This is a genomic window from Paraglaciecola marina (assembly GCF_004360155.1).
GTDB lineage: Bacteria > Pseudomonadota > Gammaproteobacteria > Enterobacterales > Alteromonadaceae > Paraglaciecola > Paraglaciecola marina.
On sequence record NZ_ML178720.1, the window covers coordinates 57,672 to 288,357 of the forward strand.

General features: G+C 39.6%; 206 protein-coding genes and 1 tRNA gene (2 of these 207 only partly in view). 69 read left to right on the forward strand and 138 right to left on the reverse strand.

Going from position 1 to position 230,686, the window contains the following annotated elements:
* The 3 genes from EOK74_RS00255 to pdsR form a co-directional block, all read right to left on the reverse strand.
* A protein-coding gene (locus tag EOK74_RS00255; protein WP_133467824.1) for a CBS domain-containing protein crosses the window boundary here: on the reverse strand, window positions 1-48 show its 5' portion. 360 nt of this gene lie to the left of the window's left edge; the window shows 48 of its 408 coding nt (coding positions 1-48); it begins with the start codon at window positions 46-48; its stop codon lies beyond the left edge, outside the window.
* 100 nt (window positions 49-148) lie between these two features.
* Window positions 149-2,302, reverse strand: a complete 2,154-nt coding sequence (gene pdsS, locus EOK74_RS00260) for a proteobacterial dedicated sortase system histidine kinase (protein WP_133467825.1) — start codon at window positions 2,300-2,302, stop codon at window positions 149-151.
* 50 nt (window positions 2,303-2,352) lie between these two features.
* Window positions 2,353-3,045: a proteobacterial dedicated sortase system response regulator gene (gene pdsR / locus EOK74_RS00265; RefSeq protein WP_133467826.1), complete on the reverse strand. Its 693-nt coding sequence runs from the start codon at window positions 3,043-3,045 to the stop codon at window positions 2,353-2,355.
* Between the two features lie 191 nt (window positions 3,046-3,236).
* Here pdsR and pdsO point away from each other — a divergent pair, with 191 nt between their 5' ends.
* From pdsO to EOK74_RS00290, 5 genes are all read left to right on the forward strand, one after another.
* The gene (gene pdsO / locus EOK74_RS00270; RefSeq protein WP_133467827.1) at window positions 3,237-3,965 is read left to right on the forward strand and encodes a sortase-associated OmpA-like protein PdsO; all 729 of its coding nucleotides are present in this window, start codon (window positions 3,237-3,239) and stop codon (window positions 3,963-3,965) included.
* A gap of 14 nt (window positions 3,966-3,979) precedes the next feature.
* Entirely contained in the window at window positions 3,980-6,151 is a 2,172-nt protein-coding gene (locus tag EOK74_RS00275; RefSeq protein ID WP_133467828.1) for a marine proteobacterial sortase target protein, read from the forward strand.
* Window positions 6,118-6,747, forward strand: a complete 630-nt coding sequence (locus tag EOK74_RS00280; protein ID WP_239023952.1) for a class GN sortase — start codon at window positions 6,118-6,120, stop codon at window positions 6,745-6,747. The genes EOK74_RS00275 and EOK74_RS00280 overlap by 34 nt, the downstream gene beginning before the upstream one ends.
* A 161-nt stretch (window positions 6,748-6,908) precedes the next feature.
* Window positions 6,909-7,328, forward strand: coding sequence for a hypothetical protein (locus tag EOK74_RS00285; RefSeq protein ID WP_133467829.1), 420 nt, complete (start codon window positions 6,909-6,911; stop codon window positions 7,326-7,328).
* 160 nt (window positions 7,329-7,488) lie between these two features.
* Window positions 7,489-7,842 (forward strand): DUF1428 domain-containing protein, encoded by a 354-nt coding sequence (locus EOK74_RS00290; RefSeq protein ID WP_133467830.1) that lies wholly within the window; start codon window positions 7,489-7,491, stop codon window positions 7,840-7,842.
* Between the two features lie 65 nt (window positions 7,843-7,907).
* Here the strand turns inward: EOK74_RS00290 and EOK74_RS00295 are convergent, their stop codons facing one another.
* Window positions 7,908-9,416: a DUF3360 family protein gene (locus EOK74_RS00295; protein WP_133467831.1), complete on the reverse strand. Its 1,509-nt coding sequence runs from the start codon at window positions 9,414-9,416 to the stop codon at window positions 7,908-7,910.
* A 338-nt stretch (window positions 9,417-9,754) separates the two neighbouring features.
* On the opposite strand from EOK74_RS00295, the gene EOK74_RS00300 reads away from it, so the two are divergent.
* The 3 genes from EOK74_RS00300 to trmB are packed head-to-tail and all read left to right on the forward strand — an operon-like array spanning window position 9,755 to window position 12,175.
* Window positions 9,755-10,720: an ABC transporter ATP-binding protein gene (locus EOK74_RS00300; protein ID WP_133467832.1), complete on the forward strand. Its 966-nt coding sequence runs from the start codon at window positions 9,755-9,757 to the stop codon at window positions 10,718-10,720.
* Window positions 10,717-11,487, forward strand: a complete 771-nt coding sequence (locus EOK74_RS00305) for an ABC transporter permease (RefSeq protein WP_133467833.1) — start codon at window positions 10,717-10,719, stop codon at window positions 11,485-11,487. The genes EOK74_RS00300 and EOK74_RS00305 overlap by 4 nt, the downstream gene beginning before the upstream one ends.
* Window positions 11,488-11,509: 22 nt before the next feature.
* Window positions 11,510-12,175 carry a tRNA (guanine(46)-N(7))-methyltransferase TrmB gene (trmB, locus tag EOK74_RS00310; RefSeq protein ID WP_133467834.1) on the forward strand — a complete coding sequence of 222 codons (666 nt, stop codon included), beginning with the start codon at window positions 11,510-11,512 and terminating at the stop codon, window positions 12,173-12,175.
* 19 nt (window positions 12,176-12,194) lie between these two features.
* Here trmB and EOK74_RS00315 read toward each other — a convergent pair whose 3' ends face one another.
* The gene (locus EOK74_RS00315) at window positions 12,195-12,908 is read right to left on the reverse strand and encodes an EAL domain-containing protein (protein WP_133467835.1); all 714 of its coding nucleotides are present in this window, start codon (window positions 12,906-12,908) and stop codon (window positions 12,195-12,197) included.
* Window positions 12,909-13,182: 274 nt separating this feature from the next.
* Between EOK74_RS00315 and panP the strand changes: the two genes are divergently transcribed.
* A complete protein-coding gene (gene panP / locus EOK74_RS00320) occupies window positions 13,183-14,802 on the forward strand; it encodes a pyridoxal-dependent aspartate 1-decarboxylase PanP (RefSeq protein WP_133467836.1) in 1,620 nt (539 codons plus the stop codon).
* 29 nt (window positions 14,803-14,831) lie between these two features.
* Here panP and panC read toward each other — a convergent pair whose 3' ends face one another.
* The 7 genes from panC to sfsA form a co-directional block, all read right to left on the reverse strand.
* Complete coding sequence (gene panC, locus EOK74_RS00325) at window positions 14,832-15,680, reverse strand: pantoate--beta-alanine ligase (RefSeq protein ID WP_133467837.1); 849 nt, start codon at window positions 15,678-15,680, stop codon at window positions 14,832-14,834.
* A 23-nt stretch (window positions 15,681-15,703) separates the two neighbouring features.
* Window positions 15,704-16,498: a 3-methyl-2-oxobutanoate hydroxymethyltransferase gene (panB, locus tag EOK74_RS00330; protein WP_133467838.1), complete on the reverse strand. Its 795-nt coding sequence runs from the start codon at window positions 16,496-16,498 to the stop codon at window positions 15,704-15,706.
* A gap of 98 nt (window positions 16,499-16,596) precedes the next feature.
* Window positions 16,597-17,094 (reverse strand): 2-amino-4-hydroxy-6-hydroxymethyldihydropteridine diphosphokinase, encoded by a 498-nt coding sequence (gene folK / locus EOK74_RS00335; protein WP_133467839.1) that lies wholly within the window; start codon window positions 17,092-17,094, stop codon window positions 16,597-16,599.
* Window positions 17,091-18,443, reverse strand: a complete 1,353-nt coding sequence (gene pcnB, locus EOK74_RS00340; protein WP_133467840.1) for a polynucleotide adenylyltransferase PcnB — start codon at window positions 18,441-18,443, stop codon at window positions 17,091-17,093. Before pcnB ends, folK begins: the two co-directional genes overlap by 4 nt.
* 81 nt (window positions 18,444-18,524) lie before the next feature.
* Window positions 18,525-19,466 (reverse strand): tRNA glutamyl-Q(34) synthetase GluQRS, encoded by a 942-nt coding sequence (gene gluQRS / locus EOK74_RS00345; protein WP_205964438.1) that lies wholly within the window; start codon window positions 19,464-19,466, stop codon window positions 18,525-18,527.
* A 79-nt stretch (window positions 19,467-19,545) separates the two neighbouring features.
* On the reverse strand, window positions 19,546-19,995 hold the full coding sequence (gene dksA / locus EOK74_RS00350; protein WP_133467842.1) for an RNA polymerase-binding protein DksA: 450 nt from the start codon (window positions 19,993-19,995) through the stop codon (window positions 19,546-19,548).
* Between the two features lie 161 nt (window positions 19,996-20,156).
* Window positions 20,157-20,861, reverse strand: coding sequence for a DNA/RNA nuclease SfsA (gene sfsA, locus EOK74_RS00355; RefSeq protein WP_133467844.1), 705 nt, complete (start codon window positions 20,859-20,861; stop codon window positions 20,157-20,159).
* A gap of 110 nt (window positions 20,862-20,971) precedes the next feature.
* On the opposite strand from sfsA, the gene pepB reads away from it, so the two are divergent.
* The gene (pepB, locus tag EOK74_RS00360; protein WP_133467846.1) at window positions 20,972-22,255 is read left to right on the forward strand and encodes an aminopeptidase PepB; all 1,284 of its coding nucleotides are present in this window, start codon (window positions 20,972-20,974) and stop codon (window positions 22,253-22,255) included.
* 51 nt (window positions 22,256-22,306) lie between these two features.
* On the opposite strand, the gene EOK74_RS00365 is transcribed toward pepB, so the two are convergent.
* A complete protein-coding gene (locus EOK74_RS00365; protein ID WP_133467848.1) occupies window positions 22,307-22,489 on the reverse strand; it encodes a helix-turn-helix domain-containing protein in 183 nt (60 codons plus the stop codon).
* A gap of 318 nt (window positions 22,490-22,807) precedes the next feature.
* Here EOK74_RS00365 and EOK74_RS00370 point away from each other — a divergent pair, with 318 nt between their 5' ends.
* Together EOK74_RS00370 and EOK74_RS00375 are read left to right on the forward strand one after the other, a co-directional pair.
* Window positions 22,808-23,398, forward strand: a complete 591-nt coding sequence (locus EOK74_RS00370; RefSeq protein WP_133467850.1) for a YhgN family NAAT transporter — start codon at window positions 22,808-22,810, stop codon at window positions 23,396-23,398.
* Window positions 23,399-23,452: 54 nt separating this feature from the next.
* Complete coding sequence (locus EOK74_RS00375; RefSeq protein ID WP_133467852.1) at window positions 23,453-24,034, forward strand: YjaG family protein; 582 nt, start codon at window positions 23,453-23,455, stop codon at window positions 24,032-24,034.
* A gap of 19 nt (window positions 24,035-24,053) precedes the next feature.
* Here EOK74_RS00375 and rsmD read toward each other — a convergent pair whose 3' ends face one another.
* Window positions 24,054-24,671, reverse strand: a complete 618-nt coding sequence (rsmD, locus tag EOK74_RS00380; protein ID WP_133467854.1) for a 16S rRNA (guanine(966)-N(2))-methyltransferase RsmD — start codon at window positions 24,669-24,671, stop codon at window positions 24,054-24,056.
* A 74-nt stretch (window positions 24,672-24,745) separates the two neighbouring features.
* Between rsmD and ftsY the strand changes: the two genes are divergently transcribed.
* From ftsY to ftsX, 3 genes are read left to right on the forward strand one after another with little or no spacing between them, the layout of a single operon-like run.
* Window positions 24,746-26,059, forward strand: coding sequence for a signal recognition particle-docking protein FtsY (gene ftsY, locus EOK74_RS00385; protein ID WP_133467856.1), 1,314 nt, complete (start codon window positions 24,746-24,748; stop codon window positions 26,057-26,059).
* Between the two features lie 17 nt (window positions 26,060-26,076).
* The gene (ftsE, locus tag EOK74_RS00390; RefSeq protein WP_133467858.1) at window positions 26,077-26,772 is read left to right on the forward strand and encodes a cell division ATP-binding protein FtsE; all 696 of its coding nucleotides are present in this window, start codon (window positions 26,077-26,079) and stop codon (window positions 26,770-26,772) included.
* 51 nt (window positions 26,773-26,823) lie between these two features.
* Window positions 26,824-27,804, forward strand: coding sequence for a permease-like cell division protein FtsX (ftsX, locus tag EOK74_RS00395; protein WP_133467860.1), 981 nt, complete (start codon window positions 26,824-26,826; stop codon window positions 27,802-27,804).
* A gap of 28 nt (window positions 27,805-27,832) precedes the next feature.
* On the opposite strand, the gene EOK74_RS00400 is transcribed toward ftsX, so the two are convergent.
* Together EOK74_RS00400 and parC are read right to left on the reverse strand one after the other, a co-directional pair.
* Window positions 27,833-29,080, reverse strand: a complete 1,248-nt coding sequence (locus EOK74_RS00400; protein WP_133467862.1) for an alkaline phosphatase family protein — start codon at window positions 29,078-29,080, stop codon at window positions 27,833-27,835.
* Window positions 29,081-29,140: 60 nt separating this feature from the next.
* The gene (gene parC / locus EOK74_RS00405) at window positions 29,141-31,447 is read right to left on the reverse strand and encodes a DNA topoisomerase IV subunit A (protein WP_133467863.1); all 2,307 of its coding nucleotides are present in this window, start codon (window positions 31,445-31,447) and stop codon (window positions 29,141-29,143) included.
* Between the two features lie 202 nt (window positions 31,448-31,649).
* Between parC and EOK74_RS00410 the strand changes: the two genes are divergently transcribed.
* Window positions 31,650-34,790: a hybrid sensor histidine kinase/response regulator gene (locus EOK74_RS00410; RefSeq protein ID WP_133467865.1), complete on the forward strand. Its 3,141-nt coding sequence runs from the start codon at window positions 31,650-31,652 to the stop codon at window positions 34,788-34,790.
* Here the strand turns inward: EOK74_RS00410 and EOK74_RS00415 are convergent.
* Together EOK74_RS00415 and EOK74_RS00420 are read right to left on the reverse strand one after the other, a co-directional pair.
* Window positions 34,783-35,475, reverse strand: coding sequence for a DUF2982 domain-containing protein (locus EOK74_RS00415; protein WP_133467867.1), 693 nt, complete (start codon window positions 35,473-35,475; stop codon window positions 34,783-34,785). The genes EOK74_RS00410 and EOK74_RS00415 overlap by 8 nt on opposite strands.
* A 362-nt stretch (window positions 35,476-35,837) precedes the next feature.
* Window positions 35,838-36,152 carry a DUF3718 domain-containing protein gene (locus tag EOK74_RS00420; RefSeq protein ID WP_133467869.1) on the reverse strand — a complete coding sequence of 105 codons (315 nt, stop codon included), beginning with the start codon at window positions 36,150-36,152 and terminating at the stop codon, window positions 35,838-35,840.
* 492 nt (window positions 36,153-36,644) lie between these two features.
* Here EOK74_RS00420 and EOK74_RS00425 point away from each other — a divergent pair, with 492 nt between their 5' ends.
* Together EOK74_RS00425 and EOK74_RS00430 are read left to right on the forward strand one after the other, a co-directional pair.
* A complete protein-coding gene (locus EOK74_RS00425) occupies window positions 36,645-37,700 on the forward strand; it encodes an agmatine deiminase family protein (RefSeq protein ID WP_133467871.1) in 1,056 nt (351 codons plus the stop codon).
* On the forward strand, window positions 37,693-38,586 hold the full coding sequence (locus tag EOK74_RS00430) for a carbon-nitrogen hydrolase (RefSeq protein WP_133467872.1): 894 nt from the start codon (window positions 37,693-37,695) through the stop codon (window positions 38,584-38,586). The genes EOK74_RS00425 and EOK74_RS00430 overlap by 8 nt, the downstream gene beginning before the upstream one ends.
* 94 nt (window positions 38,587-38,680) lie before the next feature.
* Here EOK74_RS00430 and EOK74_RS00435 read toward each other — a convergent pair whose 3' ends face one another.
* From EOK74_RS00435 to hemH, 4 genes are all read right to left on the reverse strand, one after another.
* Window positions 38,681-39,289 (reverse strand): glutathione S-transferase family protein, encoded by a 609-nt coding sequence (locus tag EOK74_RS00435; RefSeq protein WP_133467874.1) that lies wholly within the window; start codon window positions 39,287-39,289, stop codon window positions 38,681-38,683.
* 87 nt (window positions 39,290-39,376) lie between these two features.
* A complete protein-coding gene (locus tag EOK74_RS00440; protein ID WP_133467876.1) occupies window positions 39,377-39,790 on the reverse strand; it encodes a DUF4112 domain-containing protein in 414 nt (137 codons plus the stop codon).
* A 2-nt stretch (window positions 39,791-39,792) separates the two neighbouring features.
* Window positions 39,793-41,067, reverse strand: a complete 1,275-nt coding sequence (locus tag EOK74_RS00445) for a DUF819 family protein (protein ID WP_133467878.1) — start codon at window positions 41,065-41,067, stop codon at window positions 39,793-39,795.
* A 166-nt stretch (window positions 41,068-41,233) separates the two neighbouring features.
* A complete protein-coding gene (hemH, locus tag EOK74_RS00450) occupies window positions 41,234-42,313 on the reverse strand; it encodes a ferrochelatase (protein ID WP_133467880.1) in 1,080 nt (359 codons plus the stop codon).
* A gap of 248 nt (window positions 42,314-42,561) precedes the next feature.
* On the opposite strand from hemH, the gene EOK74_RS00455 reads away from it, so the two are divergent.
* Genes EOK74_RS00455 through EOK74_RS00470 form a run of 4 tightly spaced genes read left to right on the forward strand, consistent with a single transcriptional unit; the run spans window position 42,562 to window position 47,580 of the window.
* A complete protein-coding gene (locus EOK74_RS00455; RefSeq protein WP_133467882.1) occupies window positions 42,562-43,092 on the forward strand; it encodes a hypothetical protein in 531 nt (176 codons plus the stop codon).
* Between the two features lie 8 nt (window positions 43,093-43,100).
* On the forward strand, window positions 43,101-44,891 hold the full coding sequence (locus EOK74_RS00460) for an OmpA family protein (RefSeq protein WP_133467883.1): 1,791 nt from the start codon (window positions 43,101-43,103) through the stop codon (window positions 44,889-44,891).
* Between the two features lie 41 nt (window positions 44,892-44,932).
* A complete protein-coding gene (locus EOK74_RS00465) occupies window positions 44,933-45,424 on the forward strand; it encodes a Rab family GTPase (protein WP_133467885.1) in 492 nt (163 codons plus the stop codon).
* A gap of 8 nt (window positions 45,425-45,432) precedes the next feature.
* Entirely contained in the window at window positions 45,433-47,580 is a 2,148-nt protein-coding gene (locus tag EOK74_RS00470; RefSeq protein ID WP_133467887.1) for a putative bifunctional diguanylate cyclase/phosphodiesterase, read from the forward strand.
* 12 nt (window positions 47,581-47,592) lie between these two features.
* Here the strand turns inward: EOK74_RS00470 and EOK74_RS00475 are convergent, their stop codons facing one another.
* The 10 genes from EOK74_RS00475 to EOK74_RS00520 all read right to left on the reverse strand — a co-directional run bounded on the left by EOK74_RS00475 (window position 47,593) and on the right by EOK74_RS00520 (window position 58,067).
* Complete coding sequence (locus EOK74_RS00475; protein WP_133467889.1) at window positions 47,593-47,979, reverse strand: DUF1304 domain-containing protein; 387 nt, start codon at window positions 47,977-47,979, stop codon at window positions 47,593-47,595.
* 149 nt (window positions 47,980-48,128) lie between these two features.
* A complete protein-coding gene (gene hflC, locus EOK74_RS00480) occupies window positions 48,129-49,010 on the reverse strand; it encodes a protease modulator HflC (RefSeq protein WP_133467891.1) in 882 nt (293 codons plus the stop codon).
* A 3-nt stretch (window positions 49,011-49,013) separates the two neighbouring features.
* Window positions 49,014-50,171, reverse strand: coding sequence for an FtsH protease activity modulator HflK (gene hflK, locus EOK74_RS00485; protein WP_133467893.1), 1,158 nt, complete (start codon window positions 50,169-50,171; stop codon window positions 49,014-49,016).
* An 84-nt stretch (window positions 50,172-50,255) separates the two neighbouring features.
* Entirely contained in the window at window positions 50,256-51,545 is a 1,290-nt protein-coding gene (gene hflX / locus EOK74_RS00490; RefSeq protein WP_133467895.1) for a ribosome rescue GTPase HflX, read from the reverse strand.
* A gap of 17 nt (window positions 51,546-51,562) precedes the next feature.
* Entirely contained in the window at window positions 51,563-51,808 is a 246-nt protein-coding gene (gene hfq / locus EOK74_RS00495; RefSeq protein ID WP_133467897.1) for an RNA chaperone Hfq, read from the reverse strand.
* 77 nt (window positions 51,809-51,885) lie between these two features.
* Window positions 51,886-52,785, reverse strand: coding sequence for a tRNA (adenosine(37)-N6)-dimethylallyltransferase MiaA (gene miaA, locus EOK74_RS00500; RefSeq protein ID WP_133468228.1), 900 nt, complete (start codon window positions 52,783-52,785; stop codon window positions 51,886-51,888).
* A gap of 41 nt (window positions 52,786-52,826) precedes the next feature.
* Window positions 52,827-54,653: a DNA mismatch repair endonuclease MutL gene (gene mutL / locus EOK74_RS00505; protein ID WP_133467898.1), complete on the reverse strand. Its 1,827-nt coding sequence runs from the start codon at window positions 54,651-54,653 to the stop codon at window positions 52,827-52,829.
* Between the two features lie 28 nt (window positions 54,654-54,681).
* A complete protein-coding gene (locus EOK74_RS00510; RefSeq protein ID WP_133467900.1) occupies window positions 54,682-56,016 on the reverse strand; it encodes an N-acetylmuramoyl-L-alanine amidase in 1,335 nt (444 codons plus the stop codon).
* Between the two features lie 9 nt (window positions 56,017-56,025).
* Window positions 56,026-56,517 carry a tRNA (adenosine(37)-N6)-threonylcarbamoyltransferase complex ATPase subunit type 1 TsaE gene (gene tsaE / locus EOK74_RS00515; protein ID WP_133467902.1) on the reverse strand — a complete coding sequence of 164 codons (492 nt, stop codon included), beginning with the start codon at window positions 56,515-56,517 and terminating at the stop codon, window positions 56,026-56,028.
* Window positions 56,514-58,067, reverse strand: a complete 1,554-nt coding sequence (locus EOK74_RS00520) for an NAD(P)H-hydrate dehydratase (protein ID WP_133467904.1) — start codon at window positions 58,065-58,067, stop codon at window positions 56,514-56,516. The genes tsaE and EOK74_RS00520 overlap by 4 nt, the downstream gene beginning before the upstream one ends.
* Between EOK74_RS00520 and queG the strand changes: the two genes are divergently transcribed.
* Window positions 58,061-59,197 carry a tRNA epoxyqueuosine(34) reductase QueG gene (gene queG / locus EOK74_RS00525; RefSeq protein WP_133467906.1) on the forward strand — a complete coding sequence of 379 codons (1,137 nt, stop codon included), beginning with the start codon at window positions 58,061-58,063 and terminating at the stop codon, window positions 59,195-59,197. The two genes, EOK74_RS00520 and queG, sit on opposite strands and share 7 nt — an antisense overlap.
* A gap of 30 nt (window positions 59,198-59,227) precedes the next feature.
* On the opposite strand, the gene EOK74_RS00530 is transcribed toward queG, so the two are convergent.
* Genes EOK74_RS00530 through EOK74_RS00540 form a run of 3 tightly spaced genes read right to left on the reverse strand, consistent with a single transcriptional unit; the run spans window position 59,228 to window position 61,004 of the window.
* Window positions 59,228-59,605: a hypothetical protein gene (locus EOK74_RS00530; RefSeq protein ID WP_133467908.1), complete on the reverse strand. Its 378-nt coding sequence runs from the start codon at window positions 59,603-59,605 to the stop codon at window positions 59,228-59,230.
* A gap of 57 nt (window positions 59,606-59,662) precedes the next feature.
* Window positions 59,663-60,385, reverse strand: a complete 723-nt coding sequence (locus EOK74_RS00535) for a tRNA1(Val) (adenine(37)-N6)-methyltransferase (RefSeq protein WP_205964440.1) — start codon at window positions 60,383-60,385, stop codon at window positions 59,663-59,665.
* A 1-nt stretch (window position 60,386) separates the two neighbouring features.
* Window positions 60,387-61,004 (reverse strand): Rossmann-fold NAD(P)-binding domain-containing protein, encoded by a 618-nt coding sequence (locus EOK74_RS00540; RefSeq protein WP_133467910.1) that lies wholly within the window; start codon window positions 61,002-61,004, stop codon window positions 60,387-60,389.
* Window positions 61,005-61,167: 163 nt separating this feature from the next.
* On the opposite strand from EOK74_RS00540, the gene EOK74_RS00545 reads away from it, so the two are divergent.
* A complete protein-coding gene (locus tag EOK74_RS00545; protein WP_133467912.1) occupies window positions 61,168-63,387 on the forward strand; it encodes a S9 family peptidase in 2,220 nt (739 codons plus the stop codon).
* 58 nt (window positions 63,388-63,445) lie between these two features.
* On the opposite strand, the gene EOK74_RS00550 is transcribed toward EOK74_RS00545, so the two are convergent.
* Window positions 63,446-63,820, reverse strand: coding sequence for a PH domain-containing protein (locus tag EOK74_RS00550; RefSeq protein WP_133467913.1), 375 nt, complete (start codon window positions 63,818-63,820; stop codon window positions 63,446-63,448).
* 110 nt (window positions 63,821-63,930) lie between these two features.
* On the opposite strand from EOK74_RS00550, the gene EOK74_RS00555 reads away from it, so the two are divergent.
* The 4 genes from EOK74_RS00555 (at window position 63,931) to EOK74_RS21155 (ending at window position 74,163) form a co-directional block, all read left to right on the forward strand.
* On the forward strand, window positions 63,931-64,920 hold the full coding sequence (locus EOK74_RS00555) for a serine/threonine dehydratase (protein ID WP_133467915.1): 990 nt from the start codon (window positions 63,931-63,933) through the stop codon (window positions 64,918-64,920).
* 232 nt (window positions 64,921-65,152) lie between these two features.
* On the forward strand, window positions 65,153-66,799 hold the full coding sequence (locus EOK74_RS00560; RefSeq protein ID WP_133467917.1) for an amidohydrolase: 1,647 nt from the start codon (window positions 65,153-65,155) through the stop codon (window positions 66,797-66,799).
* Window positions 66,800-66,894: 95 nt separating this feature from the next.
* Window positions 66,895-69,255 carry a PilZ domain-containing protein gene (locus EOK74_RS00565; protein WP_133467919.1) on the forward strand — a complete coding sequence of 787 codons (2,361 nt, stop codon included), beginning with the start codon at window positions 66,895-66,897 and terminating at the stop codon, window positions 69,253-69,255.
* A 498-nt stretch (window positions 69,256-69,753) separates the two neighbouring features.
* Window positions 69,754-74,163: a S8 family serine peptidase gene (locus EOK74_RS21155; RefSeq protein WP_133467921.1), complete on the forward strand. Its 4,410-nt coding sequence runs from the start codon at window positions 69,754-69,756 to the stop codon at window positions 74,161-74,163.
* Window positions 74,164-74,747: 584 nt separating this feature from the next.
* Here EOK74_RS21155 and EOK74_RS00575 read toward each other — a convergent pair.
* The 17 genes from EOK74_RS00575 to EOK74_RS00655 form a co-directional block, all read right to left on the reverse strand.
* Window positions 74,748-75,611, reverse strand: coding sequence for an MBL fold metallo-hydrolase (locus tag EOK74_RS00575; protein WP_133467923.1), 864 nt, complete (start codon window positions 75,609-75,611; stop codon window positions 74,748-74,750).
* Window positions 75,612-75,711: 100 nt separating this feature from the next.
* Complete coding sequence (locus EOK74_RS00580; RefSeq protein WP_133467924.1) at window positions 75,712-75,921, reverse strand: DUF1653 domain-containing protein; 210 nt, start codon at window positions 75,919-75,921, stop codon at window positions 75,712-75,714.
* A 60-nt stretch (window positions 75,922-75,981) separates the two neighbouring features.
* Entirely contained in the window at window positions 75,982-77,034 is a 1,053-nt protein-coding gene (gene dinB, locus EOK74_RS00585) for a DNA polymerase IV (RefSeq protein WP_133467926.1), read from the reverse strand.
* A gap of 147 nt (window positions 77,035-77,181) precedes the next feature.
* Entirely contained in the window at window positions 77,182-77,415 is a 234-nt protein-coding gene (gene nqrM, locus EOK74_RS00590; RefSeq protein ID WP_133467928.1) for a (Na+)-NQR maturation NqrM, read from the reverse strand.
* Window positions 77,416-77,444: 29 nt separating this feature from the next.
* Window positions 77,445-78,470: an FAD:protein FMN transferase gene (locus tag EOK74_RS00595; RefSeq protein ID WP_420818915.1), complete on the reverse strand. Its 1,026-nt coding sequence runs from the start codon at window positions 78,468-78,470 to the stop codon at window positions 77,445-77,447.
* Between the two features lie 77 nt (window positions 78,471-78,547).
* Window positions 78,548-79,780, reverse strand: coding sequence for an NADH:ubiquinone reductase (Na(+)-transporting) subunit F (gene nqrF, locus EOK74_RS00600; protein WP_133467930.1), 1,233 nt, complete (start codon window positions 79,778-79,780; stop codon window positions 78,548-78,550).
* A gap of 21 nt (window positions 79,781-79,801) precedes the next feature.
* Entirely contained in the window at window positions 79,802-80,410 is a 609-nt protein-coding gene (gene nqrE, locus EOK74_RS00605) for an NADH:ubiquinone reductase (Na(+)-transporting) subunit E (protein WP_133467932.1), read from the reverse strand.
* A 3-nt stretch (window positions 80,411-80,413) separates the two neighbouring features.
* On the reverse strand, window positions 80,414-81,046 hold the full coding sequence (locus tag EOK74_RS00610) for an NADH:ubiquinone reductase (Na(+)-transporting) subunit D (RefSeq protein ID WP_133467934.1): 633 nt from the start codon (window positions 81,044-81,046) through the stop codon (window positions 80,414-80,416).
* Window positions 81,047-81,058: 12 nt separating this feature from the next.
* Window positions 81,059-81,817, reverse strand: coding sequence for a Na(+)-translocating NADH-quinone reductase subunit C (locus EOK74_RS00615; RefSeq protein ID WP_133467936.1), 759 nt, complete (start codon window positions 81,815-81,817; stop codon window positions 81,059-81,061).
* Window positions 81,807-83,024, reverse strand: coding sequence for an NADH:ubiquinone reductase (Na(+)-transporting) subunit B (locus EOK74_RS00620; protein ID WP_133467938.1), 1,218 nt, complete (start codon window positions 83,022-83,024; stop codon window positions 81,807-81,809). Before EOK74_RS00620 ends, EOK74_RS00615 begins: the two co-directional genes overlap by 11 nt.
* A 2-nt stretch (window positions 83,025-83,026) precedes the next feature.
* A complete protein-coding gene (locus tag EOK74_RS00625) occupies window positions 83,027-84,367 on the reverse strand; it encodes a Na(+)-translocating NADH-quinone reductase subunit A (protein ID WP_133467940.1) in 1,341 nt (446 codons plus the stop codon).
* Between the two features lie 395 nt (window positions 84,368-84,762).
* On the reverse strand, window positions 84,763-85,941 hold the full coding sequence (fabV, locus tag EOK74_RS00630; RefSeq protein WP_133467942.1) for an enoyl-ACP reductase FabV: 1,179 nt from the start codon (window positions 85,939-85,941) through the stop codon (window positions 84,763-84,765).
* A gap of 95 nt (window positions 85,942-86,036) precedes the next feature.
* Window positions 86,037-86,213: a YqaE/Pmp3 family membrane protein gene (locus tag EOK74_RS00635; RefSeq protein WP_133467944.1), complete on the reverse strand. Its 177-nt coding sequence runs from the start codon at window positions 86,211-86,213 to the stop codon at window positions 86,037-86,039.
* Between the two features lie 12 nt (window positions 86,214-86,225).
* Window positions 86,226-87,347 (reverse strand): TRAP transporter substrate-binding protein, encoded by a 1,122-nt coding sequence (locus tag EOK74_RS00640; RefSeq protein ID WP_133467946.1) that lies wholly within the window; start codon window positions 87,345-87,347, stop codon window positions 86,226-86,228.
* A 7-nt stretch (window positions 87,348-87,354) separates the two neighbouring features.
* Window positions 87,355-88,722 carry a TRAP transporter large permease gene (locus EOK74_RS00645; RefSeq protein ID WP_133467948.1) on the reverse strand — a complete coding sequence of 456 codons (1,368 nt, stop codon included), beginning with the start codon at window positions 88,720-88,722 and terminating at the stop codon, window positions 87,355-87,357.
* On the reverse strand, window positions 88,723-89,262 hold the full coding sequence (locus EOK74_RS00650; RefSeq protein ID WP_133467950.1) for a TRAP transporter small permease subunit: 540 nt from the start codon (window positions 89,260-89,262) through the stop codon (window positions 88,723-88,725).
* A gap of 9 nt (window positions 89,263-89,271) precedes the next feature.
* Complete coding sequence (locus tag EOK74_RS00655) at window positions 89,272-89,595, reverse strand: BolA family protein (protein ID WP_133467952.1); 324 nt, start codon at window positions 89,593-89,595, stop codon at window positions 89,272-89,274.
* Window positions 89,596-89,845: 250 nt separating this feature from the next.
* Here EOK74_RS00655 and EOK74_RS00660 point away from each other — a divergent pair, with 250 nt between their 5' ends.
* The 3 genes from EOK74_RS00660 (at window position 89,846) to EOK74_RS00670 (ending at window position 94,146) form a co-directional block, all read left to right on the forward strand.
* A complete protein-coding gene (locus tag EOK74_RS00660) occupies window positions 89,846-91,000 on the forward strand; it encodes a methyltransferase (protein ID WP_133467954.1) in 1,155 nt (384 codons plus the stop codon).
* 26 nt (window positions 91,001-91,026) lie between these two features.
* Window positions 91,027-91,626, forward strand: a complete 600-nt coding sequence (locus EOK74_RS00665) for a peptidylprolyl isomerase (RefSeq protein WP_133467956.1) — start codon at window positions 91,027-91,029, stop codon at window positions 91,624-91,626.
* Window positions 91,627-91,941: 315 nt separating this feature from the next.
* On the forward strand, window positions 91,942-94,146 hold the full coding sequence (locus EOK74_RS00670; protein WP_133467958.1) for a TonB-dependent receptor: 2,205 nt from the start codon (window positions 91,942-91,944) through the stop codon (window positions 94,144-94,146).
* Between the two features lie 67 nt (window positions 94,147-94,213).
* Here EOK74_RS00670 and EOK74_RS00675 read toward each other — a convergent pair whose 3' ends face one another.
* On the reverse strand, window positions 94,214-94,663 hold the full coding sequence (locus tag EOK74_RS00675) for a ferritin-like domain-containing protein (RefSeq protein ID WP_133467960.1): 450 nt from the start codon (window positions 94,661-94,663) through the stop codon (window positions 94,214-94,216).
* A gap of 432 nt (window positions 94,664-95,095) precedes the next feature.
* Here EOK74_RS00675 and EOK74_RS00680 point away from each other — a divergent pair, with 432 nt between their 5' ends.
* A complete protein-coding gene (locus tag EOK74_RS00680; protein ID WP_133467962.1) occupies window positions 95,096-95,632 on the forward strand; it encodes a DsrE family protein in 537 nt (178 codons plus the stop codon).
* Between the two features lie 143 nt (window positions 95,633-95,775).
* Here the strand turns inward: EOK74_RS00680 and EOK74_RS00685 are convergent, their stop codons facing one another.
* The 4 genes from EOK74_RS00685 to efp form a co-directional block, all read right to left on the reverse strand.
* Window positions 95,776-96,303, reverse strand: coding sequence for a hypothetical protein (locus EOK74_RS00685; protein WP_133467964.1), 528 nt, complete (start codon window positions 96,301-96,303; stop codon window positions 95,776-95,778).
* 70 nt (window positions 96,304-96,373) lie between these two features.
* Window positions 96,374-96,832, reverse strand: coding sequence for a hypothetical protein (locus tag EOK74_RS00690; RefSeq protein WP_133467966.1), 459 nt, complete (start codon window positions 96,830-96,832; stop codon window positions 96,374-96,376).
* Between the two features lie 50 nt (window positions 96,833-96,882).
* Window positions 96,883-97,869, reverse strand: a complete 987-nt coding sequence (gene epmA, locus EOK74_RS00695) for an elongation factor P--(R)-beta-lysine ligase (RefSeq protein WP_133467968.1) — start codon at window positions 97,867-97,869, stop codon at window positions 96,883-96,885.
* Window positions 97,870-97,938: 69 nt separating this feature from the next.
* Complete coding sequence (gene efp, locus EOK74_RS00700; RefSeq protein WP_133467970.1) at window positions 97,939-98,508, reverse strand: elongation factor P; 570 nt, start codon at window positions 98,506-98,508, stop codon at window positions 97,939-97,941.
* A gap of 35 nt (window positions 98,509-98,543) precedes the next feature.
* On the opposite strand from efp, the gene epmB reads away from it, so the two are divergent.
* Complete coding sequence (gene epmB, locus EOK74_RS00705; RefSeq protein ID WP_133467972.1) at window positions 98,544-99,569, forward strand: EF-P beta-lysylation protein EpmB; 1,026 nt, start codon at window positions 98,544-98,546, stop codon at window positions 99,567-99,569.
* A gap of 28 nt (window positions 99,570-99,597) precedes the next feature.
* Here the strand turns inward: epmB and EOK74_RS00710 are convergent, their stop codons facing one another.
* Complete coding sequence (locus EOK74_RS00710; protein WP_133467974.1) at window positions 99,598-99,882, reverse strand: hypothetical protein; 285 nt, start codon at window positions 99,880-99,882, stop codon at window positions 99,598-99,600.
* Between the two features lie 259 nt (window positions 99,883-100,141).
* A complete protein-coding gene (locus tag EOK74_RS20770; RefSeq protein WP_166638686.1) occupies window positions 100,142-100,318 on the reverse strand; it encodes a hypothetical protein in 177 nt (58 codons plus the stop codon).
* A gap of 95 nt (window positions 100,319-100,413) precedes the next feature.
* Here EOK74_RS20770 and EOK74_RS00715 point away from each other — a divergent pair, with 95 nt between their 5' ends.
* A complete protein-coding gene (locus EOK74_RS00715) occupies window positions 100,414-100,722 on the forward strand; it encodes a hypothetical protein (RefSeq protein ID WP_133467976.1) in 309 nt (102 codons plus the stop codon).
* 19 nt (window positions 100,723-100,741) lie between these two features.
* Here EOK74_RS00715 and EOK74_RS00720 read toward each other — a convergent pair whose 3' ends face one another.
* From EOK74_RS00720 to nudF, 7 genes are all read right to left on the reverse strand, one after another.
* Entirely contained in the window at window positions 100,742-102,034 is a 1,293-nt protein-coding gene (locus EOK74_RS00720) for a YfiM family lipoprotein (protein WP_133467978.1), read from the reverse strand.
* Between the two features lie 29 nt (window positions 102,035-102,063).
* Complete coding sequence (locus EOK74_RS00725) at window positions 102,064-102,414, reverse strand: hypothetical protein (RefSeq protein ID WP_133467980.1); 351 nt, start codon at window positions 102,412-102,414, stop codon at window positions 102,064-102,066.
* Window positions 102,415-104,304 carry a DNA topoisomerase IV subunit B gene (gene parE, locus EOK74_RS00730; protein WP_133467982.1) on the reverse strand — a complete coding sequence of 630 codons (1,890 nt, stop codon included), beginning with the start codon at window positions 104,302-104,304 and terminating at the stop codon, window positions 102,415-102,417.
* 100 nt (window positions 104,305-104,404) lie between these two features.
* Window positions 104,405-104,983, reverse strand: coding sequence for a YqiA/YcfP family alpha/beta fold hydrolase (locus tag EOK74_RS00735; protein ID WP_133467984.1), 579 nt, complete (start codon window positions 104,981-104,983; stop codon window positions 104,405-104,407).
* A 9-nt stretch (window positions 104,984-104,992) separates the two neighbouring features.
* Window positions 104,993-105,736 (reverse strand): metallophosphoesterase, encoded by a 744-nt coding sequence (locus tag EOK74_RS00740; RefSeq protein WP_133467986.1) that lies wholly within the window; start codon window positions 105,734-105,736, stop codon window positions 104,993-104,995.
* A gap of 10 nt (window positions 105,737-105,746) precedes the next feature.
* On the reverse strand, window positions 105,747-106,190 hold the full coding sequence (locus EOK74_RS00745) for a DUF1249 domain-containing protein (RefSeq protein ID WP_133467988.1): 444 nt from the start codon (window positions 106,188-106,190) through the stop codon (window positions 105,747-105,749).
* Window positions 106,183-106,830 carry an ADP-ribose diphosphatase gene (gene nudF, locus EOK74_RS00750; RefSeq protein ID WP_239023953.1) on the reverse strand — a complete coding sequence of 216 codons (648 nt, stop codon included), beginning with the start codon at window positions 106,828-106,830 and terminating at the stop codon, window positions 106,183-106,185. Before nudF ends, EOK74_RS00745 begins: the two co-directional genes overlap by 8 nt.
* A 227-nt stretch (window positions 106,831-107,057) precedes the next feature.
* On the opposite strand from nudF, the gene tolC reads away from it, so the two are divergent.
* Window positions 107,058-108,407 (forward strand): outer membrane channel protein TolC, encoded by a 1,350-nt coding sequence (tolC, locus tag EOK74_RS00755; protein ID WP_133467990.1) that lies wholly within the window; start codon window positions 107,058-107,060, stop codon window positions 108,405-108,407.
* A 173-nt stretch (window positions 108,408-108,580) separates the two neighbouring features.
* On the forward strand, window positions 108,581-109,396 hold the full coding sequence (locus EOK74_RS00760) for an ion transporter (protein WP_133467992.1): 816 nt from the start codon (window positions 108,581-108,583) through the stop codon (window positions 109,394-109,396).
* Between the two features lie 109 nt (window positions 109,397-109,505).
* On the opposite strand, the gene prsT is transcribed toward EOK74_RS00760, so the two are convergent.
* Together prsT and EOK74_RS00770 are read right to left on the reverse strand one after the other, a co-directional pair.
* Complete coding sequence (gene prsT / locus EOK74_RS00765; protein ID WP_133467993.1) at window positions 109,506-112,280, reverse strand: XrtA/PEP-CTERM system TPR-repeat protein PrsT; 2,775 nt, start codon at window positions 112,278-112,280, stop codon at window positions 109,506-109,508.
* Between the two features lie 70 nt (window positions 112,281-112,350).
* The gene (locus EOK74_RS00770; RefSeq protein ID WP_133467995.1) at window positions 112,351-113,595 is read right to left on the reverse strand and encodes a TMEM143 family protein; all 1,245 of its coding nucleotides are present in this window, start codon (window positions 113,593-113,595) and stop codon (window positions 112,351-112,353) included.
* A 312-nt stretch (window positions 113,596-113,907) separates the two neighbouring features.
* Here EOK74_RS00770 and EOK74_RS00775 point away from each other — a divergent pair, with 312 nt between their 5' ends.
* From EOK74_RS00775 to EOK74_RS00800, 6 genes are all read left to right on the forward strand, one after another.
* On the forward strand, window positions 113,908-115,644 hold the full coding sequence (locus EOK74_RS00775; RefSeq protein ID WP_133467996.1) for a DEAD/DEAH box helicase: 1,737 nt from the start codon (window positions 113,908-113,910) through the stop codon (window positions 115,642-115,644).
* A gap of 165 nt (window positions 115,645-115,809) precedes the next feature.
* Window positions 115,810-117,192: a siroheme synthase CysG gene (cysG, locus tag EOK74_RS00780; protein ID WP_133467997.1), complete on the forward strand. Its 1,383-nt coding sequence runs from the start codon at window positions 115,810-115,812 to the stop codon at window positions 117,190-117,192.
* A 455-nt stretch (window positions 117,193-117,647) separates the two neighbouring features.
* Window positions 117,648-118,796 carry a diguanylate cyclase gene (locus tag EOK74_RS00785; RefSeq protein WP_133467998.1) on the forward strand — a complete coding sequence of 383 codons (1,149 nt, stop codon included), beginning with the start codon at window positions 117,648-117,650 and terminating at the stop codon, window positions 118,794-118,796.
* A 115-nt stretch (window positions 118,797-118,911) separates the two neighbouring features.
* Entirely contained in the window at window positions 118,912-119,127 is a 216-nt protein-coding gene (locus EOK74_RS21000; RefSeq protein WP_239023974.1) for a hypothetical protein, read from the forward strand.
* A 290-nt stretch (window positions 119,128-119,417) separates the two neighbouring features.
* A complete protein-coding gene (locus EOK74_RS00795) occupies window positions 119,418-120,566 on the forward strand; it encodes an efflux RND transporter periplasmic adaptor subunit (protein ID WP_133467999.1) in 1,149 nt (382 codons plus the stop codon).
* 10 nt (window positions 120,567-120,576) lie between these two features.
* Complete coding sequence (locus EOK74_RS00800; RefSeq protein WP_133468000.1) at window positions 120,577-123,768, forward strand: efflux RND transporter permease subunit; 3,192 nt, start codon at window positions 120,577-120,579, stop codon at window positions 123,766-123,768.
* Between the two features lie 62 nt (window positions 123,769-123,830).
* Here the strand turns inward: EOK74_RS00800 and EOK74_RS00805 are convergent, their stop codons facing one another.
* The 4 genes from EOK74_RS00805 to EOK74_RS00820 all read right to left on the reverse strand — a co-directional run bounded on the left by EOK74_RS00805 (window position 123,831) and on the right by EOK74_RS00820 (window position 128,143).
* Window positions 123,831-124,700: a lysophospholipid acyltransferase family protein gene (locus tag EOK74_RS00805; protein ID WP_133468001.1), complete on the reverse strand. Its 870-nt coding sequence runs from the start codon at window positions 124,698-124,700 to the stop codon at window positions 123,831-123,833.
* Window positions 124,701-124,747: 47 nt separating this feature from the next.
* Window positions 124,748-125,371 (reverse strand): YigZ family protein, encoded by a 624-nt coding sequence (locus tag EOK74_RS00810; protein ID WP_133468002.1) that lies wholly within the window; start codon window positions 125,369-125,371, stop codon window positions 124,748-124,750.
* Between the two features lie 5 nt (window positions 125,372-125,376).
* Complete coding sequence (locus EOK74_RS00815) at window positions 125,377-126,252, reverse strand: EamA family transporter (protein WP_133468003.1); 876 nt, start codon at window positions 126,250-126,252, stop codon at window positions 125,377-125,379.
* 169 nt (window positions 126,253-126,421) lie between these two features.
* On the reverse strand, window positions 126,422-128,143 hold the full coding sequence (locus tag EOK74_RS00820; RefSeq protein ID WP_133468004.1) for a tetratricopeptide repeat protein: 1,722 nt from the start codon (window positions 128,141-128,143) through the stop codon (window positions 126,422-126,424).
* Between the two features lie 375 nt (window positions 128,144-128,518).
* Here EOK74_RS00820 and EOK74_RS20775 point away from each other — a divergent pair, with 375 nt between their 5' ends.
* The 5 genes from EOK74_RS20775 (at window position 128,519) to EOK74_RS00835 (ending at window position 133,821) form a co-directional block, all read left to right on the forward strand.
* On the forward strand, window positions 128,519-128,689 hold the full coding sequence (locus tag EOK74_RS20775) for a hypothetical protein (protein WP_166638687.1): 171 nt from the start codon (window positions 128,519-128,521) through the stop codon (window positions 128,687-128,689).
* Window positions 128,690-129,595: 906 nt separating this feature from the next.
* Window positions 129,596-129,733, forward strand: a complete 138-nt coding sequence (locus EOK74_RS20780) for a hypothetical protein (RefSeq protein WP_166638688.1) — start codon at window positions 129,596-129,598, stop codon at window positions 129,731-129,733.
* Window positions 129,734-129,793: 60 nt separating this feature from the next.
* Window positions 129,794-130,348, forward strand: a complete 555-nt coding sequence (locus EOK74_RS00825) for a glycine-rich domain-containing protein (RefSeq protein WP_133468005.1) — start codon at window positions 129,794-129,796, stop codon at window positions 130,346-130,348.
* 40 nt (window positions 130,349-130,388) lie between these two features.
* Window positions 130,389-131,648 (forward strand): HlyD family secretion protein, encoded by a 1,260-nt coding sequence (locus tag EOK74_RS00830; protein ID WP_133468006.1) that lies wholly within the window; start codon window positions 130,389-130,391, stop codon window positions 131,646-131,648.
* A 1-nt stretch (window position 131,649) separates the two neighbouring features.
* Window positions 131,650-133,821, forward strand: a complete 2,172-nt coding sequence (locus EOK74_RS00835) for a peptidase domain-containing ABC transporter (protein WP_133468007.1) — start codon at window positions 131,650-131,652, stop codon at window positions 133,819-133,821.
* 74 nt (window positions 133,822-133,895) lie between these two features.
* Here the strand turns inward: EOK74_RS00835 and EOK74_RS00840 are convergent, their stop codons facing one another.
* Both EOK74_RS00840 and EOK74_RS00845 read right to left on the reverse strand, forming a co-directional pair.
* Window positions 133,896-135,047: an iron-containing alcohol dehydrogenase gene (locus tag EOK74_RS00840; protein WP_133468008.1), complete on the reverse strand. Its 1,152-nt coding sequence runs from the start codon at window positions 135,045-135,047 to the stop codon at window positions 133,896-133,898.
* 94 nt (window positions 135,048-135,141) lie between these two features.
* Complete coding sequence (locus tag EOK74_RS00845; RefSeq protein ID WP_133468009.1) at window positions 135,142-135,555, reverse strand: MAPEG family protein; 414 nt, start codon at window positions 135,553-135,555, stop codon at window positions 135,142-135,144.
* An 85-nt stretch (window positions 135,556-135,640) separates the two neighbouring features.
* Here EOK74_RS00845 and EOK74_RS00850 point away from each other — a divergent pair, with 85 nt between their 5' ends.
* Window positions 135,641-136,072, forward strand: a complete 432-nt coding sequence (locus EOK74_RS00850) for a MarR family winged helix-turn-helix transcriptional regulator (RefSeq protein ID WP_133468010.1) — start codon at window positions 135,641-135,643, stop codon at window positions 136,070-136,072.
* A gap of 421 nt (window positions 136,073-136,493) precedes the next feature.
* Window positions 136,494-137,831: an alkaline phosphatase D family protein gene (locus EOK74_RS00855; protein WP_166638689.1), complete on the forward strand. Its 1,338-nt coding sequence runs from the start codon at window positions 136,494-136,496 to the stop codon at window positions 137,829-137,831.
* 278 nt (window positions 137,832-138,109) lie between these two features.
* On the opposite strand, the gene EOK74_RS00860 is transcribed toward EOK74_RS00855, so the two are convergent.
* The 7 genes from EOK74_RS00860 to EOK74_RS00890 form a co-directional block, all read right to left on the reverse strand.
* Entirely contained in the window at window positions 138,110-138,589 is a 480-nt protein-coding gene (locus tag EOK74_RS00860) for a DUF6436 domain-containing protein (RefSeq protein WP_133468012.1), read from the reverse strand.
* Between the two features lie 38 nt (window positions 138,590-138,627).
* Complete coding sequence (locus EOK74_RS00865) at window positions 138,628-140,094, reverse strand: methyl-accepting chemotaxis protein (RefSeq protein ID WP_133468013.1); 1,467 nt, start codon at window positions 140,092-140,094, stop codon at window positions 138,628-138,630.
* Window positions 140,095-140,402: 308 nt separating this feature from the next.
* Complete coding sequence (locus EOK74_RS00870) at window positions 140,403-142,352, reverse strand: putative bifunctional diguanylate cyclase/phosphodiesterase (RefSeq protein ID WP_166638690.1); 1,950 nt, start codon at window positions 142,350-142,352, stop codon at window positions 140,403-140,405.
* A 227-nt stretch (window positions 142,353-142,579) separates the two neighbouring features.
* On the reverse strand, window positions 142,580-143,236 hold the full coding sequence (locus tag EOK74_RS00875; RefSeq protein WP_133468015.1) for an HAD family hydrolase: 657 nt from the start codon (window positions 143,234-143,236) through the stop codon (window positions 142,580-142,582).
* Window positions 143,237-143,270: 34 nt separating this feature from the next.
* Window positions 143,271-144,119 (reverse strand): YqjF family protein, encoded by an 849-nt coding sequence (locus EOK74_RS00880; RefSeq protein ID WP_205964442.1) that lies wholly within the window; start codon window positions 144,117-144,119, stop codon window positions 143,271-143,273.
* A 102-nt stretch (window positions 144,120-144,221) separates the two neighbouring features.
* On the reverse strand, window positions 144,222-144,560 hold the full coding sequence (locus EOK74_RS00885; protein ID WP_133468017.1) for a hypothetical protein: 339 nt from the start codon (window positions 144,558-144,560) through the stop codon (window positions 144,222-144,224).
* A 61-nt stretch (window positions 144,561-144,621) separates the two neighbouring features.
* Window positions 144,622-144,942, reverse strand: a complete 321-nt coding sequence (locus EOK74_RS00890; RefSeq protein ID WP_133468018.1) for a hypothetical protein — start codon at window positions 144,940-144,942, stop codon at window positions 144,622-144,624.
* 26 nt (window positions 144,943-144,968) lie between these two features.
* Between EOK74_RS00890 and EOK74_RS00895 the strand changes: the two genes are divergently transcribed.
* From EOK74_RS00895 to EOK74_RS00910, 4 genes are all read left to right on the forward strand, one after another.
* Window positions 144,969-145,298, forward strand: coding sequence for a CobW C-terminal domain-containing protein (locus EOK74_RS00895; protein WP_420818916.1), 330 nt, complete (start codon window positions 144,969-144,971; stop codon window positions 145,296-145,298).
* Window positions 145,299-145,580: 282 nt separating this feature from the next.
* Window positions 145,581-146,132, forward strand: coding sequence for a hypothetical protein (locus EOK74_RS00900; protein ID WP_133468020.1), 552 nt, complete (start codon window positions 145,581-145,583; stop codon window positions 146,130-146,132).
* A gap of 2 nt (window positions 146,133-146,134) precedes the next feature.
* Window positions 146,135-149,008: a DUF3859 domain-containing protein gene (locus EOK74_RS00905; protein WP_133468021.1), complete on the forward strand. Its 2,874-nt coding sequence runs from the start codon at window positions 146,135-146,137 to the stop codon at window positions 149,006-149,008.
* A 287-nt stretch (window positions 149,009-149,295) separates the two neighbouring features.
* On the forward strand, window positions 149,296-149,757 hold the full coding sequence (locus EOK74_RS00910) for a hypothetical protein (protein ID WP_133468022.1): 462 nt from the start codon (window positions 149,296-149,298) through the stop codon (window positions 149,755-149,757).
* A 12-nt stretch (window positions 149,758-149,769) separates the two neighbouring features.
* Here EOK74_RS00910 and EOK74_RS00915 read toward each other — a convergent pair whose 3' ends face one another.
* The 11 genes from EOK74_RS00915 to EOK74_RS00965 all read right to left on the reverse strand — a co-directional run bounded on the left by EOK74_RS00915 (window position 149,770) and on the right by EOK74_RS00965 (window position 159,335).
* Entirely contained in the window at window positions 149,770-151,056 is a 1,287-nt protein-coding gene (locus EOK74_RS00915; RefSeq protein WP_133468023.1) for a type II toxin-antitoxin system HipA family toxin, read from the reverse strand.
* Window positions 151,046-151,333, reverse strand: a complete 288-nt coding sequence (locus tag EOK74_RS00920; protein ID WP_133468024.1) for a helix-turn-helix domain-containing protein — start codon at window positions 151,331-151,333, stop codon at window positions 151,046-151,048. Before EOK74_RS00920 ends, EOK74_RS00915 begins: the two co-directional genes overlap by 11 nt.
* A 211-nt stretch (window positions 151,334-151,544) precedes the next feature.
* Window positions 151,545-151,985, reverse strand: a complete 441-nt coding sequence (locus tag EOK74_RS00925; RefSeq protein WP_133468025.1) for a hypothetical protein — start codon at window positions 151,983-151,985, stop codon at window positions 151,545-151,547.
* Between the two features lie 313 nt (window positions 151,986-152,298).
* Window positions 152,299-152,751: a hypothetical protein gene (locus EOK74_RS00930; RefSeq protein ID WP_133468026.1), complete on the reverse strand. Its 453-nt coding sequence runs from the start codon at window positions 152,749-152,751 to the stop codon at window positions 152,299-152,301.
* A gap of 138 nt (window positions 152,752-152,889) precedes the next feature.
* Complete coding sequence (locus EOK74_RS00935) at window positions 152,890-153,306, reverse strand: hypothetical protein (RefSeq protein WP_133468027.1); 417 nt, start codon at window positions 153,304-153,306, stop codon at window positions 152,890-152,892.
* Between the two features lie 123 nt (window positions 153,307-153,429).
* Window positions 153,430-153,831, reverse strand: coding sequence for a hypothetical protein (locus EOK74_RS00940; RefSeq protein ID WP_133468028.1), 402 nt, complete (start codon window positions 153,829-153,831; stop codon window positions 153,430-153,432).
* A 728-nt stretch (window positions 153,832-154,559) separates the two neighbouring features.
* Complete coding sequence (locus EOK74_RS00945) at window positions 154,560-155,741, reverse strand: BaiN/RdsA family NAD(P)/FAD-dependent oxidoreductase (protein ID WP_133468029.1); 1,182 nt, start codon at window positions 155,739-155,741, stop codon at window positions 154,560-154,562.
* An 86-nt stretch (window positions 155,742-155,827) separates the two neighbouring features.
* The gene (locus tag EOK74_RS00950) at window positions 155,828-156,445 is read right to left on the reverse strand and encodes a response regulator transcription factor (RefSeq protein WP_133468030.1); all 618 of its coding nucleotides are present in this window, start codon (window positions 156,443-156,445) and stop codon (window positions 155,828-155,830) included.
* Window positions 156,442-157,581, reverse strand: coding sequence for a sensor histidine kinase (locus tag EOK74_RS00955; RefSeq protein ID WP_133468031.1), 1,140 nt, complete (start codon window positions 157,579-157,581; stop codon window positions 156,442-156,444). Before EOK74_RS00955 ends, EOK74_RS00950 begins: the two co-directional genes overlap by 4 nt.
* Before the next feature lie 58 nt (window positions 157,582-157,639).
* On the reverse strand, window positions 157,640-158,428 hold the full coding sequence (locus EOK74_RS00960) for an ABC transporter permease (protein WP_133468032.1): 789 nt from the start codon (window positions 158,426-158,428) through the stop codon (window positions 157,640-157,642).
* A 22-nt stretch (window positions 158,429-158,450) separates the two neighbouring features.
* Window positions 158,451-159,335 (reverse strand): ABC transporter ATP-binding protein, encoded by an 885-nt coding sequence (locus EOK74_RS00965; RefSeq protein ID WP_133468033.1) that lies wholly within the window; start codon window positions 159,333-159,335, stop codon window positions 158,451-158,453.
* 202 nt (window positions 159,336-159,537) lie between these two features.
* Between EOK74_RS00965 and EOK74_RS00970 the strand changes: the two genes are divergently transcribed.
* From EOK74_RS00970 to EOK74_RS00980, 3 genes are all read left to right on the forward strand, one after another.
* Complete coding sequence (locus EOK74_RS00970; protein WP_133468034.1) at window positions 159,538-160,470, forward strand: alpha/beta fold hydrolase; 933 nt, start codon at window positions 159,538-159,540, stop codon at window positions 160,468-160,470.
* Window positions 160,467-161,624, forward strand: a complete 1,158-nt coding sequence (locus EOK74_RS00975) for an RNA polymerase sigma factor (protein WP_133468035.1) — start codon at window positions 160,467-160,469, stop codon at window positions 161,622-161,624. The genes EOK74_RS00970 and EOK74_RS00975 overlap by 4 nt, the downstream gene beginning before the upstream one ends.
* A gap of 65 nt (window positions 161,625-161,689) precedes the next feature.
* Window positions 161,690-162,304: a DNA-3-methyladenine glycosylase I gene (locus EOK74_RS00980; protein WP_133468036.1), complete on the forward strand. Its 615-nt coding sequence runs from the start codon at window positions 161,690-161,692 to the stop codon at window positions 162,302-162,304.
* A 16-nt stretch (window positions 162,305-162,320) separates the two neighbouring features.
* Here EOK74_RS00980 and EOK74_RS00985 read toward each other — a convergent pair whose 3' ends face one another.
* From EOK74_RS00985 to EOK74_RS01000, 4 genes are all read right to left on the reverse strand, one after another.
* Complete coding sequence (locus EOK74_RS00985; protein ID WP_239023954.1) at window positions 162,321-163,019, reverse strand: SCO family protein; 699 nt, start codon at window positions 163,017-163,019, stop codon at window positions 162,321-162,323.
* Window positions 162,928-163,596 carry a toxin-antitoxin system YwqK family antitoxin gene (locus EOK74_RS00990; RefSeq protein WP_239023955.1) on the reverse strand — a complete coding sequence of 223 codons (669 nt, stop codon included), beginning with the start codon at window positions 163,594-163,596 and terminating at the stop codon, window positions 162,928-162,930. Before EOK74_RS00990 ends, EOK74_RS00985 begins: the two co-directional genes overlap by 92 nt.
* On the reverse strand, window positions 163,583-164,431 hold the full coding sequence (locus EOK74_RS00995; RefSeq protein ID WP_133468038.1) for a YHYH protein: 849 nt from the start codon (window positions 164,429-164,431) through the stop codon (window positions 163,583-163,585). Before EOK74_RS00995 ends, EOK74_RS00990 begins: the two co-directional genes overlap by 14 nt.
* A gap of 234 nt (window positions 164,432-164,665) precedes the next feature.
* Window positions 164,666-165,454: an RMD1 family protein gene (locus EOK74_RS01000; protein ID WP_133468039.1), complete on the reverse strand. Its 789-nt coding sequence runs from the start codon at window positions 165,452-165,454 to the stop codon at window positions 164,666-164,668.
* Between the two features lie 350 nt (window positions 165,455-165,804).
* On the opposite strand from EOK74_RS01000, the gene EOK74_RS01010 reads away from it, so the two are divergent.
* Window positions 165,805-166,626: a LysR family transcriptional regulator gene (locus EOK74_RS01010; RefSeq protein WP_133468040.1), complete on the forward strand. Its 822-nt coding sequence runs from the start codon at window positions 165,805-165,807 to the stop codon at window positions 166,624-166,626.
* 79 nt (window positions 166,627-166,705) lie between these two features.
* Here the strand turns inward: EOK74_RS01010 and EOK74_RS01015 are convergent, their stop codons facing one another.
* The 4 genes from EOK74_RS01015 to recG all read right to left on the reverse strand — a co-directional run bounded on the left by EOK74_RS01015 (window position 166,706) and on the right by recG (window position 170,160).
* Entirely contained in the window at window positions 166,706-166,930 is a 225-nt protein-coding gene (locus EOK74_RS01015; RefSeq protein WP_133468041.1) for a hypothetical protein, read from the reverse strand.
* 19 nt (window positions 166,931-166,949) lie between these two features.
* Window positions 166,950-167,123: a hypothetical protein gene (locus EOK74_RS20785; protein WP_166638691.1), complete on the reverse strand. Its 174-nt coding sequence runs from the start codon at window positions 167,121-167,123 to the stop codon at window positions 166,950-166,952.
* Between the two features lie 171 nt (window positions 167,124-167,294).
* On the reverse strand, window positions 167,295-168,092 hold the full coding sequence (locus EOK74_RS01020; RefSeq protein WP_133468042.1) for a class I SAM-dependent methyltransferase: 798 nt from the start codon (window positions 168,090-168,092) through the stop codon (window positions 167,295-167,297).
* On the reverse strand, window positions 168,085-170,160 hold the full coding sequence (gene recG / locus EOK74_RS01025) for an ATP-dependent DNA helicase RecG (RefSeq protein ID WP_133468043.1): 2,076 nt from the start codon (window positions 170,158-170,160) through the stop codon (window positions 168,085-168,087). The genes EOK74_RS01020 and recG overlap by 8 nt, the downstream gene beginning before the upstream one ends.
* 269 nt (window positions 170,161-170,429) lie before the next feature.
* Here recG and EOK74_RS01030 point away from each other — a divergent pair, with 269 nt between their 5' ends.
* Entirely contained in the window at window positions 170,430-171,452 is a 1,023-nt protein-coding gene (locus EOK74_RS01030; RefSeq protein ID WP_133468044.1) for a GGDEF domain-containing protein, read from the forward strand.
* On the opposite strand, the gene trmH is transcribed toward EOK74_RS01030, so the two are convergent.
* The 5 genes from trmH to gmk all read right to left on the reverse strand — a co-directional run bounded on the left by trmH (window position 171,449) and on the right by gmk (window position 176,050).
* Window positions 171,449-172,165 (reverse strand): tRNA (guanosine(18)-2'-O)-methyltransferase TrmH, encoded by a 717-nt coding sequence (gene trmH / locus EOK74_RS01035; protein ID WP_133468233.1) that lies wholly within the window; start codon window positions 172,163-172,165, stop codon window positions 171,449-171,451. The genes EOK74_RS01030 and trmH overlap by 4 nt on opposite strands.
* 118 nt (window positions 172,166-172,283) lie before the next feature.
* Window positions 172,284-172,670, reverse strand: coding sequence for a RidA family protein (locus tag EOK74_RS01040; RefSeq protein ID WP_133468045.1), 387 nt, complete (start codon window positions 172,668-172,670; stop codon window positions 172,284-172,286).
* 21 nt (window positions 172,671-172,691) lie between these two features.
* Window positions 172,692-174,824: a bifunctional GTP diphosphokinase/guanosine-3',5'-bis pyrophosphate 3'-pyrophosphohydrolase gene (gene spoT / locus EOK74_RS01045; RefSeq protein ID WP_133468046.1), complete on the reverse strand. Its 2,133-nt coding sequence runs from the start codon at window positions 174,822-174,824 to the stop codon at window positions 172,692-172,694.
* 215 nt (window positions 174,825-175,039) lie between these two features.
* Complete coding sequence (gene rpoZ / locus EOK74_RS01050) at window positions 175,040-175,312, reverse strand: DNA-directed RNA polymerase subunit omega (RefSeq protein ID WP_133468047.1); 273 nt, start codon at window positions 175,310-175,312, stop codon at window positions 175,040-175,042.
* Window positions 175,313-175,402: 90 nt separating this feature from the next.
* Window positions 175,403-176,050, reverse strand: a complete 648-nt coding sequence (gene gmk / locus EOK74_RS01055; RefSeq protein ID WP_133468048.1) for a guanylate kinase — start codon at window positions 176,048-176,050, stop codon at window positions 175,403-175,405.
* 108 nt (window positions 176,051-176,158) lie between these two features.
* Between gmk and cyaY the strand changes: the two genes are divergently transcribed.
* Together cyaY and EOK74_RS01065 are read left to right on the forward strand one after the other, a co-directional pair.
* Entirely contained in the window at window positions 176,159-176,479 is a 321-nt protein-coding gene (gene cyaY / locus EOK74_RS01060) for an iron donor protein CyaY (protein ID WP_133468049.1), read from the forward strand.
* Window positions 176,480-176,490: 11 nt separating this feature from the next.
* Window positions 176,491-177,162 carry an alpha/beta hydrolase gene (locus EOK74_RS01065; RefSeq protein WP_133468050.1) on the forward strand — a complete coding sequence of 224 codons (672 nt, stop codon included), beginning with the start codon at window positions 176,491-176,493 and terminating at the stop codon, window positions 177,160-177,162.
* A 73-nt stretch (window positions 177,163-177,235) separates the two neighbouring features.
* On the opposite strand, the gene EOK74_RS01070 is transcribed toward EOK74_RS01065, so the two are convergent.
* Window positions 177,236-181,426: a transporter substrate-binding domain-containing protein gene (locus EOK74_RS01070; RefSeq protein ID WP_133468051.1), complete on the reverse strand. Its 4,191-nt coding sequence runs from the start codon at window positions 181,424-181,426 to the stop codon at window positions 177,236-177,238.
* A 1-nt stretch (window position 181,427) separates the two neighbouring features.
* Entirely contained in the window at window positions 181,428-182,483 is a 1,056-nt protein-coding gene (locus EOK74_RS01075; protein ID WP_133468052.1) for an HD domain-containing phosphohydrolase, read from the reverse strand.
* Between the two features lie 258 nt (window positions 182,484-182,741).
* Here EOK74_RS01075 and EOK74_RS01080 point away from each other — a divergent pair, with 258 nt between their 5' ends.
* The 7 genes from EOK74_RS01080 (at window position 182,742) to EOK74_RS01110 (ending at window position 188,798) form a co-directional block, all read left to right on the forward strand.
* Window positions 182,742-183,206 (forward strand): YHS domain-containing (seleno)protein, encoded by a 465-nt coding sequence (locus tag EOK74_RS01080; RefSeq protein WP_133468053.1) that lies wholly within the window; start codon window positions 182,742-182,744, stop codon window positions 183,204-183,206.
* A 164-nt stretch (window positions 183,207-183,370) separates the two neighbouring features.
* Window positions 183,371-184,300: a hydroxymethylbilane synthase gene (gene hemC, locus EOK74_RS01085; RefSeq protein ID WP_133468054.1), complete on the forward strand. Its 930-nt coding sequence runs from the start codon at window positions 183,371-183,373 to the stop codon at window positions 184,298-184,300.
* Between the two features lie 3 nt (window positions 184,301-184,303).
* Window positions 184,304-185,059, forward strand: coding sequence for a uroporphyrinogen-III synthase (locus EOK74_RS01090; RefSeq protein ID WP_133468055.1), 756 nt, complete (start codon window positions 184,304-184,306; stop codon window positions 185,057-185,059).
* Window positions 185,060-186,319: a uroporphyrinogen-III C-methyltransferase gene (locus EOK74_RS01095; protein ID WP_133468056.1), complete on the forward strand. Its 1,260-nt coding sequence runs from the start codon at window positions 185,060-185,062 to the stop codon at window positions 186,317-186,319.
* A gap of 2 nt (window positions 186,320-186,321) precedes the next feature.
* Window positions 186,322-187,494: a heme biosynthesis HemY N-terminal domain-containing protein gene (locus tag EOK74_RS01100; RefSeq protein WP_133468057.1), complete on the forward strand. Its 1,173-nt coding sequence runs from the start codon at window positions 186,322-186,324 to the stop codon at window positions 187,492-187,494.
* 20 nt (window positions 187,495-187,514) lie between these two features.
* On the forward strand, window positions 187,515-188,513 hold the full coding sequence (locus EOK74_RS01105; protein ID WP_239023956.1) for an MBL fold metallo-hydrolase: 999 nt from the start codon (window positions 187,515-187,517) through the stop codon (window positions 188,511-188,513).
* A 208-nt stretch (window positions 188,514-188,721) separates the two neighbouring features.
* Window positions 188,722-188,798 (forward strand) — tRNA-Arg (locus EOK74_RS01110).
* Between the two features lie 375 nt (window positions 188,799-189,173).
* On the opposite strand, the gene EOK74_RS01115 is transcribed toward EOK74_RS01110, so the two are convergent.
* The 16 genes from EOK74_RS01115 to EOK74_RS01190 form a co-directional block, all read right to left on the reverse strand.
* Complete coding sequence (locus EOK74_RS01115; RefSeq protein ID WP_133468059.1) at window positions 189,174-191,708, reverse strand: S8 family peptidase; 2,535 nt, start codon at window positions 191,706-191,708, stop codon at window positions 189,174-189,176.
* Window positions 191,709-191,720: 12 nt separating this feature from the next.
* Window positions 191,721-192,671, reverse strand: a complete 951-nt coding sequence (locus tag EOK74_RS01120; RefSeq protein ID WP_239023957.1) for an AAA family ATPase — start codon at window positions 192,669-192,671, stop codon at window positions 191,721-191,723.
* Window positions 192,672-193,057: 386 nt separating this feature from the next.
* Window positions 193,058-194,353, reverse strand: coding sequence for a type II toxin-antitoxin system HipA family toxin (locus EOK74_RS01125; protein ID WP_133468061.1), 1,296 nt, complete (start codon window positions 194,351-194,353; stop codon window positions 193,058-193,060).
* A gap of 1 nt (window position 194,354) precedes the next feature.
* Complete coding sequence (locus EOK74_RS01130) at window positions 194,355-194,615, reverse strand: helix-turn-helix domain-containing protein (RefSeq protein ID WP_133468062.1); 261 nt, start codon at window positions 194,613-194,615, stop codon at window positions 194,355-194,357.
* Window positions 194,616-194,750: 135 nt separating this feature from the next.
* Window positions 194,751-195,890 (reverse strand): DUF4124 domain-containing protein, encoded by a 1,140-nt coding sequence (locus EOK74_RS01135; protein ID WP_133468063.1) that lies wholly within the window; start codon window positions 195,888-195,890, stop codon window positions 194,751-194,753.
* Window position 195,891: 1 nt separating this feature from the next.
* Window positions 195,892-196,599, reverse strand: a complete 708-nt coding sequence (locus EOK74_RS01140; protein ID WP_133468064.1) for an NYN domain-containing protein — start codon at window positions 196,597-196,599, stop codon at window positions 195,892-195,894.
* A gap of 141 nt (window positions 196,600-196,740) precedes the next feature.
* Window positions 196,741-197,040, reverse strand: a complete 300-nt coding sequence (locus EOK74_RS01145; protein ID WP_133468065.1) for a hypothetical protein — start codon at window positions 197,038-197,040, stop codon at window positions 196,741-196,743.
* Between the two features lie 75 nt (window positions 197,041-197,115).
* Window positions 197,116-197,616: a hypothetical protein gene (locus EOK74_RS01150; RefSeq protein ID WP_133468066.1), complete on the reverse strand. Its 501-nt coding sequence runs from the start codon at window positions 197,614-197,616 to the stop codon at window positions 197,116-197,118.
* 229 nt (window positions 197,617-197,845) lie between these two features.
* Window positions 197,846-198,514 carry a nickel pincer cofactor biosynthesis protein LarB gene (gene larB, locus EOK74_RS01155; RefSeq protein WP_133468067.1) on the reverse strand — a complete coding sequence of 223 codons (669 nt, stop codon included), beginning with the start codon at window positions 198,512-198,514 and terminating at the stop codon, window positions 197,846-197,848.
* On the reverse strand, window positions 198,507-199,304 hold the full coding sequence (gene larE / locus EOK74_RS01160; RefSeq protein WP_133468068.1) for an ATP-dependent sacrificial sulfur transferase LarE: 798 nt from the start codon (window positions 199,302-199,304) through the stop codon (window positions 198,507-198,509). Before larE ends, larB begins: the two co-directional genes overlap by 8 nt.
* Window positions 199,305-199,323: 19 nt before the next feature.
* Window positions 199,324-200,598, reverse strand: a complete 1,275-nt coding sequence (gene larC / locus EOK74_RS01165) for a nickel pincer cofactor biosynthesis protein LarC (protein ID WP_133468069.1) — start codon at window positions 200,596-200,598, stop codon at window positions 199,324-199,326.
* Window positions 200,599-200,645: 47 nt separating this feature from the next.
* Window positions 200,646-201,932, reverse strand: a complete 1,287-nt coding sequence (locus EOK74_RS01170; RefSeq protein WP_133468070.1) for a nickel-dependent putative hexonate epimerase — start codon at window positions 201,930-201,932, stop codon at window positions 200,646-200,648.
* Window positions 201,929-202,414, reverse strand: coding sequence for a gluconokinase (locus EOK74_RS01175; RefSeq protein WP_133468071.1), 486 nt, complete (start codon window positions 202,412-202,414; stop codon window positions 201,929-201,931). Before EOK74_RS01175 ends, EOK74_RS01170 begins: the two co-directional genes overlap by 4 nt.
* 259 nt (window positions 202,415-202,673) lie before the next feature.
* Entirely contained in the window at window positions 202,674-203,771 is a 1,098-nt protein-coding gene (locus tag EOK74_RS01180; RefSeq protein ID WP_133468072.1) for a Gfo/Idh/MocA family protein, read from the reverse strand.
* 3 nt (window positions 203,772-203,774) lie between these two features.
* Window positions 203,775-205,175 carry a hypothetical protein gene (locus EOK74_RS01185; RefSeq protein ID WP_133468073.1) on the reverse strand — a complete coding sequence of 467 codons (1,401 nt, stop codon included), beginning with the start codon at window positions 205,173-205,175 and terminating at the stop codon, window positions 203,775-203,777.
* On the reverse strand, window positions 205,172-206,317 hold the full coding sequence (locus EOK74_RS01190; RefSeq protein ID WP_133468074.1) for a Gfo/Idh/MocA family protein: 1,146 nt from the start codon (window positions 206,315-206,317) through the stop codon (window positions 205,172-205,174). Before EOK74_RS01190 ends, EOK74_RS01185 begins: the two co-directional genes overlap by 4 nt.
* Before the next feature lie 361 nt (window positions 206,318-206,678).
* Here EOK74_RS01190 and EOK74_RS01195 point away from each other — a divergent pair, with 361 nt between their 5' ends.
* Entirely contained in the window at window positions 206,679-208,640 is a 1,962-nt protein-coding gene (locus tag EOK74_RS01195; protein WP_166638692.1) for a TonB-dependent receptor plug domain-containing protein, read from the forward strand.
* 81 nt (window positions 208,641-208,721) lie between these two features.
* On the opposite strand, the gene EOK74_RS01200 is transcribed toward EOK74_RS01195, so the two are convergent.
* The 9 genes from EOK74_RS01200 to EOK74_RS01240 form a co-directional block, all read right to left on the reverse strand.
* Window positions 208,722-211,055: a PVC-type heme-binding CxxCH protein gene (locus tag EOK74_RS01200; protein WP_133468076.1), complete on the reverse strand. Its 2,334-nt coding sequence runs from the start codon at window positions 211,053-211,055 to the stop codon at window positions 208,722-208,724.
* A gap of 333 nt (window positions 211,056-211,388) precedes the next feature.
* On the reverse strand, window positions 211,389-212,894 hold the full coding sequence (locus EOK74_RS01205) for a mannitol dehydrogenase family protein (RefSeq protein WP_133468077.1): 1,506 nt from the start codon (window positions 212,892-212,894) through the stop codon (window positions 211,389-211,391).
* A gap of 29 nt (window positions 212,895-212,923) precedes the next feature.
* On the reverse strand, window positions 212,924-214,339 hold the full coding sequence (uxaC, locus tag EOK74_RS01210; protein WP_133468078.1) for a glucuronate isomerase: 1,416 nt from the start codon (window positions 214,337-214,339) through the stop codon (window positions 212,924-212,926).
* A gap of 156 nt (window positions 214,340-214,495) precedes the next feature.
* Window positions 214,496-216,100 (reverse strand): ATP-binding cassette domain-containing protein, encoded by a 1,605-nt coding sequence (locus EOK74_RS01215; protein WP_133468079.1) that lies wholly within the window; start codon window positions 216,098-216,100, stop codon window positions 214,496-214,498.
* Complete coding sequence (locus EOK74_RS01220) at window positions 216,097-217,707, reverse strand: ABC transporter ATP-binding protein/permease (protein WP_133468080.1); 1,611 nt, start codon at window positions 217,705-217,707, stop codon at window positions 216,097-216,099. Before EOK74_RS01220 ends, EOK74_RS01215 begins: the two co-directional genes overlap by 4 nt.
* Window positions 217,704-217,835, reverse strand: a complete 132-nt coding sequence (gene cydX, locus EOK74_RS01225; RefSeq protein ID WP_133468081.1) for a cytochrome bd-I oxidase subunit CydX — start codon at window positions 217,833-217,835, stop codon at window positions 217,704-217,706. The genes EOK74_RS01220 and cydX overlap by 4 nt, the downstream gene beginning before the upstream one ends.
* Window positions 217,836-217,846: 11 nt before the next feature.
* Window positions 217,847-218,983, reverse strand: a complete 1,137-nt coding sequence (gene cydB, locus EOK74_RS01230) for a cytochrome d ubiquinol oxidase subunit II (protein WP_133468082.1) — start codon at window positions 218,981-218,983, stop codon at window positions 217,847-217,849.
* Window positions 218,980-220,566 (reverse strand): cytochrome ubiquinol oxidase subunit I, encoded by a 1,587-nt coding sequence (locus tag EOK74_RS01235; RefSeq protein ID WP_133468083.1) that lies wholly within the window; start codon window positions 220,564-220,566, stop codon window positions 218,980-218,982. Before EOK74_RS01235 ends, cydB begins: the two co-directional genes overlap by 4 nt.
* Before the next feature lie 229 nt (window positions 220,567-220,795).
* Window positions 220,796-221,413: a Tll0287-like domain-containing protein gene (locus EOK74_RS01240; RefSeq protein ID WP_133468084.1), complete on the reverse strand. Its 618-nt coding sequence runs from the start codon at window positions 221,411-221,413 to the stop codon at window positions 220,796-220,798.
* Window positions 221,414-221,649: 236 nt separating this feature from the next.
* On the opposite strand from EOK74_RS01240, the gene EOK74_RS01245 reads away from it, so the two are divergent.
* Window positions 221,650-222,948 (forward strand): sigma-54 interaction domain-containing protein, encoded by a 1,299-nt coding sequence (locus EOK74_RS01245; RefSeq protein ID WP_239023958.1) that lies wholly within the window; start codon window positions 221,650-221,652, stop codon window positions 222,946-222,948.
* 233 nt (window positions 222,949-223,181) lie between these two features.
* Here the strand turns inward: EOK74_RS01245 and EOK74_RS01250 are convergent, their stop codons facing one another.
* The 5 genes from EOK74_RS01250 to EOK74_RS01270 all read right to left on the reverse strand — a co-directional run.
* Window positions 223,182-224,375 (reverse strand): AGE family epimerase/isomerase, encoded by a 1,194-nt coding sequence (locus EOK74_RS01250; RefSeq protein ID WP_205964444.1) that lies wholly within the window; start codon window positions 224,373-224,375, stop codon window positions 223,182-223,184.
* Between the two features lie 88 nt (window positions 224,376-224,463).
* Entirely contained in the window at window positions 224,464-225,843 is a 1,380-nt protein-coding gene (locus tag EOK74_RS01255) for a 3-keto-disaccharide hydrolase (RefSeq protein WP_133468085.1), read from the reverse strand.
* A gap of 32 nt (window positions 225,844-225,875) precedes the next feature.
* A complete protein-coding gene (locus EOK74_RS01260) occupies window positions 225,876-227,198 on the reverse strand; it encodes a Gfo/Idh/MocA family protein (RefSeq protein WP_133468086.1) in 1,323 nt (440 codons plus the stop codon).
* Between the two features lie 2 nt (window positions 227,199-227,200).
* Window positions 227,201-229,537, reverse strand: a complete 2,337-nt coding sequence (locus EOK74_RS01265) for a GH92 family glycosyl hydrolase (RefSeq protein ID WP_133468087.1) — start codon at window positions 229,535-229,537, stop codon at window positions 227,201-227,203.
* A gap of 67 nt (window positions 229,538-229,604) precedes the next feature.
* Window positions 229,605-230,686, reverse strand: the 3' portion of a protein-coding gene (locus EOK74_RS01270; protein WP_133468088.1) for a TRAP transporter large permease. It continues 205 nt past the right edge of the window; 1,082 of the gene's 1,287 nt are visible here — the last part of the coding sequence; its start codon lies off the right edge, out of view; it ends in the stop codon at window positions 229,605-229,607.

A 230,686-nucleotide genomic window follows, 5' to 3' on the forward strand; every position in this document is an offset into this window, starting at 1 on the left:
GATTGCGAAATCTTTAGTCATACATTCTGCGATACTAGCTAAAATCATTTGAATTTCCTTATTATTTAGGTTGCCGTCTACTTGAGTGTCCCTTTGTTTAACATTGAAGTCCAGTGTATTTATTTAACCTTTAAATTATGCCATTAAATTAGCGACTAAAGACTAGGCTAACAACAACACCTGAATCACCTTTAAGGTTATTTATATTGAGTACCCCTTCATGGTATTCAGCAATGATTTTTGCAATATACAAGCCTAATCCTAAATGGGGCTGGGTTGAGTTTTGTACCTTGCGAACAGAGACCATAGAGTCGAGTAATTGATCTTGCATGTTTTCTGGTAACAAACAGCCTAGGTTTTCAACACTTAAAACACTGCCTTGATCATGATTTTTTAAACTCACCGTAATCACTGAATTTTTCTCACTAAACTCCACTGCATTAGCAATGATTTTGTCTAACATTTGTGCAAACAATTCAGGGGAGCCAGTAACGGTCACATTTGTGTGAGAAATATTTAAATCAAACACTCTGCTGCCATATGCTAATTCGTACCCGGCGACACAACCTTGCAGTAAATCACCGAGCTCAAACTCCTCCCGATCATTACTTTGCATCGCCTGCTCAAGACGGGTCGCCTCACTCATATTAGACAAAATTTTGCTGAGCCGAGTAATACCTTGCTTAGCTCTATCAAGATATTGTTTGTTATCTTCGCTTTGCTCTTCTAATAATAAGTTGTCTAATGAGGAATTAACGATAGCCACTGGGGTCCGCAGCTCATGAGATAATCGAGAAGCCATATTCTCTAAATATGCATTGTATTGACTTAGTTTACTCAAGACACTGGTGAAGGTACGAGATAAGTCACCGATCTCATCTCTGGTGTGGGATGGTACTATGTCACCTATGATTTTACCTTGTTGATCTATGGCACTTTCAGTTTCGTTGCGTAATTTGCGAATACGCCAAGACAACCTTGATGCAATCGAAAACAAGGCAATAGTACTAATTAGAATCACCAGCAAAATATAATGGAATTGACGTTCTAAGGCTTTATTTCTTAAAGTACGAATACCATGGGTAGTTTGTTCAACAACAACCGCTCCCATTACAGTATCGTCGATATAAATAGGATGTGCAGCAGACATAATTACCGCTTTATTGTCAGGACTTAATCGCCATAAAGCACTTGGCTTACCCGTTAAGGCTTCAATAATATCTCGCCCTCGCAAAGAATAAGCATCTCGCAAATCATCAACAAAGTCTGCAGGGGGCTTAGTTAATATTTGATAGTACAAAGGCAGTAACCAGTTAGTCTCTACATATTTCCACCAACTTTGTGAAGCATCAGACTTAACATTACTGTTTACCCCCTGGGCTTTGCTTATATCACCCGAACGCGCTAATACCCGCATGTGTTTGTCTACCACCCACACCCTAGCGTTCGAATATTTTAAACCTTTTAATATCTTTTCGATTTCTGGAGAAGGCACCAAAACCGTACCTAAGGAGTCCACCTTTGAAGGATTTGCGGTTCCCATTATGTTCTCTACTTCCCGTGTAACTGGGTTGTCTACATCAACAATTGCAAAGGCAATATTGCTCGACATCATAGCTAATGGAAACCGCAACTCTAACTGATAGCCATTATCCGTGTTGCGCCACTGTCCTTGAATTTGTTTCTCTAACCTATCTGGTTGCAGTGACCCTAAATCATCTTTCAGTAAATAAGCATTAACCCAACCTTCTTCTGTGGGTGCCACAATATACCGTTGAAAGACCCCTATGGAGTCAGTCATTGCAATTTGTAAATGATCATTCTTGTCGATACGCAAGCTATTTTTTGGCCGCAACAATACTGTATTGTCTGTGACATTAAACATGGCGTAGAGATAACGGTCATACTGTCCAACCATATGCCGAAAGTGCAAACTACTAGCCTCATAATCGCTAACTTGGTCAATTAAGTTTTGTTGGGCGTATTCTATGGTCAATTGTTTATAATCTTGCCAATCATCTAGTCTGCCATCAAGCCGAATAGGGTAAGCAATCTTATAGGCATACAAATCTGTGCCAGGTGTAACATCTTTTAAGTAAGCCGACTGATTATCAAATAAAGCAGGTCTCTCATGCAGCGCAGTAGCAACGGCTCGAGCTGTACCCACCATAGTTTGCTCTTGTCCAATACGTAAATAGGTTTCCATTTCCCATACATATTGATACCCCAACCAAGGGATAGTCAGTAAAAAGGAGGAGAAAAATAGTAGTTTAGCTCTTAATCCAAACCTTACTCGGCTCATTGCCTAAAAGCCCTTAATAGACTGAAATTTAAAAGTTTTTATATTCATGACTAATTATTCTTCCACCTATAACCCATGCCATAAACGGTTTCAATGCAGTTAAACTCATCATCTAGTTGTACAAACTTTTTGCGAATACGCTTTATGTGCGAAGTAATAGTGGTGTCGTCTACCACCATTTTTGATTCGTCCATTAACTGTTGACGGCTTTTCACATGACCGGAATATTTTGCAATGGCGTGTAACATCCAAAACTCTGTAACTGTTAATTCAATACTTTGGCCTTTCCAGCTTACCGTCATACGTTTACTGTCTACCGTTAAATCCCCAGTTTGAATAATATCACTGGGGAGTTGAGGCATGGCTAACAGTTCAGTTCTTCGAAAAAGTGCAGCAATACGGGCCAACAAATGGGGTAGGCTAATATCTTTGGTGAGGTAATCATCAGCTCCCATACGCAAGCCGCAAATGGTGTCGTAATCATTATCTCTGGCGGTAAAAAAAATAATGGGTAAGGTTTTAGACAAACTTCGCAATTGTTGACAAACAGCAAAGCCGCCGTCAATTTCGTCTTCAAGACCAATATCGATAATCGCTAGGTCAGGTAAACGCTGTAAGAATGTTTGTTCTGCAGCCATACGATTACCATAAGCTTGTACCTCGTAGCCTTGTTTAGTTAAGGCCGCAATGTAGTTTTCTCTGAGGGCTAGGTCATCTTCTACTAAGGCAATACGTTTAGACATAGTTTCACTCTATAATAATATATTTGCACTATATCGTAAAAAGTTAACTAGGTGAGGCCTTATAACGAAGGCCAATGCAATTTCCATTTTTTCGCCACAATTGTCCTCTACATTGCCATTTTTTCTCCCTGAATCAGCCACACAAACTTTGTTTACTAGAGAGGAATCAAACAACACTCTTGGAGAAAACAATGAAATTTACAAAAATCACCACTGCCTTCACCTTTACTACTTGTTTATTGTCCGCTAGCACATTTGCACAAGCTGCTACTAAAGAAGAAAAAACCAACGAAATTATTGCTGTTAGCTCTGGGGCCATAATTGGAACAGTTTTAGCAGGCCCTGTAGGAGGCTTTGTTGCTGCTGTATTTGGCGGCATGATTGCCGAAGATGTGAACTCTGATAAACGCCTGTTTCTGGCTGAACAGTCATTGGCAGATAAAGACCAACAACTGCTCACCTTGCAGCAAAATTTTCAACAAGCCAAAGAGCGTGCCACGATACAAATAGCTGCAATGGATCAAGCATTGGAACAGAGTATTTCTGAAATAGAAAGCAACATTCAGTTCAAAACTGGCTCATATGCCCTTGAAGAGCACTACCAGTCTCAATTAGATTTAATTGCTAACACTCTAATAAAAAACCCCAAGTTAAGTATCAGTTTATCTGGCTTTGCTGACCAGCGAGGAGACAGCACCTTAAACCAAGCATTATCAGAACAACGTACTATCACAGTAAAAAACTACCTAGAAAATAAAGGCGTAAAAAATAAGCAAGTGATTACTAACTCATATGGTGAGTCATTATTAGTTAATACTGAAAGTAATTATGAGGGAGACTTTTTTGACCGCCGGGTAATGTTAAAGATATCCAATGAACACCCAGAAATGGCAACAGCTGCTACCCATTCAGATCATTAATTTAGGACCAAATTATGCTATCACTACCTAAACTTGCTCTTGTTAGTTTAGTGGTTATTGCCATAGGGGCGCTGCAGCAAGCAGTGCCCGCTTTTACAGGCGAACAATCCAAACTAAGCAACTCTCAACCTTCAAACTCACCACCACTAGCAAACTTAACAGTGCTTTCTAATCAGGCTGTCACATCTTATCAAGATACAGAAAACGGAACTTTATATTTAATAACAAACGAAGTTATTGAAGATGTTGAAGGAAACAAAGCCACATCCAAAACATCTATTAGTCCGCTGCTAAATACAAAAGTAGATATAAAAGTAAATGGTATAGTGGCCCGAACTAAGCTCACTCAATCCTTTAAAAATGCTAGTGAGAATTGGGTTAACGGTATGTATGTATTTCCTTTACCTGAAAATGCCGCAGTGGATCATTTAATGATGACTATCGGCGATAGGAAAATCGAAGGGCAAATAAAAGAAAAATCACAAGCTAAAAAGCTATTTGCCCAAGCCAAGTCAGAGGGCAAAAAAGTGAGTTTAGTGGCGCAACATCGCCCTAATGTATTTAGTAATCAAATCGCGAATATTGGACCAAATGAAACCATAGAAATCAGTATCGAGTATCAACAAATCTTAAATTTACAAGAACAAGAATATAGCCTGCGTTTCCCCATGACAGTGGCGCCTCGATACACCCCAGCTAATTCAAACGAAATCGTTGATACACCAATCCCCATGTCTAAAATCAGTCCAGACCAAAATATCCAGTTATCAGTTAATTTACAGGCGGGTTTTGAGCTAAACAATATAGAAAGTGAGTTCCACCCAATAACTCAAAGCCGCTTACCTGATGGCAGCTATAAAATAACCTTAAATAAAGACTCTCAAGTCAATCGAGACTTTGTATTGCATTGGCAACCAGAGTTGGGAGCAGATCCTAAAATTGCCCACCTAACTCAGCAGATTAATGGAGATGAGTATGGACTAATTATGATCAATGCCCCTAACAGTAAAGAATTTGTTTCGGCTTTGCCAAGGGAGGTTATCTTTGTATTAGATACATCGGGGTCAATGGAGGGTGAGTCAATCATACAGGCCAAACAAGCTCTATTATTAGCCATTGACCAACTTAACGAACAAGATAGCTTTAATCTCATCGAGTTTAATAGCAGAGCCCAAAATTTGTGGCGAGTTCCTAAAAAAGTAACAGCCACAACCAAAAAGCAAGCGGCTGATTTTGTAAACAGCTTAAAAGCCAACGGCGGAACCGAAATACACAGAGCTCTTAACTTGGCTTTCTCACTTAGCGCAAATCAAACAACTGAATCAAATATGAGCCAAGTCATATTTATAACAGATGGCAGTGTAGCGAATGAAGAGTCATTGATGCAGCTAATAAAAAGCAAGATTGGCTATTCTCGATTATTTACAGTGGGTATCGGCAGTGCTCCTAATACTTACTTTATGAGTGAAGCAGCCGAAATGGGAAGAGGCACCTTTACCTATATTGGCTCTACCAGCCAAGTACAACAAAAAATGGCTGGCCTACTTACTAAGTTGAAGCACCCCACCCTTACAGATATAGAGTTATTACTAAGCTCATCTATTAAAAATCCAAAACAGAAAATAGAAATCTACCCAAAGAAGATTAGTGACCTATATCTGGGGGAGCCATTAATTGTAAGTTATAAAGTATCTCAACCCCCAATAGAAACTGAAGACTCATTTGGTAAAATCACCTTAATTGGCCGTTACAGGGATCAAGATTGGCAACAACAATTACCTAAAACCGTTACCTCAAGGGAGGCTGGACTCAATGTGTTATGGGCAAGAAAGAAAATAAAACAGCTCTCTCAAGATAAAAGACGAGCACAAATGCAGCCAACAAATTCAGCAGATCTACAAAGCGAATATCAAAGTCAGATCACCAATACCGCTCTCGAGCATCATATAGTCAGTCAATATACCAGCTTGATTGCTATAGACGTAACGCCCACAAAGCCTATGGCGGAACATCAACACACACAAAAGCAGGCTGACTTATTAGCTAAAGCTAAACAAAATAGAACAGCAAAAATGGTGGGGAGCCTACCCCAAACTGCTACACCCGCAGAATTAAAAATGATTATGGGTTTATTTATAATAGGATTAGCAATATGTATGCACTTACTTACAAAAAGAAAAGTTTAGGCCGTAGACTTACCACCTTTATATATAAATATAAATGGATAACATTGGTTTTACTATTAGGGGCTTATCAATTTTCAAGTGGTATCTATATATTTGCTAAAGCAGAATTAGCACAACGATTAATTGCTAGGGCCTGGCACAAAAGTCTTGATTTCAATGAGCCTGTTAAACCATGGCCGTGGGCAGACACGTACCCCATTGCAGAGCTACGTATTAAAAATAAAAATTGGTTTATTTTAGCGGGAGCAAGTGGACGCAACCTCGCCTTTGCCCCGAGCCACATCAGCGCCACGCCAAAACCTGGAGAACAGGGCAACAGCGTGATCGTAGGACACAGAGATACCCAATTTAATCGCTTAAAAAATTTACAAACCGGTGACATTATTAGTGTCAACACTGGCGATAACACCCATAATTTTAAAATCACACAATTACGGATAGCCCATGAGTCGCAGCTAGAGTATATGGAAAACCATGAAAGCATTAATGGCATAAATCTAGATGAACCAAGCTTAACCTTAATTACATGCTATCCCTTTGATAGTGTGTTGCCCAACCCCACCCATAGGTATATTGTAAGGGCAGTGGCTATTTAGGTGCACAAAATAACAGACACCTTTTCCACATAAAAGTAAAAAATATGCTTCATAAATTATAAAATCCAACAAAATCAAACGGTTGAAAAACTGGAATGAAAAACGCTATAGGGTCTGTTAGCGTTAATTTTAACTCACAAGTATAAATAGGGATTACATCAATGAATATATCTAAAACTTCACTTGCTATGGCATTAGCTGCATTAAGCATTGGCATGAGTGCATGTACTGAAAGCCAAAAAGAATCAACAGAGGCGGTAAAAGAAGATGCCACTAGCATGATGGAAAAAGCCAAAGAAAAATCTGTCACTTTATATGAAAAAACCAAAGAAGAAACCTCAGAACTAGCTGACGACGCAGCAGATATGGCAGACGATGCAAAACAAAGTGCATCTGAAACCTATGATGAAGTAAAAGAAAAAGCGAGCGATGCTTACGATGCGACTGCTGAAAAAACCGCTGAGGTTATGGATGCAACTAAAGAAAAAGCATCTGAATTGAAAGCTGACGCTGCTGAAAAACTAAAAGAAGCCTGCATTGCAGCAAATGAAAAAATGGATAAAGACACTTCAGATTGTTAATCATGTTTTCTTAATGACGACATAGAAGCGTCTGTTATTAGCAACAAAAAGAGAGTTTTCTTTTTGTTGCTAATATTTCTATTTAAGTATTTCAAAATACAAGCTAACGTTAAACTACACAAACCTACCTTTTCAAACCTAAACATTAAAGGTGACCTAGATGTCATATGTAGATGGATTTGTAGCCGCAGTACCCACCGAAAACAAAGATCAATATATCAATCACGCCCAAATTGCAGCCATTGTATTTAAAGAGCATGGCGCTCTTAACATAGTTGAAAATTGGGAAGATGATGTACCTGAAGGTAAAATCACGTCTTTTCCCTTGGCAGTCAAAAAGCAAGCCGATGAAGCGGTGGTATTTTCTTGGATAGTATGGCCATCAAAAGAAGTACGTGACACAGCTTGGCAAAAAGTAATGGAAGACCCAAGAATGGACCCAAATGAAAACCCTATGCCTTTTGACGGCAAAAGGCTTATTTACGGGGGCTTCAATACAGTTCTTGACGTATAAGGGTTTTCGTAGAATTAACAATATTAGGGCAGAGGTTGTAATTAAACAGCTCTGCCATTGCTGTATCAATGCCTAAAATCAGATAGTAATGCAGGGATACCAGGTAGCATACCCACCATAGCCATGACTGAGGTTAATATAATGAACATAATAAGTGGTATAACCCAACGGCTCATATGACTTAGCTCTGCACTTCTATCTTTACAACCAATAAGCCCTAAATTGTCTAACAACATAGTTAACGACCAACCAAAAGCAGGGTTTACCAATGTTGACGCAAACACCACAATAGCAGCTGATTGAGTGGTTTTACCTTCTCGAGTCATTTCCATTCCCGCTTCAAGAAGTGGAATAAACACCCCTACAATTAGCGCCACACATAACACGGGTTGCCACACAGCCAAATCCATTGGGTAACCCCATATGCCTGCAATTACACAAAATAGCGCAGTCAAAATAGCGCCCGCCGGTATGGGTCGTTTAGCTATTGCTGCCGGAACTATGTAAGTGCCCCAAGAAGAGGTGAAATTAGCGCCGCCAAAAATAGATCCAAATATTTGTCTAATTGATGCACTAAGCATAGTGTCGTCTATGTTCATTTGTACTTTCTCAGTACGTTTGGGATAGCTTATTTTTTGAAATACCTGATGCCCTAAAAAATCTGGTGACCACATAGCTACGGCTAAGATTGCAAAGGGAAGAACCACTATAAAGCTCTCTAAGGTAGGTAAACCAAGCATCCAGCCGCTATTTTCACCCCACCAATACATAGGGTTCATATTGGGTAAACCTGGTGCAGTCTTGAAGGAAAAAGGAGCGCCTAACGAAAACGCAATGCCACCACCAATTAAGCAACTTAATGGCACAGCTAACCATCTCTTTTTAAAATGCTCTAAAAATGCATATAGCAATATAGTGGCAAGGATAACAATAAACGCGATATGGGTTTTATCTATACCGTCAGCCCAAACAAAGAGTTTTTTGACTTGAGAAATTGTCCCAATAAATCCTAAGTAAAGCAGCAAGCCTCCACACACACCTTTACTGGTAAGCCGAGCAAGTAAACTGCCGCCTTTACTAAAAGCCAAAATAAGTCCAAAAGCACCAATCAATAAACCAAACGCCATAGGGTGACCACCCGCGGCAACAACTATTGGAATTAAAGGTATTAATGGCCCGTGAGTACCTGCTAAATTAGCAGTGGGCAAAATGAAGCCTGAAAATAAAATGATGAAAACGGAAACAATCAGCAACTCATAACGTACGTTTTCTAAAACGAAACCATCACCTAAACCTAAAGCGCTAGCAAATGTTGAGGCAATTGCGGCAACCATAACCACTTTACCAATAGTGGCAGCCATGGCGGGAATGGTGTCTTCAAATTCAAACCGATAATCCTTAAAAGGTACATTTGGCCGCCAACGTTTGGGCTGCATGATTTGTAATTCATGCTCTAGGTATTCATCTCTATTATTAAATTCAGAGCTAATTTTATGAAGCTCTTCATAGCTGCCAGATACTGCCTTAGCATTTAATGCATCAGTGCCAGCTTCATTTTGATTTGTGTTATTCATTAAGAACCCTTAATAACCTACTTAGCAGAAGCTATGTGACTGTAAGGGGCGCAGGGTAGGTAATTATCGATAAACAGCATATAAGCAATAGGTCGTATACGGTAGAATAGGTGAGTGAGATGGAGATTAAGACTTGAGTAACGAATCAAGCTAACTATTGGACGAACTAGGGTTTGCACTTAGATAGGAGAAATCTTAACTTGAAATGACGTAAACAGACGCAATATTATTAGCGCTGAGTAAATCAAGCTCTCACTTCAAATAACGTTCTTTTAGCAAGTTTTAGCCGCTAGAGTTCACTTTACAATTTCGATTTAACACATTAGCTGGCAGTTTATATGAACGCACTTAACATTAAAGGTTTGACCAAAACTTATAAAGGCGGCACAAAAGCCTTACAAGGCGTCGACCTAGAAGTAAAACAAGGGGATTTTTTCGCATTACTAGGCCCAAATGGTGCGGGTAAATCCACTACCATAGGTATCATTAGTTCTCTGGTCAATAAGACTGATGGCACAGTAGATGTATTTGAATACTCCTTATCTGAGCAGCCGGTACAAGCTAAATCTTGTATTGGCTTAGTCCCTCAAGAGTTTAACTTCAATCAATTTGAAACCCTTACGCAAATTCTTCTAAATCAAGCAGGTTACTATGGGGTGCCAAGACACCTAGCTAAGCCTAGAGCCGAAAAATATCTGAAGCAGTTAGACCTATGGGAAAAACGCAACTCACCTTCAAGACAGTTATCAGGAGGCATGAAACGACGCCTGATGATAGCTAGAGCATTAATGCACGAACCAAGAATGCTCATTCTAGACGAACCGACTGCTGGGGTAGACATAGAAATAAGACGCTCCATGTGGGCCTTCTTAAAAGAAATTAACGAACAAGGAGTGACGATTATTCTCACTACCCATTACCTTGAAGAAGCAGAAATGTTATGCCGAAATATTGCCATAATAGATAAAGGTAAAATCGTACAAAACACTAGCATGAAGGCTTTGCTTGCTACCCTAAATATTGAAACCTTTGTATTAGACTTATCTAAGAATGTTAGTTCTTTAAGTATTGAAGGCTTTCAAAGTCGTTTAACCGCAGAGCGCACTTTAGAGGTGGATGTACCTAAAGAAACCAGCTTGAACAATGTATTTGAACAATTAACCAATCAAGATATTGAAGTCTTGAGTATGCGTAACAAGTCTAATCGTTTAGAAGAGTTATTTGTAAGGTTAGTAGAATCAGGCCGAGCGGAGCAAAAAAGTATCGACCAAGTGGATGCCACTACCCAAGGAGCAAATTCATGAACTCATTAAGTATGGTGGCGTTAAGAACAATTTGGATCAAAGAGTGCACGCGATTTTTGAGGATTTGGGTCCAAACCCTGTTACCACCAGCCATTACTATGTCTTTGTATTTTGTGATTTTTGGTAACCTGATCGGCAGTCGCATTGGCGACATGGGCGGCTTTAGCTATATGGAATTTATAGTACCAGGGCTAATTATGATGTCGGTGATCACCAATGCTTACGCCAATGTGTCATCTTCTTTTTATAGTGCCAAATATCAGCGTAATGTTGAAGAGTTACTAGTAGCCCCTGTGTCTAACTGGATTATTATTGCCGGTTATGTGGGTGGTGGTGTTGCGAGAGGCATGTTAGTAGGGGTGATTGTAACTTTAGTCTCACTCATTTTTGTTGATGTGCACATTCATAGTTTAACGCTTATTCTAGTGACCTTATTTTTAACTGCGGTTTTGTTTTCTACAGCTGGACTCATTAATGGAATTTATGCCAATACCTTTGATGACGTCAGTATAGTCCCTACTTTTATTTTAACTCCGCTAACCTACCTAGGCGGTGTGTTTTATTCTTTGTCTTTATTACCTGAGTTTTGGCAATGGGTAAGTAAAATAAACCCTATTGTGTATATGGTTAACGGCTTTAGATATGGTTTTTTAGGGGTGTCTGATATGAGTCACTATATCTCTTTAGGGATATTAGTGATTTTTAATATTGTATTGCTTGGCTTTGCTTATAGCTTGATTAAACGTGGCGTAGGTATCCGTAGTTAATTACGGCTGAAATAGACTTAATATGAAAAACTCAGCTCGTTCCATCACAACCAACCAAGTTGGCATACATCAAAATCTAGAGAAGGTGGTACAACGCCATCTCAACTCCAGCAGTCAAAAGCCTTTATCAAACCATACTAAAGATGCTTTTATAGAAGTCTTGGAGTGGCTAGGTGATTGGCAAGGCCCACTTATTTTAGACTCTTGTTGTGGAGTTGGAGAAAGTACCGCAAATATTGCGCTAGCTCATCCAGAAACCAAAGTAATTGGTGTTGATAAATCCGCTCTGCGGACTCAAAAGCATCACGTATATTCTGCTAAGACAGACAACTACCTTGTAGTGCGAGCTGACTTACAAGACTTTTTAAGATTACTTGTTCTTGAAGAAAAGCAGCTATATAAACATTATCTTTTATATCCAAACCCCTACCCTAAGTCTGCCCACTTGCAACGCAGGTGGTATGCCTCATCTACCTTTACGGACATAATAAAGTTAGGGGGTATATTTGAGGTAAGAAGTAATTGGAAGTTATATATCGAAGAATTTGTTCAAGCTTTGCTGATTGCAAATATTCAAAGTAACGTCACTCAAGTTGAAAAAATCACCCCTATGACACCCTTTGAGCGTAAGTATTGGGAAAGCGGCCAAGACAGCTGGAAGCTAATCTCAACTCTTGCCGCCAACTAAAGCCAATAAATCTCTGCTATCAATCGGTATTCGCTTTAGGTTGGCTAAAGTAAAACCCTTGGGCATATTTTAGGCCTAAGTCTTTTACTTTTATTAGGGTTTCTTTTTGTTCTATATGCTCAGCTATGAGAATCACGCCATTCTTTTTCGAAGCTCTGATTAGTGACTCAATAAGCTCAACATTAGCAGTATCGCTCCCTTCGGACTCAAATAAACTCCCTGGTACCTTAATTGCGGCCACAGGCAGGCTTAGCACCTTTTCAACATTTTCTTTAGTCAAATCAAAGTGGTCGATAATGATTTTTACACCATAATCTGCGCACATTTCAGCAAAACACAAAAAGCTTTGCAGTTCTGCTAAGGCATTCTGCGCGGTAATCTCAATAGACACCCTGTTAGGGTTAGGATAATCAGCCAACTGGGAACGGAAAAACTGGTAGATCTCAGAATCTGTCATGTCTGAAAGGCTGACATTAATATTCCACGCCATATTAATGTCCCTAAAGTAGCTAGCACTGCGCTTGAAAATAGTCTCTGTTAGCTGAGCTACAGAGTGTTGTCTTTCAACCAAAAACAAGAACTGGCTAGGTAGGTAGGTGTTGTCATGCAAGTTAACTAAGCGTGCTAAACACTCGTAACTCCATACAGTATTATTTTCTAAATCCATGATTGGCTGAAAAAAGGGTACAACGCTTTCTAGGCTAAAACTATCTGTAACTTCCGTGACTTGCATATTTATGATTAATTATTTTAGTTAAACTCCATTCAATATAACAATTTGTTAACAAAGATAAAATAGCAAGATAAAAAGCTGGTTTAATCTTTATAATTCGTCACTCACTTAAACAATTGATTTTGATATAAACCCCGCTGAAAAAGCCATTATATTGATTAAAATTAGTACCACAAAACTAATCAGCCCCTAATAGTCTTGATACTACCTATTGGTCTATAAGCCGATTTAATGTAAAGTTCGCGACTTATCCGATTTCATATAAGGTAACAGCGTGAGTGGAGCTGAGGTTAGTCTAGATCATTTGTTCAAGGTATTTACTATGCCTGAAGGCAAAGATTCTAAGCTTGCACAAATTGAACAACATCTTTCAGACAACTTATCAGATTTTTTATCTCAACACGTTGTGACTAAAGTTAAATCTCTGGAACAAATCGAAAAGCACTTTTCAAAAAGTAGCGTTCCAGAAGAGCCAGAGTTTGTTTCAAAACATGCCGAAGACTTGCTAGACAAGCTTGTGGCTAATTCTGTTAATACCTATTCGCCTACCTTTATAGGCCATATGACGTCGGCATTACCTTATTTTCATTTACCTTTAGCTAAGTTGTTAGTGGGTTTAAATCAAAATTTGGTAAAGATTGAGACATCAAAAGCCTTTACCCCACTAGAACGCCAAGTTTTGGGGATGATGCATGAATTAGTCTATAAACAGTCAGATGACTTTTACAACACCTATCTGCACAGTGCCAACCATGCTTTAGGAGCGTTTTGCTCTGGTGGTACCCTAGCTAACATTACTGCGCTATGGGTTGCCAGAAACAAAGCATTACCCGCAACCACACAGTTCAAAGGAGTGGCGCAAGAAGGTCTAGCCGCTGGTATGATGCATTATGGCTATAAAAAAATGGGTATCATTTCTTCTAAGAGAGGCCATTATTCACTTTCTAAAGCTGTTGACATACTTGGATTGGGTAGACAGCAAATGCTTACTATCGACTCTCCATCACAACGCTTATCTCCCGAAAAAGCATTAGAAGTCGGGCGTCAATACCAACAAGCCGGTAATAAAGTATTAGCCATAGTGGGAATTGCAGGTACTACTGAAACGGGGCACATAGACCCACTTGATGAGTTGGCTGATGTAGCTAAAGAGCTAGGTTGTCACTTTCATGTAGATGCAGCTTGGGGCGGAGCAACATTATTTTCCAATGAGCACAGCCAGTTATTAAAAGGTATTGCTAGAGCTGACTCTGTAACCTTAGATGCCCACAAACAAATGTACGTGCCTATGGGCGCGGGTATGGTGTTATTTAAAGATCCTAACGATAGTAATACTGTACGTCACCATGCTCAGTATATTCTAAGAGCTGGCTCAAAAGACTTAGGGGCTACTACGATCGAAGGGTCCCGTAACGGCATGGCAATGATGGTTTACGCCTCATTACATATATTCGGCCGCCAAGGTTATGAACTGTTAATCAATCAAAGCATTGAAAAAACCAAAACCTTTGCGAGAATGATCCAGTCTCACCCTGACTTTGAACTAGTAACTCCCCCTACTTTGTCATTATTAACTTACCGAGTTAATCCTGAAGAAGTTCAGCTGAAAACCAAAGCCCAACCACAAATTGGTCATGCTATTAACATGGAGTTAGATAAATTAACTGTGTCTGTGCAGAAACAGCAAAGGGAAGCTGGAAAATCTTTTGTATCTCGTACTCGGTTACAAACAGAAAAATATCCAGATCAAGCCATTACTGTCTTTAGGGTGGTATTAGCGAACCCTTTAACCACAGAAACCGATTTACAAAATATTTTGGACGAACAAATTGCTATAGCAAGCAAAACCAAAATTTGGAAAAAGCTTTGTTTTAAACACAAAAAAGCGAGCTGATTAGCTCGCTTTTCGAGGTACAGTAACCGCTATAAACTAAACTGAATATTGTCGATCAATCTTGTTTTTCCTAAAAACGCCGCTGCCAATAACACTAAGCCTTTATCTTCATGACCAGGCTGTAGCAAAGTTTCATCATTACGAATCTCTAAATAATCAGGGCTAAAGCCTAGCTCAGCTAACTGAATTTTATACTCCTCTGTTAGCCTGTTGAAATCTCGTCGACCGTCTATGATTTCATTCACCATAGACTGCATTTTCACATATAAAGTAGGCGCTAACTTACGCTCTTCCTCTATTAAATACTGGTTTCTAGAACTCATAGCTAAACCATCGTCTTCACGAGCAGTCGGCACACCAAATACTTTTAAATTCATAGATAAATCAGTCACCATGGCCTTTATAACCTGTAGTTGCTGAAAATCTTTCTCACCAAAAAATGCTAAATTAGGCTGTACCATATTAAATAACTTACACACTATGGTGGCCACGCCTCTAAAGTGCCCTGGTCGACTTGCTCCACATATCATGTAAGAAATGCCAGGGACTTCAACAAAGGTTTGTTGCTCTAAGCCCCTAGCGTAAATATCGCTAGCTTGCGGTAAAAACAAAGCTTCAACGGCTAGCTCTTCCAATAAGCGTTTATCGTTTTCAATGGTTTTTGGATAAGCATCTAAGTCTTCGTCAGGCCCAAATTGCATTGGGTTAACAAAGATAGAAACCACTACAATATCGGCATGCTTTTTAGCTTCTCTAACTAAGTTCAAGTGACCTTGGTGTAGATTTCCCATGGTAGGAACAAAAGCGATGACTTTGCCACTATTTTGCCAAGTACGCCTTACTTCACGAAGATCTGAGATCTCACTAATAACTCGCATAAATCTAATTTACCTTACTAGCTTTAATTAAAGCTATGTTCATCAGAAGGAAAGCTTCCTTCCTGTACTTCTTGAATATAAAGTCTGACTGCTTCACGCATATCGGTACTGTGCTGTAAGTAATTTTTCGAAAACTTAGGCATATAGTTAGCACTGATCCCAAACATGTCATGCATTACTAAAATCTGACCGTCAGTTTGTGCTCCTGCCCCTATACCGATGACAGGGATAGATAAACGCTCGGATATTTTAGCGGCTAAGTCTGTTGGAATACATTCCAGTACCAACATCTGAATACCAGCTTGCTCTAACTGAATAGCTTGTTCAAGAATACGCTCAGCTTGTAAATCGTTACGACCTTGAACTTTAAAACCGCCAAACACATGCACTGATTGTGGTGTTAAACCTAAGTGGCCACACACAGGCACACTTCTTTCTTGTAATCCTTTGATGGTCTCTAATAACCATTCGCCACCTTCTAGCTTCACCATACTGGCACCAGCACGCATTAATGTAGCAGCATTTAAGTAACTTTCTTCAGGTGTGGAATAAGACATAAACGGCATATCAGCGACAACAAAGGCTCTGTCTACTCCAGCTCTTACTGAGCGTGTGTGATAAGCAATATGCTCTATGGTGACACTTAGTGTGTCTTCGTCACCTTTTAATACCATACCTAAGGAATCGCCAATCAGTAAAACGTCTACCCCTTGTTCATCAAACAGTTTGGCAAAGCTTGCATCGTATGCGGTTAGAGCGGTGATTTTTGTATTGTCTTGCTTCATTTTTAGCAAGCTTGAAGTCGTCACTTTCTTCATTTGAGATACCTCAATATTTATTTGATCAACTTAGTTGTAGACCAACGATATTAGCGGTCAACTAGGTATGCGCACTATACGGATTTTTTTCTGAAATTCTAGGGATCAGTATTGAGCAGAATTTGTTGTAACCCATTTTTGGGTGTACGACTAACTAACTCACTCAATATTTTACCATCAGGTAATACGAGATCTGGTGTTATTTCATATAATGGATACAACACAAACTCTCTTTGCTGCATGCCATAGTGGGGAACGGTTAGGGTTTTAGTTGAAATAACTTGTTGCCCATATAGAAGAATGTCTAGGTCTAAGGTTCTTGGTCCCCAGCGCTCACCTGTTCTTCGTCTACCCTGTTCATTTTCAATAGCTTGAGTATGTTCTAACAACACTTCAGGTAACAATTGAGTTTCTATTAAGGCGACACTATTAACGTAGTCAGGCTGATCTTGAGGGCCCATTGGCTGACTGCCATAGAAACTGGACACACACACCAAACTAGAATCAGGTAAAGTACCTAAAGCGGAAATGGCTGATTGCAGTTGTTGTAATGGCTCAGCTAAATTACTACCCAAGCCAATATAAACTTGGGTCATGCTTGAGGTTTTGGCTTACGTCTTTTTCTTGGGCGACGTGTTGGCCCGCCCTCTTTTTCACGTAATACTTGAAGCATATTTTTACGGCCGCCTTCGTCAGCCTCTTGAAAATCTGTCCACCAGTCTGCCAACTCAAGCAACTGTCCACCTTCAATTTGACCACGCATTAACAAAAAGTCATAAGCAGCTCTAAATTTAGGGTGTTCAAGCATTTGATAGGCTCTACGCCCGTAACGTTTTGGTAAACGATTTTGTAGTTGCCAAATATCGCGTACAGGTATGCTAAACCGCTTAGGGATCATAATTCGTTGAATTTGGCGGTGCATCACATCATTTAAAGCTAGGTTAAAGGCATCAAAATGATTTAAGCCCCCCTCAGCCATTAATTGTTGGCAACGCTCTTCTAATGGGTACCACATAAAGGCTGCAAATATAAACGCTGGAGTGACACGCTGACCTGTATTAATACGGTTATCAGTATTAGTAAGTACCAACTCAACAAAATTAGATTCTTTACCTTCTGGGTGTACTAACAAGGGTGCTAATTGCGGGAACAAAGGTTCAAATAAATGAAACTGACTCAATAATTTGTAAGTCTCTAACCCTTGACCTGACAGCATTAACTTGAGTACTTCCTCAAATAACCGGGCAGGTGGAATATTTGCCATCAGAGGCGCCATAGCTTTTATAGGCTCGGCACTTTCTTTACTAATTTTCATATTGAGCTTGGCAGCAAACCTAACCGCGCGCAACATTCTAACGGGATCTTCACGGTAACGAGTTTCTGGGTCACCTATTAAGGCAATTTTTCTATCTTTTATCGCTTGCATACCTCCAGCAAAGTCGCTGATTGAATAGTCTGCAATATTGTAATACATAGCATTGATAGTGAAATCTCGTCGCTGTGCGTCTTCTTCAATGGTGCCAAAAACGTTGTCCCTTAGTAATTGCCCATGGTCACTTTGTTTACTTAATTTAGACTCATCGTCATCGTTATTTTGATGATGCCCTCTGAAGGTAGCGACTTCTATAATTTCGCGGCCAAATACAATATGAGCTAATCGAAAGCGACGGCCTATTAATCTACAGTTTCTGAATAAGCCTTTAATCTGCTCCGGCGTGGCATCGGTGGTGACATCAAAATCTTTTGGCTCTTTGCCTAATAAAATATCTCTAACACAACCACCTACTAAATAAGCTTGGTAACCACTATTATGCAAGCGATAGAGTACTTTTAACGCGTTATCACTGATCGCATCCCTTGAGACTGGGTGTTCACTTCTAGGAATAATGGTGGCGACAAGGGGGGCTGGACTTGAACCAGGATTACCGCGAAATGCGCCTTTCATTTTGTCGATTACACGAGAAATAATAGTGCTTTACTCCATAATTACGGATGGCTGAAAATGTGCCGAAAAATTCGGCGCTTATCATATACTGTCTAGGCCACCAATTCTATTGTCAATACGTGCCGTTTTGGCTGTTATTTGCCTTAAATCCCAGAGCTCTATAGCCCAAGCAATAATATTTTGTGGTGTTTCAGTTCGGCAACTCTTGGGGACTGTCATTCCCAAAAACTCTAGGGCATCACACAAGTTGTGATTTGCTTGCTTTACATCAATAGCCTTGGCATGATTTTGCTTGCTCAATTTCTTACCACTTGGGGTAACAACCACAGGAAAGTGCATAAAAGAAGGAGCTGAAACTTGAAGTACCTTATACAAAGCTAACTGAAGTACGGTGGCGTCTAGTAGGTCTGCACCTCTTGCCACTTCTGTAATGCCTTGCTGAATATCATCTACGACAACGGCCAATTGATACGCATATAACCCATCTCTTCTTTTTAAAGAAAACTGAGCCGGTATAGCACTTTTATCGAACTTTTGCGTACCCAATAACCTATCTTGAAATTCTAATATAGGATCAAGGTGTTTAAATTTAATAGCAGAGTGTTGTGTTAATAAGGGGGATTCTGCACAGCCACACAAGTTACCATTTGGTAGCTCAGACAGCTCTGCGCGAGTACATTGACAAGCATAGGTATGACCTTGTTCCATCAAGCCGTGTAATGTTTGTTCGTATATAGCACTTCGAGTACTCTGGTAAGTTACGTCTTCATCCCAAAAAAGATGATGGGCTTCTAGACACCTTAATATGTTTTTAGATGCGCCTTTTATTTCACGTGGAGGGTCGATATCTTCTATTCTTAGCAACCAACGCCCTTGCTGTGATTTAGCTTGCAAATAACTCGCTAATGCGGTGACTAAAGAGCCAAAATGTAGCGGCCCGGATGGGGAAGGTGCAAAACGCCCAACGTATTGAGACATATCTGAGGGAGAGTCGATTAAAATATATTCATTAAATATTCTCATACTCGCTTTGAACGAGTATCAGCCTAATCCCAAGTAGTACCTATTCGAAAATATATACTACTTAGGATTATTATTACTGTTAACCTTGCAGTTGTTTCTCTTTTATCTCTGCCATGGTCTTACAATCGATGCACATATCTGCTGTAGGTCTTGCTTCAAGGCGTTTTACACCTATCTCAATTCCACAAGCATCACAAAAACCAAAGTCATCATCTTCAATTTTTTTCAATGTCTTTTCAATCTTCTTAATCAACTTACGCTCTCTATCACGAGTTCGTAATTCCAAGCTAAACTCTTCTTCTTGAGCTGCTCTGTCAACTGGGTCAGGAAAATTAGCTGCTTCATCTTGCATATGATGCACGGTACGGTCAACTTCTTGACGAAGCTGATCGCGCCATGCTGAAAGTAACAAACGAAAATGCTCTAATTGAGCGTCGTTCATGTACTCTTCGCCTTTTTTCTCTTCGTAAGGCGCTAAACCGGCTAAGGCTAATAATCCAAGTGTTTTATTTGTTTTTGCTGTTGGCATCTGCCAAATCTCCTAAACGACGGCACTAGCTGCATGTGCAGGCGGCTATGTATACCAGAAAGCCACTTAACAGGCAATTTTTTGCTCGTTAGTATTAAGTAAAAAAGAAAACAATTTTGAGCCAAAGATATTGGGACGATGCTTAATAAATCAACTTATTCTTAACTATTAAACTTTAGTGCTTGGTTTATATAGATTTTTTCAGAATTAATAGCACTTCCGTAACATATAACCTCGACGCCATTTTCAATGGCTACCATGAGTTCTTTGGCATAAGCAGGATCAATATGTTCTGCAACTTTTATGTTTCTTATACCTGTATGCTGCACACAAAATAACAAAACGGCTCGCTTACCCTGACTAATAACTTGCTGTAATTCTCGCAAATGTTTTAGCCCTCGTGTTGTTTTTGCATCTGGAAAGTAGCCTACATTATTATCTAATAGAGTGACGGACTTTACTTCAACATAACAATCTTGTTTATTTGGATCGGATAACAAAAAATCTATTCGGCTATTTTCAGTGCCGTATTTGACTTCAGCTTTAAGACTTTCGAAGCCCCGCAATTCGCTAATTACTCCATTTTCAATAGCTTCTTGCACCAGTCCGTTGGCCCTATGGGTATTAATGCCAATCCAATGATGTTGCTCAGTTAAAACCACCTCCCAAGTAAAAGCCAATTTACGCTTTGGATTGGTACTCGGTGATAACCATACCTCCCAACCTGGTTCTGCACAACCAGTCATAGAGCCAGTATTTGGACAGTGAGCAATTACTATCTCACCACCTTCTAATTCAACATCAGCTAAGAAACGTTTATATCGTTTTAGCAATTTCCCTTTAATAAGAGGTAACGGGAATTCCATAAATAACTACTTTTTAGATGCTCGACTATCAGAGCATGGTATTGTATATCTAATCTAGCTCATTCCCAAAGACTCTAAACTAGAGCTCACTTAAACCATTTGGAATTACTATGCCTAACTTATCTGTTTTACTCTCAACTCAAGCCGCTGCAGACTTCTATGCACCAGGTACTGCTCTTTCAATTACGGCTCAAAGCGCAACCATTCATATCACAGACGCTTTGGGTGACCTACGCACAATCCAAAGAGCGGCTCGATGCCTTGATAGTGCTGGAGTGTTAAAAGTCGAACTTACAGGTGATTGGGAAATTGAACAACAATGGGCTTTTGCCAAGAGTTTCAGTTCTATTAAAAAGCAAAATACTATTACTTGGTGTAAAAACACCGACGCTGAAGAACTCGAAAATCGTTACCAAGCTATGATTTTTACACGTAACTTAGTTAACGTTACGCCAGAAGACTTATCTCCCTCTGATTTGGCTGACAAATGTAGCCAATGGATTTCGTCTTTAGCTGATGATGCAGTGCAAGTTAAAAGGTGGACCGGTGAAGAGTTAAAGCAAGAAGGTTGGATGGGTATTTACCATGTTGGACGAGGCAGTACTCGACCACCAGTTTTACTTGAGCTTGATTACAATCCAACCGGTAGCCCTGATGCACCAGTTACCGCTAGCTTAGTGGGTAAAGGCATTACCTTCGATAGTGGTGGTTACAGCATCAAAAGTAGCGAAGGTATGCTAAGTATGAAATGCGATATGGGCGGTGCAGCTACCGTAACAGGTGGACTAGGCCTAGCGATTCTAAGAGGCTTAAATAAGCGCGTAAAATTGTTTTTATGTTGTGCCGAAAACCTCATAAGTGGGCATGCTTATAAGCTAGGCGACGTTATCACTTATAAAAATGGCACCACGGTAGAGGTTGTAAATACCGATGCTGAAGGGCGACTCGTGTTAGCAGACGGACTCATGGCGGCTACAAAGACTAATTCGCCGCTAATCATAGATGCAGCAACCCTAACAGGTGCCGCTCAAGTGGCGGTAGGCACAGATTACAATGCCTTCTTTGCCTTAGATAAAGCCTTATGTTCACAGGTATTAGCTTATTCAGAACAAGAATTTGAACCTTCATGGAGTTTGCCATTAGAAACATGGCACAAAGATGCTTGCCCATCTCCGTTTGCAGATACTGCCAATAGCCGCTCTCAAAAAGGCGGAGGCTCAGGTGGCGCGTCTAACGCAGCGGGGTTTTTGTCTAGATTTGTTGGAAACGAAGGTAAAGGGTGGCTACATATAGACCTTGCTGCTGCATATAACGCAAGCAGCAACGCCATATTGCCAGCAGGAGGAACAGCTCAAGGAATAAGAACCATCGCGCGGGCACTTCTAGAGCAATAAAAATTCTACCCTAGACACTAAATTAGTTAAGAAAGCATGCGGTTTATAAAATTATAAGCCGCCTAAACGTTCAGCTAATACTTTATATTTTTCAACTGCAACTTTCTCAAATAATGGATTACCGTCAGCGTCTTTATCTGCCGAAGGCAATAAACTCTCTCTTTCAAGCCTTTCAACTCTTACGTTTTGTACACCTAAAAACTCTGCCACTTGATCTACTGTCATCAAACTCATTGCTTGTTCCTCTTAAATTAGTCATTTATTTGATAATACATTCGCGCTGCAAGCTGTAAATATTACAAATGCAAATATTCATCAATCGTGTGTAAACTTATAAATAAAGATAAAATTAATTTACCCTATTAAATCATTAAGCCATTGAAATTAAAATTTTTTTTAGTATATAAAAATCGAATTTAGTTATATAAATGGATAACTAATATAAACTTAAGTATTAATAATCCTTAGCAGTAATTGTTTAACAGGCATTGCTCAATACTAGTTTATTAACGACAATAGTCGATTATTAGAAACTTTGAAATGAGGTCCTCTATGGATACTTGGTCGGCAGCCGTTACCCTATTTTTGATTATGGACCCTCTTGGTAACCTGCCAGTATTCATGTCTGTACTTAAAAGTATAGAGCCAAAAAGAAGAAAGTTTATTCTCGCAAGAGAACTTTTATTTTCACTTATTATCATGATGACCTTTTTATTTAGCGGTCAAGCTGTACTGGACTTTTTAAACGTTAGACAAGAAAGCGTAAGTATTGCAGGTGGTATTATTTTATTTCTAATAGGTTTAAAAATGATATTTCCACAACCTGGAGGTTTAACAGGTTTGGCTTCAGGAGAGGAGCCTTTTATTGTACCCTTAGCCATCCCTATGATTGCGGGCCCTTCAGTTTTAGCAGCGTTAATTCTATTGGCCAACCAAGACAGTACTAGAATGCTAGATTGGTCTTTAGCATTGGGAGCGGCATGGTTAGTGTCAGCTGTTATATTAATGTTATCTGGAACATTTCATCGCTTGTTAGGTGAAAGAGGCTTAACGGCAATAGAAAGATTGATGGGCATGATACTCATCATGATATCCATACAAATGTTATTAGACGGCATTGGACATTATTATTCATTAGGATAAACAAAGAGTGACGAGTATACCCATACTCCTCTCAATATAGATTAAGAGATTAGATTGAATACAAAATTAAATATATTCCAACAAGTGAGAGAGTTAGAGGGTTGGTACGCCATTGCATTTTCAGCCACCCTTTTAGAAAGAATGCTACCTAACTATATTTTGTTCTGTGAAACTACAGAATTTGCAGATCCTACTCAATACAGAAATAGTTTAAATACAGTGTGGGAATGGTTAGCCACGCCTAAAGCAAAAATAAACTTTGCTGCTCAACTGGAAAAAATAGAGGAAGCGGTTCCAGATGCCAGCGACTTTAATAATTATGGGGTTTACCCAGCAATAGATGTGGCCATGTCAATGTCGGCTACCATAATGTTGATACAGGGCGAGGATCCTCAAGGGGCAGTGGTAGTAAGTAAGCTATCTCAAGGCGGAGTAGAAGCCTTTATTGAAGCTAGCAGTGATGAAACAGTCACCGCTAGTGATATTAAACAGCATCCACTTATGTTGTGGGAAATTGAAACTCAAAAAGAATTATTGGCAATGTTAAGTAATTGCCCAAAAAATGCAGCAAGCTGTAAAAAGTTAAGAGCATTAGCCACCAGCGAAGGCATGAGCAATATAGGCCTAGAAATATAGGCCTAGAGTTTATTTTTAATTAAGAAATCACTCGCTGATATAATCTCGATAAAATCTGCGGGCTTTGTTTTTCTTTTAACAGTTGCCAATCGAGAGGAATAGTATATCGCCCTGCACCAGGCTCGCATTCAATGTAGATTAAGCCTTCTATGCTCAATAAGTCTTGTTTAGCAATAAGGTCGATTACATTGGGAAGTAACTTTTGATTAAAAGGAGGATCAAGAAAAACCACATCATACCCATGAACTAATTGCCCTAACACAGTTAACGCATTACCCTGCCTAATATCAACTTGCTCAGATGATAAAGAAAGTAAAGCTGCATTATCTGTTAATTTTCTAGCAGCAGCTTGATCTAATTCTATAAACGTACAATGCTGCGCATATCTTGAAAGCGCCTCAAACCCTAAGCTTCCACTACCAGAAAACACATCCAAACACTTAGCACCTGTTACGTCTTGCATCAGCCAATTGAACAACATTTCTTTGTTTCTATCTGTTGTAGGTCGAAGGCCTTCAACATCAATAACGGGAAGTTTTCGGCCTCTGAATTGACCACTGATAATTCGCACTGAGCCTGAGGTTTTCAGCTGTTTTTTGCCCTTGTGCTTGTTTGGTTGTTTTACGCCTCGCTTCATGAAAGGTAGAAATGCTATTATTAGGAATAAGATGTAAATAGTGTACTCAATTAGTCCAAGGATTTCTCACCGGTATGTCAAAGTTTTTTAAATGGCTTAAAAAAGATAAGCAGCAAAGCGAGCCAGAAGCTAACAACGAAGAAGCACTTCAAATAGATAGTTCTCCTGAAATACTTGAAGAAGAATTAGAGAAGATAAATTCTGATAATGAAAAAGAAGTGTTACCCGAAGTACAGCCTGCGGCTGAGGGCAGCAGTGTCGCTGAAGTAGACGCTAAAAAAAGCCAACAAGAATCTCTAGGGCTAGTTAACGAGTTAGACGAGCCTATTGTCACAGATGATAGAGAGCCCCTTCATATAGAAGGTGAACTTGCGCCAGCCCTTGAGCCAGAGCCAATCATTATCGAAGAGTCAGCACCTTTAAGCGAGCCTGAACCAGAAGAAACTAATGAAAAACAAAGCTTTTTTAGCCGCTTAAGAAAAGGACTTTCTCGCACTAAAGAAAGCATCGGCAGCGGTATTGTTAGCTTATTCAAAGGCAAAGCGATTGATGATGAGTTATTTGAAGAATTGGAAACCCAATTATTAATGGCTGATGTGGGTATGAACACCACAGTGAAGATCATCAAACAACTAACAGAAAGCTCAAATCGCAATCAATTAAAAGATGGCGATGCACTTTATAAAGTCATGAAGACTCAAATGGCAGAAATTTTAGATGGTGTCGATGCCCCCCTTACTTTAAGCGCTCCTTCTGGTCCTTTTGTTATCTTAATGGTTGGCGTCAATGGTGTTGGTAAAACGACTACTATTGGTAAAATGGCCAAACAATTTCAACAGCAAGGCAAAAAAGTCATGCTTGCTGCCGGTGATACCTTTAGAGCTGCAGCGGTTGAACAATTACAAGTATGGGGTGAGCGTAATGATATTCCTGTGGTTGCACAGCAAACCGGTTCTGACAGTGCCTCGGTAATATTTGATGCATTCCAATCTGCAAAAGCCAAAAATATTGATGTGTTAATTGCTGATACAGCGGGTCGTCTTCAAAACAAAGACCACCTAATGGAAGAGTTGAAAAAAGTCGTCAGGGTAATGAAAAAGATATCACCAGAAGCTCCCCACGAAATAATGCTGACATTAGATGCGAGTACAGGGCAAAATGCTATTAGCCAAACCAAACTGTTTCATGAAGCAGTAGGTTTAAACGGCATAACCTTAACCAAGCTAGACGGCACTGCTAAGGGTGGCGTTATTTTTGCCATTGCAGACCAATTTGATATCCCTATTCGCTATATAGGAGTTGGTGAAGGTATCGATGATTTACGACCCTTTAACAGCAAAGATTTTGTTAATGCGTTATTTGCAGAATCTGAAGATCAACCTAAATAGACCATTAAACTCATAATATGATTAAGTTTGAACAAGTTAGTAAAACATATCCAGGCGGGCAACAAGCCCTCAGAAAGGTTAATTTTCATATTGAGCCGGGTGAGATGGCATTTCTTACCGGTCACTCTGGCGCTGGTAAAAGTACTTTATTAAAACTAATTTCTATTATGGAGCGGCCAACCGTTGGCAAGGTTTTCATTAATGGTCATGACTTAGGTAGTATTCAACGTAAACAAATTGCCTATATTCGCCGTGACATTGGCATGATTTTTCAAAGCCATCAATTACTCATGGATAAAAGTGTTTTTGATAATGTTGCACTGCCTCTAGTAATTGAAGGTTATTCGCATAAAGAAATAGCCAAACGAGTTCATGCGGCACTTGAAATGGTAGGTCTTAGAGACAAAGTCAAAAGTTTACCTATGATGTTATCTGGAGGAGAGCAACAAAGGGTGGGTATAGCTAGAGCGGTTGTGAACAAGCCTCCATTACTTTTAGCCGATGAACCAACGGGCAACTTAGACCCTAAGTTATCAATGGAAATTATTCGTTTATTCGAGGACTTTAATCAAGCTGGGGTATCAGTTTTTATCGCCACACATGACCTTGGACTTATTGCTCGTATGAAGTATCGCACCCTCACCCTAAAACAAGGGCAAATGATTACTGATGGGCTAACTGAAGATTTCCAAAGTGATGAACTATATGATTAACAATATACCACAACAGTCACAATGCTCTTTATTTAATAAGAATACATCACTATGAGTATTTTATTCAAAGGTCGCATGCAAGGGGCACAAGTATCAAACATTTCACTTTATCAAAGAGTCGTTATGTTTTTTGTGAGTCACCTTAGACAAGCTTTAAGTAGTTTAGGAGCCATGTGGCGCTCTAGAGCCGCATCACTAATGACAATAGGTGTATTAGGCTTGAGTATCACTCTCCCAACTACTTTGTACGTTATGGTTAAAAATGTTGAGAAGATTAGTTCTGGTTGGGAACAAGCTTCACAAATATCTCTATTTCTGAAACCAAATATTAGACAAGGTGATATAGACCAGTTGTTAAAGCGCATTCAACTGTGGCCTGAAATTGATGCTATTAACTATATTTCTTCTGAACAAGCGTTGAATGAATTTAAAGATATGTCAGGTTTTGGAGATGCCATTGCTTATTTAGACGACAACCCTTTGCCTAACGTGGTGTTAGTGACTCCCACTAGCAGGCATGCAAGCCCAGTTTCCGCTAGGCTATTACTTGATAGACTGCGAGATGAGCGAGAGGTCGACATTGGAAAGTTAGACATTGAATGGTTAGAAAGGCTGCATGGAATACTAAATGTAGTCAAAAACCTAGTATCCGTGGTTGCTATTTTACTGTTTTTAGCTGTAGTTCTTATTATTGGCAATACTATAAGACTAAATATTCTCAACAAAAAAGACGAAATCTTAGTAATGAAACTCGTGGGTGCAACCGATGCTTTTATTCAAAGACCTTTCATGTATACGGGTTTCTGGTACGGCTTTTTAGGGGGAGTACTAGCTTGGTTTGCGGTAATATTATTACTTTTGTGGATGAGTAATAGCGTGTCTGCAGTTAGTGCCCTGTACCAAAAAAACTTCGAGATCACTGGGGTAGATTTCAGTACATTTTTATGGGTTATAGGCATTTCGGTATTTTTAGGCTTGAGTGGTTCGTTATTATCAGTAAAACGCCATGTTAGAGAAATTGAACCTAAATAAACCCACCATATAAACCATGTTTTAAAGATTAATCACACTCTTTGGTCAACATATCCTCTACTTGCTTTAGCTTGCCATCATTGTTTGCTGGTACTAAATCGAGTATACAACTTAATATATTGTAAACGTCTACGTTATCAAAGGGCTTAACCCTAACTCCAGCTTTAAAAGCCTTTCCAGAAGCAATAAAGGTAGCCTGCATCAAAGGATGTTTATTATCATAACCATGGGTAGCAATAGAACGCCCAGAACCCTTTAAGGGGGTGGGAGGTAATCTATTTTTACTCCCATACAAAGTCCATCCCACGTCTGCTAACAACATTAAATCAGGCCCTCGATCAAGGTGATCGAAGTGATAGTCTTTCGGAAAGTTACCGCGGCGTAGCACTTTCATATTGGGGTGCTTATTTGTTAGCTTAACGAATGTTTTCTCTACCTCTACTTTGTCGCCATACAGATTCAAATAGGGTGCATACACTGTATCTTTGGTGCTGGACCAATCTGGAATAATAAAATGTGATAAATCAGCCCACTTATCTAGGTTGATTACTCTGTCGTCTGACAAATTAGCCATTCCATGGTCGGCTACTATCACTAAGTTCGTATCTTCGTACAGACCTAGCGCTATTAAACCTGTAATTAAGTCTCCAATGTGATCATCAACCTTTTTAATTGCAGCTAACTCTTCCGGAGAACCAACTCCAAAAGTATGAGCCGCGCTATCTACAGCAGAAAAATATAAAGTGACAAGTCGCGGTCTTTTTTCAATAGGTAAAGCTAACCACTGTAATACCTCATCAACACGCTCACCATAATCTTTACTTTGATTAAAGGGTTTCCAGTAGCTTGGCTTAATATTATCGACTGCAACTTCTGAGCCAACCCAAAAATAAGTTGCAGAGGTAACCCCTTGTTTTTCTGCAGTAATCCAAATAGGCTCACCACCCCACCAAGCAGGATCATCAGTATGATTAGTGCGATTAAAGGTTTCACCTAACCTTCTGTCATAAAAGTAATTTGAAACCATTCCATGATTCTTTGGGTGTAAACCAGTAGCTAAAGAATAAAAATTCACAAACGTTTTGGAGGGCATAGCGGGATACATATTGGCTCTAATGCCTTTGTCTGCCAACAACTGAAGGTTTGGAGCTGAAGCTCTCTCTAATGAATCGGCTCTTAAGCCATCTATTCCAATCATTAATACCAGAGGCTGTGACTGATCAGCCACAGCAATATTACTAACGAGTATTAATACACTAAGTAAAGCCTTAAGCATGGCACTCTCAGCATTCTATTGAGGTAGAATCTAACAAAATTAGTATTAAATCCTTAAGGGTTAAGGTTTATTGTCGTTCTCTTGAGGACTCTCTGCTTCATTACCTGATTGGCTTGAAGTTTCTACTTCAACGCCATCAACTCGCTGTAGACCTCTAGGTAATTTATTACCTCTGCGGCCTCTTTCACCTTGATAATGTGTTAAGTCTGCAGCTGAGAGTGTCATACCTCGTTTACCAGCTAATACTTTGACATTGGCCCCTTCTGGCACTACTACTAGCTCTTTTACGTACTCTTCTCTTGATTGTGTTTTGGCCGAGGGAATACTAATGAGCTTATTGCCTTTGCCCTTACCTAAACTAGGTAAATCACGAAGTGGAAACATTAACATGCGCCCTTCGTTAGAAATAACCAAACACCAATCACTTTTTAGATCATGCACCAATTGCGGTTTAAATACTTTGGCACTGGTAGAAAGTGAAAGGTAGGCTTTCCCCGCTTTATTCTTGCTGATCATATCGCTGAACTTACCCACAAAGCCATAACCAGCATCTGACGCCATTAGGTATCGTTGCTCATCCAAGCCCATCACAACATGTTCGACATTTTCACCACCTACAATATTAAAGCGACCCGTTAATGGTTCACCTTGACTTCTGGCAGACGGTAACCCGTGAGCATCACAAGAAAATGCTCGGCCAGACGAGTCTAAAAATACAACTTGTTGGTTACTCCTTCCTTTGGCGCTAGCTTGATATGCATCTCCAGCTTTATAACTCAGTCCTTCTACATCAACTTCATGACCTTTAGCACAGCGGGCCCAACCTTTCTCGGATAACACTACTGTCACTGCTTCTGAGGGAATTAGCTCTTTCTCTGTTAAGGCTTTAGATTCGCCACGGGCGACAATTGGCGACCGCCGGTCGTCACCGTATAGCTCAGCTGCAGCGAGGATCTCTTTTTTCATTAAAGTTTTGAGACGACGATCTGACCCTAATAGTGTTTGTAATTCATCACGCTCTTTTGCCAACTCATCCTGCTCACCTTTGATTTTCATTTCTTCTAATTTAGCGAGGTGACGTAGTTTTAAATCGAGAATTGCTTCAGCTTGAATATCCGTTAAGGAGAACTGCGCTATCAATTCTTGCTTAGGTTTATCTTCATAGCGAATAATGCGTATCACTTCATCTAGGTTTAAAAATGCAATCATTAAACCTTCAAGAATATGAAGTCTTGCTAGAACCTTATCTAAACGGAACTGCAGTCTGCGGGTAACGGTTTCTTTTCTGAAACTTAGCCATTCTGTTAAAATAGTGCGTAAGTCTTTTACTTGAGGGCGACCATCTAAGCCAATCATATTGATATTGACGCGATAACTCTTTTCTAGATCTGTGGTCGCAAACAAGTGCTGCATTAACTGCTCTGTATCGACTCTGTTTGACCTTGGAGTAATGAGTAGCCTTGTGGGGTTCTCATGATCTGACTCATCTCTTAAGTCACTGACCATGGGTAACTTCTTAGCTTGCATTTGTGACGCTATTTGCTCTAGCACTTTTCCGCCAGATGCCTGATGAGGCAATGCCGTAATCACGATATCACCGTTATCTTCAGTATAAACTGCACGCATTTTTATCGAGCCACGACCCGTTTCATAAATTTTGGCTATATCTTTTTTAGGAGTAATGATTTCCCCATCTGTTGGGTAATCAGGACCTTCTACGAACTCTAATAATTCAGCCAACTCTGCTTTACTGTTATCTAACAGGTGCGCACAAGCATTAGCAACTTCTCTAACGTTATGGGGGGGAATATCGGTGGCCATACCTACTGCAATACCTGTTATGCCATTCAATAAAATATGGGGCAGCCTAGCCGGTAAGACTTTAGGCTCATCTAGGGTGCCATCAAAATTGGGCTGCCAATCCACTGTACCTTGCCCTAACTCAGAAAGTAACACCTCACTAAACTTAGAGAGTCTAGATTCGGTATAACGCATAGCAGCAAAAGACTTAGGATCATCTGGTGCCCCCCAGTTACCTTGACCATCGACCAGTGGGTAACGATATGAAAAAGGCTGCGCCATTAGCACCATTGCCTCATAGCAGGCAGAGTCACCATGGGGATGAAATTTGCCTAACACATCCCCAACAGTGCGAGCGGACTTTTTATACTTAGCAGCATTATTAAGGCCTAACTCTGACATGGCATATACAATACGCCTTTGCACTGGCTTCAGACCATCACCAATATGCGGCAGGGCTCTGTCCATAATGACGTACATTGAATAATTAAGGTAAGATTCTTCAGTAAAGCGATGCATCGATAGCTGTTCGATACCGTCTTTGTTAATGATTGTGTCTTGACTCATGGGGGGCTATTTTCACCGTTATTATTGTCGTTTTAATTGTTGTCAATGTGAGCTGACTAGCGCACAACTAGATTACATGATAAATGCCTTCAATTAAAATAGTTCAGCAAAAGCTTTATGTGAACTCCCGTTGTTAATTTGCCTTGTCACCTAAACGAGTGGTTTAATGTCCATACACAAATACAGCTATTGACTCAATTAAATGCATCTGCGCTTTCTTAACCCTTTAGTATTCATTTTATTGCTATTACCCAATTTGGTATATGCGCAAAGTGATGTGCAACTCATTTCTACAGATGAAACAATTCAACTTTCATCAAAATTAAAAGTATTGAGGGAAGCAGATAATCAATTAAGTTTATACGACGTTAAAGAACAGAAAAGTCAATTTATTTGGCACCCTAAGCACAAACAAAACTATGGTTTTTCTCATTCTGGCGTGTGGCTATATACTAGTTTAAATAATGTTACAGACATCAATGAGTGGGTAATCGATCTTGGTTATGCGCAGTTAGATAAAGTTGATATTTACGTCATATCTGATGACAAGCTAATCGCTCAAACCAGTCAGGGAAAGTTACGAGCTAACGCCAAACACCGTTTTCCAACCTTACATGTATCTTTGCCTTACGCTCAACCTGTTGAGATATTTATACGTATAGAAAGCCAACACTCTAGCCTTATTGCTCCTATCGATATTCAAACAGCGGAAAAGTACGCTAATCAACTATTTTTTGATAACCTTTTTTGGGGAGTATTTTATGGCGGCTTATTAATGCTAGCCTTATACAACCTTATGCTTTTTATATGGATTAAAGACACGAGTTTATTTGCATTCATAGGTTACACCTTTGCCATAGTAATATGGCAGTTTGTTTGGGGGGGGCATGTACATCAAGTTGTATCGCCTGGGATTTCAATTTGGATATGCGCCCATACGGATTTAATATTTGTAATACTGGGGGTTGGCTCTGGACTTTTTACAGTAAATTTTTTAGAAGGGAGACACAACGCTCTCTTTTCATGTTTACTAATCCGCACCTTTTTAGGTGTCTTTATTATTCTAGCCTTACTATCTATTTTTAATATTTTGGACCCCATTTGGCTAATGTTAGCCGTGTTGCTGACTTATGTGTCTTCAACTCTAATATACACTTATGCTGGATTTGAAAGCAGAAGAAAGAACATTAAAGCTGCGGTCTATTTTATTGTGGCTTGGTTGCTCTTCGATGTTTGCATGTTGGTCGGTTTAGGTAGCTTACTCTCTCTGTATCCTTCAAATATCATTACTGCTTACGCTTTTCAGGTGGGGTTATTTTCACAAGCGGGGCTGTTTTCATTAGCCCTAGTGAGTAAAAGCCGACATAAACTAGAAGAAGAAATTGAAGAAGCAACTGATGATTTACGAAATAATATTGAATTAGTTGAAGAACAAAACGTAAGACTAGACATTGCTAGAAAAGATGCCATAGAAGCAAGTCATGTCAAATCTCAATTTTTGGCAAACATGAGTCACGAAATTCGTACCCCATTAAATGCCATTCTAGGCTTTAGTAAAGAGCTTCACTCAGAGTCATTACCACCAGAGAGACAAGAACAAGTTAGTATAATAAATGCGGCTGCAGACAACCTGCTCAGCATAGTTAATGATGTTCTCGACTTTTCAAAGATTGAAGCTAAAAAGCTAAAAATTAATAACCATCCCTTCTCCCCAACCGCTGTTTTAGAGGACATGGTGAGCATTATGGCAAAATCGGCTCACCTAAAAAATCTAGAGTTTATTTATGATGCGGATCCCCTGCCCGAAAAACTCATAGGGGATAGTTACAGAATAAAACAAATTTTAAATAACTTACTTGGCAATGCACTTAAATTTACTGACCATGGGTATATAAAATTATCTGCAGTAGGCTCTGAAAAGGCTCATGGTATCTATGAGTTAGTCATACAGGTTGAAGATTCTGGAATAGGTATAAGTCGTGAAGATCAAAGAAAGTTATTTGCGGCATTTTCACAGGTAGAAGACGCGCTAAATCGATCCTATCAGGGCACGGGCTTGGGGTTAGTAATATGCCAAGAGCTTGTTAATTTGATGCGTGGCGAACTCACTTTAAGCAGTGCTCCTGGAATAGGAAGTACGTTTACTGTGACGCTGCGAACCAATCTACTTAACCGCAGTCTATCCCTCAATTCTAGTGGTGACTGGGAAGATAAAAATGTTTTATATTTTGATCCTTACCCCCAAGCGCGCCATGCCGCAGTTAAATTATTAAAAAATATGGGAGTCAAGGTAACTGGGGTTGAATCACTATTGTATTTACGTCAATTACAAACTCAATATGACTTTGTGTTTATAAGCGTTCCCAATAATAAAGAGAACATTTTACCAAGCATTCTCGAAGCCACTCGCCATTTAAACACATCAACAACTGTGATCTTGTACTCCGGTGAAGAATCCTTATCTAAAAGGGATGACTTGTCGCAATATTTCACTCACAAAATCCGTTTACCATTAACCCTGAGAAAACTTAATAGCCTACTGCATGTGCCAGAGGAAAGCCCAACAAATAAACTTCAACAAAGATTAGAAGCACTCCCAGCGGCAAAAGTCTTAGCCGTTGATGATATGGAAATAAACTTGCGGCTACTCACCACCTGGCTAAAGAATACTAACTTGCAACTTACCTTGGCATTTAGCGGCAATGATGCAGTAGAACAGTGCAAAGAAACTGAGTTTGACTTGATTTTGATGGATGTGCAAATGCCGAACATGGATGGCTTAGAAGCGACTAAATTAATAAGGCAAACCAAGTTAAATCTTGGCACCCCAATTATTGCGGTTACTGCCCATGCCTTCAAAGAAGAACAAGACAAATTGTTAGCATCGGGGATGGACGATTATTTACCTAAACCCATTAATTTATCCGACCTAATTGATTTGATTAAACGTTGGTGTCAGATCACAGATTCTAATGATTCAGAGCAGATTAGTTTTGATTGGGAGCTGGCACTAAAGCGTACTAATCAAAATGAAGATGCAGCCAAGGATATATTGCAAAAATTTGTACAACAGTTACCAGAATTAACGGAATCTATTCTAATTTCCAGACAAGAACAAATGTACGAAGATATGTTAGCAAGAGTTCATCAATTACATGGCGCATGCTGCTATACCGGAGTTCCTGCGTTACATTCACTGTGCGAAGAGTTAGAAAGTGCGCTAAAAACGAAACATTATGAAGCCGCTTTTTACAAAGCTCCAGAGTTAAAAACAGAGTCCTTAAATATACTGCTTGCTGTGGAGCAAGCTAAGGTTTTAAAGGCTTCAGATACGGCTAATTAGTTGGATATATTACCTGCTGCTGGCATTGCTTTAACAAGGTAACAAACTCATGTTCAGACCTGTCTAACTCTGACACAGGAATATATAAATCGTATCCTAGACGTTGCCGTAACTTGGTCATACGATTAGCAAACATGGCAGTGATACCTTTATAAATTTTACCCTGAGCATCTTTGTAAATATCATCTTCAAGCAATTCGTCACTATAACAGCTACCAGAAGAACAATTTTCTGAATTCGCTGAGGGCATGTTATGAAATAGCAAAGGACGTTGTTCCATCAATATATTACTCATTAAACGGGGTGATATATTTTCTAATAAAGGAGCATAATCTTTGACCTTGATTGCAACCATATGCAGACTTTTTCTTTCAAGCCCTGAAGATACGTGAGGCACATCTACTCTTTGAATATTGTCCCAAGGTAGCACCCATTTGCCATTTTTATGTTGATAACAAATACTACTTTTTGACAATAGAAAACTAAATTGAGGCTCCCGGTATTTTACCCAAGCAATTAAAAAAGCAATGATAGATGCACTGAGAAGAAATATACCAACTAAATAAATAGTCTTAGGCATCGTCACTAACATAATCACCGAGACACAGAGCAACAACAAACCAATTAATGTTGTCACAATTACGTTTCGTTTAGCATGACTGCGGATTTCGATAATATCTTCCATCTCTACCCCCAAACAACTAGATATAAAATACACATTAAAATGGCCCAAATCACTATAGCGCGGATCCTTTTACATTTTATACAGTCCGTCGCCCACCAATTTTTATTTTTGCGCTTAAGGGTCATTGAAAGATTTGAAGTTATTATAAAACGTACCCTATCCTACCAAGCATATATTCATTTGAACAATAGTCACCCATGATAAGGATTAGTGATAAACCTTAGCCAGACAATAACGTTAGTTGGTGTACAAGAGATGTGCAAGGAGGGGGAAGTTGGTATAAAAGACAAGCGTCAAAGACACAAAAAATAGCCCGCTTAACGAGCTATTTGCTCAGTATTTTTTGATTTTCACTAAGGTAATTACTTTTCATTTGATAGAAAAGAATACACATTAGTTGCTTCACGCTCTTTTGAGAAAGAAACTAAATCAACACCATTGCAACGCATACCATTAGCAGCAGTTAATCGTTGTAATACACGCTTTGATGAACCTGCAATCACACCAATACGGCTACTCAAACTACGCTCTAACATTGCAACGTCATCTTTTACGACAGCTTCACATAAATCTTGATAGTTTAAATCACCAACATATTTGACCTTCTCATCAGAACCCATTTTAGCGTTTGCACCTAAAGCAGCAAAGACTAGAGATAATGCAATTATCTTTTTCATTTCAATTTATCCTATCTAAATAACAACACTAACAACATTTAATATGTACGACTCTTGGACGCAGTTAATTAATGACTGATTTAAAAGATAAATGCTGTATTTTTAATGTTTTCAGCAAGTGAACACCATGTAAAATCTAATAAGTCAATTTAATGACAAAACTAAGACACTGATATTATTTAAGTTTATTACCTTAAGTATTCCATAAAGAAATATAAAAAACCAAATTAATACCAAAAACCTCTATATGGTTCGGGTTTTAATTTTTACCCGTTTAGACAAAAACACCTTTATTAACATAAAAGTAAAAACATTTACTAAAAAGTCCACAACCCCACTAGGCCTAAAAACAACCACCATTCACTTTAAGCCAAAATCATTTTCTCAATTTTATCTATACCTATGTTTTTTTCCTAAATTAAATAGATTTTTAGCGAGACGACCGCAGCCCTAAGGCTTATAATTTATCGAAAATGTAACCACTTTTTAATTATGATTAACAAATTTAAACTTCTCCCAGAATGGGTTGCGCAAGATGCTGTAATACTTGCCTGGCCAGATGAAAATACAGACTGGCAGCCTTGGTTGAACCAAGCTCGAGCTGTTTACATTGAAATAATAAACACTCTGAATCTAACAGATACAGCTGTTATCCTATTAGTAAGGCAAAATGCAATAGAGTCTTGTAAGAGACTGATTCCTAAAAATGCTAAAGTCTTGTTAGTTACTGCTGATTACAATGACACATGGCTGCGAGATTATGGCTTTTTAAGTGTTTCTGATGGTAATAGGGTCTCACCTATTGAGTTTACTTTTAATGGCTGGGGTGAAAAGTTTGATGCGAGTAAAGATAACCAGATAAATAAACTAGCGCTGCAACAGTTCTGTATATCTGACATTCACGCTATAGATCTTGTGTTAGAAGGTGGAGCGATTGAAATTGATGACAATGGCCATTTACTTTCCACTGCCTTATGTTTACAAAACCCAAAGCGTAATGGCGTCAAATCATTAACTGATTATCAACAGGATTTTGCCTCTACTTTAGGTGCAACCACTAGTACGATTCTAAAACATGGGCACTTAGAAGGCGATGATACCGATGGCCATATTGATACATTAGTAAGGTTTACGCCAACCAATGGCTTAGTTATTCAAACAGCATTTAACAGGCCGAAAGATCCACACTTCCGAGGATTAGATGACTTAAAATTAGAATGTATTGCTGCGTTTCCCAATCACCAGATTTTCGAATTACCTTTACCACATATAGTGAATAATGAAGGTCAAAGATTACCCGCGTCTTATGCCAATTTTCTTATTTCTAATCAGCATATATTGTGCCCCATATACCAGCAGCCTGAAGATGAGCTTGCCATTGTCACTATAAAAAATGCCTACCCAGATTTTACGATTGTAGCGATTAATTGCCTGCCTTTAGTTCAACAGTTTGGTAGTTTACATTGTATCACCATGCAAGTACCTGAAGGGGTGCTTAAGCCAGAGGTTTTACAAAGCCTTAAAAATGGAGTTTTTTTATATGAATAAACACAAGCTTAAAGTAGGGCTTGTTCAACAAGCCGTAGAAGGCAATAACAAACAAGTAAATTGGCAGCGTAGTAGCGAACAAATCACAGAATTAGCAGAGCAAGGTTGTGAGTTAGTTTTATTGCAAGAGCTTCACAGCACCCTCTATTTTTGCCAGCAAGAAGACACTGACAACTTCGATTTAGCCGAGCCTATTCCAGGGCCTGCTACCGACTATTTTGCAGCATTAGCCGCTAAATTGAATATAGTACTAATCACTTCGTTATTTGAAAAGCGCGGCTCAGGGCTTTATCACAACACAGCCGTGGTATTTGACCGAGTGCAAGGCTTAGTTGGCAAATACCGAAAAATGCATATTCCAGATGATCCAGGCTTTTACGAAAAATTTTATTTCACCCCTGGAGACATGGGCTTTGAACCTATTCAAACCAGCGTTGGTAAGTTAGGGGTATTAGTGTGCTGGGACCAATGGTACCCAGAAGCAGCTAGGCTAATGGCAATGGCTGGCGCCGATATGCTGTTTTATCCAACTGCGATTGGGTGGGACAAAAACGATACGGCAGAAGAACAAAGCCGCCAACATGGCGCTTGGGAAACCATTCAGCGCTCCCATGCTGTAGCAAACTCAATTCCAGTTGTTGTGGCCAATAGAACAGGCTTCGAACCCTCACCTGTGGCAGGGGATCCAGGTATTCAATTTTGGGGGCAAAGTTTTGTTGTTGGACCACAGGGCGAAATACTTGCTAAAGCGCCTAGCCATGAAGAACAGAATCTAACTGTTGAGATAGACTTACAAAAAACCGAGCAAATAAAACGAATTTGGCCCTACTTTAGAGACCGCAGAATTGAAGCCTATGATGATTTAACGAAAAGATGGCGTGACTAAAACGCCATAAGTAGTTAGCAGCAGAGTGGTTATTTTGGTGTTGCTGCTAACCTCTATTGATTTTACGTCTAGTTTATTGAGTAAGACTCAGAACCTAGGCTTTTGCACTAGGACGACTACTAACAGCAGCATACCAACGTTTTAGATTGGGATGCTTCTCGGTTAACTTGATATCTACCACCCGAGCAAAATCAAGGGCACACAAAGCAGTTATATCAGCGATGCTATATCTATCACCTGCGATATATTCAGACTCCCCCAGGCGTTTTTCTAACACCTTTAGAAATCCAGCTGCATTTTTACCTGCCACTACACCATACTCTTTAATAGGCGTCATCCGATCTTTGAAATAACCCGTGCTATGTTGAAAACACATGCCAACCTGACCAAAAAAGTACAACTCAACTTGTCTATGCCACATATCTATTTGGGCTTTTTCTAATGGCGTGCTACCCATCAAACAGGGCTCTGGTTGAATTTCTTCAAAATAGCGACAAATTGACGCTCCTTCACTGATACAAGTGCCGTCATCTAATTCCAATACTGGGATTTTTCCAACTGGATTTTTGGCGCGCATCTCTGGAGATAAGTTCTCACCTTTTTGGAGGTCGACTTGCACGTATTCCATTGGAATACCTTTTTCTGCAAGAAAAATTCTAACTCGTCTCGGAGAAGGGGCGGTTTTGGTATCGTAAATTTTCATATATTTATTCCTATAATCCTGAGGCTTAAGCGCAGCGCCACAGTAATTGTGACGATTAGTTAAAAAGGCATGATTAAGGAGCTGTATTTAATCTTGAGACTCTTTCCAAGCAGCCAGTTTTTCTTCACTATGCTTTTGAATATATTGGTGCTTATTACTCACCCACCACTTTTCCATGATACGAACATTTTTTTCATTACTTCTATAAAACAAGTCAAAAATATCTCCTAAAAAAGGAATAAGGCCGAGTAAAAAATCAATCACTATATTTTTTAGCATGCTAAAAATCAAAGATTTAGGGACTCCCATTTTTACAGCCAAACGAACAATCACTAAAGAAACGCAAGCCATAATGACATCCCCTACAAAAGGAATCAGACCAATAATAAAATCTAATCCAAGCCTAATACCAATCCCAGGAATACGGATTTTGTTATCGCTTAAGTTAGCCAACGTCTGTGCTTTTAAAAGCTCCTTGGGCGCCCTATAGTTATCATTCATAGTTATCCAATACTTTGTAATATTTGGCCGCAAAACCAAGCCATATATGTGCCTACTGTATAACCCAACACTGCCAACATTACCGCGACGGGAGCTAACGAAGGATGAAATGCCGATGCAACAATAGGTGCAGATGCTGCCCCACCTACGTTTGCTTGACTACCCACAGCCATATAAAACAGTGGCGCTTTAATTAGCTTAGCTACACCTAACATCAACGCAGCATGGATCACCATCCAAATTGCTCCAATTATGAAGAATAAAGGCTCTTCTATAATCATAGTGACGTCCATTTTCATACCAATGGTTGCAATTAATATATACAAGAATACCGAGCCTAATTTGGATGCGCCTACACTTTCTAACTTTCTAGCTTTTGTAAAAGATAATGCTATACCTATCGTACTTGAAAAAATAATCATCCAGAAAAATTTACTATGGAAACTAAATTTACCCATATTTGGAAAGTGTTCAACAAAATACGGGGTAACATTGTCGGCAAAAAGATGAGCCGCCCCCGTCACGCCAAAGGCCACAGCAACAATTAGCATTAAATCTGCCACAGTAGGGATTTTAGAATGTTTTGCTTCAAAGCTACTTACTTTTTCTTTAAGCTCGTCGATTGCAGAGGTATCAGCACCGGTTTTTGCATCAATAGCTTTAGCATTGGCAGCCATTACTAGCAGTACTGCCATCCATAAATTAGCCACTATTATGTCTACGGTAACCATGGCAGAAAACATTTGGTCACCAGCACCATAAATTTCTTTCATAGCGGCTTGGTTAGCACTACCGCCAATCCAACTACCCGCTACCGTTGTCATTCCCCGCCATACAGCTTCCGGACCATCAACACCCACTAACTCTGGAACGAATGTAGCAACAACTATTAATGCGATAGGGCCACCAATGACGATCCCTAATGTGCCAGTAAGAAATAATATAATAGCCTTACTACCCAATCGAGAAATAGCTTTAAGATCAACACTTAGGGTTAGTAAAACCAAACAAGCAGGTAATAGATAGCGGGACGCCACGTAATAAAGTTGCGATTTTTCGCCATCAACGAAACCAAGGGTATTCAATAAAGAAGGTAAGAAATAACACAGCAGCACAGAGGGAACAAACATATAAAACTTTCGCCAGAATGGAGCTTCACTACTAGCAGTATAAAAAACTAAACCTAGTAGAATCGCCAAAATCCCCATTATGGTAGCGTCGTTTGTAAATAATGGACTATGAAGTACAGCTTGATCTGTAAGTACGGGTGTCGACATAAATGATTCCTGTTGTGCTATTGCGCTGTTCCTGAAAACCAACGCAACTTTTTTAATTATTATTTTTGGTTGTAACCACTATATAGCGGTAACTAATGCAAACCTTATATTAACACAAGCCTAGTAAGGGTGATCGAATGGGTTACAACTGTTAGAAGAATAGAGGTTACTCTGCCCCCATTGCCTTTGACAGCTCGCTTCTTTTTTGGGTGTCTTCTGGAGTAGATAACCAACCTTTAAGATTTTTAATTAACATATTAGTCAAAGCTTCAATATGTTGCGTATCGGCATTTAATGCTGCTATGTATTCGTATCTCTCACCACCAGCCTCTATGAAATACTCTTTATTTTCTTCTCCAATTTCTTCAATAGTCTCTAAACAATCAGCTGAAAAACCAGGGCAAACAAGTTGCACTGACTTAACTCCTTGTTGAGGAAAAGCTTTAAGTGACTCATCCGTATAAGGCGTTAACCATTCCTCTCGGCCAAAACGAGATTGAAAGCTAGTAAAATGCTCATTCTTACTTAAACCTAAGTTTTCAGCTATTAGGCGAGAGGTTTTATGGCACTCACAATGATAAGGATCTCCCTTCAGTAAATATCTTTTAGGAATGCCGTGATAACTAAAAATCAGTTTGTCTGCCTTGCCGTTAACTTTCCAATGCTCACGTATTTTATTGGATACCGCTTTTATATATTCAGGGTTGTCATGATAATGAGTCATAAACCTTAACTCTGGCATCCAACGCTTTTTCATAAAACTTTGCGCTATAGCATCAAAGGTAGAAGCTGTGGTTGATGCACAATACTGTGGATACAAAGGTAAAACTAGTAGCTTTCTTACCCCTTGTTGCAGCATTTTATCTACCACTGAGTCAATTGATGGTGAGCCGTAACGCATAGCAAACTCAACCACAACATGCTCGCCATATTCAGAGACTAATTTTTCTCTAATAGCATTTGCTTGATCTTGTGTATGGAACATTAGCGGCGACCCTCGCTCAGTCCACACTCCTGCATAGGCCTTAGCTGAACGACTTGGTCGGATATTTAAGATGACCAAATTCAATATCATCCACCAAATAAGTTTGGGCACCTCTACAACTCGCGGGTCAGATAAAAACTCTTTGAGGTAGCGTCTAAGCTCTGCTTTTTTAGGGGCATCTGGGGTACCTAAATTAGTAACTAACACACCCACTCTATCTAATTGGCTATGATTAAATGCAGGATTACCTTGATATTTCATGAAAAAGCTCTCGATGAAGTATGAGACAGACCAGTCTCAACTCGACATATGATGTCTATAAATACGATTAACTTAACATTTTGGACCAATGCAGATAAAAATCAATCGATGATCTAGTTTAGACAGCGCTATTTTTTACTCTAAACCTAGTAAAATCAGTATTATTCTGTGTGAAACCTGTGCATCATTAGGCTTAGTGCTAGAGAGTGCAGCACCAAGGAACTTGAATTAAAGTAGGGGGTTAGAGTATGGCAAATAAAAAAAGTAATGAAGATAACCAATCAAATCCGGTGTCTGAATTAGATAGCCTTAGAAATATAGTATTCGGCGCGGCAAAAAGTGAGATTGAGCAACGGATTTCTGCTTTAGAGCAACAAACACTAGATAGCTTTAAAAAAATGGAGCTGTTAATAGAGAAGAATGCAAAATCTTTACATGCAAGTATGCAAGATGGCTTTAATCAATTAGAAGACAAACTTGCCTTAGCTGACCAAGGACAGGAACAAAAATCAGCAGAGCTTAATGCATATGCAGACAAAATTTCCTCAGAGTTAGAAATGGCTGAAACTAGCAGCAAACAAGAAACTGACGAGTTACATAAACGAATCGACACTGAAGTAAATGAGCTTACTATTAAGTTCAACCATCAACTTGAAGAAGCACTAGCTAAACTGACACAGGTATCTTCAGAGTTAAATTCGACTAAAACAGACCGTAAAACTTTAGCTAAACTACTCGCTACTGTTGCTTCTAACCTTGAAACTGGCGACGAAGAGTAGCCAAAGTAATGCTAGAAAATAACCAAGGGGCATCTAAACAATCTAGCGATCAACAAATGCAAGAATTGCGTGACATAGTGTTAGGTGATGATGGCCAGTATGTTACTGAAAAAATTAAAGAAAATGCTAGGTTAATGGTGAGTGAAGTTTTATCTGAAGCATTACACGACCGAGAAAAACAAGACGGTTCAGTTAATACGGTACTACTCCCCCTTGTTGAAAAGTCCGTTGAAACATCAATTACCAATCATAGCCAACAATTTGTAGGGTATTTATATCCCTTAGTAGGTAGCTTAGTTCGCAAATCCGTCACAGCATTCATTACCGAGTTTCTCGAAAAAACCAATACTTTGTTAGAGAACAGTTTTACGGTTAAAGGTCTCAAATGGCGCTTTAAAGCTTGGCAAGCGGGAATTAGCTTTTCCCAGTATGCAGCCAGCCAAACCTTTGCATTCAGAGTAGAGCAGGTATTTTTAATACATAGTGAAACGGGGTTACTTCTAAACTCTGTATCTTATGGCTTAGACACGGGTACAGATCCTGACTTAATGTCCTCAATGTTAACCGCAATAAATGATTTTGTTTCAGACTCTTTCAAGCCTAATCAGAGCCCCAGTGAACAGCACTTAAATGTAATACGTACCAGTGACTTTTCTTTATTGATAAAACCAGGGCCCAAAGCCGTTGTAGTGGCCTCTATTACAGGAAATATGCCCCAAGGTGTGGCTAATCAACTACAACAAACATTAGAAGAAATTCACAGGCTTTATGATCAAGAGTTAACAAATTTTAATGGCGATACTGTGCCCTTTGAGCATACACAAAATCAATTACGAAACTGTTTAATCTCAGAGTTAAAACCAGAACACCAAGATAAAAAGAAAAAGCCTTGGTTCGCTTGGATTCTGGTGAGTATGTTTTTTATTGGGTTTGGATACCTTGGTATCAAACAATGGCAAGCCCATAAGTTATTAGAAAAAGTAGAGCAACTAGACAACGAACCAGGTATTTTAATTACTGACATCTCTACGCTTGGCTTAAACAAGGTCCAGTTAAATGTACTAAGAGACCCTGCTGCACAACCTATTAGCGAATGGTTACAACAGCAGAGTATTGAACAACAAAATATACGGCTCAAAGAACGAGCTTATTTATCCCTTGAACCCCGCTTAATGCAACTGAAAGTAAAGGGTGTTTTAAAACAATTCCCTAACATTCAAGTAGATTGGTCTTTGGGGTATCCTCAGTTTACTGGCCAAACAAGCATCAGTGAACAGCTTCGGTTAAAAGCAGAACTAACAACTATCACTGGGCTTAACCTTCAAAGCAATTGGATGAATACCTTATCTATAGAGGACTCTGCAACAGACCCTCTAGACGACCCACAGCTACTAAAAGAGATTTTGGATATAAAAGTTGCTGAAATAAATAGGCTACACGTTACCTTTGGCAATGGAGAAAGTGAATTATCCAGCAATGCCGCACACGTGCTAACATCAGTAGCACAACAATTCAAAGATCTTGAGTCATTAACTGAGCGGTTACGCTTGTCCATCAGCCTTATCATAATGGGAACCAGCGATATGTCTGGCGACCATGACTATAATAAAATACTGAGTCAAGTGCGGGCGGATAATGTAAAGTCTAAATTACAACAACTAGGAATTGACGAAAAGCGCTTAAATGCAATAGGATTGGGCGTAATAGATTTAAACACTACACAAAAAGACGCCAGGATGGTCTTGTTAAATGTGGTATATTTTAATACAGCCAAACCCATCATAAATAACTTCGAGTAGATAATGAGAAGCACACGCGGTATAGAGGTTCTAGTAACACCATGATGCAAAAAAAAGTATGCTTACTTGGTGCATCTGGAGTAGGGAAAACCAGTCTAATAAAACAGTATGTCGAAGGTATTTTCTCTGAAAAATATCTTACATCTATTGGTGTTAAGATTGATAAAAAACAAGTAGAAACTAAATCAGGTCAAGTCAAGTTGATGATTTGGGACATAGAAGGTATTGATCGGTATTGCGGTTTTCAACCTAAATATCTGAGAGGCGCCTCCGCCTATATTATAGTCTCCGACCAAACTCGCTCCCAGTCTTTGCTTGAAGGCGTTGAAATTCAAAAAATGATAAAAGAAGTAACAGATATTCCCGGGTTACTAGCCATTAATAAATCTGACCTACCAGAAGCTTGGCATTGGAGTCAAAAAGAACTTGAAGACATCCAAAGTGGATACGAGAAGACATTCCATACCAGTGCAAAAACTGGGGAAAATGTAGAAAACATGTTCACCCACCTAGCTCAAATAATTGCAGAGTAAAATTAAGCATGGATGCATCACTTCTCAAAACACTAGGCTTATTGGATTGTATTATTATTCAACGGGTGAACACTAATGAATTTGAAGTGTTATATATGTCCAATAATTGGGCAACTGAGTTATTACCTGAGGCAGTTGGGATATTTACCTTTAGTGAAGATTCATCCCCCTATCTTTTAGATTTTTTGATTGATGCTAAAAACTTATGGAACTCTGAAAAAGACGGAAAAATTGATTCTGGTATCTGGTCAGAACAACTCCCCAGCCAGTTAATTAGGCTGGAAGCTACCGCTTTTTATAAAAATAAAAATCAATTTCTGCAAATAAATAAAATAGATACTAGCTACGAAGAAAAGCAAAAAACTCTACAAATAGCTCGAGAGTTGATGTTTTCTGCAGACAAAATATCCGAACAACATGAATATTTACATGCAAAAATGGATGAGCTACTCAGTGGGCCCACTCAAACATTCTTTTTAAAACAACAGATATCTCAAGCCCTAGAACAAACAGACTTAGGGGTGGCTATACTTACTCCTGAATTACAAATAGTGAATAGTAACCCAGCTTTAAAAGCATTGTTCACCGACTCGAACATAAAAATAAATATCCCCGAAGACAGGCTAGTAATCGAGCTATTTAGAACCCAATACCCAGAATGTGAACGAATTTTTTCAACTGGAAGCACTTGGAGTGGAGAGCTTTATTGGTTAAATCCACCTAGACATGGAAAATGGTTAAAGATGACCATACATCCAATAATGTCCGCAAATCAGGTAATACAATATTGGATATTGAGCGTAAGTGACATTACGCAAATTAAGTTTTTACTAAAACGCAATGAAAAATTAGTTCACTTTGACGCGGTTACCGACTTACCAAATCGACAGTTTTTTTGGAAAAAACTTGAAGAAAAAGTCAATCAAAGTTTGCCTTTTTGTTTACTGTATTGTGATATAAAAAACTTTAAACGAATTAATGAGCTATATGGTCATCAAATTGGTGATCAAGCCATTAAGGAGCTAGCGAGTCGGCTCAACTCAATCACTCAAGGAGATGATTTATTAGCTAGAATTGGGGGCACAGAATTCGCTGTAATAATGAATTTGAAAGAAGGTAGCCCTAGTCAATCTATTAAATATCAAGAACAATGCTCTAAGTTTGCTGAAGAATTAATTAACTCATGTCGTATTCCATTCTACCCAGCACCAGGGCAAAAATGTGAGATTGGACTAAATGTAGGAGCCGCTGTTTTTCCGTTAGACTCCAGTAATGCCGAAGAACTCATGAAATATGCAGATTTAGCAGTATATTCTGCCAAAAAGCAAAAAAGTCAAAGTAGTATCCAGTTCTACTCAAAACAACTCATAGAAGCTTCACGTAAACGCATAGAAATGGAAGATGCATTGCGAGTCGCGATTAAAAACCAAGAATTTGAAATATTTTTACAACCTATCTTAGATTTATCTACTAATAAAATTGTAAAAGCAGAAGCGTTAATCCGCTGGCGCCAAAAAGGACACGCACTAGTTTCACCTGAAGAGTTTATTCCTCTAGCCGAACAAACAGGGCTAATCATTCCAATTGGTAAGTGGGTTATCAGCGAAGCTTTTAGGCTACTAGCTCAACTTAACAAGCAAGGAGAATCAATTTCTATTGCAATAAACTTATCTCCTCGCCAAATAAGTGATCGCCAATTATTTGAGTTCATTCAAAGTAACGTAGATGAGTATAAAATCAATGCGCAAAAAGTTGAATTCGAACTAACCGAAGGGGTACTTATTGACAATTATGAGAAAGTGCACCTGCTTCTCGAGCAGATACATGAATTAGGCATGAAGGTATCCATTGATGATTTTGGCACTGGATATAGCTCTCTGTCGTATTTACAAAAATTGCGTATTGACCACCTCAAAATAGACCGAGCCTTCATTAAAGAGCTAACTGAATCTAGCAAGGAAGGGGATTTTGCTTTAATTCTAGCGATTATCTCTATGGCAAAAAGCTTAAATCTTGGAGTCATTGCAGAAGGGGTAGAAACTCAAGTTCAGCGTAATTTCTTAGTCACAAACAATTGCAATGTTGCACAAGGTTATCTATTTAGCCCCCCTCTACCTTTTATTGATTTTTGCCAACTACTAAAAGGTAATAGTTAGCTTAAACAAACCCTAGGAAAACAAACGTTGTTCACCGGCTCTGCGCCTTTTACTTTTAATGACGAGTAACAAGGTGATAAATGCAGGTAATGCTTGAATATATAAAATACTTGTTTTAGCAGTAAGTCCACCGAAGATTCCAGCAATCACAATACACATTAATAAAAAAACTTTTAAAGTTTGATTACCCGTTATTAATCCTAACAGCAATCCCAGCCCTAAAAAGCCATTATACAAACCTTGGTTCATAGCTAATACTTCTGAGGACTTAGCAACTTCTTCGGTCATTGAAAATATCTTGTGACCTATTGGATGATCCCAAAAAAACATTTCTAACACTAAAAAACCAAAATGTAGAGCGGCAACAAGAAACGTCATAAAACCAGCTAAGAACTTCATTCGACAAACCTATGATTATTTTTATTGTGGAATTTATAGTGTGGGAATTTATATGAAGTTGCAAGAATAGCACTCAATACAAAGACAAAAATGCTGTTTAACAGGAAATAAAAAAGCGCCTTTCGGCGCTTTTTTAATATTAGGGTTAACTATTTACCCATCTGACCTTTCATATATCTGAAGAAGTCACTATCAGGTTCAACCACTAACACGTCTTGTTTACTACTAAAGCTTTTCTTGTATGCATCCATACTACGTAAAAAGCTGTAAAATTCGGGATCTTTAGTATAAGTCTCTGCATAAATTTGCGCAGCTTGGGCATCACCCTCACCTTTCAACTTACGTAAGTTACGCTCCGCATCAGCTAACATAACCGTTACTTTAGCATCGATGTCAGCTTTGATAAATTCAGCCTTCTCTTTACCTTCAGATCTATGTTCTCTTGCAACCGCTTCACGCTCGGTACGCATACGTTGGAATATAAAGTTACGTACTTCAGTAGGCAAGTTAATTTGCTTAACTCGAACATCCACAATCTCTATACCTAGCTCATCAGAGCTAGAAGAAGCCTGTTCCATTGCTTCGTCCATCAATTCTGAACGCTCACCTGAAACAATTTGTTGAATAGTTCGTGTACCAAACTCAGAACGTAAACCGTTATTTACTTTCTGTTGTAATAACACCTCGGCATTACCTTTGATGCCACCAGTGGCTAAATAGTAAGTAGCAAAATCTTTAATTTTCCACTTCACGTATAAATTAACGATTAAGTCTTTTTTCTCTGCCGTTACAAAACGATCTGGCGCTTCGTCTAATGTTTGTATGCGAGAATCTAACTTAACCACTCTATCAAAGAATGGTAGTTTGAAATGTAACCCCGGCTCAAAGACAACTGTGTCTCCAGTGTCATTATCTCGTTGCACTTTCCCAAACTGAATAACAATTGCTTTGGTGCCTTCATCTACAACAAAAAGTGAACCAGACGCAAGTAGAGCTAAGACGACAACAATTACTCCAATAAAATTCTTCATAGCTTAGTTTCTCCCACTACGTAGGCCATTACCACGAGTGGTTCTGGTGTTACTTGATACTGGCTGGCTACTATCATCTTGATTTTGTAAACCTTCTAATGTACTCCGGATATTAGCTGGAATACTTGGGCCAGACTGACGCTCTAGTATTTTATCTAAGGGTAAATACATCATATTGCCTGTACCTTGGGTATCCACCAAAATCTTACTCGTATTACTGTAAACTTCTTCTAACGTCTCTATATATATCCGGCTACGGGTAACTTCAGGCGCCGCTGTGTATTGGGGAAGTAACTCTTCAAAGCGAGCTATTTCACCTTGCGCTTCTAAGGTTACACGTTCTTTATATGCCTGTGCTTCTTGTGCCATACGGTTTACTTGACCACGAGCACGGGGCTCTATTTCACGAGAGTAGGCTTCTGCTTCATTAATAAAGCGTTGTTCATCTTCCTGAGCTGCAATTGCATCATCAAACGCTTCTTTCACTTCTTCAGGCGGTCTAGCGTCTTTAAAGTTTAAGTCAACGATAGTAATTCCCATATCGTATGACTCAATAATACCTATTAGCTCATCACGCACACTCTGCCTTGCGCCTTCACGACCAGCAGTCAAAACACTATCCATCTTAGAATGCCCGACAACATACCGAATTGCACTGTCAAATGCCTGACTAAGACTTTCTTCAGGGCTAGTTACAGCAAAGGTATATTTATAAGGTTCTAAAATTTTGTATTGTACTTCCATTTCAACACGGACTACGTTTTCGTCTTCGGTCAACATAGAGCCAGATGAAGGCATAGAGCGCACGGTTTGCACATCTACTGGAATAACCCTATCTACAAAAGTAGGTTTCCATTGAAGTCCAGGCTCAACAAATTTATTAAATTCACCAAAACGAAGAACCACGCCACGCTCAGCTTCTCGAATCGTATAAAATCCACTAAACACGTAAACCACGACTAAAATACCGAGTATAACTGCCAGACCGATCCCGCCTAAGCCTTTGCCGCCAGTGGAGCCACCTTTGCCACCGCCACCAAACTTACTAAATTTACCCATTAAATTTTTAAATACCTCATCTAAATCAGGTGGACCTTGATCACGGCCACCCTTATTTTTCCAAGGATCATTATTGTTACCACCGGGCTCATTCCAAGCCATTATTATTCTCCAGCTAGTTAATTCAAAATAGGCTAAACCTATTTACAATACGTAATTCTTAATTTTTTGATCTGTATCTAGTTTTTAATACTGCACTATATACGATTCTAAATCTGTATCCACTCGCTTAATTAATCTTTGCCAATCACTTTTTTCCATTCTAACATCAACTTGCCAGTCTCCGTTTTCAGCGTAGCTTTGTGAGGCAATACAATTCATATCAAAAAACACCCCACGTAAATTACTTTTAGACGGAGGAATGCGCAAACTATGTTGCACCATATTTTTCGACAAACACTCTGTTATCGCATCATTTAACAAATCTATACCAATGCCTTGCTGGGCTGATATCCAGACACGAATGGGCATACCCGTATCGTCTCTATCTATCTTGGCACTTACACCATCCATTCGATCTATCTTGTTGCACACCACAAGTTGTTGAATCTCGTGGGCATCGATCTCCTCTAACACATCATTTACCTCATCTATATTTTCACGAAACTGATCATCAGAATAATCAACCACGTGCAACAAAAGGTCTGCCTGCTGTGTTTCTTGAAGTGTCGCTTTAAAAGCTGCAATTAGATCATGGGGGAGATGTCGTATAAAACCAACCGTATCAGCAAGAATTGCAGATCCTACATCTTGTAACTGAATTTTTCTAAGGGTCGGATCTAGTGTTGCAAATAGCTGGTCAGCTGCATATACAGAGGCTTCGGTGACCGTATTAAACAAGGTCGACTTTCCTGCGTTGGTATACCCTACTAGAGACACTGTTGGTATTTCTGCACGCACCCTAGAGCGTCTACCTTGCTCTCGTTGCTTTTGTACCTTTTCCAGTCGACGTAAAATGGCTTTTATTCTAGCCCTCAACAAACGCCTGTCTGTTTCAAGCTGAGTTTCACCTGGCCCACGAAGACCAATACCACCTTTTTGTCTTTCAAGGTGCGTCCAGCCTCTAATTAATCTGGTACTAATATGCCGTAGTTGTGCAAGCTCAACTTGCAATTTACCCTCATGAGTTCTAGCACGTTGTGCAAATATATCTAATATCAAACCGGTACGGTCCAATACTCTACATTTGCACAACTGTTCTAGGTTACGCTCTTGGGAAGGGGACAAAGAATGGTTAAAAATAACAATATCAGCTTGCTGTGCACGCACAGCATTAGCTATTTCCTCGGCTTTACCGCTGCCAACAAAATAACGAGCTTGTGGAGCTTGGCGCGAGCCTGTCACCACATCAATTGCATTTACACCTGCAGAAGATACAAGGAGCTGAAGCTCTAATAAATCTTCTTTGCTATTTTCATCTGAAAAATCAACATGTACTAAAACTGCCTGTTCACCAGTTTCATAACGGTCAAACAAGCCGTTCTCCTAACACTTTAACTGTCGTCTGATTCCGCTTGCCCAGATGCTGGCATTGGGATCGCACGAGAGGGAACTACAGTAGATATGGCATGTTTATACACCATTTGACTCACTGTATTCTTTAATAAAATAACGAACTGATCAAACGACTCAACCTGTCCCTGGAGTTTAATCCCATTTACTAGATAAATAGAAACCGGAATACGCTCTTTACGCAGCGCATTTAAGAACGGGTCTTGTAACGATTGCCCTTTAGCCATTGTATTTCCTTTTTTTTATTATTTAGAAAAAACTCCAATAAAGATTATACAGTAAATCATATACCTGTATAGACACACTAGAGCTGAATATCGCCGAGCGTCATCACTTTATCGAGATTGTCTTTCCCAAAAGTATCAAGCGGGTGAATATTTTCCCAGCTTCTTAACCAAGTTAACTGCCTTTTTGCTAGCTGACGAGTAGCTGCAATTGCTTTTTCTTGCATCTCTTTTTCGGTAAAATCACCATCTAAATATTGCCACATTTGCCGATAACCAACACATCGAATAGAGGGTAAATCTAGATGTAAATCCCCCCTATCCCTTAATTTCTCTACCTCTTCCCTAAACCCTGCCTTCATCATCATATCAAAGCGTAAGGCTATACGCTGATGTAATACTTTACGATCATTTGGTGCTATACAAAACTGTTTAACATCATAAGGTATTGGGGAAGTTTTTGTTGCCAACAAATCAGTCATAGTGCGATTAGTTAGAAGATAAACTTCTAATGCTCTTGTTAAACGTTGAGGATCATTAGGGTGAATTCTTGCCGCAGAAAGTGGATCGATCTCTTTCAGCCTGTTGTGTAATGCCTCCCAGCCATATTCTTTTGCCTGGGCTTCTAACTTTAATCTTACATTTTTATCAGATTCTGGTAACGGCGATAAACCATCAATAAGGGCTTTGTAGTACATCATAGTACCACCTACTAAAAGAGGAACATTCCCTCTGTTGGTGATGTCCTCCATTGCGACCAGAGCATCTTTTCTAAATTCAGCCACTGAGTAGCTTTGGGCAGGGTCTAAAATATCAATAAGGCGATGAGGCGCTTTTAACTGCTCTTCTGCACTTGGCTTTGCCGTACCTATATCCATCCCCTTATAAATTAAGGCTGAATCCACACTAATTATTTCACAGCCTAACTTATCACATAGCTCAATTGCTAAATCTGTTTTACCAGAGGCCGTAGGGCCCATTAGAAAAAGCGCAGGGGGCAGGTTCTTTTGTTGATTAGGAATCACGATAAATTTTTCACCCACTCTTGCATTGGGACCATTTTGCCGATTTTATTTAAAGCACCCGTTAAGTTTGGCTCATTTGAGAGTAGTGACAACCACATTTCATGACATTGCGAATTTGAAAACTCTTTCACCATAGAGATACATGCCAATAGATGCTTACAAACCAAAACGCTGTCCGTTTCTTCACACTGCAACGTAGATTCTAATATGTCTACCCAAGGGAACTGCCTAAAATCAGAAGGGACTTTACGTAGTAATATACGATTAGGGGTCCAACCTATCTCTACACTGTTTTCTAACAAGGGCTGGTATAATGCTTTGGCCTGCTCTAATAACTCCGGCGTCGCTTGAATGGACACTGGCATGAGTAAGGGTTGCATTGCTGGCATTTGTTCGGAAAATTTCGCAACTAAAACATATTGATACAACTGAGCGATACCTACTACATAAAACGCACTACCATGCGTGACCAATATTTGTGTATCGTTTACTCGCAACCATTGACCCACGTCAGAGCTTTGCTTCGAAGACTGCTCTAAAACAGAGTTTACAGCCACAGGTGAAGGCTGATTTTCCCCCATACTGGCAGTAGGAGTCATAAGTTGCTGGTAGTTTGACGCAGACTGGCTAACCACCTCAGCATTATAAACTTGTCCTTGCGTGGCAATTTTATTACCGAGATGACGACTACTTGGCGCTGAACGAGGTACATACCCTGGTTTAGCGGCAACCGGTGCGACTTCAGTTTGTAAAGGTACAATATAATCATGATTTGGCTCTGCAGGCGTCAAAACCTGGGGCTCAGATACTTGATTAGCACCTTGTAAATATTGATTTAAAGCATCATTTAATGCTCTAAAAATAAAATCGTGAACGATTCTCGCTTGATGAAATCGCACTTCGTGTTTAGCAGGGTGAACATTTACATCGACTTGCTCTACAGGCAAGGTTAAATACAACACATAAGCACTTTGGCAATTGTCCGCAACGACGCCTTCAAAGGCTTGGCGTAAAGCATGATTTATCAGCTTGTCACGCATCATACGTCCATTGACATAGAAGTATTGAAAATCAGCTTGAGGTTTGGCGTACTCAGGAGGCGTAAACCACCCAGTTAACCTAAAGTCTTCATACTCACTATTTAATTCTATACCGTGCTCAGAAAAAGCTTGCCCGCAAATTGCAGCAACCCGTTTAACCCCATTGGCTTTTGCACTTTTAGCGGGATACTTGCGTAATAATTTACCGTTGTGCTTTAAAGTAAAACCAACATCAAACCGGCTAAGAGCAATGCGCCGTAGTAACTCGTCAATGTGCGTAAATTCTGTTTTTTCAGTTCGTAAAAATTTACGTCTTGCAGGGGTGTTAAAAAATAAATCCACAACCTCAACGCTGCTTCCAGTTGGATGAGCGACAGGGTTAAGCTGCACTTCCATATCTCGGCCTTCACAGTGGGCTTGCCATGCTTGGCTTTGATTTTCTGGTTTTGAGCTTAGAGTTAAACGAGAAACAGAGCTGATACTTGCCAGTGCCTCCCCTCTAAAACCTAAACTCGATATAGCTTCTAGATCATCTAACTTGCTAATTTTACTTGTAGCATGACGGCTTAAAGCCAATGCTAACTCTTCATGAGCAATACCCGAGCCATTATCACGGATTAAGATCCGTTTATGCCCCCCTTTTTCTATCTCAATATCAATGTTAGAAGCGCCAGAGTCTAGACTGTTTTCCACCAGCTCTTTGACTACAGAAGCAGGACGCTCGACAACTTCACCGGCGGCTATCTGGTTGGCTAATCTTGCTGGAAGAATTTGAATGGGCAAAACAATACCTTGTTTAGAATGCGTAAAATTAGGTACGAGGAATAGTCAACACTTGACCGATACGCACAACGTCAGTATTTAAATTATTCGCTTTTTTGAGACTACTCACTCGCACTTTATAGCGCTGCGCTAATAACGACAATGATTCTCCACTTCGTACCTTATGAGTTCGGTTTTCATTTTTCCACTTAGCCCATAAAGAACTATCTGGAGGTGAACTTTTGAAATGCTGCTTGATACCATCAAAAATAGACTGAGCTAGCTTTTGTCTATATGCAGACCAATTAAGGTTCTTTTCTTCTTTAGGATTCGAAATAAACCCTGTTTCGACTAAGACTGAAGGTATATCAGGTGAGGTTAGCACCGCCAAACTTGCGGCTTGTGGTTTGCTTTTATGTAATCGTGTCACTTTACCTAAATGGCTAATCACATCACGACTTAAGTCATAACTGGTTGTTAAGGAGTGATCCATAGACATATCGAGTAACGCTTGTGCTAAATAACGTTCGTTCGCAGTATCTTGAATAATTTCTGCCGCACCGCCTAATAGCTCAGAATGTCTCTCTGTTCTCTCCATCCATCGTCCAAGTTCGGTATTGGCTCTTCTCATAGACAACACCCACACAGAGGCACCATGTGGCTGTGGCGTTGTAAACGCGTCGGCGTGAATCGACACCAGTAAATCTGCTTTGTGTTTTCTTGCAAGTTGCGGACGTTTATTAGGTGAGATGTAATAATCTCCGGTTCGCGTCATGACGGCCTTTAAGCCTTTCTCTTTGTTAATCAAAGACTCTAGGCGCTTCGCGATACCAAGGGTGACGTTTTTTTCATAACTTCCACCACGACCTATTGAACCCGGGTCTTCGCCTCCATGACCGGCATCAATAACAATAATAATGTCTCTATCAGTACCAGATTGAGCATCTAATACCACTTTAGGGGCAGAAGAAGTAGGGTCGTTTAAATCAATTACTAACCTATCTCCATAAGGAGAGGTTGGAGGTAGAGCAAAAATATTTTTCTCTACGTTTTTAGTTAGCTCCATTACAATTCTAACAGAGCCACTATTTTTAGCTTTACTGTAACGTACCTTCTTAACTAACTTGCTTTCGTTAGCCACTTTTGAAAAATCAAAAGTCTTAGGAGTATTTTCAATATCTACTACCAAACGATAGGGATTCTGCAGTGTAAAATAGGTATATTTAGGAGTATCAGATAAATCGAAAACTAAACGGGTGGTGTTAGGAGAAGGCCAAATTCTTAACCCTTCAATGGCATTTTTAGCAAAACTTACAGGGCCAAACCCCATCAGCAAGACACTGATTAATAAAAATTTGACTGTATTGTTCCCGAACTTCTGCATTTTATATTTCTAATGTAAACGGTTAAGTAACTGCGCTCCGGAGGCTGATTGAGCTTTTGCAATCAAAATACGCCCCGTTGACTTGTATTCAATTCTAATGTGTAAATCTGCTGCTGCCAAGAGACCCTCGCCTTTGTCTGGCCATTCCACCAAACAAATACAATCAGGCGAAAAATAATCTCGGATCCCCATGAACTCCAGCTCCTCTGGATCACTCAAGCGATATAAATCAAAATGAAACACTTTCCAATCATCTAACTCATATGGCTCTACAAGTGTGTATGTTGGGCTTTTAACCTTACCTTTATGACCTAAAGCTTGAATAAACCCACGACTAAAAGTCGTCTTGCCAGCCCCTAAATCACCCTCAAGGTAAATAGTTAAACCTGTGTCACAATTTCGAGCCAATTCACCAGCAAAGGTAACCGTCGCTTCTTCATTGATAAGTTCACGGGTAAGTATTTCACAGTTTTCGGTTATTAGGTTTTCAGTGTCGGTCATAAGCTGTTAATTGTAGTCCTTAAAGCAGGTAATAAATCTGAAGCAATCATACCACGTTCTCCGTATTCTCTGGCAACCTTATCTGCGGCTTCAGCATGAGCACAAACACCATAAACTGTCGCTTGTTGTGGCGGCAGGCCTTGAGCAGAAAACGCACCTATAATCCCCGTTAATAGGTCCCCCATTCCGGCAGTAGCCATACCTGGATTTCCACCATCGCACACCCAAAACATCTGTCTATCATCAACGTTAAGACTACCAGTACAAATAACAGTTCCCGCTCCTTTTAGTAGGCTTGTTGCTTTAAAAGAAAGAGCTAATGTTTGGCAACTAGTGTAACGGTCAGCTTCAACGTCATTAATACTCTGGTTCAATAGACGACAAGCCTCACCAGGGTGTGGGGTTAAAATACAGTGTGGCAGCTCACGAACCACGTTTTTAGTATAATCATCACTCAATGCCAACAGGTTTAAACCATCTGCATCAATAACTAAAGGTTTATGCTGCTGTTCTAGATGCGCCATAACGGCTTGAAATTGTTTTGTAGCCCAAGTATCCCGCCCTAATCCGGGGCCAATAATAATACTAGTACACCAGTTTAATGCTTCTTCTAAATCAGAGGTCGTTACCATCAACTCTGGCCTAGTAGCACCAACAAGCGCAGCACTTGATTCATGACAAAATACTTTTACAAGCCCAGTACCAGTGCGTAACGCAGCTTCTGCAGATAATCGTATTGCACCTGGCATACCCACGTTACCGCCAATACATAATAACTTACCAAAGTGGCCTTTATTAGCATGGGGAACCCGACAAGTCAGGGGTTGTAAGCGCTTCCAATTAACTGTTTTGCCTTGAAGAGTCGCCAATTCAAAAAAAGAAGGACCTATGCCTAAATCATTAAATTTGAGTATTCCACATAGACTTTTTGCCTTTCCCGTCACCAAGCCAGCCTTTATCGCCACAAAAGTTATTGTTATGTCAGCTTTAATACACACAGGCAAAGGCGATCCCGTGTCAGCATTCATGCCTGAAGGTAAATCGAGACTTAATACAGGAAGGTTCTTAGCATTGACGGCTAGAATAGTGTTTTGAAAGCTTTCTTTAACTGGCCCTGTAACGCCAGTACCTAGCAGTGCATCAACCACTAAATCAACCCCCTCAAACTCCATATCAGCAAAACTAACAAGCTCTCCACCAGCTGCTAACCATTCACTTTGAGCTTGTTTAGCATGTCCATCTAAGACTCGACTGGGGTCTTCACAAGCCACAATAACCTGAGCTCCTTTACTCAGGGCAAGGTTTGCTACTATATAACCATCACCGGCATTATTACCGTTACCGGCAACCACTAATATATATTTTGCATTGGGCCAGTGGCTGTCGAGTACATCAAAGGCGGCCTCGCCTGCTCGCTCCATAAGTTCATATAAGCTGCAACCGACAACCATGGCAGCCTCTGATTCAAAGCGCCTAACTTGTTCAGCACGTACAATGTTATGTGCTAAACTCGCTGCCGATTTATTGGTTAACAGGTTAGGTAATGTCATCACTTAGCGCTTCAGAATTGTCAACATTGGCTGAAAGTATCAAGGCTTGGGGCAAAGAGCTAGGATTTCAGCAAGTTGGTATTTGCGATGTGGACTTATCTGAACACGAAGGTCGGCTACAGCAATGGCTAGATAAAGGCTTTGCTGGAGAGATGGCTTATATGTCTGACCATGGCATGAAACGAGCCCGACCAGACGAATTATTACCTGGGACGATTAGAGTCATAAGCGTGCGTATGGACTACCTGCCCCCAGATGCTAAATTTGCTCATAATTTAAAAAACAAAGAACAGGCTTATATTAGCCGCTATTCCCTAGGACGTGATTACCACAAACTCTTACGGGCTCGCTTAAAAAAATTAGGAGAAAAGATACGTACAGAGTGTGCTGACTTAAACTTTCGACCATTTGTTGATTCAGCCCCTGTACTTGAACATGCCATTGCAGAAAAGGCAGGGATAGGTTGGACAGGCAAGCACTCTCTTACCATTAATAAAGAAGCAGGCTCTTGGTTCTTTTTAGGAGAACTATTTGTCGATATCCCATTACCCATAGATCAAGCTATTCAAGAAAACTGTGGAGACTGCACGGCCTGTATCACAATTTGTCCTACCCAAGCGATAGTAGAGCCTTATGTTGTAGACGCAAAACGCTGTATTTCATACCTTACCATAGAACAAAAAGGCGCCATTCCAGAAGAATACCGCCCACTCATAGGTAATAGAGTGTATGGATGCGACGACTGCCAGCTCATCTGCCCTTGGAACCGCTACGCGAACATTACTGACGAGCATGACTTTCACCCCAGAGCGACCTTACAAGGTAAAGATTTACTGGTGCTTTTTACATGGGATGAAGTGACGTTTCTCAAAAACACAGAAGGCTCAGCAATACGCCGAATAGGTTTTGAGCGTTGGCAACGTAATATTGCAGTGGGATTGGGTAACGCGCCCTACTCTGCAGCCATTATTGATAGTTTAAATAAGGCATTAGTTCACGCCTCACCTCTGGTAGCAGAACATATTCACTGGGCATTACAACAACAAACAGCAGGCCAACCCAAAACAAGTAGCAGGCTCACTCAAAGGCTCATTCGCAGTGTCGAAAAAGGTCTCCCCAGAGACGCCTAACTAAGTGCTCAATGCACCTTGATTGGTAATTTACAGATAGTTTTGAGCAAGTTTAAGAGCACAGCTATGGTAAGCAGACAAATACAGATCTGATCTGATATCGTCTGCAGGATAGCCATATAACCCAAAGCGATTACCACGACTGTGGCTAATAATAAGTGCATAACGGGCACTATTTTTAATATCACCACGAAAGGGGTCCAAAATAGGTACCTGGTAACGACCACATTTCATCAAGGCAATTCTGCGACCTTGCCTATACACGGCACCATCATAAACAGGGTTATCAATAGTGGCATATACTGCAAACTTGGGAATTTGCACTGTCACACCTTGCCAAGTCATCTGAACAATTTGTAGCGTTTCGGCAAGTGATGAAATCGACTTAGGTAATTCAAATGTTTTCATTATCCCTCCTAAATATAGTGTTCCTATTACATAGACAGACTAACATACAAAAAATGCTCAAAAATTAAGATAATAGTCTTTACAGAGTAAACAATACTCTTCTGAGTATTCTCCTAACTCATTATAAATAGTAATTTTTTCGGTCACCCTTGGGGCAGGTTTTAAGCTAAAAGCCAAAAGTGCCCTAGTGACTAACTTTTGGGGTTGAGTGCTAACTTGAAGCTCTTTAATACAAAATAACCCCATGCTCTGGGCACTCTCGATAAAGCTAAGCGCAACATCAAAAGGTAAGACACAATAAAAACGACCATCCATGGCTAGATTTTCTATTACCTGTGCCAATAAGACTTGATGCTCTAACGTTAGCGTTTGTCGCGCGTGAACTCTAGTATTTTTTGATTGTTTTTTGTTCGCGGCAGTATTAATTGGAAAATACGGAGGGTTACTAATAATTAAATCATAAGAACACTTGCTTGAAAGAGCTTGCAAAGGTCGGAGTTCAAACAAAAGCTGTTGATACCAAGGACAATTTTTAGCATTAAGCTTAGCTTGCTCAATAGCTATTGGGTCGATGTCAATTCCATAAATACGACAGTTATCTGTGGCTTTTTGGGCCAACATAATAGCCAGTAAGCCACTACCGGTGCCAATATCAAGAATATTCTCTGAAGTATTAGGCTCAGCCCAACTACCCAACATAATGCTATCGGTCCCCACCTTCATGGCACAATGGGTGTGCTCTATGAAGAACTGTTTAAACTGAAAACCCTTTTTCTCCAATTTAAAAGACCTGCAATCGAATCATTTTTTTAGCCACATCTCTAGCTTGTACAGGTTTATATTTAGCTAATTTACCCATAAATAAAGGTGATAAAATACCACTGACAAAGAGACTCATTGTTTCTAGAGGTCGAGATTCTTGGCGCTCTCCTAACAACAATGAGGGTCTGACTGCAGAAGCATGTTTTAGTTGAGACATACCTAAAATGGCATTTTCTAACTCACCTTTTACCTTTAAGTAAAAATTACCACTGTTGGCGTTCGCCCCAACTGAAGATATCCATACAAAGCTCTGGGCTTTTCTAGCAAGTTGCGCCGCAACATGTATATATTCAAAGTCAACTTTACGAAAAGCAGCTTTTGAGCCCGCGCGCTTAAGGGTCGTTCCTAAGCAGACATAGGTATGAGAGTTATAAAAATACCCTTGATAGTCATCTAAACAATCAAAATCGACTACAATTAGCTGCAACTTATCTGACTTAACTGAGAAAAAGTTATTGGGTAAAGGCTTACGTATTAAACAAATGATAGTTTGGTATCTATCATCAACGCAAAGCTGCTGAACTAGGCTTTTACCTACCAATCCAGTGGCACCAAGAACCAACGCATTTTGTAACATATTCTAAGCCTTTTGAATTTACCAATCAGTTTGAAACCCATACAATGGGATACTTGATGGGTACAAGATATCAAGAAAACCTCATTCCATATAAAAATAAAAAAATTAATCACTTCAAACTCTGGTTCTTAAGACAATATTTTACTTCAGGGAAATACGATTCATGAAAAACATCGCGAGCCTTTTAATTTTGGGCTTACTCCCCCATTTTGCAAACGCTACAGACACTTCCAAGCAGTTAACTATCGAGCGAATATTTCAATCCCCAGCCTTACAAGGGACTGCACAAAGAAATCTACAAGTCTCTCCTGACGGTAAACGTGTCACTTTTTTACAGGGTAAAAAAAGCGATTATGAAAGACTCGATTTATGGGAGTACGACATCAGTAGTGGTAAAACTCAGCTATTGTTGGACTCAAATGTCTTGAGTTCAGGGCCTGAGGTATTGTCTGACGAAGAAAAAGGCCGTAGAGAGCGTATGCGTTTAAGTGGCTCTGGAATTGTCAGCTACCAGTGGTCGGCAGATGGTAAAGCGGTATTATTCCCTCTTGCAGGAGATGCTTATTATTACCGCCTCGATGACAAAAAGGCTTTGCAACTATTGCAAACACCAGAGTTTGAAACAGATTTAAAACTCTCACCTAAGGGTAATTACTTATCTTATGTTAGATCCCAAGACTTATTTATCAAACATATTAAGACAGGCGTAGAAACACGTTTAACCTATGATGGCAAAGGGCCAATTAAAAACGCCATGGCTGAATTCGTAGCCCAAGAAGAAATGAGCCGCAGAACTGGTTATTGGTGGTCACCTGATGAGTCCCATATTGCTTTTACTCAAATTAATGAAGCACCCGTTGCAGAAATTACCCGAAGTGAAATATACGCTGACTCAATTAAAATGATCACCCAGCGCTACCCAAGTGCTGGCACTAACAATGTGATAATAAAGCTTGCCACCGTTAATATCAGTAATAAGCAAAAGTTATGGGTTAATTTAGGAGCAGATCCAGATATTTACTTAGCTAGAGTAAAGTGGATGAAAGATAGCAAAACCCTTACCTACCAAAAACAAAGCCGTGACCAACAAACGTTAGAACTTAACACCTTTAATATTCAAGATATGAGTGAGCGCACTTTATTAAAAGAAAACAGCAATACATGGGTAAACTTGAATGATGATCTACATTTTCTAAATGACCAAAAGCACTTTATTTGGGCATCAGAAAAAGATGGCTTCAAGCACTTGTATCTTTATAAAAATAACGGCGAGTTAGTACGCCAGTTAACCTCTGGTAAGTGGGTGGTTGATAAAATCGAAAGCATTGATGAGGTTAATCAACAAATTTACTTTACTGGCCGAGCTGATACGCCAACCCAGCGCCACCTATATAAAATAGGATTAAATGGTGGTGACATTGAAAAAGTTACCGAGCGCAGTGGTTTCCACGATATCTCATTTAGCGACGATGCAAGTGTATATATTGATAGTTTTTCCACTACTAACACCCCACAGCAAGTAAGCTTACATAAAGCATCAGGCGAACAAGTCACTTGGTTAAATAAAAATCAAGTTGAAGGTAATCATCCACTAACACCTTATATGGCGGCATGGGTTGAACCCACTATATCTAGCTTAGTCACTAAAGATGTCACCGAATTATACTATCGTTTATACAAGCCTAAGAATATCAAAGGTAAACACCCAGTTATTGTTTATCAATATGGAGGCCCAGGAGCACAAGTTGTTACAGATAAATGGGGGGGCAATCGAGGTTTGCTGATGCAATATTGGGTCAGCAAAGGATACATAGTTTTTAGCCTAGATAACCGTGGTTCAGAAGGCAGAGGCAAAGCCTTTGAGGACCCCATTTACAAAAAGATGGGCAGCATTGAGTTAACAGATCAAATTGCAGGCGTAATATTTTTACGCACATTACCTTATGTAGACAAAGATAGGATTGGCGTTTACGGCCATAGTTATGGTGGCTACATGACATTAATGGCAATGTTTAAAGGCGGTGATTATTTTGCAGCTGGGGTGGCGGGAGCTCCAGTTACTGATTGGGCACTATACGATACCCACTACACAGAACGCTTTATGGGACACCCTAAAGTCGATGCTAGTGCATACAAAGCTTCGTCAGTATTCCCTTACGCAAAAGATTTAAAAGGCGATTTATTGATTTATCACGGAATGGCCGATGACAATGTATTGTTTACCCATAGCACTAAGCTTTACAAACACTTACAAGACTTAGGAATACCGTTTGAAAGCATGGATTACCCGGGCAAAAAGCATAGTATTCGAGGTAAAAACACTGGTATTCACTTATATAAAACCATTACCAACTTCTTCGATAAACACTTAGAAATGAACTAGGTTTGAGGATTGTTTCGGGGGAAGCCCCGAAACGATTATCTAAATATACTGATGTTAATTAAGCAAACATCTGGGTGGCTAGAGTTTGTTGAATACCTACTACAGAATCTTTCTTGAGTTCAGCTTCTATGGGATTATCGCGACCTGATATCCAAATTTTAAGCTCTGCATCTAAATCGAAGTGCCCTGCAGTTTCAACTTTAAAGTGAGTAATAGCACGGTAAGGAATTGAGTGATAATCAACCTTGCGCCCAGTCACACCTTGTTTATCTATCAAGATTAAACGTTTATTAGTGAAAACGTACATATCTCGAATCACTTTGAATACTTGTTGAATACTCTCTGATTCACCTATTATTGGCTCTAATTCCTCAGCAACCTCTTCTACATTTATCTCTGACGCATTGCCCATAAGGCCGTCTAATAATCCCATTTCATTCTCCCATTGAATAACTAGAGGATTAGCATAAATGTTGATGCGAAAATAGCAACCACAGGCTACTATTCCTCCGGACTAATAACTAGGTGAATCTATACCCTCTCATGCCAAATGTAACATTTTCAGACATACAAGCCGCCGAACAGCGCATTCGCCCATATGCTAAGCACACACCTATTGTGGGATCACAGTTACTCAATACATGGTTAGGCCATGAGATATTTTTTAAGGTTGAATGTTTTCAAAAAACAGGGGCTTTTAAACTAAGAGGCGCTTTGAATATGATGCTCAAAGCCCAAGAAGAAGGCAGGCTAGGCCAGCGAGTGGTAGCTAATAGTTCTGGTAACCATGCACAAGCAGTAGCTTACGCGGCAAAGATATTAGGCATTAAGGCGACTATTTTTAGTCCGCAAAATGTATCTAAAGTCAAAGCGGCAGCTACACAATATTATGGAGCAGAGTTAGATCTAAGCCCAACCCGTAAAATTGCAGATGAACGAGTAGTTAGTGCTGCAAAAGAAGAAGGAGTGTTATACGTCCCTCCTTTTAACCACCCTCACATTATGGCTGGGCAAGGCACAGTTGTCCTCGAGGCATTAAAAGAAATTGGAGAAGTTAACGCTGTTTTTGCCCCTGTAGGAGGTGGCGGTTTGGTATCTGGTTCGGCTATAAGTGCCAGAGGTTTATTCCCAAAAACAAAGATTTTCGGATCAGAGCCTTTAATCGCAAATGATGCAGCCCAGTCGCTTAGGAAAGGCAGTATTCAATCTTTACCTGAACAGCCCAATACCTTAGCTGATGGAGCAGCCACTTTGCAGGTGGGAGCTGAAACCTTTGGACATCTGCAGGCACTCGATGGCATTTACGAAATCAACGAGCGCCAAATCGCATATTGGACTCAATGGCTGCAACATTTATTAAAGGTTCATGTTGAACCTACCAGTGCAATGAGTATGGATGCCGTGACCCAATGGTTAGTTAAGCAAACCAGTCCGCAAAAGATACTCGTTGTGTTATCAGGTGGAAATATTGACCAACAAAAAATGCAAAAAATATGGTCTGAAGACCATTTACAAAGATTACCCACTCTTTAATTTTATTATTCATGGGTTAGCGTTTGTTAACCTACCCTGCCCCACTCAATTGATTTTAAGCTGAGACTTTTAGCAACAAAACACCATTGCTTAGAATATCACCTAATTTTATGCCAATTATTCCCACAAAAATGCGAATTTTGGCCATTATCAAACCCAAAGTATTGTGTTTATTGCAAACATATCCAATCTAAGGCAAGTTAGACTAAAGGCTTAGTTTAAGGATAAGATTTTGAAACATTTACTTTTTGTTTCTTTAATATGGTTTAGCAGTTTGACCATAGGTGCACCTACCCATATTAGTAACGTCAAAGGTTACACCTTAGACAATAATGGTGTTTTGATTCAATTTTCAAACATAGTGTTTGATGGTGGAAAAGTGTTAGCACTCGGCGGACTGGAAATTAATGAAAACTATCCAGCTGCCACTCAAGTCGATGGCAAAAGTAAAGTGATGTTACCAGGGCTGATTGATTCACACGGACATGTAATGGGTCTAGGAGAAACATTATTACAAGTAGACCTACGAGAAAGTAAATCAGCTTTAGACGCAGCCAAAATGGTACAAGCTTATGCCCAAAGTCAAAAAACGCTACCTTGGATCACCGGCCGAGGCTGGAATCAGGTTCTTTGGCCAGGCAAACAATACCCCAGCGCAAATATTTTGGATGAGTTTGTCAAAAATAAACCTGTCATGCTCTCTAGAGTTGATGGTCACGCGACATGGGTAAACAGTAAAGCCTTAGAAATAGCCGATATTACAAAAGATACACTCGACCCTCCAGGGGGTAAAATTATTCGAGATGCTAATGGGAATCCAACTGGTGTATTAATTGATAACGCTATCGACCTTTTATATGAGCACTTACCAAAAATATCAGAAGCGACCCTCAAATCTCAATTGGACGCAGCGGGTAAACAACTCCTTTCTGAGGGGGTGACGAGTGTTCACGATGCTGGGATAGGAAAGGCTACATATAACTACTATCAAAAACGTGTAGCAGAGCACACCTTACCAGTGCGTATTTATCCGATGATAGGCGCTTATTCACCGGCACTGATAGAAATGTTAAATGCTGGACACATCCAAGACCAATATGACTGGTTATCAATAAAAAGCGTCAAAGTATATGGGGATGGAGCATTGGGCAGCCGTGGTGCTGCACTGCTAAAACCTTACTCTGACGATCCACACAATAAAGGACTATTAGTTACCCGAGAAGCGGATTTAAAACCACTATTCGATTTAATTTTAGGTAAAGGATTTCAACTTAATTATCATGCAATTGGAGACAGAGCCAACCGCCTTGCACTGAATCAGTTTTCAGATAGTTTTAATGGAGTTGGAGGTAAGCATCTTCGTAACCGTGTTGAACACGCACAGGTTATTAATGTTGACGATATCCCACGCTTTAAAACCCTAAACATTATCCCAGCCATGCAACCCACCCATGCAACAAGTGATATGAATATGGCAGAAGACAGAGTAGGCAAAGAAAGGTTAAAGGGTGCTTATGCATGGCAAACATTTTTAAAGCAAGGTACACCTGTAGCCTTTGGTTCTGACTTTCCTGTGGAACTCTCTAACCCATTTTATGGTTTACATGCCGCGGTCACACGGCAAGATCGCAACAACTATCCAGAAAGTGGCTGGATCCCAGAAGAAGCAGTAACCGTGACACAAGCCTTTAGAGGTTTCACCTTAGATGCAGCCTATGCGGCCCATCAAGAGAAAATATTGGGAGGATTAACACCAGGGAAGTGGGCCGATTTTATTTTTGTAGATCAGGATATTTTTGCAATATCAACGCAAGACATTTGGAAGACTAAGGTGCTAGAAACTTGGATTGCAGGTGAACAACGTTATAAAAAACAATAAATATTTACTAATCTAAATAACATTTAATGCAAAGCTGACAACCCAGATTAAAACACTAGGTTAAGGTAGATAATAGCCCATTAAGAGGTCAAAAGTTGCCAAATTCGTCTATTAAACAAAGCAGCAATGATGAAGCTGCAATAATAAAAAAATACAAAGTATTAATTGATAAATTAATACCTTTACAGCATGAAAATCGACTTCTTGAAGGGCTAAACAAATTTTCCGCTAAGCTCCCTCCTCGGGTCAGAAATATAGTGAAAGAAGAAGTTATTCGTGTTACTTCTCTGACTGATGCAGTGGCCGATAATTCTGAGTTTGCGAAATTCCCCATATTAAAGTTTAAACACTTTGGTATCCCAATGCGGCTCGACAAAGTAGGCCAGCAAATTTTAGCTAGGGAAACTAGCCGTTTTGATGATAGATACACTGTAGGTGTATTTGAATCGGTGATGAACTCTGAGCATTATCAATCCCACATTAAAAAGGAGCAACAACAGAAAATAGTCAAAGCTTTTAAAGTAGAGTCACAAACTTTTAAAGATATAGATTTCGCCACAGATTTAGCAATTCGACCTAACTTCACAGTCTACAGTCCTGAATTTGAAAATGGCAAACACTGCCCGTTAAGCGCATTATCTCAACAAGGTATGGTCATACAAACTAAACGCCAACCCGTTATAGAAGCTGAATCCTTAAGTACAAAAATATTAGTATTTACTTTCCCAAAAGTAGCGGGATTAAACGACGGAGTTATGGATGTAAAATTTGAATTACAAGCAAGTCATTTCAATAAAGATCTATTGGTCACTGAAACTCACTTTAAATTTGCGGATGACACCCCAAAACTACTCATTGAACAATGGATTCAATACATTAAAAGTGCCGCCAACCATTTTCCTCTAGAACGAGAACTAGAAATAGAGCGAGTATTACAAAATCTTGAACGGGATCGTATTTTTGCCAACAGTCCTTGGATCCCTGTATTTTTAGGTTCAAATAACGGTCAGTTAGCTCCACTTTTCGAGTTAAGCACCCCTCAAAACAAAGAGTACAACAAGTATTTCAGCGTTACCCAGGATCTCCCAACTAAGCAAATTTTTCAAAGTTTACTAAAAGAATTGTTACTTCATAAGGAAACCTTTTTACTAAGCGGCAACATTAAAGCTAAAAGTGAAGACGTAAATGTGGCGGTTACCCATAGGCAATTAGCTAAAACAGGGTTGATGAAACAATTTATCGAACTTGCCACGCAATCTGAACAATTACGTGTAGTGCAGCTAAGGTTACAGACCATAAAAGAAGACCACAAAAATACCGCCTTTGAAATTCATGATATGACTGCTAGTGATTACCCAAACCTAACGAATATTAGTCATCTGCTATTTTGTAAAGACGTAACAGATTGGGTTGGCAATTTGAAGATAGGTGAGCCTGAACCTTTCAAACCCTTCCCAAAAGTCATCATTAAAGACAAAAGCAAATGGCCAATACAACTTGTCATGGAGTCTAATTCGGATCGACGACTAGAACCTCGCTATTCTATGAACTCCAGTGCCAAAATTAAAACGGGATTGTTCAGCCAGGTAGAGGCCACCCTTAATGATTTGTCTGCAAAAGGGCTTAGCCTTACAGTTTCAGAACCAACCCAATTGCAACTAGATGACACAGTGAAAATTTCGATCAAAGATTTAAAGCTACACTCCCATAAATATGAGGTTGTTTATTTCGATAAGACAAAGGGAATATTAAGACTCAAATTACCCAAAGAATTAGTGAAGAGCGATAGTAAAAAATTAAAGCAACTATTTTACAGTAATACTAAATATTTTAAACCTAGAGATATGAGTATTAAGCAAAGCAATATTTATCGCTTTTTATGGGAGTTGAGCATACGTAACCAAGCATGTGCATCTATTCTTATTACCAACAATAGATTCACAATAGACCGCTTAAAAACCATTTATCACAAACAAGACTGCAATGATCTCAAGCCTTTCTCTGCCTTAGGCAACGAAGTACCTTTACATGGTTTTTTTGCAGATAAAAATGCTCAAGGACCAAAATCTACAATTTTAGATAAGATGTTACGTAACAGCCTCAGAGATGCTCATGTGGTACATATTGAAAGGTCCAAAGATCAACGTATAATTTTTGTAGAAGAAGAAGAGTTTTTGCATGGAAAAGTAAGAAATCAAATTAGTGAGCTAATAACAAAAAAATCAGCAGAAGCATATGTGTCCCATTTAATTGCTATTCGCTGCAATGAACAAAATACCCCCTTAACAAAAAAACGGCTCGCAGAAATATCCAAAATTGATTTAGATATTTATCAAAAATTACAAACTATGCAACAAGGTTACACCCACGTTATGTACCTCACTAATGTATCGACTTTTCATAACGTATTACTTCGCTTTGGAATTTATCCAGAAAAACAATCACCACCGGAATAGGTAACACAAAGACTCCCCCCTTAAACATGTTGATGTTATTTAGCTATTACAAAGCCATAGGCTAACTAACTTGAACTCACCAAAAAAATTTACCTAGGTAAACTCTAGAAGATATTTTGAGTAGGTTACAATTAGCATTGAATTAACTGATAGAGAAATAGATGTTAAAAGTTTGCAGCAGTTTCTAATAGCACCCAACTCATCGAGTGATCTAATTGGAACCAAGCCCTTCTCCTATACATAATATTCACTTGTACATTACCAAACTCTTATAACTAAAATCCTAATTACTAATTAGTCATATAACTACAAATATTTTATAAAAAATGACAGTAAACCTTGGATGAATATTAACCTGCTGCTACAGTGTGTTGGTTAACATTCAAGTTTTTAGGATAAGGCAGTTTTAAAGCGAGTGTTAATATAATTAAAAAAAATAAAGCCAAAGATTACAAAAATATAATGGCTGAATAAAATTCGAGCAGAGAAGGAAATAAAATGAAGAAACAACTGATAGCATTCAGTTCGGCGACTATGATCATCTGTAGTGGTTTTGCAGTATCATCTCAAGCTGAAATAAGTTCCGCTAAAAGCATGGCAGAACAATCCAACAAACTACAATCAGCGGCACCCGCAAAGTTAGTTACTTCCACAACCCGCTATTCAAACAAAGTATTTACACGCCAAAAAGGTTTAGTTGGCGAACAAAAATATATAGTTAGATTTAATGAAGAACCACTCGCGACGTATCGCGGAAGTATTGCTGGCTTAAAAGCAACCGCAGCAAACATTAAGCGCGTGGCCGGTAAACGTAATGCTGAGAAATTAAACTCACGTAGTACCGAAAGCCAAGCGTACTTAGCTTTTTTAGCTAAACGTCATGCAAAAATGGAACAAGAAATGAGTGCTCGCCTTGGCCGCACTTTAGATATTAAAAGACGTTATAAAGCAGCCTTAAATGGTCTAGCCGTCACTATGACTCAAGACGAAGCTGAACGTTTAGCTAGTTTGTCTGGAATTCAACGTATCGAAATTGATCAAGAAAGCTTTCCAGATACAGACAGTGGCCCAGCGTATATTGGAGCTCCATCTGTTTGGGATGGTTCAGCAACTGGAGTAGCCGCTAAAGGTGAAGGTATGGTACTTGGTATCCTCGATAGTGGTATCAATGGAAGTCACCCTTCCTTTGCTGCAACTGGCGGCGACGGATATGAGCACATAAATCCTCTAGGCGACGGCGTATTCAAGGGTGAGTGTGATGCATCAAGTGCTGATTACAATCCTGCTGTTGAGTGTAATAATAAACTCATTGGGCGCTATTTATTTATTGATGCGACACCTACAGAAAGTAGCTCTGAAGATACTGACGGTCACGGTAGTCATACAGCCAGTACCGCCGGCGGTAACTTCATAGATGCTCCTATTTATGATGCCGAAGGTACTCCTACAGGTCTTGAGGTAGGTATATCTGGTGTTGCTCCACATGCCAACATTATGGCGTTTCAAGTATGTGCTCCTAGCTGTTTTACAAGTGACCGTATCGCTGCTGTTGATCAAATTATTCTAGACGGTGTAGTCGACGTAATTAATCACTCAATCGGTTCTAGCACTCCAATAAACTCTAGTCCTTGGGATGATTCTGGACAGCTAATATGGTTAGCGGCTCGAGAAGCAGGCATCACTGTAGCTAACTCTGCTGGTAATAATGGTCCGGATCCTTCAACTCTTGGTAGTGCTGGTGCCCCGTGGATGACGAATGTCGGTGCATTCACTCACGACCGTGCCTATGAAGCTAAATTTATTACTGATTTTTCTGGTGGTGACACTAGCTTCCCTGCTGATTTAGAGGGTGGCTCAGTTTCTGGTGGCCATGGCCCAGCAAGTATCGTATATGCGGGTGATTTCAGTAATGGTGATACAAACCCTGAGCAATGTTTAACAGCTTTTCCTGCTGGCACTTGGTCTAACGACGAAATCGTAGTTTGTGACCGTGGTGAAATCGCTCGTACTCAAAAATGTATTAATGTACGAGATGGTGGTGCAGCTGGCTGTGTATTAGCAAATATCGATGATGGAGCGACTTCAGTTGCAAACGATGCCCATGTCATTCCGTCTATTCATATTGATGCTGCTTCTGGTAATGTATTAAAAGACTGGTTGGCCTCAGGTACTGGCCATATGGCTACTATCACAGATGGCTTAGTACCATTTAGCACAGACCCATCACTAGGAAGTTTAGTTGCTGACTTTAGCTCACGTGGACCAAACACTAGCCAAGATTACTTGCCAGTTATGGTCGGTGCCCCAGGTGTAGATATCTATGCAGCTTATGTAAGTGGTATTGAATACGCCTTTATAAGCGGTACTTCAATGGCTAGTCCACATGTAGCTGGAGCAAGTATCTTAGTTAAACAGGCTAACCCTGATTGGACAGATGCTGAAGTACAGTCTGCCTTAGCGACTACTGCGGGAGCTACTTTTAAAGAAGACGGTGTAACTGCAGCCACTCCATTTGATGCTGGTGGCGGTATGATTCAAGTTGATTTAGCTGTTCAAGCAGGTTTGTTACTTGATGAAACAACGGCCAACTTTGAAGCGGCTAACCCTGCAATAGGTGGTGATCCTAAGGCTCTAAACGTTGCGGGTATGGTTACTCGCGCTTGTTTAATCAATTGTTCTTGGACACGTACTGTGGAAGCTACGGCCGCTGGTTCGTGGACTGTTTCAACAACAGATCCTGCAATTACAGTTAGCCCTGCAAGCTTTAGCTTAGCTGCTGGTGAAACACAAAGTTTAGTAGTTACAGTAGATAGCAGTGACTTCTCTACAGATGAGTGGGTTCATGAAGTTGTTAATTTGATCCCAAGTGGCGATATGCCGGATCAACACTTAACCGTTTCATTTATGCCATCAACAGGAGATGTTCCAGAAGCTGTTGAGATTGAAGCAGTTAGAGACTTGGATTCGTACTTAGTAGAAGGTATTGAGTCTAGCGAGATCACTGACTTACAAGTTTCAGTGGGTGGTTTAGTAGCTGCAAATACTGTTGAGTTCAGTTTATCTGGGGACAGTGACGTTAGCACACCTTTTGATAATTTAGCTGACGGCGTGGCATATACTACGGTTACGATTACTGAAGACTCTACTAGGTTGGTTGCATTTACTACAGATGCCAACTCTGAATCTCCAGACCTCGATTTATTCGTTGGTTTTGATGCAGACTTAGACGGAATGCCAGATGAATCAGAATTAGTTTGTGTAAGCGCCACTGCAACTGCAGAAGAGTCTTGTGACTTTACTGAATTAGAAGTTGGTGATTATTGGGTAATGGCACAAAACTATACCCCTTCAGAGACAGCTCCTGATGCAATAACTCTTTATACAGCAGTTGTTGATGAAGACAGCGGCAACCTAACAGTTGATGCACCTTCAGTGGTTCCTGAGTTAACACCATTTGATCTGCGTTTAGTGTATGACCTTTCAGGCTCTGCAGAAGGTGACGTTTTCTTTGGTACATTAACACTAGGCGCTGATGCATCTAGTCCAGAAAGTATTGGTGTTATACCAGTTACTATCACCCGTGGTGTAGACGACGTAGTATTTACAGCAAGTAGTAACACTGCTGCCGTAGGCGATGTCTTAACCTTTACAGTTGACGTAGCAACTAACTTAAGCCCAGAAGAAAGAAACTATGCTATATCAGCTAGTATTCCTGAAGGCTTTAGTTTAGTTGAAGGCTCAGTTACTGGAGGAGGTGTTGCATCAGAAAACTCAATAGATTGGAGTATATCTCAAGCGTCTGTAGCAAATGCTCAACCTTCTTACGATGTTGTTACAAGTCTCGAAGATAGTGCTTGTGCAGTTCCATTTGCAAATAGTGGAGCGTATACGGATTTAGAGCAGTTTGGCTTGTTCCCTGATACGGGTGTAACTGGTGATACTATCGCTTACTCAACATTCTCCGCACAGAACTTTAATTTTTACGGTGAATCTTTTGTGGGTGGCTTTAACTTCACAGATGATGGATTCGTATTCTTTAACTCTACATCAGGTAGCTCACCTTGGGTTAACTTGTCAATTCCAGATGCTACAGACCCAAATAGTCTAATAGCAATGTTATGGAGAGATATGGTAGTTCCAGAGCCGAGTACTACAGCAGGTTCGGTAGCTGGTGTAACCTTAGCAACAGCTGGTACTGATTTAACCATTATTGAATATGACAACATGGAGTTATATCCAGGTGGAGCAGGCGATAGCGTTGATTTCCAAATGGCTATTACAGGTGTGGCTGATGACACAGCTGGCGCATATGAAATCATGGTTGCCTTTGATAATGTAAATGTTAGTTCAACTGACGGTACTATTGGTGTAGAAGACTCAACTGGTTCTACTGGTACACAGTTCGCATTTAATGATGTCGCTATTACTGATGGTATGGCTGTATGTTTTGATTTGGTATCACCTACCTTTGAATCAGTGCAGTTGACTTATCAATTAGTTGCTGATGCCGACTCATCTGGCCAAACAATTATTGCAGAGCTTTCTAGCACTGTAGATAGTATTGGTTCAGTTGAGGTTGTAGAGACCGAAGTAGTGGAAGTAGAAGGCAATGCAACAGCTGAATACTCAACGAACTTCTTTGGTCAAACAAGCTATGCCCTAGGTGACCGTATAAGTATCTTAATGACTCTAACAGAGGACGGAGTTCAAACTAACTCCCCTGACGTTGAGTTTGATCTTATCGCTCCAAATGGTGTTGTTCTTGCTACTTTTACACCTCGTAGCATAAATGCAAGAGGTGGGTCTTACTTGTTAGTTATAACAGGTCCGCGTAGAGTAGGTGTATATACCTTAGAAGCTAAAATAGACGGTGAACTGGTAGGCTCTCAAAATGTGCTTATCCAGTAAATAGTTACGAATTAAGGGAAAGGGTAACCTTTCTCTTATTAAAGCTATTAAAATTACAAAGGCTAATTATTGAGGAGTATCACTCTTCTTTATTTAGCCTTTTTTTATGCCTGTAGAAAAGTAACGTTTTCAAAGGTTATAAATGCTCATTCTATTGTCATCCAACTAAATTAATAACATATCAGAAATGGCACATGAATAAGTCAATGAACCGAATAGGGATACCTATTAACTCATTTTTTTCAACAGAAAATGTAGTAAAAATTAAATTACTATAGAACTCATTAAGTTAAATGACGGTAAAACTTAGCAATACGTTTAAGTATGGGCAAGATTAGATAGTTTCGTTGCTATGAAGGCTCTCTTTGTCTGCTCTGACCTTTCTAAAGCCATTTATAGAATTCCATAGAGGGAGGCCAAAAAAACCTTGTAGAGGTAGGTTTATGCAGTGTTGAAGTTAACCAAAAATCAGAACTATCAGCTTTGGAGCGTAAATATCCAAATATTAAAATACTGCCCTAACTTACTGTTAGAGCAGCTAAAGCTAAAACATTAGGCTGTAAAGTTACAAAATTAAAATGATGCTATAACCCTTGATATAAAGTTGTAATCCACCTTTCTTCATTAATGAAACTCCAAGACCAAGATTTATATTTATCACCTAAGCCAATTTCTATCGCTTTTTCGAGACTTATGGCTTTTTGCTTCATTGATTTTACTATTTCAGAGGTATCTAACATCATAGTTAACAACATTTGGTAATCTGCTTTAGTCGCTAGGTCACCGTGTCCTGGTATGATCTGAGTCTCATCATTTAACATATTCAGTAACTTAGTTACGTTCTCAATATACCCTTTAACTGTGCCGCCTCCATCAAGGTCTATGTATGGAAAACGCCCTTCAAAAAACAAATCACCCGCATGTAATACGTTTGCATTTTCAAACCAAATTACGCTGTCACTGTCGGTATGACCCGCAGGAAGGTGCATAACTTTGATAGTTTCATTATTGAAGTGAAAGGTAAGGCCTTGTTGATAAGTGACTACAGGCAAAGCAGCGTGATTATGATCTTGTTTTTCAGCTAAACGTTTACGAACATTTTCATGGGCAAATATAGTGCTGTCTTGTACTTCCCTAAAATATGCATTAGAGCCTGTATGGTCGCCATGATAATGAGTGTTTATCACATACTTCATTGGTGATTTTGCGATATCACCAATGGCAGTCGCAATTTTCTCTGCTAAAGGCTCAAATTGGTCATCGATAATAAGTATGCCATCTTCTCCAGCTGACACCCCAATATTGCCCCCCATGCCTTTCAACATATGCACAGAGCCACTTACATTTTGACTAGTTATTTTTGCCTTTGACCATCTGTCTTCAGCGAAAACGCTACTACTTATGAGTACTGCAGTTAAAGCACTAAGAGCAATAATTTTTGAGGGCATGTAAAAGTTCCTTTGACGTTAATAATACTGATAATTGTTTTTGCATTGGCACTTAGACCTTATATAGGCCTTTTGTATTTCAAGAAAATAAGAAGCAAGACTATTCAATATAATCAAATCTAGGCTTAGATTTACCATCCACCTCAACGGATTCTATAAACATAGACAAGGGCCTAACCCATAAACCTTGCTCACCATACAAAGGGCGGTAAACCACTAATTCTGATTCATCTTCTGAGTGCTTAGCAACACCAATAACCTCATAATCGTTGCCTTTATAATGACGATATTTACCAATTTTTACTGACATGCATGCTCTCTCTAATCTATTAAATAATCTGGTAACCTTAAATTGTACTTATACAACAGCCTAATCACCAAAAGGTAAGGTTAGTTGCTTACTTTCTTTAGCTTCAGCCAAGCCAACGTTTAACCCAACTAACCGAATTCCCCGATTAGCTTGTCGAGACAAACCTTCAGTTAATAGCTCTAAAAAATAGTCTTTATCTAAGGTGTTACATTTGTGTTCAACTGTAGTTTGTTGAAAGTCACTAAACTTTAGTTTGATACCTTGGCTTTGTATTTGTGTGTTAGATTTCTCTAAACGCTTTTCTAATAATGGAAATAGGCTATCAATCATTTTAATACAGTCTAACTCATTTTGAATGTCTTCAGCCAAGGTGCGCTCTACACCCACTGATTTGCGCTTTCGCTCAACCGTTAAGCTTCTCTCATCACGGCCATGGCTTCTGTCCCAAATTACTTTACCAAACTTTCCAAAGCGCTTTACCATGTCTTCAAAGGGAAACTTCCTTACGTCAGCACAGGTATATAACCCCATATTATTAAGTTTTGCTAATGTTACTTTACCCACACCGGGTAACTTTCCTAAGGACAAGTGATACACAAACCCATCTAATTTTTCAGGGGTTATCACACACAAGCCGTTTGGCTTGTTTTCATCACTTGCTATTTTTGCTATGAATTTACAAGGTGCGACGCCAGCTGAAGCTGTTAGCTGTGTTTCTTCAAATATTGCTCGCCGAATATCCTCAGCAATCAAGGTGGCACTGCCCGAAAAGAGAGTACAGTTAGATACGTCTAAATATGCCTCATCCAATGAAAGGGGTTCAATTTTATCGGTATAGCGATTAAAGATACTTCTAATCTGCTTTGAAATATCGCTATAGAGCTGCATTCGGCCTGGAGCTAATACTAGGTTGGGGCATAACTTTAAAGCATGAGCAGTAGCCATGGCAGAGCGCACCCCGTATTTACGAGCTAGATAATTACAGGTAGAAATTACCCCTCTTCTATCTTTACTACCTCCAATTGCAAGAGGCACGTTTCGATATTCGGGGTTATCACGCATTTCGACAGCGGCATAGTAACAGTCCATGTCTACATGAATTATTTTGCGCACACCTAAAACCAAAAAACTGTATGTAAAAACAGTATTTTGGCAGAATATCTTGGTAATATCTACTATTTAGACTGACATACAATAAACGCCAGACTGACTGACATTTATTTAGATGACTGGTATTAGAAAATGGCTATAAGTAACCATTTATAAAATTTGGTCTTTCTTCCACTCATTTAGTTTCGCTTCTCTGGCTTGCTCTTTTTCCATACGCATCTTTTTACGGTCGCAAGGCTCGGGACAATCACACGCTTTATCAATACCTAACGCACCTAAACCTCCACAACTCCCTGCAATAGATTTTTGTTGAAAGATATAGCCTACAGACATTGCAACAGCAACGACAATAAAAAATACGAAGGCTAGAATAAAGGTACTCATAATGAATCTCCGGTTAAATGAAAAAAGTTTTAGTGAATAGTGACAAGTTCATCAAACTTCGAACTAGTATACTCTTTAAAGCCATGTTCTTCTTTAGTTATCAATAGAACGGCTAACTCCTGCTTTTCTGCCAATATTAATGCTTTATCTTTACCCATTACATTCAAAGCAGTAGCGAGACCATCTGCAGTCATTGACGACGGATGCACGACAGTAACCGAGACCAAATTGTGAGTGATAGGTTTACCTGTGTTTGGGTTGATTAAATGTGAATAGCGTACGCCGTCATTTTCATAATAAATACGGTAATCCCCAGAAGTGGCTACAGCGTGATCTCCTACACTAATGATTCGCTCGATTGCACGTTCGTTAGTCAATGGTTTCTCTATCGCTACGCGCCAGTCTTCATCGTTTGATTTTTTACCAGATAGACGCATCTCACCGCCCACCTCAACAAGGTAATCAACAATATTATGTGACTCTAAAATTTCTGCTAGCCTATCAACACCATACCCTTTGGCAATAGTTGAAAGATCGACATAAAGGTCAGGGAGCGTTTTCACAGCAGCTTCTTCAGATAGAATAAGTTTATCTAGACCGATTCTTTGCTGGGCGGCAACAATTTCTTTAGCAGTAGGAATTTTCTCTGGCCTAGCTTCCGGTCCAAATCCCCACAGGTTCACTAATGGCCCTACGGTTACATCTAAAACACCGCCACTTAAGTCGCCAAGCCGCTTTGCTTCATTCATAACAAACAAAGTTTGTGCTGATAAATGAAAAGGTTCCCTACTGTGCCACTGATTAAAACGACTTAATTCAGAATCCTGAATATATGTAGACATAAGCTGATTGATTTTAACTAGTTCCTTATCAACCTCTGCTTGTAATAATTCCGGTGTTATTTGTTCGGAAACGGCATATTTAATATTGTATGTTGTCCCCATAGTTGGGCCAGAAAAATGAATCTCACTTTTTTGTTGGCTACATGCAATTAGAGCCGTAAAACATACAATCAACACGCAAAAACAAGTAATTTTAATTTTATGTAAACTCACAGCAATCTTCCAAATTAGCGTATAAGAAAAGGGGCTCGAGGCCCCTTTAAATTTTTTACAAAACGAATATTTTTATACTATCCGCCAAAGTCATCTAGCATGATGTTTTCATCTTCAACACCAAGCTCTTTCAGCATGTTAATAACAGCTGCGTTCATCATAGGTGGACCACACATGTAGAACTCACAATCTTCCGGAGCAGGGTGATCTTTAAGGTAGTTTTCTAACAATACGTTATGGATAAACCCTGTATCACCTTCCCAATTATCTTCAGGTTGAGGATCAGACAGAGCTACATGCCACGTAAAGTTGTCATTCTCTTTTTGAAGCATATCAAAATCTTCAACATAGAACATTTCTCGTAAAGAACGAGCACCGTACCAGAAAGTCATTTTACGCTTTGACTTTATACGACGTAATTGGTCAAAGATATGTGAACGCATTGGTGCCATACCTGCACCACCACCGATGAATACCATTTCAGCATCAGTTTCTTTAGCAAAGAACTCACCAAATGGACCAGATATAGTGGCTTTATCACCTGGCTTAAGACTCCAAATGTACGAAGACATTTTACCAGCTGGCAAAGACAGGTTTCTTGGAGGAGGCGTCGCAATACGTACATTCAACATAATAATCCCTTCTTCTTCAGGATAGTTAGCCATTGAATATGCACGTATAGTTTCTTCATCTACCTTTGACTCTACGTCAAAGAAGCCGAAATGGTTCCAATCGCCTTTGTACTCATCTGGCACATCAAAGTCTTTATATTTAACATGGTGAGCTGGCGCTTCGATTTGAATATAACCACCGGCTTTAAATGGAACACTCTCTCCGTTAGGAATTTGAAGCTTTAATTCTTTGATGAAAGTAGCTTTGTTATCGTTAGAAATAACTTCACAATCCCACTTTTTAACACCAAAGATTTCTTCTTCAAGCTCAATAGCCATATCTTGTTTAATAGCAACCTGACAAGATAAACGGCACCCGTGTTTAGCTTCTTTTTTGCTGATGTGATCAAGTTCAGTTGGAAGAATTTCTCCACCACCTTCCTTAATATCTACGCGGCATTGGCCACAAGAACCACCACCGCCACAAGCTGAAGAAACAAAGATTCCAGCATTAGATAATGCACCTAAAAGTTTGTCACCAGGTTGGGCCGTAATAGACTCTTGAGCCCCACCATTAATAGTAATAGTAACTTCACCCTCTGGCACCAATTTTGATTTTGCAAACATGATGATAAACACTAACGCCAATACAATAGCGATAAACATGCCTACACCAAGATAAATTTCATTTGAATTCATAATAATTCCTCAGTGGGCCGGTTACAGTGCAATACCGGTAAATGATTGAAAACCAAGAGCCATAAGCCCAGCGATCATAAATACAGATCCTAAACCACGCACACCTTCGGGCATATCAGCATATTTCAGTTTTTCACGTACAGCAGCAAGTAACGTAATCGCTATAGCCCAACCAAAACCACTACCAATACCGTATACAACACTTTCACTTAGGTTGTATTCCCGCTGTATTGCAAACGCCACGCCACCAAATATTGCACAGTTAACTGTAATTAACGGTAAGAAAATACCAAGTGCGTTATATAGTGCTGGGAAGAACTTATCCAAACTCATTTCTAAGATTTGTACTAAAGCAGCAATTACACCTATAAAGGTCAAAAAGCTTAAAAAGCTTAAGTCGGCATTTGGAAAGCCAGCCCAACCAAGAGCTCCAGGGGCAAGAATGTTTGTAAATATAATTTGGTTAACAGGTACTGAAATACCTAAAACAACGATTACAGCAACCCCTAGCCCCATAGCTGTTTTTACTTTCTTAGACACTGCTAAGAAAGTACACATACCTAAGAATAAAGAGAGGGCCATGTTTTCAATGAAAACAGATTTTATAAAAATACTAAGATAATGTTCCATGAATTACTCCTTCGGCTCGACTTGCTCTGGGCGAATAGTACGAATGGCCCAAATTAAACCACCAATCAAAAAGAATGAGCTGAAAGGCAAAATTAATAAACCATTACCTTGATACCAACCGCCATTTTGAATCAAAGGCAAGATTTCGAAACCTAATATAGTTCCAAAGCCAAATAACTCTTTAATCGTACCAATAACAATCAACACCATAGAGTAACCAAGACCATTTCCAATGCCATCTAAGAAAGACATGAAAGGAGGACTCTTCATGGCATAGGCTTCTGCCCTGCCCATAACGATACAGTTAGTTATAATCAGTCCAACGAAAACCGATAGCTGCTTTGAAATCTCATAAGAATAAGCCTTCAATACTTGGTCTACTACTATTACCAATGAGGCAATGATAGTCATCTGAATAATGATTCGAACACTAGAAGGGATCTGAGTTCTAATCATTGATATAAACAAACTAGAAAATGCAGTAACCGTAGTTAGTGCTAACGCCATTACTAGTGCTGTTTCTAATTTAGTGGTGATTGCTAATGCTGAGCATACGCCCAGTACTTGCAAAGCAATTGGGTTATTGTCAAGAATGGGTCCAAACAATACCTTTTTCATTTCTTTTACTTCAGCCATTGTATAAACCCCTTATGATTTCCAAGTCTGGTTTTTAAGATATGGCCCATAGCCATTCTTACCTACCCAATAAGTTAGGGTATTTTGAACACCATTACTGGTAAGTGTTGCGCCAGAAAGTGCATCAACCGCGAATTCATTATTTGCGTTTTCGCCTTTCTTAACTTGAATAGCAACATCACCGTCTTTATAAAGTTTTTTACCATTCCACTTTGCTTTCCAGCTTGGGTTTTGTACCTCACCACCTAAACCAGGAGTTTCTTTTTGTTGGTAGTAAACTAATTCACGTATTGTGTTGCCATCAGAATCAATTGCTAACAAACCGTACATTAAGTCCCATAAGCCACTGCCATGCACAGGTAAAATAATACGAGTAATATCTCCAGCATCATCTTTAACTAAATAGACACTAGCTACGCTAGCACGTTGTTGAAAACCAACATTACTGCCTTCAACTTTTACAGAGTACTCAGGCTCTTTCGCGGCTTTATACATGTCGTAACCATCTTCAGGCTTTTCGACGTATTCACCAGACTCTAAATCTACAAAGCGCTCTTCTACATACTTGTCAAAAGTACCAGCTATATCACCGGCAGCTTTTTCAGTTAAACCTGCAGCTTCGATAATATTCGATTGCTTATCAATAGCAGCATTAGTTTGTTGTAATGAACGTAAGCCTACGGCTGCGCTAGATACTATGATGGAACACACCAAACAAACAGCAACCACAACACCTACAGTTTTACCTAGAGTTTCTTTCTTAGCTGACACGAGCGATCCTCCGTTTTATATTGCTTTGGGCAACAAAATAATCAAACAAAGGTGCCCACAAGTTAGCAAACAAGATCGCTAACATCATACCTTCTGGGAATGCCGGGTTAATAACTCGAACCATTACACACATGAGACCAATTAAGATGCCATAAGCCCACTTACCTTTATTCGTAAAGGACGCAGATACTGGATCCGTTGCCATAAAGAACATACCAAAAGCAAAACCACCAGTAACTAAATGCCAATACCAAGGCATAGCAAACATAGGATTAGTGTCACTACCAACTAGATTCAATAGAGTACTAAAGATTGCACAACCAGCTAATACACCCAGCACAATGCGCCAAGATGCTATTCGCATATAAATAATAAACAAACCACCAATCATTAATGCCAGTGTAGAGACTTCACCAACAGAACCTTGTAAATTCCCGAAGAAAGCATCCCACCAATCTGCATTTAAGCTCCAATCAGTAATACTGCCAGATGCAGCTTGACTTAGAGCCGTAGCCCCGGAATAACCGTCAGCAGCAACCCAAATAGCATCACCAGAAATCTGTGCAGGGTAAGCAAAATACAAGAAAGCACGGCCAGATAAAGCAGGGTTTAAGAAGTTACGACCGGTTCCACCGAATATTTCTTTAGCGATAACCACACCGAAGGTAATACCTAAAGCTGCTTGCCATAAAGGAATAGTAGCCGGTAAAGTCAGTGCGAATAAAACAGAAGTAACAAAGAAACCTTCATTTATTTCATGTTTTCTGACTGAAGCAAATAACACTTCCCAGAAACCACCAACAGCAAATACAGTTGCATAGATAGGTACAAAGAAACACGCACCATACAACATTAAGCCAAACCAACCAGTAGTGGCACTTAATTCACCGCCCAGCATTTGGAACAAGCCAGCTTGCCAAAATGCAGTGGCAGTATCAGCCCAAACAGCACCATCAATGATAGCTAATTGCGCTTGTTGACCAATATTAAACATTCCGTAGAACATGGCTGGAAATGTCGCCATCCACACCATTATCATAATACGTTTTAAATCAACGCTATCTTTTACGTGCGTTGTCGATTTTGTCACCGAGCCTGGTGTGTAAAAAATGGTTGCTGCAGCTTCGTAAAGCGCATACCACTTTTCGTATTTTCCACCTGGTTCAAAATCAGGTTCAATTTTTTCTAAATATGCCTTTAAACCCATGATTAACCCTCTTTCTCAATCTGGTCTAGACATTCACGCAAGATTGGACCGTAATTATATTTGCCTGGGCAAACATAAGTACATAATGCCAAATCTTCTTCGTCTAGCTCCAAGCAACCTAAACTTTGCGCACCGTCTGTATCACCTGAAATTAAATCTCTAAGTAACAAGGTAGGCAAAATATCTAATGGCATAATACGTTCATAGTTTCCGATAGGAACCATTGAGCGGTCTGAGCCGTTAGTAGTAGTTGTCATCTTAAATAATTTTTTGGGGCTTAAATGCCCTAAATATGCGCGGGTTACCGAATGTTGATTAACACCAGGTTTGATCCAACCTAAGAACTCTTTTTCTCGACCTTCAAGTAGTACCGAAACCTGATTATGGAAGCGACCTAGAAATCCATGGGGACCACTTGCATTCGTTCCTTGCAAAACTGAGCCAGATAAAACACGCATTTCACCGACATTGATTTCACCTGAAGTAAGCTCTGCTACATCAGCACCTAATATAGTACGAACTAAACGAGGGTTTTTAACCTCTGGGCCAGCTAAAGAAACAACCTTGCGATTATCTAACTCACCAGTAGTGAACAAGGCACCAATAGCAAGTACATCTTGATAGCCCACATGCCAAATCATCTTGTTTTGACCTGCACCATCAAGGAAGTGGATATGTGTGCCTACCAACCCAGCAGGGTGACATCCGGCAAACTCATTAACTTCTACATCAAGATTACCGGTAGCAATATCAGCACCAGGCGCTTTGTTAACGTAAACTTTGCCATCAGTTAAACGACTCAAAGTCAGTAAACCATTTGCAAAATCTTCGCTTCGTTCAGCAATCACAACTTGAGGATCAGCTGCTAATGGATTGGTATCCATTACACTTACAAAGATTGAATTTGGTTTTGAATCAAGTGCAGGCGCTTTACTGAATGGTCTAGTGCGAATTGCAGTCCACATTCCTGAGTTTACTAGATTTTCCTGTACCTTAGAGGCTTCAAGTGAAGCTAACTCAGCACTGCTATATTTAGCAAATACTTCACTTTCGTCACCTTCTAGTTGAACAACAACCGATTGCAAAACACGTTTTGCACCGCGGTTTACTTCAACTACAGTACCAGAAGCAGGAGCAGTAAATTTAACACCAGGGTTCTTTTTATCTTCAAAAAGAATTTGGCCTTTTTTTACTTTGTCACCTTGTTGAACATGCATAGTAGGTCGCATGCCGTTATATTCTTCGCCCAAGATAGCAACTCTGGTAACAGAATTTCCATCATGGATTTCTTGTTTTGGCGCTCCCTGAATAGGAAGATCTAACCCTTTCGTGATTTTTATCATACGCAATAGCACTACTCTAAATTAATACACAACACCATTAGGCTCTTTGGTACGTCCTAGTATAGGCTAGACCTATAAAAACCTAATGGTGGTGAGTATTAGTTGTTATTAAAATTATTCCGCTGCAACTTCATGCGGTTTAGAATGACACACTTACTATTTTTCTAAATTTAGCCGCAACAATCGTATATCGGCATGCAAAAAATTGCAGGCAACCACAATTGAGTCGCGAATTTTAGCATTAACCGCACCAATTCTTCCATGCAATTTATTGTTTAACCGCAATTTTTATAATGTTTTTCTCAAATATACCTTAAAAATTACAAATATCGTTTTATTAAATAACAAAAAACCGTCATAAGACGGTTTAATTAATATCTAAGAAGCGCAGGGATCTACCAATCCGCTAAAGGCTCAACATCAGCATCATAATCAACACCTGATACATCAAAACCAAACAACTTTAAAAACTCATGGTGATAACCAGCATAATCACTTAATTCGTGGAAATTCTCTTGGGTCACTTGATCCCATAAGGCTTTAATTTTTGCCTGCGTAGCATCGTTTGTTTCTTTATCATTCATATACAAACGACCCATTTCATCTACTTCTGGAGTTGCTTGAGTCAATTTATCGGTGAACAAGTCATATATTTGTTCGATACAGCCTTGGTGCGTACCTTCTTCTTTCATGACTTTATATATCAGTGAAATATATAGAGGCATAACAGGAATAGCAGAACTCGCTTGTGTCACTAATGCTTTCAATGAAGAAACATAAGCCTGAACATTTTTGCTTGCTTTTGTTTTTACAATTTCGGCGGCAGCTCTATCTAAATCTTCTTTAGCTTTTCCGATAGTTGCTTGTCCGTATATGGGCCACGTTAACTCTTTACCCACATAGGTATAAGCTGTTGTTTTACAACCATCAGCTAAAAGGTCAGCTTTATCTAACGCTTCTAACCATAATTCCCAATCTTCGCCACCCATAACTTTAATAGTGTGGTCAATCTCTTCTTGGCTTGCAGGCTCAAGACTGATGTCATGCACTTTATCTTTATCGGTATCATAGGTTTTAGTGGTGTAAGCTCCACCAACAGGCTTTAAGGTCGACTTAAACGTTTCACCGGTTTTAGGATCGGTCCTACGAGGAGATGCAAGGCTATAGATCACTAAATCTACCTTACCCATATCAGCTTTTAAGGTATCAATAGTTTGTTGTTTTAGCTCATCTGAAAACGCATCACCGTTTAACGTTTTAGCATATAAACCAGCAGCTTCAGCTTTTGCATGAAACCCAGCAGTATTGTACCAACCGGCAGTACCTGTTTTACGCTCTGTTGGTGCTTTTTCAAAACACACGCCTAGCGTTTTTGCACCGCCGCCAAAAGCTGAAACAATTCTTGACGCTAACCCGTACCCGGTAGAACAACCAATTACCAAGACGTTCTTTGGAGCATTTTGAAGCTCACCTTGAGACTTAACATAATCAATTTGTTGTTGAACATTGGCCGCACATCCAACTGGATGAGCATTTGTACAAATAAAGCCACGGATCTTCGGCTTAACAATCATAAAAATATCCTATTCAAAAATGTGGACGCATTGTATAGACAATACCGAGTAAAACACATCTGAACAGCTGACGTGTTTAAACACTTAATATTTTGCTAACCTGTTTTATGGGTCAACACTAGCCATACCGCATGAATAACCCCAGGTATACCACCTAATAAAGTTAAGACTATATTGATAAATAAGTGGGCAGATAAGCCAACTTGCAAAAAAGCGCCGATTGGCGGTAGAAATATAGCCAAAATTAAATTGATGGGATTAACTGTTTGCATAAATGACCTCTTTTAATTATCAGTATCAGAACGATTTTTATAATACTCATACTCAGATACCTTATGGTAATCCATGGCTTTCAACTGAAAACTTGAATAAGAGTCGTAGACTTTTTTAAATGCAGGATCAGCTGCAGCTTGCTCTTGCATGACTTCTAAAGACGCTTGTTTTAATGCATTTATTACATCAGCTGGCAAAGCTCGCATATCCACTTTATGCTTGTCTTTTAAGGTTTGCATCGCTTCTATGTTACGGGCTGTGTATTCATCCAGAATATCTTGATTTGCTGCTTTTGTAGCAACCTCCACAATAGCCTGTAAATCTTTAGGTAAAGCTTGGTAAGCTTTTTCATTTACGATGAACTCCAAAGCAGACCCAGGTTCATGCCAACCAGAATAATAGTAAAACTCAGCTGCTTTATGTAACCCAAACGCTAAATCGTTGTAGGGACCAACCCACTCAGTACCATCGATCGCTCCTGATTGTAATGAAGTAAAGATTTCAGCTCCGCTTAATGCAACTGGAATGCCTCCTATTTTTTTGAAAACTTCTCCACCTAGCCCAGGTATACGCATTTTCAAGCCCTGCACATCATCGATTGAATTGATTTCTTTTTTGAACCAACCTGCAAACTGAACCCCAGTATTACCACCAGTAAAGGGAATTAAACCAAAAGGTTTATAGATTTCACGCCATAGCTCCATGCCGCCGCCATAGTGCAGCCAACCATTTGTCTCTTGTACGTTCATACCAAAGGGAATGGCAGTAAAAATTTGTGCAGCAGCAGACTTACCTTTCCAATAATAGGCAGCAGAATGCCCAATTTCAGCGGTACCTTGAGAAACAGCATCAAATACTTCAAAAGGAGGCACTAACTCCCCAGCCCCATAGACATTAATCGTTAACCTGCCACCAGACATACGCTCAACATTTTCTGCAAAGGTTTCAGGCCCTCGACCTATTCCGGGAAAGTTCTTTGGCCAAGATGTTACCATTTTCCACTTGTAGGTTTTCTGAAGCTGCACCGCACCATTATCAGAATCAGCTTGTTCTTTGGAGCAACCAAATAAGGCTATAGCGCACGCAAGGCCAATAATAAATCTTGTATAAACTACTTTTATTTTGTTCAACATAAACTCTCTAACCATAAACTACTGCTGGTAACCAAGTCACTAAACTAGGCCAAATTGCCATCCCTATCAACAGCATAATTTGCAGTATGATAAACGGTATGACCCCTTTATAAATATCTGTTGTTTGCACTGAGTCTGGTGCTACACCCCTTAAATAAAACAGCGCGAATCCAAACGGAGGGGTTAAAAATGATGTCTGTAAGTTTACCGCTATCATTATACCCAACCAAATAGGATCAATTCCCATAGCTAAAAGTACTGGGGCAACCAGAGGCACCACAACAAATGTAATTTCAATAAAATCTAAAATAAATCCCAAAACAAAAATAACCAACATTACAACCAGTACTGCTGCAAACACACCACCTGGGAGTTGGTTAAATAGATGCTCAATTAATTCCTCACCACCAAAGCCACGAAAAACTAAAGAAAATATCGAGGCGCCGATTAAAATTAAAAACACCATAGAGGTCACTTTAGTTGTGGTTAACATCACCTCTTTAAGTTTGGCTAAACTCAATTGTTTTTGAACCACAGCTAAAACCAATGAACCAGCTGCACCTACACCCGCAGCTTCTGTAGGCGTTGCAAAACCACCTAAAATAGCCCCCAACACCAGAAATATCAGTAGCAATGGTGGCAATAGCGCTCCTAAAAAAGCAGGCCATGTGATCTTACTTTTTTCAGGTGCAACTCTTGGCACCTTATGTGGTTGCAACCAAGTAACACCCACAACGTATATTAAGTACAAACTAACCAGTATGGCACCAGGCACAATTGCACCAACAAAAAGATCACCCACGGACACAGACTCAGGGGAGAAAATCCCCATATTGAGCTGAGCTCTTTGGTAAGCACTAGATAACACATCGCCTAATAACACCAAGGCAATAGAGGGGGGAATAATCTGTCCAAGTGTACCTGTTGCACAGATACTACCGGTTGCAAAGCTTGGAGCGTAGCCTTGCTTTAACATAGTAGGTAAAGACAGCAAGCCCATGGTCACTACCGTTGCACCCACAATGCCGGTACTCGCTGCTAAAAGTGCACCAACCAATATAACAGAGATAGCAAGGCCACCTCGATACTGACCAAACAACTGCGTCATAGCATTAAGTAGGTTTTCAGCGACTTTTGATTTTTCTAATGTCACTCCCATAAATACAAATAAGGGTACTGCAATTAAGGTCTGATTAGTTAAAATGCCATACAAGCGACTCGGAACAGCGTTCAAATAAGCTTGTTCAAATTGTCCCGTCAACATCCCAAAACCCGCGAACAAAATAGCCGTGCCAGCCAGAGAGTAAGCAACTGGAAACCCTAGTAGTAAAACACCGCATACCACTATAAACATTAAGATAGACATATATTCCATTTATGCCGGTACCTCAATTGACGACGCAGCTGTCCCTTTAAACAATAAAACATTGCGAATAAGTTCAGCCAAACCTTGCAAATTCATCGTTATTGCAAATACTAAGATAAAACTTTTGAGTATAAAAACTAAAGGCAAGCCACCGGCCTCAGGAGAGGACTCCATCAAGGCCCATGCATTGATTACATAATCAAAGCTCAAAAAGAAAATCAGAAAATTGACAGGCATAAGCAACAATAAAGTGCCCATTATATCTACCATAGCTTGCTTACGTTTACTCATTTTTCGATAGAAAATATCTACACGAACATGCTCATTAACGTTTAATGTATGGGCAGCCCCTAATAGAAATACTGCAACATGCAAATACATAACAGACTCTTGCATGGCGACCCAACCAAGATTAAAGCCGTACCGCAATACAACAATTAACAAAGTCACAAGCACCATAATCAAGGTAAACCAACTGACTAGTTGGCCTAAGCGGTGATGAAACTCATCAATCAAATGCTGTAAAGCAACCCCTTGTTTTATAAACATTAAAATTCTTTACCCTTGTTGCGTTCTATCGCCGCCCATACAATTCGGAGACAAAGGCGCTTCACCAAAATTCTTTTGCCACTCATCTTTTGTATAAGTATGTAAGGCTAGTGCGTGAATATCATTTGCTAATTGCTCTTTTAATATTGCGTTCACTGCCCTATGCCTTTTGATCAAACGCTCCCCTTCAAAGCTTTCAGATACCATGATTACTTTAAAATGACTTTCAGAGCCCTCAGGAACATTATGCATATAGCTTTCATTAATGACTTCTAGATGCTCCGGATTAAAGTGTTCAACTATTTTTGTCTCAATAAGAGTTTGAATATTCATTACGTTTCCAAATAAAACCAATCAATTAATGCTGCGCGCGCAAACAGCTAATAATACCCTAAACAAGAGATAATTTGTTAGAGAATACAAAGTGATATCCTAAAATTATGTAGAATTTAGTGAAGTTTGCCTAATTTCAAATTTTCAGAATTGATTCCACTAGCAGCAGCCGTATATTGTTCCTCGTGTTATCATGCACAACACAGAAACCTGAATCTTTATATCTTCCATTTGAGTACCCATTTAAACAATGAATACATGTTTAACCCTATTAAACAAAAACCTTCACCTCGTTCGTTACCCAGAAAGTCTCCAACATCCCAGTTGGCAAGCATGGGACTCGGCTGACGAGTACTTAATAGAGCATGTAGAACAGCATATAGATTTAGAGAAAACTGAAAACATTAGGATTATCAACGATGATTTTGGCGCATTAGCGTGTTGGTTTGCTAACTCCAATCCAATTTGGGTCAGTGACTCCTATGTCGCCAAGCAAGCATGTGTATTAAATCTTGCAAAAAACGAATTAGATGTAAGTCAAATCACCTTTACCGACTCGGTTAAGCAGATATCCAGTACAGTTGATTTAGTATTGCTAAAAATCCCCAAAACCAATGCATTGTTAGAGCAGCAGCTTATAGATTTGCAACCCAGTGTTACTGCATCCACTAAAATAATTGCCGCGGGCAAAGCCAATCTTATTCCAAAGTCCATGTTAGGCTTGTTCGAAAAGTACTTAGGGCCAACAACCACTTCTTTGGCCAAGAAAAAATCACGATTAGTCTTTTGCCAGCCCACTGCAGATAAATCACATACCAGCCCCTACCCCACAACTTGGTATACAGATTCACCAAAGTTTAAGATAAACAACCTAGCCAATGTATTTGCTCGCCAGCAATTAGATATAGGTGCTCGCTTTATCCTAGAGCATTTCAAAAAACTGCCGAGCTTTGACAACAAAACCATAGTCGATTTAGGTTGTGGGAACGGTGTTCTGGGTTTACACATACTAAATAGCAGTAGCCCAGACAAAGTCATATTTGTAGATGAATCATACATGGCTGTCGCATCAGCTAAGCACAATATCGAAACCAACTTACCAGACAAACTCCACCTGTGTGAGTTTAGAATCGATAATTGTCTAGAAAATTTCAGGCAAACAATAGAACATGCACAAGTAGATTTAGTGCTATGTAACCCTCCTTTTCACCAACAAAATACCATTACCGACCATATTGCTTGGCAAATGTTTACCGATGCAAAAGGAGTATTAAGAAAGGGCGGGCAATTATGCGTAGTGGGCAACCGCCATTTAGATTACCCTAAAAAGCTAAAAAGACTGTTTGGAAACACCAACGCAGTTGCAACAGGCAAAAAATTCAGTATTTTAGCTGCTACTAAATGATCATCGTATTTAAAGGTCAACTTACCATGCTTAAAGTATTACTTATTCTATCTTCGCTTATTTTCACTACAGCCAGCTTTGCTAAGTCCAAACTAGACGGCTCTCATATTCAACCCGATAACTTTTATCCTAGAGTGAAAATGGAAACCACAATGGGCGATATTATTGTTGAATTAAACCGCTCAAGAGCGCCCATTACGGTTAATAATTTTTTGCGCTACGTAGAAAAGCGTAGCTACGAAGACACCATGTTCCATAGAGTGATAGCAGACTTTGTGGTTCAAGGCGGTGCCTATGATGTTGATTTTGTTGAAAAGCCATCTTTTGGCAGAATAATTAATGAATCAGGCAATGGCCTTAAAAATGATATGTACACTATCACTATGGCGAGAGAGAACGACCCTCACTCAGCAAACCGTCAATTCTTCTTTAACATGGCTGACAACGAGAGTTTAGATCCTGGCAGAGGCTGGGGTTACACAGTCTTTGGTAGCGTAATGGAAGGTTACGAAGTGCTTGATAAAATCGTTGCAGTTAAAACAGACTTTGACCCTAAATATGGATGGGCAGACGTGCCTGTTGAGGCTGTCATACTTAAAAAAGTCACCATACTACCTCCTCTATAAAAAAATTAGCGTAGGAGTTTTTTAATTGTTTAATCTATGTTTCACACCACATAATTAAAAAACTCCCACAACCACGCCCTAGTTTTTCTGACTCTATGGTTCAACTGAGCTATTTTTGAGCAGTACTGCACAACTCTGCAACTAAGATGCAGACCAAAAGGTCCACGAAAAAGCAATAAAACAACCTAAGCTACTGAAATATATAATCTTAAACCAAATGGTCTGGTTTGTGCTTATGCCCTCGAAGTTATCACTCTTCACATAAATTCTAATTTAAGTTGATAACCAGCAAAAAATGAGACAAAGCTAACAATCATGGAGATTACCTTGAACAACACGCATTATAACAAGCTGGCTAAAAAAGCCTTTTATGTCACCGTTTTGGCAGCAGCAATATCAGGTTCACTTCATGCCCAAGAGCAAGCAGTAGAGGATGAAGCCGATAGCAAAATTGAGTCCATTACAGTAACGGCTACTAAACGGTCACAGGTCATTTATGAAGTCCCTATTGCGATGAGCGCATTTAGTGGAGATGCTTTAGCCGCTCAAGGGATTTCTGATCTAACCGACGTAGGCAAATTTGTACCCAATTTAAGTGTTACTGGTTTTTCAGCTGGCCATACGTCTTCTGCCAACCCGTTTATTCGCGGTATAGGTTTACAAGATCACTTAATCACCACAGATCCAGGCGTGAGTGTTTACGTTGATGGGGTGTATCTTGGTCGTCAAGTAGGTCAAAACTGGAACCTAAACAATATAGAAAGAATTGAAGTCCTAAGAGGGCCACAAGGTACTCTATATGGCCGAAACTCAATTGGTGGAGCCATTAACATTATCACCAAAGAGCCTAATGAAGACGCTGTGACTAAACTAGGCTTACAGTTTGGTACTCGAGGCCGTGCTAAGGCCGACGTATTTGTCAATAGAGCCCTGAGCGAAGATTTCTCATTCAACTTCAACGCCGGATACAACAGCCGTGACGGCTTAGGTGAGTTCTATAATGTACCAGATGCTGAATATGATGTGGGTGAAACCAAAGAACTCTATGGCCGCTTATCCGTAAAATACGCCCCTAATGATGATTTTAGTTTAGTGGTAACAGCAGATGCTAACGATGGTGAAGGCGGTTTACGTCCTTACACAACTTTAATTGATGAAATCCCAACAGGCGCCTATTACACAGGTGAACGTTTTGGTTTTCCTACTCCTTCAGGGCCTTTACGTAACTCAGATGTATCAGAAGACCCTTACGACAATGCTACAGGTACAGCTGCTGTCACCACAGTAACCAATAAAGCCAGTGGAATATCCATTACAGCTGATTGGAGTTTATCTGATACCTTATCCACCAAAGCCGTCATCAGTAACCGTAGCTCTGAATACAAAGCAGGGTTAGACGATGACAGTACTATCTATGATTTAGATCAATACCCAGAAACCGGTGACGCTGACCAAACGTCTATCGAGTTACAACTAAACGGTTATTACGATAACTTTGATTTTGTCTCGGGTATTTACTGGTTTAACGAAGAAGGCAGTAACCGCCAAGGAGAAGACTCAAGTTTCAACGGTGGTGGAAACTCCTTTGCCCTCGACCAAGAAACCACCAGCCAAGCTGTTTTCTTCAACCTTGGTTATGACTTAACCGATGACTTGCGTATTTCTGGTGGCCTACGTTATACAAAAGATGAAAAAGAGGCGGTAGCTAATGTAGGAATAGGCCCAACCACATCAGAAGACGACTGGAGCCAATTAAGTTATGAACTGTCAGCCGCTTACACCCTCGATAACGGTTTGAATGCCTACGCTAGTATTCAAAGTGGGTATCAATCAGGGCAGTTCCCAGCAAGACCTTACTGTTTATTTGGCGACCCAGATTGTTTTGTAGCATCAGACAACATCACAGCCGTTAACTATGAAGTAGGGTTAAAGGGTCAAGTCACTGATAGTTTCAGTATGAGTATTGCCTTATTTAATACAGAGTACGAAGACTTGCCTTACCAAGTAAGTACTACACTTGAAGGCGGCTTTAGTACTACCAACCTAGTGGTTGAACAAACCTCTAGAGGTATTGAGTGGGAAAGTACCATGTACTTCACTGATAACTTCAAGCTACATACAAGCCTTGGTTACATAGATGTTGATGTTCAAAAACTCGATGGGGTAAAACCTGTTGCGCCATTAACGCCTGATCTTACCGCCTCAATCAGCCCATCTTATGAATTTGAACTGAGTAATGGCGCAACGATTAATGCGCGAATGGATTATTCATATCGGGACGAAATGTATGGTGAGCCTAGCTCTGATCCTGGTCGGTTAACACAAATCGACAGCCGAGAGTTAGTTAACTTTGATCTGTCTTACGCACCAGCAGACGCTAATTGGAAAGTATCACTATACGGCCAAAACGTATTCGATGAACGCTACGACAATGCCCGTTTAAATACCGGAGACTATATACTAGTAGTGCTGAGCAATGACGCCAGTGAATTTGGACTTAGGTTCTCTTCAGAGTTTTAATACAACAAAGAAACTTAATTAAGCGGCACAGTGTGCCGCTTTTTTACCTTGACACTTCACATGAATACTAGTGCTTAGTGATGTGCTGTAAGGCCTTCATTTGATCATGCATGGCCTGAGCTTCAACCTTAGCAGACAGCAGGGTAGTCATAGCCTGAGTAGGCTGTTTTTCAGAAATCGCTTCATCTAGGGTTTCTAAGATTTTATCTTCAACCTCTTCCAGTTGACTGACATAGGTATGATCTTCGTTCTTTGAAAACGTACCTAAAAAATCTGTATACACTTTTCTTGCATTAACCGCCCAAGACGAACCTTTTTCAACCTCACCTTGCTCGGCAATTGCTAAAGGTTGTAACTTACTGATCACCTGCTTTTTCTTGGTAACCATATTGCTGAAAATTGTTTTAACTTCAGGACTTTCTACTTCCGTAATCGCGCTTTCGTAAAAATCGATACCCGCTTTAACCACTTGGATAACATCTGAGACTTTTTCTACTTGTTTAATTTGCGTTTGCATAATTTACTCCTGTAATTTGATTACACCGACTACATAAAGAATCGGCTTAACCAATAAACAGCAAGCACTATGCCGCCTCACAAAACAACATAAGCAACTGATAAATATGAATTTATTTACATGAAGTTTTTTAATGAGCTGTAACCTTTTTACAGTCACCCTGTAAAAAGCACCCAATATAAAGTAAAACGCCAAAACCAGCCGGCCTAAAATTTCAAGCCGGCTTTTGTTTTGAAAATCCTTTAATAAAGGCAATCACTACTCCCTGTATAAAAATTGGCCACAGCTGATATTACTCTCAAAAATATAAGTATTTTCTACCTTAGATATTCGTAGCCTGACAGTAAACGCCTTGAACTATTCAAGTCCTTAAGTAGACTCCCCATCAGCTAATTTGAATATCTATACTATTAATAATAAAAGGAAATAATAATGAGAAAATCATCCTTGCTTGGACTTCTTAGTACCCTATTTATCACCTTCAATACTTATGCTGGTGTTGAAGACTTTAAGCCCGGCCCAGTATTTGAAAACTATGGCACCCATGTTCCTGTGCCCGGAGTCACTATTTCAGCCGATGAAAAGTTTAAAATAGCCTTTGATGTAAACGCAGGAGCTAAAGAAGGCAAGGTCAATCGCGGCTTCGAACGCTTGACACGATTCATCAATATGCATGTTGCTAGTGGCGCAAAGCTAGAAAACATAGACGTTGCTATGGTTGTATCAGGACCTGCAACATCTGAAATTCTGAGCAACACTGAATTTAAAAAACTCAAAGGATACAATAACCCCAATACTGAGTTACTAGAGTTACTTATGGATAAAGGCGCGCGTATTCTAGTATGTGGCCAATCAGCCGTAGCCCATGACTTCCTACCAAATATGTTTGAAAAAGGCGTAGAAGTGGAGCTATCTAATATGACCGCCCATGCACACCTAGCCAAACAAGGTTATACGTTAGTTCCTTAACAAGTTTAAACAATTAGCGGTGGCATTAGTGAATGCACAAGACTTTAGCATACCTAATGCCGCTGCCCCATTGAGCGTCTCAAACAAACTGTTATATCAAAGTAAGGTGGATGACATTTTTGTTTTTCTTATCTTTCCTTAATTTAACTGGCCATGTAAGAAAGAAAATCATAAGGCTCTAGAAAATTCCAGACCCAATCCCCGTATATCAAAAAATACATGCTCAAGATAAGCCAAACCATCATTAACGTTCTGCATAAAAATGGCACTACCACTGAGCCATTCTTTGGCAACGAAAAATAAATAATCATCCGACCAAGGAAGACCATTATTGAAGGGAAAGTTAGTAATAATAGAATCCCTACAAACCTTGATACCATCCCATCTATAAACATTAACTCGACCCAAATACACCACAACCCTAAACAAATAGCTAAAAAATCTGCTACGGCCCGATAACTTATAGGCTCAAATTTTTCAATCCCAACTAGCCCAAGCTTATCTGAAGGCAAGATGCTATAGGCTATGAAAGAAAATAATTTCAGTAAAAAAACTAAAGTTAACAGGAAAGCCTCCCCATCTTTTAACACATATATATCTGCAAGTAGGTAAATTAGAAAAATACAAGCGATATGCGTTAAAGCACTTCTGTTGAAATAATATTCTTTCACCCTACTCTCCTTAGTCTTGGTTTAGTCAGCCTAACCGCACAATCAGAACAGTCAAGCTCCGCTAGCATAGCTACCCCGCTAAACAACTATTGGCAATAATTATCAGTAATAACAAAACGTGTGGGTAAGCCATGGTTGGCTTAATTGAGTTTTTTAGGTACTCGAAGACCAAGCCTATGGCTCCTTTCCTCGACTCTTCCCATGCTGTGTTAAATTGCATAGCTAAAAGGGATGAGTCGCCATTACCTTCAGCATTTTTCGCAGAAGCATAGTGTTTAATCCCGTGTTCAACCGACTCTAAGCGCTGTGCTATACGCCCTTGAAATGTTTTCCAAATTCCGTCTTGAAGCCAAACGATTGCACAAATGAAGAGCGTCCAAAGACCACTGTTAATAATAAATAATAGTGCACAGCTTATTGCGACATTGAATAGTTTGATAAACAAGGAATGCTTTTCGTAACTATCAAACTGAGTTTGTAGAGTGGTCCATTCTTGCTGTAGAGCCAACAAATTGCTATCGGGTGTCATATGCTTCTGTCCTTCATCATTGCATTGATAATCTGTGTTTAGAACACGGGCTAGGCGCGGTTATACTCAAAGGCGGTAACTTGGTCAATGCTGTCACAATTGAGGGCTAGCATCAGTAATCTATCTATACCTAATGCCACGCCAGCACACTCTGGTAACCCATGTTCTAGCGCCGCAATTAAGTTTTTGTCTAAGGGCATACTTTGTAGTCCTTGCGATAATCGGGTTTGGTTATCATGCTCAAAACGCCGGCGCTGCTCCTTTGCATCACTTAATTCATGAAACCCGTTAGCCAATTCGATCCCTTTAAAATATAACTCAAAACGCTCTGCCACTAGGGGGTTATCTTTACTGATTTTAGCCAAAGCCGCTTGTGACGCCGGAAACTCATACACCAAACAAGGTCTGTCTTGCCCTATATGTGGCTCTATGTGTTGGCTGAACAACAACATCATCAAAGTATCTTTAGATGATTCATTAGCAGCTATGTCTTGATAACCGTAACGACTCGCAAGGGCGCGTAATTCATCTAAACTTGCTGTCAAAGGATCACAATTTAGGTGTTGCAAAAAAGCCTGTTGATAGGTCATACGCTCCGCTGGTTCTGTCTTAAGTATTAACTGTATAAGTTCATCAACCTCAGTCATCAGCCCATGATGATCATATCCAACGCGGTACCACTCTAGCATAGTAAATTCGGGGTTATGAAAACGCCCTGCTTCTTCATTTCTAAAAGATTTACATATTTGATAAATAGAACCGCTACCCGCGCACAGCAAACGTTTCATGGCAAATTCAGGAGAGGTCTGTAGAAACAGCTCAGTGGTATTTGGCGACATAGGATTGTCGAAACGAGTACAGAATGAATGTAGATGTTGATCTGTGACAGTGGCATGACTTAAGGCAGGAGTATCAACTTCTAATACATCTTTTCGATAAAAAAACTCACGAATAGAGCGTATTAATTGCGCTCGCTTTTTAAGAGTGGCTATTACGGCACTAGGCTGCCAGTTGCTTTGGGAGTTTTGCTCTGTCATTTTAATATCTCTTACTACATGCATAAAAAAAGCCCACCAATGTGAGCTTTTCATTATTCATAACTAGAATTACTTTTGAGCGCGGCCTACATACTCACCGTTACGGGTATCAACTCGTACTACTTCGCCTCTTTGTACAAACAAAGGCACACGTACGACTGCACCTGTAGCTAAAGTAGCTGGTTTTCCGCCCGTTCCTGCGGTATCACCTTTAAGGCCTGGATCCGTATCAGTAATCTCAAGCTCTACAAAGTTGGCAGGTTGAACAACAATAGGCGTACCATTCCATAGAGTAATAGTGCAGGTGTCATTCTCTACTAACCATTTCACGTTTTCGCCCACAGCTTTTTCATCTGCAGCAATTTGCTCAAAGGTTTCGTTATTCATGAAATGCCAAAATTCACCATCTGTATACAAATAATCTAATTCGGTGTCGATTACATCAGCACCTTCAACAGATTCGCCTGACTTAAAGGTTTTCTCTAAAACTTTACCCGTAATAAGCTTACGAATTTTAACTCGGCTAAAGGCTTGGCCTTTTCCTGGTTTAACAAATTCATTCTCAAGAATGTTGCAAGGTTCGCCGTCGAGCATTATCTTTAGGCCCGCTTTAAACTCATTTGTGCTGAAATTAGCCATGTGTCCCCGTAAATATAACTATGTTGAGTCAGTAATTGTCGCAAATAATACCTAAAAAACCGCTGTCTGTAGAGAGTAACTGGCAAAAAGAACTGGCAACGGCATATACAGACCCAGTTTCTTTACTAAATTACCTTAACTTGCCCGTGGATAATTTCACTAAGGACATAGCTGCCAGGCGACTTTTCCCCATGCGCGTGCCACGCCCTTTTGCTAGGCGAATGAAAAAAGGGGATGCGCTTGACCCATTATTTTTACAGATATTTACTAGTAAATATGAGTTTAATACGTCGGCTGGTTATTCAACGGACCCACTAGATGAACAGAAAAACAACCAGCCTGGAATATTACATAAATACCAAAATAGGCTGTTACTACTAGTAAGAGGAGGTTGCGCCGTTAATTGTCGTTATTGTTTTCGCCGACATTTTCCTTATAGCGACAATCACTTAAACAAACATCAATGGCAAGAAGCCCTACAATATATTGCAGATAACCCGCAAATTAATGAGGTGATTTATTCTGGGGGCGACCCCTTAATGGCAAAAGATGACTTTTTAGCATGGCTCACACAAGAAATAGAACAAATTCCCCATGTCACAAGATTACGTATCCATACTCGCCTACCTGTGGTGATCCCATCAAGAATTACGACAGAGTTAATATCATGGTTTAGTAAATCTCGTTTAAAGCCCGTCATGGTGGTACATGTGAACCATGCTAACGAGATTGACACAGAATTTGCTTTGGCAATGAATAAATTAAAGCAGGCAGGCGTAACCTTACTAAACCAAGCAGTACTATTAAAAGGCGTTAATGACTCAGTGGCACAACAGGTCGCATTGAGCGAAAGGTTATTTCAAGTGGGCGTTATGCCTTATTATTTGCACGTGTTAGATAAAGTCTCTGGGGCTGAACACTTTGACTTACCAGACAGCACTGCAACCGAGTTGATGCAAGATGTAATCAAACACCTTCCTGGATACTTGGTTCCTAAATTGGTACGTGAGATAGGTGGCCAGCCTGGCAAAACCCCTCTTGATTTGAATCTGCATCCATAGAGGTCCTCGAGCTTTTGTGACAGAAAGCTTAGTTTATGCAGTTAGCATCGATTAATTTCGTCTGTCTTTTAATTTCACGCTTATCTTCATTGGCTTTCGCAACAGCTAAGTCCACCTTCGCTGCTGAGCATTTGTCAGAAAGTTCTTTTTTAGCGAGGTAATTTTGATCTTTTTGATATTGAGCCATACCTTTTGCACCTACATAAGTATCGCGATCTTCTGGGTCTCGGTCAGCTTGATAACTTGGCGGCTGTGTTGCATTACATGCCGCTAAAAAGCAGACTAAGGGTATAAATTTGAATGTATTTCTCAACTTTGACTCTCCATTTCAATTGGTAACAAGAAGTGGACCAATATAATTTTGCAAAGTTGCAATTTTTAGCACAAATTTGAACTATTTCCAGTCCAGATTAGCTTAGAAAAACAAGGTAAAATAAAAATTGATAAAACGATTACCAAGTTACCTGACACCTAAACTTCTAAGAGAAGTCGGCGCAAGATAACCTGGCAATACGCTACTTAATAGACATCTGCGACCATTTGCATATACAAAAATGTTTAGCCTAAATAATCTAAGCAAAGGTGTCGATATTCGACCCTATTGCAGGATTGGCAGATGTAACTTTAGGTGTTTCAGCAGCTTCCAGTAACTCTAGTGTTGCTTGGCCTTCCACTTTTTGCTGTGATTTAGCAAGTTGCAGAGACTTAATCTCAAGACTAGAACTAGCAGCTGAGCCTGAAATATCCATACAGTGCTCCTTATTGCTTGTAGCAAAGTATAAAAACGGGCAAAATCGCCCGCATCAAAAATTTATCGGCAAGCTGAAGTCAAACTTTAATTTCTATGCAATCTATTATTCAAACTCTTAGTGAAAATGTTCAAGTAATTTATCGTAAATCTATCGATGCAGATCAAACTATTACCCGTTTACAACAAAGCGGAAAGGGTAAGTTTAGTGCAGTTTTTACAGCAGATTCTGGGTTTGAAACCAGTAGTAAATTTTTCAAACCTTATGTTGAAGAGTTAGCGAAAGAAGTGCTTGAGCTTGAAAGCCAATCACCTGAATCAGTTAAAGCTGCACTGCCTGTTTTAGTAAAAAAGATTGAGATGCTATTAACCACACTTAATCAATTTCAGAAAAACGCCCGTTAAATTTAAGGTATCCAGCAAACTAGTTAGGCTGGTTGTGAATTTGCAGCGCATCAATACGGGCATTTATTTTGGCAATCATTTGTTTATATTTGGGGCTGTCAACACGGATAAATCTGCGTTCAAATTCAGCTTTCTTCAAGCCTTCGGGTAAGCCTGTAATATTTGGAAAGAATGCTTTCTCATCTAAGTTTCCTGCGAGTATATCTTGAACGTATAGAGCTGAGTCTGGGTTTGTTGCAGATTCAGCAAATTTAATACCTGAAAAATCAGCGGCTAAATCAATAAAGCTGTAACCACTGCCATCGTGGCTTCGATCCATCAACTCTTTAAATTCACCTATCGCTACACTAATACCTTGCTCAGAGAAAATTTTAATGGCCGCTGAAAAAATAAAGTGTTGGTTTAAATCTACTCGAGACTTTAGAACCGTTCTAGAATTAGGAGATACTACCCGTGGACTATTAGGCTGAACATCACCCACTAAATTGGCAAACCTATGATGACCAACATATATAGCCAAAGCCATGATCGCGGCTTTATTCTCCAATGCTGCCGATTCATCTGAGCTAGAACGCTCTTTAGCTAAGCTAAATACTGGGCCAATATATTTTGCTAAGGACTGGGGAGTATAACGCTTTGCAATACTAAACTCTGATATTTCTTTCAAGTAAAAGGCTGTTTTCAAACGCAACTCTTCATCCTTTTCCCCCCCTACTCCCTGCTTAATTGCATTCAAGTTTTTTAAAAATTGCTGTAGGGGTAATACCGACAACACCATGTGTTTATCTCTCATGGCAATGTTATCTATTTGCTCAATAAATTGGCTGGCAATGTCGCTGCTGGTGTACCAATTAGCTAAAGTCACTAAACTTGATAAAGCAAAATCTCCAGAAAGAGAAATTGGCCCTACTTTCACATATTCCACTGCAACACCGGCTGCCGGTAATAAGGATGCTTCTACATTGATAAATTGCCCAATAGGATTACTAGGAAGCTGATAACTCACAAAAATTTTAGAAGACTGAGACCGAATAATAGCTTTACCTTGAAACTGATTATGGGCTCTTTGGACAAATCCAACCAGACTATTGAACTGGTCTTCACTAATAGTGATATCTTGCTTGGTAGACCTGAGTTTTACAGTATCTTGAAGCTGATGCATTAAGGCTTTTACAGACTCTGCTTGGTCCACCTGAGTAGCACTAGAGGTATCAACTAATGGTTGTGATTCAAGAGTAAACAGAAACAAACCTGTTGCTAACAATATTGTGACTAATAACAATATAACTAGGTACTTCAACAAGCTAAACAAATAGATTTCCTTTTATCAATAATAAAACTCTAGAGGTTAACTTCAGACAAAATAGACGGTGAAATTAAGGCAAGGACTATAGATACATTATTTTTGTATGCCTCTATATACTCGCTTTCTTGGTCACTATTGAAATGCTTTTCTATAGACCTTTCTTTTGAGGATTTCAGCTGTTGTAAATACTTAGATATAAACTCCGCTTCATTTAAAGCTCGAGAATCTAGCAACATATTTTCTAAGGCCTGATACTCCCCTTTATCTTCAATCGTCATTTCATCAGGGTTATCTAGAGCGACCCTCTCATAAAAATAAAGAGAGTCAATTTTTCTTTGGACAGCATTAGCCAAGTTTCTATACCCAAGAGCTTCTTTAGCACTCATTTAAACTTCAGCCATATTACCTTTAGACTCTAACCATTCTTTTCTATCTGGTGCCCGCTTTTTAGCTAATAACATGTCCATAATTTCTAGCATTTGCTCACCATCTCCCACAGTAAGCTGCACTAACCTACGAGTGTTAGGGTCCATTGTGGTTTCACGTAATTGCAGAGGATTCATCTCACCCAAACCTTTAAAGCGCTGTACGTTGACTTTGCCACGCTTTTTCTCGGCAACAATTCGATTTAAAATGCCTTCTTTTTCACCCTCATCTAAGGCGTAATAGACTTCTTTACCAATATCGATTCTAAACAAAGGCGGCATGGCCACATATACGTGGCCCGTGTTCACTAAAGTTCTAAAATGCTTAACAAACAAAGCACATAAAAGAGTCGCTATGTGTAATCCGTCGGAGTCAGCGTCCGCCAAGATACAAATTTTATCGTAACGTAGGCCACTTAAGTCTTCAGAGTCTGGGTCAATCCCTAAGGCAACTGAAATATCGTGAATTTCGTTAGATGCCAGAACTTGAGATGAGTCCACTTCCCAGCTGTTCAGAATTTTGCCACGTAAAGGCATGATAGCCTGAAACTCTCTATCTCTAGCTTGTTTAGCAGAACCACCTGCTGAGTCCCCTTCCACTAAAAATAACTCTGAGCGAGAAGTATCCTGAGTAGAGCAATCTGTTAATTTTCCAGGCAAAGCTGGGCCTTGGGTGACTTTTTTACGAGCCACTTTTTTACTTGCCCGTAAACGAGACTGGGCATTGTTAATACACATTTCAGCTAATAACTCAGCCACATCTGTATGCTGATTTAACCACAAGCTAAAGGCGTCCTTTACCACACCCGATACGAAAGCTGCAGCTTGGCGAGACGACAAACGCTCTTTAATTTGCCCGGCAAATTGAGGGTCTTGCATCTTGGTAGATAACACGTAACTGCAACGATCCCAGATATCTTCTGGGCTCAGTTTTACGCCTCTAGGCATTAAGTTTCTAAATTCACAAAACTCACGCATAGACTCCAACAAGCCTTGACGTAAACCATTTACGTGAGTACCGCCTTGTGCGGTAGGAATAAGATTCACGTAACTTTCGGTGATCATCTCACCACCTTCTGGCAGCCACATTACCGCCCAATCAGCGGCTTCAGTATTACCAGAAATAGAACCAACAAATGGCGCATCTTCAGGCAGGGTGACATATTCTTTTACCGATTGATAAAGGTAATCCCGCAGGCCATCTTCGAAATACCATTCTTTGGTTTCACTAGTGATTTTATTATCAAATCGAATTCGTAAGCCTGGACATAGGACCGCTTTAGCCTGCAACACGTGTAGTAGCTTAGAAACCGAAAATTTAGCTGAGTCAAAATATTGCGGGTCTGGCCAAAAATGAACTTTAGTACCAGTATTGCGCTTACCACAGGTATCAACTATTTCTAACTCTTGTACTTTATCGCCATTCTCGAACGCAATTTGATGTACATTACCATCCCGGCGAATGTTGACTTCAACTCGCTTTGACAAGGCATTCACCACTGAAATACCCACACCGTGCAAACCACCAGAAAACTGGTAGTTCTTGTTAGAAAACTTACCACCAGCGTGTAATTTAGTCATAATCAATTCAACACCAGAAATACCTTCTTCTGGGTGAATATCCACAGGCATACCACGACCGTCATCAGTGACTTCTAAAGATTGATCGGTATGTAATACAATTTTTATTGAGGTTGCATGGCCACCTAAAGCTTCATCCACACTGTTATCTATCACTTCCTGACTCAAATGGTTAGGGCGAGTAGTATCTGTGTACATGCCTGGGCGACGTTGCACGGGTTCAAGGCCGTTTAAAACCTCAATGGCTTCTGCGTTATATTGATTTGACATATTTTTTATTCAGAGCTCTTATTATTCGAAATAGCGGATGAAACACTCACGGCTTACACGCGGGCACTTACATGTATACATATGTTATACCAAGCTTCATTTAGTCTTGCAGTAGAAACCTAAAAATATCTGGTAAGAATCGCTGAAAATTTTGAAAACTATGATCACCACCTTCCTCAATTGTCATTTTACAGCCTTGGTATTTCGATTCTGCTTGGCGATAATCTAATGTTTCATCTTTGGTTTGTAGCAGTACCCAATAATTTTCTTTAGCGTGTACATTTTCACAATCTAATGCGACCAACTCTTCAATGTGTTTCTTCTCAAGTAAAAACTGCTCGCCAGAATTGGGATTTACATGCTCACCTAAATAGCCCAGCAATAGTTCATATGGCCTTACCGCAGGGTTAACTAACACAGCTTTACCTGAATACTTCTCTCGCATATAGGTCGATAGATATCCACCAAGTGAGCTTCCAATAAAGCGTAGTTTTTTATCAGGATACTGCTTAATAATATCTTCTATTATCTTTGCCGCATCTTGCGGGTAGTTTGCTAACTGGGGCACCTCCATATGTAAATCAGGGTAATGCTTTTTTACAAAATCTAAAGTCTGTGTAGCTTTTAAAGATTGTGGTGAGCTTAAAAAACCATGTAAATATACGACTAAATAATCCACTTGTTAAACCTAATTAATGCGTTTAATTACGTGATTGAACTGAGCATTGTCATCTAATTCAATCACCCGAAATCCCGGCTTTAAGTCACTTACGCCAAAAGATTCTGTATTGGCCCATTGCCAGCAAGTTGACGGGCAGGCTAAATACAACACGCCATTTTGTAGCGTTTCTATATCACTATGGATATGTCCATATACAACTAGTTTCACGTTTGGGAAAGACTCCACTAACTGCGTAAAGTCTTGACGGTTCACCCATTCGTGTTTATCCATCCAACCATTGCAATCAATTGGATGGTGATGAACCGCAATAACATGATACGTGTCTGCATCGTTTTGCAATTGTTGCTGTAACTCATCGAGCTCTTTCTTGGAAATATTCCCTAACGTACCTTGAAACTGCGTATTGAGTAGATGGACTTTCCAATGAATATTGCAAAACTCTAGAGGGGAATTCAGCCATAACATGCCTTCAGAAAAAACAATCAGTAAATGCTGAATTGAATCATGATTACCCGGTAATATTCGCAGTTCACACTCTAGGTTCGACGCGGCAAAAAGCTGTTCAAAATGTTGATAACTAGCTTCTGAGGCATCGCCGCTTAAGTCCCCGGTTACCAACAACATATCAATTTTGTATGCACTGATTTCGAGCAGTATTGTTTGCAAGCTTTGATAGGGATTTATGTGGTTATAACCGACTTTTTCTTTGTCTGCGAATAAATGGCAGTCTGAAATTTGGATGATGTTCACAGGTCAAAAACTATCGTGTAATAGCGTGTTTTTGATTATTTTGGCTCAAACAAAATTGTAACCATTCAGCTAAGAATAAATTAACCATTTCTTTTTCATTCTTTTGATACATTTTAATATTTGGATATTGATAGCTAGGTTTTAGAGAACCGATATTTTGAGCCTGTAATACTTCAGCCATTTGTGCATCATGATATAACCTAACTTGAACCACAGGTTGTAAAAACTCAAACCCAACATGGCTTTTCTGTGACATTTCAATGGTGCTGGTGTAACGACTACATTCAACAATTTTAATGGTGTATTGCAATGCTTTACTTATTTCAAACTCGTATTCCAAATCTTCAGTATCACAATCAGGCAAGAGCCTTAAGAGCCGTCCATAGTTAAACTCACACACTTTATGCATGTTAGCTAATTTGGGAACATACTTTTTCTGTAACACATCACTCATTTGACCAAGCATCCAATATTTTTTGTTTATTCATCGCAAACCATTGTAAAACAATTATGGTGGCAGAATTGTCAATTTTTCCTTCTTCGAGCCATGCCATGGCATCAACAACTGATACTCTGTGCACTAATATATCTTCACTTTCATATTCTAAGCCATGTACTCCGCCCGCTTGGCTAGCGTCTACCTCTCCCACAAAAAGATGAAGGCGTTCTGTACAACCTCCGGGGCTAGGCAAATAATTCAAAGCGGGTGTTATTTTCTTTATGGTAACTCCCGCTTCTTCTAGGGCTTCTCGGCGGCATACATTTTCTGGGGTTTCATCAGGGTCAATAATCCCTGCAACCACCTCTAATAACCAAGGGCTTTGAGGGTTAGACAAGGCTCCAATTCGAAACTGCTCAATCATCACAAACTCTTCTAAAGCCGGGTCATAAAGCAATACAGCAACGGCATTGCCGCGCTCAAACACTTCTCGCTCAATGACCTTACTCCATCCCCCCTCGTAAAGCTTGTGTTTAAAATCATATTTCACCATCTTAAAAAAACCCTCAAAAAGAGATTCTTTTTTAACAATTTCTACATCTTCTGTTGAAAATTGTAAGGTAGATAGTTTAGATTCTTGATTTATCTTTTTCACGACAGCGCCAATTCAGAAAGCTTAGGGAAATCGTACCATATAATAATTTAGAAGTTCATTTGCTAAATGAAGCAATCAATGCCTGCGCTAGCAAATAATATTCTGTTACACTTGAGCCTGTTGTGTTACTACAAAGTATTGTCACTTATCACTTGATTTGCTTAGACTTCTACCATACACAAATATTCGGCAGCTAGATCGGATTAGAAAACCACATAGGACCCCTAATGAAAAAAACATTTTTGTCATTTCTAATAAGCATAAGTATTTCTACTTCTGCTCTAGCAGATGACCTATATCAAGTCTATCAAATGGCGATAGAAAAAGATCCAACCGTTAATAGAGCTCAAGCGGATAAAGACGAAGCTTTTGAAGGCATTTCTGTTAGTAGAGCCAGTTTGTTACCGCAAATATCTGGTGCAGTTGGTTATACAGATAGTACCTCTGAGTCTTTTAACTTCACTACCGATGCAAGCGGAGCTTCGGCTGTAGGAATAGTTGAAAGCGATTCTCAAACTTTAGGTATTGACTTGGACTTAACTCTTTCTTTATACAACCGTCAAAACTGGGTCGCTTTATCCCGAGCAGAGAAAGTAGCACAAAGAAGTGACATCAACTTCGCTCTGGCCAAGCAAGACTTAATAGTAAGAACAACTAATGCTTACTTAGCAATATTAAGGGCAAAAGACAGCTTAACTTTTGTACAAGCTGAAAAGCGTGCAATCGAACGCCAGTTAGAGCAAACCAAGCAGCGTTTTAATGTGGGTTTAACAGCAATAACTGACGTACATGAAGCACAGGCAAATTTCGACAACACTGTTGCACAAGAAATTTTAGCAGAGAATGTTGTAGAGCTTCGTTTAGAAGAAATGCGAGAAATTACAGGCAAATATCTAAATACCGTGTCGGTATTAAATACTGAAAGCTTCAGCGCATCACTTCCAACACCCACAGGTGTAGATAACTGGCTGAAAATAGCAGAAGAGAAAAACCTCAATCTTATGGTTAGCAATATGACCAAAGAGATTGCTAATGATGATATCGCCTCAGCTAAAGCGGGACATTATCCAACACTTTCTTTAGGGGCTAACTATAGCCGTGATGATACAAAATTAAACGGTAACAGTAATTTCCCTGTCAGAAATAGTAATTATATCGCTCTAAATCTTGACGTTCCTATCTATTCTGGTGGTTCAACCACGGCTTTAACAGCCCAAGCGCGTTATCGCTATGTAGCTGCAAGTGAAGATATGGAGCTAACTTATCGCTCTACTGTTCGCTCTGTACGCTCTGCCTATAATGATGTCATTGCATCAACATCAACCATTCGAGCCTTAGAGCAAGCAGTGGTTTCTGCTGACAGCGCTCTCAAAGCTACTGAAGCTGGTTTTGATGTAGGCACCAGAACAATAGTCGACGTATTAAATAGTACTCGAAACCTATTTGATGCACGTCGTAACCTAGCCAGTGCGCGCTATGATTTTATTAGTGCTATTTTGCAGTTAAAACGCGCAGCTGGAGAATTAAAAGAACAAGATTTAATCGATATTAACCGTGGCCTTACCGCTGAAAGTTAAATTTAAGTTACTTTAAAACAGATTAAATTTAAACGAATGAAAAGGGCGTGATTGCGCCCTTTTCAATTGCTCAGAATAAGTGCATCTAAATATTTTGTAATTATCATTAAAACATTGACTGTAAAAACCAAAACACTATCCTAACGTCGCTCCCAATAAACAATTAAAGACCAATGAAAGCTTCCATCTTACAAGACAAATTTCTACGTATTCGCTCCAACAAATTATTCGAAATATTTGTTGTTACCGTGATTATTTTCTCCGCGCTACTGGTAGGTGCTAAAACTTACGAAATGTCTAGCACTATGCAAAAAATCACTTTGTTTTTAGATTGGTTTATTAGTGCGTTTTTTCTAACAGAAATAACCATTCGCTTTTTAGCAGAGCCCCGTAAAAGAAACTTCTTTAAAAGCTTTTGGAATATATTTGATACCTTAATTGTGATCGTAAGTATGATCCCAGCTGACGATGCCGAACTTGCAGTGATAGCACGTTTAGTCAGGGTATTTAGAGTATTACGAATGATATCTATCATTCCTGAGCTCAGGATACTGTTGGTTTCCTTGGTTAAAGCCCTGCCACAATTGGGTTATGTAATGTTATTGATGTTTATCATTTTTTATATTTACGCTGCAATAGGAAGCACTCTATTCGGAGCTATAAACCCAGAATTATGGGGTCATATTACAATTTCTCTGCTCACTCTATTTAGGGTTATGACCTTTGAAGATTGGACAGATGTAATGTACGAAACCATGGAGGTCTATCCGCTTAGTTGGTTGTTTTATTTAACTTTTATATTCTTCACAGCATTTGCATTCTTAAATATGGTGATAGGCATAGTGGTGGGCGTTATGGAACAAGAGAACGCCAAGGCGAGAGCTGAGAAAATGGAAGAAGAAGGAGAGCCAAGCCTTAAGGATATATCTAAACAAATAATGGCCCTACAAATCCAAATAAAAGCACTACAAAATACTGATAAATCCTAACTGTATAGCTTAGTTAAATCCTGAAATATGTCTGTAATACTAGCTTTTCTCAATTTTGAGAAAAGCTAGTGACTATTAGACGTTAAGTTTTAGATTGAATAGCCTCTAACTATTCAATACCGTACTCTGCAATTAAGGCTTGCACCCTATCCAGAGACTCTTGTAACTTCATGTCTCTTTGCTCAATCTTACGTTTAGCTAGAAATGCATCACCAGACACAAGTAAGGTTTCCACATAATTAAGATAGATTTCTTCATTTTCTAGGTCACCTGTTACTACCCGACTATATAACTCTAATGCTTCTTCATAATCATTTTCAGCTACGTAAATCTGTGCCAAAGTATCCAAGGTTTCTGCGTTATCAGGGTTTAACTCTGCTGCTTTTTCTGCAAACTGTTTAGCTATATCAATTTCACCTTGTTGCAAGTATAAATACGCTAAATTATTGTTGGCAATATAATTATTGGGGTTTTGTTCTAATGCTTTTTTATAGGTCAACATAGCTGCACCTATATCCCCACCAATTTGGCGCTCAGCATATAACATTCTAGCAATAAGGTCGTTTGGCTTTTCCTCAAGGTGCGCTTCCAAAAACAACAAAGACTTGTCGGCTTGCTCCATTAAATCAAGAATATGAATAACCAATAATAAATTGCGACTGTTTTTGGTGGCATCATAAGCAATTTCAGCATTAGCTAATGCCGGTTCAAGTTCTCTACGACTTAACTGAAACCTAGCTAAAAAACCTTTAGACATTGGCTCTTCTAGCACCTCAGCTGGTAACTTATCGTAAGACTTCTGCGCCGCTTCAAAATCACTTTTCATAAGTAGAAAATGGGTATCAAGGATTTGCATTTGCACATCATCGCGATTAACCAAAAAAGACTGTGTTAGCTTTGCACCTTCTGCAAACTTATTTTGACTATCTAGTAAAAATAGCTTCCCAATCACAGCATCTTTATCATTAGGGGCAAAGGCTAGCCACCGATCATAGTGTTGTGTGGCCCCTTGACGTTGATTATCTCGAATAAGACTTCGACCTAATGTAGCCCAATACTCTTTGGGTAGGCTTTCTTGCGCCTCAAGCGCATCCAATAAAGTAATAACCTCTGCATACCTCTGCTCCACCAACCAAACTCTTGCAAGTAATAACCTAAGACCAATATTGGTTTGGTTTTTATCAAAGGTACTTTTGATTTTTTCGAGTCCTGCAGCTTGGTTTCCCTGCTGTTTAGATATCAAATAAAAGGTTGCTAATGCTGTTACATTGGTTGGGTATTCTTGTAACACAGCATCTAACATATCTTTGGCAGGGTCTAAATTCCCTTGTAATAATTCTAAATTTATTAAGGCTAATTTAGGAATTGCACTTGCACCGCCACTTGATAACTCTTCTGCCTTTGAAAATTCAATTTTTGCAGCCTTAAAATCTTCCAATTTTACGTATACATCACCGGCTAGCAAATAGGGTCTAGCATCATCAACCGCTGTCTGTTTCCAGCTATTTGCTAAATCCAAGGCTTTGTCGTACTGCGCTGTAACAATATAGGCTTTTGCTAAGGTTAATTGAGCGCTATCAAGCTCTGGCGCTTTCGCCACCGCTTGCTCAAGGTTAACAATGCCATCTAAATTATCTAAGGATAATTGCAACAGCCCTAAACGTGTTAAATCTTCTGCCGTACGACTAATGCCTCCCGATTTTTTAATCAAGGCTTCTGCGTCTTTTTCGTATCCCCCTTTTATTAACTCGTAGCTCGCTTTAGAAAATAAAGGTGCGTCTTGTTCAGTAAGTTTATCTAACCTACTTAGCACACCACCTAAATCTGTGGTCAACCCAAGTTGTAATTGACTTGCTGCTAATAGCTTTAAACCAGGATGATTATTTGGAAGTGCACCCGCTATATATGATAGGTGGCGATTAGCCCCAGTAAAGTCTTGCTCTTGATAGGCCGCATAACCCGCAATCAGCCTAAGTGATAGCTCATCAACGCCGTTACTAATTGCAATTTCTGCATGTTTAAGTGCATCAGAATAATTTTCTTTAGAGGTAGAAATAGCGGCTTTCAACTGATTCAATAAGCCGTGTTGTTTGTTGATTTTTAGCAAACTATCAACATAAGGTTCAGCAGCGCTCATCTCCCCTATATCCACCAATAACTTGGCCAAAACAAAAGTGGTTTGGCTATCTTCTGGGTAAAATTGTACATAATCTTTAAAAACGTCAGCCGCTTCTTTAGGCTGGTTCGATGCTAAATGTAATTGCGCTAAAAGTTTCAGCACTTCAGCATTTTGAGGAGATTCATCTTTTAGTGCTGAAACAGCTACTAAGGCGTTTTCAAAATCTGAATCCAAAACTAAACTATAAGCGGCAGTTAAACCTTTATACACTGAACGAGTATCTAAGCTTCTGAGATCTTCTATAAGTAATTTAGCCTCAGTGACATTATCTAATCTAGCTAAAGACACCACTTTAAAGTACCCAATCTCTGCTTTTTCTACCGAAGTTAAACCAGCTTGCTCGTGCTCTATTTTACTTAACGCAGAGTAAGCGCCAGTATTCTGATAAGCTTGGGTAAGTAAAGGCAGCACCTTTGATGCTTCAAAACCGTATTCTAAAGCTCGGTTTAATTCTTTTTCAGCACTTTCATACTGCTTTTGGATAACATAGACTCGCCCTAGTTCATATCTAGCCTGAGCCGACTTTGGCGCTGTTTTAACGGCATTTTTTAAAGCCACAATTGCAGCTGCAGAATTATCTTCAGCTAGGTATTGTTTAGCTTCTTGAATATATTCGTCGCTACTCTGTTTACCACAACCCGCCATTAAACCTAAGACGAATACGGCAGAAACTAAACCTAGTTTTGGCCCAGTTAACCTTTCCATTTAACGCTCCTTTTTATCTCTCAATACAAATATAATGACACTTGTGGTTATTTAATGCGATACATACCTGTTAGCAGTTGAACATGCTATCCCAGCGGCTATCTAATTGCTCCTGTGCGGCCACTAATGGTAAAGCATGGTAATAGTGATTTTGTTTAACGACAATGCCAAAACGCAGCAATTTTGATAAAGCATCACTGATTTCAAAGTCCACCTTCATATTAAACTTATGCTCAAGCCAAACTTCGACTTTAGTGTCTAATTGTCCGCTTGTCATTGGTCCATCTACGTACAAAAAATAGTACGCCAAAATAGCTTCTTTACACTCTTCTTCTTCAGCAGCATCAATCAGATGATGAAACACACCTGCATTGTTATCTAAATTTTTAAAATACAAGTTGTCTGATAAGGCTTTCATAAAGCGTAACTTACGATTTTTAAATTTACTCCACTCTTTAAAAATAAACCCACCTAAAACACCTATACCACTACCCAATATAACTAATTGCTGGCTGCTAATAGTGACAGATTGATCACTTAACCCTAACCAAAAACTAAACAAACCGGCCAACACCACTAATGACGCACCCAACTTAGTCACCAGCACCACTGCCCCTCCAGCTATCGCAGAGCCACCAATTATTGCCTTATCTATGGTTCGCATTCGTACTTCGCTGTTTGGAAACAACATTTCTAAATCTGCTTTGGGTACATTTTGGAATAATTTGATTATGGTAGAACCGGGTTCAAAGTGACTAATTGGTTTTTGATGTTGCTCGAAGTAATCCTTTTCCTTAAATTTGATGTAAACTGCTACCTTATCGTAATTGGTAAAGGTTACTGTGTCTTTCTTAAGTCCCCACCATTTTTTAACAGTTTCGGTCTTTTGATACTCACCTCTACGATAAAATACCATCTCTGAAAAATCATTGAATTCAACAGATAGCCGTACTTTAAATAGAGACTCCTCTTCTAAGGCATCTCTTAAATCTTGCTCGGTTATTTTTTCAAAATTAGCGGCATTTAATACTTGGGAAAACGCTTTCGCAAAAACCTTTTGCTTTGCCTTTAACTCATCTTCACTAAACACTTTTATAGACTGAGTATCTGAATTTGGGTCAAATGGCGCATAATTGTCTTTTAAAACTTCTAAACTTTGGTGGTAATCAAAGTGTATGGTACTAATGATTAACTGACACAATAGTTGAAACTGTTTTACGCTTTCCTTTGGCAAATTATCCATTTCAATACAAGCTTGAATAACATCTGTTTTTCTCAGTGGGATAAACCTATCGTCACTCTTTTTTATTTCCATAACACCTCAAAATAACACACCATACTTTACCCTTGTTAGCGGAACACCTGCAACTTGTTAACAGCAACTGCAGCTTTAATTACATCAAAATAACAATATTGACAATAAAGTCTCAAAGTGTTTGCTTAAAAATTAAAAATCATAGAAATATTGCAATTAATCAACTCATTACATGGAGTATATGTCAGTAATCGAATATAATTTAGCCTTTGAAACCGTGCCGGCTTCGCCTTAGAAAATTGTTTTACCAATTTAGTAATTGTTTTACCGATTCATATAATGCTGTGCCTGCCTGTACCCTGGGAAAACTTGATGACAACCCCATCTGAAATAACATTTAGAGATTTAAACCTACCCGAAGAATTACTGCAAGCACTGGAAAAAGTCGGCTATGAAAAACCTACACCTATCCAAGCCGAAAGTATTCCAATTATATTAGACGGCCATGACCTTTTAGGTACTGCCCAAACTGGTACCGGTAAAACTGCAGCCTTTGCTTTACCCATGCTGGCAAATGTTGATGCAAACGACAAGAATACTCAATTGTTGGTACTAGCACCAACACGTGAATTGGCGATTCAAGTTGCAGAAGCGTTCCAAGTTTATGCGAGCTTTTCTAAGAAAATTAACGTGTTACCTATTTACGGTGGTTCTTCTTATGACAACCAAATCCGTCAACTAAGACGTGGAGCCCAAGTTGTTGTTGGTACACCAGGACGTGTCATTGACCACATTAAGAAAGGTACGCTTAAACTTGATAATTTGAAATTCTTAGTACTAGATGAAGCCGACGAAATGTTACGCATGGGCTTTATTGACGACGTAGAATGGATTTTGAGCCATGCGCCAGAACAACGTCAAACTGCTTTATTCTCAGCGACTATGCCTGACGCTATTCGTAAAATAACTAAACGTTACTTAAACGATCCTAAACAAGTAAAAATTGCAGCTAAAGCCGCAACAGCAAGCACTATTCGTCAACGCTATTGTCAAGTAGCGGGCCATCATAAAATGGAAGCCCTTACGCGTATAATGGAAGTTGAAAGCTTTGACGCAGCAATAATCTTTGTGCGTACTAAAACGGCAACTATGGAATTAGCTGAAAAGTTATCAGCTAGAGGCTATGCCGTTGAACCACTAAACGGTGATATTCCACAAAACTCTCGTGAAAGAACAGTTGATCGTTTGAAGAAAGGCAAAATCGACATTTTAGTTGCAACCGATGTTGTAGCCCGTGGATTAGATGTTGAGCGTGTAAGTCATGTAATCAACTATGACGTACCTTACGATACTGAGTCTTATGTTCACCGTATCGGTCGTACTGGTCGTGCTGGTCGTCAAGGTGATGCAATATTGTTTATCTCTCATCGTGAAAAACGTATGTTATTTTCAATTGAGAGAGCAACCAAGCAATCAATTGATGCGATGACAATCCCATCTATTTCACAGTTAAACGAAACTCGTTTATCTCGCTTTAAAAGCAGTGTAATTGAAGCTATGAGTGATTCATCAATTGAAACATTAATTCCAATTGTTGAGTCAATTCAAGAGCAAACAGAAGCAGCTCCAGAAGTAATTATGGCGGCCCTTGCGAAAATAGCTCAAGGTGACGAGCCACTTATTCTTAAAGAAAGTGACCGTCCTGATTTGAATGCACGCCCACCTAGAAATGACCGCAATGACAGAAACGATCGTGGTGGTCGTAATGAGCGTGGCGGCCGTGGCGGAGAGCGTCCACCAAGACGTGAACGTAAATCTGGTCCACCTAGTGAAGGTATGCAACGTTATCGTATCGATGTAGGTCATACCCATGGTGTTAAGCCTGGCAACATTGTTGGTGCCATTGCAAATGAAGCCAACATTAGCAGTAAAAATATTGGTTCTATCGAGATTTATGATAATTTCAGCACAGTAGATTTACCTAAAAACATGCCTAAAAATACTCAAGACGTATTGCAAAAAACCCGTGTTGCTGGCCGCAGCCTTGGTATGCGTGAATGGTCAGATCAACCACCTAAGAAACGTGGTAATCCAGCTAACCGAGATTAATCACTACACCTACTAAAAAAGGGCTTATTAGCCCTTTTTTTATTTCAACACACTTATAAAAAACAAAAACTAATAACCTAATGGAATATTAATTCCAATTAAATTGGTTTGCACTTTAAGGCATTCAAGGCAAACTAATCGGCAGAATGTCACGAGTGCTCAGATATGAAATATTTCCCCATCTTTTTAGATACCCAAGATTTAACCTGTTTGGTAGTAGGCGCTGGTGAAGTAGCCGCTCGTAAAATTGAGTTGTTACTTAAAACTTCAGCAAAAATTACTGTAGTTGCCCCATGGGTATGTGACACAGTAAAGCGATATGCAACAGAGGGAAAAGTCCACTTAATCGAGCGTGTTTTTGTATCCGATGATCTTAACGACAAACAAATAGTGTTTGTTGCTACTGACGATAGCCGAATAAACAAAGGCATTCATGATGAAGCTCGAGCCCTAAAAATTCTTGTCAACGTGGTAGATAACACCCCACTGTGTCAATTCATAACGCCATCTATCGTTGATCGTTCTCCTATTATCATCGCCATGAGTAGTGGCGGTGTAGCTCCTGTTTTATTGCGCTACATGCGGCAAAAGCTCGAATCATTAATTCCACAAAAAATTAGTTTATTAGGCCAATTCTCAGAGAAGTTTAGAGAGTTAGTAAAACAAAAGCTAAAAACAGTTACTGAACGTCGTTATTTTTGGGAAGACGTACTAGATGGCGATATTGCCGAAAATGTCATGCAGGGCAATAACCAAATCGCAGATCAAAAATTTTTAGAAAAATTAAATGGTGATGATGCAAGCCAAACTCAAGGTGAAGTGTACTTAGTTGGAGCTGGGCCAGGAGACCCTGATTTACTGACATTTAGGGCGCTACGTTTAATGCAGAAAGCTGATATTGTAGTTTATGACAGGCTGGTATCGCCTGAAGTATTAGAGTTAGTTAGGCGCGATGCAGAAAAAATTTATGTGGGTAAAGCCAAAAGCAAACATTCGGTACCTCAGGATGAAATTAATGAACTGTTAGCCAAACAAGCTTTGGCTGGTAATCGTGTGGTTAGACTCAAAGGAGGCGACCCATTTATATTTGGCAGAGGAGGAGAAGAGCTCGAAACCCTTATAGAGCACGGAGTGAGCTTTCAGGTTGTACCTGGAATTACCGCTGCTAATGGAGCTGCGAGTTATGCCGGTATACCACTTACACATAGAGATCATGCTAAATCAGTCGTGTTTGCTACTGGCCACTTGCGAGACAACAGCATAAACCTGAACTGGCAAGGGTTAGCCCAACCTGACCAAACCATAGTATTTTATATGGGCTTAACGGGTTTACCGATAATTTGTGAGCAACTAGTTAAACACGGAATGCCAGCTAACACGCCTATTGCTATGGTGCAATCTGCGACTACAGAACAACACAAAGTGGTAACAGGTACATTCGAGACTATTCAAGAAATAGCAACCAAAGCGAATATACAACCACCCGCTTTAATTATTGTGGGCTCGGTCGTTAGTCTGCATGAGAAATTAAACTGGTTTAAACCGTAAATTTCTATCTAACTTACCATTATCGGAGTTGCCACTGGAAACTGTTAGGTAACTCCGATAATAAAGCCCCCGGATAAGATATAAAAACAAGCCTTCTAAACGTGGCAATCTGCGACTAATTACTAGATGAAAACTAACTTTTTCTATTTTTTAGGTGGCAACTCCCCTTGTAAACTTATGGGCCGTTGATTTTCGGCTTTCATTTGAGCCAAAAAATTTCACCTTTAAACACATTTTAAGTTTTTGTCGCTAAATAACTAGGTTAACCTAAGGGGGCAATGGACAAAGCCAATATTTTAATGAAACTAATTGAAGCAACTTAGTTACGCACACAAGCTAGTGTGGTTTCATTAAAAGTAGATTAAAAAGCAAGGGCGCGAAAACAGCCAAGTAAAAGGGTAAAAACCTTATAAAATCTGCCAAGAGATCATAAACGTGAGCAAAAAGGCCTCGATGTGAGTATTCCAATTCCAGTAGTTAACCCTACTAAATCCATGACGCTCACCTATGTGGTGTCCTTATCGATTATCGCGCTGTTATCTATACTAGTGCATTTTATGTTAGATAAAATTATTCACGAACAAAAAGACTCAGCCACCATAGTGAATATAAGTGGCCAGCAGCGTATGCTTTCACAACGAGTCAGTCTATTTACAATGGAATATCTAGCTGCAAGCCACTTAGATAGTAAGCAAGAAGCGCAAAAATCACTGATTAAACTCAATAATAACCACGACTTATTAACCACTCAATACCTTATTTCAGATGAAATACGTGACCTTTATTTTTCTCCACCACATAATATAGATGCCCAAGTAATTGAATTTACAAAACTCATTAACCAAGCTCTGGAAATAGACCAAGGAACAATTGAAGGCAAACTACCTGATGTAAGTTTAAAATTTTTTGAAATGGCAAAAGCGCCATTATTAGAAAGTCTCGATTACCTAGTTCAGAAATATGAAGACGAAAGTATCACAAAAGTAAATAAATTAAGACTAGCCCAACAAATCGTGTCATTTATTATATTACTGACCATTTTACTCGAAGCCCTGTTTATATTCAGGCCTATGGTCAATAAAGTTAAAACCTTCTCTAACAACCTACAAAGGGAAGCGAATTACGACCATTTAACTGGCTTACTCAATCGCCGTTCTTTCTCCATTTTAATAGATAAAGCACTGGCATTAAGTAAACGGCATAAGTATGAGTTGGGAGTTTTAAGCTTCGATATAGATCATTTTAAATCAATCAACGACACCTATGGTCATGATGTGGGCGATAAAGTAATTCAACATGTGAGTAACATCCTAAAAAGTAACACTAGAGCTTCAGACTGCGCGGCTAGATTTGGTGGCGAAGAGTTTGTAATTTTGTTACCACAAACAAAGCAACAAGACTGTTTATTTCTGGCCAACAAGATACGAGAAATCATTGAAAAGACCCCTTTAACACTAAATGGCCTAATCATTGAAGTTACTGCAAGTGCCGGAGTAAGCGGTTATAAGAAAGATGATTCAAACGCAGACGATATACTAAAACGAGCCGATGAAGGCATGTATCAAGCTAAAAACGCTGGCAGAAATCAGGTTTTTTATGGCTAGTATTCAACTCCTCCGCTTTCCACCAAAAGCGATATAAGCTAAAGAAATTAATGCATATGTATACCCAAGACAAAAATGGCAGTTCTGAATTGATCGCGGTGGTAAATTTACTGATATTGTTGCCCGCAATTCAGTTGCCCAATTACAAACCAAAAAGTTTTGGTCCGAGAACCCCGAGGCTTATTTAGATGCCGCAGTATTTGATATTAAATCCATTTTAGAAGTACCACAGTCAGCTCCTGTACCTGACGATCTCATCGATAAAATTAAAATGGGCGCTATTGTTGCCACAGACGCTTTACTTGACCTCAAAGGTGAGCTTGTTAACTAAAGGCTTTCAAGATGCCTTATAAATTCGATACCAAGCTCGTCCAGATACGTTTGCATTTAAAATTGTTAAGTCCGATATACACTATCCTTAGATGATAGAGCTCGAAGAGCGAATTATAGCTAACACACAAGTCAGACTAATATCGAAAATAAAAATGCTCTAAGCTTTATTTTTGAATTATTTAAACAATAAATCGTCTAATATTCACACATTTTTACAAATCGAACTTACCTCAAATTCAATCCTAAGTTATTATAAGTTAATAATAAAAAGCAAAATGGTTGTTTTTAATGAGAAATAAATGGTTCAAAAGGATATTACCCATAATAGTAGTCATAGTCGGTTACGGTGGTATGGGAGTCATCAGAGCTTCCGGTGATAATGACGAAGAAAAGGAGCCTGTTGATACACGCCCTACCGTTAAAATAGAAACTGCCATCGCTGAAGATTATCAAGTCAAGATCACTAGCTATGGTGAAGTCACCCCCCTTGAAAGTACAATGATTTCAGCTCAAGTTTCAGGTGAGGTCATAAGTTGGCATCCTAACTTTGTGCCCGGCGGTTTAGTATTAAGTGGCAGCGTTCTTTTCAGTATAGAAAAAGACACCTATGAGGCTGCGTTATTGCAAGCAGAATCTGATTTAACACTCGCAGAAGCAAACCTAATAGAAGAACAAGCCCGTGCAGATGTGGCCAAACAAGAAGCAAAAGGAACCCAGGTTTCCGATCTATATTTAAGAAAGCCACAACTTTTAAGCGCCGAAGCATCCGTAAAATCTGCGAAAGCTCGACTTAAAATTGCCCAACGAGACCTAGAAAACTGCGAAATTAAAGCTCCTTATGATGCCTTAGTCATCACTCGCACTTTAGGCAGTGGTCAATATGTCAATCAAGGGGCTCAAGTAGGAGAACTCTACAATATTGAAACTGCGGAGATATCTTTTCCAATCGCAGGCTTTGACCGAGAATTTTTACCCTCAAATTTAGCACATAAAAAAGCATGGGTTAGTACCAAAGGGCATTCGAGTATTACTCGTGAAGGCACACTTGATAGGGATTTAGGCATAATTGATCAACAAACTAGAATGAGCCAACTAGTGATTAGAGTAGAAGATCCATATAGCTTAAAATCATCTGAGCCTCCTTTAAAATTTGGTAGTTATGTAGAAGTTAATTTTGCAGGTAAAACACTTAGCCAAGTATACAAATTACCTCAAAAGTTAGTAAATAACCGTATCATTTGGGTGCTTGATGAAGAGCAGCAAATGCAGCCTAAAAAAGTAGAAGTCGTTCGAGAAGAGGGCGAGTATTTACTGATCGGTCAAGGTTTGAAAAATAAAGACAAATTAGTGATGACGTTACCTGAATATCCGCAAAAGGGTATGAAAGTCAAAATTGCTGAGCCTAAAAAAGAACTCGCTGCACAGCAATCATTATAAGGGTTGAGTCATGTCTTCAGATCAACAAGATAATTCAGAAGTAACGCAAACACTGATAGAGCCAAAACAAACAGGCTTAATAGCCTACTTTGCTAATAATTCGGTGGCTGCAAATCTCATGATGGTTTTTATCATTGTCATGGGTCTATTTAGTTATTTCACCATTCAAAAACAAATGTTTCCAAACATTGAAATTAACTATATCAATATAAGTGCAGTATACCGTGGCGCTTCGCCCCAAGAAATAGAGCAAAGTATTCTCATTAAAATTGAAGAAGCTATAAAAGATATTACTGAAATTAAAAAGGCCACATCTCGTGCACTCAGAGGTAATGGTCAAATAACATTAGAAATCCAAAAAGATAAAGAGCTCACAGAAGTATTAGACAAGGTAAAAGCTAGGGTCGACAGTATAGCCACTTTTCCGGGAGAAATGGAGCCTCCCAATATATCCCAAATTGAATTTAAACAAGACGTAGTAGAAATGGCATTAGTAGGCGATATTCCTATTAAAGAATTAAAACCAGTAGCCAAACAAATTGAAGACGAGCTATTACAACTAAATAACGTATCTTTAGTGGAGCTAGAATCGCCAGACGACGAAATTGCAATAGAAATTAATCCCCAAACTTTACGTAAATACAACCTAACGATTGACAATGTTTCTCAAGCTATCAGAAGCTACTCGGCTAATATTTCAGCCGGTCAACTACGGACTGATTCAGGCATCATAGCCGTTCGCGTTGAAAACCAGTTATACGATGGTCATGAATTTAGAAGTATTCCAGTAAAAATTGGCGCTAATGGTGCAAAGGTATTACTTGAAGACGTAGCTGACATCAAAGACGGCTTTGTTGAAGGTGAGCGGTATTTTAAATACTCAGGGCAAAATGGTATCTACTTATCAGTAAAAGCAACAAAAGATCAAAACACAGTTGCTGTAGCAAAGTCGGTCAAAGCATATATAGAAGAGCGAAATAAAACCTTACCTCAAGGGATTGAGATAAAAACACTGGTTGATTTTACATATTATTTGAATGCTCGCCTGGACATGATGCTCAAAAACCTACTTCAAGGTTCCATATTAGTGGCTTTGATGCTAACAATATTTTTGCGATTTAGGCTGGCATTTTGGGTCATGGTTGGCTTACCTATATGCTTTTTAGGTGCCATGATGATGATGCCCCTATTTGGTATTACCATTAATATCATGTCACTGTTTGCCTTCATCATGGTACTTGGGATAGTTGTTGATGACGCCATAGTCATAGGAGAAAGCGCTTACTCCGAAATAGAACAAAAAGGGGGGGGAGTAGAAAGTGTAGTGCGCGGCGCTAAGCGTGTTGCAACACCTGCCACCTTTGGAGTATTAACAACAATCGCAATTTTTGCACCTTCGTTATTTTCATCTGGCCCAGAAAGTGCGTTTTTTATAAACATCTCTACAGTAGTTATTTTGTGCCTAATATTTAGTTTAATTGAATCTAAGTGGATCTTGCCGGCGCATTTAGCCCACATGAAATTTACCCCCATAAAAGAGCACAGCTGGCGTGATAAATTTAACAAACGCTTTTTCGGATTTATAAACGGACCATATAAAACATTTATAAGGCTATGTATTCAATGGCGCTGGCTTGCATTTTCAATGTTCTTTGCAATATTGTTATTGACGATAGGGTTGATTCAAGGTGATTACGTTAGAGTCGTGCCCTCTCCTAAAGTCCCCCATGACTTTCCATCTATTACCATTGAAATGAATGAAAACGTTTCGGATTTAACTACCATCGAGGCCTTACAAACCATAGAGTCAACACTTCTAGCAGTAGATTCTAAAATCAAAGATGACTACGGCAGTCCTATGATTAGAGACATTATGGTATTTAATCAAGAGCGCACTAAAGGTCGTATGATTATTGCATTGGTAGCTGAGGATGAACGCCATTTTAATGCATTTGAATTAGCAAGAAGATGGCGTGAGGCGATGCCAGTCATCCCAGGATTGAAGTCAATCTCTATCCAAGACGATATTCTTGGTGGTGGCAACAACAACGGTGAATTCGGGTACATGTTATTTGGTGCAGATATAGAAGTACTAAATGCTGCAGGTCTAGAGTTTATTGCAATGTTGCAACAGCAAAAGGGCCTATTCGACATTAGCTCTAGTATAGATCCTGCAACTAAAGAGATTCAAATTGATTTACTGCCTGTGGGCTATGACCTAGGTTTGAGTCTTGCGAGCGTAGCTACTCAGGTTGGGGCAAGCTTTTTCGGTGGTGAAGCCCAAAGAGTCATCAGAGGAGACGAAGAAGTCAGAGTAATGGTGCGTTATCCTTTGCTCACTAGAGAGCGGTTCGCTGATCTAAAATATACAGTCATTACTACACCAAAAGGACGCGAAGTGATGTTAGGGGATGTCGCAACACTTAGCGAAACGTCCGGTATTAACTATATTCGCCGAGAAGGTGGTTACAGAACGGTTTATATATACGGCTCTATCGATGAAGAGCTAGTTGAACCAAATGAAGTAATAGCCGAAGTAGACGAGCAACTATTACCACAGCTAAAATCTAATTACCCCGGAGTTAAATCTGAATTAGGCGGTAGCATAGAAGAACAACAAGCCCAAGAAAGCCAGCAGATGACATTCTTCATTGCTGGTTTGCTAATGATTTATATACTATTAGCAATCCCTTTAAAAAGTTATGGGCAGCCATTAATAATTATGTCTGTGATCCCCTTTAGTCTGACAGGTGCTGTATGGGGTCACTATTTCTTTGGGGTCGACTTAAGCCTTATGTCTCTATTTGGCATTATTGCTGCTTCGGGTGTTGTCATTAACGATAGCTTAGTTATGACAGACTTCGTCAACAAAAGACGCAAACAAGGCTATGCCATAAAAGATGCGGTAACAGAAGCGGGATGTGCACGTTTTCGAGCAATTACTCTCACCTCTATTACGACCTTCGCTGGTGTTTTACCCATAATGTTTGAGACCAGTTCACAGGCAAAATTTGTGGTACCTATGGCTATTTCCCTAGGTTTTGCAGTGTTATATGCAACACTAGTTACCTTAGTATTAGTACCCTGTTTGTATATGATTTTGGTGGACATCAAAAATTGTTTCAGCTGGATAGGCCGCAAACTTAGCGGTAAAGATAGAAAAATAGCAAGAGCTGAGCAATCCGCTTCCCTTAACTCATAAACATAAACTTATACTTATTAAAAAGCGCCAATTCGGCGCTTTTTATTTAAACTTAAATCGATTTAATTGTTATGAACACTAAGTTCAGATAAAGCCTGTACTTGCCCATATAGATATTCGGTAAGCTTTTTACGATCACCTTGTTTACTTAATTGTTGCCATGACAAAGGTGTACCTATCTCTACTCTAACTTTCTTATCACGGCGTTTTAACGCTTCGTGCATGAGTAGCGCCATACGCAAAGGTTCAGCAATATGAGATGCCACATGAAATTTACGACTGTTGCGGCCATGAAAAAAGCACGGTACAACTGTGGCCTGTGCTTCTTTAATAATTTTTGCCGCAAATGTAGTCCAGGGGCCGTCTTTAACTTCGCCAAAACCAAATCGAGTTGCTGTGCTTACCATTCCTGAAGGAAAGATAAGTACCGGAAGATCTTGAGACAAATGCTCCAAAGCCAACTGCTTAGAGCGAATATTAGTACGAATTGCCGACTTAGTATTGGAAAAGTCTATAGGTAAAAAGTACGGCGCTAAATCTTTATCTTGAAACAACTGAGAATTGAGCATGATACGTAAATCACCTCTAACCTTAGCCGCAAGATCACATAAAATGAGGCCATCCACCACCCCAAAAGGATGATTTGCAACAAACATTAATGGGCCTGTTTTAGGGATGGCTAATAGTTGCTGCTCATCAAAATCAGCAGCTATTTTCATCTCAGTTAACGCATCACCAAAAAAAGATTCGATGTGGAAAGCATCATCTTTCAGGCGCTTATATACGGCTTCAATTTCTTTACGCCCCATTAGGGCTTCTAAAGAGGAAACGAGCTTACGTCTAACCCAGCCATCGTCTTCTTGTGAGTAAGTAAGACGCGGAGGATCGCGTAAATAAGATTGGAATTCAGGATCGATTGATGCACTTTTCATGTTGGCAACTCTACCAACCCTATATGACCGATTTGTGACAAACTAAATCAGTTTTCAGCTCCACCCTTAACAATATTAATATTACCCGCTGTGATGTTGATTAACTCAGATTTACACATTTCAAGTTCAGACGTAGCCACTGCAAAACTGACTACCACTCTATGTTCATAAGTAGAAACAATGTCTTTTATGTCGTAACGCTCAAGTAGGCGAGAGATTCCACCGTCATTAGCATAATCATAGGTTAATGTCAGTATAGTGCGATCCACTTTTGTAATAATAGGTAAATCTTTTAAGACTGCAGCTACGGCATCAGAATAGGCACGTTGTAAACCTCCAGTACCTAGCTTAGTGCCGCCAAAATAACGCACCACCGCCACGGCAGTCTCGCCTAAGCCACTATACTCCAATACTTTTAACATTGGCATGCCCGCTGTACCGCTAGGCTCACCATCATCGCTCATAGACCTGACAGTCGTATCGGGAGCGCCAGCAATATAGGCCCAACAAACATGATTTGCTTGGGGGTGTTGTTCTCGTAATCCCTTGATAAAAACTTCAGCACTAGCTCGATTTTCAGTATTGGCAGCAAAGGTCAAAAACTTACTACGCTTTACTTCTAATTCAACTTGCCACTCATGAGCTGGTACTTGATAACTAGCAATACTCATCAATATCAGGCCCACATCACTAATACTGCTGCCGCAGCAATAAGCAACAGCCCGATAACTTCATGCCTAGCGACCTTATTTTTAAGCCAAAATATAGCAATCAGCATGGTAAACAACACTTCGATCTGGCCCAAGGTTTTTACATAGGCAACATGATGAAGAGCCATAGCACTAAACCAACAGATAGACCCCAAACAACTCGTCGCACTGGTAGCCAGTGTTTTGCCTGAATTGTTTTTTAGCGCAATAAAAATAGATCTGTCATTAATGGCGATATAACTGCTCATTAGCAGAGTTTGAATACATAACACCCATAACAACACCCAAGCAGCACTATGAGGAAAAGGCACATTTAACATATGACTAGCCTCTCTAACAAACAAAGAGGTTAGCGCAAAACAGGTACCACAAGCCAAACCAATACCTATGGTTTTAAGGCTAAGCCCACCTTTTTTGCCCCCGCCAGACAATACAAAAACTGCCGCGCCACCCACCAAAATCCCAAGCCAACCAAAAAGGCTCAATTGGCTCCCAAAAAATAACGTGCCTAACACACCCGCCACTAACGCTTCGCTTTTTGCCAACCCAGCGCCAACAGCAAAATTTTTTTGTTTGAATAAAATGACCATGAAAGACGTTGCTGCAATTTGTAGCAAAGACGCAGCCAATACAATCAAGATAAATGCTTGATTAAAGGTAGGGGTGATTTGATCTGATACAGAATAAAGTATTAACAAGTAAACCAGTGCAATTGGGGGAGCAAATAAAAAACGGGCTAAGGTCACACCAGATGTACTGACACTAGCACTAAGTTGACTTTGCAATGCATTACGAAACGTCTGCATCACAACAGCACCCAAAGTAAAGAATATCCAGGTCACTTGAACTCCCTAAAAATAAAAGATGATTTTACTTACTTCCATCAAAAAAGAGTAATCAAATTAATACCTATACATATGCCTAATAGTCCAATCTTCTAGTCAGATTGGCCAAGATATAAAGTAAGTAAAAATTGATGATGAAAATTTATCAACAAAGCTAGAGGGTATTTTATCCTTTTAATGCTTTAGTTTTCATAACTCTCTGAAAATCTTTCATCTTAGTTTCTAACTCAAGTGAATCAGCTCCCGAACTCGACACATTTTTCAATACAAAATTACACGTTCTTAAAACTGAGCGCCACCGAGGATTTTTAGGTAAGGCATTAACACTTACGTAACGCTCCAACGCTCTAGCCCGAAGTCGACCATCATCCACAGCAACACTCCATAGCTTACTCTTTTGAGCTAACTCCAATTTACTTGTATTAGTTTCGTCCTCCCATACTTGTATAGCAAGCAACATTAACTCAACTAACTTTAACCTAAGTTCTTCTTCCTGAACTGCATTTTCACCTTCAGAAGATTTATCTACTTCTTCATGCTCTTCTATCAAGCCAGAATTTTCGTGCTGATTCATTTTCTCTATCGGCGAGGAGGGTTTTATCACGCTACGGCGCTTTAACATATACACTAGAAAGAGACATATTAAAAAAAGCCCACTAATACAAAATAGATATATCCTTTGGTATAACTGTGAAGGGCCAGTTTTATTTTCTGGCGTAGTGAATAGAAAGTGGCTTTTTAGCCGATTGGTATTAAGGTTATTTTTATTTACAAGCTGAGTATTCAAAATGTCAGAATACAACTTCCAATATCGACTGGCGTCTTCAAACTCCTTACTCTCTTCCTTCATTGATGCAATTTCATTATAAAGCTCCCCAATGAACAATGTATTGTCTGAATCTGCAATAGAAGCTAGAGATTTTTCTAATGCATCACTGGCCTTGTCATTTAATCCTTTAGCCTTCCATATTAAGCCCTGAATAAACCATAGTTTTGCGACGGGGCGATCAGATTGAACTAAATTAAAGGTTTGCTTTGCCATATTTAGCCATTCTTGAGCCTTTATTGCGGTTAGTTTTGAAACATGCAATTCGGCCAACAATAAGTAGGTATCTCCTTTAAATTTGTAGGCATTTAACGAATTAAAGATATCAGCAGCTTGCTCCAACAATTTACTAGCTTGCTCACTATTGCCTGCAAGGGTAAAGGTTCTAGCCAAACTAGATAAGGTATGAGCTGCTTTAAAATGCTCTCCGGCTTCAGTATGCAATTCAAAGGCTTGCCGATAAGAAACTATGGCCTCGTCATAGGCTTTTTTATCTCGATATATATTACCTAGGTTAGTAAGTACAATCGCTTTACCAACAAGATTATCGTTAGCTTTGTGTATATCGTAACTTTTAAGTAACAATTTACTGCTTGTCTCGAAATCACCAAAAAATTGATAAATACTAGCGATATCGCTATAACTAATCGCTATGAAGTTGTCATCGGGTATTTGCTTAGCTATTTGTAAGGCTTGATTAAAAGCATCAAACGCTTCTTCGTAACGATGCTCATAAAATAAAGTCGCCCCTAACTGGCGATGTATTAGTATGCTTTCATTTTGTAAAGAACTTGGCAGCACCGAGAGTAATTCAGTAAGTATCTCTCTTGAAGATCCCAAATCACCCGATTTTCGATACAAAATTGAAAGTTGAAGACTACCCGAGACATAAGCTGTAGAGCCCATATCTAACTCTGATATTGCTTGCTTGCAACTTAATATGGCTTGACTGAACCCAACTTCATCATTTGACGTTTTTTCACATGTTTGTGCATATAACTCAACTTGATAACTCAAATAAAGCAGGATGATAGTAAGTAATTGTAACTGCCTGTACTGCATATTATTTCCTTCTATATCCCAAATTATAAGTAAAAAACTGTTAATAACGTTATCAGGCTAAAAGTGCCAATATGGGCTTTGGTCATCGCCATTACCAACTATTTGGATTTTTAACATAAGTGACTTGGAGTAATTTTTCAACCCTAACAACCTAAACCATCTCGAATAAAGCACTTGCAGAATAAAAAATAATTACTATAAAACAAAAGCTTACATATCAAACATACCCAAATGCTGCCAGCTATACCCTTCAACTATCCCTTAAATAACCTTTATTTTTTTATATTCAAAGACAATCATTAGTTCCGAAGATGTTAGATATTTTCTGTCTGAAACATCGAAATAATCAATTTATAATATTTAAAGGAATCAAAAATGAATAAACTAGAGAAAATAAACCACTTGGAAAATGCTCAAATTGAGTGTGATGACAAGAATAATAAATTTGAAATAATTGAAAGCGCATTACTAGAAAATGTATCAGGAGCAGACATGACAACAAGCATTTGCATGTGTTGGCAATTTTGCGATATGCCGCCTAACTAAATTAAGTTTCACCCCGTTCAAATTAAACTAGTATTTATGGCAGCCTTTCCTATTAAGCTGCCTAAATATATTTAATTATTGATGACTTAAACCTAACCTTACCCATTAAGCTACCTCTCCATTTTACGTCCCCAAGTTACTTTGCTCTGAATAATTCGAAATCTTATTTGTCCTTGAATTAAATCTATAGTCTTTAGGCACACTATTACTGCTTATGGCACCAGTTCATAGCCAAGAATAAAAAGCTATTACTTGTATACCCTATATCTAACCAGGCAAACTCGCAGAGAGAGCTCCGCAAAAAGAAACAGGCCTAAGTGGAAATACTCATCTTGTGTAAACCAATGGCAAGACTAGTCTAAGAGACATATTTCTTTTGGTAAAAACCTTTATGAAAACACCATCAACCAAGTATTTTTATAAACGTACGACTCTCGCAAATGTAAAAAATGTGCGTATTAAACTGAAAACATTGCTTTAAAAAATAAAACACACCTTTCAGACAACTCAGAAACACCCCCAATAAATTTAAAATTAAAACATATACCCAAATTTACTGAAGTTTTTTAAGTAATGACTCCCGAGAAAATAAGTAAAATTAAAAAATGCAGTTGAAATGCCTACTTTTATTTAAATAAAACCAACAAAACCTAATAAAAAAGACAGGGAAAACTCGGGTACACATCGATAAAAAAACATTAAATAACAGTTAGATAAACCGAATTCATACCTGTAAATACGACCTTTCATATTCCACTATACATCCCTTCTTTTCCCTTCAAATATCATTAGATTTGACCGTAAATATAACCACCTGCTGAGAAAGAAGAAACATAACATCGAATCTAATTTCTACTTCAGGAAAATTAAACACAACATTTTAACTAACTTTATATAGGTAACATTATGAACACTTTAAACAACGAAAAATTTGATCTAATCGAAGATGCTTTATTAGAAAACGTATCTGGTGCAGCACAAGAAATCGCTTTCTGTGTTTCTTTCTGTATCGAAATTTGTTTCTCAATTTGCTTTAACGACTAATAAATAATTACATGCCCAGTTACTTAAGTGCTGGGCGTATTTTTTAATAGGAGATAAATAATGACTATGCAAACAACATTAGAAGATGTCATTTCTTATACAAATGATGATGTAATTGACCGCTTTATAAAAATTTATGGAATAGAAAAAGACCAAGCAACAATCATTTTTAACAGCACTAAAAAATGGATATGGCTTTGCTACTACCGCAGAAAAGTGAACGCAGAGCAAAACTTAGTAATTGACTCACCTTTAGTAATAATCGATGAAATGTGGCATAACTTTGTGTTGTTCACTAAAGGCTATAGTGAGTTTTGTAAACGCTTCTTTGGCCACTACATGCACCACGCTCCGACTTCTTCGGCCATGCAAAAAGAAGCAATGGAAACCTTTCGTTCCCTGTCACCAGATGCTATTCAAGAAAAGCTAATAGAGCAAAAGCGTTGGCAATATGAATTTGTTTATGACCACCTAGGTAAGGACGAATTCTTACTTTGGTACAAACAATATCCTAAGCAATATTCTCCACTATCTTTAGCAAAATTAGCTTATGAAAATGAACAAAAGAAGCTCATTGATAGAGAAAAAATGATGCAACAAAAAGATGCTGCTTAATCGCCACTTTTGAAAAGTAACAGTACAAGAGAATGCCAATATGACGAAACCAAAAGACAACCAAACATTATTTCGAGAGGAAGTGCTAAACAAAAAACATAAGGAGAACTTTGGTTCTGTTTTGCTCAAGCAACCTAGGGAATATGTATTTTTCGCGTTAATAATGTTTGTTTTAGTAGCGTTAGCTGTGAGTCTAATCATAACTGGCACCTATACTCGTTACGCGGAAGTGTTCGGTATGATTACTGTCGATAAAGGCATTGTAAAAATTACCGCAAGAGCTGAAGGTGAGATTGTTGAGCAACTTAAATCTGAGGGGCAAACAGTCCAAAAAGGTGAATTGCTATATATTATTTCTACAGCCAGGCATAGCTCCGCCAAATCCAATCTTGACCAAAGTATTTTAGAACAGCAGATTGCACTTCAAGGCTCAATGGAGCGAGATATATCAGTAGCTAGAAAGGCATTTGAAATAGAGCAGCAATCTTTACAACAAAATATTTCAGCTAAGAGGTTGGAATTACAGCAACTGTCAGAACAAATGGATATTTATGATTCTAGGGTATCGATATCTCAGGCAAACCTGGAACGTAATAAGTCTCTATTTACCAAAAAACATATCAATCAAGTTCAATTTGATAAAGTCATGGAAGAGCACTTATCTCTACTAACCAACCAAGGCGAACTTGAGACTCGTTTCAGTAAGGTAGACGCCTCAATTAAAGAGCAGGAATTTACTTACAGCCTAAAGCCTCAAGAATTTAACGAAAAAATAAATAGACTAGATCGCAACCTATTAGAGAACAAACAGAGAATATCAGAGCTTTCTTCTAATATTGATTATCGAATTTTCTCACCCGTCGATGGAATAATCGGAACTAAGCTGTCCCATACTGGCAGCTATGTACAAAGAGGCACATCTTTACTAACAATTATTCCCACAGATTCGCTGTTACAAGCAGAGCTATATGTACCAGCTAAATCTATTGGCTTTATTCAAGAAGGGCAAAGTGTATCAATGCGTTATAGCGCCTTCCCATATCAACAGTTTGGCTTACAAGATGGGCGAGTTAAAAGTGTCTCTAAGGTTATTTCATTACCAGAAGAAATCGCCACTAGCGTTAGTTTATCGGGGGCAGTATACAAAGTAATTGTTGATCTATCGTCACAGTATGTCCATGCAATGGGAGGGCAACGTTCCATACAAGTAGGCATGGAACTAGATGCCAGTATTGCATTAGAACATAGAACCCTTTTTGAGTGGATTTTAGAACCAATTTATAGCCTAAAGGACAAGTAAAATGACGTCACTTGTGGAACAACTGAACTTCTATGGTAATAAGCGATTACCAATTATTCAACAAACTGAATCAGCTGAATGTGGGCTAGCTTGCATGGCGATGGTTGCTAGCTATTATGGGCACAAAACCAACTTGAATATGCTAAGACGTCAACATCAAGTATCGCTAAAAGGCTCGACACTAAAAGGCTTAACTGAACTAGCCTCAAAATTAGGCTTAAGCTACCGTGCTATTAAATGCGACGTTGAAATGATAAAAAACTTGGCTACACCATGTATCCTGCATTGGAATATGAATCATTTTGTTGTGCTAAAAAAAGTCAATAAAAATAGTATAACTATTCATGACCCAGCACTAGGTGAAAGAAAGTTGTCATATACTCAGATATCCGAGAGTTTCACAGGAGTAGCTTTAGAATTATCACCAAGCAATAGTTTTGAAAAAAAATCAGAGCCCGAAAAAGCTAAATTTTCTAGTTTTTGGTCAGACATTAGCGGCCTTAAAAAATCACTATTTACTATTTTTACATTTTCAATGCTATTGCAGGTTTTTATTTTAGCGACACCACTTTATATGCAAATAGTGGTAGATGATGTGCTGTTATCAAATGATTACTCCTTGCTAAATATCTTAGCAATGGGCTTTATGATCATACTTTTATTGCAGGCCGCTAGCACAGCAATGCGTTCTTTAATTATAATGTTGTTAGGGAATCAACTGTCATTACAAATGAATGCCAACCTAGTATCCCATCTTTTTAAGCTGCCCATTGACTATTTTGAGAAACGTCACATAGGTGATGTTGTTTCAAGGTTTCGCTCTCTAGAAGCATTGAAAAACCTCCTAACATCTACACTAATTGAAAGTCTAGTAGATGGAATTGTAGTCATAGGGCTACTAGTAATGATGTACATATATAGTATTGAATTGCTCATTGTTGTCTCTCTCGCATCTCTTTTATATCTCTTGGTAAGGGTAACTATGTATAGTAAATTCAGAGATGTTAGTAGGGAAAACATAGTAGCTGGAGCATCTAAAGACTCTAATTTCATGGAGTCGGTAAGAGGCATGCAAAGTATAAAATTATTCTCAAAAGAAGCCGATAGACTCAATTTATTTAACAACTTCAATGTAGACACTGCCAATACTTCTATCAAAGTTGAACGACTTAAGGTGGTATTTACATGGAGTAGCATGCTTATTTTTGGAATAGAGAATATTTTTGTTATTTACCTAGGAGCAGAGATGGTAATGGAAAATATTCTATCTATTGGAATGTTATTGGCTTTCGTCGCATACAAAATGCAATTTGAAAGCAAAGTTAACAATTTAATCGATAAGTATATAGAGTTCAAAATGAGTGCTCTCCACTTGGAGCGATTAGCAGATATTGTGATGGAAGACCAAGAACAACACCTTGGAATACTTGACGAACAGCTAAAAGTTGAAGGCGGGATAACAGTAAAAGGAGTCAATTTTAGCTACTCAGAAGAAGAGGATTCAATACTAAAAGATATAGATTTTTCCATAAAACCTGGTGAGTCAGTGGCTATTGTTGGCCCCTCTGGATGCGGTAAAAGCAGCTTGATAAAAGTAATGCTAGGCTTACTTCAGCCAAATCAAGGTCAAATATTATTAGATGGGCGAGATATTCGCAAAGTAGGGTTACTGAATTATCGCGCAAATGTCGCTAGTGTCATGCAAAATGACCGCCTATTATCGGGAACAATTTTCGAAAACATCACCTTTTTCTCTCCTGAGGCCGACAGTCAATGGGTTGAAGAGTGCGCTCGAACTTCTGGGATCCATCAAGATATTTTAAAACTACCTATGGGCTACCAATCACTTATTGGAGATATGGGCAGCTCTTTATCTGGGGGCCAAATTCAAAGACTATTACTTGCTCGAGCTTTATATCGTAAACCAAAAGTTCTATTTTTAGATGAGGCAACCTCTAGCCTAGATTTACGTCTTGAAAAGCATGTCAATGACGCTATCAAAGACATGAATATTACGCGCATTATCATTGCCCATAGACCTCAAAGTATTATGTCAGCAGACCGTATTATTAAGTTAGGAAATGGCCAATGCGTAGAACTATCAAAAGAAGAGTTTACCAAAAACAAACGCCCCGAGGCTTTATCATTATTGAAAGTACAACAAGCTAACTAGTCAAGGCTACTAAAATAAACTCACACTTGATGATATCTCTATATCATCAAGTGTGAGTTTAAGCCGCTTATGCGTTACAACGCTATTTCTAAAACCTTGCGGGAATCAGCTAATTCAACCGTGCCGTGCTCGCCAAGCTTGGTCATACCGTGAGCTTCTAAACTAGCCATAACCGTATCAATATCTGATTCAGTTAAATCTACTTCTGATAAAGATATAGGGGTTTTCATATGAGCAAAAAATTGTTTAGTTTTTGCGATGACAGCATCAATACGTTCATCTTCAGACCCTTCAGTGATGTTCCAAACGCGCTCTGCATATTGTAGCAATTTAGCTTTTTTGGTTACTCGGCAAACTTCCATAATTGCCGGTAGTATTATGGTTAAGCTGCGGCCATGGTCTACACCAAAGTTACCGGTAAGCTCATGCCCAATCATATGTGTACCCCAATCTTGCGGAACACCGACCCCAATCAAACCACTTAAGGCTTGAGTGGCTGCCCACATCACATTGGTACGGGCTTCAAGGTCTTGTAAGTTGACCATCAACTTGGGGCCTTCTTCAAGAAGAGTCAGCAAAATACCTTCTGCAAAGCGGTCTTGAATTTTGCCATTTACCGGGTATGTCAAGTACTGCTCCATTACGTGGACAAAGGCATCAACTACACCGTTTGAAGTTTGACGTTCTGATAAACTTAATGTGGTTTGCGGATCAAGCACTGCAAATTGTGGGCGTACTAACGGATTCATAAAGGGTAGTTTTTCTTTACCACGGGTCACAACCGCGCCTGTGTTAGTTTCTGAACCCGTTGCTGGCAAAGTTAAGATACAACCAAGTGGCAATGCTGATTCAATCTTGCCTTGTTTAGCTAATATATCCCAAGCTTCTGGTCCTTTAAAATTCACAGCAGCGGCAATGAATTTAGTACCATCTACTACTGAGCCGCCACCTACAGCTAACAGGTAATCAAAACCCTCAGCGCGAACACGCTCAACAGCCTTCATCAAAGTATCGTATTGAGGGTTAGGCTCAATACCTGAGAACTCATCCCAGTTATGCTCAGCTAATGCTGCTACAACTTGGTCATATACGCCGTTACCTTTGATTGAGCCGCCACCATAAGTAACTAAAATTTTGGCTTCTTTTGGAATGCTAGTGGCTATGGCGCTAATTTGCCCTTCGCCAAAATGGATTTCGGTAGTATTTTGATATGTAAATTTATTCATCTGTCACTCCTTTAAACGACATTACGACTTAGGTCGTTTATTGATAAAAATTTAACTAAGGTCTTTATTGCGCCAAATTACTTAACTTTAAAGACTAAAAAGACCAGCCGACTAAACCTATAAGATAAATCTGGCTCAACAACCCAATCATATAGAAGTAACTTCTGGGGCTAGGATTGGTATTAGTAGCAATCAAATAAAACAACACCATATGGATAAAACGCGCTACAAGAAACACGCTAGATACAATAAATAAATACTGTGATTCAATCCCGACTAGTAAGCCAACCAACGCAGTCAATACAAAAATAGGCACATTTTCTAGGGAGTTCATAAATGTACGATGACTTCTAAACACGAACGAATAATGATCGAGTTGAGAGTCTACCACCCCAGGAACCATATCTTTTTGTTTTCTGTGGGCGACTGTTGCCACTATTTGCTGTAAAACCATCATCGCCAATAAAGATAGAAGTACAAATAGTACGTTGTGGTATTGCTCAGCCATTGAAAAACTCTGTTAATATAGTTTGCATGCAAAATATATTAGTGGGAATATAAAGACATGTCAATTAATTTGCATACAAACTAATATGGACCAACTAAAGTTATCAAATCAAATATGTCATCGTTATTATGTTGCCTCGAATGCCATCACCCGAGCATATCGACCGCTTCTAGATAAGTTGGGGATCACCTACCCTCAATATGTGGTATTGATGGCATTATGGGAAACAGACAATGTAGATGTGAAATTCATCAAACAAAAAACTCAGATTGATGGTGGAGCTTTGTCTCTAATTTTAAAAAAACTATGCGATAAAACCTTGATAGAGGTAGCGGCATCAGAGCAAGATAAACGTATAAAACACGTTAAACTAACGGCAAATGGTTGGCAAATGCAACAAGACGCAAGCTCTATCCCTGATCAATTGGCCTGCCAAGTCAAAAATATATCTGAAGAAGAATTTGCTTTATTGAAAGTACTCACCGATAAAGTAATCGCTAACTTGCCCAAAACATAACTGAGGTTTGTTTATCTCCAATATCTCACTTTCAATAGAAACACCACTCCCAAATAGCGTCAGCTTCATCAAAATGGTCAAAGTCCAAAAAAATAAACCAGACCAATACTCGATAATTCCGTACATTTCTAGATTGAAGCCAACTAGATATAACCTAGAACCACGCATTTTATATATCTGATGAACAAGCCCTATGATGTTTTAAGTGGCTTCTTTGTTCATAAATGCACCACACATGCACAATATTCTTCACTTAAAAGACCTCTAAAAAACACCACTTTAATATAACCCCTTAAAAAATATCAAGAATATAGCCTATCGCCTAAATGGTCTAAATTTTGCTCGATTTAATAGGTCTGTATGTTGCTGATGTTTATCACTACCGATACTTTTTATATAGCAAAACCAAAGGATGGTATTAATGTTATTAACGAAAAAGCAGTCTATTCAAAATATAACCCTTTCTCTATTATTTATGATTAACTCATTGCAATTATCGGCCGCCACAGTAACAGACGGGCCACTGATTGGGGGAGTCACAGATAATTCAGCACGTGTTTTCATGCGTACCGATGAAGTCGCGAATGTAATGGTTAGATACGACACCGACCCTCTTTTTACTAATCCACTATTTTCCGAGGATTTTGTTACTCAAGCCCGTGACGACTTTACCCGAATTATCTCTATTCGAGAGCTTCAAGAAGACACCAAGTATTACTATCAGGTTATGGTTAATGGCAGACCACAACGCACCATTTCTGAATTTCAATTTAAAACTTTCCCTGCTCCTGGTATTGATAAACCCTTCAAATTTGCAGCCTTAGTGGATACAGGAAATTCACCAGATCGCCCTGCGGCAATCTACGGCAGGGTAGAAGCGGAACAACCAGCCTTTGTTTTGCAATTAGGCGACTGGGATCACCGCGACCCTGAAACACTAGATGAGATGCGAACTATGCACCGTGAAGTAAGGGGCCGTTTAACCACTGCAGGACTTTATTTCAGTGACTTCATTGCTCCAAATTTCCCAGTATTCCATATGTGGGATGACCATGATTATGGAATGGAAAATGGAGATATAACCTTCTCAGGTAAAAATGATGCCTTAAGGGCGTACCGAGAATACTTCCCTGCGGCCAATATTGCCAACCCTCAACAAGGCATATGGCAAAGCTTTCAATATGCCAATGTTGAAGTGTTTATGTTGGATACTCGCTCAAACCGAGATCCTAATGAAGATATAGACGATGAAAACAAATCTATGTTGGATGGAGGTAATATCGAAAATGGCCAAAAACACTGGTTATTTGAAGGCCTACTCAACTCCTCTGCCAGATGGAAAATATTAACCTCAGGCTCTCCCTTTAATCCCAGCTGTAAGCCATCAGACGGGTGGGGCGCATTTAACACAGAAAGACAAGAAATTATTGATTTCATCAATGACAATAACATCAGCAATGTTGTGATATTAACCGGCGATATTCACTCAGGCGGCGGTATAGACAATGGCACTAATTCGGGTATTCCTGAACTAACGGTGCCCCATACAAATATGAATATGGATCCAAATAATCCCAACGGTCTAACAACGACGCGAGCTGGAGAATGGAGTGAAGGTTTAGTTAAGGGAATTGAAGATGGTATCTTAAAGCATGGAATGGGTGTAGTCGAAATAGCCACAAACCCACACCGCCTAACTCTTTCAGCTAAAGGGCAAAACGGTGAAATCCGCGTAGCTTATACTATAATTGATCAGTAAATAGGTCTACACGCAAGTGCTCAAGGTAATACTCTTCAGCTAAGTGATGTAAAAAAAGTACAACCTCACCCTTTGTTATCAGTCTCAACTTGTCAGAATTTTTATGCTAGATCCGACAAGAGAGTGATACTTGAATATTTATTCTATCCTAGAGCCCTGACTTGCCGTTATTCGATGAGTTTCCCAACTCGTAAACGCCATTAAGATATCGAGCAAGCCTTGAAACATACGACAGGTTACTAGAGATAATGATTAAAATTAAAGGTGAAGATAAGAGATTAGTGGCAATAACAGCCCTTTACATCTGCCACTATCATGTTGGCCGCAAAGCCTTTGATATAATTATCCAATACAGTTTGAGCTAGCCCATCAGTATTAGAACAACCAAGCCCTGCTCCATAAGGCCCAAAATACACCACATCACTATTGCTATCGGTAATGACCACAGAAGGTGTGGATGTCACTAATTGAGAGTTTTTGGGCTGCATATTTAGCACCGACATATTCTGCTTGTTGGCTGTTGTTGCTAAACCATTAATGTGGATTTGAGTGACCTTATTACAACTGCAGTCAGGTTCAGTAAAATTAATAATAGAGTTGGCTGGGAGTGCTAAACCTGCAAAAAATTCTTGGCTTAGTTGCTTCCTAAATGTATCTACATTCGCCTCGAGTAATTGACCATTAACATCAAAATCAATTAATCGTTCATATGTAAAATAACGAAAGGCCAAAATGGTAAAGGCAACCCAAGCTATCAATATACTAAACTGGACCCCTTTTTTTGACCAAATACCTATCATTTAAAGCTAGAGACACTCTCAGCTAATTTATTGGCAGTATCGTTTATCCCATTGGTTTCAATATCAAGAGTCTTAACATTATCATTATCAACTTGTGCCGTGGCTCTTAAGGTTTCAGTGCTTTTTGCTATGCTATCTGTAGTCACTGATTGCTCTTCTATCGCAGCTGCTACTGTCATGGATATATCATTAGCCCTTTCTACAATACCTAGCGCATCTGTAATTTGTTGCTTAGCTTTATCTGCTGACTCACTAACCGAATGCACTATATGCATACTAGCTTCCATTGATTCAGTAGACGACTTTGAATAATTCTGTAATAACAAAATAGTTTCATTAATCTTATCAGTACTTTGCTTAGTACGATTAGCCAAAGCTCTAACTTCATCAGCAACAACCGCAAAACCGCGACCTTGCTCACCCGCTCGGGCAGCTTCAATGGCTGCGTTTAGCGCTAACAAATTAGTTTGATCTGCTATACCAGTAATTTCAGTTAACACGGTTGAAATAGTCTCAGTAGAATTTGCTAATTCTCCAACCTCATTGCTAGTGTTCTGTAAAGCATTAGCAAGCGACTTATTCTGAGAATTAATCTCAGCCACATCTCTATCAGTAGCTTGAGTAAACTCAGTGGCTTGATTCATTTGGGTGGTTAGCTCAGAGGTTTCTTTAGCAATAGAGGCAACTGTCATTGATAATTCTTCAGTTGAAGACGCTATAGTATCGGTTTCGATATGTCGTTGACCAGACGACTCTTCTAACTCGTTTTTCGCAGCGCCTAAATTTTTGGCATTATTATTTAAATCGTTAACTTGAGCCTTAATTCCCTCGGTTAAATGACTCAACGAATCTAATAGCTCATTAAACGCTGTAAGCGTTGGATTATTGTCAGCATTCGTTCTTGGTTTAAGATCAATCAAGCCTTTCTCACAAGCTAAGGCTTGCACAACTCTTGCTAACTCATTACCAGTCTTGCTCTCTGCAAGCATCAGTCGAGCTAAATAGCTACCGACAGCTGCTTCTGCAACTGCATAGGCTGCGTGTATTAACACTGTAGTAAAGGCTAACCTGTCTGCGTCAAAGATATAAACACCCACACCACCTACTTGAAGGAAATAAAACGATAAATGATGCACCGCAATCACCACAATAGCAGTCAAAAACACTTTCCAATCTTTAAATACAATCAGCAGTGCGATCAAAATAAATATTTCAAAATGTACTTCAATCAAACCATTGGCTTGATGAATATGCAGAGCTGCAAAAACCATTACCGCAGCAGCAGTGATATGTTTTGATATCAAAGAGTCAGGTGCTGTACGGTAGAAAAACAACGGAACTAACAAAGCAGGTAAACCTATAACCAAACCAGATATTAAAGTGCCAAAAACCAAACCAAACACAACACTTAAGCCTAAAAGTGCAATCAGAACATATAAAAATAGCCTATTTACCTTAGTCATCTTAAATTTTTCCTACGTTAGATCATTGCTCTAATCACAATATATCGACATTTCATTGGTTTTGTTAAGTAATATTTATACTTTTAATCTCTATTTAACATATATATAAATCACACTTAGTCTTCAGTTTGTAAAGCTATTATAAAGGTTTCTAGCGTACGGCCTAATAAGAACACTCAAGTGCCCTTTAAGTTACTACCTCGATTTACATATGATTATTGTCTCGACTCACCACAAAAATGCTCATCTTTAGTTAAACCGAACACTTCAATAAAAGACATAAAAAGCTGCGATAGATAAAGTTAGCTCTAATTACGTTGCGCTTTAAAAGCCTCATGCCACAACTCTAATTCACCTGTTTTCATTGGTTTGCTAAAGTAAAACCCTTGCAGGCATTCAACCCCCATCTCTGACAAAGTATCCGCTTGCTGTTTAGTTTCTACCCCTTCAGCTACCACGCTGTAGCCTAACTCATTAGCCATATATTGAGTGGCTTGAATAATTGCTTTACCACCTTCATCAATTGATTTAATAAAACTTTGATCGATCTTAACGACATCAGCGGATAGAGATTGCAATAAGGCTAAAGAAGAAAAACCAGTTCCAAAATCATCTACAGAGACTTTAATACCTATCCTTTGTAGAGCTTTCATTTGTTCGAGTACATAACTGATATCTTGAGCAAAAATAGATTCTGTAATTTCAATATGTAAGTTCTCTGCTGGTAACTGGGAGCCTGCCAAAGCGCTCTTTACTATTGAAACTAAATCACCATGCATTAATTGCGCAACCGACACATTAATCGATAAATCAACCGTTTCATCAAACGTCCATTTTGAGGCTAGTTTACATGACTCATGAAGCACCCACGCCCCAATAGAGTGAATCAGACCATGTTGTTCAGCCACCGGAATAAACTCCATAGGCGAAACAAGCTCACCGTTTAACTTCCATCGTAGCAATGCCTCACAAAACCCGACTTGACCAGACTTACTATCAATAACAGGTTGAAATACAACAAATAACTCATCATTTTTAATAGCCTGACTCAACCCCTCTTTTAGCTTTATTTCTCTTTGTAAGGTCTCCCCCATCTGCTCAGTAAAAACACAAACATCAGATTTAGCCAGCTGCTTTTGCACATACATAGCGGTATCGGCAAGGGTAATCAATTTAGCCTCGTCAGTACCATGCTCTGGATACATAGCAATGCCTATAGTGGCTCCAACATGCAATTCATGATGTTCTATCGTTATAGGCAGCGATAAATTAAAAATTAAATTATTTGCAAACTCCAAAGCCCTCTCAACATCACAATCTTGTAGTGCGATCAAAAACTCATCACCGCCCCAACGACATAAGCATTGCTTCATATCCGCCTGAGCACTTAAACGTGTTGATGTTTCAATTAACACTTTGTCACCGATAGCGTGACCATGGGAATCATTTATTGCTTTAAAACCATCTAAATCAATAAATAACACAGCTAGACTCGAGTCATGCAACTCACAGGAATCTAGTAACAATTTTAGGTTTTCGGAAAAAGCATTACGATTAAAAAGCTTAGTCAGAGGGTCAATATTCGATAACTCGAAAATTTGCTCCGTTCTTTTTTGAACTTTACTCTCAAGGCTAGCATTGACCTCCAAAATCTCTTTATTCTTTAATTCCATTTGTTGAAGTAAGTCGGAATTTTGATGTTTAGTTAAAATCGACTCTATCGTGAATTGGTTAGAATATTTAGCGGAAGAAAACATCACAACAACAAAAATTAGCCCTAATATCCCGAAAATATTTTGATATTCTTCATTCGCAAATAAACACAGAACAGATAATGGTGTGAGTAAAATAAACGCGTAACTGAGAGCTAGCCCCTTATGCGCGGCCAAAACCGTGGAAGCACCACCAGCCATAGCCGATAAAATCACTATGGTACAAGCCAACTCAATTATGTCCATAGACTCAAAGAAAACAATCGAGTAAGCACTAAATGCAAAGGCCGTTAGATATCGAGCAATAGTAAAGCGCAACATAGGTTTAGAGGCATCATACTCTTTACCCTTGAGGTATTTCCTCCAATGATACATATCCCAATAGCGATACAGAAATAACACACACACCAATGCCAACCAATAAACCTTCAACGAAACTTCAGGGTTATTGTCAAAACCAAATACGAGGGCAATACAAATACAAAAGGTAACAAGTAGACTACCCGCATTATTACCATGAAGTAAATTTAGGGCATCTCTTTGCAAATGTTTGGGTAGAACAGAAGAATGGGTAGTAATAACGAATCCTTTCTTTTACTGTTTAGCGACGCAAATAAGTTAAATATATAGATTAAATATTCTACAACCCTAGTTGTTGGATATAAAGCTTGTTGAAGGTAACACGTTATATTTTTAAATACTAAACGGCCAATGATTTTGTGACGACTAAAGAATCAAATAAAGCATTTTAATAAACTTTAGGTATTTCAGAGTCATGACTTAAAAACGAAATGAGCTTCATCAAAACTGCCAAGAGTATAATGGCAGCAAGTCAATAACTCTGGCTCGATGTCTGCTAAATCTGGAATAGCCACGGTTTGACAACCTGCCGCTAGTGAAGCTTTTATGCCGACACTCGAATCTTCAAACACCAACACACGCCCTGGCAATACCGACAACTTTTGACAAGCTAATAAGTAACAATCGGGAGCGGGTTTGGGGTTAACCACATCATCAAGAGTCACTAATACATCTAAGGCAGGCAACAATTCAGTGTGTTGAAAGCTATCCATCGCCGCAGCATATGATGACGATGTCACCACGCCGACAGGAACGTTTGTAGCTTTTAAGGTCTCAAACAAATCTGTAAACCCTTTTTTAATGGGCACGCCTTGCTGTTTACTAACACTCATGCAATGGCGGTACTCAGCTATAAAGCTATCCATTGGAAACGCTTCACCAAACAGACGCTGCGCTCTTTTAAAGCACTCTGGCGTCGGCACGCCAATAAATGTTTTATAAATATCAAGGCTAAAAGCCACACCAAATGTTTTGGCTGTATCCATCCAAGCATTATAGGCCATGCGCTCACTATCGAATATAGTGCCATCTTTATCAAATAATATGGCGTCGTACTTGGGGTCTAACATATAGGCTCGTTTAGAAAAAAAATAGAAGAATGTCTCAGCCGTACCTTAAGATGGATGTCCAGTTAAAATAATCTCTGAGTAGTTTGTTATATTTCTTCTTCACCACTTTTGGTGGTAAATAAATAGTAAATTCATTAATAGGTTCAATAAGTATACTATGAGCGACTTGTTGTTCTTCTAGAGTTACTAACCCTAATCGTGATAATAAACCAAAGTTAGCCGATTTGAGGTTTGCAGAAGAAACTTCTAGTTGCTTATGCCACACGCGATAAGTACCTAACTGACCATCGCGGCGATGATAAAAACCTGCTAGCGGATGAGTTAAATATACAAGCCCAGTTTCAGTATCAGGAAAACCAGGTAGCTCAATTATAGAATCTTTAGTTTGGGTTAACTCAACACTCACAGGAGCCCAAGCGGCATCAGTAGTCATCTTATACTTAAGATATATTTGTTGTGATTCATCAAAGTCACAATCGAATTTAACGTCACCACTATACCAAGGTAAATTCCAGAGAAGCCTTGGTACTGCCAATGTCCATGAATCCAAGGTTGTACCGAGGAACCAAACACAACGTTCATTTTTTTCTTGATCGATAATATAAATTCGATAGTTGGTTTGGCCCATAGTGAATTTTGGAAATGGATAAACAGCAGAAGTAAAATCTACATCGATAAAAGGTACCACTGAAACCAGAGCTTTTTCTTGCCCATCTATTTCTACGGTATCCAATTTAAATCGATTAGGGAAAAGCCCAACGAATCTTGTGGGGTCAACTGCGTAAGTTATTATGGCAAAGTGCTGCAACTTACATAAAACATCAATCCCTTTAGGGGATGGTCTAGGATGTAGGAAATTGTTTAACTCTAGTGATTCCAACACAAAACCTTACTTGAAATATAACACTTACAACAACGAGAAGAACCGAGTACTTTTTTCACAAAGAAAAAGCGAATTTTATTTACCGCGCCGTTAGGATGCGACCTACAATCCTGAATAGAACACATCGACTTCATGATACTTATACCTCAGTTCATCGTCTGTATGAATAAAGATTCCAACTGAGCAGTCATATAAAACATAATTCATACAATTATCCCCATCATTGGCGACTATGGCTTGGTACCTATTCGAAAATTTATCATATTCAAACAATAAGCTGAGTTCCGATAAAGCATGCTCAACTTGCTGTTGTGAGTCGCCTACTTTTAAAGCCTTAGTTAATGACTCATCAATATGTGAAGCTGTAATACCACCAATATTTTTCTGACAATATGTAAGCAGAAAAACGATTGGTACAAATATAATCAATAGTTTACTCATAGCTAGCTTACTTCCTACAATGGGCTCAGGAGCAAAAACCAACTGTAATATGCCATATTAATTAGCTTGCACCCCTACCAAATACTGAAGCTAATTCTGGGTAAAGAACAACACCTAAAATTATTAACCCCAAACCGAGGTAGAAAACTACAACAGAAAATAAGCCATGCTGCCAAGTCCCATCAGTTGAAGCCTGCCACAAAAACTTGCGTAAACCACGAAAAATCAAGTTATCTACATTTAAAATACTGTCAGGGTAGTTCATACCCCTTAGGTTACTACCCAAACTTTTATTCTCTTTTCTAACCTGATTGTATCGAAGGGCACTTTTAATACCAAAACGTACTAACAGACAACCTACTATAAAAAACATCCAAAACATTTAGGTATACTCATTCGCTCAAAAGGATTTGCTGGTTAGAGACACGCCCTCAACTTGCAGGAAGCCGGAGCCAAGCCGGAGGCATGGCGCGATACGGCGCAGCCGGTCTATTTTGGAAAGCCGTTCCCAAACAACAACGGCCTGAAGACCCACACTACCTAAAATCAATTGAAAAACAATGGGTTGAACTCTATAGAGATATGCGCCAAGAGCTAGTATTTATCGGTCAAGGCCTAGACAAAAACGATATCACCCAGCGCCTAAACCACTGCCTACTAAGTGAAGAAGAAGTATTACTTGGCGGCAAAGAATGTAAGAAATTACCCGACCAATTTCCAGTATGGGAACTTCATTAGAAAGGGGCATAAATATACATTTGCTGCGCACAATGAGTATTCGACAAGCCAAAGATTTGATTGTGAATTTGTATACTCGATAATATCAAAGTCAATGACTAAGTTCATAAATGGGTAAGGGCATTTTTATAATTAAAAAGAAAATATTCTGCCCCCTCATTACCTATCCTTTCTAATTTTATGGCGTGATATTTACATTTTTTTATGACTGTGTAGTATGGCTTTACTACTTACTTTTAAGATAAGTTCATCACTATTCTCTCTAAACGCATTTTTAACTCAATGAAATCCTTAACACTTTTCGCAAGCATTTGTTTATGCCTTTGTATTTCTAGTTGCGCGACAAAGGTAACTACAATTAAAAACGATGGTACAGTTCAACTCAAACAAGAAGAAGGGTATTTATTAATTGCTATAAAAAGTAATATTAATTTAAATGAAATTTTAATTAATGGAGAAAAATACATTAAGTTGACTGCGGAGGATTTACGCCTTGGTAGCAGCTATATTTTAGTGAATTTACCAGCTGGTGATTACACAATTGATGAAATAAAACTAAATCGTTACATACATATCGACGATTTTGAGGATGATATATGGGATTTCAGTGTTCAAAAAAACACCATAAGCTACGTAGGCCATTTAGATTTTCAAACTAGGCTTTTCAGTAACTATTCACAAATCAAATTGATAAATAAATCTTCAATAGCGTTAGAGTATCTTGAAGAGGAATTTCCCGAAATGTTAACCAATTATTCTGTTCAATATCAGGGGCCAGGACAAGACAGGTTTTTTGATGTGATTGGTGTCAGTGGTAATCTCGAAGGAAATTAACAATGAAGTCTTTATTAATTTTATTATTTTTCATATTAATACCTTTCAAAGCAATGTCAGTCTCTCCAATCCCTGCGAAACACCTTTTTACTGGGTCTGACCATTATTCAATGAAGTTAAGTCCAAATGGTAAATTTATTGCGACTTATGATTATGGCGAAGAATTTAATACTTTGGAACTTGTTGATCCAATAAAGAAAGAACAATACCCATTACTTGAACTTGAGCACGACATTAACCTCAAAATAAATCGTTATGTGTGGATCAATAACTCAATCATTTACGTTGAACTAGGCGATAGAAATGGTTTTGTGCATATCGACTTCTCAGGAAAACACCCCAAAGGGAGCTGGAAAAAAATAAAAAGCAAAGGCTATTTAGTCGCAGCATTGCCAAATGAAGAAATGATTTTGTATGCCTACATAGAACATTCGAGAACAAATTTTCATAGAATATATAAATCAACCATCGAAGATGTTGAAACAAATAAAATAAGTAAACAGCAACGTTTTAGTAAAGAGCTCAACAAAGGGCTTTTTTATCATTATGACCCACAAAGTGATGCCATATTGTCGGCTACCCTCAAAGATGAGAAATTGCAGTTTTGGTATTTGAAAAACAACGCTACCAATTGGAAAAAATATCTAGAACTAAACCGAGAAATAAAATTTACGCCTATCGGTTTTTTAAGTGAAAACAAGCTTGCAGTTTTGACCAACAAAGACCTCAATTTAGTTTCTCTATTAGAGTTTGATATTGAAACTCAAACCATGGGGAAGATTCTATATCAACATCCAATGTATGACTTAACCAACGCGACCCTAAACCCAATTGGTCAAGGTGTGAAGAGTGTTCAATTCATCGATCACGGTATACCAACAAATCATTATTTCAATCAAAGTGATATCTCTCTAGATAAGTCCCTAAAGCATACTTTTGAAGATCAACAAGTCACAACTATTGACGCCAGTTTTGATAATAATTTTAAAATCATCGCTACTTTTTCATCAGACAACCCTGGTGATTATTACTATTTTGATCAGCAACAAAAAGAAGCGATGTACTTAAAGTCTCGCTTCAAAAACATGGAAGAATATAGCTTAACTAAGTCTAAAACATTTGAAGTAGCAGTAGATGATGGTACTTCCTTGGAAGCTATATTAACTATTCCTGAAGACAATAGTAACGGTGTTCTTCTTGTGTATCCACATGGTGGCCCAGTGGGCATAAGAGATTTAGCGACTTTTAATCCTGAAATTCAGTATCTAGCAAGTCGTGGATATTCAATACTTAATGTCAACTTTCGTGGCTCTTCAGGTTTTGGAAAAGAGTTTTTAGAGCATGGCAAAGAACAATTTGGCCAATTAATTGAAAAAGACATCACCGCTGTGGTTAATCAAGTAAAGCAGCATCACAAATTTGATAAAATGTGCTCAATAGGGGCCAGCTATGGGGGATATTCAGCGGTAATGTTAGCAATGTTTCACCCCCAAGATTATCAATGTGTTGTTTCATTATTTGGCATTTACGATTTACCCCATTTATTTAATGCTACAAATTATAAAACGCTTAATGAAAACAGAAAAAAAATTGCTGAAATAGTAGGAGAATTCGACTCTTCATTAGAAAAGATATCACCATTCTATTTCGTTGAAAAACTGCAATCACCCATTTTACTAATGGCGGGCATGCTGGATGAAGTAGCCGATTTCGAACAAGCAAATCGAATGAAATATCGCCTTAAACAGTTAAATAAAGACGTTGAATATTTGTTTTACCAAAACTCTGGTCACGGTCATAGCCGTTGGTTTGGAGACCAACATCAATTTGCGTTTATAGATGATTATATTCGTCGTAAATTAGATTTATCCTACCCTAGTGGAGAGCAAGCAAAAATAGCAAGGCAAGATGATTTAATGGCCATAGCGGATGGATACAACAGTAAAACCTTTGCTAAAGACGATCAAGAAAAAGCCCTAAAATATTATCAAAAAGCAGCCGAGCTAGGTAATGGACGAGCTTTATTCAATGTTGGCAGTTACTACCATAGAGGCAAAATAGTAGATAAAGATATCAGTCAAGCAATCGAATTCTATAAAAGATCTTTGGCGGCCGGTTACGCAAATGCCGGTATTAGATTAGGTAATTTATATCGCGATGACAAAAATATTACCAAAGACTATTTGTACTCATTTCAAAGCTACCAAAAAAGTAAAGAGCTTGAGAGTAAAGTTGCCAACTTGTACATTGGGCAAGCCCATTGTTTAGGAGAAGGCGTCGAAAAAGATATGGATATCTGTCTCAATAACTTATTTTTTATAGACACAGTAGGAAATAAAAAATTATGGCTTACCAAGTCTATTGGTAAAGAACGAGACAAAGTGGTTAAAACGGTTTTGTGGGATAACAAATTTACTAAACAAGAGTTAAATCAATTCAACAAATATGTAATGAAAGAACATGAACTCGATGTTCAAAAAGTTGAGTTTGACGATGCCGAATACGGTGTTTATAAGGAAGAGTATTATCGAGAGGTATACTCTCAAACCGTTCATAAGAAAACCACCACTATAGTTCCGCTAGAAAAAAACACTTTATTTGGAGCTGTTATTGAACTTGATGCTGCTGAAGATCATGATGCTAAAAATCCAAAAACAATGATTAAATTCCGCTGGATAGCACCAGATGAACTTAAACAACATACAGAAGAGCATGTAAGCATAGTTAACCTTAAAAACGATATCACTCTGCGATTTCGATTAAATCAGGAGTATGAATTAATCGAAGGAAGTTGGACCTTAGAAGTAGAAGGTATAGATGGTACGCCTCTATTTACTAAAACCTTTGAAGTTGTCGATTTACCTGAAGAAGAATAGGTATTATTCAATACCGTGTGTACAAAGCACTAATTTTTTGACTTCCCTATAACACCAATCCCCCCAAGCAATCTAGACTAATAGAGACTAAAAACTAGAGCGTTGCCATTGATGCTGGAATGATACTGATCTATACCCTGTAAAGGGTAAGAGAAAAATTTCACAGGCATTTAGATACCAACAATAACCAACTCTTAACCAAAGCTTAGTAAATTAACAATCCAATAGTGAATTTTGATATTTTCAGAATGCAATTTGTATGTTCATTAAATAAATGGGAATTAAAAATGACAAATATTGTAGAAAAGCGCCATGGAATAGTTACCGCCCTAATATTTTTATTCGTGTTAATAGTCTATTTCATCGCAAATAATACAGAAGGGCAGTCAGTATTATTGCTTGTTATTCCTATGGGAATGCTAGGAGCCACTGTCAGAGATTATGCTTCTTTCCAGCAAAAAAATAATAAAGCATCACAAAGTATTTATGAACAATTGTATCTGATTCTTATTGGCGCAATTATGGCGGTTGTCGCAACAATAATGTTTTCTACGTCAGCGATTGAAGGCGCTATTTTTCCAGAGGTCATTGGCGGAGACAAGCCATTTGAAAACATTAAATCTTCCTTAAGGGGCGATGTTACACTCAAATCAAATTCAGATTTCTATAAGCTGATCCTTTGGTGTTTTATCGCTGGTTTATCAGATAACTTCGTGTATCAAAAACTATCAAAGTGGTTAACTAAATGAACCATGAAAGAGCTAGAGCATAGCCAATACTCTTTGCCTAGACTCTTCTAGCTGTTTAGCAATCATAGTTATTGTTGCTGGTGAAACGCCAATTGAAGTAGCCAGCTGCGCGAAGTCACCCACGGCATCAAGGGTTTCTTCAACAATGGGGAGCGCATTTTGCCACTTTGCAAAGCCTGCGGATTGAGCAAGCTTTTGAAGGGCTTTCAAAGGAGGATTTTTACCAAACCCTGCAAATGAAGTTGCCTGCTCTCCAAATGGGTGCGGGCTAAAAGTAACATCGTAAAAAGGGGCGGGTTGCCACTTGCCAACATCATCTTGTAAAAAGGCCCAGTTTTTACTGTGGTCATCTTGGTTTAAAAAAACCAAGTTAAACATAGCCCTTTTAAACTGTAATTGCCCAACAGCAGGTGATTTACATAGTACTCTTGAGGCTCTAATAAGATCATCATAATCTAAGCTTGGCGAACGAAAATCAGCATCAAGTAATCCGCAAGCACTATGCATATGCAACCTTCCAGACGTTCCATCAGGTAACCTTGTTACATCAAATCGTTTTAGGGCCAGCCATTTATTAGCACCTGAATGCTCCGGCGCATTCAGTAATGTCCAATCTGGTGGGTTAAGCTTTAATCGCTCTGCTAATATTAGATACGCCGCTTCACATAACCCCTCTTCATGGCCCAGTGATAAGTTGCTAGAAGTGAACTTTATAATCCATGCATCATCTCCTTTTTGATAAGCCGTGCGACACTCATTAAAGGTATCACCCGCTACATATATCTGTGCTTTTGGCCTAGCCCCACCAGAACTACCTGCAGTAACCAGTGCTGACAACACATGTTCAGTCTGCCCATCAAATATTTGTTGGGCATTGATACCTAACTCATGTAAGCCAACGTGCTTATCATCAATAGTTGCAAACTCTGATGTAGGTGAGAACGACAATGCCCCCAAAGCCCTATCACCCACAAAGGCAAGCCTATCCATGGCCGTTAAATTAGCGGGTAAGATCCCCTGTTGTCTAAAAATTCTGTCTTGAAGTAATAAACCCCATCCGTCAGGAAGCGCATCTGCAAACACACCATGAAGGCCAAGATGAGGGCTTTTTGGTGCGGCTTGAACACTGAGGTTTTCTTGCAAAGAAAAAGGAGAAAGATTGCCAAACCTAGCTAGGTAACTAGCGTCATATTGAAAAAATACTCCCTCGCTATTTTGAGCCAATACACCCACACCAACCTTGCTTCCATCAGACAATTGGCGACTTACATCAAGTTTTTGTATCACCTTAAATGCCATGTTTTAGCACCTCTTCAATAGATTTAGGTGCCTGTGACGACTCCCTTACCTCCAAAGTAAGCTGATAAAGACGCGTTAAGTCGTCTAACGACTGCCAAAGCAATAACAACTGGCGAAAAGATATCTGCCCAGTTAACTCAAACTTCTTAATGGTTGCGGCAGGAACAGTGCTACGCAGCGCAAGAGCATCGCGAGACAACTTAGCCTGCTCTCTCAACTTACGAAGGTGACTTGAATAGGCAAGCTGCACATCAGACTCAGTCAAAAGCTTATACATAGAAAACCAAAAATAGATACAATAATATCTAATTTAGCACAAATAACATAATATTGGATACTATAATATCCATAACTTAACTGTGCATGATTTAAAAAATAAACAAAGTTAGCGCACAATTAACCTAAGGGCATAATAAAAAGTGAGGTTGTAAAAAGCTTGAAAGGTAAAAATTAGGTGGCAATGGAGTACGACCCCTTTTATTCTTTTTTTAGAATAAATTGACCATTTTATTAACATGACGATTAAACGGCTTTGACAGGAAAACCTTAGTTTCGCTAACCCCGTACCCAATATTTACAAAATACTGCCGATACCACTGACCACTATGATAAGTAAAACGACCATTTATATGAAAGCTAGCTGTTTCACCTTTAGATAGGTTTATAAGATTACGGCGAAAACCTCCCCTATTTGGCGCACCATGCTCGTGGTAACTATAGCTAAAGAATACATGTAACCTATTATCGGACTCTGTAAACTCAAACGACCAGTATTTCTTTTGATTTGGAATAACCAAAGTTTCACTTTCAAGGTTAAAACCATTATCTTCGGTTGCCTTGACTTCATGAACAAAGATAGCTGCATCATTTTCAATATGAGGTAACTCTAGCACCCTTGGAACAGAGTTCCTTAGCTTTGAGTTTGGCATCCCTCTTGAAGCTTTGGTCCAATGTGTTTGTATGTTTTGTACGATAATCATAACTTAATGTGTAATGTTACTTTGTGAACACCCATGTTAATTAGTCTCCATAAAACCCTGCAATCGCATTTTAAAATCAAAGATTGAACCTTAAGATGGATGTCGAGTTAAAATGTTTTTGCGCATCCGAATATTTCTTTCTTGGATTACTCATCCTTGAAGCATTTCCATAATATATGAGACTACCTTGAAGTTATAACGACCCTAGCAAGGAATTTTATAAGCGTTTTTCAACGAGTAAAGCTCCCGGTAACTTAGCTTGTTATGTATTAATTTTCACCAACTCACTGAACCTACAAAATGACTTTGTAAATCTTTCACTTTCGACCACTTTATTGAAGTAGTAATCTAAGTAAATGATCAACGCTAACCTTTTGTCTTCGATAAATATATCACTCATAGGATGAGGTTGTTGAGAATTAAATATAGGATTTTCATATTCTGGGAATTGGTCGATAGTTAGATCAAAAATATGACCATCGACTTCTAACCAAAGATGGTAAACATGATCATAAGCTGACTCAGTGAGCCCACGAATTATTTCAAATTTATTATCAGGGAAGCGCAAAAATAAATAGTAGCCAAGAAACAATGAAGCTCCTTCACAGCAGTTTTCTGGAAAGCTGAAAAAATGAGGGATATCCAATTCGTCTCTATTATCTAAAAAGACATTTCTAACAATTTTTGCTATTTCGACTATCTCAATAATTTTCACCAGACTTTTGGGTTAATACATAAAACGCCTAAATAAGGGACTAAAAACTAGTTTGCTAAAATGTGTAGCGAGGCGAAACATAGCCAACTGTTTCTGTTCCGTTTAAAGTTCTTTTTAGGCCCCCCGAACTCGGAGTGCTTACCCTAGATCTTTAATAGCAAAATCAGGAAATTCAAAGCATTGAGCTGATTCCATTGGTTTTGCTATTTTATTCAATAACCCTAAATTAAACCTAACTTCATCATCTGTAATCCGAAGCTTTGCATCAGGAGAAAGAAAAATCACAGGAATCTCAGACAGAAATTCAAACAATAAGGCTGTTCTATGGCGTCCATTGATGAACTGAAGTTTACCATTGTAAAAAAATAAAATTGGAGGCAAAAACTTATTCTCTACCTCAAACCAGTTTTTATGGTACGCCTGCTCAATACTTAAAGATTTTCGGCAATTAAAATCTTCTTTATCAACATACTCATTAAAGTAATCACGATTGAGAACATAATATCTATCTCCACTATCAAGGCAACTACGATTCTTTGAAATAGAGACTCTCAATGATTTTTCCTCTTGCCTAACACCCCGCTTAGGGGCAATAACACGTGGGCTAAAATTTGGAGCGAAGCGACTGAGCCCACGTGTTATTGTCCCAGGGAGCTTGCGACCGACTACAGCGGTTTGTTAAGTCTGAAAACTGACGTATAACAAACGATTAGTTGGTTTATGGTACATTATTACAACGGCGCCCTCTAAATGGTTTCTCCCTGCATGGATTGACCATATTTTTGACGCAATGTTTTCTGATTCTGCGTTCGTTTCCCCATCAAAGCAATTGGCAATGTCAGCCATTCTCGAGATCTCCTTTCTGGCCTCGCTAAATAAAGGGTTGCTTTCTTTACCAAATATCCATTCATTTTCTTTTGGTGATTGGAACTCAAACTTTTCCAGTTGGATACAGTAAAAATCTAGATGATCTCCATTGAAAACTGGTGGTGATTGTTGGCTGTAAATAACCTCAAAGTTTTGTTCGGTTGTGATGTTGCCGTGGTTGAGTGTAAATACTGGATTAGGACTATATGACATCCCTATTGGCGTATAAGAGAAAATAAAAAGGACCAAGATTCCAAATACAAGAACGAATGAAATTCCAGACAGTATCAAATAAGTGGTTTTTAAGAATTTGATCATCGAAGAGCTATACGTTCCTTCGCCTAACAATATTAATATCCGGAAAAATTCCATGTTTAAACACGGAATCTTTCCACCTTCCTACATACTCTAGTTCTACCACAGCCTCTAACATATTGTACAGGTTAACTTTCTTGCCTTTGATTTACCCGCGACTCCAAGTTCACCGAGCAACGCAGTCAAATAGAAGGTAAATGACAGGGATGTCATTTAAGCAATGCCTTGTCGGGAACAAATCATTGCCACAACGGAGTTGCGGCTTTTATTTGGCAAGTCGCGTAGGTATTAGAACTTGGCCGGAGCGCGGCCCTTTTTGCTTACTTTTTACGGCTGTTGGTAAAAAGTAAGTTGAGCCTCAGGGATGAGGTTTGAAACCCGCAATGGATTGCGGTGAACGAAGTGAATAATCTAATGTGGCGCAGCCATGCCTTGTGCGCCTTGCGCATGCTCAATATTCTAAGCGGATAAACGAGCTACAGATCCTAAGCATGATAAGTGATGTGCAATAGCATTGAGTCTATAACAACGCTTTCGAACTTTGAGACCCATTGAGCTTATATGTTACTAAGTGATTTGGACGAAAAGTGAGAGTAAGGCAGTTATAGGCTCAAGGATGAAGCTCATCATACTACTTGCCCAGCCACCCAACCACTTGACCAAGCCCACTGAAAATTAAACCCGCCTAGCCAACCGGTTACGTCCATAACTTCGCCTACAAAATATAGGCCTTTGACTTTTTTGGCTTCCATGGTTTTTGAAGAAAGTTCGTCTGTGTCTACTCCGCCTAAGGTCACCTCTGCGGTGCGGTAGCCTTCGGTGCCATTGGGTTTAAGTTGCCATTGGTGAAAGGCAAGGGCTGCTTGTTCTAGCTGTTTACCTTGGTATTGTTTTAGCGGCTTGTTCTCAACCCCTAGGTAGGGCAATGCAGCTTGTACATAACGTTTAGGGTAATGGCTAGAGAGGGCTGTACTTAGCTGTACATCAGGCTGCTTTTGTTGGGCTTTTTGTAGTTCTGCCAATAAGTCCCCATTGGGGAATAAATCAAATTCAACAGTTTCTCCTGGCTCCCAAAACGACGATATTTGCAGTACGGCTGGGCCACTTAAGCCCCTGTGTGTAAACAGGATGTTTTCGTTAAATGCGGTGTTGTTGCAACTGGCACTGGCGTCTAAAGAAATACCGCTTAGCTCGGCCAGTACTTTTTTGTCTTGTTCGTGCAGGGTAAAAGGCACTAAGCCGGCCCGTGTAGGTAACACCTTTAAACCAAATTGTTCTGCTAGTTTGTAACCGTAGGGGCTAGCGCCAAGTTTGGGCATAGACAAGCCGCCCGAGGCCACCACTAATGATTCTGTTTGAAATTGCCCTTTGGCGGTATTCAGCTCAAACCCAACATCGGATTTTTCAACCGCTAGAATTTCGCATTGATTGGTAATGGTTACCCCTGCTTTTTCGCACTCGGCTAGCAGCATATTTAAGATGTCTTTGGCGCTGTCATCACAAAAAAGTTGCCCTAGGGTTTTCTCGTGATAGGCAATGCCATGCTCGCTAACCAGCCCAATAAAATCCCACTGGGTATAACGGCTTAACGCTGATTTACAAAAATGAGGGTTGTTAGATAAAAAGTTTTCATGGCTGGCGTACATGTTAGTGAAGTTACAGCGGCCGCCACCGGACATAAGTATTTTGCCACCTAGACGTTTGGCATGGTCAAGCACAGTGACATTGCGCCCACGTTTAGCGGCCTCGATGGCACAAAACAATCCAGCCGCCCCGGCCCCTATTACGATTACATCTACGTTCTTCAAATTTTTGTCTACTTATGAAAGCCATGAGGATCGGCGCAGATTATAAAGTATCTATCAGGGTTGCAGGTAGTTAAATTAGTCTAGCCTTACAGCCAGCCATTTTGATGGGCAATTCTGGCAGCTTCAACGCGGTTTTTAGCATTTAATTTACTAGATGCCGATGACAAGTAATTACGCACTGTACCTGTAGATAAAAATAGTTTTTCGGCAATCTTTTCGGTACTGAGTCCGTCTTTTGCCAAACGCAGTGCGTGGCGTTCTTTGTCTGATAAGGGGTCTTTTTCCATCCAAGATTCAACCATTAATTCTGGCGCAATAGCCGTGCCTCCTTGATGCACTTTTTGAATAGCGTCGATTAAATCTTGAGAGGGTGAGTCTTTTAACAGATACCCTTTTACCCCTGCATCCATTGCACGACGTAAGTACCCACTTCTGGCAAAGGTAGTAAGAATAATGGTTTTACAATCTGCTTGAGTATCGTGGAGTTGTTGAGCTAATTCTAAGCCTGTCATATCGGGCATTTCGATATCGGTGAGCACAATATCTACCTTTTCAGACTCTGGCGCTTGCACATAATCAAAGGCTTGCTTACCGTTAGCACAGCTTTGTACCACATGCAGGTTGTCTTCTAAGTCTAAAATAGTGGCTAGCGCATTAAGCAGCATGGTTTGGTCTTCAGCCAATAAAATATTAATGGTTTTCATCTTAATTCATCCTTATCTACCACAGGTAAACTAACCAGGGTTAGTGTGCCCGCTACCCCGGCCCCACTTTGAATAGTGACAGAGCCATTTAAATGTTGAATGCGTTCGGCAATGCCTTTTAGGCCATTGCCATGGATTTGAGTACTGTCGATACCCACACCATTATCTTGCATACTCAGTATTATTTTACCGCCTTGCTTGCGAAGTTTGGCCGTTACAGAGTCGGCCTTAGCGTGTTTAATAATATTGGTGACGAGTTCTCGCAGTACAATTGCCAGCTCTTTGTTTGCCGCTACCTCTAACTCAATTTGTTGTTCGTCTATATTTTCAAATTCATAGTCAAAATTAATATTTAAACTGGCAAACACATTTTTAGCATTAGCAAGCTCACTGAGTAAATCACTGGTGCGATAACCCGATACCACTTCACGTACTTGGCTTAATGCATTGCGAGAGATATCTTCAAGTTGCTTTATTTCACCGCGGGCTTTTTCAATGTCTTTATCTAACAACCGCCCTGCCAAATCGGCTTTTAGGGTTATCACTGAAAACGTATGGCCAATTAAATCATGTAGGTCGCGGGCAATGCGCTCACGCTCGGCAACTTGGGCTAAACGCTGGGTTTCTTTACGGGATAAAATCAGCGCTTGTTTGTTTTCGTGTAAGGCATATTGATAAATATTAACTAGGCCAACAATTAAGGAAAACACCAAAGCTGGCACATAAAAGTAAAACTGAAACTTAAAAATCCAGCTTATCAACACAATCCACACTAAGATGGCAACCAGTACACTAAGTGCATATTTTAATGGCTTTAACCGGCTACAAAATGCTGAGCCGTAAATAAACAAACTGGTAGCACTGGCTGAAATAAATGCCGAGAGCGTCGCTATCAATATAATGGCCACAATGTGATAAATAACGCTTTGCCCTTTGACCCAAAACGCATGAAAATAAAGACCTAAAAACGCTACTGTGGCGGCCATTATCCACACTAGATCCATTTTATTTTCATTCAACACTGCAACAGGGATAAAAAATAGCGGTAAGTAAACCAGCCATATATAAGGTGCATATCGCTCGTCTAATCCCTTAGGCAATAACCTAGCATCTATTTTTTGCAGCAGTTGTTTCATCACATTTACTCTACTATTTATAAAATTGCCGTTTTCGTCACTTATCTAAGGTCTTCAATTAATTCGCTTTTTTACGAGAAGCCAAAACAGCAAACACATAAAATATACCACTAAAGAGTGCTAAAATAAGCACATGCCCTGCAACCGAACCACCCGCATCTAATCCCACCACTTTTAAAGCCAGTTGCGATAAATGATAAGGCGGTAAAAACTCAGCAAAAGACTGTAAAAACGAAGGCAGCATAGCAATAGGTATCCACAAGCCAGATAGAAACGACATAGGTAAGTACACCATATTAATCACCACAGGTGCGCTTTCAGCTTTAAGGGATAAACCTAAAGTAAGGCCCAACAAGCAAAATGGTAAACCGCCTAGCACTAAAATTACAGACAACAAACTCACTTGAGACAGGGTTAAACTAATGTCCGTAAGGCTTGCTGCTATGCCACCTAGACTTAATAGGATCAATACAGAAAACCCCATAGATACAAAAAGGCGACTGATAACTTGTGCCCCACCTGGCATAGGTGACGCCGATTTTATGTCTAACCAACCTTGTCCTCTTTCTATTGCTAAGCCCGCACCAAAAGAAAACAAAGCAGGTCCCATTACACCAAATACACCATAGGTACATAGCAAATACGTAGCGGCTTGAGGGTTATGACCATTCATCAAAACCCCAAAAAACACGTAGAACAAACCGGGGAATGTAATGGCTGGCAAAGCAAAAGCTGGGTTACGGATAGACTTAAGCCATTCGAATTTAGTTTCTTGCCAATATACGTTTACGTTTTTGCTGAAAGTCATTGTTTGCTTATTGTCTGAATGTGATTGAATAGTGTCCATTGGGTTTCTCCTTAAATATGATTTATTGGCTAAGTTGTTTAAAGGCTTCTTCAAGTCCGGCGCGCTCTACCGTGACATCCTCTAAATCAGAGTATTGAGCTAATATTTGTTGCAGGCATTGGCTAGTATTACTGGTTTGAACTTCAATGTACTTACCACTTTTAGAACAGTTCACTACGCCTTCAAAACCCTCAAACACGGCGGCGTCTAAGTCTGAACAAAAACGGATAGAGGTATGATTAACACTGGCTTTTATTTCTTCGCTGCTGCCTCTTTTTACGACCTTGCCATCTTTTAACAGTAAAATTTCGTCTGCCAAGGAGTCGGCTTCTTGCAAATAGTGGGTGGTGAGCACAATAGATGTACCTGCACGTTTAAGGTCGCGGATGGCCTGCCACATACTTTGTCTAGACTCCATATCCATACCCACACTTGGTTCATCTAAAAACAGTAATTTGGGGTTACCACAAATACTTAATGCAAATAACAAACGCTGCTTTTCACCACCCGAGAGCTTTTTAGAGTATCTGTTTTGCATCTTTTCTAAGCCTGCATAGGCAAGTACTTTTTCGTAAGGCATGGGGTTAGGGTAATAACTTTGAAAAAGACGAATATGCTCTTTAATTTTTAAAGTTTCAGGTAAGTTAGCCACTTGCAACATAGCGCCAATTAAGCGCTTAGCCTCAAGTGAGCCAGCCTTAGCATTGAACAGATTCACATCACCCGAATCATGACTAAGACGCCCCAATAGAATATTGATTAAGGTTGTTTTACCCGCTCCGTTTGCCCCTAAAATTGCGAGTACTTGACCTGCATGTATTTCAAGATCCAAATCCACCACTGCAGGTTTCCCTGAAAAAGATTTGTTTAACCCTTTAGCAAAGGCAATCATATTTTGTTGAGACATGTGTGCACTCCGATTACTGTAATTAAGACGTTGTAAATCATGGGGACACTATGAATCACTTCTGCTCAGACAATCAGAGGCAAGTGTCATCAATTTAATATGACAAATGTCATAAGTTGTCATACCTCAAAAACTTGTCACACTATTTCGACTTGTCGTGCCTTAGAGATGTTGATTACATTCATTCTTAAAGGAACACCCAATGTTTACATTTACCCATTCAAAGAAAACGCGATTCTTAACACGGTTTGTGACAGTGTTTATTGCCACTGTTGTCTTTCAAATAGCGGTAAACTATAAAGCTTTTGCTACCAAGCAAGCAGCGCCTCATAATCAATTTAGAGTTGAAGTTTCAGGCGCTGGGCGACCCATTATTTTAATTCCAGGCTTAATGTCAGACAGCCGCGTGTGGGAACAATTAGCAGGTACGCTCTCTGCCAGTTATGAGTTACATATGATTAATGTGGCGGGTTTTGCCGCCACCCCAGCGGTTACTGAACCCTCTATTACAGAGCTTAAAGCCCAACTTTTAGCTTATATCCACCAGCGTAAACTCCATAAACCCATCATCATTGGTCACAGCTTAGGTGGGTTTATGGCCTTATGGTTAGCATCAAGTGCTCCTAAAGAAATAGGCCCGGTGATTTCGGTAGACGGCCTACCTTTTATTGGCCCAATATTTACCCGCAGCAACGACACCACAGTGCAAAGCCTAGCGGCACAAGCCAAGCAAATTAAACAAATGTACTCGAATATGTCGCAGCAACAGCTTATCGAACAGTCTCGTTATAGCCTGCCAGTACAAGCCAGCACAGATGCAGCAAAAGCTAAGGTAATGGCTATGATAGAAACCTCTGACCCCACTACCGCAGGCCATGCGATTCACAGTTTAATGAGTCATGACTTACGCCAAGATATTGCCAAGATAAGCTCACCTGTTTTATTGTTAGGCGCATCAGGAGGGTTTGACTCTGACTCACAACAAACCATGGTAGATGCCTTGTACAAACAACAATTAAGTAGCTTGCCCCACGCTAAATTAGTAATGAATACTAAGGCTCGGCACTTTATTATGTTTGATGACCCATCATGGTTTGAACACCAAGTGCTTAACTTTTTGGAGGCGCAGCTATGAATACCTCCACTGCCCCAAGCGTAGATAACGAGCAAGCCCAATTATTTAATGATGTAAGCCTTGCCCAAGAGGGCGATCAACAAGCATTTGCCCGTTTAATTAAGCAAACTCAAAACCTAGTGTCTAGCATCGCGTTATCTATAGTGAAAGATTTAGACAGTAGCGAAGACGTTACCCAACAAGTGTTTATTGGTGCTTGGCAAAACATTTCAGAACTAAAAAATGGTCACAGTTTTTTGCCCTGGTTAAGGCAAATGACCCGCTACAAAGCTCTTAATTTTCTTCGTGATAATAAGGTACGTCAAAAAATTGAAGGCGATGAAGCCGACCAGATTCTGGCTCAGTTTTGTGATCCTAAGCTAGCCATAGATGAGAGTATGCAGCGCCAACAATCTAACCTAATTTTACAAAGTTTTATTGAACAATTACCCGACGAAAGTCGTGAGATAGTCTTACTTTACTACCGCGAAGAACAATCTAGCCTGCAAGTGGCTAAACTTTTAGAGCTGAGTGAAGCCAATGTTCGTAAAAAATTGTCTCGTGTCAGGCAGTTACTTCAAAAGCAAATAATGGGCAAGTATGGGCGCTTATTATTGAGTACTGCTCCTACTGCTGGGTTAAGTGGCTTAATTTTAGGAGCCATTACAACCAGTAGCCCAGTGGCAGCAGCTACCATTAGCTCGGTAAGTGCTAGTTCTAAAACAAGTGTTGTACAAAAAATTGGGTTACTTATGGGCGGCTCCTTTATTGGCGCTTTTTTTGCTATTATTGCGATTCGTTTGAGTACTAAGCCGCTATTAAAAAAAGCCACAAGTGATGCGGCTAAACAGCAAATTTTAAGCTACAGACGCAGCATAACCATTTGGATTATCTTTAGCGCTATTTTACTTACCTTAGGCTATGAATTGACAACTGGTTGGTGGGGACCTGTCTCGGCATATTGTATTTTTGCAGTGGGTATCTTATTTCACACAAACAAAATGCAGACACTAATAGCACAACAAACGCTAGCGGATCCTAGTATCGATACCAAGGAAATATCCCATCAAAAGTTTCAAGCCTTATGTGGTTTTTGGGGTAAGTATTTGGGGTTATTACTAGGTTTCTCTGGGTTAATGTATGGCTTGGTATCTAGTGGCAGATTATCCTTTTAAATAAGAGTGTTTGCATATGCTAACCGCCACTGTAGTCTAGTCACAAAAAAATAAACGAGACAAATATGATTGAAACTTTCACCGCTGCAGATAACAAGGCGCGCTGCAAATGGTGCGCAGCAACTCAGCAATACATGGATTACCACGACAATGAATGGGGTTACCCGGTTGTTGATGATCAACGCCTATTTGAAAAAGTTTGCTTAGAGGGTTTTCAGTCTGGACTTAGCTGGTTAACGATTTTAAACAAGCGAGAAAACTTCAGGGCCGCATTCGCTAATTTTGACTTTAACCAAGTAGCTCAGTTCACCGAGCAAGATGCAGAGCGATTAGTATTAGATGCAGGCATTATTCGCCACCGAGGTAAAATAAACGCCACTATCAATAATGCTAAAATAGCCCAACAGATGATAAAAGAATTTGGCTCTTTAGCCGCCTATTTTTGGCAATATGAACCTAAGCGTGATGAATCAATAGAGCCAGAGGTATTAGCGACCTGCGACGAGTCCATTGCTTTATCAAAGGATCTTAAAAAGCGTGGCTGGAAGTTTGTTGGCCCCACCACTATGTACGCCTTAATGCAGGCAATGGGCATGGTGAATGACCACGCCCTGAATTGTATAAGTCATGCTAAATCGAAAAAACTTCGTGAAGAATTTATAAGGCCTATAGCCCAATAGTAGTAACAATATAATCTTACTGAGATAACAGAGTGTTTATATCCGAAATTAGGTAATTCATCGACGCACTATTCAAGCCATTATAAATGCCGCGAATATGACGATTTTTATCAATCAATAAAATACTTTCGGTATGTAAAAAGTCGTTAGTATTTTGAATATTTCCTAAATCTTCACTGGCAAAATAGGCACTTTTAGCCAAAGAATAAATGCTCTCTTTCTCACCCGTCACTAAATACCAATGGCCACTTTTTATATCATGCTCATCGGCATAATCTTTTAGTAAGTCAATGGTGTCGGAGCTGGGGCGAATAGAGTGCTGCAATATTTTTACATTGCTCGTATCTAGATAAGTTTCTTGCACTTTAGCTAGCTTAGAGCGAATTTTAGGGCAAATACCCGGGCAAGTACTAAAGAAAAATCCCGCTACATACACTTTGTTTTTAAAGGTTTGTTCAGTAACTGTATTTCCATCTTGATCGGTAAAGCTAAACGCCGGGATACGATGAAAGTTTTCAAGTTCTGGGCTATCAGCTTCTAACCAGCGTGGCGAGAACTCTTGGCTATCATAGTAAGGCAGTGACTCTGCGGCATGCAAATTTACAGCGCCTAACACCAAACCGCTAAAAATTATTATTTGCTTGAGATTGATAGTAACTAGGTGTGATAACTTCATTTTCCAACCCAACACAGCTATTCGCTTTTTTAAGTCCATATGTACGCCCATTTCTATATTCAAAATTAGAAGACAGCTTGCCGTTTTCTCGCCAAGCTTGCTGCAAACCAACAGGTTTACCTTTTTTGTAATTAAATCGTTTGAACTTTGCGCCACTTTTATACCAGCGCCAAGCCTCACCTTCTGGCTTGCCTGAAATATAAAAAAACTCTGAACGTGGCTTACCATTAACCCACCAGCTGCGAGTTAGGCCATCTCGCTTTCCAGCTTTATAGAATGACTCGTAACCCAATACACCATTATCAAACCATTTTTTAGCGTGCCCCTCTCGGCGACCTTTTATAAACTGGTCAGAACTGGCTATTTTGCGGTTTTGATAGTAACTGACCATCTCCCCCGTAAAAGGACGCTTTAAGTACATCCTCAGGCCTTGTTTGTTTAGACTAACCTCTGATTTGTCTACAATTAAAGCTCTATTAAACGAGCCCTCAGGACCCGTTAGTATTAAAACTAAAGCAACCAACAACAAGAATACTGCAGTTACCCCATGGCGTTTATGAACCCGAATGTTAAATAAAACACCGCCAATAGAGTTTGACGTTCTAGTTAATGTCACTCGGTGTGCCCTGGAAATTACCTGGAAAAATCAAATAGTAATCGCCATTTAAATATTGCTCATTAGAAATATGATAGTGATATTCGCCTTCTGTAGTCTCAGAATGTAGCGTTAGCCCCACATGGCCATTTGACTCATCTAGATCAGTTGGGTATTCACCTGTTTCGTAACTTCTGCGTCCATAAATAAAGAACCCATCTGCCATTATGCCCACTAGAGAATCATCATCATAAGAAATCGCTTGTGGCTCTAAATGATAATGGTAAGTCTGTGGTCCAGTGTGAGCACCATTGCGGTCAAACCCTTGAATAACGCCAAGTGATACGTCGCCATTACCTTCTGAATCATTAAAGATGGGAGCGCCGCTTATGGCGATACCAATAGCACCCAATGGTGTAGCCGAAGAGGTGGCTGCTAATTCAGGGGCCACTGATACAGTTAAGTCAAAATCATTTATATAATCTTCGATATCTCCAGGGGATCTTTGTTGGTCAAACAATTCCGGGTCTTCAGCTTCAACGTACAAACCACTGGCATTGCCAGCGTCCCAATATGAAGAAGTATGGTCAGGTTTACCCGCAGATTCTAAAGAAACCGTGCAACCATCTTCAGACAAAATAACAGTGACATTTGGGGCGGCAACAAATTCAAGAAACGCACTTGAAAGCTCAGTTACAGGAGAGTCACATTCTGTTGTGGCGGTTCCGGTGCCGTCATCATCGTTAAATACAAGGTCTACTTCTTGGTTGTCTGCTGAACTTCCTCCGCAGCCGACCATTATCAGTAATAAAAAAATGTTACTGATTAAAAATAAATAATGTTTAGAATTTGCCATTAATCTTCCCCGTTTTGAGAATGCTTTATTGCCACTATTAGTCAGCCAATATATCGGTAAATGAGGGAGTACATTGTGCAAATACTGAGGAATTAAATTTTTGAATGCATCTAGTAACATAAAAGGGGATTTAAACTAATTAGCTATCAGAAAATATTAGCCCAAACGAAAAAACAACCAACTCTGCGATATAGCGCTAAGAGCTGGCTGTAGGTTGATAGTGATTTCTGTTTTTTAATGAACAAAAAACAACACGATTTCTACCGCAATTAAAATAATAATAATCCACTCTAAAAACGAAGAGTGTTTATGGTTTTGTTCAGCCGCTAACATTTCGTGTAATTCGTTAATGGTCGATAACTTCATAGTGAGTAACTCTACTCTGGGCGTGATATCTAAGTACTTACTCACATTAAGATATTTTTGCTCTTCTTCTGGGTACTCCCAAAAAAATTCCGGCGTATCAAGTAAGTTGAAATGTAGCAATATGTCACTTTTCGTACTAAATAAAGCGCCACGTAACATAGACAACTTATTTCGGCTTAAGGGGATTTTCCCGGTATTGGCTAAAGTAGTGGATAAATACGCATTATCTTTAATTGTGCGCTCAGCCAATGCTTCAAACCTGCGTAATTTAGCTGATTGTGCGACACCGTGGCTCACAGCTAAAAGAGTCATAGTTTTATGATCAGGCAAGTTAATACAATCATCAACTATGGATAAATTCGCTTGCTCTGATAATTTAAAATGAAAGTTGTCGCTATCTTTTTGTGGGCTAGCTTCAACTACATGCTCTTTAATTAACTCAGTTAACTGCACTATTTTACTATCGCTCACGCCCCAAAACAGAGTCACGCCGTAGTCAAACACAAAGATCTGTCCTTTTGGGGTGCTAACGCTCAAGGCATCTCTGTAACGTTTTACAAAATAAGTTTTACCTATCTTTTTGATAAGTGAATCAAGACGAATGTTGTTGCCCAATAAAGAAACTTCAACCATGTCAGTGGCAAAATTAATCATCATTTACTGCTCCTTAAAACCAGCTGTAGATTTCACTAAAGCTGTACATAATTTGATTTTCCGGTAGCTCGAAGGCTTAATAAAATCGTCGAGGGCTACGGGGATATATTGGTAATAAAAGCCCGCTTCCTGTTACAAAAACCTAATAACACGTTGAAATTTTGCGCATCCTACGTTTTTTAATGGATTTGTGAATACTTTGGCTGTCTAATTTTTTTTATCGTTTCGAGAAAATAAATTGCGTTTAAATGAATGGGTTATTAATGACCTTAAAAAACCAATATAAACTTTTTCACTTGTATCCTTGGGCCTTTCAAGGTATCAAACCATACCTATATTAAATCGTAGTAATTATGGACATTCGATTTTTAGAAACCTTCTTAGAAGTGTCTGAAACTCGGCACTTTGGTAAAGCTGCAGAAAACTTATATTTAACTCAGTCAGCCGTGAGTGCTCGTATTAAACAGCTCGAAGAATATTTTAATTCTGCGCTGTTTGTACGGAATCGAAATAGCTTGCAGCTAACCTCAGCCGGTGAAAAGTTATTACCTTTTGCTCGTGAGTTAGCCGAAACCCTAAAACAAACACGACAAGCTATGAACGAAGAGAGTGTTCAATACTTAAGTATTGCCAGCACTTCTAACGCTTGGGAGCTGTACTTAAAAAACCGTCTAGAACAATTTAACGCTGAGCATCAAAACGTTTCAATTCGAGCGGAAATTTTTAACAACGAGCAACTCAGTCGTATGGTTCACGAACATAGTGTGGATCTCGCCTTAACCACTTTGCCTTTTAAATCTGACGATGTAGAAACAATAGAATTATCTGAGTCCATGCTATCTGTATATACATCAAAAAAAGGCGTTACGTTAGATGCCAACATCAGCACTATCGCATTTGATTGGGGTAGAAAAGCCAATGATATTATTGATAAAGCCCATCCTGAATTTAGAAAAGCAGGGCTTAGAACAGGCTCACTTCAGGTTGCATTACAGTACCTGTCAGACAATGAATGCAAAATAGTATTACCTAATGATATCGCTGAGCCTTTGCTTCAAAACAAGCAGTTAACCAAATTCGCCCCATTACAAGGGGCGTCAGTGAAGTGTTATCTGGTTTATTTAAGAGAAACTAAAAATGCTTGGTTAAGTGAGTTTGTGAGCACCTTTAAGTAAAACTCAGTTAAAAAATAGGAGCTATGGCTAGCTCCTATTTCAATTACAACTTGAAGGGGGAATGTAAACTTGGCTCACATCAATTTAATTCTGTGAGTAATTGATAATCTTCTGACTCTAGTTCTTCGTTAACACATTCTAAAATATAAGCTTTCAACTCGCTCTGTGCTATACCATTGTCTTCTGCTAGCTCAGTACAAAACTCTTTAAGCTCTGCAATCAGTTCAAGGTCAGGCTTGGGAAGCTCATCAGCTAATACTGTAGTGGTTAACAACAAGCTTAATACTAATAATGTTTTTTTCATCGTATACCTGCTAATAAGGTTAGTGTAACTCAGAGAATTGTCGTCGCCTTTGGCTTGCCCTGCGCTGTGATGCTTTCTTACTTTTTTTAGTTGAAAAGTCATACTCATCGCTATATTCAGCATTAAAACGATGCTTTGCAGCGCCCTTAGTTGATTGCTCGTCTTGTTTTTTAAATTGAAAATGTTTGTTCATAATCCAGTCCAAAAATAGTGGTTATCTAAGCATCACATGGGATGCAATCGCATTATTGGCAGAATTTTTAGAAATGAAAAATGAAATAAATTACTCTTGAGAAGCAAAAATATTGATTGAACTAGGTGGGCCAACACTGCAATAAAATTACTAACAAGCAGGTATATAAGACTATTCTGAGGTGATGTGAATTAGGTAAATATCAAACCGGTTGGCTTTACCGGCCATTTCTATGTCTGGCTTTTTATCTGCTAAATAGGGTGCACCAGCTGGCCGTTTTACTACCACTCTTTTTTTAGCGAGCGCCAATGCTGGAGCTAATAACAAATCGGCATCTTCATCTGGCCCTAATAATTGCTGAAATAGGCGCATTTCCTTTTTAACTGCCGCGCTTTTTTTGCGATGTGGGAACATAGGGTCTAAATACACTACATCTGGATGAATGCCTTGCCAATTAGCTAATAACTCTGTGGCAACCCCATGGTGTAATTGCATTTTTTCAGGTAGCCAAGTACTCAATTCTGAGTCAGTAGCCGCTCGATTTAGGCCGTCTTGCAACAGTGCCGCGACTATTGGCGAGCGTTCAATCATATCTACCCTACATCCTAGACTAGCGAGCACAAAGGCATCGCGTCCAAGACCCGCGGTAGCATCTAGTACACACCAAGTTTTTTGTCCTTTTAACCCTACAGCTTTAGCCACAGCTTCTCCTTTACCGCCACCATGTTTGCGTCTATGGGTGGCAGTATTAGAAGCAAAGTCTACAATCACGGCCCCAACTTTGGGTTCGTCAAGTTGCCTTAATTCTAGATGAGTGGACTGCTGAAAAAGTGCTAAACCTTGCTTTGCAGTTAACTTAAAATCTACTCCCCAAAATGTAGCGGTTTCTTTTGCTTGTGACACCAACTCTTGGTTGGCATCTTTAGGCACGGTAATAGGAATAGTATGTTCTGCGATTTGACTAAGCATGACCGAAATGCTCTTTGTTGCCTAACCAGCGGTTAATAATAGCTTGGGCGTTAGAGGGGTATTGTTGCCACAAGTGATCCGCAATATTTTGGACCTGTGGAATAAGCTCAGCGTCTCGAATTAAGTCTGCAATTTTCAAATCAGCCAGACCTGTTTGTTTAGTCCCTAATAACTCCCCGGGGCCACGTATTTCTAAATCTTGCTGCGCGATATAAAAACCGTCGTTAGACTCTCTTAACACAGCCAAACGTTTATTAGCAGTTTTTGACAAAGGGCTCTGGTACATCAGTACGCAGTGACTTTCAACGGACCCCCGTCCTACCCTGCCACGCAATTGGTGCAATTGTGCAAGGCCCAAACGTTCTGGGTTTTCAATAATCATTAAGCTGGCATTGGGCACATCTACGCCCACTTCGATTACTGTAGTGGCCACCAGTAGGTCTAAGTCTCCTGCCTTGAATTCGTCCATAATCTTTTGTTTTTCATCAGACTTTAACCGCCCATGAACTAAGCCTACTTTGAGCTCAGGTAACGCAGTTCGTAATAAAATAGCGGTATCTTCAGCTGCTTGGCTTTGCAAGAATTCAGACTCATCTATTAGGGTACATACCCAGTAGGTTTGTCGCCCTTGCTCAACACTGACATCACGCACCCTATTAATCACTTCATCACGGCGAGAGTCTGGCAAGACCACGGTTTTCACAGGTGTACGCCCTGGTGGTAACTCATCAATGATCGAGGTATCTAAATCGGCATAGGCGGTCATAGCTAATGTTCTAGGAATAGGCGTAGCCGTCATAATCAACTGATGGGGAAATGCACCTTGAGACTCTCCTTTTTTACGCAGAGCTAAGCGCTGCCCTACACCAAACCTATGTTGCTCATCCACAATCACTAAAGCAAGTGACGCAAACTGCACGGTATCTTGAAAAATAGCATGGGTGCCCACCAACATTTTTATTTCGTTGTTGGCAAGTTGCGAAAGTACTTTTTCTCTAGCTTTGCCTTTCAACTTACCGGCTAACCAACCTATTTCTATTCCTAGGGGTTCAAACCATTGTTTAAAATTACTGGCATGTTGCTCGGCTAATAATTCGGTGGGTGCCATTAGCCCCACTTGATATCCAGCAGCAATCGCAGATAAAGCCGCCAATGCTGCGACTAAGGTTTTACCAGAGCCTACATCACCCTGCACTAAGCGCATCATAGGTTGATTTTGCTGCATGTCGTCTTGTATGTCTGTGGTAACTTTTAATTGTGCGTTCGTCGGTTTAAAGGGTAAGTTACTCAAAAATTGATTGAGTACATTTGCCGCAGGGTGAATGGGATAGCTTGCTTGTTGCCGACTTTGCTGGCGCACCTTTAATACACTCAAATGGTGAGCAAGCAGCTCTTCAACCACCAAGCGTTGTTGCCCAGGGTGTTTGCCTTCTTCTAATAAGCTTAAGGTGACATCTGGTGAAGGCCTGTGCACCAAGTGCAAGGCTTCTGTCAAGCTAACTTGCTGTTGATATAGACCTTCAGGCAATAACTCAGCTAAGCCACCTTTATCCAATAGCTTTAAAGCTTGCTCAGTCAAATTTCGCAAGGTTAGTTGCTTAATACCTTCGGTGGCTGGGTATACAGGAGTCAGTGACTCTTGCATGGAGTCTGGCTTATCTAGATCAATAGACTTATATTCAGGGTGCATTATTTCTAAGCCAAATTTACCGGCTTTAACTTCACCAAAGCAGCGAATAGTTGAGCCTATTTGCAGGTTGTTCTTTTGTGCAGCTGAAAAATGAAAAAATCGTAAGGTAACTGTGCCTGTACCATCACTGATTCGTACTACCAGCATGCGTTTGCGGCCAAACTGAATATCGCACGACATCACCTCACCTTGAATACTGGTATGCAAATGAGGTTGTAAATCACTAATGGGATAAATGCGGGTGCGATCTTCGTACCTGTGAGGCAAGTGAAAAAGTAAATCTTGAACTGAAACGATCGACAGTTTCGTGAGTTTTTCAGCCGCTTTGCTGCCCACACCTTTTAACTCTGTGATTGGCTTTTTCGCTAGCCCTAACATTGCCTGTCCATAAACCTTTGATTAAAAGTCATTATACTAATAATACAAAACAACCAACAAACCTCATTCATCAATTAAGCAGTCAATCATCAAAGAAATGCCGCAAATTCGCAAGTAATACCCGCGCTAGTTAGCGACCTTACTAAAATCACAGCAAATAAAACTAGAAATTAAAGATTACTCTTTAACAAATACTTGCTAATCTAAAATTGCTTTGCCCATTGAGAGTAAGCGATTTTATGTACAGACAGCGACCAAATAGGGATTGAATGAATAACGCTTTAGTACAAAACACCAAATATCGACGAGATATACTGCGTGCATTGGCCTTATTTACCTTCACGGGCGGCTTACTATTTTGTACTCTCAACTTCATTAGGGGCTTATATCTTTTAGCTGCTTTGGAACTCGCCTACAGCCTATTTTCTATTTTTTTATGGTTCATCATTCCTAAAACCCCACACTTATCCCGTTGGATTTTATGGTACATAATCCCATTTTTCATAGTGATGATGTTTGCTCTATCTTTGCCCGCGACTTCTGATGCAATATTTGTATGGGTGTTAACGATTCCGCTCTTGGCTTATCTATTATTAGGTCGCAGATTAGGGTTTTGGGTGTCATTAATCTTTATATTTTTAGGCATTATTGCGTACCATTTGAGATTTATAGACAGTAGTAATCCCTTCTCACTAAATGCAGCAATCTCAATAAACATAACCTTAAGTGCTTTGCTAGTAATGATCATTGCACACGTTTATGAACTAAATAGAGACAAAAATGAAAATCGTCTTATCGAGTTGGCAGGTACTGATCAACTCACCGGCTTACCTAATCGCATGAAGCTAGATACTAGCTTTCAGCACATTTCTTCTTTAGCTAAACGGCATAAAATAGATTTCACTCTTATCTTAATTGACATTGATTTTTTTAAAAGCATCAATGACCAATACGGTCATGATGTAGGTGATGAGGCATTATGTTACATAGCTAATTTTTTAAATAAAAATGTAAGAGAAAGTGATTTTTTAGCTCGCTTTGGCGGCGAAGAATTTGCATTATTTATGACAAGTACCGAGCCAAACCAAGCTAATCAACATATAGAAAATATAAGGAAAATGCTCTCCCAGTCACCTTTCTTAAATGGAGATATTGCAATAAACATCACCTTAAGTGCGGGCCTTGCCACCTATGGTAAAGACGGAAAAAATTTAGAATCTCTTTTGAAAAAAGCCGACGAACGTTTATATCAAGCCAAGCATAATGGCCGCAACTGTATCGTTTTTGATTAATCAGAGTGTTGTAATTGTTGCCACCAGGTTTTATCTGCTTCTATGCCACCCTCAGTATTAATATAAGGGTAAGCTAATCCCTTACGGTCACAGATTTTTTTGAAGTTTGGAAAGCCACCAGCAAATAAGGTACGTTGGCAGGTTTCTTCATCCAGTAACGGTTTCTTATACATCCCTGCTAGCTGCCGTTGGCGCTGAGCCTCATATAAGATTAATGCAGCGGCAACAGATACATTTAACGACTGCACCATACCCACCATAGGAATAATAACTTCTTTGTCTGCCAGAGACTTAGCTTGGGCACTAACACCTAGTTTTTCTTGACCTAAAAGTATAGCCGTTGGCTTGGTGTAATCAATCTCCCGAAAATCTACTGCAGCAGGACTAAGGTTAGTCACCAAGATTTGCATATTCTGCTGCTTTAAAACATCCACTGCGCTGTCGATACTTGGATGAACTTGAGTTTCTACCCAATGTTCACTCCCCATAGCAGTAGCTTTTAACATAGTGCTTTCTTTTAATCCTGAAGCACTTTGTGGACTATCTGGATCTTGAGAACAAACAGCATGAACTTTATGTATACCCACTGCATCACAACTACGCACAATCGCTGAGGCATTATGTGGTTTATAGAGTTGTTCTAAACATACAGTCAGGCTTGGTTGCCTTAAAGCGAGAAGCTGCCTAATACGAGCATACCGCTCAGGGGACATACGAGAATGGGAAGTCATTTGGGATGATTACATTTTACTATTTTAAAAGTCATATAAAGCAACACCTGTAAGATTAAAAGCTCACTCATAGGCGTTGCTTGTCAGGCATTGAAGTTGTTTATTCAGGTAATTCCATCACGCCGTCAATTTCTATTTGTACGGCTTTAGGTAATGCACTAATTTGTACAGCAGCTCTTGCAGGATATGGTTGATCAAAATATTGACTCATGATTTCGTTAACCATGGCAAATTTTGAAAGATCGATTAAAAAGATATTCACTTTAGCTAGGTCATTTACCGTGCCACCCGCAGCTTGGCAAACAGCTTGAATATTCTTAAATACCTGATGGGCTTGCTCTTCGAAGTCTTCAGAAATAACTTCCATCGTTTCAGGAACTAGAGGAATTTGCCCTGATAAATATACTGTAGTACCGCTTTTTACTGCCTGGCTATATGTGCCGATCGCTTGCGGCGCCTTGTCTGTATGAATAACTGACTTAGACATAATGATTTACCTTTTTAAAGATTAAGATTTGTGAATACTTTGTTTGTTAAGTTTGGCTTGGCTGTGTCTTGAAACTCGCTGAACCTCTGGCATAGTGCGTATTTTGCGCATCACATTGGCTAATTGCAGACGATTCTGAATCATTAACTCAATATCAATGTAATAAACGTTACTTTCTTTTTCTTCAGTTTGTAGGCTGACAATATTAGAGCCACAACGGGCAACTGTATTGGTTAATGTTGCCAAAGTACCTTGATGGTTGACTAACTCTACGCGCAATGATGCATGGAACTCGCCTTTAACATCCTCATCCCATTTCATTATCAGAACGCGGTGAGGCTCTTCTTTACTGAGTTTACGAATATTACTGCAACCATTTTGATGGATCACCATGCCTCTGCCTGGGCTAAGTATGGCAACAATTTCATCATCAGGTATTGGATGACAACAGCGAGAGAAAGAAACTAATAAGCCTTCAGTGCCTCGAATGGCAACATTGCCTTGCTTGTCGATGTTAGTGTTTTCTCCTAACAAACGTCTAGCAACAATAGCGCTAAGCTCATTACCTAAGCCAATGTCTGCTAACAATTCATCAAAGTTACTGTGCTTGGTTTCCAATACCACTCGATTAATGTCATCTTCAGACACATCATCTAATTTAACCCTACCTAAAGCATGTCTGAGTAGCCTATTTCCCATCACCACAGCTTCTTCAGCACGCTGGTTTTTAAGATAATGACGAATGTGAGAGCGCGCTCTAGCGGTCACTACAAAGTTTAACCAGTTAGCATTTGGCTTCGCTCTAGGCGAGGTGATAACTTCAACGGTTTGGCCGTTCTCTAATGGTTTACTAAGTGAAAACGGTCGCCTTTCAACTTTTACACCTACACAGCTATTTCCCACGTCAGAATGCACTGCATAAGCAAAATCAACAGCAGTCGCACCTAGAGGTAACTCAATGATCCGACCGTCTGGAGAAAATACGTAGATTTCTTCAGGGAATAGGTCCGTTTTGACATTTTCAATAAATTCAAAAGACGAACTGGCACTCTGTTGCAATTCAATTAAAGACTGCATCCATTTACGAGCACGCACTTGAGCTGTTGTGCCATTATTTTCTTTTTCGTCTTTGTATAACCAATGGGCGGCGACACCTTTGTCAGCCATATGGTCCATGTTTTCAGTACGGATTTGAATTTCCACAGGAATACCATGGGGCCCAATGAGTGAAGTGTGTAACGATTGATAACCATTTATTCTAGGAATGGCAATATAGTCTTTAAAACGACCCTCGATGGGTTTGTACAAACCGTGCATGGCGCCAAGGGCGCGGTAACAATGGTCAACTGAATCAACCACTACTCGAAAGGCATATATGTCCATGACTTCATTGAACATCAATTCTTTGTTTTTCATCTTGCAATAGATAGAATACAGATGCTTCTCGCGGCCTAGCACAAGGGCATTAATTGCAAAATCTTTTAGGCGAGATTCCACTTCTTTACGAGTGTTTTCAATAATTTCTTTTCGATTGCCTCTAGCCTGTTTAACCGCTCCCATTAATGCTCTATGCCTTAAGGGGTACATGGCTTGAAAGCCTAAGTCTTCGAGTTCATTTTTAATATCATGGATACCCAATCTGTGGGCAATAGGAGCGTAAATATCGAGAGTTTCACGGGCAATGCGGCGACGCTTATCAGGGCGCAAAGAGCCTAGTGTTCGCATATTGTGGGTTCGATCAGCTAGCTTAATTAAGATAACACGAATATCTTGCACCATAGCCATCATCATTTTTCGGAAATTTTCGGCTTGGGCTTCGAGCTTATTGCTGAAGTGAATTTTATCTAACTTGCTGACCCCTTCAACCAACTCGCCTACAGTTTGTCCAAACTGCTCACTTAAATCTTCTTTACTATGATGGGTGTCTTCGATTACATCGTGTAATAACGCAGCCATGAGAGTCTCATGGTCAAGACGCATATCCGCTAAAATACCAGCAACCGCAACCGGATGAGTGATGTAGGGATCACCACTAGAACGCATCTGGCCACTATGGGCATCTCTAGCCACAACAAACGCACGTTGAGTATCCGCAACCTTGTCGGGCGGCAAATAAGATTCGAGCTTTTGTTTAAGACCCTCAAAGAGATACACAGCTAATACTTTCTATTAATGGATGAATAATCTAAGAATACGGGTAATTTCGGGGGATGCCAACGGCAATAATTAAAATTATCAGAAATGTCTGAAAAAGCCAAAAATACTTACCTCAAGTTGTACGCGAAACATACAATGAGGTAAGTACCTAACAATAGCATTTTAAAATATGTCAGCCTTGCATTTTAAGGCAGGCAAACAATCAAAAAATTTTATTGCTCTGCAAGAATATTAGTTACTGAATCAAACTCTGCTTGGTCTTGTGCTTGTTGATCACGTAAAGTATCTGCTTCTAATGTATCAGCAGTCACTAAACCTTCTTCAATTTCACGCAAGGCAACAACTGTAGGCTTATCAGTGCCACGTGCTACCATAGGCTCTTTACCTTCAATAGCAATTTGGCGAGCACGACGAGCAGCCACTAATACTAAATCAAATCTGTTGCCAATTTTATCTACTGCGTCTTCAACTGTTACGCGGGCCATGATGATCTCCGTCGATGGTAATATATAAAAAAAGGTCGCGTAGTGTACTGGCTAACGCGACAGTTTTAAAGCTATTTGATCGAGTATTGACTAATTATCCGTCAATAAATTATCAAATAAGCTCTGATAGCGAATAATTTGTTTCTCTTTTCGCAAGCGCCTAGTGGTCACTATGGCGTCTAGCTCATTTAAGGCTGCCTCAAAATCATCATTCACCACAATAAAATCAAACTCATGGTAATGGGATATTTCAGATACTGCTTTCGTCATACGCTCTGCAATCACTTCAGCAGAGTCTTGCCCTCTTTGTGTTAACCGTCTTTTTAATTCTTCTTTTGAGGGCGGAGCAACAAAGATAGTAGCGGTATCAGGAATTTGTGCTTTAACTTGCCTGGCGCCTTGCCAATCAATATCTAAAAACACATCAATGCCTTTGGCTAAGGTCTGTTCGATTACCACTCTAGAGGTACCGTAGTAGTTACCAAAAACTTCTGCCCACTCAAAAAACGAGTTTTCAGCAATTAAGGCTTCGAATTCGGCATGATCAACAAAATGATAATGCACACCATTAACCTCGCCAGGCCTAGGAGCTCGGGTGGTATGGGAAACAGACACTTGCATAGCATTGTTATGATCATCAGATTCTTGATGTTTTTCCAATAACGCCTTAATAAGGCTAGATTTTCCTGCACCTGACGGCGCAGCAAGAATAAATAAATTTCCGAGAGTTTGAGGCATTTTTATCTTTTAGCTATTAATTGTTATGTAGCAGTTAGTTGGCAATGGTAGCATAGTCTACATCAAGGGCCGAGTGCCTAAGTTTAATTACTATTAACAGGTAGCAACATGAACGACAGCCAATATCATCAAATGACAGATGACTTACTTATCGATATTGAAGAAATGTTAGATGAATGCGAAGTAGATATTGATTATGAATCAGCAGGCAGCATTCTGACCATGACCTTTGTAAATGGTACAAAAATTATCATCAACAAACAGCCACCATTACATCAATTGTGGATGGCCACTAAGTATAATGGTCATCATTTTAATTTTGAAAATGAGCAATGGATAGACGAGCGCACCGGTGTAGAGTTTTGGTCATTTTTAGATGAAGCCATATCTAAACAAGCTGAAACAACAGTCAATCTTAGAAAAACTTAAGAGCCTTAACTATGAGTCAAGAATTGTTACCATACGTAGAAGTTAATCCAACTCAAGCACCTAAAGCAGTTGTAATTTGGTTACATGGTTTAGGGGATTCTGGAAACGGCTTTGCGCCAATTGTTCCAGAGTTAAAATTACCAGAAGATTTAGCTATTCGCTTTGTTTTCCCCCATGCACCAGTCCGCCCTATAACTATAAATGGCGGTATGGAAATGCGCGCTTGGTATGACATTGCAAGCATGGACTTTAACAACAGAGCAGACAGCGAGGGTGTGAAAGAATCAGCAGCCCAAGTTGAAGCCTTAATTGAAGCAGAAATCAGCAAAGGTATTCCCGCAAACAAAATTGTTTTGGCTGGTTTTTCTCAAGGTGGGGTTATTGCCCTGCACCTTGGTACGCGTTATGAAAAAACCTTAGCTGGCATTATGTCTTTGTCGAGTTACATGAGCGAGCCAGAAAAACTTAGCGCCGAAGCCAGTAACGCTAACAAAATGACTCCTATATTAGTGGCCCATGGTAACCAAGATGAAGTGGTACCAATCATGATGGGTAATACTGCATTTAAAGTCTTAGAAAGTAATGGATACGCAGTGACCTGGAACGAATATGCCATGCCACATAGTGTGTGTAAGCAAGAGATAGATGATATCTCTGCATGGTTACAGCAAAAATTAAAGTAGTAAGTATTTATTAACTTGGGTTGTTATTCATACTAGAGGTTCGATTGAAGCCTTGGCAGGCAAACCAAATGGATTAGGTGTTGTCTGCCTTTGATATTAACTGGCTAAATCGCGCAAGAGCTGACTTTATCTCAACTATGTTAAAGCTGTCAGTTGCCTCAATAAGCTGCTCAGAAAAGCCCTGCAAGACTTCAGATTGATAGGTTTTAGATAGTACCAGCAGTTCATTTGCAAACTCAGCAATATCACTCAAATTATTGCTTTGCTTGAGCTGCTCACATCTCCCTAAAAAGGTATTTTTAAGTACCATATCTAACTCTTCGCCAAATCCCAGCCTATCGTTTTTATCAGGCTCAGCTTTGACTATATGGTGTTTCAAGTGTTTTTGTAACTCAGCTAGTAGCTCTCGTTTTAAAATTGGCTTACGTAAATAACCAGTAAAGTTTTCTCTTCTTTGCCGCTCGTAATCATCCCGCATAACTGAAGCAGTTAATGCCACGATCGGCAGACTAGGTTGAGAAAGCTTTATAATATTTGCAGCTTCGTAACCGTCCATGACCGGCATACGAATATCCATAATAATTAAATCAAAGTGATGGGTTTGACTCATATCTACCGCTTCTTGACCATTAGAAGCTTCCATCCATGCAATGCCTAAGCTTTTAAAAATTTCGATGAGTAGCGCTCTATTATCTTCAATATCATCGACCACTAGCACTTTTGCATGCTCAAACACTACCTCGCCAGACATTAGGTTTTCAGGCAAAGCTACTGGGGTTTCATCTACAGCCATAATATCCACTGACTTTAAATAAACCGAAAAGCACGAACCTTGATTAGGTTGACTGGTAACAGATATTTTACCATCCATCAGCTCCACTAAACGCTTACTAATGGTTAAACCAAGACCAGTCCCGCCGTATTCTCTTACACTTTGCCCCTCATGCTGTTGAAAGCTCTCAAAGATATGCTCCAGCATAGCCTCTTCAATACCTATACCAGTATCTTCAACGTCAATGCGTAAATCTAACTTGCTATGTATGGCATTTTCGTTTTCTGCAACTACCCTCAAGGTCACGCTTCCTGATTCAGTAAACTTAACGGCGTTACCTACTAGATTAAACAACACTTGTCTTAACCGAGTTGAATCAAGTAATAAAGCTTGTGGGATCCTATCATCCACGTCCAACATAAAATCTAAGCCTTTGGCGCGCACACTCATGGTAAACACGTTACCAATTTCATCGAAAACACTGTGTGGGTTACATACTTCTTTGGATATATTCAGCTTGCCCGCTTCAATTTTAGACAAGTCCAAAATATCGTTGATAAGCAATAACAATGAATTACCTGCAGATTTAATGGTAGTAACAAAAGACTTAAGCTTGGTTTCTTGAACTTGTTCGTGAAGTAGCTCAGTAAACCCTATAATGGCATTCATTGGGGTGCGAATTTCGTGGCTCATATTGGCTAAGAATTCTGACTTTGCTTTATTCGCCGACTCAGCATGGTTTTTTGCCTGTTGCAGCGCGCGCTCCATAGACACCCGCTCGTTCAAATTCACGATAATATGTAGCCAGGCATCTTCATTGTGAAACTGAATGGCAATAATCGACAACATGCCCTCTATCACTTGGCCATCAAGAGTGGTTATTTGTATTTGTTTGTCGAAGGTTTCTTTATTATCACCCTGATAAAAATGAGAGCCAGAAATAGTATCTAAATGCTCTTTTTGTAAACCTAGTGACTGAACAGCGTTGTCATTAGCCATCACGATTGAGTTTGTTGCGGCATCAACTACATACACAATGACAGGCATATTATCGATTACGACAGATAAATTGCGCTCACTTTGTTTCAAAGACAATTCTGTGGCTGCTCTGAGGTGCACTTCTTGTTTTAAACGACTGTTCCAAAAAAACACCAAAGATATAATCAGTAACGCCACCACCAACACCAAGAAAATTAACTGATAATCCGTTTTAACAAGCAGTTCTTTGTTGCCCCACTTATCTAATATTTGCTGTTTTTCAACGGTGCTCATACTAGCCAGCGCTTTATTGATTAAGGGCACGAGGGGAGCTAAGTCTGGCTGCACCACAAAACTAAGCTCTAAGTCGTATTTAGTTTTACCCACGACTTGTAAATTCGTAAAGCCATTTTCTGCGACCAAGTAATTAACCTGAGCTAAAGGCCCAATGAAAACGTCTGTTTTGCCAGCGTAAAGATCTTCTAACCCTGCTTTTGCAGTAGAAACTAATTCAAATTGCGTTCCGGGGTAACGGTCGATTAATGCTGCGGTACTTGCGTAGTCATCAATTAGACTAATACGCCTGTCTAAAACATTGCTGACGTTATCTATATATTGATACTCATTGCGCATTACGATGACAAATGGGCTTTGAATAAAACTATCTGTGAACAACAACTTTTGAAAAGGCTGATAGGTACTTGCAGCACTGCCAATATTCACCTTATTCGACACCATCATGTCTAAACTTTGTTGCCAACTGTCAGTGCTAACATGGGTAAAATTGATATTGAGTGTTTTAGCTACAATATTAAAGTATTCAGGCAAAATACCTTGATGGTGACCCTCTTCATCAATCGACTCGAAGGGCATCCAACTAGGGTCGGAAACAAACGTAAAATTGCTATGGGCCAGTAACCATGCTTGCTCTGATTTGCTCAGCGCTACCCTAGGTTTATTTTCCAAGTGCCGCTCTATCCCCCATTTATCGATAATGCCGTCTAATTGCTCCCCTTTAATGTGAAGCAACGCCTGATTAAGAATATCAACTAGAGGCTGGTAGTCATCTCTTACTGCTATATGTAGTGGGCTAGATTGAAAACTGGGAAGAGGTTTAAATGGGATAATATTCGTAATCCCATTTTGAGTGAGCAAATAACTCACAACAGCATGTGAATCAAACATCACGTCTGCTTGATTATTCAAAATACGTTCAACCGCTTGCTCTGGAGAGTTTACATAGACGAATAGCATTCCAGGGATTTGTTGTCGAATCTCTCGCTCCATGGCCGCATCTCGCACTATGGCCAAGCGCAACCCCGTGAGTTGTTCAACACTGGAGACATTAACGTCATTGCGAATAAAGAAATAGTTCAACAACTCAAAATAAGGAAGGGAAAATAACAAATGGGATTGCCTTTCTTCAGTTTTAAAGGCCGCAACTAATATATCACTCTTTTTTTGCTCAACATCAGCCAAAGATTTTTCCCAAACCTTGGTTGTATAGGTAAATTTCAACCCAGTTAGTCGGCTAATTTCGAGCAGTAAATCATGGCCTACACCATCGTAAGCGCCTTGTTCATTGGAAAATTCAAAGGGAGCCCAAGCATAATCACCTGCAACATGAATGACGGGATGGGCAGCAATCCAAGCCTGCAGCGGTGTTGATAAATTTAAGGAATTCTCTGCAGAAAACACACTTTGCTGCTCGGCGACACGGCTAAACCATCGATTTTGAATGGCCCGGTGTTGTTGCGTAGAAATAGCAGCCAAGCCTTTTTGAATGATACTGGCAAGTTCGGGATGCGCTTTACTTGATGCAATATGTAGTGGATTTTTACCTAAGTGACGGGTAGACCTAAAAGGAATAATCGTATTTATACCTTCTAACTCAAGGATGTAATTAAGTGCTCCGTAAGTGTCAAACAGTAAATCAGCTCTATTTTCTAAAACCGCATCGATTGCAGCAACAACATTAGGCACATCAACAATATCAACTTTTGGAAAGTGCTCTTGGATAATCTGTCTATGGGCAAAATCAACAGGAATAGCAATACGTTTGCCGTTGAGATCTTCGAGGGTGCTCACCTGTAAATCTTTACGGATAAAAAAGTAGTCTAGGGCTTCAAAGTAAGGTTCAGAAAAAGATAAATAGGCTTCTCTGTCTGGGGTTTTATAGACTGCGCCCAATATTTGAATTTTGTTATTTTTTGCGCCCTCAAGATTAACTTGCCAATTGTTTATAACCACTTCATAGCTGAGACCTGTGTACTTGGAGATAAGCTGTAGATAATCCCAAGCAATACCCTGATAGTTTCCCTGCTTATCAGCAAAATCAAAAGGCGCCCAATCGGGCCCTCCACCCACAATGACTTTTGGATGAGCATCAATCCAAGTTTGCTCGGCCTCAGTTAATGTAACTTTAGACTTGGTTTCTGCGGCATTATCGGCAAACACAGGTTGCAAGCCAATAAAAAGAAACCAAATCCCACAAAACCAGCGGCAAACTCTCATACTATTGATTCATTATCTCCAAAAACTCTGACAAGTTAGTAATGAGTATGTCCACTAGAGCAGGATCGAAATGCTTGCCGCTATTCTGTTTGATATATTCCACTGCATCATCTACTGTCCAAGCACTTTTATATTGCCGCTTATGGGTTAAGGCATCAAACACATCCGCCAGCGCCACTATTCGCCCATAGATATGAATTTCATCCCCTTTTAAGCCCCTAGGGTAGCCGCTACCATCCCACTTTTCATGATGCTCATGGGCAATAATTGCCGCGGCTGTGGTTAAACGACGTTTTGAGTTTTTTAGCAATTCATAACCCTTTTCAGCATGGGTTTTCATGATCGCCATTTCGTCATCGGTCAACTTGCCTGGCTTGTGCAAAATATCTTCAGGAATGGCTATTTTGCCTATGTCGTGCATGGGAGAGGCTAAAAATATGCTTGTTACTTCTTCTTCAGATAAATAATCAACCTTTTGCGCTAGCAACTTACAAATATCGGCAACACGTTTGATGTGCTGTCCGGTTTCGTCCGAGGTTGACTCCATAACCTCCATTAAGATGTAAATCATTTCACACTGGTTATCTTCAATCTCTTTGGTGAGCCTGCTGGCTTGTAAATTCGCTTTTACCTCAACTTCATTGGAGTGGGTTTTTAAAGCTTGCCGCGATATTGCCAATTCGATATGGGTTTTGACCCTGCATAATAGTTCGTTGGCGTGGAAAGGCTTAACGATATAATCCACCCCACCGACTTGAAAGCCTTTTGAGATAGCGTCTACGTCTGCTTTTGCAGTTAGAAATATGACTGGAGTATCTTTTACATGATCGAGTTGCTTAATTTGCAGGCAGACATCATAACCATTTATTTTTGGCATCATGATATCTAATAAAATAAGATCGAATGCGTTATTTGCAATAAGATCTAATGCTTCTTGTCCATCTGAAGCGAAAGAAAATGTATAGCTTTCTTCCTTAAGGATATTCATCGCTACCTGAATATTTTCAGATACATCGTCTACAATAAGGATGTGTAAGTCTTTGCCGCTCTTCAACATGAATTCCCTGCTACTTCAATACAACTTATGCACAATTTCCGAGCAGTTTACAACATTACCAAAAGATGTCGAACCTAAAAATAACTAATATGACCAGCGCGATAACGACTGCATTAAAAATCTTGGTATAAACAGTAACGGATAGGTTTATTACACTTATCTTAAAACTTCTAAGTGTGTGATAAAAAAGTGATGAAATCATTTTAATAAATCTCCGGTTTCATTTAGCAATGATTGTTCAGTTAACTGGAGAACCCTATGAACAAATTTTTAAAAACCATCAGTATATTAGTATTTACTATCTTTGCTTTGCCCGCTTTAGCTGCCGATAGTGCAGTAAAAACCGGAATTTTTAATAACACCGCCATAGAAGGTTACGATACCGTTGCTTACTTCACCAAAGGCAAGCCAGTAAAAGGCAGTGACAAATTTACATTCACATGGCGTGATGCTGACTGGCATTTTTCTAGCCAAGAAAACTTAGCGTTGTTTAAACAAGAGCCTGAGAAGTATGCTGCCCAGTATGGCGGTTACTGTGCATGGGCCATGGCCTCAGGCAAAACCGCAAGTATAGACCCTGAAATTTGGTTTATAGAAGACGGCAAACTGTATTTGAATTACAACAAGAAAGTCCAAGAAGACTGGTTTAGTAACCTAGAAGCAGACATTCTTTCAGCAGATCAAAAATACCCAGAAGTAACCGATGTTAATGAATATCAGTAATATCACTGAACCTTAATAGCAACCCAGCCTGTTATAACAGGCTGGGTTTTCATACATTTTTAAAAACCCTAATTTGTTTTTAGCCAAGCCGCCATCAGCCTGATAAGATCCACGTAATAAGGTCAATCATACGATCACGTGATCACTGTTATTTAGGAAGTGTTATGGCAACCCGCATTATCCGTATCGCAACACGCAAAAGTGCCTTAGCGTTATGGCAAGCTGAATATGTAAAGGCCGCTTTATTAAAAGCTCACCGAAACGTTCAAGTTGAGTTAGTACCTATGAGTACTCAAGGCGACAAAATCCTTGATACTCCTTTAGCTAAAATTGGTGGTAAAGGCTTATTTATCAAAGAGCTAGAAATTGCCATGAACGAAGGCAGAGCTGATATTGCCGTACACTCAATGAAAGATGTGCCAGTTGATTTTCCTGAAGGTTTTGGATTACACGCGATTTGTGAGCGAGAAAACCCATTTGATGCCTTTGTATCTAACACCTTTAACGATTTGGCATCGCTACCTCAAAATGCCCTAGTGGGCACTTCTAGTTTACGTCGCCAATGCCAATTGCGAAAAATGCGCCCAGATCTGATAATCAAAGATTTGCGGGGTAACGTGAATACACGCTTAGCCAAACTAGATGCCGGTGAATACGACGCCATCATACTGGCGGCGGCAGGCTTGATTAGACTTGGCATGTTAGAACGAATTCGCTATGAAATTCCGGCAAACGAATCTTTACCGGCAGTAGGCCAAGGGGCTGTAGGTATAGAGTGTCGCAATGATGATGCAGAGCTCATTGAGCTTTTAGCGCCACTTAATCACCCAGAGACAGCAATCCGAGTTCGCTGCGAGCGCGCCATGAACGCTAAGCTAAATGGCGGCTGCCAAGTTCCAATCGGTAGTTTTGCCACCCTAGAACAACAACAAATCACCTTAAGAGGTTTAGTTGGCTCAACAGATGGCACCACCCTACTTCACGCCACTGCTACTGGAACATATGAACAAGCAGAACAGGTTGGTGAGCAAGTCGCACAGCAATTACTTGACCAAGGGGCAGGTGAAATACTTGCAGCCTTACACGCAGACTAAGCTTTGAGCTTTTTATTACTAAGGCCGCAAGGTAAATGTGTTAAAAGCGCATTAGCACTTAACAATGCAAATATAGCAACCGTTGCCTGTGGTCTTATTGATACCCAACTCGACTCTCAGGCTATTGAGCTTTTACCCGCTAAAATCGCAGCCCTAAATAAAGCCCTTGCAGCACCTATTTATGTCATAGTCACCAGCACAGTAGCTGCAGAGCAATGCATTAAACTTAAAAACACTTGGCCTGAGAAAATAGTATTTTTTGCGGTAGGTAATAGCTCTGCCGATATATTACGAAAGGCCGCTTTTGATGTTATTACACCAATTGAAGCCCGCACTGAAGGGTTACTGGCTCTACCTCAGCTTAATCAAGTCTCAGACAAAAAAATTATTATCATGAAAGGCTATGGTGGCCGAGAATTACTAGTGGATACCTTAAAGAAACGAGGCGCACTGGTTGATGAGTGGGAAGTCTACGAACGGGTTAAAATAGCCAAGCCCGAGTCAACACAAGACTGGCAACAAGAACAAATTCGTTGCATTATTGCAACCAGTGGCGAGGTTATTCAAGCAGCCTTCGAACATTTTGAAAACACTTGGTTACAAACAAGAGACTGGATAGTGGTAAGCAAACGTACCGCAGAAATCGCAGAGAAAATGGGCGTTAACCATATTCATGTCAGCCGCGATGCCAGTGATAAGGCAATTATTCAATGCGCACAGCTTTATTTGACTCGCGCAAGACATTCTACGGAGCTTTAGATGGCAGATAACAAAGATGATTTAAGTGCGGCAGACCAAAAAGCGTTAGCTGAACTCGAAAAACAACTAGCAAAAGATAAAGCCGCCCCCAGTTCAGCAGCAAAGTCTGCCACTAACACTAGAAGTAGTGACAAATCTACAACTCAATCTAAGCCTAGCTTTAGTTCCAGAAAGTCATCCTCAAACACTAAAACAGCTGATTCTAGCCCCAAGGCTAAAACTGGGTTGTTATGGTTTGTTACTGTTATTAATTTACTGATACTCGTCGCCATTATTGGCGCTGGTTACTGGGCATGGTTACAATGGCAAGGGCAGTCTGCACGACAAAGTGGGGCACTAGTTGAACAGCAAAACTTAATTGCCACACAACAACAAAAAGTCACCCGGACCTTAGCTGAAAACCAACAACTTATAGCTGAAATACAGCAACAAAACCAAGGGCTACAAGCAAGCGTTAGTAGCCTAGTAGAGCAGTTACAATTAACAGACTCACAAACACAAAGCAACCAAAAGCAGTTAACCGAAATCTCTGGTAGACGCCCCGCAGATTGGTTATTAGCCGAAGCTGATTATTTAGTGCGTATGGCTGGCCGTAAATTATGGTTAGAACACGATGTAAAAACCGCCATTATGATGCTGCACTCTGCCGATAGTCGAATTCAAGATCTAGACGACCCAAGCTTATTACCGGTTCGCGAATATTTAGCTGCCGATATTCAAACCCTACAACAAATTAATCAAGTATCCACCAGCTCCATTGCCTTGGCATTAGGTGCCATGTTAAAGCAAGTGGATAACTTACCTTTGGTCTTTTTTGAGCGTCCTAAAGAAGAAGTTGCTGAGCAAGAGGTCACTGACTCGGTAGATGACTGGCGCAGTAACTTTATGCGCAATTTTCATGAAGTGACCAAAGACTTCTTCAGCTTTAAAAAAGTGACTACAGACATCAAACCTTTTATGTCAGAACAACAGCGCTGGCTACTTAAAGAGCAGTTAAGCTTTGCCCTAATGCAAGCGCAAATAGCTGTTTTACAAGAAAACCAAACCTTATATCAACAAGCGCTGCAACAAGGCTTTGCGTTACTAATTGAACACTTTGATACCGAGCAAGACATAGTTGTGCAGTTCACAGAGAGTTTGAGCAATTTACAGCAGACTGATTTTTCTCGTAATTACCCGTCACAGCTGGAGGCTGCACCTTTGCTGCAGGATGTCATTGAGAGTCGTTTAGATAGCCGCTTTGTGAACGGAAGTAACTAATTATGAATCAGTTAATTCGTATTTTTGTGGTGTTTTTTGTATTGCTAATCGCCCTAGTGATTGCAGCCATGTTTTTTGATGACAGAGGCTATGTACTAGTTGAATTTAGTGGCCGTATTATAGAGATGAACGTTATGTCTCTATGTATATCACTGATATTCATTTTTGTAGGACTAATGTTTATTAACTTCCTTATCAAAATATCCTTGGCGGCAGCAAGTGGCTCGAAAAGCTGGTTAGGCAGTTGGGGGCAACGCAAAAAACAAAAAGCCTTTACCCAAGGATTACTAGCACTGGCAGAAACTAACTATTTAACGGCAAGAGAGCAACTGAGCAAAATAGAAGATGTAGACTTTGACGGCCTTAACCTGTTAGCCGCCGCCGACGTTGAATTACAACTTGGGCAACCAGAAAAAGCCAAGGTATTCTGGAAAAAAGCTACGTCATACAATAAAGCCGCATTAGCCGCTAATTTATGTTTGATTCGAGACGCTTTAAATAAACAAGACCCAAGTACAGCATTGAGTATTATTGAAGACTTAGACGAGCAGCAACAAAGCCAAGTACCTGTGATTAAATTGTGGGCTCAAGCTTTAAGCCAAGCAGGTAAATGGCAACTACTTAAAGACAAACTGAAAGGCTGGAAAAAGCCACTTGGCGAAGACTACGAGCCCTTAATGCAACATGCGTCAAAGGGCAGCTTTGCAGAAATAGCCAGTAAAGAAGGTGCCGCTCAACTTAAACAAAGCTGGCAATCTTTACCCCGTGGAACCCGCAAAGATCCTGCACAGCAGGCTTCCTATATTCAGCAATTAATAGATCAAGGGCTACATTCAGACGCTGAAAGTGCCTTAGTTGAATATCAAAAATCAGGGCCACACCCTTTGTTATTGCCATTGTTTAGGCAAATCAAACTGCCTAACCCAAGCTTAGCCATTAAAAAGCTAGAAGCTTGGCTGAAACAAGATCACGAAAACGTAGAACTATTGTCGGTACTTGGCAATATTGCCCATAATTCTGGTGATGATGTCTTGGCAGAAAAAGCTTTAGCCAAAGCCATTAAACTTGATAGTAACCAAGCAGACTTAATACTTATGGCCAGCATTAAAGAAAACCAGCACGACGATGGCCAAGCCTTGCAGCTTTATAAACAAAGCATGCAGCACGCTAAATAGAGATGACTCAAGGTACACAGATGTTAAAAGTATCAGGACTCATTATTGCTATGGTGCTGTTCTGGACAACACCAGCCATAGCAAAGCCTGCCAACCCCACTTTTGAGTTAATCACTTTAGGCGATACGGGTGGCATACAAGACGGCAACTTAAGTGCCTTTTTACTGCGCGCTTTAACAGAAGAAAACTACATAGCCTTAGACTCAGGCACACTCGTTAACGGTATCAATGTAGCCATAGAAAACCATGCATTTGCTGGTTTAAAGCGTAAACCAGACGCTAGCCTTTCAGCCGCAGGCAACATTTTACACCACCACGTAAAAGGGTACTTACTTAGTCATGGCCACCTAGACCATGTGGCAGGTTTATTAATTGCATCACCAGACGATAGCTCTAAACCTATCTATGCCTTGCCCTCAGTCAACAACACCATGAGTGGCAACTATTTTAACTGGCAAGCATGGGCCAATTTCACCAACCGTGGAGTTATACCCCATTTAAACAAATATCCAGTTATTGATTTAACTGCCCAGCAAAAGGTTTCACTACAAGACACCCAACTCAAAGTCACGCCTTTTAGCTTGAGCCACCCTTTAGAATCCACCGCCTTTGTAATAGAAAAAGACCAAGACATGTTTGTTTACTTTGGTGACACCGGCCCAGACGAAGTGGAAAAAGAAGGCAAACTAGCAGCCATTTGGCAGTACCTAGCCAAACAAATGCAAACCAAAACCTTGAGGGGCATAGTCATCGAAGTATCCTTCGACAACCAAAGACCCGACAACCTCTTGTTTGGGCACCTCACCCCCAAATATTTACATCAAGAACTCAATAAATTTTATGAATTGGTTAGTGATAAATCCCAATTTAACGATATGCAAATCATCATTAGCCATATCAAATACAGCCTAAAAAGTGACCTAGACCCTAAAATAAAGATTAAACAACAGCTAGAAGCCACCAACCCACTATGCTTTAACTTTGTTATCGCAAAACAAGGCCAACGAGTGGTTTTATAGTCAGTGAATAAGCTAAGTACTAATAAATTTAAATAACAGTGGAAAAGTCAGAGGTTTTCATTAGAATCAGCGCTCGCTTGACGTGAGAATGATTTATCTACAGCAAAAATGTTTGATTAATCACACGCTCAATAACGATAGTCAACACCCAAGCTCAACCCTATGTTGAGTTAAACAATCAAACTGCAATGCAGCTAAAAAACTGATTGCACCCGTAGCTCAGCTGGATAGAGCGCTGCCCTCCGGAGGCAGAGGTCGTGAGTTCGAATCTCGCCGGGTGCGCCATTTTTAAAAAGTCAGATAAAGACTCCTAACTATTAATTAACCTTAGCGATTCAAAGTTTCTTTTAGCTTAAGCACCCTAGCGAATTCAACTCATCTGTTCGACAAAATTGTCAGGAACAATTTTGAACGTCGCTTGCGACGGCCCGTAGGGCAAAATACATGGATGTATTTTGTAATCCTCTTGGGTGCGCCATTTTTAAAGGGGTTTAAGCCAACTTTAAAAACAAAAACTTCCTAAAAGCAATTCTGTAGCACTTTGAACATTTAGTACTATGATATTTTGGTGGTTTAATCGAATGTAACTTGAGTTTTCGCAGAGTGAATAATTACCTAGATACTTAAATTAGTCTTTGAGGTATCAAGGAAAGTGAAGTCCTATATCTTAACAGAAACCTCTGTAGCAACCATCGCTGCAATTTTAGTTTCAACTTCAGTATATATATCAACATCCACTTCAGGCACTGAAAGCGATATTATCAGGGAATATCTCGCTTTGGAGTCCCAACGTTCATGAGAGGTCCGAGTTTTCCACCAACCACTAGCTGGATAAATTGCTATTTGTCCACGTGCCGCAAGTTCAGCGGCACTGCCTCGCCATATATCTTTATGTACAGATCCACGATGGCGAATTCCAGCTCCTAAAGTCCAATTTGAATCACTTGGTGAATCATCGGGTCTCCCCCCCTCAGTAGCAGCATTTATTCGTCTCTGAAATTCAATGTCAGATTCTTCGGGGCGCTTTACGTCAAAACGCAATTGATGGCTAGCATAGCTGTATTTATTTAGAATATTCCGACTAGATGGGTTGGGTTCTATAAAATAAGAAAGGGTTACAGTCATTTCTACACTTGCTTCACCAATAGCTTGTAAAGCGTCTTTAGGCCAAGGTAAATCATGCAGATGCATATCTTTCGTTTTAACTGAACCTTCTTTATGGAATGGCTGAAGTTCATCTTGTATCACTAAAGACAATGAGTTATTAGCGCTTTTAATAGCCTTTTCTAGATTTGGGACACCAAATCCGACCATGCGAGTTAAGCTACTCATATCACTTTTTTTAATATTCTGGTCTGTTCGCTTTACAGCAACTAATTTATACATTTCATCCGTCCAATCTGCAGAATGAATGGTCAACCCTCGGATGGTCTCAGGCCAGAGATTAGGATACGCAACATTTACTTGTGCTGTAAATTTGGCTGCAAGTGCTGTGGCCGCGCTGGTAGCATTAATTGCTTGAAAATGTCGTGTTGAAAAATCATGATGAGTAGTCAGCAAGTCTAAATCGTGCATCCCTGCACATCCATATTGATCTATACCAACATTACCACCTTCAAAAACCACTTCAGGTTTGATTGGAGCATTTTTGCTATCCCATACAAGGGAAGTGGTACTATACGGTGATAATCCCCCTGCTTTAGCCAACGGTTGGCAATCTGTAGATTCTGAAATAGTATCTTTGTTCGTATAAGCACCAACTGTAATAACATTCCATGCTTGAGCTGGATCATGTATATCTTGTAATTGATTGTAATCTGGATAATTCATCAACTCAGTTAGACTGTCGGCAATATTGCCCGCACAAATTGTAAATAATCGAGGGGCCTCTCCTTCACCTAAATAATCAGCAGCTAACGAATCCAACGTGCTTGACCAAGATGATGATCGCCCTCTGTCAGTCCCAGTCTTTGCTGATAGCGACATCGAAAATGTACGTATTCGGTTTGGGTTAGCATTTTCTGCTATCGCTACTGCATCAGATGTTACTTTCCCTAAAGGTTTATCTTTATTGCCCCCACTATGCCCTAGAACTTTTACCGACTCCAATTTGTGGTTAACGTAAACTACATCTTTTGAATCAAAAATATCGGTTAAATCCCCCCACATAGCAAGACCAGCCATGCCTGTTCCATGCCCATTATTATCTACCGGAACTCTGTCATCAGTTACTGTTAATTGCTCCTTTAGATCAGCAAAAGGAGAGAGCAAAGGATGCTCAACATTTACACCTGTGTCCAAAATACAGACATAAGGTTCGTTACCACTATTTGGCTGACTTAAACGCTGTACTAAATCTTGTGACCATTGCGCTTGCTCTTCACTCTCAGAACTATCAAAAAAGTCAGCAGTAACTTTGGGGGCCCTAATCTCTGCTACTCTACTTAACAGTAACGTGTTATTCGCTAGTTGATTTTGAGTGGCTTCAACTTGAATGACCGTATGTTCAGGGAATCGAAGTTTATGTGGTGAAACAACAATTTCCAGTTGATTGGCGATTAACGTAAAATCAGAAAGAATCTCTTCATATTGGTTTGTCGTTTGCTTACTTCTTTTAGGCGTTGATAGCCAAACCTCCCACCAAACAGACTGATTTTTATCAGTAGGTAATAAGGATTCATCGTCAGACCAAATCGCTGTGAACGCAGCTGAACGAATTGATTGTATTGAATCAATCAACTTTTGATTATCCCTCGGTTTCCCCTTTACAGTTTTATTTTGGTTTAAATATTCAGTGATTTTTTGTTCAAAAACATGCAATTTTCCATCAGGAATGAAGACTGTGGCGGTGGTTATAGTATGATCATTCTGAGTGATAGTTTTTATGTTATGCAATTCAATTTTTTGAGTCTCACTAGCGAGACTTCCAATAGCCATCTCAATATCAGGAAAACTTTCAAACTCTACTTGAATACCGATACCCATTTGTAAAGGGATCTCTTTCGCATCTTCCTTTAAAGTATTTAATTCAGTTGAAACAGATGCAAGGTCACCTCGTAATTTACTGCTATGTGTCTGGCGGTTTTGTTTTGGTATATTTTTTGGAGGGATACGCCTACTTGGAGTAGTAAAATTATGAGCTATTGAAATTGAATTAAGAAAAAAGTGTGGTTTATTAAATTCATTGTTCGCCATTAAGCTTCCTTATTAAATGGTGAAATGTTGGCTAATACCTTTCCTGTCTTCAATTGCTTGTTGAAGCATAGAGATTGTGATCGACGGTAAATCATGGATCAACATTTCTTTGGTTGCATCATTCGCAACTAAAGTAACCTCTGCATTACTAAGGCCATCAGATAATTGTGCTAATTTTTTCCATGAGAAATTTTTAGCGACGTAAGTACGTAAACGAGATTTGAATAAAGAGATAATTTCTTTTTCAGACGGTAATTCATAACGAATAACATCATCAAATCTTCTAAAAAGCGCGTGATCAAGTGCTTCAATGTGGTTGGTAGCACACACAATGACACTATTTGACTCATCTTGCTCAATCATTTGTAGGAAGCTGTTAAGAATACGTCTAGCTTCGCCTACATCATTAGCTGAACCACGGTGCGAACCCAATGCATCAAACTCATCAAAAAAGTACACACCTCTGACTTCTCGAATTGCATCAAATATTTGGCGTAATTTGGTAGATGACTCGCCTAAGTATTTTGTGATGACTGCATCAAGACGAACTTCAAATAGAGGAAACCCTAACTCTCCAGCAAGAACCGAAGCTGTATAAGTTTTGCCAGTACCGGGCTTTCCCGCTAGGAGTAGCTTTCTTCTAGGAGATAAGCCGTGATTCTTCAGAGTAGATAAGTGCTTTTGTTCTTTAACCAACCTTTCTAATCGGTCTTTTACATTTGAAGAAACTATCAAATCATTAAAACGTAATTTAGGATGACTTGTTGTTAATAGACCAGTTGAATCTTTAACGCCACTTGATATTGATATAGGTAGGTTATTAAGACTTCTTTTTTTAGCCTTGTCGATAAGCAGCTTTAGTTCTTGTGCAAGTTTACCATGACCATTTCTTGCTTCATGAGCGGCAACCTGAAGCGCAATAGATAAAAATCTATCGTCATCCTTGTCAATATGCGATTGCATAAGTGCTTTAATTTGGGTTGAACTAGCCATGAAAAAAGAGCTCGATTTACTTTTAATTACGTTATTAAGTATATATTAAACACTTTTTTACTACCATGAGTTTATAAAATCCGTATCTCTGTAGTTTTTCTTGAGAAGTACAGTTATTTACAGAACTCCAAGAGGCATAAAAGCCGTTCCGGCTTTTCCCAAGCTCCATGTATGAATTCGGGTGATAATTTCATTACCTTTGTACTTTATGCCTTTGAGTTTAAAAGTGAATAAACCGTCAAGCCAACTAGTTTTAATCAAACCTGTTTCTCAGCCGCATCTAACTTACTCAACTTCTGGTTTTTGAAATAAAATTTGCACAACATAGCTGGAAACCTTTACTTCGGCGCTATTTATTACAATTTCTTAGCAGCTTGTTTTCTCAGCCCAGAAAAAATGTCCTCTGCTACGTAGGCTGGAAAGTTACTGGGAATTTTAGCTTCGACTTTGGCAATGGCCTTTTCAATATTATCTATAAAGTATTCATAGTGCGAAGCAGCTTTGTCTGTAGGGTATTTCACATACTTGGCAGTCGATACTAAATGACGGGGCTGAATATCGTTCCACTTCCAGTGTGTATTTTTACCTTTTAAAGACATGGCCATTTTGATCTTTTGCGGCTGTAAGGCTTTTTTCGATGCACTTTTTGACATCATAGGGAACGCTGACAAGATGTCATACAGAGGGGTCATTCTATATGTGTTTTCAGGCTCTAAGAATACGCTAAAATTCTTCCCATGACCGTCAATAGCAGCGATTAACCAAAAGAATATCTGAGTTTTAAAAAACGTGTCTCTATCCTCCCTATTAGACGAAGCCGTTAACAAATTTAAACAGTCTGTTATTCCTGGACCACCATCTGACTGGTATTTTTGAGCAGATGAAATCCCCATTGCTTGACAAAAATCTTCTTGGGGGAGACGCATCAGCCATGAACCGTCAGAAGCATATTTCCGATCAAAGCGTTCTACGCTTAAAACTTTTTGGTCGCCAAAATAAAGCACCTCTGAATTAGCCACATTAAATCCAAAAGCTCTCGCCAGCTCTAGGCAAATAAATTCGTTCTCACAGCTATCGGTTAAATCGATACCCACTTGCGGTAACTCGCCCATGGGTAATTTTAATATATGGCTTGTTGGTGTTGAGCCTATAGGTTTCGTCCATTGTTGATCGATTTTAAGTAAAGCGGTTTTCTCCTGAGCGCCAGCAATCGAAATCCGAAAGTCGTCATCGTCACTTTCCATCCCAAGTGCTGTGTGTTTGTAGCCTTGTAATAACTTCTCAACTTCTTGCTCTGACAACACCTTGTAGTTCAGTTGGTTTATAGGCTTTGGCTGCTCTGAGGATAATTGAATAGCCCCCACACAATCTTGGCCTATTGCCGCTAAAAGATCGAAGGCATGCCCCGAACCGATATTAAATCTAGCTTGTATTTTATTGCGAATGTTTGGATTATCAGGAAGCAAATTATCGAAGAAGTTGTACACTAGATCGCCCGCGTATTTTTGCTTTGTGATGGGTAACGACAAAGAAATGGGACGTGAGCCTGGGCGCTTCATCCACTGCTCGGTATAAGAAAAATGTAGCCCACCGTGCTTATCTTTTAACAGTGTACCTACTTTGACCCCGTTAAGGCTTACGAACAACTCCATATTACCACTCCTGATCCCAGCCGCTTTCGGTCTTTTGATTGCTGTGATTTTCTTGCTTCGGCTTAAGCTCAATAGAGAGACCTAGTTCATGGGCAATTTTAAAGAGGGTATCAATACGGGCGTTACCCGCGGAGTTTTCTATAGCCGAGATGGTTTTTTGCTTTAAACCAACATGCTGTGCCACATCGGTCTGCGTTCGTTGCAGCTTATTTCGATGCAGCTTTATATAATCAGCCAGTTCTTTTGAGTTGTTAAGCTTCATTATGCCTCTCCACTATTAATCCCTTGAGGGTATATCTATAGACCTACCCCCTAAGAGGTATATCAAGTTAAATATACCCTTAATGGTATATATGTCAAATTATACCTTTTAGGGGATTTGTACCTATAAAAGACATCAAATGACATGAGGAAATTTGTCAGCTTTGTCTAACCAATAATTAAACCGTTTTTGTAGCGTTTTGGTATTCATACCCAATACGGTTTTCACTTGTTTAATTGTTAGCTGATCGCACATATTACTTTGCTCTAATGCTATAAGTTTGGCGAGTTTTAATCTAAGAGATTTGTTATCCATGAAAAAATAAATCAATGCCCAACTTGTAGCATAATATTTTGATTGATTGACAGAATTCCAATCAGCTCTTGTTGAAGGAAATAATTGTGGCAGTGGGATAGGTCTTTTACGTAACTTTCCATTGCTAAACCAGTCAGTGTTGAGTGCTATTTCTACACTACTTAAATTGGTTGTTATCATTTCAAGGTATTCAGCAAGCCCTTCATTCAACCATTTATTTGTATTGCCTATTACACCACGGTTAATACCATGGGCGGATTCGTGAATAGCTGTTTTAAAAGCGCTTTGGAAAGATCCATAAAAGATTACGGCTTCATTGGTACCATTATCGTAAAAACCTGTTGTTGTTCTAGAGTTTGGCGCATGTTTAGCCCGATAGCGTTCAAACTCTTTTTTTGAAGCAATAAACCTAAGATTTATCGACGCTTTTTTTAGGTTACTTCTATCTATGAGCTGCCCATAAATAGCAAACATTTTATGGATGGCACGAGAGAGCTTTTCTTTAAACTCAAACGGCACATCTGCCCCCACTATGTTTAACGAGAAGTAATCAAATACTTGCTCACCAGCTAACTCCAACTCTTCGACACTAAGGTTATCCGGTTTTTTATCACTAAAGTGTGTTACTCCTTGGGAGTCTTTCCATGTATATATATTTGATTGAGACTTAACTTTTAACTCACCTAAAGAATGATCTTTACAAACTCTTCGAGGACGAGACATCTCGTTTATTATTTCGACTTGAGGGGCTAAGTTCAAAGAAGGCTTATCTATCTTTGAATCGATACTTAATACCTCTTGGCTAATGAGTTGTGGTGACTCTTCAAAATAAGCAAGTGCTTTATTGACGAATGGGGGAAGCGCTACCTTTTCACTCTCAAGGTACTTAACAAATAAGCTACTAGCGCCAAATGCGCCAGCAACAATTAATACGATTTTAAGCCGCTTAAACCAGATCAATTCACTTAGCTCGCTTTCTATCTCTCACCCACAATTGCGAACTATGTGATTTTTTCATTTCAAATAAGTCGATAGCCGCAAACAAATCACTGAGCTTTTTAAAACCGTAATTACGCTGGTCGAAAGAAGCATGATTTGAAATATGAGAACCAATTGGACCCAATCTAGCCCAACCATCATCTTCTTCTACCGCCTCGATTGCTTGGCGTAGCAAGTTCATTAATCGGGAGTCACTTTTAATATTTTTAGGGGGTGGCTCGGGTGTATTAACTTGTACAGGTTCTTCGTCAAGAAATAAGAATCTAGAACAACTATTTACAAAAGCAGCGGGGGTTTTGCGCTCTCCAAAACCTATAACAAACTTACCATCAGCCAAGGCTCGGGTAACTAAAGGGGTAAAGTCACAATCAGAAGATACCAAACAAATAACATCTACTTCTTTGGTATAAAGCACGTCCATAACATCAATCACTAAAGCCATGTCTGTGGCATTTTTACCTTTAGTTAGGTCAAATTGCTGTATAGGTTGAATTGCAAATTCGTGTAAAATATCTTCCCAAGGCTTAATACAGGCATTTTTCCAATTGCCATAGGCTTTACGAATATTGACTACACCGTAACGAGCTAGCTCTGAGAGAATTTTGTCAATTTTTCGGGCAGGGGCATTATCTGCATCGATGAACAATGCAATTTTATCTTTGTCTTTCATATAAAACTAAAGTCCTTTTAAACGAATAAGGAGTTTAGCTTAGCAACGCGAGTATTTTGTAGTTTTGAATAAATACATAGGTATTCCACTGACTTGTAGGCTTTCGATTGAGAGCTTCTAGGACTGATAATATACGCCCTATCACCTTCGCCTTTCTATTGCTGGTATATCAAAGTAATCATCTGGTGAGAGTGCTTTTAGTTTGGCTTGGGATTGTTTACGTTCAGTTCGCACTGCTAGGGTTTCGCCAAACACTTCTAGATGGGCTTTTTCCATTAACTCTGAACACTCTACACGGTCAAGAACCCCTAGCATTTCACCTGCTAATAAGACTCCTTCAACTCTATGCTTTTGCTTGGTATCTGGCTTGCCCTGCCTAGTTAAATTAAACACCTGCTTTAATTGCGACTCGCAAAAAGCAACAAACTCTATTTTATCCATTCTTTCCACCTAATCATCCTACTCAAAATAACGTTTATATTTGAACTACCTTAAAGCATACAGATAACAACTCAATCAAGGTTCCAATAAAGGCTTTAAGGTTTGAGTGCTTGCGTCCCATCTTGCATTAAAACGTTTGAGTTCGTGCTTTCTGAGCTTGGCACATTTTACGAAAACGCTCATATCACTCCTGTTCTCCATGCATTTTGTGGGTTCAATAAAATATTGTTGCCATGCCGCTTTCTTTTTACCTTTAAAGTTAACATAACTTGAAACCGTAACGCTTTTCATAGCTGTGCTTTTAGTTTTTGTTTTAAAGTCGGGTAAATTAGTTATGTTTATATTATTAGTGACTTTAGAGTTAGATTTTTTAGATTGTGCAGGCTCTACTTGCCGTAAACAGACTAGATAATCTTCTTTTGCTTCGCGATGTTTGTTGCGGGCACGCTCTGTGACTTTATATTTAAGTTGGCTATTCCAATGGTCAACTTGTTGCTTTTCTTGCTTACATTTATCTTGGCTATGGGCAAGGCTGCTGAAAATAAAAATCACCATACAAAAACCTAATAATTTCATATTGTCAACTCCATTTGGTGGTGCTTATTGTGTCAGCTCTTTAAGCAAAAGATTCAACCTAGGTTAGTTCATTGTTGCTTTTTACACCTTACCAATATGCAGTATAGACGAGCTTTTTTTACCCTTGGATGCCATCGAATGTTATAAAATGAATAGTCAAAAAAAATCTAACCGATATTGCTGTAAAGTAGTCAGATAATTAAAATTTACTTAAGGCGGTAACCGTTTATTACGCAACTGTAACTGGGTGAAATTGCTTTATGATCTTAATAGCGGCATTAGCAGCACCGAAGCCGTTATCAATATTTACCGTGAGTATACCCGGTGAGCATGAGGCTAAGGCGCTAGTTAATGCGGCTTGGCCACCAGCCGAAACCCCATAACCCACAGATGTGGGTACGGCGATAACTGGCATATCTACCAATCCAGACAGCACACTGAATAACGCCCCTTCCATTCCAGCAAGGGCAATAACAATCTTATGTTGTTTGATATCGTCTAACTTCTCAATTAATCGCCATAGCCCGGCAACCCCTAGGTCTGCATAAATTGGTGCACAGTAACCATTAAACGCTAAAGTACGCTGAGCTTCTTTGGCAATAGCTAAGTCTGATGTGCCGGCAGAGACGATACATACATCTGACGACTCTTCTTTTGGCTTTACAAAGTTTAAAATGGCGGTGCGTGAGGCTTGATCGTAATCTAATTTTTCTTGAAAGGAGCTAGGCAACACTTGCCACTGCTCAGTGGTCATCCGAGTGAATAACACTGATGATTTCTGCATCATGTTGTATTCAATAATGGCAGCTAAATCTGCGTCGCTCTTACTATTACAAAAAACCGCTTCGGCAATGCCTGTTCTTGATTTTCTGTCTTTATCCCAAACGAAACTATCCATGGGTGACTCCATTAATAAAAGCCGAGCCTTTTTGATAGCTGCGAATACCTGAGAAAACCCTACCATCTTGGGCGCATAAAGTAGCTAGGCGATCAGATAGCTGCTCGAGAACTTCGCTGTCTGGCATGGTGTCAATTTCTAGGTAAGTACCTTGCTGAGTGATGCGGCAACGAACGTTCTTCACCTCTGGTAAAGCTTGGCGGGTGGACTCTTCGACTTGATTAATAAAGCCTAAGTCGCCTGCATCAATTTTAATACCGGTTTCTACCCTACTGGCTAAACAGGGCTGGGCTGGCAGAGCGTGAATATCTGATAAGCCGTAAAACTTGGCAATAGCATAAATGTCTGACTTATTTATGTTTGTTGCAACATAAGGATGTTGTACGTTTTGCTCTTTTGCGGCTTCAAGGCCTGGTCTGTAATCATCTAAATCATCAAGGTTTGTCCCTGAAAAAACCATACCTTGGCTACATTCAGCGATTCTTGTGTACAGGTTGCTTTTGCAGTAATAGCAACGATTTACAGGGTTGTTAAGGTAGTTATCATCATCAAACTCTCCGGCGTTGATTACCTCTAAATCCCAACTGTAGACCTGTGCGTAGTGCTTTACCCTTTGAAACGCAGCTTGGGGTACGGCGGGGGAAAACGCATGTACAGATTTGACCTTTGCCTTAGAAAAACGATTCGCAAGGTAGGCTAACAACATGCTATCTATTCCGCCACTTACGGCGATGGAAAAAGATTCAAATTGATCGAAATAGGTTGTGAGTTTGTCTACTTTTAGCTGCATTAATTTTACTACCTCTAATCTAAGACAATTCTGTCTTGTATTTATGCATGCGCCGCTCGTGCAAACTAGCTAAAGAGATCAACTCATCATGTTCAATTTTTTTGGTATCGGTTTGATTAGGACGACTCACACGTTTAAATGACTGCCCTGCATCGCTCACTAGCTCACGCTTTAGCATAGCTCTGGTTTCAAAACGATAACGTAAACCTATGGTTGTGGTTTGAATAAAACAATAATCGATAACATCTTGATAATGCTTGCAATTTGCCATTATTCTTAGAGACTCCATGGCGCGATTTTTTTTGCCTCTCACTGTGTGTACCACTACATCAATTACCCCTTGATGCTTTCGAAGTAAATCGACAGATAGTCCTAGCTCTTCACCTGTCATATCGTCAACATCAAACTCAATGACTACTAGTGTGTCTTGTTCTTTATTATCACTGTGACAATCGAATGCCAAGCCTCTTAAAATATTCGGCATACCCGGGAAGACTTTGCTACCTAGCCCATAACCCGTTGCTTGCAGACTTCCTTGGGGTTTTACAGTTAAGACTTTTTTATCTGATAAATAACGCAAAATAGCAGCTCCAGTTGGCGTTATTCGTTCCCCTTGAATAGCATCGTCAAAAAACTCAAAATCTATCAATATTTCTGCGGTTGCTGGGGCAGGCACAGGGATTAACCCATGTTGCGTATTCACCAAACCGCCCCCTAATGGCAGTTTAGAAGTACTCCAAGTACAGGTTGCTAGGGCATCTAATATTACTGCACTAGCGACGACATCCATCAAGGAGTCCCAGTCTGCCAGTTCATGAAAGTGAACCTCGTCTAAGGATTTAGCATGTATTTTTGCCTCTGCTTTGGCAATGATAGTCAGTAAATCGATGGCTACTTGTATGACTTCTTTACTTAACCCACTGTTTTTTAGTAATTCACATAAGTAAATATAAGTGGTGTGTTTATGTCCGTGAAAAGCATCTGACGCTTGGTGGTGGCTATAGTGATGATCGTGATGATGCCCAGCATCATGGTCGTGAGAATGGGTATGCTCTTTAGCATCACTTGAAGCGCTAACTTGCTGCGCCTGCAGTCTAAAGCGTTTACCGCTAATGCCAGAATTTACTCCCTCAAACAGCTCAGCTTGCCCAGCTTCATCGGGCAATACAGAGGCTACCGACGCTAGCACTGGCGGTATTAAATCATCAAACATATCTAACATGGCCGATATAAACATATCACCGGCAATGCCACCTACTATATCTAGATGAATATGTGCGTTTTCAGTCTTCATAGGTATGAATTAGCCTTTAATTAGCAAAATAAAATAGCAGTAACACACTAGCTATTAAAGGTTTCTTCTGTTGCCCACAAACCTAAAGCAGGATTGCTAACATAGAAAACTTCTTCGCCATCATCTAAGGTATTCCAGCCATTTTTGAGATTTTCGATTGGGTAACGCTTTACCATTTCATCATAATGACAGTATTGATAATTAACCGACTCTACCTCTTGTTGCGTTAACCCATCACCTGGGCAATACGTCACTTTAAAACGGTTGTTGGTGGTACCGTGAATTAAATGGGCTGCAGCAGACAAGTTACTGGCAAGTTCGGGATTTTGCTGCACGGCTTCTAGGGTTTCATCTGTGGTTTTGTAACCATAAGTTCTTATTAGCTTATCTATCGCTAAGTCTTCACCAAAACGATGTAAAGCTGGTGCTAATACGATTAACTCGCCGTCATCGGCCATGGCCATACGAGTACGGTAAATAGCCTTGTTACCTAACCAGGTGGTTTTAAACTCCGCAGGCTCTAAAAATACGATAGCTTTTTTAATAGGTTTAGATAGCAGGTTTAAGTTTAGTTTTTGACTAAGCTCACAAGCGGCTTCATAGGTTTCATTTTGGTTACCACAATACACACCTTGCAGCGCTAACTTGTCATCATTTTTACCCAATACAGTTAAAATAAACTCAATGGGTAAGTGCCGTAAAAATGTATCAAAGCCTTCGTTTAAGGCTTTTCTTACTGGGGTAGAGGTGCGCCCCATAATTCGTTCCATACCATACACAGCACCCAAATAATGGGACTTATGGATAGTGTCTTGGCCACCTACACCCACTAAAATATTTTTAGTGTAGTTAGCCATTCCAATCACTTCATGGGGGACAATTTGCCCTACAGATATAATCAAATCCCAGGTACCGTCTAGTAATAATTTGTTTACCGCCACTTCCATGGTGCAATCTAACTTACCTTCAGACAATTCGCCTATACGCTCCTTTGAGATCTCCCCAAGCACTTCTACGTCTGTGCGCCAAAAGTGGGGTAAAAATCTGTCTTTGGGAATATCTGCGCCAAACATGCTGTCAATTTCGCCGTTCGACATAGGTTCGTGAGTGCCAAGAGCCGGCAAAAAGAAAATCTCTGCTTGGTCTTTTAATTGTTCATAAAGGTAACTTGAGATAAATCCAGCTTTTGAATAAAAACGCGTAATATCTGGGGGTAAAATTAGAATTTTTTTAGCATCACTAGCTTTTTGAGCAATAAAATTATCAATAATCTGCCTTAAATCATCGTCAGAAATTGTTTGCTCTGTATCAACATGGTGAATTGGGTAGCTCATTTTTGTACTGCCTTTAAAATTTGCGAAATAATCTCATCAACTGTGTTTTTCAATAACACGGTAATAGCATCTTGTGGTGGCTCTAAGGTATTCAATTGACTATCTAATAAGGATTCAGGCATGAAGTGGTTATCTCTTCTTTTCATGCGAGCAGTTAAGGTAGCCTTATCACCTTTCAAATAAACAAAGCGCACTGTGTTTTCTGTAGTTGATGACAAAATATCACGGTAGCTTTGCTTTAACGCAGAACAAGCTAACACCGCGCCACCAGCAGACTCCCAATCGACAATATTATTAGCAAGTAAGCTTAACCAGGGTTTACGATCATCATCTGTAAGAGGGGTGCCGCTCGCCATTTTGGCAACACTCTCTGGAAAGTGAAAATCATCAGCATCATAAAATGGTAAAGACAGTTGCTCAGCCAACTCTTTTCCTATGGTTGATTTTCCACAACCACTTACACCCATCACAATATAAATCATAAAAAAACTCTATACACCTAAAATCAAATCGAAATATAACTAGCTAAAGGGATACCTAATAATACTCCGATTTATGTCTATTATCTCAAATCGTTAATACTCTCTTTTTCAAAAAAGAGACTCTAGGAGCCTTTCCCAGAGTTTCACAGTAAAAGGAACATGTTACTCAGATATTAAAGTGCTAAATGCCAAAGAAATACTGCCAAGAACAGTTGCAGTATAACTACTCACTATTTGAAATTATGTAAAAACATATTATTTATGAATTCTCGTCAGCAACTTTTTGTGCTTTTAAACTTAACTCAGCAGCTTTAAACACATGCTCTTGAGTCATTGCGTAATCAGTCCGATTCATAACATCCAAAATTAAATGGCCAAAGTACGGAAAGGTACTCTCTCCTAAACAGTCGATTTCTATTTCTTCTATTTTATTAGTTAAGAATACCTTTGAGGCTGGGGCTAATCGCGCAACGTCGTTATATTTACGGCATTCAATATTGCCTTCTGTTCCCATAATAAACGTTCTACCATCCCCCCAGGTAGCTTGCCCATCAGGTGTAAACCAATCAACTCGAGAATAAAAAGAGGTACCATTTTTGCCAATCAATGACATTTCTCCAAAGTCTTCTAATCCAACCTTATCTGGGTTATTTAAGTTTGCCACCCTAGCAAAGTTAACCCTAGCGTCTGTCTCTCCACTGTAAGTCAAAAACTGCTCAACTTGGTGGGACCCTATGTCAGTTAAAATTCCACCATAACTGTTTTTATCAAAAAACCAATCTGGTCGTGTTGGTTTGGCAAGCCGGTGAGGGGCCAAGTTGATAACCTGTAATACTTTTCCTATTTTACCTTGGCTTATTAACTCTCCAGCCATCCAAGCTGCTTCGTTATGCAATCTTTCTGCGTAGTAAACTGCATATATTTGGTTAGTCGACTGCACCACTTTCTTAACTTTTTCTAGTTGTTCTAAGGTGGTGAACGGAGATTTATCGGTAAAGTAATCTTTTCCAGAAGCCATGACTTGAATACCAATATCTGCCCGCAAATTAGGTATCGCGGCACTTACTACAATCTTGGTATCTGAATCATCGATTATATTAGAGAAGCTTTCTACGACTGTGACTTGAGGGTACTTAGCGCAAAATACCTCTCGCTTAGCTAAGTCTGGTTCAAACACATATTTTAAGGTAGCACCAGCTTGCAATAACCCATTGGTTTGCCCGTAAATATGTCCATGGTCTAAAAAAGCAACAGAAAATATACATTCATTGGGCTTGACCACCTGCTGAGCTTTACCCATAGGGGCATAGTTTGCACCATCTTTAATGTTTACTGAGGTGTTAGCTTGTCCTTTCATTATTTACCCCATTTGAATATAAGCTGAGTACACTACACTACTCAATACAGTTAAAATGCACAGTGCCATAGCAGCATTAAAGGCATATCGATTTATACCCGTTGGCATAGCTGTTCCCATATATTCTTTATTGTTATGCAAAATAGCCCAGCCAATGTAAGCGATTGGCAGTAAAAAACCACATATCGCAGAGGTAGGCAGTACGACATACGCACCCATAGAAGCCCAAACAAAAACGCCTAGTACAGCTGGAGTTGGAGCCAGTAATGCTAACTTGTATTTTAAGCTACCTTCACTCCACTTAAACATTGCAGCGGCTGCAGAGCCACAACACAACATATGCATAACTAAAGATCCTACAGCCATACCTAAAATACCGAACGCAAAAATTAAGCGACTAGTGACTTCATCTAAACCAGCTGACATAAACATTTTTCCAGCCTGTGTGGGGCTCAACTTCCCCTGAATATCCATCTCAGAGCCAAAAAAAGCTCCTGCAGCAGCGATACTTATTAAGCTAGTCACAAGAATGTAAGGCAGCACTAACCCCATACCTATATCATAACGAGATAACTCAACATGACTAGGACCCCACCTTTTGTGTAATAAGGTAAAGCCATAAATAAAGGTCATATTAATTCCCACTGCGCTACCTAGTGCAGCCATCATGGTGGTTACACCTTCTGTCGTGTTTGGCAAGGAACTCGGAATATAGCCAGCTAACACCGCTGCCCATGCAATTTTCCCTTCGAGTGAAGCACTAATCACAACCCAAGCAAATGCGAGGATAATTAAGCCACTTAACCATTTAATACCTGTTTCAAATATCACTACGGCATTAACCTTAGAGTTAGCTTTGTTGCTTACTTGATTACCGTATTGCCAAGCGGTATAGGCGCAAAATGCCCATATTCCTATAGCCAAAACTAAAAGATATATATTTCGTGATAGGCTAGCGCTGTCTCCCATAGAAAATCCGGTAGATACCACTATTATCTCTTCTACCATTGCTGCGCTCAGAGGGTAATGGGCAAATCCCCAAATGATGCTAGATAAAAATGCAGCTATTGCCCACGCCCAAGCCAATGGCGCATTAACATATCGCTTCATAGATTCAAAAGGAGAGCATTGGCTGTTTAAAGTTTGATGGGATAAAGCAAATAACATAATGCAACCAATTAACATGGATATAGGCTGCACCCACAAAAATTCATAACCAAACAAGGCACCTATTGTAAGCGATGTTACCGCACTTCCTCCGCCTAGGGTCATGGCCCCTTGTAACCAGCCAGGGCCACTTAATGCTAAGTATTTTGGCAGTCGCTTATACCAAGGCTGTAACGCTAAATTCTTTAAGTATACTATTTGGAGATTTATCTTTTCGTCATCGATTTCTGAGCTCATCTGTATGACTTCTCCATATCTATGTTGGCTTTAATGTCAGATTTTTCACGTAACTTGGATTGCTTGATGTTTTCATTTAATGCAGCCTGATAACCAACCATATCAATAGGAAAAGTAACCTTTTCATCAGTCCATGATGACCACAATATTCCGTTTGCTATTGCTAATGAATCGAGACCTTGTTCAGCAGGAGCAATCAATGACTCTTTCCCCAAAATAGCGTTAACAAAGTTATTAATAAGTTCTCCGTGCTGATTAACTTCTTCGGTGGGAGTGATGTTAGTGGTTTCAGTAACTGGCTGACCAAACATATCAACAGTGTCTTTACTAAATTGACTGGTTGCGGGGGTATTTTTAGTGAGAAACAAATGCTGTCCGTTGTAACTAAGCATGCCCTTATCACCCACTATATCTAGTTGGTTCACTCCCGGAGCTTCACCTGTTGAGCCAACGAAAATACCGGTAGCGCCATTCTTATACTGAAAAAACGCCGAAGCTTCATCCTCTACCTCAATATCATGATATTTCCCAAAACCACAAAAGCCTGTCACCGATTTTGGCATTCCACATAACCATTGGAAAATATCTATGTTGTGAATACATTGATTAACTAATAAACCGCCCCCTTCGCCTTTCCATGTAGCCCGCCAATCAGACACTTGAAAATACACTTCAGGCCTAAACCAATTTGTCATGGTCCACTGAGTGCGCTGCAATGCTCCTAATGCCCCATCGTCAATGAGCTTTTTCATTTTGGTAAATATCGGATCAACCCTTTGATTTAGCATTAATCCGAATTGTTGTTTTTCACTAGCTGTATCAATGAGAGTCTGCCCATCCTTAACACTTAAGGCGATGGGTTTTTCCATAAGAACATGCAAGCCCTTCTCTAACGCATATAGGCCCATTTCAAGGTGATTCATTGTTGGACTGGCAATCAAAACTCCATCACATAAACCAGAATCAATAAGAGCATGGTAATCTGTAAAATGTTTAGCACCAATTTCAGTGGCAATCTCATTTGGAGCCCTTGAGGACACAGCAGTTATTGTGCAATTGTTAACCACGTCACTTTGTATATGTTTAATATGCTGTTGGCCAATATTACCAAGGCCAATCACTCCTAATTTAACATCACTCATAATAATAACTTCTTAATGGCTAGTTTTGAGGCTTAGTAAATCGGCACTGATTAATAAGTCCCAAATGAAGGCTACAGTTTTACTGATGGCATCTAAACAGTGTTACCCAAAAGCTAAACAATAAAGTTAAACCATCGCTTTGTAATATTGCCATTAGTATTTTAATTTTATTACTTGTAAAAGCGCCGCTATCTCTCACATGGTTAGATATCTAAACAACAATTGACACCGGTGTCAATCAACATTAGCATTATCGTAAAATAAATTCATTTAAAATGATGCTTAGTTGTTAAATGTTTGCTAGTAAACAGGCATGTTCATTATCATAACGTCATTAAGCTATCCATTAGGAGTGCCAACATTGCTATTAATCCGACGCAGTATTAGTTTTTTGTTAATTTCAGACCACTCACATCGATATTTAAATGTTAACAAAGTAAAAACAAGGGGCATTATCTACCTACTGAGTTTCTGGCTATTGGCTAGTTCTGAAGTAGCATATTCCCAACAAGACGTTGAAGTATTTCAAATAACTGGCTCTCACTTTTCTAAAAAAGAACTATCTACACCAATTCCTGCTGTAAGCTTAACCGCAAGTGAAATAGAGGCACTCAGTGCAATTAGCTTTGCAGATGTTTTAAAGGGACTACCGGGAGTGGATATTAATCAACAAGGGGGAGAAAGTGGGCTAACTTTTTTGTCCATTCGTGGAGGCGATCCAAATTTTGTCACTATCTTGATTGATGGTGTGAAAGTAAATGACCCGACCAATAGCCGTGGCGGCGCATTTGACTTAGGGACCATAGACCCCAATATGATTGAGAAAGTAGAGCTGTACTACGGTAGTTATTCTAGTGTTTTTGGATCAGATGCGTTAGCAGGCGTTATTAGCATTACGACAAAAACACCTAAAGATGGTGAACTAGGTAGTATCAGCCTTAGGTACGGAGAGGGTGGTACATTAGGTGCAAACATCAATTTAGGTGTACCTATAAGCTCGTTTGCTAATGGTAATTTAAGTGCGTCATTTCAAAATGGAGACAATAGCACTTTCTCTGATTCATTTTCTCGTAAACAGGTAATCGGGTCCATTACCTCTAATGGCAACACAGATTCACAATGGGAGCTAGGAGGGTTCTTTGCTCAAGGAAAAGGTGAGTATTTTCCAGAAGATAGCGGCGGAGACAGACTGGCAATTATCCGCACCCCAGAACGCAGAGATTACAGTCAAAGTAATCTAAGTGCGAAGTTCAAACATTCTGTCACTAATAAACTTGATTTAACCGTTACAACTGCCTATTCAAAGCGTAAAGAGAGCATTATTAATCCAGGTATTAGTGATGGCGTGTTAGATGGTGTTCCGCCTATTGAAAGTCAAACTGATTATCACAACATAGACAGTTTGGTTAAATTCACCTACCCGCTATCTGATTATATTCATAGTACTTTTGGAGTCGCCTACACTCACGAAGAAGGCGAAATGGACAGTATTATTGATTTTGGAATTTTAATAGATGCCGACTATGGGTTGAACCGCAGCACTCGTTCAGGATTTGGTGAAATATCCATATCAAATCAAGCCTGGTATAACTTACTAGCCGGTATTCGATATGACAACTCTGGAAACCTTAGCGTGTCTACGCATCGTATTATTGGAAATGTGGATTTAACTGACAGCCTTATTTTACACGGTCAATTCAGTGAGGGATTTAAACTACCCAGTTTCTATGCACTTGGACACCCTTTAGTGGGAAATAAAGACCTAAAGCCTGAGCAAAGCCAAAATGTAGAGCTTGGAGCTCACGTATTAACATTGGATAAAAGGCTATCTACCCGCTTAAACTTTTATCAGAATAAATATTTAGATTTAGTAGACTTCGATCCAGTTAATTTTACCAATGTAAATCGCTCGACTATAAAGGTTAAAGGAGTTGAACTGAGCAGCTCTTACACCCCTACTCAAAAATGGCAGTTGGATGCACAAGTAAGTTTTAATGACGTTAATACATATGATGACACTGTAATCTTGCGCAGAAGACCTGAATTCAAAGGCAGTATTAGAGTAACCCACCATTATAGTGAACCACTAAACTTCACTTTTAGGTATAGAGTTAATGATGATTACTTTGACAGCTCTGTTCCTACTGGTTTTGTAAAACTGAACGGACGTAATCAAGTAGACTTTTCAGCTCAGTGGGAAACCCAATCTGACACATCTTGGAAAATATACATCAATAATATTTTCGACAATGACAAAGAAGAGGTTATTGGGTTTCATAATATAGGGCGTGATATTAACGTAAGCCTAACAATAAAAGTGTAAAAAAAAGCGAACACATAGGTGTTCGCTTATTCTTAAAATACATATTTGGATGCTCATCAGAAAAGCACCTACTGATATTGCCTATTGAAAGTCTTTCTCAGTAAAAGGCATCTGTCTTGATTGAGTGTTTTCTCGCATTTGTTTAACGAAACCAGCTTCTATAACACTCGACTGATTACCCCAGTTATTACGAATATATGTCGCAACATCAGCTAACTGTTGATCATCTAAATTACGGGCCAAACCAGGCATTACCATAGGCAAATTGTACTGCTTGCCACTAACAGTAATGGGCCCCATTAATCCATGTAATAGCACTTTAACCAGTCGCTCTGGAGATTTCTCTACCCATTCGCTGTTCACTAATTGTGGTCCCATGCCATCTATACCCTCGCCGTTTTTTCCATGACACCCAAAGCACGCAGCGCTTGTTTCAAATAATTGTTTACCACGGTTATAACTTTGCTGAGCATTACCACTTAAGTTAAGTATATTGGTTTTTTCTACCTTTACTTCACCCACTGAATCTAGCATTGCGAGAAATTCACTACTGGCATGTCCATTAATTAAACCTTTAAAAGTTTTTTCTTTGCCAGTTAGTCCACTGATCGCTGCTTCTCGGATCCAAGGCTCATGCTCGTAGGTTTCAATCACAGTCTTGAGTGCCAGTAAAGCATCCGGATGTTCTATTTCACCTGCCACTAGAGCAATATGTAAAGCAGTTTCATAATCCTTAGGGGCTAGGTTAAGCAATTGCTTTGCAATCTTTGAATGCTCCCTCGATGGGAGTCGAGTGCTCAATTCAATTGCAGCGGTCACTACTTTAGAATGGGGATCCTTAAGCGCAGCTAAGATGATATCGCCAGTTAAAGCTTGCAAACCCTCTAATGCCCACAAAGCATTAATGCGCCCTCTGTGATCATTGCTTTTTGTCGCTATTTTAATTAGCTCTTCAGTAAACCCATACTGTTCATTTTGTACTATTAATTGTCTAGCGATATCTCTAAACCAACCATTAGAAGCATCAATATGTGCAATCCAGCTTGATGGCCCTTGATGCAACAAAGAAGGCTTTTTACTTAAAGCGTTATCTGCCCAACGTAGACGATAGATTCGCCCCATACTAGAATTGTGCTTATCGAGTTCACGGGCCTCAGATTGCTCCCTTAAGTAGGTTGTCAAAAATTCTTTATGTTGGATAACCCCATGATACATATCAACTATATATAACGAACCATCGGGTGCTGTATACAAGTTTACTGGTCTGAAGCGCTCATCAGTGGAGGCAACAATTTCTGATTTTGGATATATTTCCCTACCAGATAACTTGCCTTTTTCTTCGATAATATCTCGGACAGTGATTAGATTCCCTGCGGGTTCTGGAGTAAAAGAAACACCATAAAACTGTTTGGGAAATTGCTCTCCCCTGTAAACAGTATTACCGCTAGCAGCTGTAAAATTCTTTAACTTACCCTTGTTTTCTCCCTCGCTTACAAGTGTGCTGGGTAAATAGGCGCGATTAACACCGGGGTTAATTCTAGCGGGATAAACTCGAGTTGAACCTATGTTATTAGCCTTTACAGAACGTTGAAAACCAGGGTTTTTCATCAATGACCCTGGCAATAAAAATTCTCCTTGCGCTGGTGAACTATTACCATTGTGAAATAACCGTCCATAGTCATCCATACTCAAACCCCATTGACCACGTCTGTCAGTTACTGCACGCACCATTTTCCAATACTGATTTCGGTAGACCTCTTCTGCATTGCTAGGAACTTCTGCAGTTAAAGGTAGTGTTTTATACTTCTTATCGCTTTTGGCGTTGTAATACCAGTTATCAAGAGAGTACATCATGGCATTAGGCTTATGTTCGACACTTCCGCCTTGGGCATAGGTTTCATCTACAACTTCACGAATGCCTAAAGTGTCATTTTCAAGTACTTCGGCAAAATACAATTTATTGATATCAGCATATAAAATGCCGCCCTTAACTAGCGAAATACTTCTAGGCAAAATTACATCACTTAAAAATACTGTGCGTTTGTCAATTTTTCCATCACCATCTGTGTCATCCAGAATCACGATATTGCCTTCAGGAACTTCTTCATTGTTCCCGTCTAGGTCTGGCATGAATGTAATCATCTCAGCTACCCAAATACGGCCATTACCATCAAATGTAATAGCAACAGGGCTTTGTACTAAAGGTTCAGATGCCACGTTTTCAAGGACAAATCCTTTTTGCACTTGCATTGAAGCTAAAGCCTCTGCAACAGATAGAATTGGGGCAGGTGGGATAGCATCTTCGGCAATTGGAGGCGTCATGTCATGGCCCTCACGATCCCCCTTGTTGACAGATGTTTGTGCCACTGCATTAGTTATAAATACAACACATATTAAGAAACTACGAATTAACATACATTTACTCCAACTCTCGGGACCTTGAATTTCTAAACCTGACAATATAGTTTTGCCAGCTTTTCTCAGCTTTTTACTACCATGCTTTTGAAACCCAATACGCCCTTTCGTGTTAGTTGTATCAATAACATGTGCAGTGAAAATTACACTTTTTTGGTAGTGATATTACGCCCCATTAGTAAGCTCAATATCACCAGGTTAAATGGCCATCAAATATCAATCGGCAAGATGACGTCACCCTAATACACTTTCTAAATGAAAGTGATAAACCATTTGATAATCTAATTTAATTGCTCTAACTCTAATACGAACTGAGCTCAAAAAAAGACTGACTCAATCTGTAGTGGCATTAATATTTTCAAGTAACTCCTGCAACGCCGCTTTCATACCAAGCTTTTGAATTATGCCTAACCAATCACACAACTTTTCTTTAAATGCTGGATAACTCTGCAGACTTTCAGGAAAAATACTATGCACACTTAAATAGGCATCAATAAGCTCATCAAGGTTATTGGCATGTTGTTTGTAAATACTCGCAAGTTGCTCTGCCCGAGGATCTTGCACTTCAATTGCAACACCGTTTTCATTAACCCCCGTTGTGTACCTAAGCCACCCTGCGATTGCAAAACTCAAAGCATCGATTGCTTGGTTGTTTTTTAGCTTATATTCCACCGTATGCAACAAACGCTGTGGCACTTTTTGTGAGCCATCCATAGCAATTTGATACGTGCGGTGGTGTAACTCTGGATTAGAAAATCGTTGTAATAAGTCATCACAATATTTTTGTAAATCTAACCCTTCGGGAGCCACAATAGTGGGGGCAATTTCAACCTTCATTAGATGGGTTAAAAAGCGGGTTAATTCTGGATTTTCCTTGACTTGATGTACGAAGTCTAAGCCTGTTAGGTAACCTACATACGCTAAAGAAGAATGGGCACCATTTAATAAACGCAGTTTTGCATTTTCATAGGCATCTACATCCTTAACAATATTGACCCCAACTTTTTGCCACGCTGGGAGCTTACCTACAAAGTTATCTTCAATAACCCACTGGCTGAAACGTTCTGTTTTTACCATGGCTAAATCATGGTACCCATATCGTTGGGAAAACATGTCAATATCATCAGCGGTTGTGGCAGGTACTATGCGATCTATCATAGTATTTGGGAACTTAACTTGTGCCTTTATCCAATCAGTTAATGCAGGCTCTATGCTCCCAGCAAACTGTAATACTACTTTGGCGAGGGTTTTACCATTACTCGGTAAATTATCACAACTTAAAACAGTGAAGGCAGGCAAAGCGTGGTCGCGCCTAAACTTAAGAGCTGACACAATAAAACCAATAGCAGTTTTAGGTGAGTCTAGATTAACTAAATCATGCTGAATATCTGGGTTTTGTAGGTCAAGATCTCCACTTACCACATCATGACAATAGCCTTTTTCAGTTACCGTTAACGACACAATTTGTGTAGTTTCTGCGGCCATTACATCTAATACCGCTTGTGGACTTTCTGGAGCAACCAGTACATCTTCAATAGCACTTACCAAGAAGCGGTTGCTGCCACTGGCATCGCTTTCGATAACATTATAAAAACAGTTTTGTGGTACGAGTTGATCACGAACAGTTGCACTACGCAGCGACACCCCAACAATTGACCAAATATCCTCTGCAGCTTTAGCAGCCAATCCATTCACATTATTTGTATAAACAGCCTGATGGGCGCGGTGAAAAGCGCCAATTCCTAGGTGTACAATTTTTGCTGAAGCTTTTGGAGTTCGCTGTGATTCATCGCTATGTGTATTCGCAACAATTGCATTGTTAAGTCGCTTAAATTGCATTCTTGATAACCATATAATAAGAGTAAGAGTTAAAGCTTATAAGCTGATTTAGCCAAGTTGTAGGTTAAATCAACCGCAAGCTCTTCGGCCTCGTATTCATCGATTTGATGTTTTACAACGAGTTCAGCTAAGTATGCACAGTCCATTCTGCGAGCAAGATCATGGCGGGCAGGAATCGACAAAAATGCACGAGTATCATCATTAAAACCAACGGTATTATAAAAACCTGCAACCTCGGTCGTCGCCTTTCTATAACGACTCATACCCTCTGGGCTGTCATGAAACCACCAAGGTGGTCCTAGCTTTAAACAACGATAATGGCCAGCTAATGGGCCTAGCTCCCTACTGTATACTGTTTCATCCAAAGTAAATAAAATAATATTTAGTCGACTATCGTTGCCGTATTTATCCAGTAGAGGTTTTAAAGCATCCACATATTCGGTAGCTTTCGGCAAATCAGCTCCTTTATCTCGACCAAACTCTAAGAATAACTGTTGATTATGATTTCGATAACATCCAGGATGAATCTGCATTACTAAACCATCTTCAATAGACATTTCTGCCATTTTAGTCAGCATATGCGCTCTGAATAATTCAGCGTCATCGGCTAGAACAGGCCCATTAATCAACTTTTCAAACAGGGCTTTGGCTTTTGAGTCGCTTAAAACTGCTGTATTTGCCGTAGGATGTCCATGGTCTGTTGCAGTAGCTCCCATTTTTTTGAAATATGCCCGTCTCAGTTTTAATGCCTTAATATATTCGGGGTAATGCAAACAATCTAACCCAGTTACCTCACTTAACTTTTTAAGCTTTGGTAGAAAAGATTCGTGCTCCGCATCAATTACACTATCAGGCCTAAATGAGGTAATCACTCTGCCATCCCAGTCAGAGTCCAATATCTTTTGATGGTATTTTAACGAATCAGTTGGGCATTCGGTGGTTGCCAGTACCTCGATATTATATTTATCGAACAAGGCTCGGGGTAAAAAAGCACTAGTTGCTAATTTATCGCTTATGGTGTTGTAATAAAAATCTGCCGTTTTTGCATTTAGCTTTACACTAATTCCGAAGGTATTTACAAATACGAAGTTCAGCCAATAGTACGAGGGCGTACCTCTGAAAAGGTGAAAATGTTCGGCAAAAATTTTCCAGACTTGCTGAGGCTCAACGTGTGAAGCAAAGTTGCTGCAACCTTTAATACCAAGTGTATCTAGAGTAACTCCCTGACTATAAAGCATTCGATAAACGTAATGATCAGGTTGCACTAAAAGTTCACTAGGGTTTGAGAATGGTAGGTTTTCAGAAAACCATCTAGGATCTGTATGCCCATGGGGGCTCAAAATGGGCAAATTAGCAATTTGATCGTACAAGTTTCGCGCAATATTACGCTCTGCTAGATTAGCTGAAAAAAAAGTGTCTGGGTGCAGAACTAAAGGCCTTGTCATATAGAAACTCTACTCCTATCTAGGTGCACCAAAATTAACTTAACTGATATAAAGAATGTAGGTGATTTTTAAAGCGTAACCGCTATTGACACCGGTGTCAACCACATCAAAAGCAACTAACTTTATTTATTTCAGGTAACAATAAAGTTATAGATATCAGTTAGCTTGTTCTTTGGTATCAAATACCACTCTAACTTCATCTACCTCAAGTGAACAACATTGCCTAATATCAAGTCCTTTGGGCAGTATATGGGTAGCTACTAGCACTATTTTATTAGTAGACAATGTATTGATAATTTCGCTAATACGTTTGATATTGTCAGTATCTAAGGCTTCGAAGGGTTCATCTAAAAGTAATAAACTAGCTTGGCTCAACATAGCTCTGGCAAGGCCTAATCTTTTCTTCTCTCCCCCCGAAAGCAATCGGCTATTTTCTCCTAACCACTGGTCTAAATTATCAAGAGAATATAAACCTACCTCGTTTAAGACTTGTCGCATGTTAGCATCTGAAGCATTCAGGTTAGCGACCTGCAAGTTTGCTCTTACAGTATCAGACAATACATATGGAAATTGTTCTAGGTAAACAGCGTCAGACAATAAGCCATGCTGCTTAGATTGAGCGTGTGTCGTAAATTCAAGTTCACGAGAGCCTTGATGCTCAATCAACCCTGCTAACGCCTTTAGAAAACGGCTTTTCCCAGCCCCAGAACTACCCACTAATACATTAACACCGCCTTTATTAAAGTGTGCATTGGTCTCATTCATATTGGTGTCTATGGGTTTGAATTTAGCCACCTCAATTGCGTCTATGTGTTCTGAGATAACCGATAGGTCCTGCGTATTTGTGGAGGTATCTTGAATCGCTTTTTTAGCTTCGACATAACTAACAAGCTGCTTTTGGTTAGCCAAAGCCGGAGTTAACCAATCATTCAAAGACAGCAACAATATAGGGAGCACAATAAACTCAGCATGGCCAAGATACTCACCAGAGTAATGACTTAATATAGTAATAAGCAAACCCATACCAGATAATATAAGCAACAATGATGCATTCCTAACTTGCCTTTGTTGATATGCTTCAAGCTCGCGGAGTTTATTTAGCCTTGGCGCATTTTTATTGTAGCTATGCAGTAAATGCCAAATAGGCGCGGCTTCGATATGTTGCAAAATAGCAAATTGAGCCTGTTTTTTGGCTGCAACAATATTAGCGCTCACCTTGAGCATAGCGATCAATAAACCTAAATAGATAAACATAAAAATCCCTGTAAAGATGATTACCCTTGTTGTTAATGGTGGCAGTAAAACTATTGAAACAAGATTAAGCATAGCTAAAGAAAGAAGAATTCCTGCATTTTGTCCAACCCAAGCAATCCAAATACTCGCTACTTCTTCACTTTGATGATGTAGGGCATCTAAAGATTGCTCTCTAGAAATCGATACTTTGTTTTCTAAACCGGCGAAAATTTTCAATCGCAACGCCGCTAATTTGTTTAATAGATGGTTGTGACCCACCAGCATGCTGAAATAACCTGATGCGATACGTAAAATAGCCAACGCGCGGATCACCACAGCCGGTAACATGTAATTAAAACCCATTCCTGCAATACTGCAGGCAGCGATAAACCAAGACGCCACAATCAAAATGGCAAGGCCCGCTGCAAAGTGCGTTAACATCAGCAATAAGGTTGCAACTAGCTTTAAGCCTTGAGGTTTTGCATTTACCTCAGCTTTTATGGTGTTGCTAGATGAAGCTTCTCTCATGGTGTTTCCTTAATTTCACCATGGCTAACCTTCCAGATGCGGTTAAACCAAGTATCAGGAAGCGTTTTATGAGATGCCCAAACCACTGTTTTGTGCTGTAATTTTTGATGGATGAGGTCGGCTATTTCTTGATGCTGTTCGATAGTCAAATGGGCGGTAGGCTCATCTAATAACACCACATCTTTAGGTTTTAGTAATACTCGCGCCAACGCTAAACGTTGAGCTTCACCACCCGATAAAGCGGGACAATCTCCCAACTCAGTTGCTAAGCCATTAGATAAATTGTTTAACCAATCAATAAGCCCTACTTCTTGCAATGCGTTTACCATGTCGTGTTCGGTAACTGACAAGTCACCTAAATGTAAATTAAAGGCAACAGACTTATCTAACACTGCAGTTTGCTGGGATAATAAGGCGAGATCAGCAGATAACTGGTGTGATGACGCTCTAAATCCCATTAGGGCTTCAAGTAATACTGTTTTACCTTGCCCAGAATTACCTTGTAACGATACCCAGTCACCTGGCTCTAGCGTTAGCTTGTTTGCATGTAAGTTAGGCGTAGTAACATGAAAATTTAACCAAGCTAAGCCAGTAAAGGCTGCTTTGTTATTCAAGAGCTCGTACTCATCTAATAGTAAAGCAAACCTTTCTGCACTGGCCTCGGCTTTTGCTTTTTGATGATAAAAGCGCCCTAAAGCCCGTAACTCTGAGAATAACAAAGGTGCAGTCAACAACATAAATAGGCCCTGTTCTAAACTGATCTCAGGGCCAATGTTTATTTCACCTAGCATAGAAAAGCCAATAAATACCGCGACTAAAGCCATGGCAATAGTGGCAAAAAAATCTAAAACAGTTGTAGATAAAAAGGCTATCGACACAACACTCATCGTTTTACGATTAACAATATTACTCGCGTCATTGAGTCTTTTTAATTGATCTTGATGCTGTCCACTTGTGGTGATTAAAGTCAGTGCTTTTAGGCGGTCAGAAAACATGTCACCGAGGCGCTCTAGGGCAATAAAATGCTTTCTGTGTAACGCTGCTGCGCCTTTACCGACTAAAACCATAAAGACAGGAATCAAGGGCATAGTCACGCATAAGATGATGGCAACCACATAGTTAATCGGAAAAATAACCAGTAAAGCCACCAAAGGCGCAATAGCTGAAAGCCACTTTTGCACACTATATTGAATTAGATAGTTGCCAATATCGGAGATATTGTTGAGTAACAATTGCTGCCAATAGGTGGCTGAATGTTGACGGGTGATCGCAATGTGTTTGTTTTTGAAAACCCTATGGACACGGTTCTCTAACTCAGTCTCAATTTTGTATTTGCTATGGCTTTGCAAGTTATCTGCAAGCCATATCAAACTTATCCAAATCAATGCGGCACATGCCAAAGGCACAAGCTGCTCTGGGAGGACATTCTGTTGCTCAACTATCACCCAATGAGTGGTTTTAGCAAAAAACCAAAATACAGAAATTTGCGCAACAAGCTGAAACAAACGCACCAATAACACGCGAGCTTGGCCAGAGAGCATTTCTTTCGAAATACGCCGCAGCCATGTTTGTGCTTGCTGCTCGGGTGTTATTGATGCCTCTATCATTTATCTTCGTCCCTTGGGCCTACATCGCCAAGGCGGTCCATATCTTCCGTAGCCTCTAACCACAAGGCGTTAATAATGCCAAACGAACACGCTAGTAAAACGCCTAAAATCCAAGTGAAATACCACATAAAGTGACTCCTTAATAAAGTACGTGAGACTTGTTCAAGTCTGCTTGTTTGATACGACCACGCATTACCCAAAAACCATAAGCACTATAACTAAGTACAATAGGTACAAAGATACAGGCAACAATAAACATAGTTTGTAAGGTAAGCTGAGATGAAGTGGCGTCCCATATGGTTAAACTTGCACTCGGCATAATGCTGCTAGGCATTAAAAACGGGAACATTGCAAAACCTGCAGTTAAAATAATGCCAGTTATAGCCAATGCACTGGCTACAAATGCCCAACCGCTGCGACCCACATAAGAAGCCCATGCACAAGTAAGCGCAGCACCAATACCCAAAACCGGTGCTATTATCATCCAAGGGTAAGTGGTGTAATTGTTAAACCACGCACCACTAACAATTTCTACAGTTTTATTCAGAGGGTTACTTGTTGCATAACTATCTACAGCAGAGGTGATCACATAACCATCAACTCCAATAGCTAGATATATGCCTGCTAAGGCAAACAAGCCCGCGGTGAAAATCGATAAATACACAGACACAGTTTGGGTACGTTTGTGCAAGTCACCATCGGTTTTAAGTTGTAGCCAACTCGCGCCATGGTTAAGCAACATAGCCACTGACACTAAGCCGCTTAACAGAGCAAAGGGGGTCAATAGTCCAAAAAAGCTGCCGTTATAGGTAGACATTAAGGCGTCGTCATATTCAAAAGGCACACCTAGCAATAAATTGCCAAATGCCACTCCGAAGATTAACGATGGAATAAAGCCACCAGCAAACAGGGCCCAATCCCATGCTAAACGCCATTGTTTGTGGGGTAACTTAGCGCGGTATTCAAAACCCAGTGGGCGCATCCATAATGCGATTAAGGTTAAAGCTAGGGCCACATAAAACCCTGAAAATGCCGTAGCATATATCATAGGCCAAGCTGCAAATATGGCTCCGCCAGCCGTGATAAACCACACTTGATTACCATCCCAATGGGGACCAATAGTGTTGATCATCACTCGTCTGTCTTGGTCAGTTTTGCCAACTAACGTGAGCAAAGCCCCTACGCCTAAATCAAACCCATCGGTTACTGCAAAACCAATCAGTAATACACCAACCAATACCCACCACACTACGCGAAGAAATTCGTAATCAATCATGATTGTGCTCCTTGAGGTTGAGAATCCATAAGTGAAGCCTCTTCAAGTGCTTGTTCGGCTTCAGCAAAAGTTTGTGAGGGGCCTTTTTTGGCATATTTTTGCATTAGATAAAACGCAATCACAAACATCACAAAATAAAAGGCGGTATAGGCAACTAAGGTAAAGATTACATCTGCGACACTTAGGTTTGAGACTGAGGTGTGCACAGGTAAAATCTCGGCTATCGACCAGGGTTGGCGACCATATTCCGCGACAAACCATCCAGCTTCACAAGCAATCCAAGGTAGTGGCAAACTCCAAAGCGAAGCTTTTAGCAACCAACGGGGTTTAGTTATTTGGTGTTTGGTTGAGTAGTAAAAAGCGAGAGCAAAAATAACTAACATTATAAAACCCGATGCCACCATGATCCTAAAGCTCCAAAATAATGGCGCAACTGGCGGTATACTGTAATCAACGGCCCTAGTTAACGCTTCTTCACTGGGATTAGTGACATCATCGGTAAAGGGCTGCAATAACATGGCATAGCCAAGGTCGTCTTTGTGTTGTTCGAATATAGAAAGCTCTACCTCTGAGGCTTCTCCGGCACGCACACTGTCTAGTAATGCATAAGCTCTTATACCCGACAATATGCGTTCTCGGTTTATCTCTTTATGCTCTTTCAATCCCTTAACTTCCTCATCAAGTGAGCGAGTGGCAATAATTCCCATGGCGTATGGAATTTGCAGGGCATAATCAACCTCTTGTGTTTCGTCATTAGGTATACCAAATACCGTAAAGTCTGCAGGGGCTTCTTGGGTTTCATATTCTGCTTCAACTGCAGCAAGTTTTACTTGCTGTACATCACCCAACTCATAACCACTTTCATCACCTAAAATAATTACAGAGATAACTGACGCTAAACCAAAGCTTGCAGCTATAGCAAAAGAGCGCCTTGCAAAGGCTACGTCTCGGCCTTTAAGTAAGTAATAAGCAGATATTGCCAATACAAAAACAGCGGCAGTCACATAGCCAGCTGATACTGTATGTACAAACTTAACTTGAGCGACGGGGTTAAACACCACTTCGCTAAAACTGGTCATCTCCATCCGCATTGATTCGAAGTTAAACTCTGATCCTACAGGGTGTTGCATCCAACCATTTGCAATCAAAATCCACAAAGCTGAAAAGTTTGACCCTATTGCCACTAACCAAGTCGCCGTAAGGTGTTTAACCTTAGACATCTTGTCCCAGCCAAAAAAGAACAAACCTACGAATGTCGATTCTAAGAAGAAGGCCATCAACCCCTCTATAGCTAAGGGCGCGCCAAATATGTCACCCACATAATGGGAATAGTAAGACCAATTCATACCAAACTGGAATTCCATAGTTAAACCAGTGGCAACACCTATGGCAAAGTTAATACCAAACAACTTCCCCCAAAACTTGGTCATTTGTTTGTAGATTTCTTTACCTGTCAAAACATACACAGACTCCATAATCGCCAGCATAAATGTCATGCCTAAGGTCAATGGAACAAATATGAAATGAAACATGGCAGTCATCGCAAATTGCAATCGAGAGAGCTCGACTAACGTTTCGTTCATTCAGTTTCTCCTAAAATGTGCTTATTAAAAAATAACAAATTGAAAGTATTCTGGACGAGACTTTGCATTAGGTATGCCAAATTCAAAATCAGCGTTAAGAACCTGATTTTAATAGGTATTTAGGTTGAAAAAATTGATCTAGATCAACAAGTAAAAAATAACCACTGTCATATTTGACATTGGTTACTCATACTTTAGTTGCAGCAGTTATTCACCAAAGAATAACAAGTTATTTCGTAATGGTTTTAGTCAGGGAGAAAGCTCCGCGAATATCATCTAGAGTAAAGCCCGTAGCGGCATCTTCGGGATATTGGGCAGTAATAATTTGCTGTAGTGTTTTATCAACTGAGGTTCCGTGGCACGCCAAACAGATTTGATCGGTAGGGATTGCTTTCATATATCTAAAGGTATCTTGAGTTTGTATGCTTGCCTCAAGCGTGGTTGCTGATACCCCTTGTTTAAACAAAGAGTCAAAATGTTTTAAATTCTTAATTTCCCAACCTGAAGCTTGGTTATCTGTATTGCGCACTTTTAAACTAGTTCGTGATATCTGCCAGCCATCAGTTGAAAGTGTTGCGGCAATTTGTGAAGCTTGATCTTTGCAAATATTGACGCCATTTTCGAACCCTCCGGTTTGAATGGCGCTTACGAGAGTTTGTTTTAAAGTGGTAGCAAATACTTTTACTTTTTCCTTTGCTTCATTCTCAAGCTGTTTATTAACAACAACTTCTTGTGACACATTATCTTTATGGATTGCCAATTCGGATGACCTAACTTCCGAATAACTAGCTGTACTTAGTAATAACAAAGTCAAAGCTAATGATTTTATCTTTAAATGCGCTTTCATAATTTGTGAGTTCCTAGGTTAAAGGTGTTTGGGTATAAAGGTTTTATAAACCTCCGTAACTAGTTAATACAACAAACAAAACACATGCCATTTCAACTTCAGCGCTAATCTATATTTAACTAATTGATTTATATAACGAATAAATTTAAATCCTACAACCAAAGCTAAACCCTTTGTAATTATTGCCAAATATGACAAAGTGATGGACAAAAATGTCAGTGTAAAGTGTATTAGCTATGAATATATCTATCGTACAATCGATGATCAACGCCATTGAAAACCCTGCTATTTTCATCAATACCGAATACAAAATTTTAGCGGTCAATCAAGCCTATAGAGATACTTACGATATTCAAGTAACACTAGGCAATAGTCACTGTTATGAGATTTCTCATCAACATCAGCAGCCCTGTGAAAAACATGGTGAAGAATGCCCAATGCAACAATGCATGAAAACAGGCAGAACTAGCAGTGTGGTGCATATTCACAATACTGAGCGCGGTAAAACCTATTGCGACATATTGATGAAGCCCATCAAAGATGAAGATGGTATTACAGCTGGCTTTTTAGAAATACTGAATCGCATTAATTATGCGTCAGCTGAGTCACATTCCAACAGGATGATAGGAAGCTCAGCCCCCTTTAAGGCCATGTTAACTAAAATTAACCGCGCCGCTAAATCAGAGATTTCAGCACTGTTACACGGCGAAACGGGAACTGGAAAAGAACTAGTTGCCAAAGCTTTACACGAATCAAGCAAAAGAGCAGACAAGCCATTTGTGATAATTGAATGTACAGGTTTAAATGACAACTTATTTGAGTCTGAGCTATTTGGTCATGAAAAAGGAGCGTTTACAGGGGCCACGCAAGCTAAAAAAGGGCTTATAGAATTAGCCCATGGCGGCACGGTATTTTTTGACGAAATCGCTGATGTGCCTTTAACTATGCAGGTTAAATTACTAAGACTCCTAGAAACACAATGTTATCGGACTGTAGGTGGAATTAAGCAACGTAAAGCGGATTTTAGGTTAATCTGTGCAAGTCATCATAATTTACTTGAACTAGTGAAAAAGGGAGAGTTTAGGAAAGACTTGTATTACCGTATAGCCGGTTTCCCTATAAATTTACCGTCTTTAGCCAAACGCCATGATGACATCCCGGCCCTAGCTTTACATTTTTTACATGGCTCGGAGCTAGACCACAAAACCTTTTCAGATAAAGCATTAAACCAACTTAGCCGCTATAGCTTTCCGGGTAACATTCGTGAGCTAAAGAATATAGTGGAACAATCAGCTTTACTAGCCAATGAAGATACTATCAATGTAGATGATTTACCTGAATATATTCTTGATGAAAATTTTGCAGAGGTAGAGATAATAAAAGAGCTAGTTCCCTTAGATAAAGCGGAGGAATTCTATCTTACTCGAATTTGCAAAACCCAAAGCCTAGCTATAGATGAGCTCGCCCAAGAGCTTGGGATCAGCACCCGTACTCTGTATCGAAAGTTTAAAAAATATAATCTTAAGTATGAGTAATTAAGTGTAATACCAAGTTAATTTAATTGGCGAGAGTTCAGAATAAATCCAGCATTTTATGAACTAGGTTATGTGTAAAAGCTGATGGCTCTCTTTTAAATACTGACACCCATAGGCCAGTTTTAAACTGGGTTTACTCTGCGTTTTTCACATTTAAAATAGGGGTATTATTCTATCGTAGATTTAACAAATACATACCAACCTGATGTGGCGACCATAAAAACAGCTAGTTGTTATTGTTTTAACACTCTTAGAATATCCCAGAATGCGCCAATAGTGTGATAATCACACTTACCACCAGCTGTCGATTTTTCATCAGTTAGTTTTTGATTATCAGCAGTTAATATCCGATACCAAGCACCATACTGATGATCAACCATGTTTTGCCATGCATATTCCCAAATTTTTTGATACCACTGGCTATATTTGGTATCACCTGTCGCTTTTTCTAAACGTATTGCTGCAGAGGTTGTTTCTGACTGCACCCAAAAGTACTTTTCATCATCACAAATACTACCATCTGGACCAAAACCATAAAATATCCCGCCATTTTTTGTATCCCAGCCAACATCTAAGGCCTTATCAAATAGAAACTTTGCCCTATCTACCATCCAAGTTTCAGGCCGATAATCATGTAAAATCAGTAATAATTTTGCCCACTCAGTCAAATGTCCAGGTTGAAACCCCCACGGCCGATACAAATTTTTTGGATCATCTTTGTTGTACTCCCAATCAATCTCTAATTGCTCGCTATAGTGCTCCCAAATAATACCGCCAGCTTTGTCAGCTAGTTCAATGGAAACCTTACGAGCTAGTTGACAGGCTATGTCTAAGTAACGGTTATCTGCCGTTGCCTCATAAGCTGCAACAAAAGCTTCACAACAATGCATGTTGGCATTTTGGCCTCGATAGCTATTCACTTCTGACCAATCACTGCTGGCTTCGTCGGCAAACATCCCAATATTTTTATCCCATAGGCGAGTATGCAAAATATTGTGTGCACGTTGTAAATCAAAAAGTGCATTTTCAATTCCCACTTTATGGGCAGCAGAAAAACATAAAATAACAAATGCTAGACCATAACAATGGTTAGTTTGATCAGTTGGTAAATGATTTTCACCCAACAACCAATTATAACCCTGCCTTTTGTCATCCCAATGTTTGCTGCGAATGTAATCAACTCCATGCTTTGCTAGTGATAAGTACTCTTCATCACCATACAGCTCGTAAGCTTTGCAAAAAATCCATACCATTCTACAACTTGACACCAAATGCCTATGGTGAGGATTAAAAACGCTACCATCGTCTTTAAAATTATGAAAAAAGCCACCACTTTTATCCACAATATTAGGTAAGTAAAAATCTAAAATTGATTGAATATGGGTTCGTAAAAAGCGTTCACTTTTAAAGTCTATTTGAATATCCACTGCGTAAACCTGAGTAAAAAACACACTAAAACATGCTAGTTATTAGATTAAGAGCCTGCTTTGTTGTCAGCAGGCTCTTATTTTTATCCTACAACTCTCGAATTTTTATAGAGCGAAACCTTACTTCATCACCATGATCTTGAAGTAAAATCGGGCCCGTCTCCCACTCTCCGAAATTTGGCCATTTATGATATTTACTACGCTGAACTAAGGTGCGAAATATCTGCGTACCACGGGGATAATCAACAACTTTAATGTTATTTAACCAATGCTGTACCCTACCATCTTTGACGACTATCCGTGCTCGGTTCCACTCGCCTACCGGATTTACTCTTTTAGTTGTGCGGGTAGCTTCACTTAGGTTTGTTGCAGGAATAAGGTCATATAATGAGCCAATGGTTCTGTTGCCATTATTACCTTTTTTCGCATCTGGATGCTTTTCATCATGCAAGATTTGAAATTCTAAACCAATCGCAGAGCCTTGCCCTTTTAATAAATTAGGATCAACAAAATATTTAATGCCTGAGTTTGCGGTATCCGTTATTTTAAAGTCCACTTCCAACTCAAACTCACTGAATTCCTCAAGGGTGATAATGTCACCACCATTACGAGACTCAGCACCACCAGAGGAATATACCACCAGCTCACCTTTTTCCACTCCCCATCCTTTTGCTGGAAACTCATCAAGTTTAGCGCCTTTCCAACCTTTGCTCGTTTTGCCGTCCCAAAGCAGTTTCCAGCCCTCACTCGTTTGCTTAGGCGAAAGCGTATTAGCTTGATAATTAATTTCTTGTACATGGCTAGGCATATACCAACGCTCGGCATTGAGGTCTTTAGTGAGAATTTTAGGAGAGCGCATTCTCACTTTTTTACCTGCTAGAGCTTTGTCACTAATGCTATGAACTTGTAACGCTATAAACCCCTCTTGATGGCCAGCTTCGCTATCCAAAATGTCAGCACAAGGCACACCATTAATCCAAGTGCGAATTTGATTATCGACAGCTTCAACTCGATATTTATTCCACTTGTCTACATCAAACGCTTCTTGACAGCCCTCGTTACGAGATAGAGTATAAAGCCAACCCCTCTTTGCTTCTTCATACACCCCTCCACTCCACTTGCGCTCACTAGTATCAATTTCGACTTGATATCCATGAACTCGGCCTTTTTCAAAACTCCTTTTAGATTGACTCCGGAATTGAATGCCGGAGTTGAGACCTTGATCAACATTTATTTCTGCTTCAAAAATAAAATTGCCATAGTCTTTTTTAGTGGTTAAAAAAGAATTAGGACTATTTACCACTGACTCACCGACGATTGCTCCATTTTCTACAGTATATTTGGCATCACCACCTACTTGCTTCCAACCCGATAAGCTTTTTCCATTAAAAAGCGATGTCCATTCAGCCCCTTGTGCACTTAATGACAAACTAGTTGCTGCGATTAGTAATATTGTTGTGTGTTTCATTACTTACTCCTCATTATTAACTTTTATAAAAACTAAATTTTTGGTGCCCAACCTGGCGCATAGTCTCGCTGCCAGTGCAAAAGTGCTGATTTAGATTTGGGCTTACCGTTTGCTGGATCACATATCAATGTTTCATTGCTGCGATAAGCCATATTGGCTAAGTGACACATAAGCGTACTCTTATGGCCTTCATCTATTGGTGAAGCTTGGTGTTTAGTTTCTCCTCTTAAAGTGCTAATGAAGTTATTAACGTGCATACGGGTTAATATGCCTCCGCCCATTAGATCACCTGAGTCATTGCTTTGCTTAATTTTGCTTTCACTCACTAGATTGTTGTCTAAGTCATAAATTTCATACCCTGTTCGGTCTAAAATTACATAACCTTTGGTGGCATAAATAACTAAGCCTCTGCCTCGACCCCATTTCAAAACTCGATTACACGAATGACCATCCCAGACAATTTTTTTGTTATTAGCGAAGGTAAATTCCGCATTCATAGTGTCGTACATCTGCCAGTCGTCAGATTTGAAAAACTGACGCGAGGCATCTACAGCCACTTTTTCAGGAAATTCGCCTTGAATAGCCCAACGAGCAATGTCTAATTCGTGTGCAGCATTGTTGCATGTCTCAGCGGTTCCCCAATGCCAAAACCAATGCCAGTTGTAATGAACATAGTTGCTATAGTAATCTTTGCGGGGAGCTGGCCCTTGCCATAGATCCCAATTCAACCAATCTTGCGGGGCTACCTTCTGACCATTACCAATAGATTTACGGTTGTTGGCATACCAGGTGTAAACCTTATAAACCTCTCCAAGGTGACCACCATGGAGCATCTTAATAAGTTGTGCGGTTTCATTAGATGACCTTTGCTGGTTACCCATTTGTACCACTTTATTGTACTTCTGCTGTGCGGCCACAAGCATTTCGCCTTCAGCTGGGTTGTGGCCACATGGCTTTTCAACATACACATGTTTACCTGCCTGTAATGCCATAATTGCAGCAGGTGCATGCCAGTGATCAGGCGTCGCTATCGCCAGCGCGTCGATATTTTTGTCTTCTAAGGTTTCTCGTATGTCTTCTTGCAACACAGGTTTGCGACGATTGCTATCAATCAGGAGTTTGGATGCTTGGGCAAGCACACGTTTATCAACATCACACACATGGGTAATTGCGCAGTTTGGAGTTGTAAAAAAACCATCAAGTAAAGCCTTACCTCTGCTGCGTGCTCCCATTAAAGCTATATTAACTCGGTCATTAGCCCCTAAAATATTGCTATAACTTCTACTACTCATAGCGAGCGAAGAAGCCGCAGCAATGGCTCCAGATGCTTTAATAAAATCTCTTCTTGTCGTCATAATTATTCTCCACTATGTCTAGGCTCGTCGCCCATTTCCAGTTGTAAAACGCCACCAGCGACGATTTCTTGATGGGTTAAATAAAACCGTTGAATACGCTTACCGTTTAATAAAACAGATTGAACGTAACGGTTGCTATTAGAGTTATTGAGAGTTTCAATAACAAATGATTTTCCGGGGTAGTAAGTCTCATCTAACGCAATTTCAATTCGGTCAAAAATCGGACTACCAATCTGATAAATGGCTTCTTTAGAGGTACCACCATCAACTTGAAACAAGCCAATTTTTAACAATACTGACAGGGATCCCATAAGACCTTGGTCTTCATCGCCATTGAATCCATCAGTGCTAGATACGTTGCTATAAACACTATTAACTATTTCTCTCGTCCAATATTGAGTTAAATGGGGGTTACCTAATTCGTTAAAGAGAAATGCCGTTTGTATAGAGGGTTGGTTTCCATAGTTAATAGGGATTTTTCTGTTTTCTTCATTGGTTTCTTCGTGATGCGCGCTGCCCGATGTAAATCCCTGCTTGCTCGCCACTTCAAATGCTTTATTCAAACGAACCGAAGCCACCGATTTGCCTCCCATTAATTCGGCTAATCCCTCAAGATCATGGGGTACAAACCAGGTCATCTGGGCTGAATTTGATTCTACAAAACCATGTTGATAATCAAGTGGGTTAAAGTTGGGCTTCCAGTGACCTTCGATGTTTTTGGGGCGCATATAACCGGTTTCTGCATCGTAAATATGCTTATAGTTTTGGCTACGCTTTAAAAAATAATCACTGTCTTGGAATTTTCCTAAAGCTAAAGCCAGTTGTGCTAAGGTCCAATCTTGAAATGAATACTCTAAGGTTTGCCCAGCGCCGTCTTGATGAAATGCACCATTTTTAGGGGGTAAGGGATAAGGTACATAACCCATGTCTATGTAATATTCCAACCCACCAGAATAAGCACTGTCATGTTCGTAACCGGCGCGCCCCATAGTTCCTCCGGGGAGGTGATTTTTTTTCAGGGCTTGGTAGGCTAGTTCAACATCAAAGTCTCTGATCCCTTTCATATAATTACTGACAAAAAATGGTGTTGCAGTCGCGCCTGTCATTACATGGGTGTAATTACCGCCAGAAGGACCTCTTGGAATGAATCCACCATCTTTGTACATGGCCAACATAGAACGTGAAAAATCTGATGCGACTTTAGGGTAAGCCAGAGGCCATAATGTTTGAATAGTCCACTGGGCTCCCCAGAAAGAATCTGAATTGTGGTGATTAAACTGAGGCGTATTCTCACCAGTCATAGGGATCTGCTTAATTTTACGCTCAGGCTGGGTTTGATCAGAGTATCGGCCATCAACGTCTGATATGATTCTTCGGCCTTGTAATGCATGAAATAAATCCGTGTAGAATCGGGTTTTATCTTGCTCTGAAGAACCAGTTACCTTTATTTTTGATAACCAAGCATTCCAATCTTCAGTGGCCTCTTTAACTATGTCATCAAATTGCCAGGAACTGAGCTCTTGCTGCATATTTTGTTTCGCCCCCATTTCATCAACATAAGAAATAGCTACTTTCATCAAAATAGGTGCGTCACCATCAGCAAAGCCCAGTAATACCCGCTCTGATGTTTCATCAAGATTTAAAATAGGAGTGTCTACTTCAACGTAGAAAAATATTGGTGTGGCGCGAGGGCGTCGAATGGTTGGAGCATTAACAATAGAGCCACTAAAGCTTTGAGCCGAAATTTGAGTAAACTCTCCTTTGCTAAGCTCACTTGGACCAAATTTGCCTTGCAGGTCAAAAAGAACTTTCCGATTTTTAGCCGCTTTGTAAGTATAACGATGAAACCCCACCCGAGTTGTCGAGGTAAGCTCTACATCTATGTTATATCTATCAAGAGTGAGTTTGTGGTAACCGGCTTTCACTGTTTCTGTCTGATGGCTAAACCCACTGAAATAATTTTTATCTAGCTCTGGAGCAGCCGACTCAGTCACCATTGGCATAACCGATGGCCCTGCCAATTGCCAAGCGTGCACATGGTTAAAGCCCTTTACCTCTTCAGTGTTGTAACGATAACCACTGCCCCACGCCCCTTCTATTTCAGTATCTGGACTTAAATTAACCATACCAAATGGACGAGTGGCGCTATTAAAGTAAAACCAGCGGGAATTAGCTGAATCTAACCAAGGCCATACATATTCAACAGGCTCTTTGATTGTTTTGGTTTCACCTTCAACAAGAGACTGAATATCATGCTCAGTCTTAGCTTCATTACATGCAGATAGTAGAAGTAAACATATAAAAAGTGTTGTAGCACCGTTAGTAATTAAAGCTCTCATACTAGGTATCTATCCCCAACGATTGAATAAGCTTTAAAATCTAATGAAAAGAACATAAATAACATCATTATAAAATTCCTAACCAGTTAGGTAGCCATAAGGAAACAGAGGGAATAAAGGTGATTAAAAGCAGGGCGGTAAACAACGCTAGGTAAAATGGCAGCATACCTTTTACTACCGTTTCAATGTTGGTTTTACCCACCGCACACCCAACAAATAGCACTGAGCCCACTGGGGGAGTAATCAATCCAATCCCTAAATTAAGGATCAGCATAATGCCAAATTGAGTACTATCCATACCTGCCTGTTGAACCACAGGGAGCAATATAGGTGTAGTGATCATGATTAATGGCGCCATATCCATAACGGCTCCAAGCAAAAGTAACATTAAGTTAATCAATAGAAATAGCAGGATCGGATTATCAGTAAGAGAAGACAAAATTGCAGCTAACATACTAGGTACATCATTCACAGAAAGCACCCACCCAAAGGCAGCTGCTGAGCCAATGACCAGCATTACCATAGCTGTGGTTTTGCATGCCGCTAACGTGGCTTGCCAAAATATGTCTAAGTCCATACTTCTATATACAAAAGCTGCAACTATAGCTGCCCAGAATGCCGCAATGGCTGCAGACTCAGTAGCCGTAAAAACACCGCTTATGACACCAAAAAGAATAATAATTGCTGTAAGAAGCCCAGGAATACTGTGTACAAATGCTGTAAATAAAGCCTGCCATCCCGGAAAATCTTCTGTTGGGTAGTTACGTTTAATTGCAATCCAATAGCTAACAACCATTAAACATATGCCTGTTAAAACACCGGGAATTAAACCCGCGGCAAACAAGCCAGAAATAGAGACTCCCCCCCCTGCAGCAATAGAGTAAATAATCATGTTATGGCTAGGGGGAATGAGTAAGCCTAAGGTTGCAGAACTAGTGGTTACGTTTACTGCGAATGACTTGTCATACCCCCGCTTTTCCATCATGGGTATTAAGGTTGAACCTAGAGCTGAAACATCAGCTACGGCAGAGCCGGAAATACCCCCAAACAGCATAGATGAAGATATATTTACCATCCCCAAGCCGCCTTTTACATTACCTATTGCGGAATTGGCAAAGGTTAATAATTTTTCAGCAATTCCTCCCCTTG

Excerpts from the sequence above, each read along its gene's own strand:
- EOK74_RS00840 (WP_133468008.1), bottom strand. The coding sequence starts at position 135,047 with ATGAATAAATTTACATATCAAAATACTACCGAAATCCATTTTGGCGAA.
- EOK74_RS00680 (WP_133467962.1), top strand. The coding sequence starts at position 95,096 with ATGAGAAAATCATCCTTGCTTGGACTTCTTAGTACCCTATTTATCACC.
- EOK74_RS00875 (WP_133468015.1), bottom strand. The coding sequence starts at position 143,236 with ATGTTAGACCCCAAGTACGACGCCATATTATTTGATAAAGATGGCACT.
- EOK74_RS00810 (WP_133468002.1), bottom strand. The coding sequence starts at position 125,371 with ATGAGTATTGCTAGTTATCAAGTACCAGCTCATGAGTGGCAAGTTGAA.
- EOK74_RS01200 (WP_133468076.1), bottom strand. The coding sequence starts at position 211,055 with ATGTTAATTCGTAGTTTCTTAATATGTGTTGTATTTATAACTAATGCA.
- efp (WP_133467970.1), bottom strand. The coding sequence starts at position 98,508 with ATGGCTAATTTCAGCACAAATGAGTTTAAAGCGGGCCTAAAGATAATG.
- EOK74_RS00285 (WP_133467829.1), top strand. The coding sequence starts at position 6,909 with ATGAATATATCTAAAACTTCACTTGCTATGGCATTAGCTGCATTAAGC.
- EOK74_RS00660 (WP_133467954.1), top strand. The coding sequence starts at position 89,846 with ATGAATACATGTTTAACCCTATTAAACAAAAACCTTCACCTCGTTCGT.
- panC (WP_133467837.1), bottom strand. The coding sequence starts at position 15,680 with ATGCGAGTTATTAGTGAGATCTCAGATCTTCGTGAAGTAAGGCGTACT.
- EOK74_RS00905 (WP_133468021.1), top strand. The coding sequence starts at position 146,135 with ATGAAGTCTTTATTAATTTTATTATTTTTCATATTAATACCTTTCAAA.
- EOK74_RS01010 (WP_133468040.1), top strand. The coding sequence starts at position 165,805 with ATGGACATTCGATTTTTAGAAACCTTCTTAGAAGTGTCTGAAACTCGG.
- EOK74_RS01130 (WP_133468062.1), bottom strand. The coding sequence starts at position 194,615 with ATGAAGCTTAACAACTCAAAAGAACTGGCTGATTATATAAAGCTGCAT.
- EOK74_RS00275 (WP_133467828.1), top strand. The coding sequence starts at position 3,980 with ATGCTATCACTACCTAAACTTGCTCTTGTTAGTTTAGTGGTTATTGCC.
- EOK74_RS00725 (WP_133467980.1), bottom strand. The coding sequence starts at position 102,414 with ATGAGTGCTAAAGAAGCTCTTGGGTATAGAAACTTGGCTAATGCTGTC.
- gmk (WP_133468048.1), bottom strand. The coding sequence starts at position 176,050 with ATGCCTCAAACTCTCGGAAATTTATTTATTCTTGCTGCGCCGTCAGGT.
- EOK74_RS00440 (WP_133467876.1), bottom strand. The coding sequence starts at position 39,790 with ATGAATGATAACTATAGGGCGCCCAAGGAGCTTTTAAAAGCACAGACG.
- fabV (WP_133467942.1), bottom strand. The coding sequence starts at position 85,941 with ATGATTGTTAAGCCGAAGATCCGTGGCTTTATTTGTACAAATGCTCAT.
- parE (WP_133467982.1), bottom strand. The coding sequence starts at position 104,304 with ATGTCAAATCAATATAACGCAGAAGCCATTGAGGTTTTAAACGGCCTT.
- EOK74_RS00470 (WP_133467887.1), top strand. The coding sequence starts at position 45,433 with ATGGATGCATCACTTCTCAAAACACTAGGCTTATTGGATTGTATTATT.
- EOK74_RS00620 (WP_133467938.1), bottom strand. The coding sequence starts at position 83,024 with ATGGGTTTAAAGGCATATTTAGAAAAAATTGAACCTGATTTTGAACCA.
- EOK74_RS00315 (WP_133467835.1), bottom strand. The coding sequence starts at position 12,908 with ATGCAAGTCACGGAAGTTACAGATAGTTTTAGCCTAGAAAGCGTTGTA.
- cydX (WP_133468081.1), bottom strand. The coding sequence starts at position 217,835 with ATGTGGTATTTCACTTGGATTTTAGGCGTTTTACTAGCGTGTTCGTTT.
- EOK74_RS01095 (WP_133468056.1), top strand. The coding sequence starts at position 185,060 with ATGGCAGATAACAAAGATGATTTAAGTGCGGCAGACCAAAAAGCGTTA.
- EOK74_RS00625 (WP_133467940.1), bottom strand. The coding sequence starts at position 84,367 with ATGATAAAAATCACGAAAGGGTTAGATCTTCCTATTCAGGGAGCGCCA.
- EOK74_RS00455 (WP_133467882.1), top strand. The coding sequence starts at position 42,562 with ATGGCAAATAAAAAAAGTAATGAAGATAACCAATCAAATCCGGTGTCT.
- EOK74_RS01145 (WP_133468065.1), bottom strand. The coding sequence starts at position 197,040 with ATGGATAAAATAGAGTTTGTTGCTTTTTGCGAGTCGCAATTAAAGCAG.
- cyaY (WP_133468049.1), top strand. The coding sequence starts at position 176,159 with ATGAACGACAGCCAATATCATCAAATGACAGATGACTTACTTATCGAT.
- dksA (WP_133467842.1), bottom strand. The coding sequence starts at position 19,995 with ATGCCAACAGCAAAAACAAATAAAACACTTGGATTATTAGCCTTAGCC.
- EOK74_RS00295 (WP_133467831.1), bottom strand. The coding sequence starts at position 9,416 with ATGAATAACACAAATCAAAATGAAGCTGGCACTGATGCATTAAATGCT.
- EOK74_RS00465 (WP_133467885.1), top strand. The coding sequence starts at position 44,933 with ATGATGCAAAAAAAAGTATGCTTACTTGGTGCATCTGGAGTAGGGAAA.
- EOK74_RS00825 (WP_133468005.1), top strand. The coding sequence starts at position 129,794 with ATGACTATGCAAACAACATTAGAAGATGTCATTTCTTATACAAATGAT.
- EOK74_RS00830 (WP_133468006.1), top strand. The coding sequence starts at position 130,389 with ATGACGAAACCAAAAGACAACCAAACATTATTTCGAGAGGAAGTGCTA.
- EOK74_RS01265 (WP_133468087.1), bottom strand. The coding sequence starts at position 229,537 with ATGAGAGCTTTAATTACTAACGGTGCTACAACACTTTTTATATGTTTA.
- rsmD (WP_133467854.1), bottom strand. The coding sequence starts at position 24,671 with ATGAAGCGAGGCGTAAAACAACCAAACAAGCACAAGGGCAAAAAACAG.
- EOK74_RS00820 (WP_133468004.1), bottom strand. The coding sequence starts at position 128,143 with ATGCAGTACAGGCAGTTACAATTACTTACTATCATCCTGCTTTATTTG.
- larE (WP_133468068.1), bottom strand. The coding sequence starts at position 199,304 with ATGCAGCTAAAAGTAGACAAACTCACAACCTATTTCGATCAATTTGAA.
- hemH (WP_133467880.1), bottom strand. The coding sequence starts at position 42,313 with ATGAAATATCAAGGTAATCCTGCATTTAATCATAGCCAATTAGATAGA.
- EOK74_RS01245 (WP_239023958.1), top strand. The coding sequence starts at position 221,650 with ATGAATATATCTATCGTACAATCGATGATCAACGCCATTGAAAACCCT.
- EOK74_RS00530 (WP_133467908.1), bottom strand. The coding sequence starts at position 59,605 with ATGAAAACATTTGAATTACCTAAGTCGATTTCATCACTTGCCGAAACG.
- EOK74_RS01040 (WP_133468045.1), bottom strand. The coding sequence starts at position 172,670 with ATGTCTAAGTCAGTTATTCATACAGACAAGGCGCCGCAAGCGATCGGC.
- EOK74_RS20770 (WP_166638686.1), bottom strand. The coding sequence starts at position 100,318 with ATGGATATTTCAGGCTCAGCTGCTAGTTCTAGTCTTGAGATTAAGTCT.
- EOK74_RS00540 (WP_133467910.1), bottom strand. The coding sequence starts at position 61,004 with ATGTTACAAAATGCGTTGGTTCTTGGTGCCACTGGATTGGTAGGTAAA.
- ftsX (WP_133467860.1), top strand. The coding sequence starts at position 26,824 with ATGAGTATTTTATTCAAAGGTCGCATGCAAGGGGCACAAGTATCAAAC.
- EOK74_RS00635 (WP_133467944.1), bottom strand. The coding sequence starts at position 86,213 with ATGCAAACAGTTAATCCCATCAATTTAATTTTGGCTATATTTCTACCG.
- EOK74_RS00795 (WP_133467999.1), top strand. The coding sequence starts at position 119,418 with ATGAGAAATAAATGGTTCAAAAGGATATTACCCATAATAGTAGTCATA.
- EOK74_RS21155 (WP_133467921.1), top strand. The coding sequence starts at position 69,754 with ATGAAGAAACAACTGATAGCATTCAGTTCGGCGACTATGATCATCTGT.
- EOK74_RS01235 (WP_133468083.1), bottom strand. The coding sequence starts at position 220,566 with ATGAACGAAACGTTAGTCGAGCTCTCTCGATTGCAATTTGCGATGACT.
- EOK74_RS00610 (WP_133467934.1), bottom strand. The coding sequence starts at position 81,046 with ATGGCTGAAGTAAAAGAAATGAAAAAGGTATTGTTTGGACCCATTCTT.
- EOK74_RS00435 (WP_133467874.1), bottom strand. The coding sequence starts at position 39,289 with ATGAAAATTTACGATACCAAAACCGCCCCTTCTCCGAGACGAGTTAGA.
- folK (WP_133467839.1), bottom strand. The coding sequence starts at position 17,094 with ATGACCCAAGTTTATATTGGCTTGGGTAGTAATTTAGCTGAGCCATTA.
- EOK74_RS00980 (WP_133468036.1), top strand. The coding sequence starts at position 161,690 with ATGATTGAAACTTTCACCGCTGCAGATAACAAGGCGCGCTGCAAATGG.
- hemC (WP_133468054.1), top strand. The coding sequence starts at position 183,371 with ATGGCAACCCGCATTATCCGTATCGCAACACGCAAAAGTGCCTTAGCG.
- EOK74_RS00850 (WP_133468010.1), top strand. The coding sequence starts at position 135,641 with ATGGACCAACTAAAGTTATCAAATCAAATATGTCATCGTTATTATGTT.
- EOK74_RS00970 (WP_133468034.1), top strand. The coding sequence starts at position 159,538 with ATGTTTACATTTACCCATTCAAAGAAAACGCGATTCTTAACACGGTTT.
- EOK74_RS00290 (WP_133467830.1), top strand. The coding sequence starts at position 7,489 with ATGTCATATGTAGATGGATTTGTAGCCGCAGTACCCACCGAAAACAAA.
- EOK74_RS01170 (WP_133468070.1), bottom strand. The coding sequence starts at position 201,932 with ATGAGCTACCCAATTCACCATGTTGATACAGAGCAAACAATTTCTGAC.
- prsT (WP_133467993.1), bottom strand. The coding sequence starts at position 112,280 with ATGGAAAGGTTAACTGGGCCAAAACTAGGTTTAGTTTCTGCCGTATTC.
- EOK74_RS01220 (WP_133468080.1), bottom strand. The coding sequence starts at position 217,707 with ATGATAGAGGCATCAATAACACCCGAGCAGCAAGCACAAACATGGCTG.
- EOK74_RS00995 (WP_133468038.1), bottom strand. The coding sequence starts at position 164,431 with ATGGCAAATTCTAAACATTATTTATTTTTAATCAGTAACATTTTTTTA.
- EOK74_RS00775 (WP_133467996.1), top strand. The coding sequence starts at position 113,908 with ATGACAACCCCATCTGAAATAACATTTAGAGATTTAAACCTACCCGAA.
- EOK74_RS00650 (WP_133467950.1), bottom strand. The coding sequence starts at position 89,262 with ATGTTTATAAAACAAGGGGTTGCTTTACAGCATTTGATTGATGAGTTT.
- EOK74_RS00655 (WP_133467952.1), bottom strand. The coding sequence starts at position 89,595 with ATGAATATTCAAACTCTTATTGAGACAAAAATAGTTGAACACTTTAAT.
- EOK74_RS00900 (WP_133468020.1), top strand. The coding sequence starts at position 145,581 with ATGAAATCCTTAACACTTTTCGCAAGCATTTGTTTATGCCTTTGTATT.
- EOK74_RS01260 (WP_133468086.1), bottom strand. The coding sequence starts at position 227,198 with ATGACGACAAGAAGAGATTTTATTAAAGCATCTGGAGCCATTGCTGCG.
- EOK74_RS00940 (WP_133468028.1), bottom strand. The coding sequence starts at position 153,831 with ATGTCATATAGTCCTAATCCAGTATTTACACTCAACCACGGCAACATC.
- EOK74_RS00910 (WP_133468022.1), top strand. The coding sequence starts at position 149,296 with ATGACAAATATTGTAGAAAAGCGCCATGGAATAGTTACCGCCCTAATA.
- EOK74_RS01190 (WP_133468074.1), bottom strand. The coding sequence starts at position 206,317 with ATGAGTGATGTTAAATTAGGAGTGATTGGCCTTGGTAATATTGGCCAA.
- EOK74_RS20785 (WP_166638691.1), bottom strand. The coding sequence starts at position 167,123 with ATGAACAAACATTTTCAATTTAAAAAACAAGACGAGCAATCAACTAAG.
- EOK74_RS00280 (WP_239023952.1), top strand. The coding sequence starts at position 6,118 with ATGTATGCACTTACTTACAAAAAGAAAAGTTTAGGCCGTAGACTTACC.
- cydB (WP_133468082.1), bottom strand. The coding sequence starts at position 218,983 with ATGATTGATTACGAATTTCTTCGCGTAGTGTGGTGGGTATTGGTTGGT.
- tsaE (WP_133467902.1), bottom strand. The coding sequence starts at position 56,517 with ATGACCGACACTGAAAACCTAATAACCGAAAACTGTGAAATACTTACC.
- EOK74_RS01180 (WP_133468072.1), bottom strand. The coding sequence starts at position 203,771 with ATGAAAGGACAAGCTAACACCTCAGTAAACATTAAAGATGGTGCAAAC.
- EOK74_RS00430 (WP_133467872.1), top strand. The coding sequence starts at position 37,693 with ATGAATAAACACAAGCTTAAAGTAGGGCTTGTTCAACAAGCCGTAGAA.
- EOK74_RS00745 (WP_133467988.1), bottom strand. The coding sequence starts at position 106,190 with ATGAGTGATGTGTTACAGAAAAAGTATGTTCCCAAATTAGCTAACATG.
- parC (WP_133467863.1), bottom strand. The coding sequence starts at position 31,447 with ATGAGTCAAGACACAATCATTAACAAAGACGGTATCGAACAGCTATCG.
- pdsS (WP_133467825.1), bottom strand. The coding sequence starts at position 2,302 with ATGAGCCGAGTAAGGTTTGGATTAAGAGCTAAACTACTATTTTTCTCC.
- rpoZ (WP_133468047.1), bottom strand. The coding sequence starts at position 175,312 with ATGGCCCGCGTAACAGTTGAAGACGCAGTAGATAAAATTGGCAACAGA.
- queG (WP_133467906.1), top strand. The coding sequence starts at position 58,061 with ATGTCATCACTTAGCGCTTCAGAATTGTCAACATTGGCTGAAAGTATC.
- EOK74_RS00475 (WP_133467889.1), bottom strand. The coding sequence starts at position 47,979 with ATGAAGTTCTTAGCTGGTTTTATGACGTTTCTTGTTGCCGCTCTACAT.
- EOK74_RS01100 (WP_133468057.1), top strand. The coding sequence starts at position 186,322 with ATGAATCAGTTAATTCGTATTTTTGTGGTGTTTTTTGTATTGCTAATC.
- EOK74_RS00915 (WP_133468023.1), bottom strand. The coding sequence starts at position 151,056 with ATGGCATTTAAGGTGATACAAAAACTTGATGTAAGTCGCCAATTGTCT.
- tolC (WP_133467990.1), top strand. The coding sequence starts at position 107,058 with ATGAAAAAAACATTTTTGTCATTTCTAATAAGCATAAGTATTTCTACT.
- EOK74_RS00920 (WP_133468024.1), bottom strand. The coding sequence starts at position 151,333 with ATGTATAAGCTTTTGACTGAGTCTGATGTGCAGCTTGCCTATTCAAGT.
- EOK74_RS00885 (WP_133468017.1), bottom strand. The coding sequence starts at position 144,560 with ATGAGTAAACTATTGATTATATTTGTACCAATCGTTTTTCTGCTTACA.
- EOK74_RS00645 (WP_133467948.1), bottom strand. The coding sequence starts at position 88,722 with ATGGAATATATGTCTATCTTAATGTTTATAGTGGTATGCGGTGTTTTA.
- EOK74_RS00445 (WP_133467878.1), bottom strand. The coding sequence starts at position 41,067 with ATGTCGACACCCGTACTTACAGATCAAGCTGTACTTCATAGTCCATTA.
- larB (WP_133468067.1), bottom strand. The coding sequence starts at position 198,514 with ATGGATAGTTTCGTTTGGGATAAAGACAGAAAATCAAGAACAGGCATT.
- EOK74_RS00715 (WP_133467976.1), top strand. The coding sequence starts at position 100,414 with ATGCAATCTATTATTCAAACTCTTAGTGAAAATGTTCAAGTAATTTAT.
- EOK74_RS01000 (WP_133468039.1), bottom strand. The coding sequence starts at position 165,454 with ATGATGATTAATTTTGCCACTGACATGGTTGAAGTTTCTTTATTGGGC.
- EOK74_RS00400 (WP_133467862.1), bottom strand. The coding sequence starts at position 29,080 with ATGCTTAAGGCTTTACTTAGTGTATTAATACTCGTTAGTAATATTGCT.
- EOK74_RS00580 (WP_133467924.1), bottom strand. The coding sequence starts at position 75,921 with ATGTCAGTAAAAATTGGTAAATATCGTCATTATAAAGGCAACGATTAT.
- pdsO (WP_133467827.1), top strand. The coding sequence starts at position 3,237 with ATGAAATTTACAAAAATCACCACTGCCTTCACCTTTACTACTTGTTTA.
- EOK74_RS00365 (WP_133467848.1), bottom strand. The coding sequence starts at position 22,489 with ATGAGTTTGATGACAGTAGATCAAGTGGCAGAGTTTTTAGGTGTACAA.
- nqrE (WP_133467932.1), bottom strand. The coding sequence starts at position 80,410 with ATGGAACATTATCTTAGTATTTTTATAAAATCTGTTTTCATTGAAAAC.
- EOK74_RS20780 (WP_166638688.1), top strand. The coding sequence starts at position 129,596 with ATGAACACTTTAAACAACGAAAAATTTGATCTAATCGAAGATGCTTTA.
- EOK74_RS00370 (WP_133467850.1), top strand. The coding sequence starts at position 22,808 with ATGGATACTTGGTCGGCAGCCGTTACCCTATTTTTGATTATGGACCCT.
- EOK74_RS00865 (WP_133468013.1), bottom strand. The coding sequence starts at position 140,094 with ATGACTAAGGTAAATAGGCTATTTTTATATGTTCTGATTGCACTTTTA.
- EOK74_RS00300 (WP_133467832.1), top strand. The coding sequence starts at position 9,755 with ATGAACGCACTTAACATTAAAGGTTTGACCAAAACTTATAAAGGCGGC.
- EOK74_RS00520 (WP_133467904.1), bottom strand. The coding sequence starts at position 58,067 with ATGACATTACCTAACCTGTTAACCAATAAATCGGCAGCGAGTTTAGCA.
- hflC (WP_133467891.1), bottom strand. The coding sequence starts at position 49,010 with ATGAAGAATTTTATTGGAGTAATTGTTGTCGTCTTAGCTCTACTTGCG.
- EOK74_RS00890 (WP_133468018.1), bottom strand. The coding sequence starts at position 144,942 with ATGTTTTGGATGTTTTTTATAGTAGGTTGTCTGTTAGTACGTTTTGGT.
- EOK74_RS00305 (WP_133467833.1), top strand. The coding sequence starts at position 10,717 with ATGAACTCATTAAGTATGGTGGCGTTAAGAACAATTTGGATCAAAGAG.
- EOK74_RS00555 (WP_133467915.1), top strand. The coding sequence starts at position 63,931 with ATGCCAAATGTAACATTTTCAGACATACAAGCCGCCGAACAGCGCATT.
- nqrM (WP_133467928.1), bottom strand. The coding sequence starts at position 77,415 with ATGAGTACCTTTATTCTAGCCTTCGTATTTTTTATTGTCGTTGCTGTT.
- EOK74_RS01075 (WP_133468052.1), bottom strand. The coding sequence starts at position 182,483 with ATGTTGAAGAGCGGCAAAGACTTACACATCCTTATTGTAGACGATGTA.
- EOK74_RS00640 (WP_133467946.1), bottom strand. The coding sequence starts at position 87,347 with ATGTTGAACAAAATAAAAGTAGTTTATACAAGATTTATTATTGGCCTT.
- panB (WP_133467838.1), bottom strand. The coding sequence starts at position 16,498 with ATGAAGAAAGTGACGACTTCAAGCTTGCTAAAAATGAAGCAAGACAAT.
- EOK74_RS00670 (WP_133467958.1), top strand. The coding sequence starts at position 91,942 with ATGGAGATTACCTTGAACAACACGCATTATAACAAGCTGGCTAAAAAA.
- EOK74_RS01020 (WP_133468042.1), bottom strand. The coding sequence starts at position 168,092 with ATGCTTAGTCAAATCGCAGAACATACTATTCCTATTACCGTGCCTAAA.
- pepB (WP_133467846.1), top strand. The coding sequence starts at position 20,972 with ATGCCTAACTTATCTGTTTTACTCTCAACTCAAGCCGCTGCAGACTTC.
- hfq (WP_133467897.1), bottom strand. The coding sequence starts at position 51,808 with ATGGCTAAAGGGCAATCGTTACAAGACCCGTTCTTAAATGCGCTGCGT.
- EOK74_RS01255 (WP_133468085.1), bottom strand. The coding sequence starts at position 225,843 with ATGAAACACACAACAATATTACTAATCGCAGCAACTAGTTTGTCATTA.
- EOK74_RS00960 (WP_133468032.1), bottom strand. The coding sequence starts at position 158,428 with ATGGACACTATTCAATCACATTCAGACAATAAGCAAACAATGACTTTC.
- pdsR (WP_133467826.1), bottom strand. The coding sequence starts at position 3,045 with ATGTCTAAACGTATTGCCTTAGTAGAAGATGACCTAGCCCTCAGAGAA.
- EOK74_RS01080 (WP_133468053.1), top strand. The coding sequence starts at position 182,742 with ATGAACAAATTTTTAAAAACCATCAGTATATTAGTATTTACTATCTTT.
- ftsY (WP_133467856.1), top strand. The coding sequence starts at position 24,746 with ATGTCAAAGTTTTTTAAATGGCTTAAAAAAGATAAGCAGCAAAGCGAG.
- EOK74_RS01105 (WP_239023956.1), top strand. The coding sequence starts at position 187,515 with ATGTTAAAAGTATCAGGACTCATTATTGCTATGGTGCTGTTCTGGACA.
- EOK74_RS01030 (WP_133468044.1), top strand. The coding sequence starts at position 170,430 with ATGAATAACGCTTTAGTACAAAACACCAAATATCGACGAGATATACTG.
- EOK74_RS00950 (WP_133468030.1), bottom strand. The coding sequence starts at position 156,445 with ATGAAAACCATTAATATTTTATTGGCTGAAGACCAAACCATGCTGCTT.
- EOK74_RS00460 (WP_133467883.1), top strand. The coding sequence starts at position 43,101 with ATGCTAGAAAATAACCAAGGGGCATCTAAACAATCTAGCGATCAACAA.
- EOK74_RS00690 (WP_133467966.1), bottom strand. The coding sequence starts at position 96,832 with ATGACACCCGATAGCAATTTGTTGGCTCTACAGCAAGAATGGACCACT.
- EOK74_RS01215 (WP_133468079.1), bottom strand. The coding sequence starts at position 216,100 with ATGAGAGAAGCTTCATCTAGCAACACCATAAAAGCTGAGGTAAATGCA.
- EOK74_RS00675 (WP_133467960.1), bottom strand. The coding sequence starts at position 94,663 with ATGCAAACGCAAATTAAACAAGTAGAAAAAGTCTCAGATGTTATCCAA.
- EOK74_RS00925 (WP_133468025.1), bottom strand. The coding sequence starts at position 151,985 with ATGCCAAACTCAAAGCTAAGGAACTCTGTTCCAAGGGTGCTAGAGTTA.
- EOK74_RS00410 (WP_133467865.1), top strand. The coding sequence starts at position 31,650 with ATGCATCTGCGCTTTCTTAACCCTTTAGTATTCATTTTATTGCTATTA.
- EOK74_RS00955 (WP_133468031.1), bottom strand. The coding sequence starts at position 157,581 with ATGAAACAACTGCTGCAAAAAATAGATGCTAGGTTATTGCCTAAGGGA.
- EOK74_RS00425 (WP_133467871.1), top strand. The coding sequence starts at position 36,645 with ATGATTAACAAATTTAAACTTCTCCCAGAATGGGTTGCGCAAGATGCT.
- larC (WP_133468069.1), bottom strand. The coding sequence starts at position 200,598 with ATGAAGACTGAAAACGCACATATTCATCTAGATATAGTAGGTGGCATT.
- EOK74_RS00420 (WP_133467869.1), bottom strand. The coding sequence starts at position 36,152 with ATGAAAAAGATAATTGCATTATCTCTAGTCTTTGCTGCTTTAGGTGCA.
- epmA (WP_133467968.1), bottom strand. The coding sequence starts at position 97,869 with ATGACAGAGCAAAACTCCCAAAGCAACTGGCAGCCTAGTGCCGTAATA.
- EOK74_RS01240 (WP_133468084.1), bottom strand. The coding sequence starts at position 221,413 with ATGAAAGCGCATTTAAAGATAAAATCATTAGCTTTGACTTTGTTATTA.
- gluQRS (WP_205964438.1), bottom strand. The coding sequence starts at position 19,466 with ATGAGAATATTTAATGAATATATTTTAATCGACTCTCCCTCAGATATG.
- EOK74_RS00545 (WP_133467912.1), top strand. The coding sequence starts at position 61,168 with ATGAAAAACATCGCGAGCCTTTTAATTTTGGGCTTACTCCCCCATTTT.
- EOK74_RS00800 (WP_133468000.1), top strand. The coding sequence starts at position 120,577 with ATGTCTTCAGATCAACAAGATAATTCAGAAGTAACGCAAACACTGATA.
- EOK74_RS01120 (WP_239023957.1), bottom strand. The coding sequence starts at position 192,671 with ATGCAATCGCATATTGACAAGGATGACGATAGATTTTTATCTATTGCG.
- EOK74_RS01015 (WP_133468041.1), bottom strand. The coding sequence starts at position 166,930 with ATGAAAAAAACATTATTAGTATTAAGCTTGTTGTTAACCACTACAGTA.
- EOK74_RS00965 (WP_133468033.1), bottom strand. The coding sequence starts at position 159,335 with ATGTCTCAACAAAATATGATTGCCTTTGCTAAAGGGTTAAACAAATCT.
- trmH (WP_133468233.1), bottom strand. The coding sequence starts at position 172,165 with ATGTCCCCTGAGCGGTATGCTCGTATTAGGCAGCTTCTCGCTTTAAGG.
- EOK74_RS00760 (WP_133467992.1), top strand. The coding sequence starts at position 108,581 with ATGAAAGCTTCCATCTTACAAGACAAATTTCTACGTATTCGCTCCAAC.
- uxaC (WP_133468078.1), bottom strand. The coding sequence starts at position 214,339 with ATGACAAGGCCTTTAGTTCTGCACCCAGACACTTTTTTTTCAGCTAAT.
- cysG (WP_133467997.1), top strand. The coding sequence starts at position 115,810 with ATGAAATATTTCCCCATCTTTTTAGATACCCAAGATTTAACCTGTTTG.
- EOK74_RS00415 (WP_133467867.1), bottom strand. The coding sequence starts at position 35,475 with ATGGAAGATATTATCGAAATCCGCAGTCATGCTAAACGAAACGTAATT.
- ftsE (WP_133467858.1), top strand. The coding sequence starts at position 26,077 with ATGATTAAGTTTGAACAAGTTAGTAAAACATATCCAGGCGGGCAACAA.
- EOK74_RS00550 (WP_133467913.1), bottom strand. The coding sequence starts at position 63,820 with ATGGGATTATTAGACGGCCTTATGGGCAATGCGTCAGAGATAAATGTA.
- EOK74_RS01150 (WP_133468066.1), bottom strand. The coding sequence starts at position 197,616 with ATGAAATTATTAGGTTTTTGTATGGTGATTTTTATTTTCAGCAGCCTT.
- EOK74_RS01115 (WP_133468059.1), bottom strand. The coding sequence starts at position 191,708 with ATGGCGAACAATGAATTTAATAAACCACACTTTTTTCTTAATTCAATT.
- pcnB (WP_133467840.1), bottom strand. The coding sequence starts at position 18,443 with ATGAAAGGCGCATTTCGCGGTAATCCTGGTTCAAGTCCAGCCCCCCTT.
- miaA (WP_133468228.1), bottom strand. The coding sequence starts at position 52,785 with ATGGGCCCTACGGCCTCTGGTAAAACAGATTTAGCAATTGAGCTATGT.
- EOK74_RS00805 (WP_133468001.1), bottom strand. The coding sequence starts at position 124,700 with ATGAAAAGTGCATCAATCGATCCTGAATTCCAATCTTATTTACGCGAT.
- EOK74_RS00855 (WP_166638689.1), top strand. The coding sequence starts at position 136,494 with ATGTTATTAACGAAAAAGCAGTCTATTCAAAATATAACCCTTTCTCTA.
- trmB (WP_133467834.1), top strand. The coding sequence starts at position 11,510 with ATGAAAAACTCAGCTCGTTCCATCACAACCAACCAAGTTGGCATACAT.
- EOK74_RS01140 (WP_133468064.1), bottom strand. The coding sequence starts at position 196,599 with ATGAAAGACAAAGATAAAATTGCATTGTTCATCGATGCAGATAATGCC.
- EOK74_RS01205 (WP_133468077.1), bottom strand. The coding sequence starts at position 212,894 with ATGCAATTTAAGCGACTTAACAATGCAATTGTTGCGAATACACATAGC.
- nqrF (WP_133467930.1), bottom strand. The coding sequence starts at position 79,780 with ATGAATTCAAATGAAATTTATCTTGGTGTAGGCATGTTTATCGCTATT.
- EOK74_RS01065 (WP_133468050.1), top strand. The coding sequence starts at position 176,491 with ATGAGTCAAGAATTGTTACCATACGTAGAAGTTAATCCAACTCAAGCA.
- EOK74_RS00770 (WP_133467995.1), bottom strand. The coding sequence starts at position 113,595 with ATGGAAATAAAAAAGAGTGACGATAGGTTTATCCCACTGAGAAAAACA.
- EOK74_RS01175 (WP_133468071.1), bottom strand. The coding sequence starts at position 202,414 with ATGATTTATATTGTGATGGGTGTAAGTGGTTGTGGAAAATCAACCATA.
- EOK74_RS00665 (WP_133467956.1), top strand. The coding sequence starts at position 91,027 with ATGCTTAAAGTATTACTTATTCTATCTTCGCTTATTTTCACTACAGCC.
- EOK74_RS01185 (WP_133468073.1), bottom strand. The coding sequence starts at position 205,175 with ATGAGCTCAGAAATCGATGACGAAAAGATAAATCTCCAAATAGTATAC.
- EOK74_RS00845 (WP_133468009.1), bottom strand. The coding sequence starts at position 135,555 with ATGGCTGAGCAATACCACAACGTACTATTTGTACTTCTATCTTTATTG.
- EOK74_RS01070 (WP_133468051.1), bottom strand. The coding sequence starts at position 181,426 with ATGAGAGTTTGCCGCTGGTTTTGTGGGATTTGGTTTCTTTTTATTGGC.
- EOK74_RS00575 (WP_133467923.1), bottom strand. The coding sequence starts at position 75,611 with ATGCCCTCAAAAATTATTGCTCTTAGTGCTTTAACTGCAGTACTCATA.
- EOK74_RS00985 (WP_239023954.1), bottom strand. The coding sequence starts at position 163,019 with ATGGACTTAAAAAAGCGAATAGCTGTGTTGGGTTGGAAAATGAAGTTA.
- EOK74_RS01125 (WP_133468061.1), bottom strand. The coding sequence starts at position 194,353 with ATGGAGTTGTTCGTAAGCCTTAACGGGGTCAAAGTAGGTACACTGTTA.
- EOK74_RS00835 (WP_133468007.1), top strand. The coding sequence starts at position 131,650 with ATGACGTCACTTGTGGAACAACTGAACTTCTATGGTAATAAGCGATTA.
- sfsA (WP_133467844.1), bottom strand. The coding sequence starts at position 20,861 with ATGGAATTCCCGTTACCTCTTATTAAAGGGAAATTGCTAAAACGATAT.
- recG (WP_133468043.1), bottom strand. The coding sequence starts at position 170,160 with ATGTTAGGGCTAGCGAAAAAGCCAATCACAGAGTTAAAAGGTGTGGGC.
- hflK (WP_133467893.1), bottom strand. The coding sequence starts at position 50,171 with ATGGCTTGGAATGAGCCCGGTGGTAACAATAATGATCCTTGGAAAAAT.
- EOK74_RS00975 (WP_133468035.1), top strand. The coding sequence starts at position 160,467 with ATGAATACCTCCACTGCCCCAAGCGTAGATAACGAGCAAGCCCAATTA.
- EOK74_RS00510 (WP_133467900.1), bottom strand. The coding sequence starts at position 56,016 with ATGCAGAAGTTCGGGAACAATACAGTCAAATTTTTATTAATCAGTGTC.
- EOK74_RS20775 (WP_166638687.1), top strand. The coding sequence starts at position 128,519 with ATGAATAAACTAGAGAAAATAAACCACTTGGAAAATGCTCAAATTGAG.